This is a genomic window from Pseudomonas sp. NPDC087612, assembly GCF_044743505.1.
GTDB lineage: Bacteria > Pseudomonadota > Gammaproteobacteria > Pseudomonadales > Pseudomonadaceae > Aquipseudomonas.
The window spans coordinates 1-178,104 of the sequence record NZ_JBIUWO010000007.1; the positions used below are offsets into that span (position 1 = coordinate 1).

Below are 178,104 nucleotides of genomic sequence, written 5' to 3' on the forward strand. Positions count from 1 at the left end.
GCCCTCGGCCACACCTGGCATTTCGAGTGGAACGACGAGCGCCAGCTGCTGGCAGCCACCGATCCGCAGGGCGGGCAATGGCAGTACCTGTACGACGAGTCCGGCAACCTTTGCCAAAGCATCGACCCGCTCGGGCGCAGCGAGTCGACCCTGTGGCTGGAACACTGGTCACTGCCGCGGGTGCAGACCGACAAGGCCGGCAACCGCTGGAGTTACCGTTACGATCAACGCGGCAACTGCAGCAGCGAAACCGACCCGCTGGGCCACACCACCCGTTACCGTTATGACGAACGCGGCCAGGTGGTGGAAGTCATTGATGCTGCCGGCAAGCACAAGTACTTGCGCTGGAGCGAGGTGGGCCAGTTAGTCGAGCAGGTCGACTGCTCGGGCTACCCGACCTGCTTCGAGTATGACCGCCGCGGCTACCTGCAGGCAGTCGTCGATGCCCTTGGCGAACGCACCGAATACCAGAATGACGCCCAGGGCCGGGTCGTCGCCACACAGTTGCCCGACGGGCGCCGCGAGCAGTTTGAGCACGATGGCAGCGGCCAGCTCAGCCGCTACATCGACCCCGCCGGGCATGCCCTGCAGTTTCGCTATAACCGGCGCGGCCAGATCCAGCTACGCCTCGACCCGCACGGCCGACAGGTGCAATACAGCTACGACAACTATGGTCGCCTGCTGGCCTTGAGCAACCAAAACGGTGAGAGCTATCGATTCAGCTGGGACCTGGTAGACCGCCTGACCCAGCAGCAAGACCTCGACGGCAGCGCCAGACGCTATGAATATGGGCCGCTGGATAATGTCAGTCGCCTGGAGTTTGTCCCCGCGCCATACGGCAACGGCCTGGCACCGATCGTTCATGAATTCGCCCGTGATGCCGCGGGCCGGCTGATTGCCAAATACACCGACGATGGCCGCACCGACTTCAGCTACGACCCGCTGGATCAACTGACCGCCGTCAGTTTCACCGACAACGACGGCAATACCGAACAGCTGTCTTTTGCCTACGATGCGGCCGGCCAGTTGCGACAAGAGCAGAGTGCCGACGGCGTACTGCAGCATCACTATGACGAACTCGGCAACCTGACTCAGACCCGGCTGCCCGATGGCCGCTGGCTCAACCGCCTGTACTACGGCAGCGGTCACCTGCATCAGCTCAACCTCGATGGCAAGGTAATCAGCGACTTCGAGCGCGACCGTTTGCACCGTGAAGTGCTGCGCACCCAGGGCCGAATAAGTACCCGCAGCGAGTACGACCGCAGCGGCCGTTTGCGCTCGCGCCTGCGCCGTCCAAGCCACCAACCGCCGCAACTGCCCGCTGCCGTGCAGCAACGCTTTGACTTCGATCCGGTAGACAACCTCATCAGCCGCTTCAACCAGCAGCCCGGCAGCCAGCACCAGCAGTTGCTGCATTACGATGCCAGTGGCCGGATCATGGCCAGTCAGGACGCTGGCCAGGGTCAAAGCGAAGCTTTTGCCTACGACGCCGCTGCCAACCTGCTCGATGGTCCTCAGGCCGGCAAAGGGCTGGTGCGCCACAACCGGCTGTTGACATACCAGGACAAGCGCTACCGCTACGACAGCTTTGGCCGTTTGATTGAAAAGCGCAGCAGCCGGCGCGGCATCCAGCACTTGCGCTATGACGCCGAGCACCGCCTGATTCAGGTGCGTAGCCAGCACGGTGGGCGCGAGCGGGTACTGAACATGCGTTACGACCCGCTTGGGCGACGTGTGGAGAAAAGTGAACTCGACGACCAAGGCAACCTGCTCGATCAGACCCGGTTCGTCTGGGACGGCTTGCGCTTGCTGCAGGAGCATCGTCATGGCCAGACCAGCCTCTATCTTTACGTCCAGAACAGCTACGAGCCGCTGGCCAGGGTGGACGGCGCCGGCCCGCAGCAGCAGGTGCGCTACTACCACAACGACCTCAACGGTCTACCTGAACAACTGACCGAGGACAGTGGCGAAACCGTGTGGCAGGCGCGTTACCAGGTCTGGGGCAACACCCTGGAAGAAGTGCGCGAAGCGCATTTCATCGAGGAGCAGAACCTCAGGTTCCAGGGTCAGTACCTGGACCGCGAAACCGGTTTGCATTACAACCTGTTCCGCTTCTATGACCCGGATGTCGGGCGCTTTACCCAGCCGGACCCGATCGGCCTGGCCGGCGGTTTGAACCTGTACCAGTATGCCGCCAACCCGGTGGGTTGGATCGACCCGCAAGGGCTTAACGCGTTGCTGCCCGGTGAGGGCGGTGTCGGTGCCTACGGCAAGCTTCCCGGCACGCCAGGGGACAACCTGACTGGCCACCACATGCCGTCGGCCGAATACATGAAGCAAAAATTCGAAATCAGCCGCAACAAATCCATCGCCATGCAGATGCAGCATATTTATCCTGAAAACAAAGGCCGTCACCCAATGACGCGCACCTATGCAAGGCGACCCTTCCTGGATGAAAAGCCCAGGGATGCACTCGCTCGAGACATCTGGGACGCACGCAAGATCTACAAGAAGCAGGGGCTTTACACCAAGGAAATTCAAGCGGGCCTGCGCGAAACGATTCGACAGAACAAAAGCACCTTCCCGAAAATATTCAACAAACCATCGAAGTGCGGAGGAAAATAGGATGAGCCTGACCCAGGACCTCGAAGACTGTGCAAGCTTGAACAACGACGCTGAGGCGGCGCGTTTTTCCGCGACCCTGCAGGCCATGGCGCAGACCCGCGACAAGCAGTACCTGACGGTCATGCTCTCGCATCTGGACGATGACTGTGAGTATGGCGACTTGATGAAGGAAATAATCGGCATGGCTGAATCCTTCGACCCGGCCAGCTATGTCGCGGCCGTGGTCGAGGTCACCGATTCCCTCAAGGGCAAGGCCGAAGACTGGCTGGAAAGCATCCACTACCGGATTTTCAACGCCCCCGAGTACACCAGGCTGTATCGCACTGCATTGGCGCACAGTACCAACAGGGCAGTGGTTGAAAGCTACCTTCAGAAGTTTCTCGCCGATAACCCCGAGAAACAGTCCGAAGTCGACTCTGTTCTGGCAGGCTGAATCAAAGCGCGGCGGCCAATTCCTTCGTCACCGCCGCTGAAGTATCATCCGCACCCTGCTCAACCTCACATGGATGTCCGATGAAAGCCGCCGCGCGCTTGCTTCCTGCTGCCCTGTTCGCTGCCTGCCTGCACAGCCCCGCGACCCTTGCCGCAGGCTTTGACTGCAGCAAGGCCAGCACCCTGCTGGAAACCGCGATCTGCACCACACCGTCGCTGTCGGCCAAGGACGACACGCTCAACGAGCGCTACAAGCCGCTCAAGGACCGCAAGATCTTCCGCGAGCTGGAAAACTTCTGGCTGCGCGAGGTGCGTAACCGCTGCGAGACTGCCGCCTGCCTGGAAGTCGCCTACGACCAGCAGATCAAACTGCTGACGCCAGTACCGGCACTCTCCCAGGTTGATCCCAAAAGCCTGCAGCCCCTGCCCCGCGACCAGCGTTATACCCAGGTCGAGGATGAGCCGTGGCAGCGCTTTCCCCTGGCCACCGTTGCCGACATGAGCGAAGACAGTTTTGCCTATCTGGTGGACGTTGCCACCCTCGATGGCGTGCTGAACGTGGTGCTGTTCGTTGCCGAAAAGCAGGATGACGAAGGCAGCAACCCCGGCAATATCTATGACAGCCGCCCGATCGGCACCCTCTACGAATACTCCGACGCACGCCCTGGCCTGCACCCGTTCGCGCGCAATGTGCGCTTTGATGGCTGGAACAGTATCACCGCCAACGATCAGGGCCGGCGCTATGCCGGGATCATTGACGGGGTGTTCTACTACCGGCAGAAAATGAGCGGCGAGGCGCAGCAAAGCATGGCCTACACACTGGGTTCCAAGGCCACGCCGCAGCCTTCAACGCAACTGTACGCGGCCGAGTCCAACAGCAAGCGTTTCGCCAAGGCGCAGATCAGCGGCGACCTCAACCACGATAACTCCGGCCTGCTGATCTATTACCCGCACCTTACCGGCGACAGCAACCCCTACGACCGGGTGATGGACAAGGATGCCGGCGGCTGGAGCCTGGTCAACCCGACCTGGAGCCCGACCCGGCCGGTCCTGTACTTCGACAACAACGGCGGCTTCGCCTGCATCTGGAGGGTCGACCTGGTGACCAAGCGCCTGGAGAAGATCGTCCCCGAGCATGAGGCAGTTGCCGCTCGCCCGGTGGATGTCATCGGCCGCGAGGCGATCGTTTACCTGGAAGCCGACCAGTTAATGTTTGCCATCGCCCCGGACCAGTAACGCCTGCGCAACGCTACGGGCGCGCCTGCGCCCGAACAGGCGGCCAAGGCTGACCGCCCAGTTGAGCAACGCCACCAGCAGCAGGCACAGCATCATCGCCTCGGTGCCGCCGCTGACGATCAGCTGCCCGGCCAGCCAGGGAAAGCCGAACACCCCGAGAAAGTACGCCAGGCTGAATAGCAGCAAGGCCTGCGGGGTATGCCCGGGCGGTGCCTGGTTGGCGGCCAGGCCGTTGATTACCGAATAGTTCAGACCGTATCCAACCCCCAGCAGCGCTGCGGCCAGCAGATAGCCAAGGTTGCCCTGTACCCACCAGCCCAGCGCCAGCACGGCGAGCACGATAAAGCCCGAGAGCAGGCACGAGGCACGGTAGGCATCACGCTTGACCACCCAGCCGGCGATCAGCAAACGGCAACTGATGGCCGCACTCATGAAGCCGATGAAGAACAGCGAATAATCCAGGCCGCGCCCGGCGGCATAAGAGGTCTGGAAGCTGCCCAGACCACCGAAGATCGCGCCGCCCAGGCCGACCATGAGAACCGGCCAGCGTGCGGGCGAGGCCAGTACGGTTGCGCCAGCGCGGCGGCTGATGCCAACCGGCTGAGTGGCGTGCCGTGGCTGGCGGGCCAGATGGTTGAAGATCAGCAGGCCCGCGACTGCGGCACCCGCGGCGGTGTAGAACGCCGTCTGCACCGGCAGTTGCAACAGCGCTGCCAGCTTGCCCGCCAGCGGCCCGGAACCGATGCCGCTCATCATGCTGCCCGAGAGCAAAGCGAAGCAGTGGGTACGCCGCTGGGCTTCGACCCGCTCGGCCACCAGGATCGGGCCCAGGGTGTAAAAAGCCCCCCAACCCAGGCCCAGCATCAGGCCGCAGAGCATCAAGCCCGCGCCGGTGCCAGGCACCAGGGCGAAGCCCAGGCAAGCCGCCACCAGGCTCAGCGCCGACAGGGCGATGGCTCGTGCCGAACCCAAGCGGTCGGCCAGATGGCCACTGCCAAGTACGGCGACGATGGTGCTAAGCATGGCAACTGAAATGATCTGCCCGGCATCCTGCTCGTTGCCGCCACGGCTGCTGACCAACAGCGACAACAGGAAGGTCGAGCCATAGGACAACGACAGCAGGTAGCTGGCCAGGCACAGCAGGCCAAAGCCAGGGGCAGCTTGTTCGGTACGGATGGCGGACATGCTCGGACGTCACTCGGCGAAGTGGAGCTGCTTTGTAGCATGGCCTTGCTCCACGACCGTTATAAAACTGCCGGAGTTGGGTTCAGCCGGCAGCGAACTGTGCCTGCGCGCGGCCTATCCAGCGGTCAGTGCAACAGCTCGGCGCATTCCTTCATCACGCCAGCCTTCAACCGCAGGTAGTGCTCGAAAATCTCTCGCGCCGCCGCCTGGTCGATATTGATCTGCATGGCTTCGACAAACTGCTCGACCGCCGCCACCGCGTGGGCAAAATGATTGCTCTCGGTGCCGCCAGTGTGCACGGTGACCCAGGCCACCGTTGCCCGCGCGCGCTCTGCCGGTATGCCCATGTCACGGACGAACCACTGCTTGAACAACGGATGGATGAACTCGACCTCGCCGTGGGTATAAACCTCATGCACCAGGGTGGTCAGCAGGCCTTGCAGCAGGTCGCGCTCGCGCAGGCGCTGGCGATCGGTCCAGTCCTTGAAGGACTGGGCCGAAGGCAGGCAGTTGGCCTTGAGCATCCACTGATCATCACCGCAGAGGGGCGTCGCCATGTTGTAGAACAAATCGGCGTGCAGGGTATTGCCCAGGGCCCCGAGGTCTTCATCGGTGATCCGCTGCAGGCTGCCGCAGGCCCGATACAGCTGGTCGGCAGCCATGGAGCCGGCGTCGGAGCGGGCCAGCAGGGTCAGGCGGTTGGCAAGGCCCGAGACACTGGCCGCGGAGTTGTTGGTTTTCGACCAGCTGGCGAAGAACTTGCGCAGCACTGCCGGTGAATGCTTGCGCTCAGTCAACAGGGCAAAGGCCTTTTCAATCTCCATCAGCTCTTCTTCTACCGCCCAGAAGGCTTCGAACAACGCGTGCTTGAGGGTGCTGGCCGGCATGTCATTGAGGACCGGCTCGACGATCGAAAGCAGCTTGCTGTGCAGGGCTATCACGGTGTTCATTGGCGTATTTACGTCCTTGTAATGGAGGGGTCAGCGGTTTCTTTGAACGCGTTCTTGTCGGTGGAATCGGTGGGCTGCCAGCCGAACCAGGCGATCAGCATCACCAGCAACTGCGCGGCCATGATCAGCGGCACACAGCCTGACCAGCCCCAGCGCTGCCACAGCAGCGCCGGCAACAGCGCACCGACGCTGCCGCCCAGGTAATAGAACGTCAGATAGCAGCCCACCGCGCCGGCCTTGTTGTGCCTGGCAGTGGACGTAACAAAGGCATTGGCCGCCGCCTGGGCCAGGAACACGCCGGTGGAACTGAGCGCCAGCCCCAGCACGATCCACCACAGGCTGCTGAGCAAGGTCAGCATCGAGCCCAGCAGCCCCAGTACCCCGGCGAATACCACCAAGTGCGCCGGCGGCCTGGCGCTGGCCAGCTTGCCGGCAATCGGCGTGACCACCAGCGCCAGCAAAAACACCGCATAAACCGAACCCAGCGCGGCAACGCCAAGGTTGAACGGCGCGGCCAGCAGGTGCAGGCCGACATAGGTGAAGGTGGCGATCTGCGAAAACAGCACACAGAAACCAACCAGATAGGCCGCCAGCAACGGTCGGTTGCGCAGCATGCTGATACGACTGTTGGCGATGGTGATTTCGATCAGGCGCGCGCCGCTGGGCAGCAGCCGGTGAATGCTCAGGCCGATCAGCACGGTCAGCAACGCCAGCAGGATGAACGCTTCGCGCCAGCCCAGGTATTGGGTCATGACCCCGGTCAGAAAACGCCCGGCGAAACCGCCGAGAATGGTCCCGGCGACGTACAGGCTGGTAACTTCGGTGACTTTCGCCCCCTGCCAGCGCTCGCCGACGTAAGCCACGCTGGTGGCGAAGATCACCGGGATCAGCATGCCCTGGACAAAGCGCCAGAACAGCAGGCTGTTGAGGTCACTGGCCCCTGCCAGCATCAAGCCCGGCACGCTGAGCAACAGGGTTGCCGCCACCAGCACGGTCTTCTGGCTCCAGCGCCGGGTCAGCACGCCGACGAAGGGCGCGACCAGGGCCACGGCCAGGGTCGTGGCGGTGATGCTCCAGCTGACGTGCCGCGCATCCACGGCGAAGCTCTGCGCCAGCTCGGCGAGGATGCCCTGGGTAGCGTAGAGCGGCAGAAACGCGGCGCATCCGCAGAGGAACATCGCGATTCGTGCGGCAGACAGGCGCGATTGCATGGGAAAACTCGTTACAGTGACGAGTATTGTTTATAAGGTGCGGTCATTGGCACTGGCCAATACCGATTTCCGACCGATTGATACCTCAAGGTGCAACATGCTCGATGTGCGAAAGCTGCGCTATTTCATTGCCGTCGCCGACGACCTGCATTTCGGCCGCGCCGCGCAGCGCCTGCACCTGGCGCAACCGGCACTGACCCGGCAGATCTCGGCCCTGGAAAGCCAGCTGGGTTTTCGCCTGTTCGAGCGCAGCAGCCGTGCAGTCAGTCTGACCGGCGAAGGCCAGCAGTTCCTGCCTTACGCCCGCGGGGTACTGGAGCAACTGACACGCAGCGAAAGCTTCGCCGCCAAGCTGGCCGCCGGCACAGCCGGGCAGTTGAGCATCGGCTATGCCAGCTCGGTGGCCTTGAGTGACCACTTCACCCAGGCAATCCAGCAGTTTTCCCACGCCTACCCGCAGGTTCGCCTGACCCTGGTTGAAGAAGCCTCCAGCGCGCAATGGCGCAACATCGTCGAAGGCACCCTGGAAATCGGCCTCAGTCGGCTGTTGCCACCCCAGGAGTTCACGGAGCTGCACGTCCAGCCACTCGACCAGGAGCCGCTGCTGGTGGCACTGGCCACGAACGATCCGCTGGCGGCACTCGACACCATCAGCCTCACCCAGCTGCAAGCGCATCCTGTGGTGCTGTACACCGACGAGCAAGGCACCGGGCTCAACGATGCCATCGAGCGCTTGTTCCAGCATTGCCAATTGCCCTTGCTGCGGGGCCCGCGCGGACGGCAGATCACTTCGATCATTGCCCTGGTAGCCGCCGGCCAGGGCATTGCCCTGGTGCCTGCCTGCACCCGTGCCCTGAACCAGCGCGGCGTGTGCTACCGGCCCCTGAACGAAGCAGCCGCCAGCATCGACCTGCTCGCCATCAGCCACCGCCAGCGGCGCTCGCGGGCAGCCGAGGCGTTTCTGCAAATACTTGCCCGGGCAACCACACCCTGCGCATGAGCACGGCCCTCTGGCAAGCACGCCCGGGATAAAAGTGTTTTACCGAAACCACTGGTTTTCTGGCGGGACGCTTTGCCTATCCTAGGAAGGATCTCTCATATCAGCGGAAGATCCATGAAAGCTTCGCTTCCCAGCCGCTACGCCTGCCTTGTCGGCTGTCTCGTTTTCAGTTTTGCCAGCCTGCCGTTTGTTTCTGCCCATTCCTGGTTGTGGCCGTTCACCCTGATCAGCGCCCTGCTCAGCCTGGTCGGCCTCAATGACCTGCGCCAGAGCCACCACGCGGTGCGGCGCAACTACCCGATCCTGGGCAACATTCGCTACCTGATCGAAACCATCCGCCCGGAGATCCGCCAGTACTTGCTGGAAGGCGACGATGACAAGCTGCCGTTCTCCCGGGCCCAGCGCTCGCTGGTGTATGCACGGGCCAAGAACGAGAGCGCCGAGAAGGCCTTTGGTACGCTCAACGATGTCTACCGGCCAGGCTTCGAGTTCATCAGCCATTCCATGCTGCCAGTCGAAACCCCCGACCCTGCCTCATTTCGCATCAACATCGGCGGCCCGCAGTGCCGCCAGCCTTACTCGGCGTCGATCTTCAATATCTCGGCGATGAGCTTTGGGGCACTCAGTGCAAATGCCATTGCCGCGCTGAACAAGGGCGCAAAACGTGGCCGCTTCGCCCATGACACCGGCGAAGGCAGCATCAGCCCCCATCACCGCGAGCACGGTGGCGACCTGATCTGGGAAATCGGCAGCGGCTATTTTGGCTGCCGCACCCCGGAGGGTCGTTTCGATCCGCAGCGTTTCGCCGAACAGGCCGGCGACCCACAGGTGAAAATGATCGAGGTCAAGCTCAGCCAGGGCGCCAAACCCGGCCACGGCGGGATCCTGCCTGGGCACAAGGTCAGCGCCGAAATCGCCGCCACCCGTGGCGTGCTGATGGGCCAGGACTGCATCTCACCGGCGGCGCACAGCGCCTTCCGTAGCCCCGTGCAACTGCTGCAGTTCATTGGCCAGTTGCGTGAGCTGTCTGGCGGTAAACCGGTGGGCTTCAAGTTCTGCCTTGGCCACCCGTGGGAATTCATGGGTATCGCCAAGGCCATGCTGGCTACCGGCATCGTCCCGGACTTCATTGTCGTCGACGGCAAGGAAGGCGGCACCGGCGCCGCGCCACGGGAGTTCAGCGACAACATCGGCGTGCCGATGCGCGAAGGGCTGATGTTCGTGCACAACACCCTGGTGGGCCTGAACCTGCGCGACAAGATTCGCATTGGTGCCGGCGGCAAGATCGTCAGCGCCTTCGACATTGCCAGCGTGCTGGCCATTGGCGCCGACTGGGTCAACTCGGCCCGCGGCTTCATGTTCGCCATCGGCTGCATCCAGTCGCAAAGCTGCCACACCAACAAATGCCCGACCGGCGTGGCGACCCAGGATCCGTTACGCCAACGCGCCCTGGTGGTGCCGGAAAAGGCCGACAGGGTTTACAGCTTCCATCGCAACACCCTGCATGCCCTGGCCGAAATGCTGGCTGCTGCAGGCCTGGATCACCCGGCCGAGCTCAAGCCCAAGCACCTGGTTCGGCGCATCAGCGCCAGCGAGATCCGCCTGTTTTCGCAGTTGCATGTGTTCCTCAAGCCCGGTGAGTTGCTCAGCGGCTCGATCGACAGTGAATTCTATGCACGGATGTGGCGCATGGCCCGCAGCGACAGCTTCGAGCCGGAGAGCGGCGAGGTGCAGGCGATCAAACCTGCTGTGCGGCGAAAACAAACAACCCCGGCCTAGGCCGGGGTTGCTGGAGACACCAGACAGCTATCAGAGGATGCTGATCGGGTACTCGACGAACACGCGAACTTCGTTGCCGTCGTCGTTGTAGCCGTTCTGACGAACGCTTTCGGAGGTACGCAGGAACGAGCTACGCAGTTTGACGGACAGGTCCTTGGCCGGGCCTTCCTGAACCACGTACTTGAACTGGTTGAAGATTTCGCGCTCTTTACCTTCGCCGAAGCCGTGGGTGTTGATGTTGTCACCACGCACGTAGGCCACTTTGTAGGTCAGGCCCGGTACGCCGAAGGCGCCGAAGTCCAGGCCGTAGCCCAGCTGCCAGGAACGCTCGTCTTCAGCGTTGAAGTCGGACCAGTAGGAGTTGGCCAGGTAGATGGTCGAGCCACCGTCACCCACGCCACCGGCGTTCTGGTAGAAGCCGTACTGATAACCGGTGTCGCCAGTGCTGCGCTGGTGGGCGATGGTAATCGAGTGCGGGCCGAAGGCGTAGGTAGCCGCCAGGCTCCAGATGGTGTTGGAGTCACCGGTCAGGTCGGCGGCAGCGACGTACTTCTTGTCGATGTCCGACTTGTAGCCGTTGAAGTCCAGGGTCAGCGACTGGTCGTCGGCGATCGGGTGAACGTAGTTCACGCCCAGGTAGTGCTTCTTCAGCACGTCTTCGACGTCGGAGGTGTACAGCGAAGCCGAGAGGTTTTCGCTGAACTTGTAGCTGCCGCCGAATACGTTGATCGACTTCAGGCCACCGCTGTCACGGCCTTCAGCACTTTTACGGGCTTCCTGGGTGAAACGACCGGCGTTCAGTTCCAGGCCCTTGATCTCCTTGGAGGTGATCAGGGTACCGGTGTAGCTTTCTGGCAGCAGGCGACCATCGTCGTACTGCAGCACTGGCAGCTCAGGCATCTGGTCACCGTACTTCAGTACAGTGTTGGAGATGCGGAACTTGATTGCTGCGCCACCACGGGCCAGGTTGTGCGGGGAGTTCTGCTGGTTGGTCGGCGAGTCGCCGTCCGCCGGCTTGAAGAAGTCGATACCGCCACCGCCGTTGCGGCCTTTACCACCGTCCAGACGCACTGCGTACAGGCCGAAGGCGTCGACACCGACACCAACGGTGCCCTGGGTGTAGCCGGAGGAGAACTTGCCGATGAAGGCCTGGCCCCACTCGCTCTGGTCGTTGGTATGGTGCTTCTTGTCACGATTGATGAAGGCATTGCGCAGCAGAACGCTGGCTTTGCTGTCTTCTACGAAGCCCTTGGCCTCGGCCTGGTCATTGGCCATAGCCTGAGTCGCGGCCATAAGCCCCAGCGCGACCAGACTGATCCTGGTTTTCAACATTTTATTTTCCTTATTACTTAGTCAAAGACGCTCTGCGACCAAACGCCAAAAACCACGCCCCCTGCGTGGGTTGACGCTCACGGGTCTGAAAATAAAAAGCCCGCCTGCGAGTGTTCGCAGCGGGCCTTTTTTCTGGACTCTTGGCCGATGGGCCTACAGGCGTTGACCGAATCCTATCCGTGTGCGGATCAGCATGTCAAAAATTCGTGAAAAGTAAGTGTTTCTGCTTACAGATCGCAGCCATCCGCGGCACAGAACGCCGCGTTTGCGGTATCTTTCTCCGCGCTCAGATAGAACTCCCTGTCCAGCCAATGCACGAAGGCCTCAGGCTTGCCGAGGAAAGGACCGATGTCGATGACCTGCAGCCGCCCTTCGCGTTCCAGCACCAGGGTTGGATAGCCCTGGCCACCGACGCTGGCCATGAACGCACGACTGGTGCGCATATGGCTCTGGGTATCCACATCGCGCAATGCACTGGCAAAGGCGGGTGCAGGCAGGCCCATCTCGGCGGCGATGGCCTTGAGCACGCCATCATCGGCAATCCGCCGGCCTTCCACGTAGTGCGCACGCTGCAAGCGCGCCAGCAACTCCAGGCCACGCCCGGCGAGCTGCTCTGCTGCCAGGATCGCCGCTATGGGTGGCTGTGAATCGAAGACGGCGTCGTTGTCACGCAACAGGCCCTCGAAGTAGTCCTGGCCGAAGGGCTGCCCGGTGTACTCGGCAATACGCCGGTCATGGGGCATGACGAAGTCGCGCAACTGCGCCGAGACCTTCTGGCGATTGGCTCCGGCCATCATCCCGCCACCGTGCAGCACAACCGGCATCAGCCCGCTGGCCGCATTGATCAACGGCTCGGCGCCGTAGCACCAGCCGCACAGCGGATCGAACACATAGTGAAGGGTGGTTTGTACCGGCATGAGCGCCTCCTGAAAAAATGATGACGTCAGGTTAGGCCGGATGAAGGTTGCGAAAAACGCTGCACGGGTTACAGCTTTGTTGCGAAAAACAGTACAAATTCACCGCTAAAACTAAAGGCTGATAGACAGAAATATTTTGAAACAAACAGCTCGTCGATAGATCCAGAAACAATTAACGTTAGTAAATGGCAAGCATTATCATTCGCGCAAAATTTCCTCACTCTAATAAATGCCCGGATGTCCGTCATGCTTGCCCCTTGCCGCCTCTCTCCCCTGACCCTGGGCCTGTCGCTGTTTTTCAGCTCAGGGTTGGTCACTGCTGCCACCACCACGTTGCCCGAAGTCTCGGTTACCGCCGAGTCTGACCGTGAACGCGATGACCCGCGGGTACGTGAAGTCAGCACCGCAACCCGTACCGCCACGCCCGCCCGCTACGTGCCGCAGGCTATCGATTCGGTGAAGACCAGCAACGTGCTGGATTACGGCAGCAACGACCTTGGCAAAGCCCTGAGCGGCATCCCCAACGTCAGCAGCGGCGCCGATACGCGCTTTGACAGCGTGCGCATCCGTGGCTTCGATGCCAGCAACGACTTCTACCTCGACGGTATTCGCGACGACAGCCAATACGTGCGCGACCTGCACAATATCGAGCGGGTCGAGGTGCTCAAGGGCCCTGCCGCGGTGCTCTATGGCCGTGGCAGCCAGGGCGGGATCGTCAACCGGGTGAGCAAGATGCCGGAAGCCGGCCGCCGTTCCAGCATCGAGGCCCAGGGCGGCAGCGAGGACCTGCGCAGCCTGTATGCCGACCTCAGCGCCGACCCGAGCGACAACATCAGCCTGCGCCTGAACATGGGCAACCAGGACAACAACAGTTTCCGCGACGGCATCGACGGCAGCCGCCAGCTGTTCGCACCCTCGATGAGCTGGCAGCTGACCCCGCAGTTGAACTGGCTGGTGCAATACGAGTACAGCCGCTACAACCGTACCCCCGATCGCGGCATCCCCAGCGTCAACGGCCGCCCGGCCGACGTTGGTCGCGACACCACCTACGGCGATACCCAGCGCGACTTCATCGACGACAAGGCGCAATCGCTGCGCTCGCGCCTGAACTACCAGCTCAACGACACCTGGCAAGTGCGCCACACCCTGGGCCTGTTCAAGCTCAACAGCGATTTCGACAACACTTACCTGACCGGCTACAACGCCACCACCAACCAGGTTACCCGCCAGCGCTGGCAGCAGGACCTGAACACCCGCAACCTGTTCAACAACCTGGAACTGGAAGGCAATTTCGACACCTTCGGCCTGCAGCACACCCTGCTCACCGGCCTTGAGTTCGGTAACCAGCGCCGCGATCCGATCCTATACACTGCAGCGACTTCCGGCGCAGGCGCTCGCCCGGTGCCGGGCCTGGACCTGAACAACCCCAACCGTAACCTGCAGCACAACGGCACCATGGTGGTCTCCAGCAACAACCACACCGTGGTCGACAGCCGCGGCCTGTACCTTCAGGACCAACTGCGCCTGAATGATCAGTGGCAAGTGCTGGCCGGGGTGCGTTTCGACCAGTTCGAAGTGCAAACCACCAACAAGGTCCGCGGTATCTCCGAGAAGCAGGACAGCAACAGCACCAGCCCGCGTCTGGGCGTGGTCTATTCGCCGTGGAAGGAACACTCCTTCTATGCCTCCTGGAGCAAGACCTTCTCGCCAGTCGGCGGCGGCCTGATCGGCATCACCCCGGGTGCGGCCGGCAATACCAACGAAACCAGCCCGGAACAGACCCGGCAGAAAGAAGTCGGGGTCAAGAGCGACTGGTTCGACGAACGCCTGAGCACCACCCTGGCGGTTTATGAGCTGGAGCTCTACAACCGCCGCACCAGCGACCCGAACAACCCGGGCATCACCTTGCTCAGCGGCCTGCAGCGCTCACGCGGCGTCGAGCTGACCGCCACCGGCAACATCGTTGGCAACTGGTACGTACGCGGCGGTATCGGTATCCAGGATGCAACCATCGTCGAGGACAACAACGGCCAGGAAGGCAACCGCGTGAGCAACGTTGCCAAGCGCAACGCCAGCCTGTTCGTTACCTGGAAACCGGAAATGGGCTGGTACGGCGAAACCGGCCTGACCCTGGTCGGCGAGCGCTATGCCGACAACCAGAACACCGCCGTGCTGCCCGGCTATGGCCGTTGGGACGCGCTGGCAGGCTTTCGTACCAAGGACTGGGACCTGCGCGCGGCGCTCAACAACATCACCGATAAAACCTACTACAGCTCGGCCACCAGCGCCGCGCAGATCCAGTTTGGCGACCCGCGCAGCCTGATCGTGACCGGCACCTACAGCTTCTAAACACCAGGCAATAAAAAAGGGCGGCATTGTTCAGGCAATGCCGCCCTTTTCATTGTTGTTGCCGAACCCTCTAGCGGCTGCCATCACCCAGCAGCGCTTCCAGCTCTGCCTCGCTCAGCAGGCCTGCCGGATAACGCGCCAGTAACGAGCGACGCTGATCGGCCTTCCTGACCCGGTTTGCTCCATGGTGTTTCAACCACTGCGCCACGCGCTGGAGGGACTCGTGATTCACCGCTGATGGGGGCGAAGCCGGCTCACTTGCTGCATTCATTTCGACACGTACTCCCAGGGGCCGTGAGCGACTAACCTACTCAAACTTTGTGACAGAACCATGCTGGTCTATCTGTTTGAAATACAATGCAAAACAAATACAAGAGGTGTGCCAGAAGACTATGCCGGTCGTCGTCCACGCATAAAAAAGCCCGTCAATCGACGGGCTGTTTTCTTACTGCACTTCAGCCTTTGGCTGGCGCCGGTTGCTGCTGGGTCAGGCAATGGATGTTGCCGCCGCCCAGGAGCATCTCGCGCCCGGGGATCATGACCACTTCATGGTCAGGGAACACCCGCGCCAGAATCGCTCTAGCCTCGGCATCTGCCGGGTCGTCGAAGCTTGGGGCGATGATGCCGCCGTTGACGATCAGGAAGTTGACGTAGGAGCCGGCCAGGCGCACCGACGGGTTGCGCTCCTGGCTGCCGGCCACCGGATCGACCCCGGCGCACTCTTCTTCAGTGGCGAACAGCGGCCCCGGAATCGGCATCTTGTGCACGGTGAAGGCGCGACCTTTGGCGTCACGGCTGTTTTCCAGCACCTCAAGTGCGCTATGGCAGCGTGCATAGTTGGGGTCTTGCGGATCATCGGTCCAGGCCAGTAACACTTCACCTGGGCGGACGTAACAACAGAAGTTGTCGACGTGGCCGTCGGTTTCGTCGTTGTACAGGCCATCGGGCAGCCAGATGATGCTGTCCACGGCCAGGTGGTCACGCAGGATGGCTTCGATCTGCTCGCGGTTCAGGTGCGGGTTGCGGTTGTGGTTGAGCAGGCATTCTTCAGTGGTGATCAGGGTGCCTTCACCGTCGACATGGATCGAGCCGCCTTCGAGCACGAAGCCTTCGGTGTGGTAGCGCTGGCAGCGCTCCATCTCCAGCACCTTGCTGGCCAGTTGCTCGTCGCGGTTCCACGGCGCGTACAGGCCACCCTCGAAGCCGCCCCAGGCATTGAAACCCCAGTCGACGCCGCGTACTTCACCGCTGTCGTTGATGACGAAGGTCGGGCCGGTATCACGCACCCAGGCGTCGTCGTTGCTGATTTCCACCACGCGGATGTTCGGCAGGTCCAGGCGCGCCCGGGCGTTGTCGTACTGCGCGGCCGAGACGGCAACGGTCACCGGCTCGAAACGGGCGATGGCCTTGGCCAGGGTCACGTGGGCAGCCTGTACCGGCTTGCCACCCAGGCGCCAGTTGTCCGGGCGCTCGGGCCAGACCATCCAGACCTGGGTTTGTGGCGCCCATTCGGCAGGCATGTGGAAGCCGTCGGCGCGCGGGGTACTGGTAAGCGTTTTCATAGAGGATCCTTGCTGAACTTTCAGGATTGCAGCGCGCCGTCGAGGGTCTTCAGCGGGCCGTACAGATTCGGACGACGGTCGCGGAAAGTACCCCAGGCACTGCGGGTATGCTCAAGTTTATCGAGGTCGAAAGTATGCACCAGCACACCCTCCTCGGTCTCGTTCAGCGCCTGGACCTTCTCGCCGTACTGGTCGGCGATGAAGGAGGAGCCGTAGAAGGTGATGTCGTAGCCGTCCTGTTGTTCGCGGCCGATACGGTTACTGGCCACCAGCGGCATCAGGTTGGCACCGGCATGACCTTGCTGCACACGCTGCCAGTGGTCGCGCGAGCAGATGCTCTGGTCGTGCGGCTCGCTACCGATGGCGGTCGGGTAGAACAGCACCTCGGCGCCGAGCAGGGCCATGCTGCGTGCGCACTCGGGGAACCACTGGTCCCAGCAGATGCCGACGCCGATTTTCGCGTAGCGGGTCTGCCAGACCTTGAAGCCGCTGTCGCCCGGGTTGAAGTAGTACTTTTCGTGGTAGCCGGGGCCATCCGGAATGTGGGTCTTGCGGTACACACCGAGGTTGCTGCCGTCGGCATCGATGATCGCGATGCTGTTGAAACGCGCACGCCCGGCCAGCTCGTAGAAGCTGATCGGCAGCACCACCTGCAGCTCTTTGGCGAGCTTCTGGAAATGACCGATGGCGGCGTTGGTTTCAACCGCTGTGGCCAGTTGCAGGTAGTCCGGATTGGGCTTCTGGCAGAAGTACGGGGTTTCGAACAGTTCCTGGATCAGGATGATCTGCGCGCCCTTGGCAGCCGCTTCGCGGACCAGCCGTTCGGCGGTTTCCAGGTTGCCCTGGCGGTCCCAGGAGCAGGCCATCTGGGTGGCGGCAACAGTGACAGTGCGGCTCATGCATTCCTCCTCGGCAGGTGCTCGGGCCAACAAGGCCAGGCCACCCTGGTGATAATGGAGGCATTTATATCCGATAAATATCGGCTTTAAAAGTGGAAAATGGAAAATATCAGGCGTAAAAAAGCCGGTTAATTCGATAACAATCGGATTAACCGGCTTTAGCTCAAGGGTTACAGGTCTTCCGACAGTACCCGGTCGATGCTGTCGACGAAGAAGTCCACGCTCGCGCGGGTGGTGCACATCGGCGGCTTGATCTTGAGGATGTTGAGGTAATCGCCCGTAGGCTGCATGAAGATACCCAGGTCACGCAGGCGGTTGCACAGCAGGGTAGTCTCGGCACTGGCCGGCTCCAGGCTCTGGCGGTCACGCACCAGTTCCAGCCCCAGGTAGAAGCCGGAGCCGTGCACGGCACCCGCCAGCGGATGTTTATCGACCAATTGTTGCAGCCGTGACTTGAAGTAGCCGCCGACTTCCCGGGCGTTGTCCCATAGCCCTTCTTCTTCCATGACATCAAGCACGGCCATGCCGATTCGGCAACTGACCGGGCTGCCGCCGGCGGAGGAGAAGAAATAGCCCTCGGCTTCCAGCGCCTCGGCAATCTCGCGGCGGGTGATGACCGCGCCCAGTGGCTGGCCGTTGCCCATGCCCTTGGCCATGGTGATGATGTCCGGCACCACGCCCTGCTCTTCAAAACCCCAGAACCAGGTGCCCAGCCGGCCATAGCCGACCTGCACTTCGTCGGCGATGCATACCCCGCCCGCCGCCCGCACCTTGGCATAGGCTTGCTGCAGGTAACCCGCAGGCAACGAGATGCCGCCGGCATTGCCGTACACCGGCTCGCAGATGAACCCGGCCAGTTGCCGCTGCTCGGCAGCCAGCGCATCGAGCTTGGCATCGACGTCGCGCAGATAGTCGGCGGCGCTCTCGGCGCCACGGTAGGCGCCGCGATAGGTGTTGGGCGCGATCACCGGGTGAACCCAGTCCGGCCGGGTGCTCAAGGCCTGGGGGTTGTCGGCGATGGAGGTGGAAATCGCATCGGTGGCCACCGACCAGCCGTGATAGGCCTCAAGTACGCTCAGCAGGTCACGCCCACCGCTGTAGGCCCAGGCCAGGCGGATCGCCAGATCGTTGGCCTCGGTGCCGCTGTTGACCAGAAATACCCGGTCCATGCCGCTCGGTGCCAGGGCCAGCAAGCGCTCGGAGAATTCGGCGATGGCGGCATAATGAAAACGCGAGTTGGTATTGAGCAACGACCATTGCCGCGCCGACTCGGCGACCATGCGCGGGTGCCCGTGGCCGAGCACCGCAACGTTGTTGAGCATGTCCAGGTAGGCCCGCCCCTGCATGTCGAACAAGTAGTTGCGCCAGCCGCGCTCGATATGCGGCGGCTGCTGGTAATAGTGTTTTTGCGAGCGGGCGAAACTGGCATCGCGCCGAGCCAGCAAAGCCTGGGCATCGACCAGCGGTTCGGCGTCGCAGGCAAAGCCGAGGATGGCTTGCGGCGAGGGGCACAATGCCTGCCAGGCCTGGGCCCGCGAAGGCACGACAAAAGCTGGTGGATACAACCCGGCCACCCGGCATAACTGGACCGTCAACAATGCGCCAGTGGCGCCCAGAGACTGTCCGATGGCCAATGCCTGCCCGTCGGCCGGCGTCTGATCCAGCCCGTGCAACCACAGGCTGCATTCACTGCCCTCAAGGCAGCCACTGTCTTCGCCATATTGGTGCCAGGTCCCGGCCCAAGGTGCCTGGAGCACCGTGGCGCAAGGCAGATGCAGTTCGACATGCAGGGCGCACGTCGCAGGTTCCGCGGGATTGTCGATGTGGGTCTGCGACAGGCGGTACTGCCCATACAGGCTGCTGGCAGCGCCTGAAGCACTGCCCTGCCGGGCCAGCAAGCGCTGGTCAATGCCGGCTTGCTCCCAGTTGCCGGCCTGGTAATGCTCGCTGAGTACACCAAGATCCACGCCAATCACCTGGGCGGCCACCGAGGCCGGCAGGAGTGGCGCCGAGCTTTCTAGCGCCAGCGCAGGGAGTTCATGCCCGGTCACTTGCAGAATCGCCGCCTGCATCAGTTCGAAAGGCACGCTGGTGGCGACGTCGAAAATTTCCCACTCATGGGCCAGATTGTCCCGGCTGTAGCTGTTGCCAGGGTCAATACTCACCTGCTGCTCGCTGCTCAGTACCAGCACCGCAGCACGAGCCACCACCAAAGGCCACAAGGCTTTGAGTTCAGCGGCGTTCAGCGGATTGAGCGCATGATAAGCCTCGATCGCCGGCAATATGCGCAAGGGGTCGCCTTCGGCGTGGTGCAGCAAGGCCGCGCAAGTGACCGAGAGATCTGCAATGCGCCAGGTGTGCATCAGGTCGCCGAAATCGATGACCCCCTGCAGTTGCCACTGGCGCTGCTCATCGCGCGCCCATACGGCGTTGTCATCGGTGATGTCCAGGTGCACGGCTTGCGATGGCAGATCATCGATCAACGGCTGCAGATGTTCCCGGGCCTGATCTGCGGCGGCTTTTACCCTGGCTTGCTGCGGGTTGTTATCCAGTATCGGCAACAGGTGATCGATCAACACCTGGGCATGGCGCGGATCCCATTGCAATGTGCGCTCAAGGCCCGGGTGAGTGAAACTGGCCAGAGCCTGGTCGACCCGCGCGCACAGGCGGCCGAGTTCAGCTACCAGGCGCGGCTCCATGTGCTTGATGCGGGTCAGTGACTGGCCTTCAATATAGTCGAGCAGGCGCACGCGTAGCGGTTGGCCGTCGACAGTCACCGTCAGCAGTTGCTCACCGGATCGGGCAGCCTGCACCGCAGGCACTGGCAGCCCCTGATCGCGCAGGAAGCCGAGGGCGGCATGCTGGGCTTGCAGTTCCTGCTCGGCATAGGCGCCATGGCAAACCTTCAGCACGTAGCGCCCATGGTCCGAATCGACAAGAAAATTCAGGTCCTGCTGGCTGCCCAATGCCCGCAATGAGCCGCTCAGGCCAAAGTGTTCCTGCAACAGGGTTGCGGCCTGCTGTTCACTGACTTCAGGGCATGGCTGGCTGGAGCGATGGATCAGGGTACTGAGCGACATGGGCAGGGGACCTCATTTTTTTGTTGCCTATATCGCCACTGCTTGTGCCGGTTGGCAAGAATAACGGCTAAAATTGCGCAACATTTGCTCAGTTTCATCGAGCAGCCCGGGTAAGAAGGACTGTTCGGCGCTTTTTGCTTGCGCCTGCCTGCACCCGGCCACAAGCTGTGCACCCTAAGTTCAATGTCAGTTACGGAAGAAAGGCAGTCCGACATGCGAATTCTTATCACCGGCGGGGCCGGCTTTATCGGCTCGGCGCTGGTGCGTCACCTGATCACCAATACCGAGCACGAAGTGCTCAACCTCGACAAACTGACCTATGCAGGCAATCTGGAATCGCTGACCAGTATCGCGACCGACACCCGCTATGAGTTCGTCCAGGCGGATATCGTCGATCAGGCCACCGTTAGCGCTGTGCTTGAGCGCTTCAAGCCACATGCGATCATGCACCTGGCGGCAGAGTCGCATGTCGACCGCTCGATTGACGGCCCTTCGGACTTCATCCAGACCAATATCGTCGGCACCTACAGCCTGCTCGAGGCAACTCGCGCCTACTGGCTGAGCCTGCCGGCCGATGAGCGCACGGCGTTCCGCTTCCATCACATTTCCACCGACGAAGTGTATGGCGACCTGCATGGCGTCGATGACCTGTTCACCGAAACCACGCCTTACGCACCAAGCTCGCCCTACTCCGCCAGCAAGGCTGCGTCCGACCACCTGGTCCGCGCCTGGCAGCGCACCTATGGCCTGCCGGTACTGATCACCAACTGCTCGAACAACTACGGGCCGTTCCACTTCCCGGAAAAACTCATTCCACTGGTGATCCTCAATGCCCTGGCAGGCAAGCCGTTGCCTGTGTATGGCAACGGCCTGCAGGTGCGTGACTGGCTGTTCGTCGAAGACCATGCCCGCGCCCTGCTCAAGGTGGTAACCGAAGGCGAAGTTGGCGAGACCTACAACATTGGCGGCCACAACGAGCAGAAGAACATCGACGTCGTACGCGGCATCTGTGCCCTGCTCGAAGAGCTGGCGCCACAACGTCCGGCTGGCATTGCCAACTACGCCGACCTGATCACCTACGTTCAGGATCGCCCGGGCCATGACCAGCGCTACGCGATCGATGCCAGCAAGATCGAGCGTGAACTGGGCTGGGTTCCCGAAGAAACCTTCGAAACCGGCCTGCGCAAGACCGTACAGTGGTACCTGGACAACCTGCAATGGTGCCAGCGGGTACAAGACGGCAGTTATCAAGGCCAGCGCCTGGGCGCCAGCGAATTCAAGGATCTGATTGCATGACCAAAGGTATCGTCCTGGCGGGCGGCTCCGGCACCCGCCTGCACCCCATCACCCTGGGTGTTTCCAAGCAACTGCTGCCGATCTACGACAAACCGATGATCTACTACCCGATCTCGGTACTGATGCTGGCCGGTATTCGCGAAATCCTGCTGATCTCCACCCCGCAGGATCTTCCGCACTACAAGCAACTGCTGGGTGATGGCAGCCAGTTCGGTATCGAAATGAGCTATGCCGAGCAGCCCTCTCCGGACGGCCTGGCGCAGGCCTTCCTGATCGGCGAAGAGTTCATCGGCAACGATTCGGTCTGCCTGATCCTCGGCGACAACATTTTCCACGGTCAGGGCTTCACTCCGCAGCTGCGCAAGGCAGCCCAGCAGGGTGCCGGTGCCACCGTGTTCGGCTACTGGGTCAAGGACCCGGAGCGTTTCGGCGTCGTCGAATTCGACGATGAAGGCCGCGCCCTTTCCATCGAAGAGAAACCGGCACAACCCAAGTCCAGTTACGCAGTGACAGGCCTGTATTTCTACGATAACGACGTGGTCGAGATCGCCAAGGCGGTCAAACCTTCGCCACGCGGCGAGCTGGAAATCACCGACATCAACAACGCCTATCTCAAGCGCGGCGACCTCAATGTCCAGTTGCTCGGGCGCGGTTTCGCCTGGCTGGACACCGGCACCCACGACAGTCTCCTGGAAGCATCGCAATACGTGCAGACCATCGAACACCGTCAGGGCCTCAAGGTCGCCTGCCTTGAAGAAATCGCGTACCAGCAGGGCTGGATCGATGAAGCGCATCTGCTGGAGCGAGGCAAGATGTTCGGCAAGACCGGCTACGGTCAGTACCTGTTCGGTCTCGTAGGGAAACGTTAATGAAAGTAACAGCCAGCGCGCTGCCTGATGTTCTTGTGATCGAGCCGAAGGTCTTCGGTGATGAACGAGGCTTTTTCTTCGAGAGCTTCAATGAGCGCTCGTTCCAGGAAGCAACAGGCATCGATGCCCACTTTGTTCAGGACAATCATTCCGGCTCACAAAAAAATGTGCTGCGCGGTTTGCATTACCAGGTTGAACATACCCAGGACAAGCTTGTGCGGGTAACTGCAGGCGAAGTGCTGGATGTGGCCGTCGATATCCGCCGCCACTCACCGACCTTTGGCCGTTGGGTCAGTGTCAGGCTTTCGGCCCAGAACAATCGCCAGTTGTGGATTCCCAAGGGCTTTGCCCATGGTTTTCTGGTGCTGAGCGACTTCGCCGAGTTTCTCTACAAGACCACTGACTACTATGTGCCGTCTGCCGAGCGCTGCATCCGCTGGGATGACCCGGACCTGGCGATCGACTGGGAACTTGAAAGCGCACCGGTGCTTTCAGCCAAGGACCAGGTCGGCAAGTTCCTGCATGAGGCAGACCTGTTCCCGTGAAGCACAGCCAACCGCGCATCCTTATCGCCGGCCGCAACGGCCAGGTTTCCCAGGCGCTGCAACAGCAACTGGGCGACCTGGCGCAGTTGCAGGTGCTGGGCAGTGACCAGCTCGACCTCGCGCACCCCGAAGCCATCCGTGGCCAGGTGCAGCAGCTCAAGCCCGACCTGATCATCAACGCCGCGGCCCACACTGCGGTGGATCAGGCCGAAAGCGAGCCGGAGCTGGCCTTTGCGATCAACGCCCAGGCTCCCGGCATTTTTGCCGAAGAAGCCGCGAAGCTTGGCATCCCGCTGATCCACTACTCCACCGACTACGTGTTCGATGGCAGCAAAGCCACCCCTTACACCGAGGACGACGAGCCCAACCCGCTCGGCGTCTACGGACGCAGCAAGCTGGCCGGCGAACAGGCGATTGCCGCGGTAGGTGGCCAGCATCTGATCCTGCGTACCAGCTGGGTGTACTCACGCCACGGACGCAACTTCCTGCTGACCATGCAGCGCCTGCTGCAGGAAAAGCCCGAGCTGCGCATCGTCGCCGACCAGATCGGCGCGCCGACCTGGGCGGGCACCATCGCCCACAGCACCCGTGCCCTGATCGAACGCTGGCAGGCTGGCCAGGCCGGTGCCTGGGGTGTCTATCACCTGACCGCGCAAGGGGAGACCTCGTGGTTCGGTTTTGCCCAGGCCATTGGCGAGCAACTCAAGGCCCAGGGCCTGCCCTGCGCCGAGCTTTTGCAAATCGCCTCCAGCGACTATCCGACCCCGGCTCGCCGCCCGCTGAACTCGCGCCTCGATTGCAGCCGCCTGCAACGCGAGTGGCACGTCAGCCAGCCGCACTGGCAGCAGGCGCTGATCGACTGCCTGAAGTAGCGCATAATGCGCCAGATCATTCTGGCGCAGTTGCGATGAACATAACTCCACCCGTACCCCGCCGCCCTCGCTGGCGCAGCCTGGCCATCCTTGCCGTGTGCCTGGCACCCTTGCTGTGGCCGTTGCAGCACCTCGCCGAGCGCTACTACCAGGACGAACTGGCCGGACAGAACCGCCAGACCCTCGACCTCTACGTCGCCAACCTGCTCGGCACCCTGCACCGTTACGAAACCCTGCCGCAGATCCTCGGCGACCTGCCGGCCCTGCGCGCAGTGCTGGCCGACCCGCTGCGCCTGGAAACCCTGACCAACGCCAACCGCCTGCTCAAGGACATCGCCACCCAGACCGGCGCCGAAGTCATGTACCTGATGGACGCCAACGGCAACACCCTGGCGGCCTCCAACTGGGACAAGCACGACAGTTTCATCGGCCGCAATTTTGCCTTCCGCCCTTATTTCAGCGAAGCCATTGCCGGGCGCCTGGGGCGCTTCTTCGGCCAGGGCACTACCTCGGCCAAGCGTGGTTACTTCTTCGCCGCCGCGGTGCGCGACCGCGATCAGGTGATCGGCGCGCTGGTGGTCAAGGTCGATCTGGACCATACCGAAACCCTTTGGGGCAAGACCCCGGAGCAGCTGCTGCTGACCGACCACAATGGCGTGGTGATCCTGACCTCGCGCCCCGACTGGCGCTTCCGTGCCACCCGGCCATTGAGCGACGCCGAGCGCGAAGCCATCGTTGCCATCCAGCCCTACCCGACCCAGTCACCCAAGCCGCTGACCCTCGACCCCAAGGCCTGGCTGACCCAGACCCAGGCCATCGACGAGACCGGCTGGCAGGTCAGCATCCTCGCCCCGCGCACGCTGATCGACCGCTCGGTACGCACGGTGGTGGCCATCGGCGGCGCCACCTTGCTGGTGCTAATGCTGCTGCTCGGCCTGATCATGCAGCGGCGCCGCCACTACATGGACCGCATCGACTTTGAAGCCCACGGCCGCCAGGAGCTGGAAAAGCGCGTGATCGAGCGCACTGCCGACCTCGAAGGCCTCAACAGCCGCCTCAAGGAAGAAGTGCTGGAACGCGAACAGGCCCAGCAAGAACTGGTGCGCGCCCAGGACGAGCTGGTGCAGGCCGGCAAGTTGTCGGTACTGGGCACCATGTCGGCAAGCATCAGCCACGAACTCAACCAGCCGCTGGCGGCGATCCGCAGCTATGCCGAGAACGCCGAGATCCTCCTCGATCACCAGCGCACCGACGATGCCCGCAGCAACCTCAAGCTGATCAGCGAACTGACCGGGCGCATGGCCTCGATCATCGCCCATCTGCGCGCCTTCGCCCGCCGCGACCGCCACGCCCCGGAAAGCGTGGCCCTGCAGCCGGCGCTGGACGATGCACTGGCGCTGCTGGCCAAGCGTCGGCGGGCAATGGCCGTGGAACTGGTGCGCGACCTGCCAGAGGCAACCCTGTGGGTCCAGGCCGGCGAAACCCGCTTGCGCCAGGTGCTCGGCAACCTGCTGGCCAACGCCCTCGACGCGCTGACCGAAAAAGCCAACCCGCGCAAACTCTGGCTCAGTGCCGAACAGCGCGATGGCAACGTCTACCTGTACATACGCGACAACGGTCCGGGCTTCAGCAGCCAGGCCCTGGCCCGCGCCCGCGAGCCGTTTTTCACCACCAAGACGCGCACCCAGGGCCTTGGCCTGGGCCTGGCAATCTGCGATACCTTGATGCGGGCGCTGGGCGGCGAGCTGCTGCTGGGCAACCACCCGGAAGGCGGCGCCCTGCTTACCCTGCAACTGCGCATCGCCAAGCCCGGCGCCACCCTACCCACTTCGGAGGACCCATCGGCATGACGACCGAGCCGCTCATCGACAGCCGCACGCAGGTGATTCTGGTCGACGATGACCCGCACCTGCGCCAGGCGCTGAGCCAGACCCTCGACCTCGCCGGGCTGAAGATCCTGCCCCTGAGCGACGCCCAGGGCCTGGCCGGGCGCATCGAGCGCGACTGGCCGGGCGTGGTGGTCAGCGATATCCGCATGCCTGGCATCGACGGCCTCGAGTTGCTGCAGCAACTGCACGCCCAGGACCCGGAGCTGCCGGTGCTGCTGATCACCGGCCACGGCGACGTACCCCTGGCGGTGCAGGCCATGCGTGCCGGCGCCTACGACTTTCTGGAGAAACCCTTCGCCAGCGATGCCCTGCTCGACAGTGTGCGCCGCGCCCTGGCCCTGCGCCGCCTGGTGCTGGACAACCGCAGCCTGCGCCTGGCCCTGAGCGATCGCCAGGAGTTGAGCACGCGCCTGGTCGGTCACTCGGCGCCGATGCTGCGCCTGCGCGAGCAAATTGGCGCATTGGCCGGCACCCGCGCCGATGTGCTGATCCTTGGCGAAACCGGCGCCGGCAAAGAGGTGGTGGCCCGCGCCCTGCACGACCTGTCGAGCCGCCGCGACGGCCCGTTCGTGGCCATCAACGCCGGCGCCCTGGCCGAATCGGTGGTCGAGAGCGAGCTGTTCGGCCACGAGCCAGGGGCTTTCACCGGCGCGCAGAAGCGTCGCATCGGCAAATTCGAATTCGCCAACGGCGGCACGTTGTTCCTCGATGAAATCGAAAGCATGAGCCTGGATGTCCAGGTCAAGCTGCTGCGCCTGCTGCAGGAGCGTGTAGTCGAGCGCCTGGGCGGCAACCAGTTGATCCCGCTGGATATCCGCATCATTGCCGCAACCAAGGAAGACCTGCGCCAGGCCGCTGACCAGGGGCGCTTTCGCGCCGACCTGTATTACCGCCTGAACGTCGCACCACTGCGCATTCCGCCGCTGCGCGAGCGCGGCGAAGACATCCTGGTGCTGTTCCAACACTTTGCCCACGCCGCCGGCGAGCGCCACGGCCTGCCAGTGCCGGCATTGCAACCGGCGCAACGGGCGTTGCTGCTGCGCCATGAATGGCCGGGCAACGTCCGTGAGCTGCAAAACGCTGCCGAGCGCTTCGCCCTGGGCCTGGAACTGGCCCTGGACGGTGACCTGCCGCCTGCGGCCGACGGTCCCGTGGCCAGCATCGGCAGCGGCAACCTCAGCGAACAGGTCGAGCAGTTCGAACGCTCGCTGATCGCCGCGGAGCTGGCGCGCTCGCACAGTTCACTACGCAGCCTGGCCGAGGCCCTCGGCATCCCGCGCAAGACCCTGCACGACAAGCTGCGTAAACACGGCCTGAGCTTCGGCGACAACCATCACAGCGATGACCTGGAGGACAACCGTCCATGAGCACGGACAGCCACTACCTCGAATCGGTACTGCACAGCGACATCCCGCTGACCCGGCAAATGGGCCTGCAGGTGCTCGACTGGCAGCAGCATTGCCTGCGCCTGCAGCTACCGCTGGAGGCCAACGTCAACCACAAGAGCACCATGTTCGGCGGCAGCCTGTACTGCGCGGCGGTGCTGGTCGGTTGGGGCTGGCTGCACCTGAGGTTGCGCGAAGCGGGGGTCGATGACGGGCATATCGTCATCCAGGAAGGCCAGATCAGTTATCCGCTGCCGGTCACCGGCGCGGCCATCGCCACCTGCGCGGCACCGGAGGAGAAGGTCTGGGAGCGTTTCATCGCCACCTATCAGCGCCGGGGCCGGGCGCGGCTGAACCTGCACACCCAGGTCAGCAATGCCGGCAGCAGCGAGGCTGCCGTGCTATTCAGCGGCCAGTACGTGCTACACCGCTAGGGCTTGTTGCAGCAGCTTGTCGCGCCACGGCGCGGCCGCCGGCAAGGCCAGGAAGAACGGGTTGAGCAAGGACTCGCGCGCAGGGTAGACGAAGGCCTGGCCATCGAGGCCAAGCACTTCGCCGCCGGCGCCTTCGAGCACGCCCTGGGCTGCTGCGGTGTCCCACTGCGAGGTCGGTGCCAGGCGCGGGTAGCAATCGGCAACGCCCTCAGCCAATAAGCAGAACTTCAGCGAACTGCCGATATTGGCCAGCTCCAGCTCCCCTACCGACTGGCTCAGGCCGGCCAGCAAGGCTTCCTGTTGCGGGCTGGAGTGCCGGCGGCTGGCAACCACGGTAAATCGCTCACCCGCAGTCGGCGCGTTGCGCACGCTGATGGCCTTAGGCACGCCGCCCGCTTCCGCCAGCCAGGCCCCGAAGCCCTTGCCGCCGTAATAGCAACGCCCGTTGGTGGGAATCGCCACCACGCCAAACACCACCTGGCCTTGCTCGATGAGAGCGATGTTGACGGTGAATTCTTCAGTGCCGGCAATGAATTCCTTGGTGCCATCCAGCGGATCGACCAGCCACCAGCGCTGCCAGCCTTGCCGTTCGCCCAGGGGAATATCGCAGTCCTCTTCCGACAACACCGGGATCTGCGGCGCCAGGGCGCGCAAACCCTCGGCAATGACGTCATGGGCAGCCAGGTCGGCGGCGGTGACCGGCGATTCGTCGGCTTTGGCCGTCACCGCCACATCGGCACGCCAGAACGGCAAAATGGCCTTGCCCGCCTGGCGAGCCAGCTCCACCACGTGCTGCATCAGTTCAATATCGTTCATAGCGGGAACACCCCACGCTGGCTCAGCAAGTCGCGCACCAGGTACAGCGCCGCCAGGGCCCGGCCTTCGGAAAACTGCGGATGCTGGGCCAGGGCCGAGAGCTCGCGCAGGTTGATCTTGTCGACACGCATCGGCTCGGGCTCATCGCCTTCCAGGCGTTCCTCGTAGAGGTCGGTGGCCAGCACCACCTGGATCTTCTGGCTCATGTAACCCGGTGACAGCGAAAGCTCGGTCAGGTGCTCCAGTTGCCGGGCACCGAAACCTGCTTCTTCCTTGAGCTCTCGGTCGGCCGCCGCCAGCACGTCTTCGCCCGGCTCGATCAGGCCCTTGGGCAACGACAGCTCGTACTCGTCGGTACCGCCGCAGTATTCCTCCACCAGCACCGCGTGCTCGGCGTCGAGCATCGCCACGATCATCACCGCGCCATAACCGTTGCCGCGCCCGACCAGGCGCTCATAGGTGCGCTCGGCGCCGTTGGCAAAGCGCAATTGCACGGCTTCGACGCGAAACAGGCGACTGCTGGCGACAATCTCGCGAGAGAGGACGGTGGGTTTCTGGCGCATGGGGCGGCTCCTTGGCGTGAACGGGTTACTATACCGTGGCTTGCCCGGCCGCTGCCTAATGACTGTTCGAGAATTTCATATGCCCGTTTTAGCCTGGTCCACCATCGATACCGTCCTGCTGGACATGGACGGCACCCTGCTCGACCTGCACTTCGACAACCATTTCTGGCTCGAGCAGCTGCCCCAGCGCTACGCCGAACTGCACGGCATCAGCCGGGCCATGGCCGAGCTCGAGCTGCAGCCGCTGTTCGAGCAGCACGCCGGCTCGCTGAACTGGTACTGCCTGGACTTCTGGAGCCGCGAGCTGAACCTCCCGGTGCGCGAGCTGAAGCTTGAGACCGCCCACCTGATCGCCCTGCGCCCGGATGCCGACACCTTTTTGCAGGCGATCAAACAGGCCGGCAAGCGGGTGATCTTGATCACCAACGCCCATCGCGATTCGCTGTCGCTGAAACTGGAGCGGGTGGAGCTGGCGCCTTACTTCGAGCGCCTGATCAGCTCCCATGAATACGGCTACCCCAAGGAGAACCCGCAGTTCTGGAGCGCCCTGCAGGCCGATATCGGCTTCAGCCCGCAACGCAGCCTGTTTATCGATGACACCTTGTCGATCCTGCGCAGCGCCCGCGACTTCGGCGTGGCGCACCTGCTTGCGGTGCGCCAGCCCGATAGCCGCAAAGGGCCGCGGGATACCGAAGAGTTCGCCGCGGTGGAAGACTACCGGGCGTTGCTCGAAGGGTTGTGATTACTCGGGGATGCGCAGGGTCTGGCCCGGGTAGATCTTGTCCGGGTGGCTGAGCAGCGGCTTGTTGGCTTCAAAAATCTTGTTGTACTGGTTGGCATTGCCGTACACGGCCAGGGAAATGGCGCTCAGGGTGTCGCCTTTCTTGACCACGACGAAGCGGGCCGCCGCAACAACCGGGCCGGTAACGGTGATCTGGTCATCCACCGACTCCACACCTGCAATGTTGCCCAGGGCCAGGAGGATTTTTTCCTTCTCTTCCTGGGTCGCCACCTCGCCGGTGACCGTCACCTTGCTGCCCTCGACAGTTGTCTGAATGTTCGGATTGCCCAAGCCTACCTTGGAGACATGCTCCTTCAACTGCTCGCTGGCATTGGCATTACCCGGGGTCAACAGGTCGATAAGTTTCTCGCCTGCTTCTTTGACGAAACTGAAAATGCTCATACCGCTCTCCTTGGTGATGAATCTCGGAGCCTGGAGTCTAGGACAGGTTAGAATGCTTCGCCTGCTTTGCGCCGTGGAGCGACGATGGACATCAAACAACTCAAATTCCTCATCGCCCTGGATGAAACCCGCCACTTCGGCCAGGCCGCCGCCCGCTGCCACGTGACCCAGCCAACCCTGTCGATGCGCTTGCGCAACCTGGAGCAAGAGCTGGACCTGGCCCTGGTCAACCGTGGCCAGCGCTTCGAGGGTTTCACCGCCCAGGGCGAGCGGGTGCTGGCCTGGGCGCGCTCGGTGATCGCCGCCTACGATGGCCTGAACGCCGAAGCGGCCGCCTGCCGTGGCCACCTGGTCGGTACCCTGCGCCTGGGCGTGGTGCCGTTGTCGAGCTTCGACCCCTTGCCATTGTTACGGCGCATGCACCAGCAGCACCCGGAACTGCGCTTCGAACTCAGCGCCCTGAGCTCCGAGCAGATCCTCGAACAGCTGACCAGCAACCAGCTGGACCTGGGCGTGTCATACCTCGACCGGCTCGACCACGAACGCTTCCAGGCGCTGCCGCTGGGCGAGACGCGCATGGGGCTTTTATATGATCCAGATCATTTCCGCTTCGACGAGCAGCCCCTAAGCTGGCAACAGCTGACCGAACTGCCGCTGGGCTTGCTCACCGCCGGCATGCATTTTCGCCAGTCGATCGACCATAACTTCCACAGCCGCGGCCTGACCCCGCAGCTGTTGCTGCAGACCGATGCCGTCCATCAGTTGGCCCAGGCCGTCAGCGGCGGCCTGTGCTGCGCGATCATGCCGTTGGCGGCAGGGCTGGAAGTGCTCACCGAACGGCTGCGCCTGCAACCGATCGAACAGGCCTGCACCCTGGCACCATTGGGCCTGATCATGCGCCGCACGGCGCCGCGCTCGGCCCTGGCCGAGGTGTGCCTGGGCGAATATCAAGCGCTGCGCGGCGAGGCTTGATCGACGCCGTCTATCAAAGCATCAGCATTAGCGATTAGACGATACCCGAGCGCAAGCCTAGGCTTAAAGCTGAACAGCCGCCGGTACCTCTGCTGATGAGCACTAAACCCCCGGCCTGTGCGGCGTCCACCCCGCTTGTGACTGCGCCCGCGGCCAGCAACACCTACGACTACTGCCACCTTGACGACGACAGCCAGGCCCATACCGCACTGGCCGAGGAAGTCGCGCTGGCGATCGCCTATAACGGCATCAGCCAGGCCGTGATGCTGGTCAGCCCCACGGACCTTGAAGACTTTATCGTCGGTTTCAGCATCGGCAGCGGCATCATCGCTTCGGCCAACGAGATCTACGACGTCAAGTTCACCGGCAACGGTTCTGCCGTGCATGCCGAAGTCGAGATTGCCAACCGCGCCTTCTGGAACCTCAAGACCCAGCGCCGGCAACTGGCCGGCACCAGTGGCTGTGGCCTGTGCGGTGTTGAGGCGGTGGAGCAGGCGCTGCCCGACCTTGCCGTGCTGCCCGGTGCTCCGCTGCCACCCGCGCAATGGCTGGCCGGCCTGCGCCAGCGCATGGATGCCTTCCAGCCCCTGGGCCAGCACTGCGGCGCGGTGCATGCGGCACTGTTCATGAACAACCAGGGCGAGATCCTCCTGGGCCGCGAAGACATCGGCCGGCACAACGCCCTCGACAAGTTGATCGGTGCCCTGGTGCGCCAGCACATCAGCCTCGACGGCGGCCTGGCGATCGTCACCAGCCGCTGCAGCCTGGAGTTGATCCAGAAGGTGCTGCGCGCCGGCATCCAGACCCTGGTCAGCCTGTCCTCGCCTACCGGCCTGGCCCTGCAGTGGGCACGGCGGCACAACCTCAACCTTATTCACCTGCCCAAACACAGCGCACCACGGGTGTTCAGCCCCGTGCGGGAGAACCGAACGTGAGCCTGCATCACCAAGCCGACCACAAGCCTGTGCCCCGCTACAAACCCTACCACGGCGCCGCTGGCGGCTGGGGCGCGCTGCGCAGCGTGGCCCAGGCCTGGATCGGCAGCGACAATGCCCTGAAGAACATCCGCGCGCTGCTCAAGACCAACCAGAACGGCGGCTTCGACTGCCCTGGCTGCGCCTGGGGCGACTCGCCGGAAAGCGGCATGGTCAAGTTCTGCGAAAACGGCGCCAAGGCGGTGAACTGGGAAGCGACCAAGCGCCGCGTCGATGCCGCGTTCTTCGCCCGCCACAGCGTCACTTCGCTGCTGGCCCAGAGCGACTACTGGCTCGAATACCAGGGCCGGCTGACCGAACCGATGGTCTACGACGCCAGCACCGACCGCTACCAACCAATCGACTGGGATGGCGCCTTCGCCCTGATCGCCGAACACCTGCAACAGCTCGAAAGCCCGGACCAGGCCGAGTTCTATACCTCTGGCCGGGCCAGCAACGAGGCGGCCTACCTGTACCAACTGTTTGTGCGCGCCTACGGCACCAACAACTTCCCCGACTGCTCGAACATGTGCCACGAGGCCAGCGGCGTGGCGCTTGGGCAGAGTGTCGGGGTCGGTAAAGGCACGGTGACTTTCGACGATTTCGAACATGCCGACGCGATCTTCGTCTGGGGCCAGAACCCCGGCACCAACCATCCGCGCATGCTCGAACCGCTGCGCGAAGCGGTCAAGCGCGGCGCCCAGGTGGTCTGCGTCAACCCGCTGAAAGAACGCGGCCTGGAACGTTTCCAGCACCCGCAGCACCCGCTGGAGATGCTCACCAACGGCGACCGCCCGACCAACACCGCCTACTTCCGCCCAGCCCTGGGCGGCGACATGGCGGTGCTGCGCGGCATGGCCAAGTTCCTATTGCAGTGGGAGCGTGAAGCCCAGGCCAGCGGTGCCCCGGCAATTTTCGATCACGACTTTCTCAACCAGCACACCCAGGACGTACTGGGCTACCTGGCCGCGGTCGACGCCACCTCCTGGGAGCAGATCACCGCGCAGTCGGGCCTGACCCTGGCCGAGATCAAGCAAGCCGCGCGCATGTACTGCAAGGCCAAGAAGGTCATCATGTGCTGGGCCATGGGCATCACCCAGCATCGCCATTCGGTGGCGACCATCCAGGAAATCGCCAACCTGATGCTGCTGCGCGGTAACCTCGGCGTTCCCGGTGCCGGCCTGTGCCCGGTGCGTGGCCACAGCAACGTGCAGGGCGACCGCACCATGGGCATCAACGAACGGCCGCCGGTGGCCCTGCTCGACGCCCTGGAGCGCCGCTTCGGCTTCAAGGTACCGCGCCACAATGGCCACAACACCGTCGAGGCGATCCGCGCCATGGCCGACGGCCAGGCCAAGGTGTTTATTGCCCTGGGCGGCAACTTCGCCCAAGCCACCCCGGACACCGTACGCACCGCCCAGGCCCTGCGCAACTGCGCGCTGACCGTGCAGATCAGCACCAAGCTCAACCGCAGCCACCTGCTGCATGGCAAGCAGGCGCTGATTCTGCCGTGCCTGGGCCGGACCGATATCGACCTGCAGGGCCAAGGCCCTCAGGCAGTAACGGTGGAAGACTCGTTCAGCATGGTCCACGCCTCCAATGGCCAGTTGCAGCCACTGTCGCGGCAAATGCGCTCAGAGCCTGCAGTGATCGCCGGGATTGCCAACGCCACCCTCGGTGCCAAGCCTGTGGACTGGAACTGGCTGATCGCCGATTACGGGCGCATCCGCGACCTGATCGACCAGACCATCCCCGGCTTTGACAACTTCAACCAGCGCCTGCAAAACCCGGGCGGCTTCTACCTGGGTAACAGCGCCGGCCAGCGGCAATGGAAGACCGCCAGCGGCCGGGCCAACTTCAAGGCCAACGCCCTGCCGGACGACCTGCTGCACGAGCGTGTGCGCGCCAGCGGCCAGGTGCCGGACCTGATCATGCAGTCGATGCGCTCGCACGATCAGTACAACACCACCATCTATGGCCTGGATGACCGCTACCGTGGGGTCAAGGGCCAGCGCAACGTGCTGTTCGCCAATGAGGCCGACATCGTCCGCCTGGGCTTCCACCCCGGGGACAAGGCCGATATCGTCTCGTTGTGGAGCGATGGTCGCGAGCGGCGGGTCAAGGGCTTCACCCTGCTGGCCTTCGATATTCCGGCCGGCCAGGCGGCGGCCTACTATCCGGAGGTCAACCCGCTGGTACCGCTGGAGAGCGTGGGCGATGGCAGCCACACGCCGACCTCCAAGTTCGTCGCGATCCAGTTGCAACCTGCCAGCGACAACGCCCGGATCCTCTGACAGAATCGGCGGCAAACAGGCACAAAAAAGGCCCTGACATCACTGTCAGGGCCGCGTTCCAAGTAAGCTCAGACACGCGAAAAACGATAAAGTTTCACAGTGAAAACAGTAACTTAGAAAATTGTGTACAACTCGTGTTACTCGTCGGATTTCGTTTGCCAGCCCCCCTCCCCAGCCTCAGGATCGCCTCGTCATCCCTATGAGGCTTTCTTGATGAAGTACTCCTCGATTCTGTTGTTGTCTCTTGGCCTGCTCAGCGGCGTTGCCTCGGCAGGTGGCACCACCGAAGCCGGTATTGGCGGCGCATTGGGTGGGGTACTGGGCTCGGTGGTCGGTCAGTCGATCGGCGGCAGCACCGGCGGTGCAATCGGTGCGGGCCTGGGCGGCGCAGCCGGCAGTGCGGTCGGTGCCGACAAGCGCCAGCGCGGTGAAGCCGCAATCGGTGGTGCCCTGGGCGCAGCCGGCGGCAACGTGGTCGGCCGCAGCATGGGCGGCACCACCGGTAGCTATATCGGTGCGGCCGCAGGCGGTGGTGCCGGCGGCGCGCTGGGTAACTACATGGGCAACAAGGCCGATGAAGACGAGCGCGATGACCGTCGCTACCGTCGCGGCTACGACGACCGTCGTTACTACGACCGTGGCCACCACTACGGCCACCGCAAGCACAAAAAGCACTGGCGTCACCGCTGAAGCCTTTCGGGCTTAAGCCAAACTCCTAGTCCCTGCCCCCATGGGCAGGGATCGCTGCATCACCCCGCGCGTTACCGATCAAGCCCTGCAGGCCGATCTTCCGGCCAGTCCCGGCAGGCCCTGAATTCCCTTCTGCTTGCCAGCCACCTGTGACCTAGGGGCAACCCCGATTCTGGCGGTTATAGCCAGTAGCTATCATCGGCCGTTCCCAATCAGCCAATGGACGCAGGGAATGCGCAGCTATCACGCAAAGACGGCCCGATTGCCCTGTGCACGAGGGGTGTGAGATGCCTGCCGGCAGCCGCCCTCCGTTACTGAGCGAAGCCCAGTTCCTGCGCTTTCGCACCCTGGTCAGCCAGCGCACCGGCGTGTTCCTCGCCGCCGACCGCCGCGCCGCCGTGGCAGCGCGCCTGGGAAAGCGCCTGCGGCACCTGCAACTGGCCTCCTTCGAACAGTACCTGCATCTGGTCGAACAGCCTGATCAGCAGCAGGAACAACAGCGGGTGCTCGACCTGCTGGTTGCCCGCGACAGCTACTTCTTCCGCGAACATCGCCATTTCGAATTCCTCGCCCAGTGGCTGCGCGACATGCCCCGCCCGTTAAGGCTCTGGAGCGCTGCCTGCGCCTCTGGCGAAGAAGCCTACAGCCTGGCCATGGTCGCCAACGAACACGCCGTGAACGACGACTGGAGCGTGCTGGCCAGCGACGTCAGCCGCAACCTGCTCGAGCAGGCAGGCGAAGGCATCTATGACGTCGCCCAGGCCCGTTACTTTCCCGAAGGCTGGCTGCAACGCTACTGCTTGTGCGGCGTCGGCGAAATGGCCGGGCGCATGCGCATGGTGGCGTCCCTGCGCGAGCGCCTGCGGTTTCGCCCGATCAACCTGATCCAGTCGCTGCCCACCGACCTGGGCCTGTTCGATGTGATTTTTCTGCGCAATTTGCTGACCTATTTCAGTCAGGATGAGAAGCAGCGCGTGGTTCATCGCCTGCTGGCCTGCCTGCGCCCGGGTGGCCTGCTGCTGATCGGGCATAGCGAAAGCATCCACGGCCTCGACCTGCCCTTGCGGCCGATCCTGCCCTCGGTGTTCGAACGCCTATGATGGCCGGCGCTGTCGGGACCTGCGGCAGGCCCCCGATACTGATCGCGCCACCGCGCGGCAGCGCTCATCCGGACCGAGCAAACCTGCCGCCCCTCTTCTTTTGCGAAACAGGCTCGAACCCATGCTTTGCCGAATACTACTTGCCGATGACTCGCCGCTCTTTCGAGCGGGCCTGCGAGCGCTGCTCGAACAAAAAAAACAATACGCCGTAGTCGGTGACGCAGGCGACGGCATGACCGCTGTCGCCCTGGCCGAGAAGCTCAAGCCCGACATCATCCTGCTGGACATGACCGCCGACACCCTCGACAGCGAGCAGATCCTGCGTGAGCTGTTTTTGCGCGTGCCCTCAAGCCATGTATTGATGCTCTCGTCGCGCTCGGAGCTGGACTTCGTCATGCGTTGCCTGCAGCTGGGTGCTCACGGGTTTCTGCTCAAGAGCGCCACCGTACTGGAGCTGGAGCAAGCCCTGCAGGCGCTGAAAAACGGCGGCCAGTACCTGTCGTCAGCGGTGCTGCCGATGGTCATTGGCCAGGCGGTGAAGCACAGCCGCAAGCGTCCCAGCGGCAGCACCACGATGCAGTTGACTGCGCGCCAGCTGGAAATCCTGCGCTTGATTGCCCGCGGCGAGTCGACCCGCTCGATTGCCGACGGCCTCGGCCTGAGCGTGAAGACTATCGAGGCGCACCGCTCGCAGATCATGCATCGCCTGCAGATTCACGATGTACCCGGCCTGGTGCTGTTTGCCGTACGCGAAGGCATCATCCGCCTCAACGATTGAGCGGTCTCAGCCTTGCAAGCGCTCCAGTGCCGCCTGCAGCGTGGCCGGCAACTGCGCCGGCCGCCCTGACTCGCGCTCGACGAACACCTGCACCACCTTGCCGGCCGCGCAAGGCTGCCCGTCCTCGACCCGGAACAACGCCAACTGGTACTCCACCGAACTGCCCGCCAGGCGTGCCACCCGCAGGCCGACTTCAAGGGTGTCGGGGAAGGCCGGCAAGGCGAAAAAATCCGCCGCCGAACTGACCACGAACCCGGCCACCTCGCCTTCCTGCAAATCCAGCCCGGCCTGTTGCAGCAGGTACGCCTGGATCGCAGTGTCGAAGTAGGCGTAAACCGTGGCACCGGCGATATGACCATTGAGGTCGCTGTCCTGCCAGCGGCTGAGGATCGGGTGCAGATGGCGGAAGGCTTGGCGTTGTGGGAGTTCGGACATGAGGGACCTGAGACACTTGTGGAAGAGTGCGAAGCTTCCCACAAACACTTCAGAAGCCCTATAGTTGCAATCAACTATAGATTGCATAGCATGGATCGACCTTATGAAGCAGAGACATTCACCCATGCCAACTCATAACATGGACCATGCCGAACTCAGCAAGATGGTCGAGATTGGCTGCATCAACACCACGCATGTAGTCGCGCAAGCGGGGGGCTGGGCTGTTCAAGTCTCCGCCAGGGACCAGGAGCACATACTCACTGCACAACGCAGTGGCAATGTCCGGTTGTTCAAAAAACTCGAGACGCTGGTGAGCTATCTCCAGGCGCTAGGCATTGACTACTTCAAGGTCGACACTTCCAGCTACGACCCCGAGACACTCCAGACCTATCAAAGACCTGATCGTGCCCAGGCCCTTAAAACAGCACATGAAGCGGCGGCCTACGAAACCTGGTTCAGCGCACAAGTCGAAGCCAGCCTGCAGGACACTACTCCGTCAATCGAGGATGATGAAGCTCGCCGCTTGTTCGCCGAGCGCCGCGCAGCGCTGAAAGCTCGTTCGCATTGATGAGACTGGTGTGGCGAGCCATGGCACTGAGCGACCGCGAACTGATCATGGACCACATTGCAGCCGACAACCCGGAAGCGGCAATCGCACCGGAAAACAAAAAGCCGCCCCTGAGGGCGGCTTTTTGTTTACGCAGGCTTCAGCTTACAGCTGTGGGCCAGCAGCCTTGATGGCGTCGGACACTTCGAACTTCTTGAAGTTTTCGATGAACAGGCCAGCCAGGGCTTTTGCAGCTTCATCGTAAGCAGCCTGGTCAGCCCAGGTGTTGCGTGGGTTGAGCAGGTTGGTTTCAACGCCCGGTACGGCCAGTGGCACGTCGAGGTTGATGGTGTCCAGGTGCTCGGTTTCGCTACCGATCAGGGCGCCGCTCTGGATCGCTGCGATCACCGCGCGGGTGGTCGGGATGTTGAAGCGCTTGCCCACACCGTAGCCACCGCCGGTCCAGCCGGTGTTGACCAGGTAGACCTTGGAGCCGAAACCGCGGATACGCTTGATCAGCAGCTCTGCGTATTCGCCAGCCGGACGCGGGAAGAACGGCGCGCCGAAGCAGGTGGAGAAGGTCGACTTGATGCCGCTGCCCGAACCCATTTCGGTCGAGCCCACCAGAGCGGTGTAGCCGGACAGGAAGTGGTAGGCCGCTTGTTCTTCGTTGAGGATCGACACTGGCGGCAGCACGCCGGTCAGGTCGCAGGTCAGGAAGATGACCGCGTTAGGCTCGCCACCGAGGTTCTTCTCGGAACGCTTGGCAACGTGCTCCAGCGGGTAGGCGGCGCGGCTGTTCTGGGTCAGGCTGACATCGGTGTAGTCGGCGTGCTTGGCATCGTCGATGACGACGTTTTCCAGTACTGCGCCGTGCTTGATGGCTTTCCAGATGACCGGCTCGTTCTTCTCGGACAAGTCGATGCACTTGGCGTAGCAGCCACCTTCGATGTTGAAGACAACGCCTTCGCCCCAACCGTGCTCGTCGTCGCCGATCAGGTAGCGGCTTTCGTCAGCCGACAGGGTGGTCTTGCCGGTGCCCGACAGACCGAAGAACAGGGTCACATCGCCCTCTTCGCCGATGTTGGCAGCGCAGTGCATTGGCAGCACGTCGGCAGCCGGCAGCAGGAAGTTCTGTACCGAGAACATGGCCTTTTTCATTTCACCGGCGTAACGCATGCCGGCGATCAGGACTTTCTTCTGGGCGAAGTTGAGGATCACGCAACCATCGGAGTTGGTGCCGTCACGCTCAGGCACGCACTCGAAGTTGGCAACGTTGAGCACTTGCCACTGATCACGGCCAGCAGGGTTGTACTGTTCAGGATTGATGAACAGGCAACGACCGAACAGGTTCTGCCAGGCAGTCTGGGTGGTCATCTTCACTGGCAGGTAGTGATCGGCAGCCGCGCCTACGTGAACGTAGGAAACGAAGTGATCCTGGGCGTTGTTGAACGCCTCGACGCGGTCCCACAGGGCATCGAACTTGTCGGCCGGGAACTTGCGGTTGATCGGGCCCCAGGCGATGGCGTCCTGAGTGGACGGCTCTTCGACGATGAAACGATCCACCGGCGAACGACCGGTACGGTGACCGGTTTTCACGACCAGCGCGCCAGTATCGGCCAGCTCGCCTTCACCGCGGTTCAGCGCTTCTTTTACCAGCTCATCGACGCTCAGGTCGGTGTAGACGGTGTTGTTGGCTTGCGTCATGAGATTCCCCATCCGGCCTGCGGCCGAGTGCTCCAAACGTTTTGTAGTAGAGCTTTGAAAACTACTACAGCGAAAAAAGTGGCCGGATTATGCCAGAAACGCCCAAAAAAAGTAGGGCCCTCCTGTCAGAACGGCGTGTTTCCGGCGTTAGACAGGAGATTTACCTGTGGTGAAACGTTTTAGTGACGAGTATCTGACGGTGTGTCTACACCGCCACCGGCGAACAATTGCTCGATATCGGCGGCATCAAATTGGTAGCGCTGATTGCAGAACTGGCAATCGACTTCGATCTGGCCGCCATGCTCGTTGATCAGCTCCAGCGCGTCATGCTTGCCCAGGCTCACCAGGGCATTGCCGGAGCGCTCACGGGAGCAGCTGCAGCGAAAATGCAGCGGCTGGATATCGAACAGTCGCACGGCATCCTCGTGATACAGCCGATGCAGCACAGTCTCGTTGTCCAGGCCCAGCAGTTCCTCGGCCTTCAGGGTATTGGCCAGCGCCTTGACGTGGTTCCAGCTTTCCTCGCGTTCCTCGATGTCCTTCTGGCGGTCGGCCGGCAGCTGCTGCACCAGCAGACCACGGGCACGAATGCCGTCGGCGGCCAGGGTGATGCAGGTGTTGACCTGCTGGGACATGACAAAATAGTTGGTGAAGCATTCCGACAGATCCTTGCCGTCCAGTTCCACCGTGCCCTGGTAGCGCTGGCCGTTGACCGGAATGATGGTCAGCACCAGGTGGCCGCCAGGCATCAGATCGGCGAGGGTTGCATCATCCTTGATCTGCTCGGCCGCATAACGGGCCAGGCCACGAATTTCGTGCTCGCTGGTGCACTCGATAGCCAGCAGGGGCACCGGCCCGCTCGACTGCGCCTGGAGGATCAGCAGGCCATCGAACTTCAGCGTACCGACCAGCAGCGCGGCTGCCGCCATCAGCTCGCCGAGCAGCTGTGCCACAGGCTGCGGATAAGGGTGCTTGGCCAGCACTTCGGCGTAGCTGCGCTCCAGCCCGACCATTTCACCGCGAACGTCGCGGTCGTCGAAAAGGAAGCGTTGTGTGTAGTCGGTATCTGGCAAATCGGACATGGGCTTTGGCTTTCTGAATGATGACAAAATAATTTCAAGGGCCTATAAAGCCCAGTCTAGAGCACCAGAATGGTGCACTCGTGGTTCGCAGCAAAGAGGTAGTTTATGGACAATTCTTCACTGTTCCAAGCAAGGTGGGCTTGGGGTCCCTTGATTCTCTGCACGGTTTTGCCCGTTGCTCTACTGTGTTTCTGGTTGTGGCCTGTTGGCCAGATCATCTGCCTGACTTTCGACGAATGGCTGTTTCACCTGCTCAACCGGCCACTGGCCGACAATAGCGTCTGGCGTTACATCTGGACCGTCGGCAGCCTGCGCCCGTTCGATATTGTCGTCGGCCTGATCCTCCTCAGCCTGCTGATCCGTGGCGACTGGGTATTCAAGGCCAGTCAGGTGCGCCAGGCCTTCTTCGGCTTCTTCTCTACCCTGGTCCTGCTGCTGGTGATCCGCGCGCTGTTCTCGAAATGGATGAACGCCATGGGCTGGCAGCACAACAGCCCGTCGATGGTGTTCAGCGATGCCATTCACCTCAGCGATTTCTACCCGCAACTTGAAGCACGCTGGGAACTCAAGGACCGCTCCAGCCAGAGCTTCCCTGGCGATCACGCCTCGGTGCTGCTGATCTGGGCGATGTTCATGAGCCTGTTCAGCCGCAAGCTGCTACAGCAATTGCTGGTCTGGGCTCTGGCGCTGCTGTTCATGTTGCCACGCCTGGTGGCCGGCGCGCACTGGGGCCAGGACGACTACATCGGCGGCGTGCTGATGGCGGTACTGGCCTTGGGCTGGAGCTGCTATACCCCGTTTGCCGCCAAGGCCAGCGCTACCCTGATGCGCCTGAGCGCACCGCTGTTCGAGCTCATGGCGCGGCTGCCACTGCTCGGGCGCCTGAATGTGGTCAACCCGCGCGCTTAACCGGCGCTGTCATGCAACTGATGCAGCTGGCGCCGCTGTTTCTTGGTGGGCCGGCCATCAGTACTGACCCCCAGGGCACCGGCCTTGCGCATCGCCGCAGCCTGTTCACGGCGGGCGATGCTCTGCGCGGTTTCCTCGTACAGCGCCTGGGCTTCAGGCGCGCCGCGACGCACTACCGACAACGCCTTGACCACCACCGTACGCTCTTCAAAGCCGGTACGCAGGACGAACTCATCGCCCAACCGCGGCTCCTTGCCCGGCTTGCAGCGCTCGCCCCGGCAATGCACCTTGCCACTTTCGATGGCCGCCTTGGCCAGCGCCCGGGTCTTGTAGAAGCGCGCCGCCCATAGCCATTTGTCCAGACGGACCTTGTCATCCTCTTCCGGCTTTTGTGCCATGACATTTCCCCACTTATTTTCGTAAAGGGAACTGTACTACCGTATCTGGCGGATGCAAAAAACACGCGGCGTGCTTACAGTTCACCGACCTGTCGTTCATGCCCGCCCTGGTGCCTGACGACTTACTACGCTGGTTGAGCATTTTGAAGACATTTGACCATTTGACCGTGATCGGCCTGCGCGAGTGGGTGGCCCTGCCGGACCTCGGCCTGGCCGGCCTGCGGGCCAAGATCGACACCGGCGCCAGCACCTCGAGCCTGCACGCCACCGAAGTCGAACCCTTCGAGCGCGATGGCGAGCAGTGGGTGCGTTTCAACGCCCATTTGGGTTCGGTGGTACAACTGCGTCACCGGCGCTGCGAGGCGCCGCTGGTGACGATGAAAACCATCAAGAGCTCCAACGGCCAGGCCCAGACCCGCTACGTGATCCGCACGCCTTTGGCGCTGGGTGACCGGGTGTGGGAGGTGGAATTCACCCTGGCCTGCCGCAAGGCCATGCGCTATCGCCTGTTGCTCGGTTCCAAAGCCCTGATCCATGGCCAGCTGGTGGTCAACCCGGGGCTCAAGTACGTTCAGGACAAGCCGGCATTCCCGGCCACTATCACTCCCTCCACAGGTGTTGCATGAAGATCGCCGTGCTGTCGCGAAACCCGCGTCTGTATTCCACTCGTCGCCTGGTCGAAGCCGGTACCGAACGAGGCCATGAGGTGGTTGTGATCGACACCCTGCGCGCTTATATGAACATTGCCAGCCACAAGCCGCAGATCCACTACCGCGGCAAGCCGCTGGAAAACTTCGACGCGGTGATCCCACGAATCGGCGCTTCGGTGACCTTCTACGGCTGCGCGGTGCTGCGCCAGTTCGAAATGATGGGGGTGTTCCCGCTCAACGAGTCGGTGGCCATCGCCCGCTCGCGGGACAAGCTGCGCTCGCTGCAGCTGTTGTCGCGCCGGGGTATCGGCCTGCCGGTCACCGGTTTTGCCCACTCGCCGGACGACATCCCCGACCTGATCCAGATGGTCAATGGCGCGCCGCTGGTGATCAAGGTGCTCGAAGGCACCCAGGGCATCGGCGTGGTGTTGTGCGAAACCACCAAGGCAGCCGAGTCGGTGATCGAAGCCTTCATGGGCCTGAAGCAGAACATCATGGTCCAGGAATACATCAAGGAAGCCGGTGGCGCCGACATCCGCTGTTTCGTGGTCGGCGACAAGGTCATCGCCTCGATGAAGCGCCAGGCCAAGCCCGGTGAGTTTCGCTCCAACCTGCACCGCGGCGGCAGCGCCAGCCTGATCAAAATCACCCCGGAAGAGCGCATGACCGCCATCCGCGCCGCCAAGGTCATGGGCCTGAGCGTGGCCGGTGTGGATATCCTGCGCTCCAATCACGGCCCGCTGGTGATGGAGGTGAACTCCTCGCCTGGCCTGGAAGGCATCGAAGTCACCACCGGCAAGAACGTCGCCGGGATGATCATCGAACACCTGGAGAAGAACGGCGGGCCGAACCTGACCCGCACCAAGGGCAAAGGCTAAACAGCGTCGCGCGGCAGCATCAGCCCCAGCGGCAGCCGCACCCGCGCCTCCAGGCCGCCGCCTGAACGGTTGCGCAACTGCACGTTGCCACCGTGCTGGGCGGCGATCCGCTTGACGATCGCCAGGCCCAGCCCGGTGCCCTTGCCGCTACGGGCACGGTCGCCGCGGATGAACGGGTTGAAGATGCCCTCCAGCTCGCCCGGGTCGATCCCGGCGCCGCGGTCGAGCACGCTCAGTACCACGTAGGGCGCGCCATTCTCGCCAGACACATAGGCCGCCACTTCGACGCCCTTGCCGGCGTGGTACAGGGCATTGCCGATCAGGTTGTTGAGCAAGCGCTTGAGCGACACCCGGCGCAGCGGGAACGGCGGGATCGGCTCCAGGCACAGGCGCACCTGTTCCTCGGGCTGGTTGAACGGCGCCACCACCTCACGCACCAGTTCACTGAAATCGACCTCTTCGACCGGCTCATCGCGACCATCGCGGATGAACGCCAAAAACTGGTCGAGAATCGCGTCCATGTCTTCGATATCGCGAACCATGTCGTCGGTCAGGTCGCTTTCGTTGGCCAGCAACGACAACGACAGGCGCAGGCGCGTCAGCGGTGTGCGCAGGTCATGGGAGACCCCGGCGAGCATCAGTTCACGCTCGCGCCCGGCCTGTTCGACATCCTCGGCCATCTGGTTGAAGGCACGGTACACCTCGGTCATTTCGCTCGGCGTATCGCTGATCGGCAAGCGCACGCTGCGCCCCTGGCCCAATTGCCGAGCGGCGAACACCAGACGCTTGAGCGGCTGGTTGAGCTGGCGCACGAAAATCCACGCCGAGGCGGTCGACAACAGGCCGATGGCCAGGAACCAGCCAAGCACGCTCCAGATCTTCTGCCCACGCAGCGGATGCGGATACAGCGGCACCTTCAGCCAGCCATCGCCCAGGCTCGGCGCCCGTACCCACAAGGCCGGCGGCGCATGTACACGCAGGCGCACCTCGGTGTCGGCGCCAAGTTCGGCCTGCATCTGGCGCTGGTAGATTTCGCTGTACGGCCAGTGCTGCTCACCCTCGGGCACCCCGGAGCCAACCACCCGGATCAGCCCCGCCGCCTCGGCGATCTTGTCGCGATCGGACTCATCGGCAGCCCAGTAGGCGCGCAGGGTCAGGGCCACGCCATGGCTGTATTGGCGGTCGACCAGCACGTCCTCGTTCATCAGCAGGTACACCAGGGTCAGGGCCTTGGAGAACAGCACGACGATCAGCACCAGCCAGAGGGTGCGGGCGAAGAAGCTTTGCGGGAACCACAGGGGCGTTTTCATCGACAACGGCTACACACTATGCGGGAACGAGCGGGGCTCGCAGGCTTTGCAAAGCGCTGCACAGGCAAAAACAGGGCAATCCCGAAGGCCTGCCCTGCTGGCGGTGAGCTACTCCTGCAAACGAAACATCACTTGCTGGCATTACCATCCGGGACAAACACATAACCAACGCCCCAGACGGTCTGGATATAACGCGGCTTGGACGGGTCGGGCTCGATCATCCGGCGCAGGCGCGAGATCTGCACGTCGATGGAGCGCTCGAGGGCGTCCCACTCGCGGCCACGGGCCAGGTTCATCAGCTTGTCGCGGGTCAGCGGCTCGCGGGCGTGCATGACCAGCGCCTTGAGCACGGCGAACTCACCGGTGGTGAGCATGTGCACTTCTTCGCCGCGCTTGAGTTCGCGGGTGGCCAGCGACAGCGCGTAGTCGCCGAAGGTGACGGTTTCGTCCTCGCTGCCCGGTGCACCCGGTACTGCCGGAGCCTGGCGGCGCAGCACGGCCTTGACCCGGGCCATTAGTTCGTCGGGGTTGAACGGCTTGGCCAGGTAGTCGTCGGCACCCAGCTCCAGGCCCTTGATACGGCTCAGCTCGTCGCCCTTGGCGGTGAGCATGATGATCGGGATCTGGTTGTTGGCGGCGCGCAGGCGGCGGCAGGCGGTCAGGCCGTCTTCGCCGGGCAGCATCAGGTCGAGCACCACCAGGTTGAAAACCTCGCGGGCCAGCAGGCGGTCCATCTGTTCGGTATTGGGTACTGCACGGGCGCGATAACCCTTGCTGGTGAAGAACCGTTCCAGCAGGCTGCTCAGGCCCGGGTCATCGTCGACGATGAGAATTTTGTCGCCTTCGGCGGTTTGTGCAGTGCTGCTCATGGGTAGCTCCTCTAATCTCGGCACGCATTATGGCTTAGCCATCAATGGCCGTGCCGTGTGCATTGTTAGCAGATTTTTCCCCGGGTGCCAGTATTGCCGGGCCGACAACTGGCCTGCTGCTATCACCGCAAGCCGGACGCGCTGGGTATAATGCGCCGCTTTCAGCCAGCGCCGCATTGACCACAAGCGCTCTACAGCGCCCGCCCGCGGCCTTTGTATTCACAATTTGTCAGGTGGTTTTATGGACAGCATCAACAGCCGCATCGCCGAGGAACTCGGTGTCCGCCCACAACAGGTCGAAGCGGCCGTGGCTCTACTTGATGAAGGTTCGACCGTGCCTTTTATCGCCCGTTACCGGAAAGAAGTCACCGGTAGCCTGGATGACACCCAGCTGCGCCACCTGGAAGAGCGCCTGCGCTACCTGCGCGAGCTGGACGAACGGCGTGTCAGCATCCTTGCCAGCATCGAAGAGCAAGGCAAGCTGACCCCGGAACTGGCCCGTGAAATCAAATTGGCCGACACCAAGACCCGCCTCGAAGACCTGTACCTGCCGTACAAGCAAAAGCGCCGCACCAAGGGCCAGATCGCCCTGGAAGCCGGCCTCGGCGAGCTGGCCGACGGCCTGCTGAGCGACCCGCAACTGAGCCCTGAAACCGAAGCCGCGCGTTTCGTCGACGCCGAAAAAGGCGTGGCCGATGTCAAAGCCGCCCTCGAAGGTGCCAAGTACATCCTCATGGAGCGCTTTGCCGAAGACGCCAGCCTGCTCGACAAGCTGCGCAGCTTTCTCAAGCAGGAATCGGTGCTCAGCGCCCGCCTGGTGGCCGGCAAGGAAGAGGAAGGGGCGAAGTTCCGTGACTACTTCGAGCACGACGAAGTGCTCAAGAGCGTACCGTCGCACCGCGCCCTGGCGATTTTCCGCGGCCGCAACGAAGGCGTGCTGTCCGCTTCGCTGAAAGTCGGCGAAGAACTGCCGGGCACCCTGCACCCGTGCGAAATAATGATCGCCGAGCGTTTCGGCCTGCAAAATCAGAACCGTCCTGCCGACAAATGGCTGGCCGAAGTGGTGCGCTGGACCTGGAAGGTCAAGCTCTACAGCCACCTTGAAACCGACCTGTTCGGCGAGCTGCGCGACAACGCCGAAGGCGAGGCGATCAACGTCTTCGCCCATAACCTGCACGACCTGCTGCTGGCCGCCCCGGCCGGCCCGCGCGCCACCCTGGGCCTGGACCCGGGCCTGCGCACCGGTTGCAAGGTCGCCGTGGTCGATGCCACCGGCAAGCTGCTGGACACCGCCACCGTCTACCCGCACGTACCAAAAAACCAGTGGGACCAGACCATCGCCGTGCTCGCCGCGCTGTGCGCCAAGCACTCGGTCGAGCTGATCGCCATCGGTAACGGCACCGCCAGCCGCGAAACCGACAAGCTCGCCGCCGAACTGATCAAAAAATATCCAGCCCTGAAAATGACCAAGGTCATGGTCTCCGAAGCCGGTGCTTCGGTGTACTCGGCCTCGGAGCTGGCGGCCAAGGAGTTCCCGGACCTCGACGTGTCGATCCGTGGCGCTGTGTCGATCGCCCGCCGCCTGCAAGACCCGCTGGCGGAACTGGTGAAGATCGAGCCGAAATCCATCGGTGTCGGCCAGTACCAGCACGATGTCTCGCAGTTGAAACTGGCCCGTGGCCTGGATGCGGTGGTCGAGGACTGCGTGAACGCCGTCGGCGTCGACGTCAACACCGCGTCGGTGGCACTACTGGCGCGCATCTCCGGCCTCAACAGCACCCTGGCACAGAACATCGTCGCCCACCGCGACGCCAACGGCGCCTTCAAGACCCGCGCCGCGCTGAAGAAAGTCAGCCGCCTGGGCGAAAAAACCTTCGAACAGGCCGCAGGCTTTCTGCGCGTCATGAACGGCGACAACCCGCTGGACGCCTCGGCGGTGCACCCGGAAGCCTACCCGCTGGTGCAACGCATTGCCGCCGAGACCGACCGTGACATCCGTTCGCTGATCGGCGACAGCGGCTTCCTCAAGCGCCTGGACCCGAAGAAGTTCACCGACGAAACCTTCGGCCTGCCGACGGTCACCGACATCCTCCAGGAACTGGACAAACCCGGCCGCGACCCACGCCCGGAGTTCAAGACCGCCGAGTTCCAGGAAGGCGTCGAAGACCTCAAGGACCTGCAACTGGGGATGATCCTCGAAGGCGTGGTGACCAACGTCACCAACTTCGGTGCCTTCGTCGACATCGGCGTACACCAGGATGGCCTGGTGCACATCTCGGCGCTGTCGGAGAAGTTCATCAAGGACCCGCGTGAAGCGGTCAAGGCCGGCGACGTGGTCAAGGTCAAGGTCATGGAAGTCGACATCCCGCGCAAACGCGTCGGCCTGTCGATGCGCATGAGCGACACCCCGGGCGAGAAGATCGACGGCGCCCGTGGCAGCCGCCCGGGCTCGGCCCCGCGCCAACAGAGTGCCCCGGCCCGCGCCAAGGAAACCCCGGCACCGGCCAACAACGCCATGGCCTCGCTGTTCGCCAACGCCAAGCAGCTGAAGAAGAAGTGATGACGGTTCCCGACGACGTCGTCTTCAGCGCCTTCAGCCAGTTGCTCGGCTGCCGTCTGCAACGCCTGGAAAACGGCGTTGCCGAGGTGGCCATGGCCCTGGAGCCGCACCTGCGCAACCGCGGCGGCAAGCTGCATGGCGGGGCAATCTTCAGCCTGGTCGACACCACCATGGGCCTGGCCTGCTCCAGTTCCCATGGTTTCGACCAGCAGAGCGTGACCCTCGAATGCAAGATCAACTACCTGCGCGCGGTCAGCGAAGGTGACGTGCTGTGCATCGCCCGGGTGCTGCATGCCGGGCGGCGCACGCTGGTGGTCGACGCCGATGTACTCCAGGGCGACAAACTGGTGGCAAAAGCACAGGGGACTTTCGTCGTCCTCTAGCCGCAAATGGCCAAACTGCGGTACTTTCGGCAGAGCGCAGGCGCTGCCGAAAGCCGGCCAAAACCAGGCGACAACGCCAGTTCCTCTGTCCACCCTTGTAGACCGTCATCTCTACCCCCATATTGGGGCGACTGACGCGTGAAGGAATCCATCTTGAGCGAACTTCTCAACCGCCGCCTGAGCCTGCTCGGCCAAGGCGACAACCTCTCCCTGCTCAAGCAGTGCCTGCACGGCATCGAGCGTGAATGCCTGCGTGTGACCGAGGAAGGTCGTCTGGCCCAGACTCCGCACCCCGAAGCCCTGGGCGCGGCGTTGACCCACGAGCAGATCACCACGGACTACTCGGAGTCGCTGCTGGAGTTCATCACCCCAGCCCTGGCGGACCCGGCGCAGACCCTCGAAAGCCTGGAGAACATCCACCGCTTCGCTTACACCAAGCTTGGCAACGAGTTCCTCTGGAGCCCGTCGATGCCCTGCCCGCTGCCGGCCGAGGAAGACATTCCGATCGCCTGGTACGGCACCTCCAACATCGGTCAGCTCAAGTACGTCTACCGCAAGGGCCTGGCCCTGCGCTACGGCCGCACCATGCAGTGCATCGCCGGGATTCACTACAATTTCTCGCTGCCAGAGAACCTCTGGCCGCTGCTGCGCGCCGCGGAACACAGCACGGCGGATGATCGCGACTATCAGTCGTCGGCCTACATCGCCCTGATCCGCAACTTCCGTCGCTACAGCTGGCTGCTGATGTACCTGTTCGGCGCCTCGCCGGCCCTGGATGCCGGCTTCTTGCGTGGCCGCCCGCACCAGCTTGAGCAGTTCGACGCCGACACCCTGTACCTGCCCTACGCCACCAGCCTGCGCATGAGCGACCTGGGTTACCAGAGCAACGCCCAGGCCGGCCTGACGCCGTGCTACAACAACCTCGCCAGCTACACCGACAGCCTGCGCAAGGCGGTGGCCACGCCGTACGCGCCCTATGTCGAGATCGGTACGCACAAGGATGGCGAGTGGGTTCAGCTGAACACCAACATCCTGCAGATCGAAAACGAGTACTACTCCAACATTCGCCCCAAGCGCGTCACCTACAGCGGCGAGCGGCCGATCCAGGCGCTGATGGCCCGTGGCATCCAGTACGTCGAAGTACGCTGCCTGGACATCAACCCGTTCCTGCCCACCGGTATCGACCTGCCGCAAGCGCGTTTCCTCGACGCCTTCCTGCTGTTCTGCGCCCTGGAAGACAGCCCGCTGCTGGGCAACCAGGAATGCGGTAACTGCACCGGCAACTTCCTCAGCGTGGTCAAGGAAGGTCGCCGCCCGGGCCTGCAACTGCAGCGTGACGGCCAGCCGGTCGAACTCAAGCAGTGGGCCGATGAATTGCTCGAACGCATCGCGCCACTGGCCGAACTGCTTGACCGCAGCCAGGGCGGCGACGAACACGCCAAGGCCCTGCAGGCGCAGAAAGCCAAGGTCAGCGACCCTGCCCTGACGCCATCGGCGCAGGTGCTGGCGAGCATGACCGAGCACAAGGAAAGCTTCAGCCGCTTCGCCTTGCGCCAAAGCCAGGTGCATGCCGAGTTCTTCCGCGCCCAGGCCCTTTCAGCCGAGCAGCAGCAAGGTTTCGAAAGCGCAGCGCGCCAGTCCCTGGAAGCCCAGGCTAAGCTTGAGCGTGAAGAGGACAAGGCTGATTTCGACCTGTTCGTCAGCGCTTACCAGGCGAGCATCCTGGCGATCAGCAACTGACATGACCCGCACTGCTACCCCGCGCAAACCCCGGGCCCGCAGCCAGGCGAGGATCGATTCGATCCTCGAGGCGGCGCGCACGCTGCTGGCCAGCGAAGGGGTGGCCAGCCTGTCGATTTACAGCGTGGCCGAGCGCGCGCAGATTCCGCCGTCGTCGGTGTATCACTTCTTCGCCAGTGTCCCGGCGTTGCTTGAAGCACTCACCGCCGACGTGCACGGCGCCTTTCGCGCCTGCCTTGAAGCACCGATTGATTCAGCGGCGCTGAACACCTGGCACGACCTGTCGCGCCTGGTCGAGCAGCGCATGCTGGTGATCTACAACGAAGACGCCGCGGCCCGGCAATTGATTCTCGCCCAGCATGGCCTGAGCGAAGTGACCCAGGCTGACCGCCAGCACGACATCGAGCTGGGCGACCTGATGCACAGGCTGTTTGCCGCGCATTTCCAGTTGCCGGTGTTACCGGAAGATGTCGATGTGTTTGCCCTGGCCATGGAACTGGGTGACCGGGTGTATGCCCGTTCGGTGCAGTTGCATGGGCAGATTACGCCGCGCATGGCCGAGGAAGGGATGCGGGTGTTTGATGCGTATCTGGGCTTGTACCTACCGCCCTTCTTGCCGAAACGCTGATGGCCTCATCGCTGGCAAGCCAGCTCCCACAGGGACTGTATACACCGAACCTTGTGGGAGCTGGCTTGCCTGCGATGCAAGGCAAAGCCTTGCCCTGGTAGTCAGAGCTTGGCGATCGACACTTCGGTCGACTTCACAAAGGCAATCACCTCGCTGCCAATAGTCAGTTCCAGCTCACGCACTGAACGGGTGGTGATCACCGAGGTGACGATACCCGAGGCGGTCTGCACGTCGATTTCCGACAATACCGGGCCTTCGAGGATTTCTTTGACGGTGCCTTTGAACTGGTTGCGTACGTTGATCGCTTTGATAGTCATCTGCTTGGTTCCTTACAGGTCAGAGAGCCCAACGCAATTGCGTCGGCAAAGGTGCGACAGGTTCCGGCTCGGGCGGTGTGCCCGGAATCGACAGAACCCGGTTGAGAACTTCGGTTTCCAGTGCAGCCAGGCGGTGTGAGCCGCGTACCCGCGGGCGTGGCAGGTCGACGATAAGGTCCAGGCCCACCTCGCCGTCTTCGATGAGAATCACCCGGTCGGCTACCGCCACCGCCTCGCTGACGTCGTGGGTAACCAGCAACACGGTGAAGCCGTGCTGGCGCCACAGCCGTTCGATCAACTGCTGCATCTCGATCCGGGTCAGGGCATCCAGTGCCCCCAGCGGCTCATCGAGCAGCAACAGGCGTGGCTGGTGAATCAGTGCCCGGGCCAGGGCCACGCGCTGCTTCTGGCCACCCGACAAGGCCGCCGGCCATTCATTGGCACGCTCGGCCAGGCCGACCGCTGCCAGCGCTTCCCGCGCCCGTGGCCGCCAATTGCCCGAGAGGCCCAGGCCAACGTTGTCGATAACCTTCTTCCACGGCAGCAGGCGCGCTTCCTGGAACATCAGGCGGGTGTCTTCCTGGGCTTCGCGCAGCGGCGCGGAACCTGCCAGCAACTCGCCGCCACTGGGTTGGTCGAGGCCGGCGAGCAAGCGCAGCAAGGTGCTCTTGCCGCAGCCACTGCGCCCGACAATGGCGACGAACTGCCCGGCCGGAATGTGCAGGTCGATATCGCGCAGTACCTGGCGCTGGCCGAAGGTCTTCTGCAGGTTCTGCGCCGCCAGCGGAATCCCGCGCAGCAGCCGTGGTGGTGGATCCTTGAGGATGGTCATGCGCCCTCTCCCCTGCTCGCTTGATAGGCCGGATGCCAGCGCAGCCAGACCCGCTCGAGGCCGCGTGCGGCCAGATCGGCAAGCTTGCCGAGCACGGCATAGAGAACGATGGCCAGGACCACCACATCGGTTTGCAGGAACTCGCGGGCGTTCATTGCCAGGTAGCCGATGCCGGCGTTAGCCGAAATGGTTTCGGCAACGATCAGGGTCAGCCACATAAAGCCCAGGGCAAAGCGCACGCCGACCAGGATCGACGGCAAGGCACCGGGCAGAATCACCTGGCGAAACAACTCGAAGCCGGACAAACCATAGCTGCGGGCCATTTCCACCAGCGCCGGGTCGACGTTGCGGATGCCGTGGTAGGTGTTCAGGTAGATCGGGAACAAAGTGCCCAGGGCCACCAGGAAAATCTTTGCCGACTCGTCGATGCCGAACCACAGGATCACCAGCGGAATCAGCGCCAGGTGAGGTACGTTGCGGATCATCTGCACCGAACTGTCGAGCAGGCGTTCGCCCCATTTCGACAGGCCGGTGATAAAGCCCAGCGCCAGGCCGATGGCACCGCCAATCACAAAACCGACGGCGGCGCGCCAGCCACTGATTGCCAGATGGGTCCAGATCTCGCCGCTGCGTACCAGCTCGACGCCAGCGCTTAATACCGCGCTGGGCGCCGGCAAAATCCGCGTCGACAGCCAGCCGACGCTGACTGCCAGTTGCCAGACCGCCAACAACAGCAGCGGCAACGCCCAGGGCGCCAGGCGTTGCTGCCAGGGAGTGGATTTACGACTCATGGCCCGGCCCTCAGCGCTGCGCCGAGGATTTAGGCAGGATGTCGTTGGCGACCATCTCGCCGAACGGGCTCACGTAGCCACCGCTTTGCGGCAGTTGCGGGCGCTCCACGTCCAGGTGCGGGAACAGCAGCTCGGCGACCCGGTACGACTCTTCCAGGTGTGGATAACCGGAGAAGATGAAGGTATCGATGCCCAATGCTGCGTATTCCTTGACCCGCTCGGCCACAGTCGGGCCGTCGCCGACCAGCGCCGTGCCGGCACCGCCGCGCACCAGGCCGACACCGGCCCAGAGGTTGGGGCTGACTTCGAGGTTGTCGCGGTTGCCGCCATGCAGCGCGGCCATGCGTTGCTGGCCGACCGAATCGAAGCGTGCCAGCGAGGCCTGGGCGCGGGCGATGGTGTCGTCGTCCAGGTGCGAGATCAGCCGCTCGGCGGCCTGCCAGGCTTCGGCGTTGGTTTCGCGCACGATCACGTGCAGGCGGATGCCGAAGCGCACCGTGCGGCCTTGCTTGGCGGCCTTGGCGCGCACTTGCTCGATCTTCTCGGCCACCGCCGCAGGCGGCTCGCCCCAGGTCAGGTACAGCTCGACCTGCTCGGCTGCCAGGTCCTGGGCCGCTTCTGAAGAGCCGCCAAAGTACAGCGGCGGACGCGGCTGCTGGATCGGCGGATAGAGCAGCTTGGCGCCTTTGACCTGGATGTGCTGGCCGTCGTAGTCGACGGTTTCGCCTTCCAGCACCCGGCGCCAGATGCGGGTAAATTCCACCGAGGCCTGGTAGCGCTCTTCATGGCTGAGGAACAGGCCGTCACCGGACAGCTCTTCCGGATCGCCGCCGGTGACCAGGTTGAACAAGGCACGGCCACCGGAAAGACGATCCAGGGTTGCCGCCTGACGCGCCGCTACGGTCGGCGAGATGATCCCCGGGCGCAGCGCGACCAGGAACTTCAAGCGCTGGGTTACCGGGATCAGCGACGCGGCAACCAGCCAGGAGTCCTCGCAGGAACGCCCGGTCGGAATCAACACGCCACCAAAACCGAGGCGGTCGGCGGCCTGGGCAATCTGCTGCAGGTAGCCGTGATCGACGGCGCGCGCGCCCTCGGCGGTGCCAAGGTAATGGCCGTCGCCATGGGTGGGAAGAAACCAGAATACGTTGAGGCTCATTGGAGTTGTCTCCTAGGGGTGGCGCAGACCGGGGCGGCGCCCCGGCGCGGGCAAATCGTCAAGGGGCGCTGGCGACCTTGGCCGGCGGGGTCCAGATCACATCCTTGATGCTCAAGGGTTTGGGAATCAGCTTGAGCGTCTTGAAGGTGTCGGCGATCTTCTGCTGGGCAGCGATCACTTGCGGGGTCAGGAAGGCAGCGCCGTAGCCCTGGCGCTTGACCGAGGTCAGGGTGATGTCGGCCGGCAGGCCGAGCAGCGGCGCGACCTGGTCAGTGACTTCCTGCGGGTTGGCCTTGGACCACTCGCCCACCGCGCGCACTTCATCGACCAGCGCGCTGATCACTTCAGGGTGCTTTTGCGCATAAGGCTTGGTCGCCAGGTAGAACTGGTGGTTGTCGACGATGCCCTGGCCATCGCGCAGGGTGCGCGCCTGCAGCTGCTGCTCGGCAGCCGCCTGGTACGGGTCCCAGATCACCCAGGCATCGACGCTGCCGCGCTCGAAGGCGGCGCGGGCATCGGCGGGCGGCAGGAACACCGGCTGGATGTCGCTGTACTTGAGGCCGGCGTCTTCCAGGGCGCGGACCAGCAGGTAGTGAACGTTGGAGCCTTTGTTCAGCGCGACTTTCTTGCCCTTGAGTTCCTTCACCGACTGGATCGGCGAGCCCTTGGGCACCAGGATCGCTTCGCTGTGCGGCGCCGGCGGCTCGTAGGCGACATACAGCAGGTCGGCGCCAGCGGCCTGGGCGAACACCGGCGGCGTCTCGCCGGTGACGCCGAAGTCGATCGAGCCGACGTTCAGGCCTTCGAGCAGTTGCGGGCCACCGGGAAATTCAGTCCATTGCACCTGCACGCCCTGGGCGGCAAGGCGTTTTTCCAGCGTGCCCTTGGCTTTGAGCAACACCAGGGTGCCGTACTTCTGGTAACCGATACGCAGGCTTTCAGCCTGGGCTTGAGTAATGGCGCCGAAGGACACAGCCGCAGCAAACAGAGCGACCAGACCACGACGCAAAATGACAGTGCGCATAGCGCTCTCCTTTGCTGTTGGGGTTCAGGCTGCACCTGCTTGCCCGTTGGCGGGCGAGTAAGGTGGGAATTACAGGTAACGGGTGGTAAGCCTCAGATGCTCCAGCGAGCACTGAGCAGACGTTCATTCAACACGCCCGGGGCAACCGGTTTGGGTCGACGCGCCAGGGCGCTGTGGAACAGTTCGAGCGATTCCAGCAGGCGCTGCTCCAGCGCCGGCGCCAGTTGCGCGGCGGCACTGCCTTCGCCGTAGGCGATCTGGCTGTCGTCGGCGAAGATGCCTTGCAGGGTTTCCTGGGCCTTGAGCGCAGACAGTACCGGCTTGAGCGCGTAGTCCACAGCGAGCATGTGGGCGATGCTGCCGCCGGTTGCGATCGGCAGCACCACCTTGTGGTTCAGGGCGCGTTCGGGCAGCAGGTCGAGCAGGGTTTTCAGCGCACCGGCAAACGAAGCCTTGTACACCGGAGTGGCAACCACCAAGCCGTCGGCCTGCTCTACCAACTGCAGAAAATGCTGCACCCTGGGGCTGTCGAAGCGTGCATGCAGCAGGTCTTCGGCGGGAAAGTCGCGCACCTGGAATGTCACCACTTCCACGCCCTGGCCCTGCAGCCACTGGCGGCTGCGCTCAAGCAGGACGCCGGAGCGCGAACGCAGACTGGGACTACCACCGAGAGAAACAACCAGCATTGGAGCGCATCCTTGATCGTGTTCTAGAGGGCCGCGAGTTGCAGTTCTCGCTGGAGTGGAGTGACCTTAACAGCTCGATACATATATCTATAAATCATATTTTTTCATTTGTTTATTCTTTACGGAACTATATGAGCATCGCGGGGCAAGCCCGCTCCTACCGGCCTCCAGGGGAATAAAAAAAGGGCCGTAAACGGCCCGAGTTCCCTGCTATGGCTAAAGATCAACGATTGGGTTGCGGGGTCAGGCGCAGGTATGGCTTGACCGCCCGGTAACCCTTGGGAAAGCGGCGCTTGATTTCGTCTTCATCCTTGAGCGATGGCACGATCACCACTTCGTCACCGTCCTGCCAGTTGGCCGGGGTGGCAACCTTGTGGTTGTCGGTCAGTTGCAGCGAATCGATTACCCGCAAGATCTCGTGGAAGTTGCGCCCGGTGCTGGCCGGGTAGGTGATGGTCAGACGGATCTTCTTGTTCGGGTCGATGACGAACAGGGAACGCACCGTCAGGGTGTCGCTGGCATTGGGATGAATCAGGTCGTAGAGGTCGGAAACCTTGCGATCGGCATCAGCCAGGATCGGGAAGTTGACGACAGTGTTCTGGGTTTCGTTGATGTCTTCGATCCAGCGGTGGTGCGAATCGACCGGGTCCACCGACAGGGCAATGGCCTTGACCCCGCGCTCGGCGAACTGCTCCTTGAGCTTGGCGGTGAAACCCAGTTCGGTGGTGCACACCGGAGTAAAGTCGGCCGGGTGGGAGAACAGCACGCCCCAGCTGTCGCCCAGCCATTCGTGGAAGCGGATCTTGCCGGCGCTGGAATCCTGTTCGAAGTCGGGGGCGATATCGCCGAGTCTGAGGCTCATGGTGCGGCTCCTTGGCTGGGTTCGTTATGGCTTCACTGTGCCTGCTTCCTGCTGAAATTAAAAAGAATAAATATTGATTTATTTAGAACTAACAGAAATATCAAAAAACAGGCAAAACAACGCCCGCGCGGCACAGGGCCGGGCGGGCGCGCTTTTCTCGCCTTACAGCAGCGGGATGGAGTAGCTGAGGATCAGACGGTTTTCGTCCTGGTCCTTGGTGTTGGCAATATCGCTGCGCCAGGTGGCGTTTTTCCACATGATGCCCAGGCCCTTGAGGGTGCCTTCCGGTACCACGTAGGCCACGGTGATATCACGTTCCCACTCGGTACGGTCACCGATTGCTGAATCGATGTTATCGCCTTTGAGGTAGGTGACGCCGGCAGTAGCGCCCGCCAGGCCGACCTTGGCGAAATCGTAAGAGTAGCGAGCCTGCCAGGTACGCTCACCGGCACGGCCGAACTTCTGGATCTGCGAGTCGGTGATGGTGTAGTTGGACGAGCCGTCACCCTGGTTCAGCCAAGGGAAGTCGCTGTCGCCGCTGGAGACCTGGTAACCGCCACCGAAGGTGTGACCCTGGACGGTGTAGAGGAACAGGGCGCTGTACAGATCGTTATCAACCTTGCCCTTGGTGCCGTTGCCGTACCAGCCGCTGGTGAAGTAGGCCGGATCGTTGCTGTTGGCGCCGTCGTCGGTGCTGTGGAAGTAACGGAAGTCGGACTTCAGCACGCCCGGGCCAATTGCCCAGTTGTGTACCGCACCGAGGAAGTGCTGTTTGTAGAAGTCTTCCAGGTTGCCGTAGTAGTACTGCAGCAGCAGGTCCTTGGTGACCTTGTAGTCGGCACCGGCGTAGAGGAACTTGTTGCTGAACTTGCCGGTACGGGCGTTGTTGGCGCCAGCAATCGACATTTCTTCGTTGTTGCTGGAGTTACGGCCTTTGACGTGCTCGATCTGACCACCGATCAGGGTCAGGTCCTTGAACTCGTTCGAGGTGATCTGGCCACCTTCGAAAGTTTGCGGCAGCAGGCGACCGTCGTTGTACGAAATGACCGGCAGCTTCGGCAGCAGGGTACCGTAGCGCAATTCGGTCTGGGAAATCTTGGCCTTGGCGGTCAGGCCCAGGCTGGAGTATTCGTCGACTGCACGACCGCTGCTGTCGGTCGGGAACACCGAGCCGGCGTAGGAGGCGCTGGTCGGGTTGCCATGACGGCCCTTGCCCGAATCCAGCCGCACGCCCAACAGGGCAATAGCGTCAACACCAAAGCCGACGGTGCCCTGGGTGAAGCCCGAGGCGTAATCGACCTGGAAGCCCTGACCCCATTCTTCCTGGTAGTTGGTGCTGGTGTTGGTACCGTGGTTACGGTTGTCGGTGTTGATATAGAAGTTGCGCAGCTTCAGTGTTGCCTTGCTGTCTTCGATGAAGCCGGCAGCACCCGCCTGCTGGGCCAGAACCCCAACGGCCACGGCAAGTGCCAAGGTGGACTTGTACATGTTTTGCTCCTCTACGTTCTAATTCTTGTGTGTCGCTTACGGCAGGATCTTTGTGTCCCGCTCGACGTCGATGGGCGATTAGCACCAAAGGGTGACCGTCAAGTCAATCGTAACTATTCATTTCACTACTTTGGTCTAATGCACCAGCGGTGGGGGTGAAGGATAATGACAATCCTATAAATCCAAAAAGACTTATTTCGTAATTTTTCAGATTATTACGGAATATCACCCAAGATTTTTCTTCGCTGCCGTTATCGGCACATAAGCTAATTCCTAAAGGATATTTCAAAGCGGTTTTTTAGATCGCTTAGCTTCGTCGATCCTTCCCCTTCGACAAAGTAGCCCTCATGGCCAGGCCATCATTGCGTTTCCTCTGCGCCCTGACCTTGACCAGCGTCACTTTTGTCGCCCAGGCCGATGGCGCCTATAGGCTGGAGCGGGCTTGCCCCGCGATGACTCCCCCCTTTCGCACGCCTTAAATCAATTGGCTCCTAAGCTAATGCTAAAAAGTTATTTATTTTAACTTTCTTAGATCATCTAGTCTTATCCCACACCAACACAATCGCCCGCCTGACAAGGAGTTAACCATGACCCTGCATGCTCCCCTGCGCCTGTTCGCCGCCCTGACCCTGGCCGGCACCAGCTGGTTTGCCCAGGCGGCCGACCTGACGGTGGCCTACCAGACCACCGTCGACCCGGCGAAAGTCGCCCAGGTCGACGGCACCTACGAGAAAACCAGCAAGGCCGATATCGACTGGCGCAAATTCGACAGCGGCGCCGACGTGATCACCGCCGTGGCCTCCGGCGACGTGCAGATCGGCTACCTCGGCTCCAGCCCGCTGGCCGCCGCTGCGACCCGCAAACTGCCGGTGGAAACCTTCCTGATCGCCACCCAGATCGGCGCAGCCGAAGCCCTGGTCGCCCGCGACGGCGCCGGCATCAACTCGCCACAGGACCTGATCGGCAAGAAGATTGCCGTGCCGTTCGTCTCCACCGGTCACTACAGCCTGCTGGCCGCACTCAAGCAATGGAACATCGACCCGGCCAAGGTACAGATCCTCAACCTCGCGCCACCGGCAATCATCGCCGCCTGGAAGCGCGGCGACATCGACGCCACCTACGTCTGGGACCCGGCCCTGGGCGTGGCCAAGGAAAACGGCAAGGTGCTGATCACCTCCGCTGAGCTGGCCGAAAAAGGCGCGCCGACTTTCGATGCCTGGATCGTGCGCAAGGACTTCGCCGCCAAGCACCCGGAGATCGTCAAGGCCTTCGCCAAGGTCACCCTGGATGCCTACGCCGACTACCGCAAGGACCCGCAAGCGTGGCTGGCAAACCAGAGTAACGTCGACAAGCTGGTCAAGCTCTCCGGCGCCAAGGCGGCTGACATCCCTGGCCTGCTGCAAGGCAACGTGTTCCCGCTGGCCGCTGACCAGGTCGCAGCACTCGGTGCACCGACCACCCAGGCAATCACCGACACCGCCACCTTCCTCAAGGAGCAAGGCAAGGTCGAAGCGGTGCTGCCGGACTACGCGCCTTACGTCAGCGCCAAATTCATCGCCAACTGAGACTCGGAGCAGACCATGGCCCTGTTACAACTGGAGCGCATCAGCGCACAGTACCCCGGCGCGGCCGAGCCGGTGCTGGCCGATATCAACCTGAGCCTGGGCCCGCAGCAATTGCTGGTGGCCCTCGGCCCTTCGGGCAGCGGCAAGACCTCGTTGCTCAACCTGATTGCCGGTTTCGTGGCGCCCAGCAGTGGCCGTATCACCCTCGACGGCGAGCCGGTACAAGGTCCGGGCGCCGAGCGCGGCGTGGTGTTCCAGGATGATGCTCTACTGCCCTGGCAAGACGTGCTGGCCAACGTCGCCTTCGGCCTGGAACTGGCCGGCGTGCCACGCGCCAGCCGCGAGAAAAAGGCCCGCGAAATGCTCGCCCTGGTCGACCTGGCGGACTTCGGCAACCGGCGCATCTGGCAATTGTCCGGTGGCCAGAAGCAGCGCGTGGGCCTGGCCCGGGCGCTGGCGGCCGATCCGCGGGTTCTGCTGATGGACGAGCCGTTCGGCGCGCTGGATGCCTTTACCCGTGAACAGATGCAGGAGTTGCTGTTGCAGGTCTGGCAGCGTACCGCCAAGCCGGTATTCCTGATTACCCACGACATTGAAGAGGCGGTGTTCCTCGCCACCGAACTGGTGTTGCTGGCGCCGAACCCCGGGCAGATCGTCGAACGCCTGCAACTGGACTTTGGCCAGCGCTACAGCGCCGGCGAGTCGGCCCGTTCGATCAAGTCCGACCCGCGCTTTATCGAAACCCGCGAGCACGTGCTGGCCCGGGTGTTCTCCCAACGCAGTGCCGCAACGCGGCAGGAGTCCGCATGAGCAGCCTGGATGTCCCGGTAGCGAGCAAACGCACCGCCAGCCACACTGCGCCGAGCAAACCCCGGCGCAGCCTGAGCACCCGCTGGATCAGCGGCCTGACCCTGGCCACGCTGTTGCTGCTGTGGTGGGCGGTGACCGCCGCCGAATGGATCGAGCCACTTTTTTTGCCCTCGCCGGAAGCGGTGCTGGGCAAGGCCTGGTTGCTGCTGACCCAGGGCTACATGGAATCCACCCTGTGGCAGCACCTGGGCGCCAGCCTGCAACGTATCGGCCTGGCCCTCGGCGCGGCGATTGTCACGGCGATCCCGATCGGCATCGCCATCGGCCATAACCGTATCGCCCGCGGCATTCTCGACCCGCTGATCGAGTTCTACCGGCCGATTCCGCCCCTGGCCTACCTGCCGCTGATCGTGATCTGGTGCGGTATCGGCGAGTTGTCGAAAGTGCTGCTGATTTACCTGGCGATCTTCGCCCCGATCGCCATTGCCACCGCCACTGGCGTGCGCACCGTCGACCCGACCAAGTTGCGTGCGGCGCAGTCGCTGGGCGCCACCCGTTGGCAGCTGATTCGCCACGTGATTTTGCCCAGCGCCCTGCCCGACATTCTTACCGGCGTGCGCATTGGCCTGGGGGTTGGCTGGTCGACCCTGGTGGCCGCCGAGCTGATCGCCGCCACCAGCGGCCTGGGTTTCATGGTGCAGTCGGCGGCGCAGTTTTTGGTCACCGACGTGGTGGTGCTGGGCATCCTGGTGATCGCCTTGATTGCCTTCGCCCTGGAAATGGGCCTGCGCGCCCTGCAGCGCAAGCTGGTGCCCTGGCACGGCCAGAGCCATTGAAAACGAACAGAGAACAACCATGAGCCTGACCATTACCCCGCTGAGCCCGGCGCTCGGCGCCCAGATCAGCGGCATCGACCTCAGCCGCGAAATCAACAAAGAACAACGCGACGCCATCGAACAGGCGCTGCTCAAGCACCAGGTACTGTTCTTTCGCGACCAGCCGATCAACCCGCAGCAGCAGGCCGATTTCGCCGCGCGCTTTGGCGACCTGCATATCCACCCGATCTACCCCAATGTGCCGGAAACCCCGCAGGTGCTGGTGCTCGACACCGCCGTCACCGACGTGCGCGACAACGCCATCTGGCACACCGACGTGACCTTCCTGCCAACCCCGGCACTGGGTGCGGTGCTCAGTGCCAAGCAACTGCCGGCCTACGGTGGCGATACCTTGTGGGCCAGTGGCATTGCTGCCTATGAGGCACTGTCGGCACCGCTGCAGCAGCTGTTGGCTGGCCTCACCGCCACCCATGATTTCACCAAGTCGTTCCCGCTGGAGCGTTTCGGCACCACCCCTGAGGACCTGGCGCGCTGGGAAACGGCACGGCGTAACAACCCGCCGCTGTCGCACCCGGTAATCCGTACCCACCCGGTGAGCAAGCGCAAGGCACTGTTCGTCAATGAGGGCTTCACCACCCGCATCAACGAACTGAGCGAGGCTGAAAGCGAGGCGATTCTCAAGCTGCTGTTCGCCCACGCGACCCGCCCGGAGTTCACCATTCGCTGGCGCTGGGAGGAAAACGACGTGGCGTTCTGGGATAACCGCGTGACCCAGCATTACGCGGTGGATGATTACCGGCCGGCGCGGCGGGTAATGCACCGGGCGACGATTCTCGGGGATGCGCCGTTTTAAGAGCCATCGCGGTCTTGCCCGCTCCCAGCAGTCCACACTGTGGGAGCGGGCAAGACCGCGATGCTTTTAGCGCACCAGATGCAAGAACTGCATATGCCGTTCGTACTGGTCAAGAATGTCGTTGATGATCTGCTCCTTGCTGTAGCCCACCAGGTCATAGTCCTGGCTGCCCTCGCTCAGGTGCACCTCGGCGCGGTAGTAACGACGGTTCTTCAGCTCCTGGGTTCCCAGGCCGCCCAAGGCAAATGACGGCGTGAAGTAACCGCGCATCTGCACCTGGTAAATGAACGGCTGCTCTTCGCCATGGCCGATCTTCAAGCTGACGTTGTCGTGGCTCGGGTCTTCCTGGGTGATGACGTGCAGGCCCTTCTCGCTAAACACCTCGGTCACCTCGGCAATCGCCGGGCGCACCACGTCGTCCATGAAGCGGTACACCTCGTCGCGTGACGGGAAGTGCACGGCCTGGCTCAGGCGCTGACGCCAGCCACCGCGGCCGCGCCGCGAATTGGCGAACGGCGCCAGCGAATGCAACTGGGCGATCTGTCGTTGCGACTCCAGATAAAACGCCTTGTGCAGGCCCCACATCATCAGCAACAAGATCACCGAGAACGGCAGCGAGGTGAGCACTACCGCCGATTTCAGCGAATCGATACTGCCGGCGAACAGCAAACCGCTGGTCACCAGTGCGGTCATCGCGCCCCAGAACACCCGCAGCCAGTTCGGCCCGTCTTCATCGGCGTTGCCGCCACGGGCGGAGAGGGTCGAGAGCACCACGGTGCTGGAGTCTGCCGAGGTCACGAAGAACACGAAGCTGATGAACACCGTGACGGCGATCACCGCCTTGCTCCACGGGTAGGTTTCCAGCAACAGGTAGAGGGTCATCGACGGGTTGTCGAGAGCCGACTGGCCCAGCGCGGTCATGCCGTGCTCGAGCACCTGGAACAGCGCGCTGTTACCGAAGATCGACATCCACGCCAGGGTGAAGCCCAGCGGAATCAGCAGCACGCCGAAGACGAACTCGCGGATGGTCCGGCCGCGGGAAATCCGCGCGATGAACAGGCCGACAAACGGCGCCCAGGCAATCCACCAGGCCCAGTAGAACACCGTCCAGCCGCCCAGCCACTCATTGGCCTGGTTGTAGGCATAAACGTCAAAGCTCTTGCGCGGCAAGGCGCCAAGATAGTCACCGAGGTTCTGGATCAGGGTGTTGAACAGGTGCTGGGTAGGGCCGGCGAACAGCACGAACAGCAGCAGCGCGCAGGCCAGGAACATGTTGATGTCGGACATCACCCGCACGCCCTTCTCGACCCCGGCAACCGCCACCGCGACCGCCGCGCCCATCATCAGGGTGATGAGGATCACCTGCACCCATTGGGTGTGGGGCACGCCGAACAGGTAGTCGAGGCCGGAGTTCAGGTGCAGCACGCCAAAGCCCATGTCGGCGCCCAGGCCGAACACCGTGGCGATGATGCCGAAGCCGTCGACGGCATAGCCGATCGGGCCGTTGATGCGCTTGCCGATCAGCGGATACAGCGCCGAACGCAAGGCCAGCGGCAGGTTATGGCGGTAGGCGAAATAGGCCAGGGCCATGCCGACAAAGGCGAACACCCCCCAGCCATGCAGGCCCCAGTGCAGGAACAGCAACTGCATGGCCTGGCGCCCGGCCTCGACCGTACCGGCCTCGCCTTGCGGCGGCTGTAGCATGTGGGTCAGGGGTTCGGAGACGCAGAAGAAGAACAGGGTAATGCTGATGCCGGCGGCGAACAGCATGCCGGCCCAGGACAGGTAGCTGAACTCGGGCTCGTCGTGGTCGGCACCGAGCTTGATCTTGCCGTAGCCAGACAAGGCGGTGACCACCACGAAGACCAGGTACAGGGTCATCGCCAGCATGTAGTACCAGCCAACGGTGTTGGCCGCCCAGTTCTGCGCCGCCAGCAGCCACTCGCCAGCGGCTTGCGGGTTGCTGATGACCACCAGGCCGAATATCAGGATAAAGCTCGCCGCGAAGTAGAAAACCGGCGGGTTCATGCGGATCTTGCCGCTGGATTCGGAGCTGGGTGCACTCATAGGTCGTGCACCTCGCCGAGGGGGGAGAAGCTTGGATTGAACGGGTTCAGCAAAGGGTTTCCTCCTGTTGAACACCGGCAGCGGACCACCGTTTTAACTTGAACAAGCGTTCAAGTTAAACATGGATGGGGGTCGCGATGCGACCCGTTGCCGCAAGCCAAGCCTCGGATCGCCTACTTCTGGGTACCGTCATCGTGCTGCAGATTGGCCTGGGTCAGGTTGCTGCCCGGCGCCACGCTGCGGGTCAGCCAGACGTTGCCGCCGATGGTCGAACCCTTGCCAATGGTGATTCGTCCCAGAATAGTCGCGCCGGCATAAATCACCACGTCGTCCTCGACAATCGGGTGACGTGGATGGCCCTTCTGCAACTGCCCGTCCTCGTCCGCCGGGAAGCGCTTGGCGCCCAGGGTCACAGCCTGGTAGATGCGTACCCGCTCGCCGATGATCGCCGTTTCGCCGATCACCACACCGGTACCGTGGTCGATGAAAAAACTCGGGCCGATCTGCGCCCCCGGATGAATGTCGATGCCAGTGGCCGAGTGCGCCAGCTCCGAACTGATCCGCGCCAGCAACGGCAGGCCAGCGCGGTACAGATGGTGGGCCAGGCGATGGTGAATCACCGCGAGGATGCCCGGGTAGCACAGCAGCACTTCATCGACGCTGCGCGCCGCCGGGTCGCCATGGAAGGCGGCCAGCACATCGGTATCGAGGATGCTGCGCAGGCTTGGCAGGGCGGCAGCAAAGTCCTGGATCAGGCGCAGCGCCGTGGCGTCGATTTCTGCCGTGGCCTGCTTGCCGTGGCGCGCCACATAGCGCAGCTCCAGGCGCGCCTGGGCGAGCAAGGCGGTCAGCGCGGCATCGAGGGTATGGCCAACATAGAAGTCTTCGCTCTCTTCACGCAGGTCGACCGGGCCCAGGCGCATGGGGAACAGGGCACCACACAACTGCTCGAGAATATGGCGCATGGCCTCGCGTGACGGCAGCTCGCGGCCACCCTGCTCGCCGCTGCTGCGCCCGTTACTGCTGCGCCACTGGTCGCGGGCGGCACGCAACTGGCCGACGATGGTTTGCAGTTGCCAATGCCCTGTTTGCGCGTTGTCGCTCACGGTTACCTCTCCTGCTGCAGCGGCGGTCGGTGGATGGTGGTGCCGCCGAAGTGCCGATTACTTTACGGCAATTTCTTGCGACAGAAAAAATAACCCTTTATTCCAGAATGCAATAAAGGCGGCATAAGCCCGGGAGTTGCCCACCTGCCCGAGGCTGCCTATAGTCGAATTTTACCTAGCCGACGTGACCCCATGATCGACCGACAGCTTGCCCGCTTCAATCGTCTGGACCTGCTTGGCGCCCCCACCGCGCTGGAAAAACTGCATCGGCTGTCAGCCTGGGCCGGCCGCGACATCTACGTCAAACGCGACGACTGCACGCCGTTGGCGCTGGGCGGCAACAAACTACGCAAGCTCGAATACCTGGCCGCCGATGCCCTGGCCAAGGGCGCCGACACCCTGGTCACCGCAGGCGCCATCCAGTCCAACCATGTGCGCCAGACCGCGGCGCTGGCCGCGCAACTGGGCCTGGCCTGCGTAGCCTTGCTGGAAAACCCGATCGGTACCGATTCACTCAACTACCAGCACAACGGCAACCGCCTGTTGCTGGAGCTGTTCGACGCCAAGGTCGAGCTGGTCGATAACCTCGACAATGCCGACGAACAACTGCAGGCCCTGGCCGTGCGCCTGCACGCCAGTGGCCGCAAGCCCTACATCGTGCCGATTGGCGGCTCCAACGCCCTCGGTGCCCTGGGGTATGTACGCGCAGGCCTGGAGCTGGCCGAACAGATCGAACATTGCGGCGAGCAGTTCGCCGGGGTGCTGCTGGCCTCCGGCAGTGCCGGTACCCACAGCGGCCTGGCCATCGCCCTGGCAGAAAAACTGCCGAAGCTGCCGGTGATCGGCGTCACCGTGTCGCGCAGCGACGAAGACCAGCGCCCGAAAGTCCAAGGCCTGGCCGAGCGCACCGCCGAGCTGCTGGGCCTGCGCCTGCCGGCCACGTTCAAGATCGAATTGTGGGATGAGTACTTCGCCCCGCGCTATGGCGAACCGAACGCCGGTACCCTCGCCGCCATCCGCCTGCTGGCCAGCCAGGAAGGCTTGCTGCTTGACCCGGTATACACCGGCAAGGCCATGGCCGGGCTGCTTGATGGTATTGCCCGTCAGCGATTCGATGACGGCCCGCTGATTTTTCTGCATACCGGTGGGGCCCCGGCATTATTCGCCTACCCTGAGGTCTGGAACGGCTAACTAACTTATTTGAAAATAATATAAGAAAATGAATTTATATTATTTTTAAGACTAAAAGCGTCACCCTATAGTCAGCGCCACACTCACAACAACATTGGGGCTAACCATGAAGATTTCCGCTTTCGGTAAACAGGCAGTCGCCGCAGGCCTCGGCTTGCTGCTCGGCGCCAGCCTGCTCGGCCAGGCTGTCGCTGGTGAGCAACTGCAGCAGATCAAAGACAAGGGCGAGATCAACATCGGCCTTGAAGGCACTTATCCACCGTTCAGCTTCGTCGACGCCGACGGCAAGCTGGCCGGCTTCGAAGTGGAGCTTTCCGAAGCCCTGGCCAAGGAGTTGGGGGTCAAGGTCAAGCTGCAGCCAACCAAGTGGGATGGCATCCTCGCGGCACTGGAGTCCAAGCGCCTGGACGCGGTGGTGAACCAGGTGACCATCTCCGATGAGCGCAAGAAGAAGTATGACTTCTCCGCGCCCTACACCGTTTCCGGGATTCAGGCGCTGGTGCTGACGAAAAAGGCCGCCGAGCTGAACATCAAGTCCGCTGCCGACCTGGGCGGCAAGAAAGTCGGCGTGGGCCTGGGCACCAACTACGAACAGTGGGTCAAAGCCAACGTGCCGACCGCGGACGTGCGCACCTACGAAGACGATCCGACCAAGTTCCAGGACCTGCGCGTCGGCCGGATCGACGCCATCCTGATCGACCGTCTGGCGGCGCTGGAATACGCCAAGAAAGCCAAGGACACCACTGCCGCCGGTGACGCCTTCTCCCGCCAGGAAGCCGGTATCGCCCTGCGCAAAGGCGAGCCGGAACTGCTGGCAGCAGTGAACAAAGCTCTCGACAAGCTACGCGCCGACGGCACACTGAAAAAGCTTTCGGAAAAGTACTTCAACGCTGACGTCACCCAATAATGGAAGCAGCTTTGCAACTGGCGCTGGAGTCCGCGCCCTTTTTGCTCAAGGGCGCATACTTTACGGTCATTCTCAGCCTCGGCGGGATGTTCTTTGGCCTGTTGCTGGGCTTTGGCCTGGCGCTGATGCGCCTGTCGTCGATCAAGCTGCTGAGCTGGACGGCGCGGGTCTACGTGTCGTTCTTTCGCGGCACGCCGCTGCTGGTGCAGCTGTTCATGATCTACTACGGCCTGCCACAACTGGGCATCGAGCTCGACCCGCTGCCCGCAGCGTTGATCGGCTTCTCGCTGAACATGGCCGCCTATGCCTGTGAAATTCTCCGCGCCGCGATCAGTTCCATCGACCGCGGCCAGTGGGAGGCTGCCGCCAGCATCGGCATGACCCGTGGCCAGGCCATGCGCCGGGCAATCCTGCCGCAAGCGGCGCGCACCGCCTTGCCGCCACTGGGCAACAGCTTTATTTCGCTGGTCAAGGACACCGCCCTGGCCGCCACCATCCAGGTGCCGGAGCTGTTCCGCCAGGCGCAGCTGATTACTGCGCGCACCTTCGAAATCTTCACCATGTACCTTGCCGCCGCACTGATCTACTGGGTGCTAGCCAGCGTTCTCGCGCACCTGCAGAACCGCCTGGAAGCGCGGGTTAACCGGCACGACCAGGAGTCCTGAGGCATGATCGAGGTACAACGACTGAGCAAGCAGTTCAACGGCCAGACCGTGCTCGATGACATCAGCCTCAAGGTCGAGGCCGGCGAGGTGATCGCCATCATCGGCCCCAGCGGCTCGGGCAAGACCACCTTCCTGCGTTGCCTGAACCTGCTGGAAACCCCGAGCAGCGGGCGCATCAAGGTCGGCAAGGTAGAAATCGACGCCAACCGCCCGCTGGGCCAGCAAAGCGGGTTGATCCGCCAGTTGCGCCAGGAAGTCGGCTTCGTGTTTCAGAACTTCAACCTGTTCCCCCATCGTACGGCGCTGGAGAACGTCATCGAAGGCCCGCTGGTGGTCAAGAAAACTCCGCACGAACAAGCCGTGGCCCTGGGCATGAAGCTGCTGGCCAAGGTCGGCCTGGCCGGCAAGGAAGCCGCCTACCCGCGCAAGCTCTCCGGCGGTCAGCAGCAGCGGGTAGCGATTGCCCGGGCCCTGGCGATGGAGCCGGAAGTGATCCTCTTCGACGAGCCGACCTCGGCGCTCGACCCCGAGCTGGTCGGCGAAGTGCTGGCGACCATTCGTGGCCTGGCTGAAGAAAAGCGCACCATGATCATCGTCACCCACGAGATGAGTTTTGCCCGCGACGTGGCCAACCGGGTGATCTTCTTCGACAAGGGCGTGATCGTTGAACAGGGCGAAGCCAAGGCGCTGTTCGCCCACCCCAAGGAAGACCGCACACGCCAATTCCTGAGCAAGTTCCTCGGTACGCAGAACACCGGCTACTGAGTTTTCCCCGCCCTTTCCCCGCCCCTCTTACAGCGCCTGCCCAGCTCCGGCAGGCGTTCGTCCAGCGACCGCCAAGTACTTCTATATTTATTCCTAAAAGTTAGTTTATTTAATTTTTATACACTATTAGGGTATATACACCGGACCACCGGACCAGCGCAATTTTGTCGTCGCAACCCGCGCCGACGTTTTCAATTCGTGAGGTAGGTATGGTCAGGAACACAATCACCCCAGTGCGTAACGCCAGGGCATTGAGTGCAGCCAAGGAGCGGTACTGATGTCCAATCTGGCAGAAACCACAGTCCACAGCGATCTGGACAGCGCCCCGCTGTTGCTGCCGGCCAAGGTGCTGAGCAACGACGAACAAGCCCTGCAGGCAGCCCACGAGCTGGCCGAAGCAGCACGCACCCAGGCGGCCAAGCGCGACCAGCAACGCAAGCTGCCCTGGGCAGAAATCGAACAGTTCACCCGCAGCGGCCTGGGCAGCATCAGCATCCCGCGCGCCTTTGGTGGCGCGCAGGTGTCGTTTGTCACCATCGCTGAAGTCTTTCGCATCATCAGCGCCGCCGACCCGGCGCTGGGGCAGATCCCGCAAAACCAGTTCGGCATCCTGCAACTGCTCAAAGGCACCGCCACGGAGCGGCAGAAAGAGCTGCTGTTCACCTCGGTGCTCGATGGCTGGCGCATCGGCAATGCCGGGCCGGAACGCGGCACCAAGCACACCCTGGACCTCAAGGCACGGATCACCCGCGAGGGCGATCACTATGTGCTCAGCGGCCAGAAGTTCTACTCCACCGGCGCCCTGTTTGCCCATTGGGTCGCGGTCAAGGCGTTGAACGATGACGGCCGTCAGGTCATGGCCTTTGTCCGCCGCGGCACCCCGGGCCTGCGCATCGTCGATGACTGGTCGGGTTTCGGCCAGCGCACCACCGCCAGCGGCACCGTGCTGCTGGACAAGGTGCAGGTCGATGCGGAACTGGTGATCGACACCTGGAAACAGAGCGAAGTAGCAAACATCCAGGGCGCGGCTTCGCAGCTGATCCAGGCGGCCATTGATGCCGGTATCGCCGAAGCGGCGATTGCCGACACCATCGCCTTCGTTCGCGACAAAGCCCGGCCATGGATCGACGCCAAGGTCGATCGTGCCAGCGATGATCTCTATGTAATCGCCGATGTCGGCCGCCTGCAGCTTGAGCTGCATGCCGCCCAGGCGCTGCTTTCCAAGGCTGCGCGGGTGCTCGACGAAGTCAGCGCCGCGCCGGTCGATGCCGCTGCAGCCGCTCGCGCTTCGATTGCCGTGGCCGAAGCCAAGGTGCTGACCACCGAGATTTCGCTGCTGGCCAGCGAGAAGCTCTTCGAGCTCTCCGGCAGCCGCGCCACCCTGGCCGAGTTCAACCTCGACCGGCACTGGCGCAATGCCCGCGTGCACACCCTGCACGATCCGGTGCGCTGGAAATACCACGCCGTCGGCGCCTATCACCTCAACGGTACCTTGCCTGCCCGGCACTCCTGGATTTGACCAGACCACTGGAGCCCTGTTTATGAGCCTTTTGCCACAACCGCACGCCAACGTCGCGGTCATCCACACTGACGCCCAGGCATTGCAAGTCGCCGAGGAAATCGCCGTCCAGCTGCGCCGCGACAGCGCCCTGCGCGACCGCGAACGACGCCTGCCGCACCCTGAACTTGAACTGTTCTCGCGCTCCGGCCTGTGGGGCATCAGCGTACCCAAGGCCTTTGGTGGCGCTGGCGTGTCGAACGTCACCCTGGCCAAGGTCATCGCCCGCATCGCCCAGGCCGACGCCTCGCTGGGGCAGATCCCGCAGAACCACTTCTATGCCCTGGAAGTGCTGCGGGTCAACGGCAGCCCGCAGCAACAGCAGCGCCTGTACGCCGAAGTACTGGCCGGCCAGCGCTTCGGCAATGCCCTGGCCGAGCTGGGTACCAAAACTGCCCACGACCGCACCACGGCCCTGACCCGAGACGGCGACGCTTATCGCATCAATGGCCGCAAGTTCTACGCCACCGGCGCAATCTATGCCCAGCGCATTCCCACCTCGGTTGTCGATGAGGACGGCGTCCAGCGCCTGGCCTTCGTCCCGGCAGACAGCGCCGGGCTGAAAGTCATCGACGACTGGAGCGGCTTCGGCCAGCGCACCACCGGTAGCGGTTCGGTGCTGTTCGACAACGTCCAGGTCGCCGCCGAAGACGTGCTGCCGTTCCAGAGCGCCTTCGAGCGTCCGACCACGGTCGGCCCGCTGGCGCAGATCCTCCACGCCGCCATCGACACCGGCATCGCCCGCGCCGCCTACGAAGATGCCCTGCACTTCGTGCGCACCCGCAGCCGGCCATGGGTCGACTCCGGGGTCGAGCAGGCCAGCGAAGATCCGCTGACGCTGAAATCCTTCGGCCACCTGGCGATCCGTTTGCACGCCACTGAAGCGCTGCTCGAACGCGCCGGCGAGTACCTCGACCGCGCCCAGGCCGAGCCCAATGCCGCAACTGTTGCTGCCGCCTCAATCGCCGTGGCCGAAGCGCGGGCGATCAGCACCGAGATTTCCCTCGCCGCCGGCACCACCCTGTTCGAGCTGTCGGGCAGCCAGGCCACCCTGGCCGAGCATGGCCTCGACCGGCACTGGCGCAACGCCCGGGTGCACACCCTGCACGACCCGGTGCGCTGGAAGTACCACGCCATCGGCAACTACTACCTCAACGATGAAAACCCACCGTTGCGGGGCACCATCTGATGGCCAAGAAAAAGATCCTGCTCAACGCCTTCAACATGAACTGCGTTGGCCATATCAACCACGGCCTGTGGACCCACCCGCGGGACAACTCGAGCCAGTACAAAACCCTCGAATACTGGACCGAGCTTGCCCAGTTGCTCGAGCGCGGGCTGTTCGACGGGCTGTTCATCGCCGATATCGTCGGTGTCTACGACGTCTACCAGCAGTCGGTCGATGTACCGCTCAAAGAGTCGATCCAGCTACCGGTCAACGACCCGCTGCTGCTGGTCTCGGCCATGGCCGCGGTCACCCGCAACCTGGGTTTCGGCCTGACCGCCAACCTCACCTACGAGCCGCCGTACCTGTTTGCCCGGCGCCTTTCCACCCTCGACCACCTGAGCCGTGGCCGGGTCGGCTGGAACATCGTCACCGGCTACCTCGACAGCGCTGCCAAGGCCATGGGCCTGGACCAGCAACCCGAGCACGACCGCCGCTATGACCAGGCCGACGAGTACCTGCAGGTGCTGTACAAGCTCTGGGAAGGCAGCTGGGAAGACGGCGCGGTGCTCAACGACCGCCAGCAGCGGATCTACGCCCAGCCGGACAAGGTGCACAAGGTCAAGCATCAAGGCGAGTTCTACCGGGTCGAGGGCTATCACCTCTGCGAGCCGTCGCCGCAGCGTACGCCGGTGCTGTTCCAGGCTGGCAGCTCCGAGCGTGGCCTGGGCTTTGCCGGCAACCATGCCGAATGCGTGTTCATCAGCGGCCAGAACAAGGCCGCCACCCGCGCCCAGGTCGACAAGGTCCGCGCTGCCGCCGTCGCAGCCGGGCGCGACCCGCAAGCCATCAAGGTGTTCATGGGCCTGACGGTGATCGTCGCCCGCACCGAAGAACAGGCCAAGGCCAAGCACGCCGAGTACCTACGCTATGCCAGCCCCGAGGCCGGTGTTGCGCACTTTGCCAGTTCCACCGCTATCGATTTTTCCGAGTACGAACTGGACGAGCCGATCCAGTACGTGAAAAGCAATGCCATCCAGTCTGCCACCAGGAACCTGCAGAACAACGACTGGACCCGGCGCAAGCTGCTCGAACAGCACGCTCTGGGCGGGCGCTACATCACCCTGATCGGCTCGCCGACCCAGGTCGCCGACGCGCTGGAAAGCTGGATCGCCGAAACCGGCCTCGACGGTTTCAACCTGGCGCGCACGGTCACCCCGGAAAGCTATGTCGACTTCATCGACCTGGTCATCCCCGAGTTGCAACGCCGCGGCTCGTACAAGACCGCCTACGAACAGGGCAGCCTGCGCGAAAAACTCTTCGCCAGCGACCAGCCTCACCTGCCGGCAGACCATCCTGGCGCCAGCTATCGCCACACCACCACGACCCCGACGGGAGCGCTACAGCATGCTTAAGACCTTTATTGCCCGCCCGGTCGCAGCCCTGGCCTTGAGCCTCGGCCTGCTCGGCGCCGCCCAGGCCGCCGATGCCCTGAAAGTCGGCACCACCGCAGCCTTCTCGATCCCGCTTGAAGCCGCCGTCAGCGAGGCCAAGAAACAGGGCCTGGACGTCGAACTGATCGAGTTCAGCGACTGGATCGCGCCGAATGTCAGTCTGGCGGCCGGCGACATCGACGTGAACTACTTCCAGCACATCCCGTTCCTGGAAAACGCCAAGGCTGCTGCCGGTTTCGACCTGGTGCCCTTCGCCCCGGGGATCATCAACAACGTCGGCCTGTATTCGAAAAAGTACAAGAGCTTCGCCGAGCTGCCCGAGGGCGCCAGCGTGGCCATCGCCAACGACCCGATCAACAGCGGCCGCGGTTTGCAGTTGCTGGCCAAGGCCGGCCTGATCACCCTCAAGCCCGGCGTCGGCTACAAGGCTACCGAAGAAGACATTGTCGCCAATCCGAAGAAGCTGAAGATCCTCCAGGTTGAAGCAGTACAACTGGTGCGTGCCTACGACGACGCCGACCTGGTCCAGGGCTACCCCGCCTACATCCGCCTGGCCAAGACCTTCGACGCCACTTCGGCGCTGCTGTTCGACGGCCTCGACCACAAGGAATACGTGATCCAGTTCGTCATCCGCCCGCAGAGCAAGGACGACCCGCGCCTGGCCAGGTTCATCGACATCTACCAACACTCGCCGGTGGTGCGTGCTGCCCTCGACCAGGCCCACGGCAAGCTCTACCAAGCCGGCTGGGAGAGCTGAAATGAGCGCCATCAGCGCCCGCGTGGCGCAGGAGCAGCAGGCCACTTTCGCGCCCCTGCAACAGGCCCGGCAACGGGCCTTGCACCCGGAGCTGGGCAACGCCCATGTACGCTTCATTGGCCTCGGCAAGACGTACCCTGGCCAACAGGCCCCGGCGCTGGACGGCATCGACCTGAACATCCAGCACGGTGAGATCTTCGGCATCATCGGCCGCAGCGGCGCCGGCAAGTCGTCGCTGATCCGCACCATCAACCGCCTGGAGCAACCCAGCCAGGGCCGGGTGCTGATCGACCAGGTAGACATCGGCGAGTACGACGAAGACCGCCTGGTGCGCCTGCGCCGGCGCATCGGCATGATCTTCCAGCACTTCAACCTGATGTCGGCCAAGACCGTCTGGCAGAACGTCGAGCTACCGCTCAAGGTCGCCGGCGTGCCCAAGGCCGAGCGCCAGCGCAAGGTTGCCCAATTGCTGGAACTGGTCGGCCTGCAGGAGAAGCATCACGTCTACCCGGCGCAGTTGTCCGGCGGGCAGAAGCAGCGCGTCGGCATTGCCCGGGCGCTGGTGCATGACCCCGAGATCCTGCTGTGTGACGAGGCTACGTCGGCACTCGACCCGGAAACCACCGAGTCGATCCTCGGCCTGCTACGCGATATCAACCAGCGCCTGGGTTTGACCATCGTGTTGATCACCCACGAGATGGCGGTGATCCGCGATATCTGCCACCGGGTGGTGGTGCTCGAGCGTGGGCGCATCGTTGAACAAGGCGCTGTCTGGCAGGTGTTCGGCGATCCGCAGCATGAGGTCAGCAAGACCCTGCTCGCGCCCTTGCAGCCTGCTCTGCCAGCTGCGTTGCAGGCTCGCTTGCAGCCGCAACCGGCGGGGCCTGAGGCAGCACTGGTGTTGAGCTTGCGGGTGAGTGGCAAAGACAAGCAGGCGCCGGAATTGTCTTCATTATTCGCCTTGCTCGGCGGTCGGATCAGCTTGCTGCAAGGCGGCATCGAACCGATCCAGGGCCGCGCGTTGGGGCAGCTTGTTGTGTCGGTGGCCAACTCGCCGCACCGCCACGAGCAAGTGATTGAGCGCGCCCGGCAATGGGCGGCACAAGTGGAGGTATTGGGTTATGTGGTTTGATCGCTTGCTCCAGGGCGTGCTCGACACCCTGCTGATGGTCGGCGTCTCATCGCTGATCGCCCTGCTCGCCGGCGTGCCGCTGGCGGTGATCCTGGTCACCAGTGGCAAGGGCGGGATCTTTGAAGCGCCTGCCCTGAACCGGGTGCTCGGCGCCTTCGTCAACCTGTTCCGCTCGATTCCGTTCCTGATCCTGATGGTGGCCTTGATTCCCTTCACCCGCTTGATCGTCGGCACCACCTACGGCGTCTGGGCGGCAGTGGTACCGCTGACCATTGCCGCCACACCGTTCTTTGCGCGCATTGCCGAAGTCAGCCTGCGCGAGGTCGACCACGGCCTGATCGAAGCGGCCCAGGCCATGGGCTGCCGGCGCTGGCATATCGTCTGGCATGTACTGCTGCCCGAAGCCCTGCCGGGCATCGTTGGCGGCTTTACCATCACCCTGGTGACCATGATCAACTCCTCGGCCATGGCCGGCGCCATCGGTGCCGGAGGCCTGGGCGACATCGCCTATCGCTATGGCTACCAACGCTTCGACAGCCAGATCATGCTGACGGTGATCGTCATGCTGGTGGTGCTGGTGGCGTTGATTCAACTGGGCGGGGACCGGTTGGCGAAGGGCTTGAACAAGCGCTGAATTTATCGCGGGTCAAGTCGGGTCGCCGCTCCCACATCTATGGCACAGGGAAACATTCTGTTTTCAAGACCTCCATGCTCCCCCAGCGAGTCCAGCTACCTTGAAGTTTCAAACTCAAGGAAGTCGACATGGACCGTCCACACTCCAAGCTCCTGCGACGGGGGCGAATTTCCGAACCCGGCAGGTTGTATCTACTGACGAGCATCACTGAAAACCGGGCCCCCATACTCAGAGAGTTTGGCTTGGCCCGGCTCGTCGTTGCCCAATTCAAACTAGCTGAGCAAGAAGGCGCTGCGCGATCACTGGCCTGGGTAGTAATGCCTGATCACTTTCATTGGCTCATTGAGTTGCAGTCCTGCACATTGAAAACACTAATGCGCAGGCTCAAGTCACGCAGTGGCTGCGCCATTTGCAAGGCGTGCAAACTCAAAAGCAGACTCTGGCAGCCTGGGTTTCATGATCGTGCATTGCGCTATGAAGAAGATGTCCAGGCAGTAGCTCGTTACATTGTTGCCAACCCTATTCGTGCAGGGCTGGTGCAGCGAATTGGTGACTATCCTCATTGGGATGCGGTCTGGATCTAAAAGCATCGCGGGTCAAGCCCGCTCCCACAGAATACACCGTTGCAACTGTGGGAGCGGGCTGGACCCGCGATGGCGTAATCACTGGCGCTGCGGCTCGCGGATCTTGTACCAGGCCACGTACAGCGCCGGCAAAAACAGCAGGGTCAGCAAGGTAGCGACGATGATCCCGCCGATCATGGCGTAGGCCATCGGCCCCCAGAACACTTCGCGGGCGATCGGGATCATGCCCAGGCTCGCCGCTGCCGCAGTCAGCAAAATCGGCCGGCGCCTGTGGTTGGTCGCTTCCAGCACCGCATCCCAGGGCGAGTAGCCCTGGGCTTCGTACTCGTCGATCTGGGTCACCAGGATCACCGAGTTGCGGATGATGATGCCGATCAGCGCAAGAATCCCCAGGATCGCCACAAAGCCCATCGGCGTGCCGGTCGGCACCAGCGCCAGGACCACGCCGATCAAGCCCAGCGGCGCCACGCTGGCGACCAGGAACAGCTTCTGCACGCTGTGCAGCTGGATCATCAGGAAGGTGCCCATCATGAACAGCATCAGCGGCACCACCTTGGCGATCGGGCCCTGGGCCTTGCCGCTTTCTTCTACGGTACCGCCGGTGGCCACGGCGTAACCCACCGGCAGTTTGCTGGCGAATTTGTCGATCTGCGGCTTGAGCTCGGCCACCAGGTCGGTCGGCTGGATTTCGCCGCGCACCGAGGCCTTGATGGTGATGGTCGGTTTGCGGTCGCGACGCCATACCAGCGGCTGTTCCAGCTCATAGCGCACGGTGGCGAAGGCCAGCAGCGGGATCGAGGTGCCGTTGGGGGTGACGATCTGCAGGTTTTGCAGGGTCTGCGGCGTGCCGCGCTCGCTGTCTACGGCGCGCGCGATGACGTCGATCAGGTAGATGTTGTCGTTGACCTCGGTCACCGGCGCGCCGCTGACAATGCTGTTCATCACATTGGCCACGTCTTCGGACGACAACCCGAGCTGGCGTGCCTTGTCTTGGGCGATCTCGACCCGCAGCACCTTGCCCGGCTCGTTCCAGTCGTAAATCATCTCGCCGATGTGCTCGTTCTGGTCGAGCAGCGAGGCCAGGGCAATGGCGTGCTTGCGCACTTCATCGATGTCCTTGCCGCTGACCCGGTACTGGATAGGCCGCCCGACCGGCGGGCCCATTTCCAGTGACTGGACGTTGCTGCCAATGCCGACGAAGTCTTCACGCAGACGCTTTTGCAGGCGCGCCATCAATACCTCGCGCGACTCCAGGCCTTTGCTGACAATCACCAACTGGGCGTAGTACGGGTTCTGCAGTTGCTGGTCCAGCGGCAGGTAGAAACGGATCGCGCCCTGGCCGATGTAAGTGCTCCAGCGCACGATATCCGGGTCGCCCTTGAGCGTCGCTTCCAGGCGATCCACCGCCTTGCGGGTTTCCTCGATCGAGGCGTTTTGCGGCAGGTTGAGGTCGACGAGAATTTCCGGGCGGTCCGAGGACGGGAAGAACTGGTTCTGCACGAATCGCATGCAGAACACCGCCAGCACGAACAGCAACACAGTGCCGATGATGGTCAGCCAGCGATGACGCATGCACCACAGCAGGCTGTTGCCAAAGGCCTTGCCGATACGCCCCGGCTCTTCGCTGTGCGGTTTGACCTTGGTGCTGAGGATATGCACGCCGAGTACCGGGGCAAATACTACGGCCACCACCCAGGACACCAGCAAGGCGGCCGCGATCACCGCGAACAGGGTGTAGGTGTACTCCCCTGCCGAGCTGGCATTGAGGCCGATCGGCACGAAGCCCGCGACCGTCACCAGGGTACCGGTAAGCATCGGAAAGGCGGTCGAGGTGTAGGCGAAGGTGGCTGCCTGCTCCTTGCTCTCGCCCATTTCCAGGCGCGTGACCATGACCTCGACGGTGATCATCGCATCGTCCACCAACAGGCCCAGGGCAATGATCAGCGCGCCCAGGGAGATCCGCTGCATGGTGATGCCGCTGTATTCCATGAAGATGAAGACCATGGCCAGCACCAGCGGAATCGAACAGGCCACCACCAGACCGGCGCGTACCCCGAGGCTGATGAAGCTGACCACCAGGACGATCACCACCGCCTCGAACAGGGCGCTGGTAAAGCCGCCCACGGCCTCCTCTACTACCACCGCCTGGTCAGACACCGTATGCACGCCAACACCAACCGGCAACTCGGAGACCACGCGGTCCATCATCTTGTGCAGGTCGGCACCGAACACCTGGATGTTGCCGCCGGCCTTCATGCCGATGGCAAGACCAATGGCGGTCTGGCCGTTGTAGCGAAACATCGGCGCGGGTGGGTCGACAAAGCCTCGCTGGATCTCGGCGATATCCGCCAGGCGGAAAAAACGGTCGTTTATCCGCAGGTTGACCGCTTCCAGGTCTTTTTCCGAAGCGAACTGCCCGGTGGTGCGTACCGAAATGCGCTCGGGACCGGCCTCGATCACCCCGGCCGGGGTGACTGCGTTCTGGCTCTGCAGGGCCTGCAATACCTGGCGCTGGTCGATGCCGAACGACGCCAGCTTGCGGGTCGAGAAGTTCAGGTAGAGCACCTCGTCCTGGGTGCCGATCATTTCCACCTTGCCCAGGTTGGGCACTTCACGGATCTCGGCGCGCACCTGTTCGACGTAGTCGCGCAGCTGGCGCATGCTCAGGCCATCGGCGGTAAAGGCGTAGATCGAGCCGAACACGTCACCGAACTCATCGTTGAAACCCGGGCCCTGAATGCCTTGGGGAAACTCGCCGCGAATATCCTGAATCTTCTTGCGCACCTGATACCAGATCTGCGGAATATCTTCGGCCTTGGTGGTGTCGCGCAGGTTGACGTACACGGTCGACTCGCCCGGGCGGGTGTAGCTTTTCACATAGTCGAGGGAGTCCAGCTCTTCGAGCTTCTTTTCGATGCGGTCGGTGACCTGGTACAGGGTTTCATCCTGGGTCGCACCCGGCCAGCGGGTCTGAATGACCATGGTCTTGATGGTGAACGAAGGGTCTTCCTCACGCCCCAGGTTCATGTAGGAAAACACGCCCATCAGCAAGCCGACGAACATCAGGTACCAGACAAAGGATTGGTGCTTCAGCGCCCACTCCGACAGGTTGAAGCTTCCATTCATTGCGGGTCTTCCTCGTCGACGATGACCTTCTGGCCCGGTTTGAGACTGTTTACACCGGCGGTTACTACTCGCTCGCCAGGCTGTACGCCCGAGGCCAGCACTACGCTGCCGGGGGTACGCTCAAGCAGCTTCACATCACGTGTGGCGACGGTTTTTTGCTGCGGATCGACCACCCATACCCGGGTCTTGCCGTCGCTTTCGAGCAAGGCCGACGCCGGCAGTTCGGTGCGTGGCGAAACCGCCGAGGTCAGGGTGACGCTGATAGCCGTGCCGAGACGGAACGCATTCGGCGTATCGACCAAGGTCAGGCGGGCGCGACGGGTGCGCGTGGTGGCATCGGCCTGCGGCTCCAGCTCACGCAGGGTCGCTGTGGTGTTGATATCCGGGTCCAGTTGCGAGGCCACCAGGAACTGAAGCTGCGTGTTCAATTGCTCGGCCAGGCTGGTCGGCAGGTCGATCACCGCTTCCTTGATATCCGGTCGCGCCAGGGTCACCACGGCCTGGCCGGCACTCACCGTTTGCCCGGCCTCGGCCTGCCAATTGGTGACTACGGCGCCATGGTCGGCCTTCAGCTCGCTGTAACCCAGTTGATCACGGGCTTGGTCAACCGCCGCCCGCGCCTGCTTGAGGGAGGCTCCAGTGGTCTTCAGGTCGGTCTGCGCGATGTCCAGCTGGGCTTGCGCACCCACGCCGCGATCAAACAACTGCTGCTGACGTCGGGCGTTGGCCTGGGCGTTGATCCACTGCGCCTGGATCTTCGCCAGGTCGCCCTCAGCGGCGCGCAACTGGTTGCGCTGGTCGGTGGGATCAAGGCTGGCAAGCACATCGCCTGGTTGCACTTGACTGCCGACATCGACCCAGCGCCGGGCAATCCGGCCACCCACACGAAAGCCCAGGGTGCTTTCAAAACGGGCCTGGATGCTGCCAGCGAAACGTCCAAGATTGGCCTGTACCTGCGGCTGGGCAATGACCGACAGCACTGGTCGCACAGGTTCTGGCGCACTGGCTTGCTTGCCGCAACCTACGAGCAGCAGTGCGCCGCCCAAGACAAACGTGATTGCTTTCATTGCGCCACCCCGCTGTCCTTAAGCGGCGCGATTTCCACCTGCATGCCCGGATTTAGCAGTTGTCCGCCAGTTACCACAACGGTTTCCCCACCTTTGAGGCCATCGCCCACCACCACCTTGCCGGTCAGGTAGCGCATCACCTTGACCTTCTGCAAGCGCACCTTGTCACCCTCGCCCACCAGCCACACCGCCGGCTCATGCAGGTCTTTGGTCAGCGCTGACCAGGGCAACTCTACGCTCGGCTTGCCCTGAACTTTGCCGGTGGCAGTAACTGGCGAGCCCAGGTCCATGCCGGGCGGCACTTCATTCAATGCCACCTTGACCTGCACCGTGCCGCTTTGCGCCGAAACCGTCGGGGTGACCTCACGGATGTAACCCTGAGCCTGGATTTTCGGGTTATCCACCAGGCTGACCTTGATTGCCTCACGGGTGGCCGGGGCCACCAGCAAGGCTTCGTAGACATTGAACACCGCATCGCGCTCACCATCGCGGGCCAGGCTGAAGATCGGCACCGTGGCCTGAACCACCTGGCCGACCTCGGCCTGGCGCTCGGTGATCACCCCGTCCGCCTCGGCGACCAGCGCGGTGTAGCTCAACTGCTCTCGGGCGTTGGCCAGTTGCGCCTGGGCGGCCTTGAGTGCGCTCTGGCTGCTACGCAAGGCGGCTTCGGCCGAGTCGTACTCGCTCTGGCTGGTGTAGCCCTTGGGCAACAGTTTTTGCTGGCGAACAAAGGCCGCAGCGGTCTGGGTCACGCGCGCCTGCTCGGCGAAGACCTCGGCCTTGGCCGAGTCGACGTTGGTTTGCAGGTCCTTGGGGTCAAGCCTGGCCAGTACCTGGTTGGCCTTGATGTGATCGCCGACATCGACGCTGCGGGCAATGATCTTGCCGCCCACGCGAAAGGAAAGATCGGTCTGCACCCGCGCCTGAACATCGCCGGTCAGGGTTACGGACGCTGCGAAATCACTGGGCTGAACACGTTGAACACCAACCCTGGGCAGTTCGGCTTCAGGGGCTTTTTTCTCCCCGCATCCCGTCAGCACCAGCGTCACCCCCAGGCAGACGAGCGATAAAGGACGCAACACCCTCATGCAGGCTCCTTGCATGTGCCAGATCTATTTAGGAATGCGAGTGTTAGCGTAGATCAGGGTTCCCTTGATCGCTTGTCGGCATACACAATTCGTTCACCCTGTGGAATCGGCGATACTGCATCTTTGCCTGAATGGACGCTGCCATGCTGACCACCCTGGCTGTCGCCAATTACCGCTCGATCAATCACCTGGTGCTGCCGCTGGCACGCCTTAACGTCATTACCGGGCCCAACGGCAGCGGCAAGTCCAACCTGTACAAGGCCCTGCGCCTGCTCGCAGAAACGGCGCAAGGCGGTGTGGTCAACGCCCTGGCGGTGGAGGGCGGGCTGGAGTCGACGTTCTGGGCCGGCCCCGAGCAGATCAGCCGGCGCATGAGCAACGGCGAAGTCGCCATCCAGGGCGGCCCGCGCCAGCATGCACGGCGCTTGCGCCTGGGCTTTGGCGACGAAAAATTCGGCTACGCCATCGGTCTCGGCCTGCCGGAGCCAAGCAGGTCATCTTTCGCCCTCGACCCGCAGATCAAGCGCGAAAGCATCTGGGCAGGTCCGTTGTACCGCCCGGCCAGCCTGCTGGTGGACCGCCAGGGGCCGATGGTCAAGGTCCGTGAAGGCCGCCAATGGGAGGTGCAGGCGCAGCACACACCGAGCTTCGACAGCCTGTTCGACCAGGTCGGCAACCTGCGCTCCTCCCCGGAGGTGTTGCTGCTGCGCGAGCGCATCCGTGGCTGGCGCTTCTACGATCACTTTCGCACCGACCGTGATGCCCCGGCCCGCCGCCGGCAACTGGGTACGCGCACGCCGGTACTGCACCACGACGGCCGCGACCTGGCCGCCGCGCTGCAGACCATCATCGAGATCGGCGACCCGCAGGCCTTGCAGGCAACCATCGCCGATGCCTTCCCGGGCGCACGCCTGGAGATCGATGCCGTGCCGGGTGGGGCGTTCGGGGTGTTGTTTCATCAAGAGGGCTTGTTGCGGCCGCTGAGCGCCGCCGAGTTATCGGACGGCACCTTGCGCTACCTGCTGCTGGTCGCCGCGCTGCTGACGCCTAGGCCGCCGACCATGATGGTACTGAACGAGCCGGAAACCAGCTTGCACCCGGATTTGCTGCCAGCGTTGGCGCGCTTGATCGTTCGTGCCTCGGAGCAGTGTCAGGTGTGGGTGGTGTCGCATGCACGAAGATTGGTGGCCGCGTTGGAACAGGATGCGAGCTGCAATTCGATCGTGCTGGAGAAGGTGCTGGGGCAGACCCGCGTTGCCGGTCAGGGGATGCTCGATGAGCCGGCCTGGCACTGGCCGGAGTGAAAACTAATCGCGGGGCAAGCCCGCTCCTACCCATTTGTAGGAGCGGGCTTGCCCCGCGAAGGGTTTCAGATCACGCCGAAACCGGCGCCGGCGCGCGACGCACGTCCGGTTGTTTCCACGAGTCGGCAGCGCTTTCTTCGATAGCCTGCTGGATCGCCCGACGGCGACGCTCTTCGGCCTGACGGCTGAAGTACCAGACCATAAAGGTCACCAGCGACACGCTGAGCAGGATCAGGCTGGCCACAGCGTTGATTTCCGGCTTCACGCCCAGACGCACGGCAGAGAAGACTTCCATCGGCAGGGTGGTCGAACCCGGGCCCGAGACGAAGCTGGCCAGTACCAGGTCATCCAGCGACAGGGCAAAGGACATCATCCCGCCCGCTGCCAGCGACGGTGCGATCATCGGGATGGTGATCAGGAAGAACACCTTCCACGGCCGGGCACCGAGGTCCATGGCCGCTTCTTCGATCGACAGGTCCAGCTCACGCAGGCGCGCCGATACCACTACCGCCACATAGGCTGCGCAGAAGGTGGTGTGGGCGATCCAGATGGTGACGATGCCACGCTCCTGCGGCCAGCCGATCATCTGCGCCATGGCCACGAACAGCAGCAACAGCGACAGACCGGTGATCACCTCGGGCATTACCAACGGTGCGGTAACCAGGCCACCGAACAGCGTGCGGCCCTTGAAGCGGGTGACCCGGGTCAGCACGAAGGCGGCCAGGGTGCCCAGCGCCACGGCGGCGATCGCGGTGTAGCAGGCGATCTCCAGCGAGCGCATCACCGAGCCCATCAACTGGGTGTTGTCGAGCAGACCGACGTACCACTTCACCGACCAGCCGCCCCACACCGTCACCAGCTTGGAGGCGTTGAACGAGTAGATCACCAGGATCAGCATGGGCAGGTAGATGAACAGCAGGCCCAGGACCAACATCAATTTGGAGAAACTGAAACGCTTCATGCCCTGCCCTCCATCTCTTTGGCCTGACTACGGTTGAAGAGCAGGATCGGTACGATCAGGATCGCCAGCATCACTACCGCCAGGGCAGAGGCCACCGGCCAGTCACGGTTGTTGAAGAACTCTTGCCAGAGCACTTTACCGATCATCAGGGTTTCCGGGCCGCCAAGCAGCTCAGGAATGACGAACTCGCCCACCACCGGAATGAACACCAGCATGCAGCCGGCGATGATGCCGTTCTTCGACAGCGGCACGGTGATTTTCCAGAAGCTGTTGAAGGTGCTCGAACCCAGGTCCGAGGCGGCTTCAAGCAGGCTCTGGTCATGCTTCACCAGGTTGGCGTAGAGCGGCAGGATCATGAACGGCAGGTACGAATAGACCACGCCGATATACACCGCAAGGTTGGTGTTGAGGATCTGCAACGGCTGATCGATCAACCCCAGCCACAGCAGGAAGGCGTTGAGCAGGCCGTTGTTGCTGAGGATGCCCATCCAGGCATAGACGCGGATCAGGATCGCGGTCCAGGTCGGCATCATGATCAGCAGCAACAGTACCGTCTGGGTTTCCTTGCGCGCGTTGGCGATGGCGTAGGCCATCGGATAGCCGATCAGCAGGCACAGCAGCGTGCTGACGAAGGCCATCTTCAACGACCCCAGGTACGCCGAGATGTACAGTTCGTCTTCGGTCAACAGGCCATAGTTGGCCAGGTTGAGCACCAGCTGCACCTTGTCTTCGACGTAGCTGTAGATCTCGGTGTACGGCGGGATCGCCACGTCGGCTTCGGCGAAGCTGATCTTCAGAACGATGAAGAACGGCAGCATGAAGAACAGGAACAGCCAGATGAACGGCACGCCGATCACCACATGGCGCCCCTCGGGCTTTATTCGGTTGAAGGCTCGCTTGAGCTTGCGGGCGTTCATGAGCGCAGTACCACGCCGCTGTCATCCTCCCACCAGACGTAGACCTGGTCGTCCCAGGTCGGCCGGGTGCCCTGGCGCTCGGCGTTGGCAACGAACGACTGGACGATCTTGCCGCCAGGCAGCTCGACGTAGAACACCGAATGGCCACCCAGGTAGGCGATGTCGTGGACCTTGCCGCGCGACCAGTTGTGCTCGCAGGTCGGCTGCTCGGTGGTCACCAGCAGTTTTTCCGGGCGCAGGGCGTAGGTGATGCGCTTGTCTTCCACCGAAGTGGTGACACCGTGGCCGACGTAGATCTTGCGCTCAAGCTCGGGGCTGGCGATCACCGCGTGGCCTTCGGCATCGTCGACCACTTCGCCCTCGAACAGGTTGACGTTGCCGATGAACTCGCAAACCAGGCGGCTGGTCGGGGTTTCATAGATGTCGATCGGGCTGCCGATCTGGGCAATCCAGCCCAGGTGCATGATGGCGATGCGCTGGGCCATGGTCATGGCCTCTTCCTGATCGTGGGTTACCATCACGCAGGTCACGCCGACCCGCTCGATGATCTCCACCAGCTCCAGTTGCATCTGCGAGCGCAGCTTCTTGTCCAGCGCGCCCATCGGCTCATCGAGCAGCAGCAGTTTCGGCCGCTTGGCCAGCGAACGGGCCAGGGCCACACGCTGACGCTGGCCACCGGAGAGCTGGTGCGGCTTGCGCTTGGCGTACTGGGTCATGTGCACCAGCTTGAGCATCTCGGCCACGCGGGCGTCGATCTCGGACCTGGGCATGCGGTCCTGCTGCAGGCCGAAGGCGATGTTCTGCGCCACGGTCATGTGCGGGAACAATGCGTACGACTGGAACATCATGTTGATCGGCCGCTCGTAGGGCGGCATATCGGTGATGTCTACGCCATCGAGGAAAATGCGCCCTTCGGTGGGCCGTTCGAAGCCGGCGAGCATGCGCAGCAAGGTGGATTTGCCCGAACCGGAACCACCGAGCAGGGCGAAGATCTCGCCCTTCTTGATTTCCAGGGACACATCGTCCACGGCGACCGTTTCGTCGAACTTTTTCGTGACCCGGTCGATTTTGACCAGCACCTGTTTAGGTTGCTGGTCGCCCTCGAGGGCTTTCTTATAGGCACCGGAGGCAACTGCCATTTGTGAAACTCCCAACAAGATTTTTTGCGTCCGCCCCTGCCGTGACGGACCCTGGATTTTTACTTGCCCGACTTGACCTTGGTCCAGCTACGGGTCATCAACCGTTGCACCTTGGGAGGCAGCTCGGAGTTGACGTACAACTTGTCCAGCACTTCTTGCGGTGGGTAAACCGCTGCGTCGGTTCGCACGCTCTGGTCCATCAGATCGCCAGCCTTGGGGTTCGGGTTGGCGTAACCGACGTAATCACTGACCTGGGCAATGACCTCAGGCTGCAGCAAATAGTTGATGAAGGCATGGGCCTCTTTGACATTCTTGGAGTCCTTGGGGATCGCCAGCATGTCGAACCAGAGGTTGCCGCCTTCCTTGGGAATCGCATAGGCCACCTTGACGCCCTTGCCGGCTTCTTCGGCGCGGGACTTGGCCTGGAATACATCGCCGGAGAAACCGGCAGCCACGCAGATGTCGCCGTTGGCAAGGTCGGAGATGTACTTGGAGGAGTGGAAGTAGGTCACGTAGGGACGCACGGCCAGCAGCTTTTTCTCGGCATCGGCGTAGTCCTTGGGGTTGGTGCTGTTGGGGTCGCGCCCCATGTAGTTGAGCACCGCCGGGAGCATCTCGTCGGCCGAGTCGAGGAACGCGACTCCGCACTTGGAGAGCTTCTTGATGTTCTCCGGCTCGAGCAGCACGGCCCAGGAATCGATCTTGTCGGTACCCAGCGCCGCCTTGACCTTGTCGACGTTATAGCCGATGCCATTGGTGCCCCACAGGTAGGGGACGGCGTACTGGTTGCCCGGGTCGTTCTTTTCCAGGCGCTTCATCAGCGCCGGGTCGAGGTTCGCATAGTTTGGCAGCAGCGCCTTGTCGAGCTTCTGAAACGCGCCCGCCTTGATCTGCTTGCCGAGGAAATGGTTGGACGGCACCACCACGTCATAGCCGGTGCGACCGGCCAGCAGTTTGCCTTCCAGGGTTTCGTTGGAGTCGAAGACATCTTGCACCGGCTTGATGCCAGTGGCTTTTTCGAAGTCCGCGAGGGTGGTCTGACCGATGTAGTCGGACCAGTTATAAATGTGCACCGTGGGCGCCGCTTGGACGCTGATCGCCAGCGTCAGACCCGCTCCAGCCAACATGGCCTTGCGAAATACAGAAATAGACAAGTGGGAGGTCCTCACAAATGTGCCCGTGGCAAACGGCAGAAATACCTGCCGGATAAGCAAACCGGCGCGCAACTTACCTTCGATGCACTCATGCCGCAAAAAAAATTTGTGCTTTCATGCTCCCCGGGCGGGATTTACACCGCGCCCAGGGAGGTCACCGCTGTTACTTGCCCGACTTGATCTTGGTCCAGCTGCGCGTGATTTCGCGCTGGGCCTTGGCACCCGGGTCAGCAATTGCGTACAGCTGCTTCTTCACATCAGCCGGTGGGTAGATGCTCGGATCGCCCGAGATGTCCTTGTCCACCAGTGCGGTGGCCGCCTTGTTGCCGTTCGGGAAACGGACGGCATTGGTGATCTCGGCCATGATTTCCGGCTGCATCAGGAAATCCATGAACTTGTAGGCGGCGTCGACGTTGACGGCATCTTTAGGGATGGCAACCATGTCGTAGAAAGTACCGGCGCCTTCTTTCGGAATGACGTAGTCCAGCTTGACCTTGTCACCAGCTTCGTGGGCACGGGCCTTGGACTGCTCCAGGTCACCCGAGTAACCCACGGCCACGCAGATGTTGCCGTTGGCCAGGTCCGAGATGTACTTGGAAGAGTGGAAGTAGCCGATCGATGGACGCACACTGAGGAACAGGTCCTCGGCGGCTTTGAGGTCTTCTTTTTTCGTGCTGTTGGTCGGCTTGCCCAGGTAGTGCAGCGCCGCCGGGATCATCTCGGTCGGGGCATCGAGGAAGCTCACGCCACAGCTCTTGAGCTTGGCGATGTTTTCCGGCTTGAACACCACGTCCCAGGAATCGATCTTGTCGATGCCCAGTGCGGCCTTAACCTTCTCCGGGTTGTAGCCGATGCCGATGGAGCCCCACATGTAGGGGAACGCATATTTGTTGCCCGGGTCGCTGGCATCACCGACGGCCTTGAGCAGGTCTTCGTCGAGGTTCTTCCAGTTAGGCAGCTTGGAGCGGTCCAGCTCCTGGTAGACGCCGGCCTTGATCTGCTTGGCCAGGAAGTTGTTCGACGGTACGACTACGTCGTAACCGGACTTGCCTGCCAGCAACTTGGCCTCAAGGGTTTCGTTGCTGTCGAACACGTCGTAGACGACCTTGATACCGGACTGTTTTTCGAACTTGGCGACGGTGTCTGGTGCGATGTAGTCGGACCAGTTATAGACGTGCAGTACTTTGTCATCCGCCTGAACAGCACTGGCCATGGCGCCCATCAGGGACACGGCCAACAACATCTTGCCCAATTTCTTCATGCGTAATGCTCCAGAATTTTTTATTTAGCCATCTGTTCAGCGGCCGGCTTATTCGGCGCAAGCTCCGAGCGACTGAAACAGCCGCTAGTCTGGCAAGTTACAAGGCGCTCTTTCAACAACAGAGGCGCCTTGAAACCCATTGATGCCATTACGCTAGCCTAGCACCTGGCTATTTCAGCGCTTCGAGCGTCAGGTCCAGGCATTTGCGCGCCTTTTCCACCAGCTCGTCGATCTCGGCGTGGCTGATCACCAACGGCGGCGCAATGATCATGGTGTCGCCCACGGCGCGCATGATCAGGCCGTTGTCGAAGCAGAACTGGCGGCAGATCATGCCCGCACCCTGGCCTTCGTAACGGGCACGGGTGGCCTTGTCCTTGACCAGCTCGATGGCACCGAGCATGCCCAGGCCACGCACTTCGCCCACCAGCGGGTGATCGTTGAGCTCACGCAGACGTTTCTGCAAATACGGTGCCGTTTCGGCCTGAACCCGCTCGATGATCTTCTCGTCACGCAGGATCCGCAGGTTTTCCAGGCCTACCGCCGCCGCCACCGGGTGGCCGGAGTAAGTGAAGCCGTGGTTGAAGTCGCCGCCTTGGCTAAGCACCTTGGCCACTTCGTCACGTACGATCACACCGCCCATGGGGATGTAACCGGAGGTCAGGCCCTTGGCGATGGTCATCAGGTCGGGCTTGAGGTCGTAGTAATCGGAGCCGAACCACTCGCCAGTGCGACCGAAGCCACAGATCACTTCGTCGGCAATGAACAGGATGTCGTACTTGGCGAGGATCTCCTTGATCTTCGGCCAGTAGGTTTCTGGCGCAATGATCACCCCGCCGGCGCCCTGGATCGGCTCGGCAATAAAGGCGGCGACCTTGTCTTCGCCGACTTCGAGGATTTTCTTTTCCAGCTGCTCGGCAGCCCAGACCCCGAACTCGTCCGGGGTCATGTCACCGCCCTCACCGAACCAGTATGGCTGCGGGATGTGCTCGATGCCCGGCAGCGTGCCACCCTGGGCATGCATGCCGCTCATGCCGCCCAAGGCGGCGCCGGCCACGGTGGAGCCGTGATAGCCATTGATACGGCCAATGATCACCTGTTTCTGCGGCTTGCCCTTGAGCGCCCAGTAGTGGCGGACCATGCGCAGGTTGGTGTCGTTGCCTTCAGAACCGGAACCGGTGAAGAACACATGGGTCATGCCCTTGGGTGCCACGGCGGTCACCGCCTTGGCCAGCTCCAGTGCCGGTGGGTGGGCAGTCTGGAAGAACAGGTTGTAGTACGGCAGCTCGCGCATCTGCTTGGCGGCCACTTCAACCAGCTCTTCACGGCCATAACCGACCGCCACGCACCACAGGCCCGCCATGCCATCGAGGATCTTGTTGCCCTCGCTGTCCCACAGGTGCACGCCCTCGGCTTTGGTGATGATCCGCGGCCCCTTCTCTTTCAGCTGTTGGTAGTCACTGAAAGGTGCCAGGTGATGCTCACTGCTAAGGGTTTGCCACTCACGGGTTTGCGGGTTGTTGACGCTCATGTGCTTCTCCGTTTGTTGACGGCCGCGGTCCTGCGGCTCCGGGTTGATCAGACCGCAAACAGCAGGAACTCACGTTCCCAGGAGCTGATTACGCGTTTGAAGTTTTCATGCTCGGCGCGTTTGGTGGCGACGTAGCCGGTAATGAATTTCTTGCCCAGGTAGGGTTCCAGGGCCTTGCAGTTTTCCATGCGCTCGAGGGCGTCCTCGATGGTCAGCGGTAGGCGCAGGTTACGCCGCTCGTAACCACGACCCTGTACCGGCGCGCTCGGCTTGATGCCTTCGACCATGCCGATGAAACCGCACAGCAGGCTGGCGGCGATCGCCAGGTAGGGGTTGGCGTCGGCGCCTGGCAGGCGGTTCTCGACCCGGCGGTTCTGCGGGCCGGCATCCGGTACGCGCAGGCCGACGGTACGGTTCTCTTCGCCCCACTCGACGTTCACCGGCGCCGAGGTGTCGGGCAAGAAGCGGCGGAACGAGTTGACGTTGGGGGCGAACAGCGGCAGCACCACCGGGATGAACTTCTGCAGGCCGCCGACGTGGTTGAGGAACAGCTCGCTCATGCGCCCGTCTTCGTCCGAGAAGATGTTCTTGCCGGTGTGCACGTCGATGATGCTCTGGTGCAGGTGCATGGCGCTGCCCGGCTCGCCGGTCATCGGCTTGGCCATGAAGGTGGCGGCGACGTTGTGCTTGAGCGCAGCCTCGCGCATGGTGCGCTTGAACACCAGAATCTGGTCGGCCAGCGACAAGGCATTCCCGTGACGGAAGTTGATTTCCATCTGCGCCGTGCCGTCTTCGTGGATCAGCGTGTCGAGGTCCAGGTTCTGCAGCTCGCACCAGTCGTAGACGTCCTCGAACAGCGGGTCGAATTCGTTGGCCGCTTCAATAGAGAAGGACTGGCGACCGGTTTCCGGGCGCCCGGAGCGGCCAATCGGCGGCTGCAGGGGGAAGTCCGGGTCTTCGCAGCGCTTGGTCAGGTAGAACTCCATCTCTGGCGCCACGATCGGCTGCCAGCCCTTGTCGGCGTAGAGCTTCAAAACCTTCTTGAGCACGTTGCGCGGCGACAGCTCGACCGGGTTGCCCTGCTTGTCGTAGGTGTCGTGGATCACCTGGGCGGTCGGCTCGATGGCCCAGGGCACGAGAAACACCGCGTTCTCGTCGGGGCGGCAGATCATGTCGATGTCGGCCGGGTCGAGCAGTTCGTAATAGATGTCGTCATCGACATAGTCGCCGGTCACGGTCTGCAGCAACACGCTCTCGGGCAGGCGCATGCCTTTTTCGGCGATGAACTTGTTGGTCGGCGAGATCTTGCCGCGGGTGATACCGGTGAGGTCGCTGATCAGGCACTCGACTTCGGTGATCTTGTGTTCTTTCAACCAATCGGTGAGCTGGTCGAGGTTGCTACTCATAAATACCTCAGGAGGTAAATGTCTGGACTGACGTCAGGACGTGACCCGGAGTGGGCCGTCCCAGACATTCTGGATGCCCCACGGGGCTAAAGCAAAAGTCAGGCGCAGGGAGGCCGCAACGGGCAGTTCCCGCAAGGCTGACGAGCCCGCTATAGTGATGGCAGAGGTCATTCGAAGTAGCGTCGACAGCAGGCAGGACGCCTGGGCCGTCAATTATTTCAGCCGGGGCGCAAGGTGCTGGCGCAGGGCGCAAGCCACCCGCGAGGAATGCGTGCAAACCGTTCTGCGAACGGCGGGCGATGATGCCGGTTGTCGGCAGGCGTGACATGTAACCCCCGGTATTATTGGTGTTATGGGTTGCCACCGAGCTTAGCCTTGTTCATTTTTTTACACAACACCCCCGTAAAAAATAGAACACGGCCCGCTCAAGATCGCCGTTACCGTACGAAAGCAGCCCTTGTCGGCGCCCCCAATTGCAGCAAAAATGCCGCTTGAGGGCCATTTTAGGGCATCATGGGGCTGGCTTGACTTCAGCAAGGCTTTCCGATTGACTGAACCTGCAAGCCCCCATTGATTGATATTTTTAACAACAAAGGTGTTGCATCATGTCGGTACCCCCGCGTGCCGTTCAGCTTAACGAAGCGAACGCGTTCCTTAAGGAACATCCTGAGGTTCTCTACGTTGACCTTCTGATTGCAGATATGAATGGTGTGGTGCGCGGCAAGCGCATCGAGCGCACCAGCCTCCACAAGGTTTACGAGAAAGGCATCAACCTGCCGGCCTCCCTCTTCGCCCTGGATATCAACGGCTCGACCGTCGAAAGCACCGGCCTTGGCCTGGACATCGGCGATGCCGACCGCATCTGCTATCCAATCCCGGACACCCTGTCCAACGAGCCCTGGCAAAAGCGCCCGACCGCGCAACTGCTGATGACCATGCACGAGCTCGAAGGCGAACCGTTTTTCGCTGACCCGCGGGAAGTCCTGCGCCAGGTCGTGAGCAAGTTCGACGAGCTGGGCCTGACCATCTGCGCCGCATTCGAGCTTGAGTTCTACCTGATCGACCAGGAGAACGTGAACGGCCGCCCGCAGCCGCCGCGCTCGCCGATCTCCGGCAAACGCCCGATTTCGACCCAGGTCTACCTGATCGACGACCTCGACGAGTACGTCGACTGCCTCCAGGACATCCTCGAGGGTGCCAAGGAACAAGGCATTCCGGCTGACGCCATCGTCAAGGAAAGCGCCCCGGCACAGTTCGAAGTCAACCTGCACCACGTTGCCGACCCGATGAAGGCCTGCGACTACGCGGTACTGCTCAAGCGCCTGATCAAGAACATTGCCTACGACCATGAGATGGACACCACCTTCATGGCCAAGCCCTACCCGGGCCAGGCGGGTAATGGTCTGCATGTCCATATCTCGGTGCTGGACAAAGATGGCAAGAACATCTTCACCAGCGAGGATCCCGAGCAGAACGCCGCACTGCGTCACGCGATCGGCGGTGTGCTCGAGACCCTACCGGCGTCGATGGCGTTCCTGTGCCCGAACGTCAACTCGTACCGCCGTTTTGGTGCCCAGTTCTACGTGCCGAACTCGCCTAGCTGGGGCCTGGACAACCGTACCGTGGCCCTGCGCGTGCCGACCGGCACCCCGGACGCCGTGCGCATCGAACACCGCGTAGCCGGTGCCGACGCCAACCCGTACCTGCTGATGGCCGCTGTCCTGGCCGGTGTTCACCATGGCCTGACCAACAAGGTCGACCCGGGCGAGCCGGTTGAAGGCAACTCCTACGAGCAGAACGAGCAGAGCCTGCCGAACAACCTGCGTGATGCCCTGCGCGAGCTGGACGACAGCGAGATCCTGGCCCGGTACATCGATCCGAAATACATCGATATCTTCGTGGCCTGTAAAGAGAGCGAGCTGGAGGAGTTCGAACACTCCATCTCCGACCTTGAGTACAACTGGTATCTGCATACCGTTTGATGCTTGAGGGCCTTATCGCGGGTCAAGCCCGCTCCCACAACGGTTAACTGTGGGAGCGGGCTTGCCCCGCGATGCCTTACAAAGCCTTCTCGAAAATCTTCGAATTACGCTGATAGTTATACAGCGAAGCCCTGGCCGCCGGCAGCCGCTCGACCCCGCTCGGCACAAACCCCCGCTCCCTGAACCAGTGCGCCGTGCGCGTGGTCAGCACAAACAGGGTATTTAGCCCCATCGCGCGCGCCCGCGTTTCGATGCGCTCAAGCAGCTCGTCACCGCGACCGCCGTGGCGATACTCCGGGTTGACCGCCAGGCACGCCAGCTCGCCCGCTTCGGAATCGGCAATCGGGTACAGCGCCGCACAGGCGATGATCATGCCCTCGCGCTCGACCACACTGAACTGCTCGATCTCACGCTCCAGCACCTCGCGCGAACGACGCACGAGAATGCCCTGCTCCTCCAGCGGGCTGATCAGGTCGAGCAAGCCGCCGACATCCTCGATCGCGGCTTCACGCACCTTCTCGAACTGCTCCTGGGCCACCAGGGTACCGCCACCATCGCGGGTGAACAGCTCGGTGAGCAAGGCGCCATCTTCGCCATAGCTGACGATATGACTGCGCGCCACACCGCCCCGGCAGGCTTCGGCGGCGGCATCAAGCAGCTCGCCCTGGTAGTCGCTGCCCAGGCGCTGCAGGTGCGCCGGCACTTGCTGGGGGCGTAGTTCGCGCACCAGCCGACCCTGTTCATCGAGCAGGCCGCGCTCGGCGCCGAACAGCAGCAGCTTGTCAGCATTCAGTTCAATCGCGGCGCGAGTGGCGACGTCTTCACAGGCGAGGTTGAAGATCTCGCCGGTGGGCGAATAGCCCAAAGGCGAAAGCAGGACGATAGAGCGCTCGTCGAGCAGGCGATTGATACCTTTGCGGTCGACCCGGCGCACTTCGCCGGTGTGGTGGTAATCAACGCCTTCGACCACGCCGATCGGCCGCGCGGTAACCAGGTTGCCGGCAGCCACGCGCAGGCGTGAGCCCTGCATCGGCGAGGCGGCCATGTCCATCGACAGGCGCGCCTCGATGGCGATGCGCAAGTGGCCTACGGCATCGATCACGCATTCAAGCGTCGCCGCATCGGTGATGCGCATGCCGCGATGGTAGTGCGGGGTCAGGCCGCGGGCCGCCAGGCGGCTTTCGATCTGCGGGCGCGAGCCGTGGACCAGCACCAGGCGCACGCCAAGGCTGTGCAGCAGCACCAGGTCGTGAACGATATTGCCGAAGTTGGGGTGCTCGACGCCGTCACCGGGCAGCATGACCACAAAGGTGCAGTCGCGGTGGGCGTTGATGTAAGGCGAAGCATGACGCAGCCAATTGACGTATTCGGGCATAACCGGAGAGCCTGTAGAAAATAGGGACAAGAACGGGAAAGCACACAGCGCTCGAAGGGTTATCGTCGGAACAGGCTTGGCGTCACGCGCAATCTCCTCTGCAAAACGGTTCAGCTCAGCGGGCAATTACCGGGCTGAGGCAATAATGTTCGATCAACTCACGCAATAGACGCACGGTAGGCTGCAAGCGTGACATTTCAAGGTATTCGCCCGGCTGGTGGGCGCAGGCGATGTCGCCGGGGCCCAGTACCAGGGTCTCGCAACCCAGGCGCTGAAGATAAGGCGCTTCGGTGCCAAAGGCTACCGCTTCGGCGCGATGGCCGGTAAGACGTTCGGCGACCCGTACCAGTTCCGCATCGGCGGCCTGCTCGAACGGCGGTACCTCGGGGAACAGCGGCGCGTAGTCGATGCGCACCTGATGCTGCTCGGCCAGCGGCGCCAGTTTGTGCCGGATGGCGCTGCGCAGTACTTCAGGGTCCATGCCCGGCAGCGGGCGCAGATCGAACTCCAGGGCGCACTGGCCGCAGATGCGGTTGGGGTTATCGCCACCATGGATGCAGCCGAAGTTCATCGTCGGCTGCGGCACGCTGAACTGGGCGTTGTTGTATTCCTGCTGCCACTGCCGGCGCAGGTTCATCAGCTCGCCCATGACCTGGTGCATGGCCTCCAGCGCACTGTGGCCCAGGCTCGGATCGGACGAATGGCCACTGCGCCCAAGAATGTCGATGCGCTCCATCATCACCCCTTTGTGCAGGCGGATCGGCTTGAGCCCGGTCGGCTCGCCGATCACCGCCGCACGGCCCAGCGGCCGGCCGGCCTCGGCCAGGGCGCGGGCGCCGGCCATCGAGCTCTCTTCGTCACAGGTGGCGAGAATCAACAATGGCTGCTTGAAGTCATGCGTCAGCAGCGGCTGCACGGCCTCGATGATCAGGGCGAAGAAGCCCTTCATGTCACAACTGCCCAGGCCCACCCAGCGGCCGTCGACCTCGGTCAGCTTGAGCGGGTCGGTCTGCCACAGCTCGGGATCATACGGCACGGTATCGCTGTGCCCGGCCAGCACCAGGCCGCCCGGGCCGCTGCCGTAGCTCGCCAGCAGGTTGTACTTGCCCGGGGTCACCTGCTGAATGTCACAGGCAAAACCCAGGTCCCCCAGCCAGCCGGCCAGCAGGTCTATCACCGCACGGTTGGACTGATCCAGCGACGGCTGGGTACAACTGACCGATGGCGCGGCGATCAGGGCGGCGAACTGCTCTTTGAGCGATGGCAACGGCATGCGCTTTCTCCTTGGGCGAAGCTCATCATAGGGCCATCCGGCACCGGGAATAAACCGCCGCGAGCCGACTCCTGTACACTGCACCCCCAAGACGCTCCCTGTCATTCGAGCCTGGATTACCCAGCAATGCATAAAGAAACCGAAATCAAACTGCGGGTCAGCCGCGAGACCCTCGCCGCCCTGCGTGAACACCCATTGCTGAACAAGCGCAACAAGTCCGGGTGGCAAAGCCGCGAACTGCTCAACCAGTACTTCGACACTCCGGAGCGCGACCTGGCCGCCGCCAAGGTCGCCCTGCGCCTGCGCCGCGACGGCGAGGTGGTCATCCAGACCCTCAAGACCCGCGGCCAGAGCGTCGCCGGCCTGTCCCAGCGCAACGAGTTCGAATGGCAGTTGCCCAAGGCCAAGCTCGACCTGAAAAAACTCGACGCCGAGTGCTGGCCAGAGCAACTGGCCGATGTCGACAAAAAGACCATCAAGGCGCTGTTCACCACCGATTTCACCCGTGAGTACGCCGAAATCGCCTGGGGCCGCGGCAAGGCCAAAGTGGTAATCGAAGCCGCCCTGGACCTCGGCACCGTGGTCGCCGGCAAGCAAAAAGAAGAGATCTGCGAGCTGGAGCTCGAGCTGCGCGAAGGCGCCCCCGAAGCCCTGCTGGAACTGGCCGCCGAGCTGTCAGCCAAGCTGCCGCTGATGCCCTGCGACATCAGCAAGGCCGAGCGCGGCTACCGCCTGCTCGACGCCGGCAGCTACGCCCTGAGCCTGCCAGCCGCCGAACTGAACGCCGAAATGACCCTCGACGACGCCTTCGCCGCGTTGGCCTGGCAGCTGCTCGGCAGCAGCCAGCGCCTGGCCGAACAGTACCGTTTCAACGGTCACTGGCGCCTGCTGCAAGACTGGGTCGAAAACCTCTGGGAACTGCGTGCCCTGGCCAGCAGCCTCGGCCAGGCCGGCCCACGCGCCAGCACCCGCGAGTTGCGCAACAGCCTCGACGCCCTGCTCGAAGACTGGCGCCCGCTGGTGCTCGCCGGTGCCGACGACGAAGATGTACGCCGCGCAGCGCCCGAGCAGTTCGCCGAGGAGCTGCTGGAAACCCGCTGGGGCCAGTTCTCCCTGGAGACCTCGCGCTGGCTGCTGGCCCGTGCCTGGACCGTCGAGCGCAACAAGCGCGGCGACCGCCAGGGCGCCGCACAACTGGCCAACTGGCTGAACGTGCTGCTGGCCGAAGAAGCCAAGGCCCTCAACCTGCCGCTGTATCATCGCCAGCCCGAAGACCTGGCCGAGCAGCTGCCGCGCATCGAGCGCCTGCTGGCCTGGCTGCATCATGCCCGCCAGGTGCTGGAAAGCCCGGACCTGGACCGCCTGTTCGGCGAGCTGAACAAGCTCCAGGAACTGGCCAACCTGCCGATCAGCGACGAAGTGCTCGAAGCCCGCGTCCACCAGGCCATGGCCGTGTTCCAGAGCCGCGGCTGGAAACACCTGCTGCGCAAGTAAGGCTCAAGGCAATACCGGCAAACTCGTCGTGGACTTGATTTCGGACAAGGCCACGGTCGAGTTGACCTCCTGGATCCCCGGCACCATCGACAGCTTTTCGAAGAAGAACCGTTCGTAGGCTTCGATGTCCGGGGTGACAATGCGCAGCAGAAAATCCACTGCGCCCATCAGCACATAACACTCCAGCACTTCCGGAAAACCGCGGATCGCCTCGGTAAACTCGGTGAAGTTGGAGCGCCCGTGGGCGTTGAGTTTGACCTCGGCGAAGATCTGCGTGTTCAGGCCGATCTTCTTGCGGTCGAGCAGGGTCACCTGGGCGCGAATCACCCCCTCCTCTTTCAGACGCTGAATGCGCCGCCAGCACGGTGACTGCGACAGGCCTACACGCTCAGCGATCTGCGCGCTGGAGAGCGAGGCATCTTCCTGCAACAAAGCCAGAATGCGCCGGTCATAGCTGTCCAGTTCGCTGTGCATGATTTTTTCTCCAAAGTCGTTTGATTCGAATTAAGCTATTCAATAATCCGCAATATCTCACGATAATAGAGAAGAAATACCCCAGCCCGCATGTAAAAATTTCTCCACTTTCTGCGGAGAAACCCATGAGCGCTCTCGAACGGCTGGACAGCCCCCTTACGCCCTTGCGCCACGATGTCTGGGCCGCCAACAACGCCCACAGCGATGTCTGCTATCAACTGCAGGTCGAAGCCGAACCCGACAGCCTGTGCCGGGTGCTCAACCTGTTTGCCCTGCAATTTCTGGTACCACATCGCTTGAATGTCGAGCAGCAGGGTGACCTGCTCAACGTCGAGATTGGCATCAGCGGCCTTAGCTGGCACCGCGCCGAGCTGATTGCGCAAAAAATGCGCAACCTGATTTACGTGAGCGAAGTGCAGTTGAGCACTGCCGGAAAAGCCTGGTAACCCTTGTTCAGCGGGAAGCCCCGGCTCAGCCGCTAACCTTGCTCAAGCCATCACTGTCGGTGGCGCGGCAAGGAAGCCCGCAGCCATGCACAACCTTAGCGAAGATCGCTGGCTTGACCTGAACACCCTGCTGGACGAGCTGCTGGCCGAGCAACGCATCAGCCCGGCTGATCACGGCAATTGCCCGCCGGTGCAGCACGACCAGCACCCGCTGGAGTGGATCGCCAGCCAGCAGCTTGCCGACCTGCTTAATCCCGGCCAGCACCTGGACCTCGATAGCCTGTGCCAATGGCTGGCCAGGCAGGCCGGGCAGCCGTACCTGCGTATCGATCCCCTGGAGATCGACCCCGCCCGCCTCACCGGCCTGATGTCTGCAGGCTTCGCCCGGCGCCACGGCATCCTCGCGGTGGCCGCCGATACCAGCGGCGTCACCGTGGCCAGCGCACAACCTTATGTACGCGCCTGGGAAGCGGACCTGACGCAGGTGCTGCAACGGCCAATCAAGCGCGTGCTGGCCAGCCCGGTGCAGATCCGTCAGCTCAGCCAGACGTTTTTCCAGGTCGCGCAATCGGTCAGCGGCGCCAGTCAGCAGCAGTCGACGCCAATCGCTGCGGGTAATCTTGAGCAGTTGCTTGAGCTGGGCGCGCGCGGGGCTGACGCACAAGCCAACGATGCGCACATTGTCAGCATCGTCGACTGGCTGTTGCAGTACGCCTTCGAGCAGCGCGCCAGCGATATCCACCTCGAGCCCCGGCGCGACCAGGGCCAGCTGCGCTTTCGCATCGACGGCGTGCTGCACCCGGTCTACCAGTTTCCGGGGCCGGTGACTCTGGCGGTGGTCAGCCGCCTGAAAAGCCTGGGGCGCATGAATGTCGCAGAAAAACGTCGGCCCCAGGACGGCCGGATCAAGACCCGCCTGCCAGGCGGCGCAGAGGTCGAGCTGCGGCTGTCGACCCTGCCGACCACATTCGGTGAAAAGCTCGTACTGCGTGTTTTCGATCCACAGTTGCTGCAACAGGACTTTGCCCAACTGGGCCTCGGCGGCGCCGACCTCAAGCGCTGGCTGGCCATGCTCGACCATCGCCACGGCATCATCCTGGTCACCGGGCCTACCGGCTCGGGCAAGACCAGCACCCTGTACGCCAGCCTCAAACACCTGGCTACCCCGCAGATCAATCTGTGCACCGTCGAAGACCCGATCGAGATGGTAGAACCGGCCTTCAACCAGTTGCAGGTGCAACCGGCCATCGACCTCGACTTTGCCGCCGGTACCCGCGCCCTGCTGCGCCAGGACCCGGATGTCATCATGATCGGCGAAATACGCGACCTGGAAACCGCTCAGGTGGCGATCCAGGCTGCCCTCACCGGCCACCTGGTGCTCTCGACCCTGCATACAAACGATGCCTGCAGCGCCATCACCCGCCTGCTGGAGCTGGGCATTGCGCCCTACCTGCTCAAGGCCAGCTTGATCGGGGTCATGGCCCAGCGCCTGGTGCGTACCCTGTGCCGGCACTGCAAGGGAGCGCCGCTGGGGTGCCGGGAATGCCGGCAGACCGGGTATCACGGCCGTAGCGCGATCTTCGAGTTGCTGGGCATCAGCGATGCGCTCAAGTCACTCATCAACCGTGAAGCCGACCTGCCTGGCCTGCGCCAACTGGCGTTGAAGGAAGGGATGCACAGCCTCAGGCAAAGTGGCCTGGACAAAGTCGCGGCCGGGCAGACAAGCCAGGCTGAAGTGCTTCGCGTCACGGCCTGAGGCTGCGCCAAAGCTTTTACCCGGGCAGGGAACTAGATCTGCGCAAAGCCGATCAAAGGCCCCAGTTCACCTCACGTTGGAGTCACCCCCGATGCGCCTCAAATTCGCAGTCGCCACCCTCGCCCTGCTGTCCCTGCCGGTTGGTTCTGCCATGGCCGATACCTTCTGGCGCAACGTCATCTCGTCCGGCGCCACCACCGGTTCCACCTACCTGACCTTCAAGGACCACAAACTGGTCATGGCGGCCCAGGATGATGCCGGCAGCTACGTCGCCAGCGAAGGCGCGATTCGCGGCCCGTACCTGGAAGCGGCGATGCACAAAGTGCGCGCCGACAACCCGGGGCTGCAAGTCAGCGACATGGAACTGGCCAATGCGATCCTGGCCAGGAATGCGCTAGCCAGCGAGTAAGCTCGCGACCGCTGTGGGAGCGGATAAATCCCCTCCCACACCAATAGCGCTTCAACGATAGTCATCCACCGGCACACAGGCGCAAAACAGGTTCCTGTCGCCATAGACATTGTCGACGCGATTCGCTGCCGGCCAATACTTGTGCTGCCGCGCATGGGCACTGGGCGCCACGCCCTGGGCAATGCTGTAGGGCCGCTCCCACACCCCTAGCACATCCTCCAGCGTATGCGGCGCATGCTTGAGCGGGTTGTCTTCGGCCGGCCAGTTACCCTCCTGCACTTCACGGATCTCGGCGCGAATGCTCAGCATCGCCTCGACAAAGCGATCCAGCTCGGCCTTCGACTCGCTCTCGGTCGGCTCGACCATCAAGGTGCCCGGCACCGGGAACGACATGGTCGGCGCGTGGAAACCGTAATCCATCAAGCGCTTGGCCACATCCTCCTCGGTGATGCCGGTCAAGGCCTTGAGCGGGCGCAGATCGAGGATGCATTCATGGGCCACCCGTTCGTTGCGCCCGCGATACAGCACCGGGAAGGCGCCGCCCAATTGCTCGGCCAGGTAGTTGGCCGAGAGGATCGCCACCTCGCTGGCATCGGCCAGTTGCGGGCCCATCATGGCGATGTACATCCAGCTGATCGGCAAAATGCTCGCGCTGCCCCAGGGCGCGGCGCTGACTGCGGTGTTCTGCGGGTCGGGGCCAGGCAGCGGGATGACCGGGTGGCTGGCGACAAACGGCGCCAGGTGTGCGCGCACACCGATCGGGCCCATGCCCGGGCCGCCACCGCCGTGGGGGATGCAGAAGGTCTTGTGCAGGTTCATGTGCGAGACGTCGGCGCCGATATCCGCTGGCCGCGCCAGGCCGACCTGGGCATTGAGGTTGGCACCGTCCATGTACACCTGGCCGCCGTGCGTGTGGATAACCTCGCAGATCTCGCTGATGCCTTCCTCGTACACACCATGGGTCGATGGGTAGGTCGCCATCAGGCACGACAGCTTGTCGCCAGCCGCCTGCGCCTTGGCTTTGAGGTCGGCCAGGTCGACGTTGCCGGCCTGGTCGCACTCGACGATCACCACCTGCATCCCGGCCATCTGCGCCGAGGCCGGGTTGGTGCCATGGGCCGAGGCCGGGATCAGGCAGATATCACGTTGCGGTTGATGACGGCTGCGGTGGTACTTGGCAATTGCCATCAGCCCGGCGTACTCGCCCTGAGCGCCGGAGTTGGGTTGCATGCAGATGGCATCGAAGCCGGTGATCGCGCACAGCCAGCTTTCCAGCTCGTCGATCATCGCCTTGTAGCCCTGCACCTGCGCGGCCGGGGCAAAGGGGTGCAGCAGGGCGAAACCCGGCCAGGTGATCGGGATCATCTCGCTGCTGGCATTGAGTTTCATCGTGCACGAGCCCAGCGGGATCATCGACTGGTTCAGCGCCAGGTCCTTGTTCTCCAGCTGCTTAAGGTAGCGCAGCATCTCGGTTTCGCTGTGGTGCAGGTTGAACACCGGGTGGCTGAGAAAAGCCGAGCGTCGCACCAATGCCGACGGAATGCCCTCGGGCTGCGCCAGAGCATCCAGCGCGGCGATATCCAGGCCGTGGTCGGCGCCCAGGAAGATATCGAACAGGCGCATCACCGTGGTTTCGTCACAGGTCTCGTCGAGGCTCACGCCCAGTTGCCCGCGACCCAGAATCCGCAGGTTGATCTGCGCCGCCTCGGCGCTTTCGATAATGGCCGTCTGACTGCCGCCGACTTCCAGGGTCAGGGTGTCGAAGAAGTGCTCGTTGAGGCGCTTGATGCCCTTGCTCTCCAGACCTGCAGCCAGCACGAAGGTCAACGCATGCACGCGCTGGGCGATGCGCTGCAGGCCTTCCGGGCCGTGGTACACCGCATAGAAGGCGGCGATGTTGGCCAGCAGCACCTGGGCGGTGCAGATGTTGGAGTTGGCCTTCTCGCGGCGGATATGCTGTTCGCGGGTTTGCAGGGCCATGCGCAACGCGGTGTTGCCGCGGGCATCCTTGGACACGCCGATGATGCGCCCAGGCATGGCCCGCTTGAATTCGTCCCGGCAGGCAAAGTACGCCGCATGCGGGCCACCAAAGCCCATGGGCACGCCGAAGCGCTGAGAGGAGCCCAGTACCACGTCGGCGCCCTGCTCACCCGGCGGCATCAGCATCACCAGGCTGAGCAGATCGGCAGCGACGCAGGCCAGCGCCTGCTGGGCATGCAGCTGAGTGATCAGCGGCCGCAAGTCACGCACTTCGCCGTGGGTATCGGGGTATTGCAGCAAGGCCCCGAACACCTGGTAGTTCGCGAGGTTATCCACAGCGTCGACGATCAGTTCGAAACCAAAGCCCTCGGCGCGGGTCTGCAGCACCGAGAGGGTTTGCGGGTGGCAGTGTTCATCGGCGAAGAAGGCATTGCTTTTCGACTTGGCCACGCGCTTGGCCAGAGCCATGGCTTCTGCCGCGGCAGTGGCTTCGTCGAGCAACGAGGCGTTGGCGAGGTCCAGGCCGGTGAGGTCGATGATCATTTGCTGGAAATTGAGCAAGGCTTCCAGGCGGCCCTGGGCGATTTCCGGTTGGTACGGGGTATAGGCGGTGTACCAGCCCGGGTTTTCGAGGACGTTACGCAAAATGACGGTTGGCGTGATGGTGCCGTGATAACCCATGCCGATCAGGCTGGTCCACACCTGGTTCTGCTCGGCATAGCCCTTGAGCTTGGCCAGGGCAGCCTGTTCATCGAGGGCCTCAGGCAGCTCCAGTGGCCGGTTCAAACGGATGCCCGGCGGCACGGTCTGTTCGATCAGCTCGCGGCGGCTGCCAACCCCGAGGGTAGCGAGCATGGCCTGCTGCTCCGAGGCATCGGGGCCCAGGTGGCGACGCAGAAAAGGATTGCGGTCGTGCAGTTGGCTCAGGGACGGCGACTGGGACATAGCGGCTCTCTCTTCCTCGACCAAGCCTCGAGCGCTCGAGGCATATTGAGTCTAGGAAGAGATTGCCGCCTGCGTGAAACTATTCGCCGATGGCGGCTTTGTAACCGGCGGCGTCGAGCAGTTTATCCAGCTCGGCCTTGTCGCTTGGCTTGAGTTTGAAGATCCAGCTGGCGTACGGATCGTTGTTCAGCGACTCGGGGCTATCGGCCAGCTCTTCGTTTACCGCGATCACTTCACCGCTGACCGGTGCGTAGATATCGGAAGCGGCCTTGACCGACTCGACCACGCCCGCCGCATCGCCGGCGGCAAAGACCTTGCCCACTTCCGCCAGCTCGACGAACACCACGTCACCCAGGGCTTCCTGGGCATGGTCGCTGATCCCGACAGTCACAGAGCCATCGGCTTCCAGCCGGGCCCATTCGTGGCTTTCGGCAAAACGCAGGTCGGCGGGGATATTGCTCATAATTGTTGTCCTCGATTGGGTCAGCGGTTGGCCCGCCAGAATTGGGTTCAGATCAGGATCTTGCCATGGCGCACGAAGGTCGGCTTGACCACCCGCACCGGGTACCACTTGCCGCGAATCTCCACCTCGGCACGATCGGCGGTGGCCATCGGCACCCGCGCCAGGGCAATGGATTTGCTCAGCGTAGGAGAGAAACTACCACTGGTGATCTCCCCTTCGCCAATCCCGGCGACACGGACCACCTGATGGGCGCGTAAAACCCCGCGCTCTTCGAGCACCAGGCCGACCAGTTTCTGCTCGACGCCATGCTCGATTTCTTCCAGCAGGCCCTTGCGACCGATGAAGTCACGCGCTGCCGGCTCCCAGGCGATGCTCCAGCCCAGGTTCGAGGTCAGCGGCGTGTGGGCTTCGTCGATGTCCTGGCCATACAGGTTCATGCCCGCTTCCAGGCGCAGGGTATCGCGGGCGCCAAGGCCGCTGGGGGCGATGCCGGCGCCGACCAGGTCGTTGAAAAACGCCGGGGCCTGTACCGCCGGAAAAATGATTTCCAGGCCATCCTCACCGGTATAACCGGTGCGGGCGATGAACCAGTCACCATCGGCCAGGCCTTCGAAGGGCTTGAGTTCACGGATCAAAGCGGCGCGGGCAGCGGTTACCAGCTCCGCGACCTTTTCTCGCGCCTGCGGGCCCTGGATGGCAAGGATAGCCAGTTCCGGGCGCTCGCTCAGCTCGACCTCGAAGCCGATCATCCGCGCCTGCAGCCAGGCCAGGTCCTTGTCGCGGGTCGAGGCATTGACCACCAGGCGGTAACCGTCTTCACAGCGGTAGACGATCATGTCGTCGATCACCCCGCCCTGCTCGTTGAGCATGGTGCTGTACAGGGCCTTGCCGGTGGCGTTCAGGCGCGCGACATCATTGGCCAGCACCTGTTGCAGCCAGGCACCGGCCTGGGCGCCACGGATATCGATCACGGTCATGTGGGATACATCGAAGACCCCGCAGGCCTGGCGCACCTGATGGTGTTCCTCGACTTGCGAGCCGTAATGCAGGGGCATATCCCAACCGCCAAAATCGACCATCTTGGCGCCGAGGGCCAAGTGCAGGTCATAAAGAGGCGTACGCTGTCCCATGGGTTTCTCCTTCCGGGCGTGGCGAGGCTACGGCGGCTGGCAGCGTTGCAGCTACCCGGTCTGTAGGACCGGCCGCAGCGAATGCCGCGCATTGTAGCTGCAAGCAAGCAGGCTTACACCCTCAGCGCGTTTGACCGGGGTGGCGGGCCGAACGTCGAATCAGGCCGATGACCGGCAGCAAGCCGACCAGCACCAGGGTCAGCGCCGGTAGCGAAGCCCGCGACCATTCGCCTTCGCTGGTCATCTCGAATACCCGAACCGCCAGGGTATCCCAGCCAAAGGGGCGCATCAGCAAGGTCGCCGGCATTTCCTTGAGCACGTCGACGAATACCAGCAGCGCCGCGCTCATGGCACCGGGCACCAGCAAGGGTAGATACACCTTGAAAAACAATCTCGGGCCACTGACCCCCAGGCTGCGCGAAGCTTCCGGCAAGGACGGGCGAATCCGTCCCAGGCTGTTTTCCAGCGGGCCGTAGGCCACGGCGATAAAGCGCACCAGATACGCCAGCAACAAGGCCGACAGGCTGCCGAGCAGCAACGGCTTGCCGGCACCACCGAGCCAGCCGGACAGCGGCACCACCAACTGGTTATCGAGGTAACTGAAGGCCAGCATGATCGACACTGCCAGCACCGAGCCGGGCAAGGCATAGCCCAGGTTGGCCAGGCCGACGCCGGCGCGGATGGTCGAGGTCGGCGCCTGGCGCCGGGCAAACGCCAGCATCAGGGCAACACACACAGTAATTAGTGCCGCCATGGCGCCCAGGTACAGGGTATGCAGGATCAGCCCGGCATAGCGCTCGTCGAGGTCGAAACGCCCGCGCTGCCAGAACCACACCAGCAACTGCAGCATCGGCACCACGAAGGCACAGGCGAACACCAGCAGGCACCAGCTGCTGGCGGCCAGGGCCTTGATGCCCCGCAAGTGATACAAGGCCTGGCCGCGCGGGCGTTCGTTGCTGCTGCGCACGGCGCCACGGGCCCGGCGCTCGCCGTACAGCACCAGCATCACCGCCAGCAACAGCAGGCTGGCCAGTTGCGCGGCGCTTGAGAGGCTGAAGAAGCCATACCAGGTCTTGTAGATGGCGGTAGTGAAGGTGTCGAAGTTGAACACTGACACCGCGCCAAAATCCGCCAGGGTTTCCATCAATGCCAGGGCCACCCCGGCACCGATGGCCGGCCGCGCCATGGGCATGGCAACCCGCCAGAATGCCTGCAGCGGAGACAGCCCCAGAACCCGCGCCGCTTCCATCAGGCCCTTGCCCTGGGCCAGGAAGGCGTTACGGGCCAGCAGGTAGACGTAGGGGTAGAACACCAACACCAGCACGGTGATGACCCCGCCGGTAGAACGCACCCGCGGCAGGCGCAAGGGCCCGAACCATTCGCGCAACAAGCTTTGCACCGGCCCGGCGAAATCCAGCAGGCCGACAAACACGAACGCCAGCACATAGGCCGGAATCGCGAACGGTAGCATCAAGGCCCAGTCGAGCCAGCGCCGCCCGGGGAACTCGCACAGGCTGGTGAGCCAGGCCAGGCTCACGCCCAGCACCGTCACACCAATGCCGACACCGAGGATCAGCGTCAGGGTGTTGCCCAGCAGGCGGCTCATCTGGGTATCGAGCAGGTGCGACCAGATCTGCAGGTCGACCGACTGCCAAGACAACAACAGCACGCTCAGCGGCAGCAGCACCAGGGCGGCGATGATGAAGACCAGGGGGTACCAGCGGCGTTGGGCGGGGTGGGCCAAAAGTGAAATCTCTATGGGAATGATTGCGACCGCGTTGCGGTCGATCGCTGGCAAGCCAGCTCCCACAGTGAAAAGAGAGAACCGCTATCCCTGTGGGAGCTGGCTTGCCAGCGATTGGGGCCCGATAGGGCCCCGCAAGGATAAAGCCTGGCGCTTAGTTCCAGCCAGCCCGATCCATCAGGCGGATGGCTTCGGCCTGGCGTTTGCCGGCCACTTCCACAGCAATGCTGTCGGCCTTGAAGGTGCCCCAGGCAGCCACTTCTTCAGATGGCGCCACGGCCGGGTTGGCCGGGAACTCCTGGTTCACGCCGGCGAAGATTTTCTGCGCCTCGGCGCCGGTCATCCATTCGACCAGCTTCTTCGCCGCCTCAGGGTGCGGCGCATATTTGCTCAGGCCGATACCCGAGAGGTTGACGTGCACGCCACGGTCAGCCTGGTTGGGCCAGAACAGCTTGACTGCCAGCTTGGGGTTTTCCTTGTGCAGGCGGCCGTAGTAGTAGGTGTTGACGATGCCGACGTCGCACTGGCCGGCGTTGATCGCCTGGAGCAAGGCGGTGTCGTCGGAGAACACATCGGTGGACAGGTTGTTGACCCAGCCCTTGATGATCTCTTCGGTTTTTTGCTCGCCATGGGTTTCGATCAGGGTAGCGGTCAGCGACTGGTTGTAGACCTTCTTCGCCGTACGCAGGCACAGGCGACCTTCCCAGTTTTTGTCGGCCAGGGCCTCGTAGGTGCTCAGCTCTTCGGGTTTGACCCGCTCGGTGGAGTAGGCGATGGTCCGTGCGCGCAGGCTCAGGCCGGTCCAGTCGTGGGACGAGGCGCGGTACTGGGCGGGGATGTTCTTGTCGATGACGTCCGACTTGATCGGCTGCAGGATGCCCATCTGCTCGGCCTGCCAGAGGTTGCCGGCGTCGACGGTGAGCAGCAGGTCGGCGGTGGCGTTCTCGCCCTCGGCCTTGATCCGCTGCATCAGCGGCGCTTCCTTGTCGGTGATGAACTTGATCTTCACCCCGGTTTCTTTGGTGTAGGCATCGAATACCGGTTTGATCAGCTCGTCGATGCGCGAGGAATACACCACCACCTCGTCCGCCGCCTGGGCGGCGGTGCCGAACAGGGTCAGAGCCAGGGCGGCCATTACGTGCTTGCGTGGCAACATGGTGCAGTCCTCGGAATTCATGAGAGGCGCAAATGGTAGTTAATCCCATTTGCCTTCTCAACCGAACTCACAAGGGAGGAGTTACCAGATGTTGCGGGGCCCTCAGGCCCGCGCCAGTTCCGGCAGGTCACCGCTCAAGCCCAGGGCCTGGCGCACAAACAGGGCCTTGGCTTCCGGCAATTGCTCGATCCATTTCAGGCCGCTGTTGCGCAACCAGCGCAACGGCAGTGGATCGGCCTGGAACAAGCGCTCGAAGCCTTCCATCGCCGCCATCAAGGCCAGGTTGTGCGGCATGCGTCGGCGCTCGAAACGGCTCAGCACGCGAATATCGGCCAGGCGCTCGCCGCGCTCGTAGGCATGCAGCAGCTCTTCGGCCAGTACCGCGGCATCAAGGAAACCGAGGTTGACGCCCTGCCCGGCCAGCGGGTGGATGGTGTGCGCGGCATCGCCGATCAGCGCCAGGCCTTCGGCCACGTAACGCTTGGCGTGACGCTGGCGCAGCGGCACGCAAACCCGTGGGTCGGCCTGCAGGACGCCGCCCAGGCGCCCTTCGAAGGCGCGCTCAAGCTCGGCGCAGAACGCCTCGTCGCTCAAGGCCATCAAGTGATCAGCCTGCTCGGGCGTGGTCGACCAGACGATCGAGCACCAGTCCTGCTGGCCATCGCGCAACAACGGCAGGAACGCCAGCGGCCCCTCGTCGGTAAAGCGCTGCCAGGCGGTCGCCTGATGTGGCCGGGCACAACGCACGCTGGTGACGATGGCGTGGTGCAGATAATCCCACTCGCGGGTCTCGCAGCCAGTCAGGCGGCGTACCGCCGAGTTGGCGCCGTCGGCGGCAATCACCAGCGGCGCACGCAGGGTACGGCCGTCGGCCAGGGTCAGCAGCCAGTCGTCGCCGGAGCGGCGCATCTGCTCCAGGCGGGCATTGGCCAGCAGGCCGATTTCGCTGTCGTGCAGACGCTCCAGCAGGCCATCCTGCACCACCCGGTTCTCGACGATATGGCCAAGCACTTCGGCGTGCACGCTGGCCGCCGAGAAGTGGATCTGACCGGTGCCGCTGCCATCCCACACGTGCATGTCCGAGTAGGGGCTCAGGCGTCGCTCGCTGACTCCCTGCCAGGCGCCCAGGCGTTCGAGAATGCGCTGGCTGGCCGCCGACAAGGCACTGACCCGCGGCTCGAACGCCGACTGCTGGTCGAAGGGTTTGATCGACAAGGGGCTGCCGTCGAGCAAGAGAATTTCCAGGCCGCTGTGCTGCAACGCCAGGGCCAGGGCGCTGCCGACCATACCGGCACCGACAATCAACAGATCTGCGCGCATTTCCATGCCTTAAGCCTGTCTCGCTTGCGGCTTGAGCCGCACGTAAAGGGTTTTGTCGACCCGCGCCACCAGTTCACCGGCGGCATCGCGGATATCGACCTGAAGTCGTGGCAGGTACTTTTTGCCGCCGGCGGTGTGCTGGCGGATGTCGTCGAGCAGGGCATCGTCGATGCGCAGGTCGGCGAACACCGGGCCCTTGCCCGGCGACACGAAATCGATGCTGGCGGCCTTGTCCCAGACGATGTACTCACGCCCGAGCAGCTCCATCAGCATCAGCATGTAGAACGGGTCGACCATCGAATACAGGCTGCCGCCGAACTGGGTGCCGACATAGTTGCGGTTGAACCAGCGCAGGCCCATGCGCACGCGGATGTGGCGCAGGTCGGGGCTGACGCTGAGCACGCGAATGCCCGCGCCCAGGTACGGCGGGTAGATATTCAGCAGCCAGCGCAGCCTGCGCGCGCGCCGGGCCAGTTTGCGCGGGTCGCTCATGCTCAGCTCCGTGGATCCGGGCGAGTTCCCAGGCCCATGGCCTGGCGGGCGAACCAGCGCTTGGCCGGAGGCAACAGGTCGAGGCCGAGCAGGCCCAGGTTGCGGCCGGTAGCGACCAAGGGTTGGGCGCTGCCGAACAATCGGGTGACGCGGTCGGAGAAGCCCACGGTCAGGTCCTGGTCCAGGCGCTGGCGCTCGCGGTAGGCCTGCAGGGTGGCGAAATCACCCGGCACTCCAGGGCTGGCCAGCAAGCCGTCGGCCAGCGACTGCACATCGCGCAGCGACAAGTTGAAGCCCTGCCCGGCAATCGGGTGCAGGCTGTGCGCAGCGTTGCCAAGGACTACCAGATGCGGGCGCACCTGCTCCTGGGCCTCGACCAGCGACAACGGATACAAGTGCCGGGCACCGACCTGGCGCAGCGCACCGAGGCGGTAGCCAAACACGTCCTGCAGCTCGCTGAGGAAGCTGCGTTCGTCCAGCTCGGCCAGGCGCTTGGCGTCCATACCGGCGCGGGTCCAGACCAGCGCGCAGCGGTTCTCCGGCAATGGCAGCAAGGCCATCGGCCCTTCGTCGGTAAAGCGCTCGAAAGCCTGGCCGCAGTGGGCTTCGCTCGGGGTGATATTGGCGATCAGGGCGCTCTGGTTGTACGGCCGCTGGCTGACATGAATACCCAGTTGCTCGCGCAGGCCGGAGCGGCCGCCATCGGCCAGTACCGCCAGGTCGCATTCAAGCGTGGTGTCGTCGTTGAGCGACAGCCGGTAACCGTCTTCCAGCGGCTGCAGGGCGGTGACCTCCGCCGGGCAGCGCCAGCTCACCACCTCAGCGTCCAGGCCCTGCCACAGGCACTGGCCAAGCCAGGCGTTCTCGACCACGTAGCCGAGCGCCGGTACCCCTTCTTCCAGGGCGTCCAGGCGGGTGGCGCCAAAACGGCCACGGTCGGAGACCTGGATCTGACGGATCGGCTCGGCGCGGCGGCTGATCTGTTGCCACAGGCCAAGACGCTCGTAGATTTGCCGGGTACCGAAAGACAACGCCGAAGAGCGGGCGTCATAGCTCGGCTGGAAACTGTCACCCGGGGCGAACGGTTCGATCAGCAGGATCTTCCAGCCACGCGCCTTGGCGCCGGCTTGCAGGGCCAGGGCCAGGCTGGCGCCGACCAGGCCGCCGCCAATGATCGCAAGGTTGACCCGGCTCATGCTGCGGCACTGCGCGCAGCAGCCATCAAGGCTTCGATTTCGGCAACCGTCTTGGGTACGCCGGAGGTCAGGATTTCACAGCCCTGCTTGGTTACCACTACGTCATCCTCGATTCGCACACCGATGCCACGCCATTTTTTCGCGACACTCTGGTTATCGGCACCAATGTAAATGCCAGGTTCAACAGTCAGGGCCATGCCCGGTTCGAGCACTCGCCACTGGCCGCCGACCTTGTACTCGCCGACATCATGCACATCCATGCCCAGCCAGTGCCCGGCGCGGTGCATGTAGAAAGCCCGATAGGCTTCGCTTTCAATCAGTTCGTGCACCTGGCCCTTGAGCAGGCCCAGTTCCACCAGGCCTTCGGTAATCACTTGCACCGTGGCCTCATGGGCGTGATTCCAGTGCTTGCCCGGGGCGATGACCGCAAAGGCCGCTTCCTGGGCCTTGAGCACCAGCTCGTAGATGGCCTTCTGCTCCGGCGAAAAACGCCCGCTGACCGGGAAAGTGCGGGTGATGTCGCTGGCGTAGCAGTCAATCTCGCAACCGGCGTCGATCAGCACCAAGTCGCCGTCCTTGAGCGGCGCGTCGTTCTCCTGGTAATGCAGGATGCAGCTGTTGCGCCCGGCGGCGACGATCGAGCCGTAGGCCGGCATCTTCGCCCCGCCCTTGCGGAACTCGTAGTCGAGCTCGGCTTCCAGGCTGTATTCGCGCAGACCGGCGCGGCAGGCCTGCATGGCCCGCACGTGGGCACGGGCGGAAATCGCCGCGGCCTCGCGCATCACTTTCACTTCCGCCGCCGATTTATACAGGCGCATGTCGTGCAGCAGATGATCCAGGGCAACGAATTCGTTCGGCGGCTGCGCACCCAGGCGCGCTTTGGAGCGGATGACGTTGATCCACTCCATCAAGTGGCGGTCGAACTCGGCGTTGCTGCCCATGGCCGAATACACCCGGTCGCGGCCTTCGATCAGGCCGGGGAGGATGTCGTCGATATCGGTGATGGGGAAAGCATCATCGGCGCCAAAATCGCGGATCGCCCCTTCCTGGCCAGCGCGCAGGCCGTCCCAGAGCTCGCGCTCGGGATTGCGCTCGCGGCAGAACAATACGTACTCGCCGTGCTCGCGGCCGGGGATCAGGGCGATCACCGCCTCGGGCTCGGGGAAGCCGCTGAGGTACTGGAAGTCGCTGTCCTGGCGGTACACGTGCTCGACGTCGCGGTTGCGGATGGCAACCGCGGCGGCGGGCAGGATGGCGATGCTGTTGGGTTCCATCTGCGCCATCAGCGCCTTGCGTCGACGGGCGTATTCCGACTTGGGGATGTGGCTCATGGGCAGTGGCAGTCCGTGGTTGATCAGTGCAACGAAGGTTTGGCCGCAGGCTCGACCGGCTGCTTCAGCTCGGTGTAGAGCAGCAGCGGGGCGACGCGCAGGTATTCCATGACTTCCATATAGTCGTTTTCGCCGTCTTCGGACTCTTCCAGGGCGTCCTGGACCTGAGAGATCGCGACCAGGTCCTGCAGCACTTCCTTGGCCTCGGTGCTCAGGTCCTTGCCACCGGCATTCAAACCGAAACCGGCAATGAAGCCCTGGCACCATTGACCCAGGGCGGTGGCACGCTCGGTCAGCGGCTCATCATCACCCGGCAGCAACAGCACCACGGTGATATCGTCGCTGGTCAGTTCGCCCTTGACCATTTCTTGCAGGCCGATCAAGGCGTTACGAACGTTGTCTGCCGGTTCGCTTTCCAGCAGTTGCGCAGCATCGGCCAACCATGCATCGGCATCGAAGCCGGCACCGGCGCAGCTGCGCCCGAGCAACAGCCCGTGCAGTTCGGCAGGGGAAACAGGATGCCCGTTGCTGCTGAGCAAGGTGGCGAAGGCGGTGTACGGCGAATTGATATTGGGCATGGGCAACTAGGCGCCAGACGGCGCAATGACTAGAATGAAGACCTTGTATCCTAGCACCGGCAGGCGCGCCAAGACCATCGACGCGGCCAACTCCGGGCCGGCCAGGGCATAAACCGGGCAACCACCCGCACGACCGAATCGAGTGGCAACCAATGCAAGAGAACGATCTGCAAGCGCTGATGGGCCGATTCGAACTGCTGATTGAGCGGGTCGAGCAACTAAAACGGCAAAACGCACTCTTATTAGCTCAGGAAAAATCCTGGCGCGAAGAGCGCGCCCACCTCATCGAAAAAAATGAAATCGCCCGGCGTAAGGTCGAATCGATGATTTTGCGACTCAAGGCCCTGGAGCAAGACTCATGAGCTCAAGCAATAGCGTCACTGTTCAGATTCTCGACAAAGAATATTCGATCATCTGTCCGCCGGAAGAACGCAGCAACCTGGTCAGCGCCGCGCGCTACCTGGACGGCAAGATGCGCGAAATCCGCAGCAGCGGCAAAGTCATCGGTGCCGACCGCATCGCCGTGATGGCTGCGCTGAACATTACCCACGACCTGCTGCATAACCAGGAACGCCCGCAAGCGACCGGCACTGGCGTCAACCGTGAACAGGTGCGCGACCTGCTTGAACGCGTCGATCAGGCATTGGCCGACGATCAAGATTCAAATAAGGGTTGAGTATCGGTATACTGGCGCCACTCCCTGGAGTGCTTGCCAGTCGGTCATGTCCCTGAGCCGATACGCACAACCACGGGGGTTGCACGTGGGGCCGGTGTGCATGTCCGCTTGACGGAAAGCCTTAACGCCTCCTGCAATCTCCACCTTGAACTTTCGGGTTCAAGGGCTACACCGACAGCGGTTCGTCGGGGAGCCTGAATTCTTTGCCCGCCCTTCTGCGCGGGCAATCGAGCTGTCACCCGGCGGGTGGCAGCCCTCTCTGGGACCGCCCGTGCCATGACCGACACCGCGCCGCTGACCCGCCCCCAACTTCGCCGCCTGCTTCGCGATGCCCGCCGCGCCCTGACGCCGGCCGAACAGCGCCAGGCAGCCCGTGGCCTGTACCGTCAGCTGGCGCAGCATCCGTTGTTTCGCCGGGCCCGGCACATCGCCCTGTACCTACCCAATGATTGCGAGATCGACCCGCGCCTGCTGATGCGTGAAGCCCAGCGCCGCGGCAAACGCACCTACCTGCCGGTACTGCACGCCTGGCCAAAAACCAAGATGGTGTTCCAGCGCATCGAAGCCGGCGAGAAGCTGCGGCGCAACCGCTTTCGCATCCCCGAGCCGCACATCAGCCTGGCCCGGCAACGACCGATCTGGGCGCTGGACCTGATCCTGCTACCGCTGGTGGGTTTTGATGAAGTGGGTGGTCGGCTGGGCATGGGCGGCGGTTTCTATGACCGCAGCCTGGCCTATCAGGCCCACCGCAAGGCCTGGAAAAAACCCTTGCTGCTGGGCCTGGCGCATGAATGCCAGAAGGTCGAACGACTGGCGCAAGCCAGCTGGGATGTGCCGCTGCAGGGGACGGTCTCGGACCGTGGCTGGTACCTGGCTATCAACGCTGTTGCGGATTGACCGGCATTTCGTAAGGGGCGTCGAGTTTGCGTTCCCAAAGGCTTTGCGCATAACCGGTAGTGACAACACCCAAACCGAACAGAAACACCAGAATCCAGAGCAAATCCGGTTTGCGATTCATCGATTGCCCCCCTCAGGCAAACTGATCACGTTGTCAGCAACGTTTTTGTTGTTGCAGCAGCGTCAAGCTTAAAATGCGCGCATTCTCCGACAACCTGAGGCGACACGCAAACGTTGACGCCAACCGACCGTCGGTTTCCTGAAACAGGTTATTTCAAACATTGTCTGGAGCACCACCCATGGCCTACTGGCTGATGAAATCCGAGCCCGACGAACTCTCGATCAAGGACCTCGCGCGGCTGGGCGAAGCGCGCTGGGATGGCGTGCGCAACTACCAGGCGCGCAACTTTCTGCGCGCCATGGCAGTCGGTGACCAGTTCTTTTTCTACCATTCCAGTTGCCCGGAGCCAGGCATTGCCGGCATCGCCCGCATCAGCGTCGCCGCCTACCCCGACCCGACGGCGCTCGACCCGCAAAGCCATTACTTCGACGCCAAGGCCAACGACGCCAAGAACCCCTGGAGCGCTGTCGATGTCGCCCATGTCGAAACCTTCGACAAGGTCCTGCAACTGGGCTACCTCAAGCAGCAAACCGCCCTTGCCGAACTGGCGCTGGTACAGAAAGGCAGCCGCCTTTCAGTGATGCCGGTGACCGCCGAACAATGGGCAGCGGTACTCGCACTGCGTTAAACAAGGTAGGATGGCCGCTCATTTGACGAACATCAACGCACCAGGACCGGTGCGGCGTCACAATTTGACGTTAATGCAGCAAGGATTGCCCAACCATGTCGATGAGCCAACACGCCCCGAAATTCTTCGCCGGTGCCTTGATCGCCCTGCTCCTGGCCGCGGGTGGCCTGGGCTACTGGAAGTCCCTGCATGACCGCCTGCCCGAAGGCCTGAGCATGGGCAACGGCAGGCTCGAAGCCACCGAAGTGCAAATCGCCAGCAAGATCCCCGGACGCCTGGCCGAGGTGCTGGTCGACGAAGGCGATACCGTCAAGCAGGGCCAGTTGCTCGCCCGCATCGACACCCGCACCCTCGAAGCCCAGCGCAGCCAGGCCGAAGCCGAAGTGCTACGCGCCCGGGAAAACTACTCCGCCGCCCAGGCCACGGTGCAATTGCGCCAGAGCGAACAACTGCTGGCCAGCCAGGAGCTCAAGCGCGTCCGCGAGATCTTCCAGCGCAAATATGCCAGCCAGCAGCTGCTCGACCAGCAGCAGGCCCGCTCCGACACCAGCAACTCCGCCGTGGTCGCCGCCCGCGCGCAACTGGCGGCAATCAAGGCCGCCATCGGCGCCGCTGAAGCCCAGGTGGCACAGCTGACCAGCGAAATCGACGACAGCAGCCTGCGCGCGCCAATCAACGGCGTGATCCAGCTGCGCCTGGCCGAGCCAGGTGAAGTGCTCGGCGCCGGCGGCCGCGTGCTGATGCTGATCGACCCCAGCGACCAGTACATGAACCTCTACCTGCCCGCCTCCACCACCGGCCGCCTGACCGTCGGCGACCAGGCGCGCATCGTCCTCGACGCCCTGCCCGACCGGGCCTTGCCGGCGAAGATCGCCTTCGTCGCGGCCAAGGCGCAGTTCACCCCCAAGCAAGTGGAGACCCGTGACGAGCGCCAGAAGCTGGTGTTCCGGGTCAAGCTGCGCCTGACCGAACCAAGCGCCGTGCCCCAGGCCAAACCCGGCATGCCGGGCGCAGGCTATGTGCGCACCGCTGATGTGGACTGGCCGGCCAACCTGCAATGAGCGCGCTGGCGCTGCACGCCGAGGGCATCAACCACCGCTACGGTGGCCTGAGCGCCCTGCAGGACATTGCCTTCAGCCTGCCGGCCGGCACTCGCTGCGGCCTGATCGGCCCGGACGGCGCCGGCAAGTCGAGCCTGCTCGGGCTGATCGCCGGGGTGAAGAAGCTGCAAAGTGGCGAACTGCAGGTGCTTGGCGGCTCGATCCGCCAGCGCCGCCATCGCAACAGCCTCTACCCGCGCATCGCCTTCATGCCCCAGGGGTTGGGCGGCAACCTTTACCCCGAGCTGTCGATCAGCGAGAACATCCGCTTCTTCGCCACCCTGTTCGGCCTTGGCGCCACGGAGTGCGAGCAGCGCATGCACAACCTGCTGCTGGCCACCGACCTGCTGCGCTTTGCCGAACGCCCGGCGGGCAAGTTGTCGGGCGGCATGAAGCAGAAGCTCGGCCTGTGCTGTGCGCTGATCCACGAACCGGACCTGCTGATCCTCGACGAACCCACCACTGGCGTCGACCCGCTGTCGCGCCGGCGCTTCTGGGAGCTGGTCGAGCAGGTGCGCCAGGAACGCCCGCAACTGACCCTGCTGGTCGCCACGGCCTACATGGAAGAGGCCGAACAGTTCGAACACTGTCTGATGCTCGATCGTGGCCGGCTGATTGCCGCAGGCTTGAGCGAAGAGCTGGCCGCAGCCACCGCCAGCCACAAGCTCGATGACGCCTTCACTCATTACCAGGGCGACAGCCAGCGCAGCCAGCAGCCCCTGGTGATCCCGCCGCGCGATAGTAGCAATGCCGAAATCGCCATCGAAGCCCATGAACTGACCTTGCGCTTCGGCGACTTCACCGCCGTGAACAAGGTCAGCTTCGCCATCGGCCGTGGCGAGATTTTCGGTTTTCTCGGCTCCAACGGCTGCGGCAAGACCACCACCATGAAGGTGCTCACCGGGCTGATGCCGGCCAGCGAGGGCAGCGCCACCCTGCTCGGTCGCCCGGTGAACGCCAAGGACCTGGCCACGCGCAAGCGCGTTGGCTTCATGTCCCAAAGCTTCTCGCTGTATGGCGAACTCAGCGTGCGGCAGAACCTTGAACTGCATGCGCGGCTGTTCGACCTGCCCAAGGCCGACAGCGGCCCGCGCATCGCCGAGCTGATCGAGCGTTTCGATCTGGGCGCCATCGCCGACCAGCAGTCCGGCGCCCTGCCCCTGGGTTTGCGCCAGCGCCTGTCGCTGGCAGTGGCGGTACTGCACCGTCCGGAAGTGCTGATCCTCGACGAGCCCACCTCAGGTGTGGACCCGGCAGCGCGCGACGACTTCTGGCGCCTGCTGATCGAGCTGTCGCGCGATCAGGGGGTGACGATCTTCCTCTCTACTCATTTCATGAACGAGGCCCTGCGCTGCGACCGGATCTCCCTGATGCATGCCGGCAAGGTCCTGGCCTGCGACACCCCGGCGGCGCTGCAGCAGCAGTTCGGCGGTGAAACCCTGGAAGACGCCTTCGTCACCTGCCTGGAACAGGCCCAGGGCGCCAGCGAAGCGCCAACGGCCCCAACCCAGTTCGACAGCCCGGCCAATACAGCAACGCAACCCCTGCGCCATGGCTTCAGCCTCAAGCGCCTGGTCGCCGTCGCCACCCGCGAAGGCAAGGAACTGCTGCGCGACAAAGTGCGCCTGGCGTTCGCCCTGCTTGGCGCGCTGTTCATGATGGTGATCTTCGGCTACGGCATCTCCCTGGACGTGGAAAACCTCGCTTTCGCCGTTTATGACCAGGACCAGAGCCCGCAAAGCCGCGCTTATCTTGAAGCCTTCCGCGGCTCGCGCTACTTCGCCGAACAGACGCCGATTCGCGATGCCGCACAGTTACACAAACGCCTGCAGCGCTCGGAAATCAAGCTGGCCCTGGAGATTCCACCAGGTTTTGGTCGCGATCTGCACGCCGGTCGCCAGCCGGTGGTAGCAGCCTGGCTGGACGGCGGCATGCCATTTCGCGCCGAGACCAGCCGTAACTATGTCGAAGCCGTGCACCAGGGCAACCTCGAACAACTGGCGGCGCTGAGCAGCAGGGCCCGGGCCGGGCAAACTCCAGTGCGCCTGGAAACCCGCTTTCGCTACAACCAGGACGTGGTCAGCGTCAACGCCATCGGCCCCGGGGTCATGGCGCTGATCCTGGCGTTCATTCCGGCAATGCTCACCGCACTGGGCATCGTGCGCGAAAAAGAGCTGGGCTCGATCACCAACTTCTATGCCACGCCCCTGACCCGCCTGGAGTTCCTGCTCGGCAAACAGGCGCCCTACCTGGCGGTAAGCCTGGTCAACCTGGCGCTGCTGGTAGCAATGAACCGCTGGCTGTTCGGCGTGCCGTTCAAGGGCAGCGCCCTGGCCCTGGCCTGCGGCGGCGTGCTCTACCTGCTGGCGACCACCAGCCTGGGCCTGCTGATCTCGGCGTTCACCCGCACGCAGATCGCCGCGATCCTCGGCACCATGATCATCACCAGCCTGCCGACCATCCAGTTCTCCGGGCTGATCGTGCCGCGTTCCTCGCTCGATGGCGCGGCGGCCTTGATGGGCCAGTTGTTCCCGGCCGGCTACTTTCTCGACATCGCCGTCGGCACCTTTACCAAAGCCCTGGACCTGCGCGAACTCTGGCCCCAGTGCCTGGCGCTGCTGGGCTTCTTTGTCGGTTTCACTGGCCTGAGTCTGGCCATGCTGAAGAAGCAGGAGGTCTGATGCATCGTCTGGCACATACCCTGCGCCTGGGGCTCAAGGAGCTGACCAGCCTGCGCCACGACAGCGTGCTGCTGTTGTTCCTGCTGTACGCCTTCAGCGTGGCGATCTACATGCCGGCCGCAGGCTCGGTGATCGGCGTGCACAACGCCAGCGTGGCGATCATCGACGAAGACCACAGCCTGGTCTCGCGCAAGCTCGCCGAGGCCCTGCAACCACCGGAATTCCAGCACGCCGTGCCGTTGCCCTACGACCAGCTCGACCAGGCCCTGGACAGCGGCCGCTACACCTTCGTGATCAACGTACCGGTGAACTTCCAGACCGACCTGCTGGCCGGGCGCTCGCCCGAGCTGCAAGTCAACGTCGACGCCACGGCCATGAGCCAGGCGTTCATGGGCGCCGGTTACATCGGCAGGATCGTCGAGCGCGAGCTGCTCGACTATGCCAAGCAGGGCTCGGCTACCGCCGGCAGCCCGGCGCTGCTCAGTGCCCGGGCGTTGTTCAACCCCAACCTTGAGGGCGGCTGGTTTCTGGCGGTGATCCAGATCGTCAACAACATCACCATCCTGGCCATCATCCTCACCGGCACGGCACTGCTGCGCGAGCGCGAGCACGGCACCCTCGACCACCTGCTGGTGCTGCCGCTGACCGCGCTGGAAATCATGCTGGCGAAGATCGCCAGCAACGCCCTGGTGGTGGTGCTGTGCACCTGGGTGTCGCTTGAGGTGATCGTCAAGGGCGCGCTGGGGGTACCGCTGGCGGGATCGTTGGGGCTGTTCCTGGCGGTGACGGCGCTGTACCTGTTCGCCAGCACCGCATTGGGGATCTTCCTCGCCACCCTGGCGCGCTCGACCCCGCAATTCGGCCTGCTGGCGATTCCGGTGATCATCCCGATGCTGTTGCTGTCGGGCGGCAGCACGCCGCTGGACAGCATGCCGCAATGGCTGCAGTGGGTCATGCAGGGCTCGCCCTCGACCCACTTCGTCAGCCTCAGCGCGGCAATCCTGTTCCGTGACGCCGGGCTGGCAGTGGTCTGGCCAGACATCGCGGCGCTCGCCGCCATTGGCCTGGCCTTCTTCGCCATTGCCCTGGCGCGTTTTCGCCGCAGCCTGACCTCGTGATTACTGGACGATCAGGTTGTTGAACAGCAGGTCGTCGACGGTCGGCTTGCCTTCTTCGGATTCGAGCACCTGCTGGACCTGCTTCAGAGCTTCCTGACGCAGTTTTTCCTTGGCCTCGACGTTACTCATGGCCTCCAGGTTCTGCTGGGTGAACAGCGCCACCAGCTGGTTGCGGATCAGCGGCTCATGATGCTTTACCGCTGCGGCGGCGGCATCGCTGTTGACCCGCAGGGCCACGTCGGCCTTGTACACGCGCAGCTTCGGCCCGCCATCAAGGGCGTAATTGCCCACAAAAGGCGGGCTCAGGGAAATGTAGGAGACCTTCGGTTCCCCTTCCTTGGCTTCCTCGGCCATGGCCGCCATCGGCAGCATCAGCGCCAGTACCATCAAGATCCACGCTTTCACGAATTCGCTCCTCATACAGTTGGCGCCAGCATACCCAGCGCACCGGTCAAACCCAAGCCCGGGCTTATGCCGGCTTATCAGGGCGGGCCATGCTCGTTGACCCGGCACCTCGCCCACCTACACTTATCGGCCACTACGCGCAAAGGAATAGTCCCGATGAAAGCAGTGTTGTGCAAAGCCCTTGGCCCGGCGCAAAACCTGGTCCTGGAAGAAGTCGCCAGCCCCGTGCCGAAAAAGAACGAGATCCTCCTCGACGTGCAGGCCGCCGGGGTCAACTTTCCCGACACCCTGATCATCGAAGGCAAGTACCAGTTCCAGCCGCCGCTGCCGTTCTCCCCTGGGGGCGAAGCCGCCGGCGTGGTCAGCGCCGTGGGTGAAAAAGCCGGCAACCTGAAGATCGGCGACCGGGTCATGGCCCTGACCGGCTGGGGCAGCTTTGCCGAACAAGTGGCGGTGCCGGCCTACAACGTATTGCCGATCCCGGCGCAGATGGACTTCACCACGGCGGCGGCCTTCGGCATGACCTACGGCACCTCGATGCATGCGCTCAGCCAGCGCGGCCAGCTCAAGGCCGGGGAAACCCTGCTGGTGCTGGGCGCCTCAGGCGGGGTTGGCCTGGCGGCGGTGGAAATCGGCAAGGCCATGGGCGCGCGGGTGATTGCCGCCGCCAGCAGCGCCGAGAAACTTGCCGTAGCCAAGGCGGCAGGCGCCGACGAGCTGATCAACTACAGCGAAACCAGCCTCAAGGACGAAATCAAGCGCCTGACCGGCGGCAACGGCGCCGATGTGATCTACGACCCGGTTGGCGGCGATCTGTTTGACCAGGCGGTGCGCGGCATTGCCTGGAATGGCCGGCTGCTGGTGGTCGGTTTTGCCAGCGGGCGCATCCCCGAGCTGCCAGTGAACCTGGCGCTACTCAAAGGTGCAGCGGTACTCGGGGTGTTCTGGGGCGCCTTTGCCCAGCGCCAGCCGGCCGACAATGCGGCGAACTTCCAGCAGCTGTTTGCCTGGTTCGCCGAAGGCAAGCTCAAGCCGCTGGTATCGCAGACCTTCCCGCTGGCTGAAGCAGGTGCAGCCATCGAGATGCTGGGCCAGCGCAAGGCGGTGGGCAAGCTGGTGGTGACCATGGCCTGAACAGCTGAGCCCGCTCCTACCTGGAATGGCAGCGCCGAAAACGCGCCTCCAGGTTGCGATCGGGCATGGCATGGCTGCGCAAGGCATTGAGGGTCTGCTCGACATAATCGCGGGTGCTGCCGTAACGGCCCTTGGCATTGGCAAATATCTGACTGAGCAGGGTGTCCGGCAGGTTGCCGGCATAGCATGGCAAATGCCGCTCCAACACAAACCCCAGGGCCTGGACCTTGCTGCCGTCCTCAAGCCGGCAATTGAGCCAGTGCGGGCGGTACGCAGGGTAAGGCATTTCCCGCTGCCACAAGGCCAGCAACGAATCTTCCAGGCAGTCGTCCGGCAGGCGGTAGGCAAAGCCACTGCACGAACCGCCGCGGTCGAGACCAAAGACCAGGCCCGGGCATTCCGGCGTGCCGCGGTGCTCGTGGGACCACAAATACAGCCCGCGATGATAGCCGTGCACCCGTGCCCGTCGCCGTTCGGCGGCATTACACTCCGGGCGCCAGATCAATGAGCCGTAGGCAAACAACCATACCGGGCCACCCTGGTGCCGGGACATGGTGTGTTGAACTGAATGCACAAGTTGCTCGCGAGTTAACTGTTCGCCGAAATCAAGCAACGGCGGATAGGCCACATTCAAAGATACCGTTTCGATCGCCGACATAGCTGCCGCCACACTTCCCCATGAATTACCAACGCATGGCACTATAAAGCAACGCACTGTGCACAGAGTTACCGTACGGCAGATAAGCGCCGCAATACAAGCCCCCAGACGCCATGAGACGGCGATAAAGGCCGCACCGGTGCGATAACGGGTGCACTGTTTCAAGTGTAGCGAAAGTTATTTTCGTTGCCGGCAATAATTATTGGCTTATCACCGCTGGTGGCACCGGCAGTTATTTAAACCGGCACGCTGTTGCAGCGTGCCTTATTCCGTCAATCAATTGCGCGGGGCATAAGCGAATACATCGGCGCGCATTTGATGCGCATCCATGCCGGCGTCGACCAGTGCGTCGAGGGTGGCGTAGATCATGTTTGGCGAACCGCTGGCGTACACATGCACGCCGGCCAGGTCACTGATGTCTTCGCATACCGCCTCGTGCAACAGGCCGCAGCGCCCTTCCCAGCCGCACAGGTCGCTGACCACCTTGTGCAGGAACAGGTTGGGCAGACTCTCCCACTCGGCCCAGTGCTCGATCTGGTAGAAGTCGTCCGGTAGGCGCACGCCCCAGTACAGGTGCACCGGGTGCTTGAAGCCGCTGGCCCGGCAATGTTCGATCAGGCTGTGCATCTGCGCCATGCCGGTGCCGGCCGCGATCAGCACCAGCGGGCCGTCCGGCAATTCGGCCAGGTGGGTGTCACCAAAGGGCATCTGCAGCCGCGCCATGCCGTTGCGCCGCAACTGAGCGATCAGCTCCAGGGCACTGTTCTCGCGGGCCAGTACATGCAGCTCGAGGTCGCGGCCACTGTGCGGCGCCGAGGCCAGCGAGAAGGCAGCCTTGTCGCCGCTGTCTCGCTCGATCATCAGGTACTGGCCGGCATGGTAGCGCGGTGGCTTGCCGGCAGGCGCCCGCAGGCGCACGCGCCAGACGTCGCCGCCGACTTCGACACACTCGCTGAGCTGACAGGCCAGGGTCCGTACCGGCAGCTCGCCCAGGGCCAGCACGCCATCCCACAACAAGACGCAGTCCTCCAGTGGCTCGGCGATGCAGGTGAACAGCTCGCCGTGATCACGCTCGACGCCATCCTGACGCACCCGGCCCTCGACCAGCAGCGCGGCGCAGACATGGCAGTTGCCATTGCGACAGCTTTGCGGGCAGTCGTAGCCCAGGCGTCGCGCCGCATCCAGAATCCTTTCTCCGGGCTTGAGCGCCAACACGGCCCCGGACGGCTGCAAGGTTACCTGCATTTAGTCTATTCCCAACTGGTTCCACAGCTCATCGATCCGCCGGGTGACGGCTTCGTCCTTGACGATGACCCGTCCCCACTCGCGGGTGGTTTCACCCGGCCACTTGTGCGTCGCATCCAGGCCCATCTTCGACCCCAACCCGGACACCGGCGAAGCGAAGTCCAGGTAGTCAATCGGGGTGTTGTCGATCATTACCGTGTCGCGCTTGGGGTCCATGCGCGTGGTAATCGCCCAGATCACGTCGTTCCAGTCCCGCGCGTTGATATCGTCGTCCGTAACGATAACGAACTTGGTGTACATGAACTGTCGCAAAAACGACCAGACACCCAGCATCACGCGCTTGGCGTGTCCTGGGTACTGCTTTTTCATGGTCACCACCGCCATGCGGTACGAGCAGCCTTCCGGCGGCAGGTAGAAGTCGGTGATTTCCGGGAACTGCTTTTGCAGGATCGGCACGAATACTTCGTTCAGCGCCACGCCGAGAATCGCCGGCTCATCCGGCGGACGGCCGGTGTAGGTGCTGTGATAGATCGGCTTGCTGCGGTGTGTGATGCGCTCGACAGTGAACACCGGGAAGCTGTCGACTTCGTTGTAGTAGCCGGTGTGGTCGCCGTACGGGCCTTCCGGGGCCATTTCACCCGGATGGATCACGCCTTCGAGAATGATTTCGGCGGTGGCTGGCACCTGCAGGTCGTTGCCACGGCACTTGACCAGCTCGGTACGGTTGCCGCGCAACAGGCCGGCGAAGGCGTACTCGGAGAGGGTATCGGGCACCGGGGTCACGGCGCCAAGGATGGTCGCCGGGTCGGCGCCCAGGGCCACCGCCACCGGGAACGGCTGACCCGGGTGCTTCTCGCACCATTCGCGATAGTCCAGGGCGCCGCCGCGATGGCTCAACCAGCGCATGATGACCTTGTTGCGGCCAATCACCTGCTGACGGTAGATGCCGAGGTTCTGGCGGTCCTTGTTCGGCCCGCGGGTCACGGTCAGGCCCCAGGTGATCAGCGGCGCAACGTCGCCCGGCCAGCAGTGCTGCACCGGCAGCAGGCCGAGGTCGACATCATCACCTTCGATGACCACTTCGTGGCATGCCGCGTCCTTGACCACCTTCGGCGCCATGGACACGACCTTCTTGAAGATCGGCAGCTTCGACCAGGCGTCCTTGAGGCCTTTCGGCGGCTCGGGCTCTTTGAGAAAGGCCAGCAGCTTGCCGATTTCACGCAGCTCGCTGACCGACTCGGCGCCCATGCCCATCGCCACCCGCTCCGGGGTGCCGAACAGGTTGCCCAGCACCGGGATGTCGAAGCCGGTAGGTTTTTCGAACAGCAGGGCCGGGCCTTTGGCGCGCAGGGTGCGGTCGCAGACTTCGGTCATTTCCAGGACTGGAGAGATCGGCACCTGGATGCGCTTGAGTTCGCCGCGCTGTTCCAGGCCACGGATAAAGTCGCGCAAATCGCGATACTGCATGCAAAAGCCTCGTATTGGCTGCCGTAGCGGTCGGGCTGCAGAGTGTAGCGCCGAACTCGGCTGCTCAGAATAGCCAAAGTACAGATAGCAAAAAGCCGGGTCGCCCCGGCTCTTGCCCAGCGCAACAGTTTACTTGCGCTTCATCGACAAGAAGAACTCGTCGTTGGTCTTGGTCTGCTTGAGTTTGTCGATCAGGAACTCGATTGCAGCCACTTCATCCATCGGGTGCAGCAGCTTGCGCAGGATCCACATGCGCTGCAGCTCGTCGTCGGCGGTCAGCAGCTCTTCGCGACGGGTACCCGAACGGTTGATGTTGATGGCCGGGAAGACGCGCTTCTCGGCGATCTTGCGGTCCAGGGGCAGTTCCATGTTGCCGGTACCCTTGAACTCTTCGTAGATCACTTCGTCCATCTTCGAGCCGGTTTCAACCAGCGCGGTGGCGATGATGGTCAGCGAGCCGCCCTCTTCGATGTTACGCGCGGCGCCGAAGAAACGCTTCGGCTTCTCCAGGGCGTGGGCATCGACACCACCGGTGAGGACCTTGCCGGAGCTCGGGATCACGGTGTTGTAGGCACGGGCCAGACGGGTGATGGAGTCGAGCAGGATGACCACGTCTTTCTTGTGTTCAACCAGGCGCTTGGCCTTCTCGATAACCATTTCGGCAACCTGCACGTGGCGGGTTGGCGGCTCGTCGAAGGTCGAGGCAACCACTTCGCCGCGCACGGTGCGCTGCATTTCGGTTACTTCTTCCGGGCGCTCGTCGATCAGCAGAACGATCAGGTGGCACTCGGGGTTGTTACGGGTGATGTTGGCCGCGATGTTCTGCAGCATGATGGTCTTGCCCGCTTTTGGCGGAGCGACGATCAGGCCGCGCTGGCCTTTGCCGATCGGGGCGCAAAGGTCGATAACCCGGCCGGTGAGGTCTTCGGTGGAGCCGTTGCCGGCTTCCATCTTCAGGCGCTCGTTAGGGAACAGCGGCGTCAGGTTTTCGAACAGGATCTTGTTCTTCGCGTTTTCCGGCCGGTCGAAGTTGATGGTGTCGACTTTCAGCAGGGCGAAGTAACGCTCGCCTTCTTTTGGCGGGCGGATCTTGCCGACGATGGTGTCGCCGGTACGCAAGTTGAAGCGACGGATCTGGCTTGGCGACACGTAGATGTCGTCCGGGCCGGCCAGGTACGAGGCATCGGCCGAGCGCAGGAAGCCGAAGCCGTCCTGGAGAATCTCCAGCACGCCGTCACCGGAGATTTCCTCGCCGCTTTTCGCATGCTTTTTCAACAGGGAGAAAATCACATCTTGCTTGCGCGAACGGGCCATATTTTCTATGCCCATCTGTTCGGCCATTTCGAGCAGATCGGTAATCGGCTTTTGCTTGAGTTCAGTCAGGTTCATAAGGGGAGTGACGTAATCATGTAAGAAGGGGGAATTAAGCTTCTGGCTTAATGAAGCCGCGCCGCAAAGAAGGCGACAGGATCGCGTACTGATTCGAATTAGGGATGCGTCGGCGACGGCGTGCAGAGGGCACCGAAGAAACAGTGCGAGGCCGAATGTAACACCTGCTTTTTCTGGCGTCTAGTCACCAGATAAAGAAAAGCCCCGACGAATGCGGGGCTAATTTCACTCAGATATTGGCGTCCAGGAAGGCTGCCAGCTGAGATTTCGACAGCGCGCCGACCTTGGTGGCCTCGACGTTGCCGTTCTTGAACAGCATCAGCGTCGGGATGCCACGCACGCCGTGCTTGGCCGGGGTTTCCTGGTTGTCGTCGATGTTCAGCTTGGCGACGGTCAGTTTGCCCTGGTAGGTAGCGGCGATGTCGTCCAGAACCGGAGCGATCATTTTGCAAGGGCCGCACCATTCAGCCCAGTAGTCGACCAGCACCGGGCCTTCAGCCTTCAGGACTTCGGCTTCGAAGGTGGCGTCGGTGACGTGTTTGATAAGATCGCTGCTCATGGAAGTCTCCAAGGTCGTAAGCAAAAAAACGTGGCCCATCATAGCTGCACCGGCTGCCTACAGGAAGCCAGGAACGATTGAGTGTAACTATAGTTGTGCATGACCGCGCATATCGCTGCTGTCGCGGGAAAGTCATAATTCCCGCACAACCTGCCCCATATCAAGCCTTGATACGCTGCGCGTTGGCGCCAGCGCCGGATCGTGGCAGGATTGCCGGGTTATCGACCGAGAACCCATGACCATGCCGCAAACCACAGCCAAGAATCTGTCCTTGATCGCTGCCATAGACCTGGGCTCCAACAGTTTCCACATGGTGGTCGCCAAGGCCCACCATAGCGAGATCCGCATCCTTGAGCGGCTCGGCGAAAAAGTTCAGCTGGCCGCCGGCATCAATGAAGAGCGCCAGCTCAGCGAAGAGTCCATGCAACGCGGCCTGGACTGCCTCAAGCGGTTTGCCCAACTGATCAACGGCATGCCCGACGGCGCCGTGCGCATCGTTGGCACCAACGCCCTGCGCGAAGCCCGCAACCGCGGCGAATTCATCCGCCGCGCCGAAGCCATCCTCGGCCACCCGGTGGAAGTCATCTCCGGTCGTGAAGAAGCGCGCCTGATCTACCTCGGCGTGTCCCACACGCTGGCCGACACGCCAGGCAAGCGCCTGGTCGCCGATATCGGCGGCGGCAGTACCGAATTCATCATTGGCCAGCGCTTTGAACCGCTGCTGCGCGAAAGCCTGCAGATGGGCTGCGTCAGCTATACCCAGCGTTATTTCCGCGACGGCAAGATCACCCCGGCGCGTTATGCCCAGGCCTACACCGCCGCACGCCTGGAGCTGATGAGCATCGAGAACGCCCTGCATCGCCTGACCTGGGACGAAGCCATCGGCTCCTCGGGGACCATCCGCGCCATCGGCCTGGCGCTCAAATCCGGCGGCATGGGCAGCGGCGAGGTCAATGCCGAAGGCCTGGCCTGGCTCAAGCGCAAGCTGTTCAAGCTGGGAGAAACCGACAAGATCGATTTTGACGGGGTCAAACCCGACCGCCGGGCGATCTTCCCGGCGGGCCTGGCGATTCTCGAAGCGATTTTCGACGCCCTTGAGCTACAGCGCATGGACCACTGCGACGGCGCCCTGCGTGAAGGCGTGCTCTACGACCTGCTCGGCCGCCACCACCACGAAGACGTGCGCGAGCGCACCCTGACCTCGCTAATGGAGCGTTATCACGTTGACCAGGGCCAGGCGGCACGGGTCGAGCGCAAGGCGCTGCACGCCTTCGACCAGGTGGCCAAGGCTTGGGACCTGGAAGACGGCATCTGGCGTGAACTGCTGGGCTGGGCAGCCAAGGTGCATGAAGTGGGCCTGGACATCGCCCACTACCATTACCACAAGCACGGCGCCTACCTGATCGAGCACTCCGACCTGGCCGGCTTTTCCCGGGAAGACCAGCTGATGCTGGCGCTATTGGTGCGCGGCCATCGCCGCAACATTCCCAAGGATAAGTTCGCCGAATTCGGCGAGGACGCCGCCAAGCTGATTCGCCTGTGCGTACTGTTGCGCTTCGCGATCCTGTTCCATCACATCCGCGGCACCCAGCAGATGCCCACGGTCACCCTGCACGCCAAGGGCGACAGCCTGGACGTCGAGTTCCCGGCCGGCTGGCTGGAAGAAAACCAGCTGACCCAGGCCGACTTCGGCCTGGAGGCAGAATGGCTGGCCCGGGTCGGCTTCGTCCTCAGCGTACGATAAGCACCGGGTTGCTCAGGCGCTCGAGCAGAGCGGCCTGGGCACTGCGCGGGTTCTGGTTGCCGGTTGGCGTGCTGCGTACGTAACGGCCATCCGGTTGCAGGATCCAGGCGTGGGTGTTGTCGGTCAGATACCCTTCGAGTTCCTTTTTCACCCGCAGGATCAGTTTCTTGCCCTCGACCGGGAAGCAGGTCTCGACGCGCTTGTCGAGGTTGCGCTCCATCCAGTCGGCGCTGGAGAGGAACATCTGCTCTTCGCCGCCATTGAGGAAGTAGAACACCCGCGTGTGCTCGAGGAAGCGGCCGATGATCGAGCGCACCTGAATGTTGTGCGACACCCCGGCAATACCCGGACGCAGGCAACACATGCCGCGCACCACCAGGTCGATACGCACCCCTGACTGGCTGGCCTTGTACAGCGCGCGGATGATCTTCGGATCGGTCAGCGAGTTGAACTTGGCGATGATGTGCGCAGGCTTGCCGTCGAGGGCGAACTGGGTTTCGCGCGCGATCATGTCGAGCATGCCCTTTTTCAGGGTGAACGGCGCGTGCAGCAGCTTCTTCATGCGCAGGGTCTTGCCCATGCCGATCAGCTGGCTGAACAGCTTGCCGACGTCTTCGCACAGGGCGTCGTCGGAGGTCAGCAGGCTGTAGTCGGTGTACAGGCGGGCGTTGCCGGCGTGGTAGTTACCGGTGCCCAGGTGCGCATAGCGGACGATCTCGCCGGCTTCGCGGCGCAGGATCAGCATCATCTTGGCGTGGGTCTTGAAGCCCACCACACCGTAGATCACCACCGCACCGGCGGCCTGCAGGCGGCTGGCCATCTGCAGGTTGGACTCTTCGTCGAAACGCGCACGCAGCTCGATCACCGCAGTGACTTCCTTGCCGTTACGCGCGGCGTCGACCAGCGCGTCGACGATCTCCGAATTGGCACCGCTGCGGTACAGGGTCTGGCGCACAGCCAGTACATGCGGGTCCTTGGCGGCCTGGCGCAGCAGGTCGACTACCGGGGTGAACGACTCGAAGGGGTGCATCAGCAGGATGTCCTGCTTGCTGACCACGCTGAAAATGTTCTCGCTGTTCTGCAACAGCTTGGGGATTGCCGGGGTAAACGGCGTGTATTGCAGCTCCGGATGGCTGTCCAGGCTGGTGATGCTGAACAGCCGGGTCAGGTTGACCGGGCCGTTGACCTGGTACAGCTCGCTCTCGCTCAGGCTGAACTGTTTGAGCAGGTAGTCGGAGAGGTGTTTGGGGCAAGTGTCGGCCACTTCCAGGCGCACCGCATCGCCGTAACGACGCGAGAACAGCTCGCCGCGCAGGGCCCGGGCCAGGTCTTCGACATCTTCGGAGTCCAGCGCCAGGTCGGCGTTGCGGGTCAGGCGGAACTGGTAGCAGCCCTTGACCTTCATGCCCTGAAACAGGTCATCGGCGTGAGCGTGGATCATCGACGACAGGAACACATAGTTGTCGCCAGGCCCACCGACCTCTTCCGGCACCTTGATCACCCGCGGCAGCAAACGCGGCGCCGGGATGATCGCCAGGCCCGAATCGCGGCCGAAGGCGTCGATGCCTTCAAGCTCGACGATGAAGTTCAGGCTCTTGTTCACCAGCAACGGGAACGGGTGAGTCGGATCGAGGCCGATCGGGGTGATGATCGGCGCGATTTCGTCGCGGAAGAAGCGTCGCACCCAGGTCTTGAGCTTGGTGTTCCAGTGGCGGCGGCGAATGAAGCGGATCTGGTGCTTTTCCAGCTCCGGCAGCAGCACGTCGTTGAGGATCGCGTACTGGCGATCGACCTCGCCGTGCACCAGCTCGCTGATCCGCGCCAGCGCCTGGTGCGGCTGCAAGCCGTCGGCGCCGGCCTGTTCACGGGCAAAGGTGATCTGCTTCTTCAGGCCCGCCACACGAATTTCGAAGAACTCATCCAGGTTGCTGGAGAAGATCAGCAGGAACTTCAGCCGCTCCAGCAGCGGATAGGACTCATCCAGCGCCTGCTCAAGCACGCGGATGTTGAACTGCAGCTGGGACAATTCGCGGTGAATGTACAGGCTGCTGTCGTCCAGACCGGGAATGACGATGGCAGGCGCAGCCACTGGCGCCGGCGCCGGGGCCTCGACCACCGGCTCGGCAACCGCAGGCGGCTGTGGCGGGGTCTCGACCAGTTGCTCGGGCACGGGCTGGGCGTCTTTGACTGCAACGTCGGTAAGTACTTCGTTATTCATCTAGCGTTCCTGAAGGGCGTTACTGCCCTCTCATCAATTGAGCAGCGCGAACAGCGAAATAGGTGAGAATGCCATCGGCGCCCGCCCGTTTGAAAGCGGTGAGGGATTCAAGGATAACCCCTTCACTGAGCCAGCCGTTCTGAATCGCCGCCATGTGCATGGCGTACTCGCCGCTGACCTGGTAAACGAAGGTCGGTACTTTGAATTCGTCTTTGACCCGGTGAAGGATATCCAGGTACGGCATGCCCGGTTTGACCATGACCATATCGGCGCCTTCCGACAGGTCGGCGGCCACTTCGTGCAGGGCCTCGTTACTGTTGGCCGGGTCCATCTGGTAGGAGGCCTTGTTGGCCTTGCCCAGGTTCAGCGCCGAGCCGACCGCATCGCGGAACGGACCGTAGTAGGCACTGGCATACTTGGCCGAGTAGGCCATGATGCGGACGTTGACGTGACCGGCCAGCTCCAGCGCTTCACGGATGGCCTGGATGCGCCCGTCCATCATGTCCGATGGCGCGACCACCTGGGCACCGGCATCGGCGTGAGACAGCGCCTGACGCACCAGGGCATCGACGGTGATGTCGTTCTGAACGTAGCCTTCTTCGTCGAGGATACCGTCCTGGCCGTGGGTGGTGAACGGGTCTAGGGCAACGTCGGTGATCACCCCAAGTTCCGGGAAGCGCTCACGCAGGGCGCGGGTGGCGCGCTGGGCGATGCCGTCGGGGTTCCAGGCTTCAGCGCCGTCGAGGGATTTTTTCTCTACCGGGGTGACCGGGAACAGCGCCAGGGCTGGAATCCCGAGGTTTACCCACTCTTGCGCAGCTTCCAGCAACAGGTCGATGGACAGACGCTCGACGCCCGGCATCGAGGCGACTTCTTCACGGCGGTTTTCGCCATCAAGGACAAACACCGGGAGGATCAGGTCATCGACAGTCAGAACATTTTCGCGAACCAGACGACGGCTGAAGTCGTCACGACGGTTGCGACGCAGACGGGTGGCAGGAAACAAACGGTTAGCGGGGGTAAAGCTCACGGCAGACTCCTGAGCCCGCGCAGGCGGGCGAGCGCGACAGTTATAAGCGGCCATTATGACGCCTGTATGACAGGCAAGGGCAACCCTGCGACTTGAGGACGCAGTCATTGTCCTTGTAGGAAATGTTCACGTCGAGACACATTTGGACACTTTCCCCAAAGGCCACGAAGGGTTAGGCTGCGCGTTCATTTCGCCAGCACCCAGAAAATGCTCCAACAATTCCTGCAGGATTTCGGCTACTTTGCCCTTTTTCTCGGCACGTTTTTCGAAGGTGAGACCATCCTGGTTCTCGCAGGCTTCCTTGCGTTCCGCGGATACATGGATATCAACCTGGTGGTCGTGGTGGCCTTCTTCGGCAGCTATGCCGGCGACCAGCTGTGGTACTTCATGGGGCGCCGTCACGGGCGCAAGTTGCTGGCACGCAAACCGCGCTGGCAGATGATGGGCGACCGTGCGCTGGAGCACATTCGCCGCCATCCGGACATCTGGGTCCTGAGTTTTCGCTTCGTCTACGGTTTGCGCACGGTGATGCCGGTGGCCATCGGTTTGTCCGGCTACCCGCCGCGCCGCTACCTGCTGCTCAACGGCATTGGTGCGGCCATCTGGGCCCTGGCCCTGGGCGCCGCCGCCTATCACTTCGGCGCCATTCTCGAAGGCCTGCTGGGCAACGTGAAGAAATACGAGCTATGGGTGCTCGGCGGCCTGCTGGTGCTCGGTGGCTGCCTGTGGCTGCGCCGGCGCTTCAAGGCCGCGCGCATTGCGCGCAAGGAAGCGGCTGCCGTAGAGGCCGAAAAGGCTGAGCAGGCTGTAGCCAAGCAGCAGGACCCAAGCCAGGGCAGTGACCGGCCCTGAGCCCGTCATCCCGGCCAGGACCATGGCCGGGACATTCAGCCCCAGGCGCAGTAGCTCCAGCCGCAAAGCCCAGGGGCGGTTCTCCAGGGCCGTGCCGAGCACGAACAAACCAAATGCCATCAAGCCGCAGCCCAGCACCAGGGCAGCCACCGACAACTGCTCGGCGCGCTCCATCAAGTAACTGCCCAAGCCTACGTACACCGCGAACTGCAGCGCCACATACAACTGCTGCGGCCAGGCCAGCGGCACCTCGAATTTCTGGAAGCGGCTCAAGTCCTGCTTGGCTTGCGGATAACGCCGGGCAACGTCATCCGGCCGCCAGCCGGTGGGCATGAACCAGATCCGCAGCTTGTCCCACCAACGCTCGGCATGCCGCGCATCGCTCCACAACTGGGCATAGAACTGCAGGTTGGCCCACAGCGGGTTCCAGCTGGCCAAAGGCGTGGTCACGCCAAAAATCACCGGCTCGTTGTCGTCCTCTTCCTGGAAGGTGCCAAACAGACGATCCCAGACAATGAACACTCCGCCGTAGTTGCGATCCAAGTACAGAGGGTTCTGCGCATGGTGGACGCGATGATTGGACGGGGTAATGAACAGCCATTCCAGCCAGCCCAGCTTGGGGATGTGCCGGGTGTGCACCCAGAACTGGTACAGCAGGTTCAGCGCCGCGACGGTGATGAACACCAGCGGCGGCACCCCCAACACGGCCAGCGGCAGGTAGAAGATCCACGACAGCAAGAAGCCGCTGCTGGTCTGGCGCAGGGCCGTGGACAGGTTGTAGTCCTCGCTCTGGTGATGCACCGAATGGGCGGCCCAGAGGATGTTGCGCTCGTGGCCCATACGGTGCAGCCAGTAATAGCAAAAGTCATAGACGACAAACGCCAGTACCCACACCCACAAGGCTTCGCCCGGCAGTTTGAACAGCGCCAGGTGTTCCCAGGCCAAGGCATAGGTCACCAGGCCGACGCCCTTGGTCAGCAGGCCGGTGGTGGTCGACAGCACGCCGGTGCTGAGGCTGTTGATGGCATCTGCCAGGCGATAGGTACACATGCCGCGCAATCGATCAGCGAGCAATTCGGCAACGATCAGAACAATGAAAAACGGTACCGCCAAGAGGATCAGGTCCATGGGTCTTTTCATCTCCAGCCTATCCAGCAAGATTAGGCCGGGAATGGCATAAACCCTATGGCGACATCTGCCAAACTAGAGGACATTTAGCGCCTCGAATCGGGAGTAGTGAGCATGACCCAGAAAAAAGTTGCTGTGATTCTTTCCGGCTGTGGCGTGTATGACGGCGCCGAAATTCACGAAAGCGTGATCACCCTGCTGCGCCTGGACCAGCGCGGCGCGCAGGTGCAGTGCTTTGCACCGAACATTGCGCAGATGCACGTGATCGACCACCTGACCGGCGAAGAAATGCCCGAGACCCGCAACGTGCTGGTGGAATCGGCGCGCATCGCTCGCGGCGAGGTCAAGGACCTGCGCGAAGCCGACGCCAAGGACTTCGACGCGCTGATCGTGCCGGGCGGCTTTGGCGCGGCGAAAAACCTTTCGAACTTTGCCGTTGAAGGCGCAGGCTGCAGCGTGCACCCGGACGTCCTGGCCCTGGCCGAAGCCTTTGCCGAAGCCGGCAAGCCGGTCGGCCTGATCTGCATCTCGCCGGCCCTTGCGGCGAAAATCTACGGCCCCGGCGTGGTCTGCACCATTGGCAGCGATGCCGGCACCAGCGCGGCCATCGTCAAGATGGGCGGCACCCATGAGGAATGCGATGTCCATGACATCGTCGAAGACACCCAGCGCAAGCTGGTCAGCACCCCGGCCTACATGCTGGCGAAAAGCATCAGCGAAGCCGCCGGCGGCATCTACAAACTGGTCGACCGGGTGCTGGAACTGACCCACGAGAATGACTGAACACCCCTGTAGGAGCGGGCTTGCCCCGCGATCGCGCGCGAAGCGGTCGTCGTCCAGGCACCACATGATGCGCTGAGATCACGGACCTCATCGCGGGGCAAGCCCGCTCCTACTCAGCCGCGTAAGAATGCGGTCCAGGGCGTTGGCAAACGCCTGCTTCTCGCGATCGCCATACGGCGCCTGGCCGCCGCCGACCTGCCCCTGCTCGCGCAGGTCGGTGAACAGGTTGCGCACCGCCAGCCGCTCACCCATGTTGCGCTCGTCGAACTCCTTGCCGCGCGGGTCGAGGCAGGCAACGCCTTTCTTGACCAGGCGATCGGCCAGCGGCACGTCGCTGCAGATCACCAGTTCGCCGGGCACCGCGTGCTCGACCAGGTAATCGTCGGCGGCATCCGGCCCGCTGGGCACGACGATCAGCTTGACGCAGGCAAAAGCCGGCTTGATCTGGCTCTGGCCGGCCACCAGCACCACTTCCAGCTGACGCTTGAGGGCGAACTTGACCAGTTGATCCTTGGCCGCCTTGGGGCAGGCGTCGGCATCGATCCACACACGCATGGCACAGATTTCCAACAAAAACGGGCGAACAGTATCCCTGCTCGCCCGTTTGCCTTCAAATCAGCCCGCTGGCTGGCGGCGCTTCTCGGCCAGGCGGCTGCGCCCGTAAAGGATGGCAATGGCCAACAAGGCCACCAGCTGCGCGGCCAGTGAATAGGCGTCGGCGTGAATGCCCAGCCAGTCGAAATCGAAGAACGCCACCGGCCGGGTACCGAACACCCCGGCCTCTTGCAGCGCCTTGACCCCGTGCCCGGCAAACACCACCGACAAGGCGCACAGCAGCGCCGCGTTGATGCTGAAGAACAACGCCAGCGGCAGTTTGGCCGAGCCGCGCAGGATCACCCAGGCCAGGCCCACCAGCAGCACCAGTGCCGTGGCACCACCGGCCAGTACCGCGTTGTGCCCGGCAGGGCCGGCCTGCAGCCAGAGGGTTTCGTAGAACAGGATCACCTCGAACAGCTCACGGTACACCGAGAAAAACGCCAGCACGGCAAAACCAAAGCGCCCGCCACCACTGACCAGGCTGCTCTTGATGTAATCCTGCCAGGCCGCCGCGTGCCGGCGATCGTGCATCCACACACCCAGCCACAGCACCATGACGCTGGCAAACAGCGCCGTGCAGCCTTCGAGCAGTTCACGCTGGGCGCCGCTAACGTCGATTACATAGGCCGCCAATGCCCAGGTACCCAGCCCGGCCAGCAAGGCCAGGCCCCAGCCGACGTTGACACTGCGCACCGCCGATTGCTGGCCGGTATTGCGCAGGAAGGCGAGGATCGCCGCCAGTACCAGAATCGCTTCCAGACCTTCGCGCAGCAGGATCAGCAAGCCGGAAATGTAACTCAGCGACCAGCTCAGGCCATCGCCGCCGAGCAGGCCGGCGGCGTCCTTGAGCTTGGCCTTGGCGGCGCCCAGGCGCTGCTGTACCTGCTCCAGCGGCAGGCCGTCCTGCAGCGACTGACGGTAGGCCATCAGGGATTTCTCGGTGTCTTTGCGTACGTTGGCATCGACGTTGTCGAGCGAGCTTTCGACCAGCTCGAAACCTTCCAGGTAGGCCGCTACCGACAGGTCGTAGGCTTGCTCGTGATCACCGGCCTGATAGGCCGCCAGGCTCTTGTCCAGGGTGCTGGCGGTGTAGTCCAGCAGTTGCGCCGGGCCGCGCTGGACCTGCGGCGGTTGCGCACGCTGGGCGCGGAACCGGGCGAGTGCCTCTGGCCCTTCGCTGGCTTCAATTTCGGCCGGGGTCTGACGGGCCAGGTCGGCCAGGTTGTAGGTTTTATCGCCTTTGGCCTTGGCCGGGTCGGCAGTGAAGCTGGCGACATAGGTCGCCAGGTCCCAGCGTTGGCGCTCGTCAAGCTGGTCGGCGAACGACGGCATGTCGGTGCCTTCGATGCCCAGGCCGAGGGTGTTGTACAGGTCGAACAGGCTCAGGCGATCCAGCCGTTCGAGGCTGCGCAGGTTGGCCGGCGGCGGGGTCAGGCCGAGGCCGGCGGGGCCGTCGCCGGCGCCAGTGTCGCCATGACACACCGAGCAATGCTGGGCATACAGCGGCGCACCGCGACTCGGGTCCGGGGTAATGATCGGCGCCTGGCTGACCTCATAGGCCACCGCCAGTTGCGCGCCAAGCTGACGGGCCTGGCGGGCGACCACCGCGCCGTCCTGGCGCTGGCTGACCGCCGTACGCAAGTTGACCACGCCCTGCTCCAGGGCCTGGCGCTCAGCGCGCGCCGGCAAGGCGCCGATCAATCCCTGCAACACATCGAGGAATTCGAGCTGTTCGCGGTATTCGCCGTCGTCGATTACCTTGCCCGCCTCGACGGTGGCCGGGTAATCGGCACCGATGTAATCGAGCAGGTGCAGGGCCTTGGCAGCGCCATCGGGGCTGTCGGCCAGCAGCGTGGCACTGCTCAGCGCCAGCACCGGCCAGAGCAGCCAGGCGAGTAAGCGGGAACGGGGAATCATGAGCGACTCTCAAATGGAAATACGAGGTAAAGCATTGTTCACTTCCACTGCCGTTCGCTCAAGGCTTGCCAGATGAATCCTTGAAAAATTATGTGACAAATACCCTGCGACACCTCCCGATTAAAGAACGACCGTTCGTCGGCCGATAGCTGAATGCTGGCACGACGGCAAATTCCTAAAGCACAACGCCATTATTTAGCCAGCAAATGCGTTTATAATGCCGCGCCGCTATATAGCGGATCAGAATTTTGGCTCTTCTTTTAAGAGGATTTGGCGATATTGCCAAAGGGATGACAGCCTTCTCGCCCCCAGGCTTTTCATCAATTCAGGGAAGAAGAATTCAGATGGCATCCCGTGTCCTCACCGTCGCGACACTGATCGCGGCCGTTCAACTGGCTGGTTGCTCGGCCTTTCGCAGCTATGACAGCGAACTTCAGGAAACCAACCAGCACCTGACCAGCGGCAACGTCGACGCGGCCCTGGCGCTGCTGGAAAAAAACAACAAGGGTGAGGACAAAGACCTTCTCTACTACTTCGAGAAAGGCGAACTGCTGCGCTCCAAGGGCGACCTGGCCGGCAGCCAGCTGGCCTGGCGCAGTGCCGATGACGTGGTGTTCAAGTGGGAAGAGTCGGTCAAGCTCGACACCGACAAGTACCTGAGCCAGTTCGGCAGCTACCTGGTCAACGACAAGGTGCGCCGCTACGAAGGCTATGACTACGAAAAAGTCATGCTGACCACGCAGATGGCCCTCAACCTGCTGGCCCAGAACGACTTCGACGGCGCCCGTACCGAAATCAAGAAGACCCACGAGCGCGAAGCGGTGATTGCCGAGCTGCGCGACAAGGAATACCTCAAGCGCGAAGAAGAGGCCGAGAAAGAAGGCGTCAAGACCGAGTACAAGGACCTTCAGGGTTACCCGGTCGCCAGCCTCGACGCGCCAGAAGTGGTGGGCCTCAAGAACAGCTACCAGAGTGCGTTCAGCCACTACCTGTCTGGCTATGTCTACGAAGCCCTGGGTGAGAAAGGCCTGGCCGCACCGGGCTACCGCAAGGCTGCCGAACTGCGCCCGAACACCCCGCTGCTGGAAAAAGCCCTGCTCGACCTGGACAAGCCAGCGGCGAAAGCCACTGAAAGCGATGTGCTGATCGTGATCCAGAGCGGCCTCGCTCCGGCCCGCGACTCGGTGCGCGTCCCGCTGCCGCTGCCGATCAGCGGCAACCTGGTGATCACCCCGCTGTCGTTCCCGGTGATCAAGGAAGACACTTCCACCGCGCATTTCAGCGAAATCTACCTCAACGACCACTCGCTGAAGCTGACCGCACTCAACAGCACCACTGCCATGTCCCGCCGCGCCCTGCGTGACGACATGCCGGGGATCATCCTGCGCACCAGCGTGCGGGCTATCTCTCGTGGTGTGGCGCAAAAGCAACTGAACGACGCCAACCCGTTGGCTGGCCTGGCACTGGGTATCGCCTCGACCATCACCGAAGGTGCCGACACCCGTACCTGGCGCACCCTGCCGGATGAAACCCAGGTAGCCCGCGTGCGCCTGCGTCAGGGCGAACACCAGTTGAGCCTGCCTTCGAGCCTGGGCGGCAGCCAGGTCAGCGTGAAGATTGACCGGCCGTTCCAGGTGGTCACCCTGCGCGTCGTCGGCAACCAGGTCTTCGCCGGTGGCCCTGCCCTGCAGGTGGCACCAAAAGCCACTGGCCAGGCCGTCGCCAGCCTCAAACAACCTTAAGGAAACGCCATGCGTATCAAATTGCTCGCCGTTCTCGTCACAGCCCTGCTGGCCGGTTGCGCGACCCCGCCACCACCAGAGCCGGGCAGCGCTGCCAGCAAAGTGGTGAAAATGGGCAACCTGAAGAACATCGAGACCGGCCCGATGCGCGTTGCGCGCGAGAACGGCTTCTTGACCGTCAAGGTGTCCCTGAACAACACCAGCAGCAGCAACAAGACCCTGTTCTACCGCTTCGCCTGGCTGGGCAACGACGGTTTCCCGGTGGCCGATGAAGAGAGCTGGAAGACCGTCACCCTGTATGGCAAGCAGGCCAGCGTGTTGCCGGCGATTGCCCCGGTATCCCAGGCCACCGACTTCCGTATCGAAGTTCAGTCTCAGTAATCATTTTTGCAGGAGCACATTTTCATGATTGCACGTATTTCCCTCGCCGCCATTGCCATTGCCCTGGTCAGCGGCTGCAGCACCCCGTCGCCGGTCCTGGGCGGCAAGAACATCGGCTACGGCGACAGCAAGGCCGTGGAACTGGTCACCAACGAGTTCGGTTCGACCGACCTGCAGATGATCGCCGAGTCCATGACCCGCTCGCTGGCCCAGTCCGGCATCCTCCAGGGTCGCCCGGTGGTGCAGGTCTATGACGTGAAGAACAAGACCAGCGAGTACATCGATACCCGCGAGATCACCACGTCGATCAAAACCCAGCTGATGAAGTCCGGCACCGCCCGCTTCGCCAGCGACAACACCCAGATGCAGAGCCAGGTTGACCAGCTCAAGCTGCAGAACCAGAGCGGCCTGTACAAGAAAGGCACCGTGGCCAAGACCGGCAACATGATCGCCGCCAAGTACCGCCTGGAAGGCTCGATCAGCTCGATCGTCAAGCGCAGCAGCGACTACAAGGACGTGTTCTACAAGTTCAGCCTGCAGCTGATCGACGTCGAGAGCGGCCTGGCCGAGTGGATGGACGAGAAAGAAATCCGCAAGACCACGGAGCGCTAAGCAATGCGTGCATGGATGGGCATTCTGGGCCTGGCTTGCGCGTTCAGCGTGCAAGCGGCCCCAAAAGTCGCAGTAACCGACCTCGCCTACCAGGAGCGTGTGGAGCAGTACATCCACATGGTCTCGGCGCAGAACAGCAGCCAGGCGAGCATGTACCACGCCAGTGGTTCGTCGAGCTACAGCGAGTTCGAAAGCAGCGAGAGCTACATCGAGCAGACCGAGCTGCGCAAGTTCAGCGGCGACATCAAGGGCGAGATTCTCAAGTCCGGGATGTTCCAGCTGGTCCAGGGTACGCCGTACACCGCCGATGCCAAGGCTGACGTCTACGACGTTATCCGCCGCATCAAGAACGGCAACTTCAAAGGTGCTGACTACGTGCTGTTCGGTACCTTGTCGGATATCGACTTCCAGCGCGATATCACCTCCCTGGACAACACCAACAGCTATTCGGCGATCCTCGGCCTGAGCCTGGTGGCCGACTTCAGCCTGATCAACACCAAGACCTACGAGATCACCTCGGCGTTCACCGCCATGGGTGAGGGCCAGGACACCAAGCTGGTCAACAGCCAGGATGTTCGGGTCACCCTCAACCGCCCACGGGTGGTACGTGAGGTTTCCAAGGAACTGGGCATGGACGTTGCCAAGCAACTGGCCGAACAGCTGGTAGGCGCGATGCCGGAGCGTGAACGCACCCCGGCGCGCAACAACCTGCCGCCTGACGAGCCAGCGCAGATCCTGCGTTGAGAAAGTAAAAAGGCGACCTTCGGGTCGCCTTTTTTTATGCTGCTTGTTTTCCTACACCGGCGCGCGGCGAATGGTCGCCAGCAAGGTCGCAGCCCCCAGGAACAGTCCGGCAAAGGTGCGGTTCATCCGCCGCTGCTGCCGGGGCGTACGCAACAGGCGCAGCACTTTGGCCGCAAGCCCGGTGTAACCGGCCATGACCATCAGATCGACCGTGACCATGGTCGCGGCAATGATCAGGTACTGCGGCACCAGCGCCGCATGCGGATTGATGAACTGCGGCAGCACCGCGAGCATGAAGATCAGCGCCTTGGGGTTGCTGACGTTGACCAGAAAGCCACGGAACACCAGGCTCAACGGCTTGCCGATCGGGCGCACGGCGGATTCGTCGCTGATGTCAGCCGGCAGCGCCCGCCACTGTTTGACCGCCAGGTACACCAGGTAGGCCACGCCGAACCATTTGATCACCTGGAATGCGGTGGCCGATGCCGCGAGGATGGCACCGACGCCGGCGGCAATGATCGCAATCTGCAGCACCAGGCCCAGCTGCAGGCCTAGCGCGTTCCAGTAGCCGCGCCAGAAGCCGTATTGCAGGCCGCAGGACATCGAGGCAATGGCCCCGGCACCCGGCGACAGACTGATCACCCAGCAAGCGGCAAAAAATGCCAACCACGTTTCCAATGACATCGCGCACCTCGGCACTATCTTGTTACAAACCTCTAAGCTAGTGCCCTGGCGAAAAAATCACCACGATTTTTTTCTGCGATCGATCAATTGCCCGGGGTTTTGCTCTCGCTCACCAGCGGCAGCACTTCGGCACCGCGCCAGCGCCGCACCGATTTCTGGAAGAACTGGCTGTTGGGCACTTGCACCAACGCACCGCCCGCTTCCGGCAGTTCGATCAAGGTGGTGAACAACAGGTTGATGGCCACCACCCGGCCTTTGACGCCCGGCTTGTCGATGGTTTCCACCAGTTCCACCACATCGCCGATGCGAAACGGCCCGACGGTAAAGATCAGCACCGCGCACAGCAGGTTCGACAGCACGCTCCACATGGCGAAGAACGCCACTGCGGCAACCGCCACGAACCCGGACAGTGCGGTCCACAGCACCGTGGCGGAAACCCCCAGGCGCTCGAGCACGAAGATCAGCGCACTGCCCATGATCAGCCAGCGCAGGCCACCACGCAGCGGCATCAGCAGCTCCGGTGGCAACGGGTAGCGCTCGCCCAGGCGCTTGAGGCAACGGGCAACCACGCGCTGCAGGATGAACGCCGCCGAAAGTATCAGCAGGATCTGCAAACCCAGCCAGAACGGAGCGATCCATTCCACCGGCAATGGCAACTGCAAAGACTCCATCAGGACAACGCCTCCAGCTCCGCCTGCATGCCCTCGAGGGTCTCCAGGGCGGCCATCCAGGCTTCCTCGAGCTCCCCTTCACGAACCTTGAGCTTGGCCTGCTGGGCCAACAGCTCACGCAACTCGTCCTTGCGCGCGGCTTCATACAGGGCGCTGTCAGCCAGGCTGGCATCAACCTTGGCCAGTTGCTCATGCACGGTGCCCAGCTCGCGTTCGAGCTTGTCGGCTTCACGCTTGTGCGGTGCCAGTTGCTGACGCAGGGCGGCAGCGGCCTGGCGCTGGGCCTTTTTGTCGGTCTTGTCGGCATTGACCGGCGCAGTGCTGACCGGGGCATTGCGTTGACGGTACTCGACCAGCCAGCGGGTGTAGTCGTCCAGGTCACCGTCGAAGGTCTCGACCTTGCCGTCGGCGACCAGCAGGAAGTCATCGGTGGTGCTCTTGAGCAAGTGACGGTCGTGAGAGACCACCAACACCGCACCACTGAACTCCTGCAGGGCCATGGTCAGCGCCAGGCGCATTTCCAGGTCCAGGTGGTTGGTCGGTTCGTCGAGCAGCAACAGGTTCGGCCGCTCCCAGGCGATCAGGGCCAGGGCCAGGCGGGCTTTTTCGCCGCCGGAGAAATTCACCACCGGCTCGTCGATGCGCGCGCCGCGGAAATCGAATCCACCCAGGAAGTCTCGCAAGGTCTGCTCGCGCTCGGTCGGCGCCAGGCGCTGCAGGTGCAGCAACGGGCTGGCCTTGTTGTCCAGCGAGTCGAGCTGGTGCTGGGCGAAGTAGCCAACCGAGAGGTTCTCGCCGCGTACCAGGCGCCCGCTGAGCGGCTCCAGTTCGCCGGCGAGGTTCTTGATCAGGGTCGACTTGCCCGCGCCGTTGGGGCCGAGCAGGCCGATCCGCGCCCCCGGGGTGAGCTGCAACTTGACCTTCTCGAGGATGGTCTTGTCGCCATAGCCCAGGCGGGCTTCGGACAGGTCGAGCAGCGGGCTGGAGATTTTCTCCGACTCGCGGAAAACGAAGTCGAACGGCGAATCGACATGCGCCGCCGACAGCTCCTCCATGCGCTCCAGGGCCTTGATCCGGCTCTGCGCCTGACGGGCCTTGGTGGCCTGGGCCTTGAACCGGGCGATGTACTTTTCCATGTGCGCGCGCTGCGCCTGCTGCTTCTCGTAGGCTTGTTGCTGCTGCGCCAGGCGTTCGGCACGGGTGCGCTCGAACGCGGTGTAGCCACCACGGTAGAGGGTCAGCTTGCACTGCTCGACATGGGCGACGTGATCGACCACGGCATCGAGGAAGTCACGGTCGTGGGAGATCAGCAGCAGCGTGCCCGGATAGCCCTTGAGCCAGTCTTCGAGCCAGAGGATGGCGTCCAGATCCAGGTGGTTGGTCGGTTCGTCGAGCAGCAACAGGTCAGACGGGCACATCAGGGCCTGGGCCAGGTTCAGGCGCATCCGCCAGCCACCAGAGAAGTCGCCGACCCGGCGGTCCATCTGCTCGTTGGTAAACCCCAGGCCTGCCAGCAGCTTGCGCGCCCGCGCATCGGCGGTATAACCGTCGGCGCTGTCGAGCTCGATATGCAGGCGTGCCAGTGCAGTGCCGTCGTGGGCAGCTTCGGCCGCAGCCAGGTCGGCCTGGACCTTGCGCAGGCGGGCATCGCCGTCGAGCACATAGTCGACCGCCAGGCGCTCGAGGGTGTCGACCTCCTGGCGCATGTGCGCGATGCGCCAGTCTGCTGGCAGCTGGCAGTTGCCCGAGTCGGGCGTCAACTCACCGCGCAACAAGGCGAACAGGCTGGATTTACCGGCGCCGTTGGCACCGATCAGGCCGGCTTTCTGGCCGGCGTGCAAGGTCATCTCGGCGCCTTCTAGCAGGCGCTGTGGACCACGCTGTAAAGTGAGGTTCGATAGTCTGATCATAATGGCCGCGGAGTCTACCAGCTTCGTCGGCAACTGGCGCGAGTGGGACCATGCACACCGACCTGTGGAATTTTGCCCTGAAGCTCTACGCTCGACCGGGCGTAGAAGCCGCCTGCCTGCAATGGCAGGCCCGGGGTGGCGACGTCTGCCTGCTGCTGTGCGGCGTGTGGCTCGGCGCACGCGGTATCGCAGCGAACGAACAACGGGTTAAACAACTCGAGGTACTCGCCGAGGCGTGGCAAACCGAGGTGGTGAAACCGTTGCGCGCACTGCGCCAATCCTGGCGTGACGAAGCAGCCAAGGATGCGCAACTGGCGGTATTGCGCGAGCAGGTAAAAGGCCTGGAGTTAGCGGCAGAACGCATCTTGCTGGAGCGCCTGGAGACGGCCTGCAAAGACTGGGCAGCAACGCCCGAAGCCGAAGTGGACTGGATAGGCTGGCTGGCACCCGAAGGCGCCGGTGCGCATCACGACGCGCTGCAAAGGCTGCGCGCCGTAATGCTGACGACTCAGGACGCCGAAGACGGGGTCTGAGTGGTCGATGCTACCGAAGCTGCTGGCGCTGTGGTTGCCGGTGCAGAAGCAGCGGGTGCTGCAGGCGCTGCTGGAGTAGCAGGCTTGGCAGCTACAGGCTGAGCTGGCTTGGCAGCGGCTGGCCTGGCTGCAGGTTTAGCGGCTGCCGGTTTGGCAACGGGTTTGGCCGGCGCTTTAGCTGCGGCAGGTTTAGCGGCCGGCTTGGCTGCAGGTTTTGCCGCTGCTGGTTTGGCTGCAGGCTTGGCAGGTGCTTTCGCCGCTGCTGGTTTGGCCGCTGGCTTGGCGGCAGGCTTGGCCGCTGCGGTTTTAGCCGCTGGCTTGGCTGGCGCTTTAGCCGCAGGTTTGGCCGCTGGCTTGGCAGCTGCGGTTTTTGCCGCAGGTTTAGCGGCGGCAGGCTTGGCTGCTGCAGTTTTTGCTGCAGGCTTGGCAGGTGCTTTCGCCGCTGCTGGTTTGGCCGCTGGCTTGGCGGCAGGTTTAGCCGCTGCGGTTTTCGCCGCTGGCTTGGCTGGCGCTTTGGCCACAGGTTTAGCCGCTGGCTTGGCTGCGGGTTTGGCTGCTGCGGTTTTCGCCGCAGGTTTGGCCGGTGCTTTGGCGGCAGGTTTTGCTGCGGGCTTGGCTGCTGCAACAGCAGGTTTGGCCGAACGCACGCTCAATGCCTTGGCGGCAGCTTCCTTGACCTTGCCAACGCCCTGGGCCAGTTTCAGGCTTTCCTGAGCGTCACGCTTGAGCTGCAGGATGTAGGTGCGGGTTTGCGTTTGGCGGTCTTTCAGCGAGTCGAGCAAACCTTCCAGTTCACTCACCCCGTCCTTGGCTTTTTTCTGCGCCTTGGCTTTGCCAGCCTTGGCAGCGTCCTGCAGTTTCAGCCGCGACTTGTGCAGTTTTTCCTGGGCCTTGCCACGTTGTTTTTCCAACTTGGCGAGTAGTTTTTCAGCATCAGCCAGCGCTTGCGAGCAGGCATTTTCCAAATGATCGAGCAGGCTGCCCGAGAGTTGCTGGAGCAGGTGCAACGGCGTACTTACTGGCTTCTTATTGGCCGACATGGTTTACCTCCTGGCTGACGAGATTGCGGCTCATACTATGCTTCTGCTGCTACCGCCGCTAGGGCATGTTGACAGTATTAAATGCGCCGCGTTGCATGCCTGGGCAAAGTTGTTATCGCTGCAGCTGGAAACAAGTGTAGATGCTGCACAAAGTGTTGCTGATATTTACACGAAGTGACGAGCGAAGGCTGGCATACTTTATTTCCTCTGAAGCAGGAGCGAGCCTGTGCCGCGTTATCTAGTCCTTACCCTGTTGCTGTTGCCAACAGCGTTAATTGCAGCGCCTGATACTAAACCCGCCAGCGACCATGACCTGGCTTACAGCCTGGGTGCCAGCCTGGGCGAGCGCCTGCGCACGGAAGTTCCCGGCCTGCAACTCGATGCCTTGATCGATGGCTTGCGCCAGGCTTATCAGAACAAGCCATTGGCCCTGAGCCAAGAACGCATGGCGGCAATACTCAGCGAACATGATGCCCAGGCCAACCAAGCTGCAGTTCAAGCACAAAGCGAACAATTGCTGAGCGCGGAAAAACGATTCCTGGCCACTGAACGGGCCCGGGCCGGAGTGCGTGAACTGGCTGAAGGGATACTCGTGAGCGAGTTGCAGGCCGGTACTGGCAGCAAGCCAAAAGCCGGCGGCAAAGTCCAGGTTCGCTATGTTGGCAAGTTGCCGGATGGCACGGTGTTCGATCAGAACCAGCAGCCGCAATGGTTCAATCTGGACAGTGTGATCGAGGGCTGGCAAGTGGCATTGCCACAGATGGCGAGCGGGTCGAAATGGCGACTGGTGATTCCTTCGGCGCAGGCCTACGGTGCCGAAGGCGCGGGCGACCTGATTGCGCCCTATACGCCGCTGGTGTTCGAGATCGAGTTGCTCGGGGTTGCCGACTGAGGGTCGGCAGCACCCTCAAGCCTGGACTGCGCCTTCTTCGCTGTGCGCGGTGTGCAGCACTTCGATCAGGCAGTCTTCGAGTTCGAAACGTTCGTGCAGCAAACTGCCCAGCTCGCGAAGCTTTTTCGCGAAGCGCTCAGAGTCATTGCAGTCGCCCTTGTCGCAATGATCGTTGAAGGCCGACGCGATTTCGGTAATTGCATCAATGCGCGGGCTGATCTGCTTGGCCAGCTCGAGCCCGCGAGTATCGCCAAACGCCTTGGCTTCGCTGACCAGTTGCTCGCTCACTTCGAAATGCCAGGCTGACACGTAGTCGACCAGTACCGCACAGAAGTCCCGGCTCTTGTCCTTGTCGGCAAAGGCCGGTTTGGCATCACGCAGCTCGCGGAAAGCCGTCACCAGCTCTGCACGCTCATCCAACCAGCGGTCAATGAGTTTATGGACCCCACCCCAGCGTTCCTGAGCATTCTGACAACTATCTAGCATGGCGATCTCTTCCCTTCTGGGTAATGCCCCCTGCCCCCGCGCCGCAAATGTGCAGAGCAAAGGTGAAGTCAGCAGAGCGGCATCGAGCAGCTGTGTTTTCGGTATGCGTGCAGGGAGATTATTCCCGTGCGCCCTAGCCTTCAAGGTACGCACGCGACAAAGTTCATACAAGTGTTTAATCCGCCCATCCTTTGCCGCCGGTCGCTTGCACAGTGAAAAACTTCGCCTCAGTTTTTTACCGAGCGACTGAACAGTGGCCGGGTGCGACCGAGCAGGCGACAGGTCGGCAGGGTTGCCAGCAAGACGAACGACAAAAGGCTCCACTCAGGGATGGTCAGGTCGAGGAAACTCCAGGTGATTGGCACGCAATCCGGGCTGCCGATGATCATTGCCTTGACGACCTGAAGCATTGGCATGCTTTCGAGGACATAGTCAAAAGCCGGTTCGCATTCGATGCTCGAGAGCGCCGGATTGCCTTGCAGCCAGACATGCCGGGCGGCCAACAGTGCCCCGCCGGTGGCGAAGAACAACGCCAGCGCGGCATAGATGCGGGTGCCCAGACGCCCTGGGGAATGCACTACCGCGCACAGGCAAACCAGAGCAAAGGCGCCCAAAAACAAACGTTGGCTGTAGCACAGCGGGCAAGGCACCAGGCCCATGCCGAATTCCAGGTAATAGGCGGCAGCCTGGACCAGTACCGATGCCAGCAACGCCGGGAAGAACAGTGAACGCAAGCGGGCCAACGACATGGCGAATCCAGGAGCGCGATGGACAGGCGACAACGGTAGAGGAAAGGCGCGGCTTGTATCAAGGCAAGACAGCCGGGACACGTCCCTGAACGACAAGGGAAGTATCCCGAACTAAGCAAGAAAGATAGCTGGGCATCTGAAGGAAAAATTACCGGCTAAAGCAGGAGATTTGTTCGAGCCCATGGGCACGCGTTTTTTCGCGCGCCCATGGGTAGCTCAAGCTCGCACGGCCTCTGGCAGCGGCAATGCCAGCAGACGCTGATCAAGCATGCCCAGGCCTTCCTGGAACAGCTGGTTGCTGCGCTCGGTATCGCCCAGGCCAGCGAGCAAGCGCGCAAGTTCTGCACAGGCTTCAGGATTGCGCTGCACGCGCAGGCTGCTTTCCAGGTAATCCCGTGCCTTGCCCCACAGGCGGTTCTGCAGGCTCAAACGGCCCAGGGTCAGCAGCAGGCTGGGGTCGTCGGGATGGTCCTTGAGCCAGCCTTCGGCAGTTTGCAGTTGGCGCGCCAGGTCACTGCCGCGCACCAGCCCGTACAAGCGCGCCAGGTGACTTTCGTACTGGCGCTTGAGGGCGGCGCGCAGGGCTTGCTCGGCTTCGCTTTCGGCGCCCAGCTGGCGCAGTTGCTCGGCATAGGCCAGCACCAGCTGAGGCTCCTGGCGCTGCGCAGCAGTGAGCTGCTGCCAGGCGCGCTCAAGGGATTGCCGGGCGGTTTGCTCATCGCCTTCGCGGCTGGCCGCCAGGTTGAGGTTCTCGCCCCAGGCGCGACGCTCAAGCTCGGCCAGCTCCGCTGCCGGCAGCACTTTATCCTTGCGCAGGTCGGGCAGCAGGCGGATCAGTGCCGACCAGTCGCCACGCTCGCGATACAGGCGTTGCAACAGGCGCAGCACCTGAACGTTATGCGGATGACGCTCCTGCATGGCCTGCAGGGTTACCAGGGCAGCGTCGCTGTCGCCGCGGTCCATCTGCAACTGGGCATGACTCAGGGCAATGGCCAGTTCCGCTTCGGGCTGGCGCTCCAGCGCCCGCTCCAGGAGGTTGTCGCTGTCTTCGCTGCGGCCCAGCTCGTTGGCGGCACGCGCAGCGCCGAGGTAGTACAGCAGCGGTTGACGCTCGGCTTCGGCAGCGCGGTGCAGGTGGCGCTGGGCACTGGCCCAGCGACCCTCGGCGAGATCCAGTTGGCCCTGCTCGATCGCCAGCTGGGTACGACGGCTGCGGTTACGCCGCGACCAGGGGTTGACCACCCCGCCGGAGGTCAGCACCAGGCCCACCAGGTAGCGCACCAGCAACAGCGCCAGGATGATCCCGGCCAAGGCTGCGAGCGCTGCCCACAGGCCCGATTGATAGCGAAAGCTGCCGTAGGAAATCAGCACATAACCGCTGTGCTTGGCGATCGCGATGCCGAGCGCGGCTGCCACGGCAATGGCCACCACCGCCAGCAGGTAGACGCGCTTCATGGCTTGGCCCCCTCGACTGGCTGATGCCGGCGCTCAAGGTAGGCCTGCACGGCACTGATGCTGTCGGCCAGGTCCGGCACCAGCACGGTGACCGGCTGCTCGGCCAGTTCGTTGAGGGCGGCAAGCATCGCCTGGCTCTGCGGGTTGTCCGGGTTGAAGTTGGCCAGCAGTACGCTGCGGGCGTCGTCCAGGGCCTGGGTATAAACCTTGGCCTCGCCGTTGAGCGCCGCCCACTGGGCTTGTTCGATGGTCAGGCTCAGAGCCAGGCGCAGCTGGTTGAGTGACTGCCCGGATAGTAACGGACGAATATTGTCGTCAGCATCGAAATCGATCTGGAAGTACTTCGACAGCTCTGCCCACCACTGCGACCAGCGGCTGGCGCCATCGCCGTCGGCGGTCAAGGCACCCAGCGCATCGGCATTGCTGGTGAATTCCGGCGATTGCGCACTGAGCTGCAACACCTGCTCGCGCTGGGCCGCCAGCTTGAGGAAGAGGCCGGTGCGGTCGGGCTGCTGGACGCTGTTGAGGGTCGCCAGGCTCTTGGCCAGTTGCTCACGGGCGGCAAACGAGCCGGGGTCGCTCTGCTCACGAAGGATTTCATCGGCGCCCTTGACCAGCTCGCGCGCACTGGCGATGTCCTGCAAGGCAGACAGGCGCAGGCTGGCCAGGCGCAGCAGGTGCTCGGCCTCGGCCAGGCGCCAGTCCTTGCGGCTGGCGCCGAGGATGGTTTCCAGACGCTGGCTCAAGCGTTGCTGATCGCCTTGCAACTGCGCCACCAGGCGCCGGCGATCTTCAAGCTCGGATGCGGGCGGCAAGCCGGCCAGCTGCGCAGACATCTGCTGTTCACGTTGTTGCAGGGCCAGGGCTTGCTCGCTCAGGGCCTGCAGGCTCTGCACCTGGCCCTGCTCGCTACCCTGGAGCTGGCGAACCTGCCATACGCCCCATCCGCCAACGGCGACACCTGCCGCGCCCAGCAGCAAGGCCAGGACTGCCAGGCCGTTGCCGGAGCGTTTGGCAGGTTCCACGGGGGTTTGCGCAGGAGCCTCTGGGGCCTTCAGTTCATCGTTGGGCAAGACAGTTTCGCTCACGTATCCATCCTTTGCTTTGTGGCACGTCGCCAATCAGCTTAGCGCCTTAGGGGGCTGGTGCAGGAGTTTCCTGCAATGTTGCCAGCAAAGCCGCGGCGCTGGCACCACGGCAATCCACTACATTCTGTGCGCCACTGGCGCGGGCAAGTTCCGCCACCCGTGGGCTGGGCACGAACAACGGCAATTGCGCCAACTGCGGCCAGTGTTCACCGGCCAGTTGGCGCAAGTGTTGAAAACCCTGCCCACTGCTGACCACCAGGCCGTTCAGGCGTTCCCCGGCGATACACCGGACCAGGGTGGCCTCAGGGTAATGCGGCAGGTAGCGGCGATACAACTCAAGGTAATCGACCCGCGCGCCGAGTGCCGCCAGACGCTCGGCGAGCAGCTCGCGCCCGCCTTCGCCACGGATGATCAGCACCCGGGATTGCGGGCGCTTGATCGCGGCGGTCAACGCCGGCAGTTGCAGCAGCGCTTCGCTGTCATCACCTTGTGCCGGGTAGCTGACATTCAGACCGTGGTCGTCGAGGATCTGTGCGGTGGCAGCGCCAACGGTGAACCAGGCTTGCGCGGGCAGCTGCGGCCAGTGCGCGTTCAGTTGCTCAAGCGCCAGGCGCGCCGCCGGCTTGCTGACGACGATGATCGCGCTGTACTGGTCGAGCGCCTGCACCTGGCCAAGCTGCGCCGGCGTCAGCGCCAGCGGCTCGGTTTCCAGCAACGGCAGGCTGCTGCTGAACACGCCCTGCTCAGCAAGCGTGCGGGCCAGCGCGCTGCACTCTTCGGCCGGCCGGGTCAGCAGCAGGCGCCACGCGCTCACGGGTGCCCGGCCTCGCCGTAGACCGCCTTGAGGATGTCTTCAGCACCTTGAGCCAGCAGGTCTTCAGCGACCTTGATACCGAGCGCTTCGGCCTCCTCGCGCGGCGCACGGGCCTGAGCCGTGAGCAGCTTGCCGCCAGCCGGTTCGCCAACCAGGCCGCGCAGCCACAGCTGCTCGCCTTCGAGCACCGCGTAGCAGGCAATCGGCACCTGGCAGCCACCATTGAGGTGTTTGTTAAGGGCGCGCTCGGCAGTCACCCGGTCGGCGGTGTCGGCGTGATGCAGCGGCGCCAGCAGCGCATGGATTTCGCTGTCGGCACTGCGGCACTCGATGCCCACTGCGCCCTGGCCGCCTGCGGGCAGGCTGTCGTCGACGCTGATGCTGGAGGTGATACGGTCTTCGAAGCCCAGGCGGATCAGGCCGGCGGCGGCGAGGATGATGGCGTCATACTCGCCGGCATCGAGCTTGGCCAGACGAGTGTTGACGTTGCCGCGCAAGAAGCGGATCTCGAGGTCCGGGCGGCGGGTCAGCAACTGCGCCTGGCGGCGCAGGCTTGAGGTACCGACGATACTGCCGGCCGGCAACGCCTCAAGGCTGTCGAAGGTGTTGGAAACAAAGGCATCGCGCGGGTCTTCGCGCTCGCAGATGCAGAACAGGCCCAGGCCTTCGGGGAAGTCCATCGGCACGTCTTTCATCGAGTGCACGGCGATGTCGGCCTGGTTTTCCAGCAGCGCGGTTTCCAGCTCTTTGACGAACAGGCCCTTGCCGCCGATTTTCGACAGCGGCGAGTCGAGCAGCTTGTCGCCACGGCTGACCATCGGCACCAGGGTCACGACCAGGCCGGCATGGGCCTGTTCCAGACGGGCTTTGACATATTCGGCCTGCCACAGGGCCAAGGCACTTTTGCGGGTGGCAATGCGGATTTCGCGAGTGGACATGGAACGATCCGTACGAGATAGATTCGCCCGATGATAACAGCTCAGTCCAGACCGCTAGCAGATCTAAATCATGGTAGGAGCCGACCATCCCTGGCCGTCGACCGCTCCCTGGTCCCCGCCCTTAAAGCTGTTGCATCATTTTGCGTACACCAGCCACATGCCGGCGGCTGACGATCAGGGCATCACCGTTGAGGCCCTTGAGGAATAGCTGAAAATGCCCAAGCGGCGTGCGTTGCAGACGTTCGATGCGGTTGCGGGCGACCAGCGCATTGCGGTGAATGCGCACAAAGCGTTCACCAAACTCGTCTTCCAGAGCCTTGAGCGGCTCGTCCAGCAGCACTTCGCCGGCCTCGTGGCGCAAGGTCACGTATTTGTGGTCGGCAATGAAGTAGATCACCTGGTCGAGCGGAATCAGCTCGATACCCTTGCGGGTGCGCGCGCTGATATGGCTGCGCGGGCCGCTGCCGCTCTCGGCGGCCGGGCGGGTCAGGGCCGCCAGTTGCACGCGGTTGGGCCGTTCGGCCTTTTTCAAGGCGTCGCGCAGGCTGTCGGGCTGCACCGGCTTGAGCACGAAGCCCAGGGTGCTGTCCTTGAACGACTCGACGGTGAACTCATCGTCACCGGTGCAAAACACCACCGCAGGCGGTGCTTCGCGTTCGCACAGCCGGGCAGCGACCTGCAGGCCATCCAGGCCCGGCATGCGAATGTCGAGCAGGACCACCTCAGGCTTGAGGCTGTCGATCAGGGCCAGGGCCTCTTCGCCATTGGTGGCGCTGGGCTCCAGCACGGTATAGCCCTCCAGTTCGCCGAGCAGTCGGCTCAGGCGTTCCCGGGCTTGGGGTTCGTCATCAACGATCAGGACATTCATATAGCGCTGGATTCCTGCGTGAGTCTCGCACAAGGATAGCGTAGACAGGTGAGGTGACGACCGTCACGGCGATCCACGCTCAGACTCGCACGATGGCTAAAGATTCACTGGCCCGGCAGGAAACATGCCGCGCCTCTGTCCAACTGTAGACGGTTGCCGCAACACTGCCGTTCAATCGATAAATATCCTGTTGCAAGCGCGCTGTCGCGGGCCTGTGCTGCGACATAAACCCGCATTTGCCCCGACCGCCGCACTCCGGCAGCCCCGCCAATCCTGCTATGATCGACGCCACTTTTTCCGTTCACGCCTTCAAGAGTGAATCCATGAGCACCGACAAGACCAATCAGTCCTGGGGCGGCCGCTTCAGTGAGCCCGTCGACGCCTTCGTCGCCCGTTTCACCGCCTCCGTCAATTTCGACCAGCGCCTGTACCGCCACGACATCATGGGTTCGATCGCCCACGCCACCATGCTGGCGAAGGTCGGCGTCCTCACCGACGCCGAGCGCGACACCATCATCGATGGCCTGAAAACCATCCAGGGCGAAATCGAGGCCGGCAACTTCGACTGGCGCGTCGACCTTGAAGACGTGCACATGAACATCGAAGCGCGCCTGACCGACCGCATCGGCATCACCGGCAAGAAGCTGCACACCGGCCGTAGCCGCAACGACCAGGTCGCCACCGACATCCGCCTGTGGCTGCGTGACGAAATCGACCTGATCCTGGCCGAGATCACCCGCCTGCAGCAGGGCCTGCTGGAGCAGGCCGAGCGCGAAGCCGAGACCATCATGCCCGGCTTTACCCACCTGCAAACCGCGCAGCCGGTGACTTTCGGCCACCACCTGCTGGCCTGGTTCGAAATGCTCAGCCGCGACTATGAGCGCCTGGTTGATTGTCGCAAGCGCACCAACCGCATGCCCCTGGGCAGCGCCGCGCTGGCCGGCACCACCTACCCGATCGATCGCGAACTGACCTGCCAGCTGCTGGGCTTCGAAGCTGTGGGCGGCAACTCGCTGGACGGCGTTTCCGATCGCGACTTCGCCATCGAGTTCTGCGCCGCCGCCAGCGTGGCGATGATGCACCTGTCGCGCTTCTCCGAAGAGCTGGTGCTGTGGACCAGCGCGCAGTTCCAGTTCATCGACCTGCCTGATCGCTTCTGCACCGGCAGCTCGATCATGCCGCAAAAGAAGAACCCGGATGTCCCGGAGCTGGTGCGCGGCAAGACCGGCCGTGTGTTCGGCGCCCTCACCGGCCTGCTGACCCTGATGAAAGGCCAACCGCTGGCCTACAACAAGGACAACCAGGAAGACAAAGAGCCGCTGTTCGACGCCGCCGACACCCTGCGCGACTCGCTGCGTGCCTTTGCCGACATGATCCCGGCGATCAAGCCTCGCCACGCCATCATGCGCGAAGCGGCCCTGCGCGGCTTCAGCACCGCCACCGACCTGGCCGACTACCTGGTGCGCCGCGGCCTGCCGTTCCGTGATTGCCACGAAATCGTTGGCCACGCGGTGAAGTACGGCGTCGATACCGGCAAGGACCTGGCCGAGATGAGCCTGGAGGAACTGCGCCAGTTCAGCGACCAGATCGAGCAGGACGTGTTCGCCGTACTGACCCTCGAAGGCTCGGTCAACGCCCGTGACCACATCGGCGGGACTGCGCCTGCGCAAGTACGCGCCGCCGTAGCCCGCGGCAAGGCGCTGCTCGCCGCGCGCTAAGCCCTTCCTGCGTCTTGCTACCCAGCCAGTTCTGCCTGGGTAGCCGCACGCAAGCGCTGAAGGAAAGCCGGCGTTTCGGCTTTCCTGTCAGCTGCAACCTTGTGCACATTCGGATTTTCCCCCAGTCGCTCGAACAGTGCCCGGGCGCCCGGCAATGGCTGCAGGTAATCAATGCCGAACAGACGCTGGCCAACCTGGCACGCCAGGTCGACGCTATAGAGAAAGTACAGGTCCGCCAGGGTAAGGCACTCGCCTGCCACATACGGGGCGAATCGACCGCGCTGGGCCAGGGCGGCAAAGCCCTTGTCCAGATCACGCCGGGCCTTGGCCTTCAAGGCCTCCGGGGTCGCCCTGCCGGCAAAGAACACTTCGACATAGCAGTAGCGGGCGGGCAGCTCGATGTACAGCTCGATTTCCTTGGCCAGCGCGCGCACCTGGGCGCGCTGGAAGGGATCGGCCGGCAACAGCGCCACCTCAGGGCAGGCCTCTTCGAGGTAATCGAGGATGGCGTCGGTTTCGCTGATAAAGCCCTGCGCCACCTCCAGCACCGGCACCTTGCCGCGCGGGCTGATCGCCAGCACTTGCGGGTTCTGGCAACCATGCAGGGGCACCTCCTCGAACGGCAGGCGTTTTTCCAGCAGGGCGAGCTTGACCATGTTGTAGTAGTTGCTTGCAGAGAATCCGTGCAGTCGGAACATTTCCGGCCTCCTAGCCGCGTGAAGTCTCTGCATTTTTGGAACGAATCAAGCCAGAAAGCTGCCGTATGCTTCCGATAGACACGTAGGAGCTTTCTGCTTTTGCCTCAATAGTGCTCCAATCAGCGCTTGCCCGAGCGCACCATCTCGAGGAAAGCCGGCATCTGCGCTTCCTTGTCGGCGACGATCTTCTGTACGTTCGGGTTGTTCTTGAACTGCTCCAGCAGCGCCTTGGCCTGTGGGAAGTCTTCCAGCACATCGATGGCAAAAACCTTCTTGCCCACGGCATAGGCCAGGTCGACGCTGAAGCAGAACAGCAAGTCGGCGATGGTCAGGCTGTCGCCGGCCACATAAGGGCTGAACTTGCCGTTGCGCTTGAGGGTAGCGATACCGGCCAGCAGTTCGGTCTTGGCCTTGGCCTTGATGGCTTCATCGACCTGGGCGCCGAAAAACGCTTCGGGGTAGCAGGCACGTGCGGGCAGCTCGATGTACAGCTCGATTTCCTTGGCCAGCTCGTGAACCTTGGCCTGGGCAAATACCCCCTCTGGCAGCAGTGCCTTGCCTGGCTGGGTCTGCTCGATGTAGTCGAGGATCAGGCTGGTTTCACTGAGAAAACCGTCTTCGCTCTGCAGCGCCGGTACTTTGCCGCGCGGGCTGATTTTCAGCGCTTCGGGGCTCTGGCCGCCGAAAAACAGCACTTCCTCAAACGGTACGCCCTTTTCCAGCAGCGCCAGTTTGACCATGTTGTAGTAGTTGCTGACCGCGAATCCATGAAGCTTGAGCATGAAACAGCCTCCAGGCCGAAAAGGGGTTGGCCGGGTTGTTATAGACCCAAGTGCCGGGTACTGACCAGCATCATGAAGATTGTCGATAACAAGGCATTGCTGCCGGGCCCGTGGCAAACTGGGCACCCCAAAAGAGGAAAGCGCCCATGAGCGAACCTACCGATATCGACAACGACGACGAAGCGTTCGCCGAGTCGACCCTGATCGAAGCGATCGAGAACCAGATCGAAAGCGACAACCCGCCAGCGGCCAAGGCCACGTTCAACAAGCTGACCCTGGTGGGCTACGAGCGTGAAGACATCCTCAACCTTATGGCCCACGTGCTGGCCTACGAGATTGATGCGATGCTTGAAGACGACCGCGCGTTCAACACCGAATGGTACGAAACCGCCTTGCGCGCCCTGCCCGAGCTGCCGCCGGAAAAGGACTGAAGCAAAGCAGGATTTCCCTGACTACACTGCAAAACCAGGCACCGGCGACGGTGCTGCCCTCCTTGTCTGGAAGTCGGAGTCTTTATGTCGTTTACCCCCGAACTGATTGCCGAGCTGGAAGTCCTTGCCTTGTTCAACCTGGATAGCAGCCAGGAAGGCATCAAGGTCCATAACACTGCCTCCAAGGAGGTGATCGCCGCTGCGCGTCGCCTGTACGAGAAAAAGCTCACCGACCAGCCCGATGGCGGTTATCTGACCAGCCTTGGTCACGATGCTGCCGAGAACGTGCAGGTGTTGCTGAACATTCTGAACGTCGTCGAACCTGCCTGATCGGGACTGCCTTGCAGTCCATCGCCGGCAACGCCGGCTCCCACAGCGGGGGCTGGCCTTGCTAGCGGTAATCTCCACTCCATCGCTAATAAAATGGCGTCAAAATTAAAATAGCTTAAACTCGCCATTGCTCCCTAGACGGCCGGTTTCAGCTCGCCATGAACCACCCCCACGAAATTCGCCCCGACCTCGACCAGGGCATTGACCGCAAGGTGCTCAGCCAGCTGCGCCAACGCTTCCTGAAGCTCAACCAGGGGCGCCTGGGGCGGGCCATGGACGGGCTGTCGAGCCGCCAGCAGCAGGTCTTGACCCTGCTGCCGCTGTTTTTTCACGTCAATCACCCACTGTTGCCCGGTTATGTCTCAGGCACGACGCCCGCGGGGGTCGCCAACTTCGAGCCTGATGCGCAACTGCTGGCCGAAGCCCAGCGCCTGACCCGCTCATTTTCGTACAAGGCCCGACGCGGCAACCCGCCCCAGCCGATTCACGGGCTGTTCCTGATGGGCAGCCTGGGCACCCTGGCCCAGGCCGAGCAGAGCGACATGGACGTCTGGGTCTGTCACGCCGCCGACCTGAGCGAAAGCGACCTGGCGGAGTTGCGCAAGAAATGCCTGCTGCTGGAAATCTGGGCTGCCAGCCAGGGCGCCGAAGCCCACCTGTTCTTGATCGAGCCGCAAGGCTTCGTCCAGGGTGAACGCGACGGCCAGCTCAGCTCCGATGACTGCGGCACCACCCAGCATTACCTGCTGCTCGACGAGTTCTACCGCACCGCCATCTGGCTGGCCGGGCGCACACCCTTGTGGTGGCTGGTGCCGGTCTATGAAGAGCCACGCTACCGGCAATACATCCAGACCCTGCTGTCCAAGCGTTTCGTGCGTGCCGAAGACCACCTCGACCTCGGCCACCTGGCGCACATCCCCCCGGGCGAATTCGTCGGCGCCGGGCTCTGGCAACTGTTCAAGGGCATTGAATCGCCCTACAAGTCGGTGCTCAAGCTGCTGCTGACCGAGGTCTACGCCAGTGAACACCCGCAGGTGCAGTGCCTGAGCCTGCAGTTCAAGCAGGCGGTGTTCAGCAATCGCCTCGACCTCGACGAGCTCGACCCCTACATGATGGTCTACCGGCGTATCGAGCAGTACCTGCAAGGCCGCGGCGAACGCGAGCGGCTGGAGCTGGTGCGGCGCAGCCTGTACCTGAAGGTCAACAAGAAGCTCAGCGGCCTGGCCCGCCAGCGCAGTGCCAGCTGGCAGCGGGACCTGCTGCAGCGCCTGAGCCAGGAATGGAGCTGGGATCAACGCCAGCTGGCGCTGCTCGACAGCCGCAGCCAATGGAAAGTCCGTCAGGTGGCGGTCGAGCGCCGGGAGCTGGTAGCCGAGCTGAACTACAGCTACCGCTTCCTCTGCCAGTTTACCCGCAGCCAGAACGCCACCAGCCGCATCGACCAGCGCGATCTCAGCGTGCTCGGCCGGCGCCTGTACGCCGCCTTTGAACGGCGCGCCGGCAAGGTTGAGTTCATCAACCCAGGGATCGCCCCGGACCTCGCCGAAGACACCCTGACCCTGGTGCAGTCACCCAACCGCAAAGAGCCCGGGCAGACCCACTGGGGCCTGTACAACGGCAACCTCGGCGTGCACGAGTGGGAGCACTTCGCGCCGATCAAGCGCTGCCGCGAACTGCTCGAACTGCTGACCTGGGCGCACCGCAACGGTGTGATCGACAGCAGCACGCGCCTGGCCCTGCACCCGGGCAGCAGCGACCTGAGCGAGTATGAGCTGTTCAACCTGCTCGGCAGCCTGCAACAGAGCGTCGCCCTGCCCCTGGCGATGGTCAGCGAACAGCGCCTGCTGCAACCGAGCGTGGTGGACGAGGTCCTGCTGCTGGTCAACGTCGGCATCGACCCGCTGCAGCACCACCGCGACCTCAACATCCTGATGACCACCGAACGCACCGACTCGCTGAGCTACGCCGGGGTGCGCGAAAACCTGGTGCTGACCCTCGACCAGGTCACCCTCAACAGCTGGAACGAAGTGCAGGTGCACCGCTACGACGGCGAACATGCCCTGCTGCGTTGCCTGCGTGATTACCTCAACAGCCTGGGCGCCGGCCACACGCCCAGGCTGCGGGTCCGCTGCTTCTGCCACAACCGCGCCCAGGCCATCGCCCTGCGGGTCGAGGAAGTGTTCGCCAGCACTCAGGCGCTGCTGGCGCAGAACCTCAACCAGCGCTACCTGTTGCAAGTCGAGCAGCACACCCATGTACTGGAACTGCAACGCGGCGCGGTAAACCTGGTGACCCTCGACGATCCGGACGCGGTGCTGCGCTACCTCGGTGAAGAACGCAGCGACTACAGCCCCCTGCACCTGGACGCCAATGCCCTGCAGGAGCTCGACCTGGCGCAACTGCTGCCGCTGGGCCAGCCGCAGTGCATCCAGCTGTTCTATCGGCTGCAGGACACCTGGGCGGATGTCTACGTACTCGATGAGCACAATGCCCTGTGGCAGCAGCGCTTGCCGTTTCACGATGAAAACAGCCTGTTGTTGCCGCTGCAGCGCTTCTTGCAATCGATCGTGTTTCGCCGCGATGCGCGCCTGCCACTGGACAGCCTGCAGGCCCAGGGTTCACTGGATATTCTTTATTACCAATTGTTGCCATCAGGCTCTGGCAAGGTTCGCCAGGTAGAAGCGCGCCAGGTTGAGGTCAAGGCCATCGACCGGCCCTACTACGAAGTGCAGGCGATTTTGCAGGCCGGCGCCAGCGACGACGTGCAAGTCACGCTGTACTGCAATCAGCGGGAGTTTTCCCAGCTCGAGCATGGCGACCAGCTGTATGCGGTGGTCGCCCGCGAGATCATCGAGCAGCGCCGCGAGGCTGAGCGCTACCGCTGCTACATCACCGACCTGGACTTGTCGGGCCTGCTGGCCGATGGCCTGGGCTCGAGCATTCTCTACCTGCGCTACAAGGGCGAACTGGAGCGGGCGCTCAACGAGGCCCTGGCGCAGGCTTGAGGCTCAGAGGTCGAAGTCACCTGCCGCTTCTGGCTGGTATTCGACTTCAAGCAGCTTGAGCTTGAGGGTCTTGCCGCCTGGGGCCGGCCAGTCGATCTGCTCGCCTACCGACAAGCCCAGCAGCGCGCTGCCGATCGGCGCGAGGATAGAGATCTTGCCTTCGTCGGCGTTGGCGTCTTTCGGGTAGACCAGGGTCAGGTGGTAGTCCTTGCCGCTGGCTTCTTCGCGGCAATGAACCCGGGAGTTCATGGTCACGACACCGGCCGGAACTTCCTCGTGACCGACCTGGTCGGCGCGGTCGAGCTCGTCCTGCAAGGCGAGCACACCCGGCGAGTCCTGCGTCTTCTCATCGAGGCTGTCGATCAGACGCTCGAGACGCTGCACGTCCAAGCGGGTGACGATAATGGAAGGGTGGGTGCTCATGATCCGGTCAGACTCCTTTTTTTGGGCGATATAAAGCAAAACCCCGCCCAAGGGCGGGGTTTGCAGGAATTCGGCACAGCCGAAACAGGTTCGACACTACCACAGCCAAGTAAATACACAATACCCGCAGGGTCTATGCCAACCCGGCCAGCTGTCGACGCGCCAGCGCCTCGCGGCAGATCTGCCGGCGCTGCTCGTCATCGGCCGCGCGCCACTGGCGAATGTCCTCGACATGGCGATAGCAACCGATGCAGACCTTGTGTTCATCCAGCCGGCAGGTGCTGATGCACGGCGACGGTACTGCCGGGCTGACGTTACTGTAGAGCGGCTTGGCCGGCTTGGCTGCGCTGCTCATCAGATGTCGTCGAAATCGAGCTTTTCACCCGCCCGCTCCCAGACGATGCGCTCCAGCATCTCGCCCAGCAACTCCTCGGTCTTTTCACAGGTCCACTTGCCGTTCTGCTCGTCGTAGTCGAAGTGGAAACCACCGGACTTGTCGGCCAGCCACAGCTGGCGCAGCGGTTCCTGGCGGCTGAAGATCAGCTGGCTGCCGTTGTCGAACTTGATGGTCAGGACCCCTGCCGAGTTCTCCATGTCCAGATCCAGGTCAGTCTCGTCGAACAGGTCTTCCAGCGCCTGTTGGGTCGCGTCGACCAGGTCGTGAAAACGCGCTTCGGTCAAACTCATTGCAAGAACCTCAAAAATGTCTGCACACACGCAAGCCGGGCAAGATACGAGCGCGGCGCGCCGAATGCAAAGGATACCGACCTGCGCCAGGCAGCGCAGCCACCACCCCGCCCGACGGCGGGTTGCCCGCATAGGCAAGGGGCCGGGCGCTCGGTATACTCGGGCGTAATACTGCTTATTACAAAGGATTACGCCATGAAGCGCCTGATCTCCACCCTCGCGGCGCTCGTCGCGGTTGCCTGCCTCGTTTCCGCCTGCGGCCAGAAGGGCCCGCTGTACCTGCCAGACGACAGCAAAGACGGTAAAAAGTCGCAATCGCACAAGCACCAGTAAGGGTAACCCATGGACGCTTTCAACTACCGCGACGGTCAGCTGTTCGCGGAAGGCGTGGCCCTGTCGGCCATCGCCGAACGTTTCGGCACGCCGACCTACGTCTACTCGCGCGCCCACATCGAGGCCCAGTACCGTAGCTACGCCGATGCTCTGGAGGGTGTTTCGCACCTGGTGTGCTTCGCCGTCAAGGCCAACTCCAACCTCGCTGTGCTGAACCTGCTGGCCCGCCTGGGCGCAGGTTTCGACATCGTTTCCGGCGGTGAGCTGGAGCGTGTACTGGCCGCGGGCGGGCGTGCCGATCGCGTGGTGTTCTCCGGCGTCGGCAAAACCCGCGAAGACATGCGCCGCGCCCTGGAAGTCGGCGTGCACTGCTTCAACGTCGAATCCACCGACGAGCTCGAGCGCCTGCAGGTAGTGGCCGCCGAAATGGGCGTACGCGCGCCGGTTTCGCTGCGGGTCAACCCGGACGTCGATGCCGGTACCCACCCGTACATCTCCACGGGCCTGAAAGAAAACAAGTTCGGTATCGCCATCGCCGATGCCGAAGAGGTGTACATCCGCGCCGCGCAACTGCCGAACCTGGAAGTGGTCGGCGTCGACTGCCATATCGGCTCGCAGTTGACCACCCTGGAACCCTTCCTCGATGCCCTCGACCGCCTGCTGGCGTTGATCGACCGCCTCGGCGACTGCGGCATCCTCCTGCGTCACCTGGACCTGGGTGGCGGCGTCGGTGTGCGTTATCGCGACGAAGAGCCGCCGCTGGCCGGCGACTACATCAAGGCCATCCGCGAGCGCGTCGGCGACCGCGACCTGGCCCTGGTGTTCGAGCCGGGCCGCTATATCGTCGCCAACGCTGGCGTGCTGCTGACCCAGGTCGAGTACCTCAAGCACACCGAGCACAAGGATTTCGCCATCGTCGATGCGGCGATGAATGACCTGATCCGCCCAGCCCTGTACCAGGCCTGGATGAACGTCACGGCGGTGCAGCCGCGTGCCGGCGAAGGCCGTGTTTACGACATCGTCGGGCCGATCTGCGAAACCGGCGACTTCCTCGCCAAGGAGCGCGAGCTGAACCTGGCCGAAGGCGACCTGCTGGCGGTGCACTCGGCGGGCGCCTATGGTTTTGTCATGAGCTCGAACTACAACACCCGTGGTCGTTGTGCCGAAGTGCTGGTCGATGGTGACCAGGCCTTCGAAGTGCGTCGTCGCGAAACCGTGGCCGAGTTGTTCGCCGGCGAAAGCCTGCTGCCGGAGTAAACCCATGCTGCTGCGTTTTACCAAGATGCATGGGCTGGGCAACGACTTCATGGTCCTCGACCTGGTCAGCCAGCATGCGCACATTTTACCCAAGCACGCCAAGCAATGGGGCGACCGCCACACCGGCATCGGTTTCGACCAGTTGCTGATCGTCGAGGCGCCGAGCAATCCGGAAGTGGATTTCCGCTACCGGATCTTCAACGCCGACGGCTCCGAGGTCGAACAGTGCGGCAACGGTGCGCGCTGCTTTGCGCGCTTCGTGCTGGACAAGCGCCTGACTGCGAAAAAACGCATCCGCGTTGAAACCAAAGGCGGCATCATCGAGCTGGATGTGCGCAACGACGGGCAGATCAGCGTCGACATGGGCCCGCCGCGGCTGGTGCCGGCCGAGATCCCGTTCGACGCGCCGGCCCAGGCCCTGAGCTATCCGCTCGAGGTTGCCGGGCGCAATGTCGAACTCTTCGCCGTGTCGATGGGCAACCCCCATGCCGTGCTGCGCGTCGACGACATCAACGCCGCGCCAGTGCACGAGCTGGGCGCGCAGATCGAACATCACCCGCGCTTCCCGCAGCGGGTCAATGTCGGTTTCATCCAGGTCATCGACCGTCACCGCGCGCAACTGCGGGTGTGGGAACGCGGCGCGGGCGAAACCCAGGCCTGCGGTACCGGTGCTTGCGCCGCTGCCGTGGCGGCGATCAGCCAGGGCTGGATGGATTCACCACTATTGATCGACCTGCCGGGTGGGCGCCTGTCCATCGAATGGGCAGGCCCGGGCAAACCGGTGTTGATGACCGGCCCCGCCGTACGCGTGTTTGAAGGACAGGTTCGTCTATGAGTGAGTACCAGCCATGACCGATCAGCCCCAGGCTCCCGCCGAACAGCCCACCGACCTTAGCGCCGAGGGCTCGACGCCCACCCTCGGGGCTGAGGCCGTGGTTGCCTACCTGCGCGACAACCCGACATTCTTCGCCGAGCACGACGAACTGCTCAGCGAGCTGCACATTCCCCATCAGCGTGGCGATAGCGTGTCGCTGGTCGAGCGCCAGCTCAAGCTGCTGCGCGACCGCAATATCGAGATGCGTCACCGCCTGTCGCAACTGATGGACGTGGCCCGCGACAACGACCGGCTGTTCGACAAGACCCGCCGGCTGATCCTCGACCTGCTCGACGCTGACAGCCTCGAAAGCGTGGTGATGGCTGTCGAAGACAGCCTGCGCCAGGAGTTCAAGGTGCCCTTCGTCAGCCTGATTCTGTTCGGTGAAACCGCCGCTCCGGTCGGCCGCTGGGTCAACAGCGGCGACGCCCAGCAAGCCATTGGTGGCCTGTTGTGCGCCGGCAAGACGGTCAGCGGCAACTTGCGCGATCATGAGCTGGACTTCCTGTTCGGCGAAGAGCAGCGCAAGGAAGTCGGCTCCAGCGCCGTCGCCACCCTCAACCACCAGGGCCTGCACGGCGTACTGGCGATCGGTAGTCGCGACCCGCAGCATTACAAGAGCACGGTCGGTACCCTGTTCCTCAGCTACATCGCCGAAGTGCTCGGCCGGGTCGTCCCGCGCCATACCCAGACCCTGCGTCCGGTGCGCTAGTGGAACGCCAGCTGGAGGCCTTCTGCGCGCACTTGCGCAACGAGCGCCAGGTGTCCGAACACACCCAGCTGGCCTACCGACGCGACCTCGAAAGCGTCCTGGCGTTCTGCGCCAAGGGCGGCATCGACAGCTGGAACGCCCTGCAGATCCAGCACCTGCGCCAACTGATCGCCCGCCAGCATCACCAGGGCCAGTCCTCGCGCAGCCTTGCCCGCCTGCTCTCAGCGGTGCGCGGTTTCTACCGTTACCTCAACCGTGAAGGCCACTGCAGCCACGATCCGGCCAACGGCCTGTCAGCGCCCAAGGGCGAACGGCGCCTGCCCAAGACCCTTGACACCGATCGCGCCCTGCAACTGCTGGAAGGTGCGGTCGAGGATGAATTTCTCGCCCGCCGCGACCAGGCCATGCTCGAGCTGTTCTACTCCTCCGGCCTGCGCCTGTCGGAGTTGACCAGCCTCAACCTGGAGCAGCTCGACCTGCCCGGCGGCCTGGTGCAAGTCCATGGCAAGGGCAGCAAGACCCGCGTGCTGCCGGTCGGGCGCAAGGCCCGCGAGGCGCTGGAGCAATGGCTGGTGCTGCGCGCCGGCAGCGGCCCGCAGGACGGCGCGGTGTTCGTCAGCCAGCAGGGCCGGCGCCTGGGCCCACGGGCCATTCAACTGCGGGTGCAAGCCGCTGGCGCCCGCGAACTGGGCCAGAACCTGCACCCGCACATGTTGCGACACTCCTTCGCCAGCCACTTGCTGGAATCGTCCCAGGACCTGCGCGCCGTGCAAGAGATGCTCGGCCACGCCGACATCGCCACCACGCAGATCTACACTCACCTGGACTTCCAGCACCTGGCCGCCGTGTATGACAGCGCCCACCCCCGGGCCAAACGCAGTAAGGGCAGTGACTCATGAGCATCAAGCTGATCACCTTCGACCTCGACGACACCCTGTGGGACACCGCACCAGTGATCGTCAGCGCCGAGACCACCCTGCGCGACTGGCTGGCAGCCAATGCGCCAACCCTGGGCGCGGTTCCGGTCGAGCACCTGTATGCCATTCGCGAGCGCCTGGTGCAGGCAGAACCCGGGCTCAAGCACCGCATCAGCGCCCTGCGCCGGCGCGTACTGTTCCATGCCCTGGAAGAGGTCGGCTACAGCGAGAACAAGGCCCGTGAGCTGGCCAACGAAGGCTTTGAAGTGTTCCTCCACGCCCGCCACCAGATCGATATCTTCCCTGAGGTGCAGCCGGTGCTGGAGATCCTCCGTCACCACTACACCCTGGGCGTGGTCACCAATGGCAACGCCGATGTGCGCCGCCTGGGCCTGGCCGATTACTTCAAATTTGCCCTGTGCGCCGAAGACCTAGGCATCGGCAAACCCGACCCGCAACCCTTCCTCGAAGCCCTGCGCCAGGGCGAAGTCGAGGCGACTGCGGCGGTGCACATTGGCGATCACCCCGGCGATGACATTGCCGGGGCCCAGCGCGCCGGCCTGCGGGCGATCTGGTTCAACCCCCAGGGCAAGGCCTGGGAAGCCGAGAACCGCCCTGACGCGGAGATCCAGCGCCTGTCGCAGCTGCCTGAACTGCTCAACAGCTGGCGCTGAAGCGCAGACACAAAAAAGCCCGCAGCGACGGCGGGCTTTCTTGCTGACGGGGCCACTCAGATAGGGCGGCTACCGTACTTGTTGTCCGGCTTCTTGGGCGGATCGGCGACCACGTTGGCCTCCACTTCCTGCACCTTGCCACCACGGGAGAGAAACTCTTCCATGGCCTTGGCCAGGGCATCACGCTCCTTCTGCTTGGCTTCCATGCTCGGCATGTCTTCTACCGAGACTGCCGCCGACTTCGACTTGCCTTTGGCTACGGGAGCCGGGCTGTCGTCGCCGCTGTCGTCAGCCACATCATCGGCTGCCGCTTCGAGGCCTTCATCGCCTTCGTCTTCATCGCCTACTTCGAGGTCGTCATTTTCCAGATCGTCGTCGCTCATGTTCTACCTCATGACTTGCGAAAAGCAGATTAGTTATAGACCAGCAACGTCGAAAATCGACAGCTGCCAGAAAAAATTCAAGGACCGCAGGCAGGCTGCGGGCCGTGGTTGCGCCACAACGAATGGCGAGAACCGGGCAAACCCCACGTCACGGGCGAGGTCTGTACAAATAAAGAGCGGGCGGCGGTAATGCGCCGACATACCCTGGCATGATCGACTCGCTTATTGGCAAGCCTAGCAAAGGGTACGGAAGTTTGCGGACAGCTCGTCAGCACCCTTCGGCGCGCATTCTAGCGTGCTCAGAGAAAAAGCAAAGTGCCTAAATTTCACTGAGCGCTGTAAGTTTTCTACCCAAGTCGCACGCAGCCATCAAAGCGCGGCAAGAAACCGTTTGCGCCTGAGAGAAGTGACAAAATCCGGACAAAAAAATGCCCGGCAAGCCGGGCAAGATTTTTTCGAGGACGTTACAGGTTGTAGCCGCGCTCGTTGTGTTGCGCCAGGTCGAGACCGACCGACTCTTCTTCTTCGTTGACCCGCAGGCCCATGACCAGATCCAGCACCTTGAGAATCACGTAGGTGACGATCGCGGTGTAGATCACGGTAAAGCCGACGCCCTTGGCCTGAATCCAGACTTGCGCGCCGATGTCTTCGACGGTGCCGAAGCCGCCCAGTGCCGGGGCTGCGAACACGCCGGTGAGGATCGCGCCGACGATACCGCCGATGCCGTGCACGCCGAAGGCATCCAGGGAGTCGTCGTAACCCAGCTTGCGCTTGAGGCTGGTGGCGCAGAAGTAGCAGATCACGCCCGCCACCAGGCCGATTACCAGGGCGCCCATTGGCCCGACAGTGCCGGCAGCCGGGGTGATGGCCACAAGACCTGCGACCACGCCCGAGGCGATGCCCAGTGCGCTTGGCTTACCGTGGGTCAGCCACTCGGCGAACATCCAGCCCAGGGCCGCTGCGGCGGTAGCGATCTGGGTCACCAGCATGGCCATGCCGGCGGTGCCGTTGGCGGCAGCGGCGGAGCCTGCGTTGAAGCCGAACCAGCCAATCCACAGCATGGCCGCGCCCATCAGCGTATAGCCGAGGTTGTGCGGCGCCATTGGCGTGGTCGGGAAGCCCTTGCGCTTGCCCAGTACCAGGCAGGCCACCAGGCCGGCAATACCGGCGTTGATGTGCACCACGGTGCCGCCAGCGAAATCGAGCACGCCCCAATCCCACATCAGGCCGCCGTTACCGCTCCAGACCATATGGGCGATGGGCGCATAGACCAGGGTGAACCAGATGGCCATGAAGATCAGCATCGCCGAGAACTTCATGCGCTCGGCAAAGGCGCCGACGATCAGCGCCGGAGTGATGATCGCGAAGGTCATCTGGAAGGTGATGAACACCGCTTCAGGGAACAGCGCCGCCGAAGAGGTCAGGCTCGCCGGGGTCACGCCGGCGAGGAACGCCTTGGACAGACCGCCAACGAAGGAATTGAAGTTGACGACACCTTGCTCCATACCGGTGGTATCGAAGGCCAGGCTGTAGCCGTAAACCACCCACAGGACGCTGATCAGGCCGGTGATCGCAAAGCACTGCATCATCACCGACAGCACGTTCTTGGAACGCACCATGCCGCCGTAGAACAGGGCCAGACCAGGGATGGTCATGAACAGCACCAGGGCTGTAGCGGTCAACATCCAGGCGGTGTCGCCGGAGTTGAGCACGGGGGCTGCCGCCTCCTCTGCCAGGGCCAGGCCAGGCATTACGAGGGACAAAAGGGCTCCTAGCCCTGCGAACTGACGCAGAGTCATATTGTTATCTCCTGGGGCGTTGGGGTTTGGTGAGGCTTTTTTTAGATCGCGTCGGTATCGGTTTCGCCGGTACGGATGCGAATCGCCTGCTCCAGATTGACCACGAAAATCTTGCCGTCACCGATCTTGCCGGTGTTGGCCGCCTTGGTGATCGCCTCGATGACCCGGTCCAGATCCTTGTCGTCGATGGCGACGTCGATCTTCACCTTGGGCAGAAAATCGACCACATACTCAGCGCCGCGATACAGCTCGGTGTGACCTTTCTGCCGGCCGAAACCTTTGACTTCAGTGACAGTAATGCCCTGCACGCCGATTTCGGACAGCGACTCGCGCACGTCGTCCAACTTGAACGGCTTGATGATGGCAGTGACTAGCTTCATGAAACTCTCTCCCGAATTGGTGGACTTGCCCCAGGAAAACAAACCCGACTCAAGTCTAAGCGCAGTGCCTGGCTTTGTAACGCGTCGTCATGGTGACTGCATCAGTGCATGGGTCATGAAGGACATAGCAGAAACCTTGCCAGAATGGTTAAAGCCAAGAATTACAGGGACTTAGGTTGCACAACCCGACTTGGCCAGTCGCCAGCACGGGTTTGCTGCACAACAACGGTGCGCGGCGTTTCGCCGCCATGCGCGAAAAGCGTGCAGCATTGGGGCCCTGAGGCTGCGTGTTACACTGGCGCCCCATTGCATACTGTGGACAGCCGAACATGCTCGCGCCCAAAGCCTTTCTTGATGCCCTGAGCGACCAGGCCTCGCGCCTGTTCAGCGGCGACACCTCGCAGCCTCGCAGCGAAATCGAAAGCCAGTTCAAAGCCCTGCTGCAAAGCGGCTTCAGCAAACTCGAGCTGGTCAGCCGGGAAGAATTCGACAGCCAGATGGTCGTCCTGGCCCGCACCCGCGCCCGTCTTGAGGCGCTCGAAGCCAAGGTCGCGGAAATGGAAGCACGCCTGAACCCGCCTGCTGCCGAGTGAGCTTGCGATGACGCCTTCTACTGAGTACCCGGTGCTGTTGTTCTCCTATGGCACCCTGCAGGACAAAGCTGTGCAGCTGGCCAACTTCGGCCGTGAACTGGTCGGCCAGGAGGACCAGATGCTCGGTTACAGCCAGGCCTGGGTGGAAATCACCGACCCGCAAGTCCTGGCCACCAGCGGCAAGACCCAGCACCCGATCGTCACCCCCAGCAGCAATGCCAACGACAGCGTACCCGGCATGGTCTTGCAGATCAGCGAAGCCGAACTTGCCGCGGCGGATGCCTATGAAGTGTCCGACTACAAGCGGGTTGCGGTGACCCTGGCCTCTGGTCTGACGGCCTGGGTTTACGTGCGCGCCTGAGCGACGCGGTAGTGGTCAAGGCGTCGCACATAACGCTCGGCGTGGCTGGCTGTACTGGCCTCATCGCGGGTCAAGCCCGCTCCTACAAGCCTGAGAACAGTGCTGAACCTGTCGGAGCTGGCTTGCCGGCGATCGAGTGCGCAGCGCTCGCACTAGTGGTCCTGTAAAAACCAGACTCACTCTTCCCCGCCCCGATCCGCTCCACCCCACTACGCTTGCAGAGCCGCAGGACGCGGCTTTGTCTAGATCATGGAGCGTTCATGTCCCTCGCCCTTGTCCACAGCCGTGCCCAGGTCGGTGTTTCGGCCCCGGAGGTCAGTGTTGAAGCGCATCTGGCCAATGGTCTGCCGGCACTGACCCTGGTTGGCCTGCCGGAAGCGACCGTGAAAGAAAGCAAGGATCGGGTGCGCAGCGCGATCCTCAATTCCGGCCTGGAATTCCCCGCCCGGCGCATCACCCTTAACCTTGCTCCCGCGGATTTACCCAAGGATGGCGGACGCTTTGACCTGGCCATCGCCCTGGGGATCCTTGCCGCCAACGGCCAGTTCCCGATTGCAGCGCTTGGCGAGGTGGAATGCCTGGGTGAACTGGCGCTGTCCGGGGCAATCCGCTCGGTGCAAGGCGTACTGCCCGCTGCCTTGGCGGCACGAGAAGCCGGCCGGGCCTTGGTGGTGCCGCAAGAGAATGCCGAAGAAGCCTGTTTAGCATCGGGCCTGGTAGTGTTTGCAGTCAGTCACCTGCTGGAGTTAGTCGCCCACTTCAACGGCCAGAGCCCGCTCAATCCCTACGCTGCCAACGGCCTGTTGCTGCAGATCCGCCCCTACCCCGACCTCAACGAAGTACAGGGCCAGCAAGCCGCCAAGCGCGCACTGCTGGTTGCCGCCGCCGGTGCGCACAACCTGCTGTTCAGCGGCCCACCGGGCACCGGCAAGACCCTGCTCGCCAGCCGCCTGCCCGGCCTGTTGCCACCGCTGGATGAACGCGAAGCGCTGGAGGTGGCGGCGATACAGTCGGTGGCCAGCCATGTGCCGCTGAGCAGTTGGCCGCAGCGGCCGTTTCGCCATCCGCACCATTCGGCCTCCGGTGCTGCGCTGGTCGGCGGTGGCAGCCGACCGCAACCAGGAGAGATAACCCTGGCCCATCACGGCGTGCTGTTCCTCGATGAACTGCCGGAGTTCGAGCGGCGGGTACTGGAAGTGCTGCGCGAACCGCTGGAATCCGGCGAAATCGTCATCGCCCGGGCCAAGGACAAAATCCGCTTCCCGGCGCGCTTCCAACTGGTCGCCGCCATGAACCCCTGCCCCTGTGGATATCTTGGCGACCCCACCGGCCGCTGTCGCTGCAGCAGCGAACAGATCCAGCGCTACCGCAACAAACTCTCCGGCCCCTTGCTCGACCGTATCGACCTGCACCTGACCGTCGCCCGCGAAGCCACGGCACTATCCACCAACAGCAGCCACGGCGAAAGCAGCGCCACCATTGCCGCGCAAGTCGCCGCCGCCCGCGACATCCAGCAACAGCGCCAGGGTTGCGCCAACGCTTTCCTCGACCTGCCCGGCCTGCGCCATTACTGCGGGTTATCCACAGCCGACCAGAGCTGGCTGGAAAGCGCCTGCGAACGCCTGACCCTGTCCTTGCGCGCCGCCCATCGCCTGCTCAAGGTGGCGCGCACCCTGGCCGACCTGGAACAGGCTGAAAACATCGGACGCGGGCACCTGGCTGAAGCGCTGCACTATCGCCCGAGCAACCAGTAGTAATTGCCCGCATTCTGCTCTTAACTTGGCAACAGCCCACCGCACCGAGACCGGTATGTTCGCATTCGCCCAGAGTTACCCGCTGTTGCTCGGCATTACCCTGATCGTGCTCGACCTCACGCTCTGGCAACTGATACCCGTCAATCGCCGGCCCTGGCGCATCGCTGCGCGTTTGCTGGTGTTTTCGCTGTTCACCTGGGTGCTGATCAGCGCCGGGGTCAGCCCGCTACAACCTGCGCCCTGGGTCGAGGATGTGCCGCGTAATCTGCTCGCTACGGTGCTAGGGATTGCCTGGTGGCTGTTTGCGGCGCGTACCGCGACGGTGGTGATTGGCTTGGTGCTGGTGGCCCGTAGCGGCCACACCGGGCGCTTGCTGCAGGATGTGCTGGGGGCGGTGATTTTCCTGGTGGCCATTGTGGCTGCGGCGGCCTATGTGTTGCAGTTGCCGGTCAAAGGCCTGCTGGCAACCTCGGGGGTGATGGCGATCGTCATCGGCCTGGCGCTGCAGAGCACGCTCAGCGACGTGTTCTCCGGCATTGTGCTGAACACCACCCGCCCCTATCAGATCGGCGACTCGATCAGCATCGACGGCACCGAAGGCAAGGTCATCGAGATCGACTGGCGCGCCACCCGCTTGCTGACTGGCAACGGCAGCATGGCGGTGATTCCCAACTCGGTGGCGGCCAAGGCCAAGCTGCTTAATTTCAGCCAGCCCAGCGATGTGCATGGCGTCTCCATCAGCGTCGTGGTGCCGGCCAAGGTACGCCCGCGACGGGTGCTCGATGCCCTGGAAAAAACCCTGCAAGGCACACGTACCTTGCTGACCAGCCCGGCACCGAAAGCCACGATCAAGAGTTCGAGCCTGGAATCGGTGGAGTACGAGGCCAGCGGTTTTGTCAGTGCCATGAGCCAGAAGACCGAGGTGCGTAACCATATGTTCGACCTCGCCCACCGGCACCTGGAAGCCGCCGGCGTAGTGTGGAACAGCGACTCCCAGCAAGGCCAGGTGTGGAACCGTCAGCGCGCCCTGCTCGAAGACGTGCGCATCTTCCGTTCGCTCAGCAACGAGGAAAAAGACAACCTCAGCCAGCGCATGACCGCCGTGGAATACCTGGCCGACCAGGTGATCCTCGGCGTCGGCGACAGCTCGGATTACCTGCTGGTGATTGGCACCGGGGTAGTGTCGGTCGGCATTCGTGATGGCGACAAGCAGCTCGAAGCCGGGCGCATGGGTCCGGGCGAGGTTTTGGGTGTGGAAGGCCTGCTCGAAGCGGAAGACTCCACTGCCGAGTTCCGCACCCTGACCAGTTGCATCCTCTACCGTATCGACAAGGACGAAGTACGCAACTGCCTGGAACAACGCACCGAGGTCAAGACCGCTCTGATCAAGTTGCAACGCATCCGCCAGCAAACCCGCCAGTCACTGCTCGAGCAAAAACCTGCAGCCATCAAGAAAGGCGGCTTTCTCAGCTGGCTGCACAAGTAGCGGTCAGAGCACCACGCGCAAGCACTGCCCGGCGTGATACAGCGAGAACCCGGTTTCGTAGAAGCCGGTCCGCAGCGCCGGCGCCGACACCGGTTTCATCGCCGAGAACGGAATCGGCAAGGCATCCGGGTTATCGCACAACAGGTACTGGGCGAAGGCTTTGCCGATCACTGTGCCGGTGGTGTTGCCACGGCCGTTGTAGCCGGTAACGGCGACGATGCCCGGCGCTGGCTCGAACAGGCGCATCAGGTGGTCCGGGGTGAAGTCGATGCAACCGGTCCAATGCATTTCCCACTCGACTTTGCCCAGTTGCGGGAAGTAATGGTTCTGGATGCGATCGGCCCAGCTGCGGATGAACCAGGCCGGCTTGTTGTCGACCCGTCCAAGGCTGCCGAGCAACAGCCGCCCCTGATCATCGCGACGGATGCTGCTGAGCACCGTGCGCGTATCCCATGAACCCTGGCCGTGCTTGAGCACGTTGTCGGCAGCGGCGCCTTGCAGCGGTACCGAAGCGACCTGGTAGTAGTAACCGCGGAAGAACTGGCGTTGCAGGTTGGTCCAGTCGCCCTCGGTGTAGGCGCCGGTGGAGATCACCACCTTGTCGGCACTGACCGAACCCTGGGCGGTTTTCACTCGCCAATTGCTGCCTTCACGCTCCAGGCCTTGCACGGCGGACTGCTGGAAGATCTGCCCGCCCAGGCGCTCGACCGCAGCGGCCAGGCCCTGGGTATAACCCATGGGGTTGATGGTGCCGGCGCGGCGATCGAGCAGCGCGGCGGAAATCTTGTCAGTACCGCAATATTCTTCGCACTTTGCCCCAGTCAGCAGTTCGACATCGGCACCGCGACTGCTCCATTGCTGGTGACGGGCTTCGAGGTCGGCAACGCCGGTGGCGTTGTGGGCCATGTGCAGGGTGCCGCTGTTGTGCGCCTGGCAGTCGATACCCAGGCGTTCGATGGTGGCGAACACCTCGCCCGGCGCTTCGCCCAGCACCTTGTTCAGGCGGCTGCCTTGCTTCTGGCCCAGGGTCGCTTCGACGTCGTCCGGGCGAATCCAGGTGCCGGCGTTGACCAGGCCAACGTTGCGCCCGGAACCTCCGTGGCCGATTTTCCAGGCTTCGAGCAGGATGACTGACTTGCCCTGCTCAAGCAGGTGGATGGCTGCCGACAGGCCAGTGATGCCGCCGCCGATGATGCACACATCGGCCTTGAGTTCGGCGCTCAGCACACGGGATGGCGCGGCGGGCTGGGTGACGTGCTCCCAGAGGCATTGTTGACGCAGTTCTGGCATGGCCGGCTTCCTGTTTTATTCTTGTGCGGTGATGCCCCTATCGCTGGCAAGCCAGCTCCCACAGGGAGCAGCGGTCCTTGTGGGAGCTGGCTTGCCAGCGATGGGGCCGACTCGGTATTCAGTCGAAGACAATCCCCTGCGCCAACGGCAGCTCGCGGGAATAGTTCACGGTATTGGTCTGCCGGCGCATGTAGGCCTTCCACGAATCCGAGCCCGACTCACGGCCACCGCCGGTTTCCTTCTCACCGCCAAAGGCGCCGCCAATCTCCGCACCGCTGGTGCCGATGTTGACGTTGGCAATCCCGCAGTCACTGCCCGCGGCGCTCTGGAAGCGCTCGGCTTCGCGCAGGTCGGTGGTGAAGATGCACGACGACAAACCTTGCGGCACTTCGTTGTTCAGGCGCAGGGCTTCTTCGAACTCGTCGTAGGCCAGCACGTAGAGGATCGGTGCAAAGGTTTCATGACGAACCACGGCGCTCTGGCCAGGCATCTCGACGATCGCCGGGGCCACGTAGTAGGCATTCGGGTACTGGCCCTGAATCTGCCGCTCACCGCCAAACACCTGGCCGCCTTCATCGCGGGCGCGCGCCAAAGCGTCCTGCATGCCTTCGAACGAAGCCTTGTCGATCAGCGGGCCGACCAGGTTGTCCTTGCGCGGGTCGCCGATACGAACCTTGGCGTAGGCGGCTTTGACCCGAGCAACCACTTCGTCCTTGATCGAGCGATGGACGATCAGCCGGCGCAAGGTGGTGCAGCGCTGGCCAGCAGTACCGACGGCGCTGAAGAGGATGCCGCGCACGGCCAGATCCAGGTCGGCACTCGGTGCAAGAATCATCGCGTTGTTGCCGCCCAGTTCGAGGATGCTGCGGCCGAAACGTGCAGCCACCCGCGGGCCGACTTCACGGCCCATGCGGGTGCTGCCGGTGGCGCTAACCAGCGGCACGCGCGGATCGTCGACCAGCGCTTCGCCGGCCTCACGATCACCGATGATCAACTGGCTCAGGCCTTCTGGCGCATCACCAAAGGCTTTCAGGGCTTTTTCGAACAGCGCCTGGCAGGCCAGCGCGGTCAGCGGGGTTTTCTCCGACGGCTTCCAGACCACGGCGTTGCCGCACACCAATGCCAGGGTGGTGTTCCAGGCCCAGACCGCGACGGGGAAGTTGAAGGCGCTGATCACTCCAACCACCCCCAACGGGTGCCAGGTTTCACGCATATGGTGGCCCGGGCGCTCGGAGGCGATAGTCAGGCCATAGAGCTGACGCGACAGGCCGACGGCGAAGTCGCAGATGTCGATCATTTCCTGCACTTCGCCCAGGCCTTCCTGGGTGATCTTGCCGGCTTCGATCGACACCAGCTCGCCGAGCTCGGCCTTGTGCTTGCGCAATACTTCGCCGAACAGGCGGATCAACTCACCGCGGCGTGGGGCCGGGACGTTGCGCCAGGCCTGGAAGGCTTTTTCGGCCTGATCGATCTTGGCGGTTACCTGGGCTTTGCTTTCCAGGTGCACCGCGGCAATCGCGCTGCCATCGATAGGGGTGTGAACGGGATGGTTACCGTGGGTGTAGGCAGTGGCCGGGACACCGAGGCGGTCAAGCAGTCCATCAACCATTTTCTTCTCCTGCATGCGATGAGTGGTTGAAATAGTGATAGGGATCAGTATTAATCCGATCACTCTGGCGCAACAAACGACCTTTATTCTGCATATCATTCCGCCAGGTAATGATCTACTGGCTTAGAGACCGCTATGTCCAAACGTCTGGTGCCATCGATGGCCGCCCTGCAGTGTTTCGAGGCTGCCGCCCGGCACCTGAGCTTCACCCGCGCCGCCGAGGAGCTGCACCTGACCCAGAGCGCAGTGAGCAAGCAGGTGGCCCAGCTTGAAGAGATGCTCCGCCATCATTTGTTTCTGCGCATCCGTCGGCGCCTGCAGCTGACACCAGCAGGCGCGCTGTACCTGGCCGAGGTCAACAAGATTCTCACCCAGGTCGATATGTCCAGCCGTTACATCATGTCCTACGGCGAGCAGACCGAAGTCCTCAAGGTAGCCACTCAACCGAGCTTTGGCGTGCGCTGGCTGATTCCGCACCTCAAGGGCTTCGGCAAGCAGCACCCGAACATCCACCTCGATATCCGCAACGAAATGGAACCCTTCGCCCTGTTGCAGGCGACCGCCGACGTGGTGTTCTTCTTTGGCCAGGGCACCTGGCCTGGCGCGACCTGCATCGAGCTGTTCGGCGAACAAGTGCTGCCGGTGTGTGCGCCAGAGCTGTTGCAGGGGCGCACGCTCAAGGACGCCAGCGAACTGGCCGAACTGGTGCTGCTGCAAAGCACCTCGCGCCCGGAGGCCTGGCATGAGTGGTTCCTGGAGCAAGGCCTGCACTCGGCCCATAGCTATCACGGGCCGCGCTTCGACACCTTCTATATGAGCCTCAGTGCTGCCCAGTCCGGCTGCGGCGTGGCCCTGGTACCGCGCTACCTGGTGGCCCAGGAGCTGGCCGAAGGCAAACTGGTCGTGCCCTGGCAGCACAGCATGCGCAGCAATGGCGCGCATTTCCTGGCGTTTTCCGAGCATGCCGCCGAGGTGCCGAAAGTGCGCGCCTTGGTCGACTGGATTCGCGCTGAGCTGGCCGGGCAAGATTGATAATTTTTGGAATGACGCATCGACTTTTTTTCGCTTGTGCAGGTACTGCATTCCTCGCTTTCATGTAAGGGTGCCCACTTACCAGGAAGCTTTCGATGCCCGCTCAAGATTTCGTCAGCCCGGACAGCATTCGCGCGCAGTTCTCGGCCGCCATGTCGCTCATGTACAAGCAAGAAGTGCCGCTGTACGGCACGCTGCTGTCGCTGGTGAGCGAAATTAATCAGCAGGTGATGGCTGAGCAACCCGAAGTTGCCCAGGCCCTGCGCTGGACCGGCGAAATCGAGCGCCTCGATCAGGAACGCCACGGCGCCATTCGCGTCGGAACCGCCGAAGAGCTGACGACCATCGGCCGCCTGTTCGCGGTAATGGGCATGCAGCCGGTGGGCTACTACGACTTGAGCTGCGCCGGTGTGCCGGTGCATTCCACCGCCTTTCGCGCCGTGCACGAGCAAGCGCTGCACATCAGCCCGTTCCGGGTCTTCACCTCCTTGCTGCGCCTGGAACTGATCGACAACCCGGCGCTGCGTGAACTGGCGCGCGAGATTCTTGCCCGCCGGCAGATCTTCACTCCGCGCGCGCTGCAACTGATCGAACAGTTCGAGCGTGCTGGCGGCCTGAATGCCGACGATGCCCAGGCGTTTGTCGACGAAGCCCTGCATACCTTCCGCTGGCACCGGGACGCCACGGTGACCGCCGAGCAGTACCAGCAACTGCACGACCAGCACCGCCTGATTGCCGATGTGGTGGCCTTCAAGGGCCCGCACATCAATCACCTGACCCCACGCACCCTGGACATCGATGCCATTCAGCTGGGCATGCCGGCCAAGGGCATTCCGCCCAAAGCCGTGATCGAAGGGCCGCCACCGCGCCGCTGCCCGATACTGCTGCGTCAGACCAGCTTCAAGGCGCTGCAGGAAAAGGTCGCGTTCACTGACCAGCACGGGGAAGGCAGCGGCAGCCATACCGCGCGCTTTGGCGAGATCGAACAACGGGGTGCGGCGCTGACGCCGAAGGGCCGCGAGCTTTACGACCAACTGCTCGATGGCGCCCGCGCGGCGCTAGGTGGTGTGCCGGCCGAGGCCAATGCCGAGCGCTACATGAGCCTGCTCAGCGACAGCTTCAAGGCCTTCCCCGATGACCTGGCGCAGATGCGCGAGCAGGGGCTGGCGTACTTCCGCTACTTTGCCACCGAGCGTGGCCTGGCAGCCCGTGGCGATGCTCAGCGGCCGACGTCACTGCAGGCGTTGATCGATGCCGGGCATATCCACTTTGAGGCCCTGGTGTACGAGGACTTTCTGCCGGTCAGTGCGGCGGGAATCTTCCAGTCGAATCTGGGTGATGATGCGCAGAGCGAGTACGGCAGCAACGCCAACCGCGACGCCTTCGAACAGGCGCTGGGCAAGCCGGTGCAGGATGAGTTGGCGTTGTATGCCGAAAGTGAGCGGCGCTCGCTGATGGCCTGTGCGCAGGCGCTGGATATGCCTGGGCTTTGAGGGCCTCATCGCGGGGGGAGGGGGGGGGGGGGGGGGGGGGCCGCCCCCCCCCCGGGGGGGGGGGGGGGGGCGCGCCCCCCCCGCCACACGCCGCGCGCAGCCACCCCCCCCCC

165 protein-coding genes, 1 other RNA gene and 2 pseudogenes are annotated in these 178,104 nt (G+C 63.0%); 83 read left to right on the plus strand and 85 right to left on the minus strand.

Annotated elements, in window-relative coordinates:
- From ACIOVF_RS15510 to ACIOVF_RS15520, 3 genes are all read left to right on the plus strand, one after another.
- Nucleotides 1–2,625, plus strand: a 2,625-nt coding sequence (locus ACIOVF_RS15510; protein ID WP_401290612.1) for an RHS repeat-associated core domain-containing protein, incomplete at its 5' end; no start/stop codon positions are given.
- Between the two features lies 1 nt (nt 2,626).
- Nucleotides 2,627–3,058: an Imm30 family immunity protein gene (locus ACIOVF_RS15515; protein WP_045201196.1), complete on the plus strand. Its 432-nt coding sequence runs from the start codon at nt 2,627–2,629 to the stop codon at nt 3,056–3,058.
- A gap of 80 nt (nt 3,059–3,138) precedes the next feature.
- Nucleotides 3,139–4,293, plus strand: coding sequence for a lysozyme inhibitor LprI family protein (locus tag ACIOVF_RS15520; RefSeq protein WP_045201195.1), 1,155 nt, complete (start codon nt 3,139–3,141; stop codon nt 4,291–4,293).
- On the opposite strand, the gene ACIOVF_RS15525 is transcribed toward ACIOVF_RS15520, so the two are convergent.
- From ACIOVF_RS15525 to ACIOVF_RS15535, 3 genes are all read right to left on the minus strand, one after another.
- Nucleotides 4,264–5,478, minus strand: coding sequence for an MFS transporter (locus ACIOVF_RS15525; protein ID WP_213602973.1), 1,215 nt, complete (start codon nt 5,476–5,478; stop codon nt 4,264–4,266). The two genes, ACIOVF_RS15520 and ACIOVF_RS15525, sit on opposite strands and share 30 nt — an antisense overlap.
- Before the next feature lie 125 nt (nt 5,479–5,603).
- Nucleotides 5,604–6,428 carry a hypothetical protein gene (locus ACIOVF_RS15530; RefSeq protein ID WP_045201193.1) on the minus strand — a complete coding sequence of 275 codons (825 nt, stop codon included), beginning with the start codon at nt 6,426–6,428 and terminating at the stop codon, nt 5,604–5,606.
- A gap of 8 nt (nt 6,429–6,436) precedes the next feature.
- Nucleotides 6,437–7,639 carry an MFS transporter gene (locus ACIOVF_RS15535; protein ID WP_045201192.1) on the minus strand — a complete coding sequence of 401 codons (1,203 nt, stop codon included), beginning with the start codon at nt 7,637–7,639 and terminating at the stop codon, nt 6,437–6,439.
- A 97-nt stretch (nt 7,640–7,736) separates the two neighbouring features.
- Between ACIOVF_RS15535 and ACIOVF_RS15540 the strand changes: the two genes are divergently transcribed.
- Nucleotides 7,737–8,639: a LysR family transcriptional regulator gene (locus ACIOVF_RS15540; RefSeq protein ID WP_093378461.1), complete on the plus strand. Its 903-nt coding sequence runs from the start codon at nt 7,737–7,739 to the stop codon at nt 8,637–8,639.
- A gap of 114 nt (nt 8,640–8,753) precedes the next feature.
- Nucleotides 8,754–10,418, plus strand: a complete 1,665-nt coding sequence (locus tag ACIOVF_RS15545) for an FMN-binding glutamate synthase family protein (protein WP_093378458.1) — start codon at nt 8,754–8,756, stop codon at nt 10,416–10,418.
- A gap of 30 nt (nt 10,419–10,448) precedes the next feature.
- On the opposite strand, the gene ACIOVF_RS15550 is transcribed toward ACIOVF_RS15545, so the two are convergent.
- Nucleotides 10,449–11,750 (minus strand): OprD family porin, encoded by a 1,302-nt coding sequence (locus tag ACIOVF_RS15550; protein ID WP_045201189.1) that lies wholly within the window; start codon nt 11,748–11,750, stop codon nt 10,449–10,451.
- Nucleotides 11,751–11,977: 227 nt separating this feature from the next.
- On the minus strand, nt 11,978–12,667 hold the full coding sequence (locus ACIOVF_RS15555; protein WP_093378455.1) for a DsbA family protein: 690 nt from the start codon (nt 12,665–12,667) through the stop codon (nt 11,978–11,980).
- 246 nt (nt 12,668–12,913) lie between these two features.
- Here ACIOVF_RS15555 and ACIOVF_RS15560 point away from each other — a divergent pair, with 246 nt between their 5' ends.
- Nucleotides 12,914–15,016 (plus strand): TonB-dependent siderophore receptor, encoded by a 2,103-nt coding sequence (locus ACIOVF_RS15560; protein WP_045201187.1) that lies wholly within the window; start codon nt 12,914–12,916, stop codon nt 15,014–15,016.
- Between the two features lie 70 nt (nt 15,017–15,086).
- On the opposite strand, the gene ACIOVF_RS15565 is transcribed toward ACIOVF_RS15560, so the two are convergent.
- The 4 genes from ACIOVF_RS15565 to ACIOVF_RS15580 all read right to left on the minus strand — a co-directional run bounded on the left by ACIOVF_RS15565 (nt 15,087) and on the right by ACIOVF_RS15580 (nt 20,557).
- Nucleotides 15,087–15,287, minus strand: coding sequence for a hypothetical protein (locus ACIOVF_RS15565; RefSeq protein ID WP_045201186.1), 201 nt, complete (start codon nt 15,285–15,287; stop codon nt 15,087–15,089).
- 184 nt (nt 15,288–15,471) lie between these two features.
- Nucleotides 15,472–16,578 (minus strand): agmatine deiminase, encoded by a 1,107-nt coding sequence (gene aguA / locus ACIOVF_RS15570; RefSeq protein WP_195885252.1) that lies wholly within the window; start codon nt 16,576–16,578, stop codon nt 15,472–15,474.
- A 20-nt stretch (nt 16,579–16,598) separates the two neighbouring features.
- Entirely contained in the window at nt 16,599–17,477 is an 879-nt protein-coding gene (gene aguB / locus ACIOVF_RS15575; RefSeq protein WP_401290622.1) for an N-carbamoylputrescine amidase, read from the minus strand.
- Nucleotides 17,478–17,647: 170 nt separating this feature from the next.
- The gene (locus tag ACIOVF_RS15580) at nt 17,648–20,557 is read right to left on the minus strand and encodes an aminotransferase (protein ID WP_401290625.1); all 2,910 of its coding nucleotides are present in this window, start codon (nt 20,555–20,557) and stop codon (nt 17,648–17,650) included.
- Between the two features lie 213 nt (nt 20,558–20,770).
- Between ACIOVF_RS15580 and rfbB the strand changes: the two genes are divergently transcribed.
- The 7 genes from rfbB to ACIOVF_RS15615 are packed head-to-tail and all read left to right on the plus strand — an operon-like array spanning nt 20,771 to nt 27,847.
- Complete coding sequence (rfbB, locus tag ACIOVF_RS15585) at nt 20,771–21,853, plus strand: dTDP-glucose 4,6-dehydratase (RefSeq protein WP_045201182.1); 1,083 nt, start codon at nt 20,771–20,773, stop codon at nt 21,851–21,853.
- Nucleotides 21,850–22,722, plus strand: a complete 873-nt coding sequence (rfbA, locus tag ACIOVF_RS15590) for a glucose-1-phosphate thymidylyltransferase RfbA (protein ID WP_045201181.1) — start codon at nt 21,850–21,852, stop codon at nt 22,720–22,722. Before rfbB ends, rfbA begins: the two co-directional genes overlap by 4 nt.
- The gene (gene rfbC, locus ACIOVF_RS15595) at nt 22,722–23,267 is read left to right on the plus strand and encodes a dTDP-4-dehydrorhamnose 3,5-epimerase (RefSeq protein WP_045201180.1); all 546 of its coding nucleotides are present in this window, start codon (nt 22,722–22,724) and stop codon (nt 23,265–23,267) included. The genes rfbA and rfbC overlap by 1 nt, the downstream gene beginning before the upstream one ends.
- Nucleotides 23,264–24,139, plus strand: coding sequence for a dTDP-4-dehydrorhamnose reductase (gene rfbD, locus ACIOVF_RS15600; protein ID WP_401290630.1), 876 nt, complete (start codon nt 23,264–23,266; stop codon nt 24,137–24,139). The genes rfbC and rfbD overlap by 4 nt, the downstream gene beginning before the upstream one ends.
- 35 nt (nt 24,140–24,174) lie before the next feature.
- Nucleotides 24,175–25,989 carry an ATP-binding protein gene (locus tag ACIOVF_RS15605; RefSeq protein WP_045201178.1) on the plus strand — a complete coding sequence of 605 codons (1,815 nt, stop codon included), beginning with the start codon at nt 24,175–24,177 and terminating at the stop codon, nt 25,987–25,989.
- Nucleotides 25,986–27,395 carry a sigma-54 dependent transcriptional regulator gene (locus ACIOVF_RS15610; RefSeq protein WP_093378425.1) on the plus strand — a complete coding sequence of 470 codons (1,410 nt, stop codon included), beginning with the start codon at nt 25,986–25,988 and terminating at the stop codon, nt 27,393–27,395. The genes ACIOVF_RS15605 and ACIOVF_RS15610 overlap by 4 nt, the downstream gene beginning before the upstream one ends.
- Nucleotides 27,392–27,847 carry a YiiD C-terminal domain-containing protein gene (locus ACIOVF_RS15615; RefSeq protein WP_045201176.1) on the plus strand — a complete coding sequence of 152 codons (456 nt, stop codon included), beginning with the start codon at nt 27,392–27,394 and terminating at the stop codon, nt 27,845–27,847. The genes ACIOVF_RS15610 and ACIOVF_RS15615 overlap by 4 nt, the downstream gene beginning before the upstream one ends.
- Here the strand turns inward: ACIOVF_RS15615 and cysQ are convergent.
- The gene (cysQ, locus tag ACIOVF_RS15620; protein ID WP_093378418.1) at nt 27,836–28,663 is read right to left on the minus strand and encodes a 3'(2'),5'-bisphosphate nucleotidase CysQ; all 828 of its coding nucleotides are present in this window, start codon (nt 28,661–28,663) and stop codon (nt 27,836–27,838) included. The genes ACIOVF_RS15615 and cysQ overlap by 12 nt on opposite strands.
- Nucleotides 28,660–29,226: an ADP compounds hydrolase NudE gene (nudE, locus tag ACIOVF_RS15625; protein WP_038998207.1), complete on the minus strand. Its 567-nt coding sequence runs from the start codon at nt 29,224–29,226 to the stop codon at nt 28,660–28,662. The genes cysQ and nudE overlap by 4 nt, the downstream gene beginning before the upstream one ends.
- Nucleotides 29,227–29,305: 79 nt before the next feature.
- Here nudE and yrfG point away from each other — a divergent pair, with 79 nt between their 5' ends.
- The gene (yrfG, locus tag ACIOVF_RS15630) at nt 29,306–29,968 is read left to right on the plus strand and encodes a GMP/IMP nucleotidase (protein ID WP_401290637.1); all 663 of its coding nucleotides are present in this window, start codon (nt 29,306–29,308) and stop codon (nt 29,966–29,968) included.
- Here the strand turns inward: yrfG and lysM are convergent, their stop codons facing one another.
- Nucleotides 29,969–30,409 (minus strand): peptidoglycan-binding protein LysM, encoded by a 441-nt coding sequence (gene lysM, locus ACIOVF_RS15635; protein ID WP_093378408.1) that lies wholly within the window; start codon nt 30,407–30,409, stop codon nt 29,969–29,971.
- Between the two features lie 84 nt (nt 30,410–30,493).
- Between lysM and ACIOVF_RS15640 the strand changes: the two genes are divergently transcribed.
- The 6 genes from ACIOVF_RS15640 to ACIOVF_RS15665 all read left to right on the plus strand — a co-directional run bounded on the left by ACIOVF_RS15640 (nt 30,494) and on the right by ACIOVF_RS15665 (nt 37,217).
- A complete protein-coding gene (locus tag ACIOVF_RS15640; RefSeq protein WP_045201172.1) occupies nt 30,494–31,381 on the plus strand; it encodes a LysR family transcriptional regulator in 888 nt (295 codons plus the stop codon).
- Between the two features lie 95 nt (nt 31,382–31,476).
- Nucleotides 31,477–32,316, plus strand: a complete 840-nt coding sequence (fdhD, locus tag ACIOVF_RS15645) for a formate dehydrogenase accessory sulfurtransferase FdhD (protein WP_045201171.1) — start codon at nt 31,477–31,479, stop codon at nt 32,314–32,316.
- The gene (locus ACIOVF_RS15650) at nt 32,313–34,649 is read left to right on the plus strand and encodes an FdhF/YdeP family oxidoreductase (protein WP_401290642.1); all 2,337 of its coding nucleotides are present in this window, start codon (nt 32,313–32,315) and stop codon (nt 34,647–34,649) included. Before fdhD ends, ACIOVF_RS15650 begins: the two co-directional genes overlap by 4 nt.
- A 210-nt stretch (nt 34,650–34,859) precedes the next feature.
- Nucleotides 34,860–35,339 carry a glycine zipper domain-containing protein gene (locus tag ACIOVF_RS15655; protein ID WP_176794206.1) on the plus strand — a complete coding sequence of 160 codons (480 nt, stop codon included), beginning with the start codon at nt 34,860–34,862 and terminating at the stop codon, nt 35,337–35,339.
- A 287-nt stretch (nt 35,340–35,626) separates the two neighbouring features.
- Entirely contained in the window at nt 35,627–36,439 is an 813-nt protein-coding gene (locus ACIOVF_RS15660; protein WP_401290645.1) for a CheR family methyltransferase, read from the plus strand.
- Nucleotides 36,440–36,560: 121 nt separating this feature from the next.
- Complete coding sequence (locus ACIOVF_RS15665; RefSeq protein ID WP_026001197.1) at nt 36,561–37,217, plus strand: response regulator transcription factor; 657 nt, start codon at nt 36,561–36,563, stop codon at nt 37,215–37,217.
- 6 nt (nt 37,218–37,223) lie between these two features.
- Here the strand turns inward: ACIOVF_RS15665 and ACIOVF_RS15670 are convergent, their stop codons facing one another.
- Complete coding sequence (locus tag ACIOVF_RS15670; protein ID WP_093378395.1) at nt 37,224–37,652, minus strand: thioesterase family protein; 429 nt, start codon at nt 37,650–37,652, stop codon at nt 37,224–37,226.
- A gap of 103 nt (nt 37,653–37,755) precedes the next feature.
- On the opposite strand from ACIOVF_RS15670, the gene ACIOVF_RS15675 reads away from it, so the two are divergent.
- Entirely contained in the window at nt 37,756–38,220 is a 465-nt protein-coding gene (locus tag ACIOVF_RS15675; protein ID WP_230090912.1) for a hypothetical protein, read from the plus strand.
- 144 nt (nt 38,221–38,364) lie between these two features.
- On the opposite strand, the gene ACIOVF_RS15680 is transcribed toward ACIOVF_RS15675, so the two are convergent.
- Together ACIOVF_RS15680 and hslO are read right to left on the minus strand one after the other, a co-directional pair.
- Nucleotides 38,365–39,906 carry a phosphoenolpyruvate carboxykinase gene (locus ACIOVF_RS15680; protein WP_093378388.1) on the minus strand — a complete coding sequence of 514 codons (1,542 nt, stop codon included), beginning with the start codon at nt 39,904–39,906 and terminating at the stop codon, nt 38,365–38,367.
- A 179-nt stretch (nt 39,907–40,085) separates the two neighbouring features.
- Nucleotides 40,086–40,988 carry an Hsp33 family molecular chaperone HslO gene (gene hslO / locus ACIOVF_RS15685; protein ID WP_045201165.1) on the minus strand — a complete coding sequence of 301 codons (903 nt, stop codon included), beginning with the start codon at nt 40,986–40,988 and terminating at the stop codon, nt 40,086–40,088.
- A gap of 105 nt (nt 40,989–41,093) precedes the next feature.
- Here hslO and ACIOVF_RS15690 point away from each other — a divergent pair, with 105 nt between their 5' ends.
- Nucleotides 41,094–41,897: a phosphatase PAP2 family protein gene (locus ACIOVF_RS15690; protein ID WP_401290651.1), complete on the plus strand. Its 804-nt coding sequence runs from the start codon at nt 41,094–41,096 to the stop codon at nt 41,895–41,897.
- On the opposite strand, the gene ACIOVF_RS15695 is transcribed toward ACIOVF_RS15690, so the two are convergent.
- On the minus strand, nt 41,894–42,295 hold the full coding sequence (locus tag ACIOVF_RS15695) for an RNA-binding S4 domain-containing protein (RefSeq protein ID WP_401290654.1): 402 nt from the start codon (nt 42,293–42,295) through the stop codon (nt 41,894–41,896). The genes ACIOVF_RS15690 and ACIOVF_RS15695 overlap by 4 nt on opposite strands.
- A gap of 209 nt (nt 42,296–42,504) precedes the next feature.
- Between ACIOVF_RS15695 and ACIOVF_RS15700 the strand changes: the two genes are divergently transcribed.
- Nucleotides 42,505–42,921 carry an ATP-dependent zinc protease gene (locus tag ACIOVF_RS15700; RefSeq protein ID WP_371128664.1) on the plus strand — a complete coding sequence of 139 codons (417 nt, stop codon included), beginning with the start codon at nt 42,505–42,507 and terminating at the stop codon, nt 42,919–42,921.
- Nucleotides 42,918–43,823, plus strand: a complete 906-nt coding sequence (gene rimK, locus ACIOVF_RS15705; protein ID WP_010221234.1) for a 30S ribosomal protein S6--L-glutamate ligase — start codon at nt 42,918–42,920, stop codon at nt 43,821–43,823. Before ACIOVF_RS15700 ends, rimK begins: the two co-directional genes overlap by 4 nt.
- Here rimK and ACIOVF_RS15710 read toward each other — a convergent pair.
- Both ACIOVF_RS15710 and ompR read right to left on the minus strand, forming a co-directional pair.
- Complete coding sequence (locus tag ACIOVF_RS15710) at nt 43,820–45,133, minus strand: ATP-binding protein (RefSeq protein ID WP_038998193.1); 1,314 nt, start codon at nt 45,131–45,133, stop codon at nt 43,820–43,822. The genes rimK and ACIOVF_RS15710 overlap by 4 nt on opposite strands.
- Nucleotides 45,134–45,261: 128 nt before the next feature.
- Nucleotides 45,262–46,002: a two-component system response regulator OmpR gene (gene ompR, locus ACIOVF_RS15715; RefSeq protein ID WP_195885264.1), complete on the minus strand. Its 741-nt coding sequence runs from the start codon at nt 46,000–46,002 to the stop codon at nt 45,262–45,264.
- A gap of 241 nt (nt 46,003–46,243) precedes the next feature.
- On the opposite strand from ompR, the gene ACIOVF_RS15720 reads away from it, so the two are divergent.
- From ACIOVF_RS15720 to ACIOVF_RS15735, 4 genes are all read left to right on the plus strand, one after another.
- The gene (locus ACIOVF_RS15720; RefSeq protein WP_401290659.1) at nt 46,244–48,562 is read left to right on the plus strand and encodes a Tex family protein; all 2,319 of its coding nucleotides are present in this window, start codon (nt 46,244–46,246) and stop codon (nt 48,560–48,562) included.
- Nucleotides 48,562–48,945 carry a PaaI family thioesterase gene (locus ACIOVF_RS15725; RefSeq protein WP_045201161.1) on the plus strand — a complete coding sequence of 128 codons (384 nt, stop codon included), beginning with the start codon at nt 48,562–48,564 and terminating at the stop codon, nt 48,943–48,945. Before ACIOVF_RS15720 ends, ACIOVF_RS15725 begins: the two co-directional genes overlap by 1 nt.
- Nucleotides 48,946–49,098: 153 nt before the next feature.
- Nucleotides 49,099–50,685: a glutamate--cysteine ligase gene (gene gshA / locus ACIOVF_RS15730; RefSeq protein ID WP_401290662.1), complete on the plus strand. Its 1,587-nt coding sequence runs from the start codon at nt 49,099–49,101 to the stop codon at nt 50,683–50,685.
- 1 nt (nt 50,686) lies between these two features.
- Entirely contained in the window at nt 50,687–51,313 is a 627-nt protein-coding gene (locus tag ACIOVF_RS15735; RefSeq protein ID WP_401290665.1) for a TetR/AcrR family transcriptional regulator, read from the plus strand.
- A gap of 101 nt (nt 51,314–51,414) precedes the next feature.
- On the opposite strand, the gene ACIOVF_RS15740 is transcribed toward ACIOVF_RS15735, so the two are convergent.
- The 8 genes from ACIOVF_RS15740 to ACIOVF_RS15775 form a co-directional block, all read right to left on the minus strand.
- Nucleotides 51,415–51,630 carry a molybdopterin-binding protein gene (locus ACIOVF_RS15740; protein WP_010221227.1) on the minus strand — a complete coding sequence of 72 codons (216 nt, stop codon included), beginning with the start codon at nt 51,628–51,630 and terminating at the stop codon, nt 51,415–51,417.
- Between the two features lie 19 nt (nt 51,631–51,649).
- Nucleotides 51,650–52,462: an aliphatic sulfonates ABC transporter ATP-binding protein gene (gene ssuB, locus ACIOVF_RS15745; RefSeq protein WP_401290668.1), complete on the minus strand. Its 813-nt coding sequence runs from the start codon at nt 52,460–52,462 to the stop codon at nt 51,650–51,652.
- Complete coding sequence (ssuC, locus tag ACIOVF_RS15750; protein ID WP_045201157.1) at nt 52,459–53,253, minus strand: aliphatic sulfonate ABC transporter permease SsuC; 795 nt, start codon at nt 53,251–53,253, stop codon at nt 52,459–52,461. The genes ssuB and ssuC overlap by 4 nt, the downstream gene beginning before the upstream one ends.
- Nucleotides 53,254–53,263: 10 nt before the next feature.
- Nucleotides 53,264–54,412, minus strand: coding sequence for an FMNH2-dependent alkanesulfonate monooxygenase (ssuD, locus tag ACIOVF_RS15755; RefSeq protein ID WP_045201156.1), 1,149 nt, complete (start codon nt 54,410–54,412; stop codon nt 53,264–53,266).
- A 58-nt stretch (nt 54,413–54,470) separates the two neighbouring features.
- Entirely contained in the window at nt 54,471–55,436 is a 966-nt protein-coding gene (locus tag ACIOVF_RS15760; protein WP_045201155.1) for a sulfonate ABC transporter substrate-binding protein, read from the minus strand.
- A 92-nt stretch (nt 55,437–55,528) separates the two neighbouring features.
- Entirely contained in the window at nt 55,529–56,122 is a 594-nt protein-coding gene (gene ssuE / locus ACIOVF_RS15765; protein WP_045201154.1) for an NADPH-dependent FMN reductase, read from the minus strand.
- A 223-nt stretch (nt 56,123–56,345) separates the two neighbouring features.
- Entirely contained in the window at nt 56,346–56,984 is a 639-nt protein-coding gene (locus ACIOVF_RS15770) for a peroxiredoxin (protein ID WP_045201153.1), read from the minus strand.
- Between the two features lie 162 nt (nt 56,985–57,146).
- Entirely contained in the window at nt 57,147–58,472 is a 1,326-nt protein-coding gene (locus tag ACIOVF_RS15775) for an OprD family porin (RefSeq protein WP_045201152.1), read from the minus strand.
- A 587-nt stretch (nt 58,473–59,059) separates the two neighbouring features.
- Between ACIOVF_RS15775 and tauA the strand changes: the two genes are divergently transcribed.
- The 4 genes from tauA to tauD are packed head-to-tail and all read left to right on the plus strand — an operon-like array spanning nt 59,060 to nt 62,536.
- Nucleotides 59,060–60,037, plus strand: coding sequence for a taurine ABC transporter substrate-binding protein (gene tauA / locus ACIOVF_RS15780; protein WP_045201151.1), 978 nt, complete (start codon nt 59,060–59,062; stop codon nt 60,035–60,037).
- Nucleotides 60,038–60,052: 15 nt separating this feature from the next.
- Complete coding sequence (tauB, locus tag ACIOVF_RS15785) at nt 60,053–60,847, plus strand: taurine ABC transporter ATP-binding subunit (RefSeq protein ID WP_045201150.1); 795 nt, start codon at nt 60,053–60,055, stop codon at nt 60,845–60,847.
- Entirely contained in the window at nt 60,844–61,683 is an 840-nt protein-coding gene (gene tauC / locus ACIOVF_RS15790) for a taurine ABC transporter permease TauC (protein WP_401290676.1), read from the plus strand. Before tauB ends, tauC begins: the two co-directional genes overlap by 4 nt.
- 19 nt (nt 61,684–61,702) lie before the next feature.
- Nucleotides 61,703–62,536, plus strand: coding sequence for a taurine dioxygenase (tauD, locus tag ACIOVF_RS15795; RefSeq protein WP_401290679.1), 834 nt, complete (start codon nt 61,703–61,705; stop codon nt 62,534–62,536).
- A 66-nt stretch (nt 62,537–62,602) separates the two neighbouring features.
- Here the strand turns inward: tauD and betT are convergent, their stop codons facing one another.
- On the minus strand, nt 62,603–64,603 hold the full coding sequence (betT, locus tag ACIOVF_RS15800) for a choline transporter BetT (RefSeq protein ID WP_401290682.1): 2,001 nt from the start codon (nt 64,601–64,603) through the stop codon (nt 62,603–62,605).
- A gap of 173 nt (nt 64,604–64,776) precedes the next feature.
- A complete protein-coding gene (gene epsC / locus ACIOVF_RS15805; protein WP_045201146.1) occupies nt 64,777–65,709 on the minus strand; it encodes a serine O-acetyltransferase EpsC in 933 nt (310 codons plus the stop codon).
- Nucleotides 65,710–65,901: 192 nt separating this feature from the next.
- Here epsC and ACIOVF_RS15810 point away from each other — a divergent pair, with 192 nt between their 5' ends.
- The 11 genes from ACIOVF_RS15810 to ACIOVF_RS15860 all read left to right on the plus strand — a co-directional run bounded on the left by ACIOVF_RS15810 (nt 65,902) and on the right by ACIOVF_RS15860 (nt 76,521).
- Nucleotides 65,902–66,900 carry a D-cysteine desulfhydrase gene (locus ACIOVF_RS15810; protein WP_045201145.1) on the plus strand — a complete coding sequence of 333 codons (999 nt, stop codon included), beginning with the start codon at nt 65,902–65,904 and terminating at the stop codon, nt 66,898–66,900.
- A gap of 106 nt (nt 66,901–67,006) precedes the next feature.
- Nucleotides 67,007–67,807, plus strand: a complete 801-nt coding sequence (tcyJ, locus tag ACIOVF_RS15815) for a cystine ABC transporter substrate-binding protein (RefSeq protein WP_401290686.1) — start codon at nt 67,007–67,009, stop codon at nt 67,805–67,807.
- The gene (tcyL, locus tag ACIOVF_RS15820) at nt 67,807–68,472 is read left to right on the plus strand and encodes a cystine ABC transporter permease (protein WP_045201143.1); all 666 of its coding nucleotides are present in this window, start codon (nt 67,807–67,809) and stop codon (nt 68,470–68,472) included. The genes tcyJ and tcyL overlap by 1 nt, the downstream gene beginning before the upstream one ends.
- Nucleotides 68,473–68,475: 3 nt before the next feature.
- Nucleotides 68,476–69,237 carry an L-cystine ABC transporter ATP-binding protein TcyN gene (gene tcyN, locus ACIOVF_RS15825; RefSeq protein WP_045201142.1) on the plus strand — a complete coding sequence of 254 codons (762 nt, stop codon included), beginning with the start codon at nt 68,476–68,478 and terminating at the stop codon, nt 69,235–69,237.
- A 277-nt stretch (nt 69,238–69,514) separates the two neighbouring features.
- Nucleotides 69,515–70,756 carry an SfnB family sulfur acquisition oxidoreductase gene (locus ACIOVF_RS15830; RefSeq protein ID WP_093378342.1) on the plus strand — a complete coding sequence of 414 codons (1,242 nt, stop codon included), beginning with the start codon at nt 69,515–69,517 and terminating at the stop codon, nt 70,754–70,756.
- A 22-nt stretch (nt 70,757–70,778) separates the two neighbouring features.
- Nucleotides 70,779–71,984: an SfnB family sulfur acquisition oxidoreductase gene (locus ACIOVF_RS15835; protein WP_401290691.1), complete on the plus strand. Its 1,206-nt coding sequence runs from the start codon at nt 70,779–70,781 to the stop codon at nt 71,982–71,984.
- Nucleotides 71,984–73,375 carry an LLM class flavin-dependent oxidoreductase gene (locus ACIOVF_RS15840; protein ID WP_258595346.1) on the plus strand — a complete coding sequence of 464 codons (1,392 nt, stop codon included), beginning with the start codon at nt 71,984–71,986 and terminating at the stop codon, nt 73,373–73,375. The genes ACIOVF_RS15835 and ACIOVF_RS15840 overlap by 1 nt, the downstream gene beginning before the upstream one ends.
- Nucleotides 73,368–74,171 (plus strand): MetQ/NlpA family ABC transporter substrate-binding protein, encoded by an 804-nt coding sequence (locus ACIOVF_RS15845; protein ID WP_093378331.1) that lies wholly within the window; start codon nt 73,368–73,370, stop codon nt 74,169–74,171. Before ACIOVF_RS15840 ends, ACIOVF_RS15845 begins: the two co-directional genes overlap by 8 nt.
- A gap of 1 nt (nt 74,172) precedes the next feature.
- Nucleotides 74,173–75,303 carry a methionine ABC transporter ATP-binding protein gene (locus ACIOVF_RS15850; protein ID WP_195885273.1) on the plus strand — a complete coding sequence of 377 codons (1,131 nt, stop codon included), beginning with the start codon at nt 74,173–74,175 and terminating at the stop codon, nt 75,301–75,303.
- Nucleotides 75,293–75,937 (plus strand): methionine ABC transporter permease, encoded by a 645-nt coding sequence (locus ACIOVF_RS15855; RefSeq protein WP_093378325.1) that lies wholly within the window; start codon nt 75,293–75,295, stop codon nt 75,935–75,937. The genes ACIOVF_RS15850 and ACIOVF_RS15855 overlap by 11 nt, the downstream gene beginning before the upstream one ends.
- 128 nt (nt 75,938–76,065) lie before the next feature.
- Nucleotides 76,066–76,521: an REP-associated tyrosine transposase gene (locus ACIOVF_RS15860; RefSeq protein ID WP_093378320.1), complete on the plus strand. Its 456-nt coding sequence runs from the start codon at nt 76,066–76,068 to the stop codon at nt 76,519–76,521.
- Between the two features lie 78 nt (nt 76,522–76,599).
- On the opposite strand, the gene ACIOVF_RS15865 is transcribed toward ACIOVF_RS15860, so the two are convergent.
- The 3 genes from ACIOVF_RS15865 to ACIOVF_RS15875 are packed head-to-tail and all read right to left on the minus strand — an operon-like array spanning nt 76,600 to nt 81,802.
- Nucleotides 76,600–79,647, minus strand: a complete 3,048-nt coding sequence (locus ACIOVF_RS15865) for an efflux RND transporter permease subunit (RefSeq protein ID WP_401290698.1) — start codon at nt 79,645–79,647, stop codon at nt 76,600–76,602.
- The gene (locus tag ACIOVF_RS15870) at nt 79,644–80,714 is read right to left on the minus strand and encodes an efflux RND transporter periplasmic adaptor subunit (protein WP_045201126.1); all 1,071 of its coding nucleotides are present in this window, start codon (nt 80,712–80,714) and stop codon (nt 79,644–79,646) included. The genes ACIOVF_RS15865 and ACIOVF_RS15870 overlap by 4 nt, the downstream gene beginning before the upstream one ends.
- Entirely contained in the window at nt 80,711–81,802 is a 1,092-nt protein-coding gene (locus ACIOVF_RS15875; protein ID WP_401290702.1) for an efflux RND transporter periplasmic adaptor subunit, read from the minus strand. The genes ACIOVF_RS15870 and ACIOVF_RS15875 overlap by 4 nt, the downstream gene beginning before the upstream one ends.
- 143 nt (nt 81,803–81,945) lie before the next feature.
- Here ACIOVF_RS15875 and ACIOVF_RS15880 point away from each other — a divergent pair, with 143 nt between their 5' ends.
- A complete protein-coding gene (locus tag ACIOVF_RS15880) occupies nt 81,946–83,106 on the plus strand; it encodes an AAA family ATPase (RefSeq protein WP_045201122.1) in 1,161 nt (386 codons plus the stop codon).
- A 70-nt stretch (nt 83,107–83,176) separates the two neighbouring features.
- On the opposite strand, the gene ACIOVF_RS15885 is transcribed toward ACIOVF_RS15880, so the two are convergent.
- From ACIOVF_RS15885 to ACIOVF_RS15915, 7 genes are all read right to left on the minus strand, one after another.
- Complete coding sequence (locus ACIOVF_RS15885) at nt 83,177–84,067, minus strand: ABC transporter permease subunit (RefSeq protein ID WP_010221198.1); 891 nt, start codon at nt 84,065–84,067, stop codon at nt 83,177–83,179.
- Entirely contained in the window at nt 84,064–84,984 is a 921-nt protein-coding gene (locus ACIOVF_RS15890) for an ABC transporter permease subunit (protein ID WP_115084807.1), read from the minus strand. The genes ACIOVF_RS15885 and ACIOVF_RS15890 overlap by 4 nt, the downstream gene beginning before the upstream one ends.
- Nucleotides 84,981–86,123, minus strand: a complete 1,143-nt coding sequence (gene potA / locus ACIOVF_RS15895) for a polyamine ABC transporter ATP-binding protein (RefSeq protein ID WP_045201117.1) — start codon at nt 86,121–86,123, stop codon at nt 84,981–84,983. Before potA ends, ACIOVF_RS15890 begins: the two co-directional genes overlap by 4 nt.
- Nucleotides 86,124–86,182: 59 nt before the next feature.
- A complete protein-coding gene (locus ACIOVF_RS15900; RefSeq protein WP_093378296.1) occupies nt 86,183–87,277 on the minus strand; it encodes a polyamine ABC transporter substrate-binding protein in 1,095 nt (364 codons plus the stop codon).
- Nucleotides 87,278–87,440: 163 nt separating this feature from the next.
- On the minus strand, nt 87,441–88,538 hold the full coding sequence (locus ACIOVF_RS15905; protein WP_401290708.1) for a polyamine ABC transporter substrate-binding protein: 1,098 nt from the start codon (nt 88,536–88,538) through the stop codon (nt 87,441–87,443).
- 169 nt (nt 88,539–88,707) lie between these two features.
- The gene (locus ACIOVF_RS15910; protein ID WP_045201111.1) at nt 88,708–90,066 is read right to left on the minus strand and encodes an aspartate aminotransferase family protein; all 1,359 of its coding nucleotides are present in this window, start codon (nt 90,064–90,066) and stop codon (nt 88,708–88,710) included.
- A 47-nt stretch (nt 90,067–90,113) separates the two neighbouring features.
- A complete protein-coding gene (locus ACIOVF_RS15915) occupies nt 90,114–91,472 on the minus strand; it encodes a glutamine synthetase family protein (protein ID WP_045201108.1) in 1,359 nt (452 codons plus the stop codon).
- A gap of 605 nt (nt 91,473–92,077) precedes the next feature.
- On the opposite strand from ACIOVF_RS15915, the gene ACIOVF_RS15920 reads away from it, so the two are divergent.
- Nucleotides 92,078–93,454, plus strand: coding sequence for a glutamine synthetase family protein (locus tag ACIOVF_RS15920; RefSeq protein WP_045201104.1), 1,377 nt, complete (start codon nt 92,078–92,080; stop codon nt 93,452–93,454).
- Nucleotides 93,455–93,530: 76 nt separating this feature from the next.
- On the opposite strand, the gene argA is transcribed toward ACIOVF_RS15920, so the two are convergent.
- Together argA and argE are read right to left on the minus strand one after the other, a co-directional pair.
- A complete protein-coding gene (gene argA, locus ACIOVF_RS15925) occupies nt 93,531–94,829 on the minus strand; it encodes an amino-acid N-acetyltransferase (RefSeq protein WP_045201102.1) in 1,299 nt (432 codons plus the stop codon).
- A 115-nt stretch (nt 94,830–94,944) separates the two neighbouring features.
- The gene (gene argE / locus ACIOVF_RS15930; RefSeq protein ID WP_195885280.1) at nt 94,945–96,102 is read right to left on the minus strand and encodes an acetylornithine deacetylase; all 1,158 of its coding nucleotides are present in this window, start codon (nt 96,100–96,102) and stop codon (nt 94,945–94,947) included.
- Between the two features lie 126 nt (nt 96,103–96,228).
- Here argE and ACIOVF_RS15935 point away from each other — a divergent pair, with 126 nt between their 5' ends.
- Nucleotides 96,229–97,596, plus strand: coding sequence for an inorganic triphosphatase (locus ACIOVF_RS15935; protein ID WP_093378272.1), 1,368 nt, complete (start codon nt 96,229–96,231; stop codon nt 97,594–97,596).
- Nucleotides 97,597–97,599: 3 nt separating this feature from the next.
- On the opposite strand, the gene ACIOVF_RS15940 is transcribed toward ACIOVF_RS15935, so the two are convergent.
- Nucleotides 97,600–98,070 (minus strand): Lrp/AsnC family transcriptional regulator, encoded by a 471-nt coding sequence (locus ACIOVF_RS15940; protein ID WP_045201095.1) that lies wholly within the window; start codon nt 98,068–98,070, stop codon nt 97,600–97,602.
- Between the two features lie 125 nt (nt 98,071–98,195).
- Here ACIOVF_RS15940 and ACIOVF_RS15945 point away from each other — a divergent pair, with 125 nt between their 5' ends.
- The 3 genes from ACIOVF_RS15945 (at nt 98,196) to ACIOVF_RS15955 (ending at nt 100,681) form a co-directional block, all read left to right on the plus strand.
- Nucleotides 98,196–98,516 (plus strand): hypothetical protein, encoded by a 321-nt coding sequence (locus ACIOVF_RS15945; protein ID WP_401290714.1) that lies wholly within the window; start codon nt 98,196–98,198, stop codon nt 98,514–98,516.
- Nucleotides 98,517–98,601: 85 nt separating this feature from the next.
- Complete coding sequence (locus ACIOVF_RS15950; RefSeq protein ID WP_401290717.1) at nt 98,602–100,272, plus strand: GspE/PulE family protein; 1,671 nt, start codon at nt 98,602–98,604, stop codon at nt 100,270–100,272.
- Between the two features lie 91 nt (nt 100,273–100,363).
- Nucleotides 100,364–100,681, plus strand: coding sequence for a DUF2388 domain-containing protein (locus ACIOVF_RS15955; protein WP_401290720.1), 318 nt, complete (start codon nt 100,364–100,366; stop codon nt 100,679–100,681).
- Nucleotides 100,682–100,732: 51 nt separating this feature from the next.
- Here the strand turns inward: ACIOVF_RS15955 and gcvP are convergent, their stop codons facing one another.
- From gcvP to ACIOVF_RS16005, 10 genes are all read right to left on the minus strand, one after another.
- On the minus strand, nt 100,733–103,606 hold the full coding sequence (gcvP, locus tag ACIOVF_RS15960) for an aminomethyl-transferring glycine dehydrogenase (protein ID WP_401290722.1): 2,874 nt from the start codon (nt 103,604–103,606) through the stop codon (nt 100,733–100,735).
- A 79-nt stretch (nt 103,607–103,685) separates the two neighbouring features.
- On the minus strand, nt 103,686–104,069 hold the full coding sequence (gcvH, locus tag ACIOVF_RS15965; RefSeq protein WP_045201085.1) for a glycine cleavage system protein GcvH: 384 nt from the start codon (nt 104,067–104,069) through the stop codon (nt 103,686–103,688).
- Between the two features lie 47 nt (nt 104,070–104,116).
- On the minus strand, nt 104,117–105,199 hold the full coding sequence (gcvT, locus tag ACIOVF_RS15970; protein ID WP_045201083.1) for a glycine cleavage system aminomethyltransferase GcvT: 1,083 nt from the start codon (nt 105,197–105,199) through the stop codon (nt 104,117–104,119).
- Nucleotides 105,200–105,320: 121 nt separating this feature from the next.
- Entirely contained in the window at nt 105,321–106,943 is a 1,623-nt protein-coding gene (locus tag ACIOVF_RS15975; protein ID WP_401290726.1) for an ABC transporter permease, read from the minus strand.
- 154 nt (nt 106,944–107,097) lie between these two features.
- On the minus strand, nt 107,098–108,099 hold the full coding sequence (locus ACIOVF_RS15980; RefSeq protein WP_401290729.1) for an extracellular solute-binding protein: 1,002 nt from the start codon (nt 108,097–108,099) through the stop codon (nt 107,098–107,100).
- 102 nt (nt 108,100–108,201) lie between these two features.
- A complete protein-coding gene (locus ACIOVF_RS15985; protein WP_401291005.1) occupies nt 108,202–109,419 on the minus strand; it encodes a 2-octaprenyl-3-methyl-6-methoxy-1,4-benzoquinol hydroxylase in 1,218 nt (405 codons plus the stop codon).
- Between the two features lie 9 nt (nt 109,420–109,428).
- Nucleotides 109,429–109,911 (minus strand): DUF4442 domain-containing protein, encoded by a 483-nt coding sequence (locus tag ACIOVF_RS15990; protein WP_045201076.1) that lies wholly within the window; start codon nt 109,909–109,911, stop codon nt 109,429–109,431.
- Between the two features lie 2 nt (nt 109,912–109,913).
- Nucleotides 109,914–111,107 carry a 2-octaprenyl-6-methoxyphenyl hydroxylase gene (gene ubiH, locus ACIOVF_RS15995; RefSeq protein WP_045201074.1) on the minus strand — a complete coding sequence of 398 codons (1,194 nt, stop codon included), beginning with the start codon at nt 111,105–111,107 and terminating at the stop codon, nt 109,914–109,916.
- On the minus strand, nt 111,104–112,438 hold the full coding sequence (gene pepP, locus ACIOVF_RS16000; RefSeq protein WP_045201072.1) for a Xaa-Pro aminopeptidase: 1,335 nt from the start codon (nt 112,436–112,438) through the stop codon (nt 111,104–111,106). The genes ubiH and pepP overlap by 4 nt, the downstream gene beginning before the upstream one ends.
- A gap of 23 nt (nt 112,439–112,461) precedes the next feature.
- Nucleotides 112,462–113,016, minus strand: a complete 555-nt coding sequence (locus ACIOVF_RS16005; protein ID WP_045201070.1) for a YecA family protein — start codon at nt 113,014–113,016, stop codon at nt 112,462–112,464.
- A gap of 152 nt (nt 113,017–113,168) precedes the next feature.
- On the opposite strand from ACIOVF_RS16005, the gene ACIOVF_RS16010 reads away from it, so the two are divergent.
- From ACIOVF_RS16010 to ACIOVF_RS16025, 4 genes are all read left to right on the plus strand, one after another.
- A complete protein-coding gene (locus ACIOVF_RS16010; protein WP_010221172.1) occupies nt 113,169–113,378 on the plus strand; it encodes a TIGR02449 family protein in 210 nt (69 codons plus the stop codon).
- Nucleotides 113,375–113,692 (plus strand): cell division protein ZapA, encoded by a 318-nt coding sequence (locus ACIOVF_RS16015; RefSeq protein WP_045201068.1) that lies wholly within the window; start codon nt 113,375–113,377, stop codon nt 113,690–113,692. Before ACIOVF_RS16010 ends, ACIOVF_RS16015 begins: the two co-directional genes overlap by 4 nt.
- An 18-nt stretch (nt 113,693–113,710) precedes the next feature.
- Nucleotides 113,711–113,888, plus strand: a non-coding RNA gene (ssrS, locus tag ACIOVF_RS16020) — 6S RNA.
- Nucleotides 113,889–113,968: 80 nt separating this feature from the next.
- Nucleotides 113,969–114,589 carry a 5-formyltetrahydrofolate cyclo-ligase gene (locus tag ACIOVF_RS16025; protein ID WP_195885288.1) on the plus strand — a complete coding sequence of 207 codons (621 nt, stop codon included), beginning with the start codon at nt 113,969–113,971 and terminating at the stop codon, nt 114,587–114,589.
- Here ACIOVF_RS16025 and ACIOVF_RS16030 read toward each other — a convergent pair.
- Nucleotides 114,570–114,710: a hypothetical protein gene (locus tag ACIOVF_RS16030; protein ID WP_165392175.1), complete on the minus strand. Its 141-nt coding sequence runs from the start codon at nt 114,708–114,710 to the stop codon at nt 114,570–114,572. The two genes, ACIOVF_RS16025 and ACIOVF_RS16030, sit on opposite strands and share 20 nt — an antisense overlap.
- A 178-nt stretch (nt 114,711–114,888) precedes the next feature.
- Here ACIOVF_RS16030 and ACIOVF_RS16035 point away from each other — a divergent pair, with 178 nt between their 5' ends.
- The 4 genes from ACIOVF_RS16035 (at nt 114,889) to ACIOVF_RS16050 (ending at nt 120,237) form a co-directional block, all read left to right on the plus strand.
- On the plus strand, nt 114,889–115,338 hold the full coding sequence (locus ACIOVF_RS16035; protein WP_401290736.1) for an EVE domain-containing protein: 450 nt from the start codon (nt 114,889–114,891) through the stop codon (nt 115,336–115,338).
- 101 nt (nt 115,339–115,439) lie between these two features.
- A complete protein-coding gene (locus tag ACIOVF_RS16040) occupies nt 115,440–116,399 on the plus strand; it encodes an HlyD family secretion protein (protein ID WP_401291008.1) in 960 nt (319 codons plus the stop codon).
- Nucleotides 116,396–119,119 (plus strand): ribosome-associated ATPase/putative transporter RbbA, encoded by a 2,724-nt coding sequence (gene rbbA / locus ACIOVF_RS16045; RefSeq protein WP_401290739.1) that lies wholly within the window; start codon nt 116,396–116,398, stop codon nt 119,117–119,119. Before ACIOVF_RS16040 ends, rbbA begins: the two co-directional genes overlap by 4 nt.
- Complete coding sequence (locus ACIOVF_RS16050; protein ID WP_045201059.1) at nt 119,119–120,237, plus strand: ABC transporter permease; 1,119 nt, start codon at nt 119,119–119,121, stop codon at nt 120,235–120,237. Before rbbA ends, ACIOVF_RS16050 begins: the two co-directional genes overlap by 1 nt.
- On the opposite strand, the gene ACIOVF_RS16055 is transcribed toward ACIOVF_RS16050, so the two are convergent.
- Nucleotides 120,238–120,642, minus strand: a complete 405-nt coding sequence (locus ACIOVF_RS16055) for a flagellar basal body-associated protein FliL (protein WP_045201057.1) — start codon at nt 120,640–120,642, stop codon at nt 120,238–120,240. It lies immediately after the preceding gene.
- Between the two features lie 156 nt (nt 120,643–120,798).
- Here ACIOVF_RS16055 and ACIOVF_RS16060 point away from each other — a divergent pair, with 156 nt between their 5' ends.
- Complete coding sequence (locus ACIOVF_RS16060) at nt 120,799–121,776, plus strand: NADPH:quinone oxidoreductase family protein (RefSeq protein WP_045201054.1); 978 nt, start codon at nt 120,799–120,801, stop codon at nt 121,774–121,776.
- Nucleotides 121,777–121,792: 16 nt separating this feature from the next.
- Here the strand turns inward: ACIOVF_RS16060 and ACIOVF_RS16065 are convergent, their stop codons facing one another.
- From ACIOVF_RS16065 to trxA, 5 genes are all read right to left on the minus strand, one after another.
- A complete protein-coding gene (locus ACIOVF_RS16065; RefSeq protein ID WP_045201052.1) occupies nt 121,793–122,434 on the minus strand; it encodes a gamma-glutamylcyclotransferase in 642 nt (213 codons plus the stop codon).
- Nucleotides 122,435–122,710: 276 nt separating this feature from the next.
- Entirely contained in the window at nt 122,711–123,679 is a 969-nt protein-coding gene (locus ACIOVF_RS16070; protein WP_045201050.1) for a CDP-6-deoxy-delta-3,4-glucoseen reductase, read from the minus strand.
- Nucleotides 123,680–125,146: a 4-hydroxy-3-polyprenylbenzoate decarboxylase gene (gene ubiD, locus ACIOVF_RS16075; protein ID WP_045201047.1), complete on the minus strand. Its 1,467-nt coding sequence runs from the start codon at nt 125,144–125,146 to the stop codon at nt 123,680–123,682. It lies immediately after the preceding gene.
- Nucleotides 125,147–125,275: 129 nt separating this feature from the next.
- A complete protein-coding gene (rho, locus tag ACIOVF_RS16080; protein WP_028942380.1) occupies nt 125,276–126,535 on the minus strand; it encodes a transcription termination factor Rho in 1,260 nt (419 codons plus the stop codon).
- 229 nt (nt 126,536–126,764) lie between these two features.
- Nucleotides 126,765–127,094 (minus strand): thioredoxin TrxA, encoded by a 330-nt coding sequence (trxA, locus tag ACIOVF_RS16085; RefSeq protein ID WP_045201042.1) that lies wholly within the window; start codon nt 127,092–127,094, stop codon nt 126,765–126,767.
- Nucleotides 127,095–127,335: 241 nt separating this feature from the next.
- Here trxA and ppx point away from each other — a divergent pair, with 241 nt between their 5' ends.
- Entirely contained in the window at nt 127,336–128,838 is a 1,503-nt protein-coding gene (gene ppx / locus ACIOVF_RS16090) for an exopolyphosphatase (RefSeq protein ID WP_045201201.1), read from the plus strand.
- Here ppx and ppk1 read toward each other — a convergent pair.
- Together ppk1 and hemB are read right to left on the minus strand one after the other, a co-directional pair.
- Complete coding sequence (gene ppk1, locus ACIOVF_RS16095) at nt 128,825–131,056, minus strand: polyphosphate kinase 1 (RefSeq protein WP_045201039.1); 2,232 nt, start codon at nt 131,054–131,056, stop codon at nt 128,825–128,827. The two genes, ppx and ppk1, sit on opposite strands and share 14 nt — an antisense overlap.
- A 19-nt stretch (nt 131,057–131,075) precedes the next feature.
- Entirely contained in the window at nt 131,076–132,086 is a 1,011-nt protein-coding gene (gene hemB / locus ACIOVF_RS16100; RefSeq protein WP_045201037.1) for a porphobilinogen synthase, read from the minus strand.
- A 207-nt stretch (nt 132,087–132,293) separates the two neighbouring features.
- On the opposite strand from hemB, the gene ACIOVF_RS16105 reads away from it, so the two are divergent.
- Nucleotides 132,294–132,938 (plus strand): DedA family protein, encoded by a 645-nt coding sequence (locus tag ACIOVF_RS16105; protein WP_082075496.1) that lies wholly within the window; start codon nt 132,294–132,296, stop codon nt 132,936–132,938.
- A gap of 501 nt (nt 132,939–133,439) precedes the next feature.
- Here ACIOVF_RS16105 and ACIOVF_RS16110 read toward each other — a convergent pair.
- Nucleotides 133,440–134,078 (minus strand): annotated as a pseudogene (locus tag ACIOVF_RS16110) (sterol desaturase family protein); the annotation flags it as partial.
- 102 nt (nt 134,079–134,180) lie between these two features.
- On the opposite strand from ACIOVF_RS16110, the gene elbB reads away from it, so the two are divergent.
- On the plus strand, nt 134,181–134,849 hold the full coding sequence (gene elbB / locus ACIOVF_RS16115; protein WP_045201032.1) for an isoprenoid biosynthesis glyoxalase ElbB: 669 nt from the start codon (nt 134,181–134,183) through the stop codon (nt 134,847–134,849).
- Nucleotides 134,850–134,936: 87 nt separating this feature from the next.
- Here the strand turns inward: elbB and ACIOVF_RS16120 are convergent, their stop codons facing one another.
- Together ACIOVF_RS16120 and ACIOVF_RS16125 are read right to left on the minus strand one after the other, a co-directional pair.
- On the minus strand, nt 134,937–135,404 hold the full coding sequence (locus ACIOVF_RS16120) for a YaiI/YqxD family protein (protein ID WP_093378193.1): 468 nt from the start codon (nt 135,402–135,404) through the stop codon (nt 134,937–134,939).
- Between the two features lie 60 nt (nt 135,405–135,464).
- Entirely contained in the window at nt 135,465–137,363 is a 1,899-nt protein-coding gene (locus ACIOVF_RS16125; protein ID WP_401290749.1) for an FTR1 family protein, read from the minus strand.
- Nucleotides 137,364–137,707: 344 nt separating this feature from the next.
- Between ACIOVF_RS16125 and ACIOVF_RS16130 the strand changes: the two genes are divergently transcribed.
- Genes ACIOVF_RS16130 through ACIOVF_RS16145 form a run of 4 tightly spaced genes read left to right on the plus strand, consistent with a single transcriptional unit; the run spans nt 137,708 to nt 140,842 of the window.
- Nucleotides 137,708–139,105, plus strand: a complete 1,398-nt coding sequence (locus ACIOVF_RS16130; RefSeq protein WP_401290752.1) for a COG3014 family protein — start codon at nt 137,708–137,710, stop codon at nt 139,103–139,105.
- Nucleotides 139,106–139,114: 9 nt separating this feature from the next.
- Nucleotides 139,115–139,486 carry a YcfL family protein gene (locus ACIOVF_RS16135; RefSeq protein ID WP_045201027.1) on the plus strand — a complete coding sequence of 124 codons (372 nt, stop codon included), beginning with the start codon at nt 139,115–139,117 and terminating at the stop codon, nt 139,484–139,486.
- A 24-nt stretch (nt 139,487–139,510) separates the two neighbouring features.
- Nucleotides 139,511–140,098, plus strand: a complete 588-nt coding sequence (gene lpoB, locus ACIOVF_RS16140) for a penicillin-binding protein activator LpoB (protein ID WP_045201026.1) — start codon at nt 139,511–139,513, stop codon at nt 140,096–140,098.
- A gap of 3 nt (nt 140,099–140,101) precedes the next feature.
- Entirely contained in the window at nt 140,102–140,842 is a 741-nt protein-coding gene (locus tag ACIOVF_RS16145; protein WP_045201024.1) for a hypothetical protein, read from the plus strand.
- A 51-nt stretch (nt 140,843–140,893) separates the two neighbouring features.
- Here ACIOVF_RS16145 and ACIOVF_RS16150 read toward each other — a convergent pair whose 3' ends face one another.
- The 3 genes from ACIOVF_RS16150 to ACIOVF_RS16160 all read right to left on the minus strand — a co-directional run bounded on the left by ACIOVF_RS16150 (nt 140,894) and on the right by ACIOVF_RS16160 (nt 144,107).
- Nucleotides 140,894–141,526: a LysE family transporter gene (locus tag ACIOVF_RS16150; protein ID WP_045201023.1), complete on the minus strand. Its 633-nt coding sequence runs from the start codon at nt 141,524–141,526 to the stop codon at nt 140,894–140,896.
- Between the two features lie 83 nt (nt 141,527–141,609).
- Entirely contained in the window at nt 141,610–142,197 is a 588-nt protein-coding gene (locus ACIOVF_RS16155) for a mechanosensitive ion channel family protein (protein ID WP_045201021.1), read from the minus strand.
- Nucleotides 142,197–144,107, minus strand: a complete 1,911-nt coding sequence (locus tag ACIOVF_RS16160) for an ATP-binding cassette domain-containing protein (RefSeq protein ID WP_045201019.1) — start codon at nt 144,105–144,107, stop codon at nt 142,197–142,199. Before ACIOVF_RS16160 ends, ACIOVF_RS16155 begins: the two co-directional genes overlap by 1 nt.
- Before the next feature lie 50 nt (nt 144,108–144,157).
- Here ACIOVF_RS16160 and ACIOVF_RS16165 point away from each other — a divergent pair, with 50 nt between their 5' ends.
- Nucleotides 144,158–144,640, plus strand: coding sequence for a TIGR02444 family protein (locus ACIOVF_RS16165; RefSeq protein WP_401290759.1), 483 nt, complete (start codon nt 144,158–144,160; stop codon nt 144,638–144,640).
- Here the strand turns inward: ACIOVF_RS16165 and ACIOVF_RS16170 are convergent.
- Nucleotides 144,616–145,680, minus strand: a complete 1,065-nt coding sequence (locus ACIOVF_RS16170; protein WP_082075495.1) for an AlgP family protein — start codon at nt 145,678–145,680, stop codon at nt 144,616–144,618. The genes ACIOVF_RS16165 and ACIOVF_RS16170 overlap by 25 nt on opposite strands.
- A 226-nt stretch (nt 145,681–145,906) precedes the next feature.
- On the opposite strand from ACIOVF_RS16170, the gene ACIOVF_RS16175 reads away from it, so the two are divergent.
- A complete protein-coding gene (locus ACIOVF_RS16175; RefSeq protein WP_045201016.1) occupies nt 145,907–146,572 on the plus strand; it encodes an FKBP-type peptidyl-prolyl cis-trans isomerase in 666 nt (221 codons plus the stop codon).
- A gap of 15 nt (nt 146,573–146,587) precedes the next feature.
- Here ACIOVF_RS16175 and ACIOVF_RS16180 read toward each other — a convergent pair whose 3' ends face one another.
- The 8 genes and pseudogenes from ACIOVF_RS16180 to ACIOVF_RS16215 form a co-directional block, all read right to left on the minus strand.
- Nucleotides 146,588–147,058 carry an Rsd/AlgQ family anti-sigma factor gene (locus ACIOVF_RS16180; RefSeq protein ID WP_045201014.1) on the minus strand — a complete coding sequence of 157 codons (471 nt, stop codon included), beginning with the start codon at nt 147,056–147,058 and terminating at the stop codon, nt 146,588–146,590.
- A 227-nt stretch (nt 147,059–147,285) separates the two neighbouring features.
- Nucleotides 147,286–147,807: a disulfide bond formation protein B gene (locus tag ACIOVF_RS16185; protein ID WP_045201012.1), complete on the minus strand. Its 522-nt coding sequence runs from the start codon at nt 147,805–147,807 to the stop codon at nt 147,286–147,288.
- A gap of 216 nt (nt 147,808–148,023) precedes the next feature.
- Complete coding sequence (locus ACIOVF_RS16190; RefSeq protein ID WP_045201010.1) at nt 148,024–149,262, minus strand: heme biosynthesis protein HemY; 1,239 nt, start codon at nt 149,260–149,262, stop codon at nt 148,024–148,026.
- Nucleotides 149,259–150,350 carry a uroporphyrinogen-III C-methyltransferase gene (locus ACIOVF_RS16195; RefSeq protein WP_045201008.1) on the minus strand — a complete coding sequence of 364 codons (1,092 nt, stop codon included), beginning with the start codon at nt 150,348–150,350 and terminating at the stop codon, nt 149,259–149,261. The genes ACIOVF_RS16190 and ACIOVF_RS16195 overlap by 4 nt, the downstream gene beginning before the upstream one ends.
- A 46-nt stretch (nt 150,351–150,396) precedes the next feature.
- Complete coding sequence (locus ACIOVF_RS16200; protein WP_045201006.1) at nt 150,397–151,164, minus strand: uroporphyrinogen-III synthase; 768 nt, start codon at nt 151,162–151,164, stop codon at nt 150,397–150,399.
- Nucleotides 151,161–152,102 (minus strand): hydroxymethylbilane synthase, encoded by a 942-nt coding sequence (gene hemC / locus ACIOVF_RS16205; RefSeq protein ID WP_045201004.1) that lies wholly within the window; start codon nt 152,100–152,102, stop codon nt 151,161–151,163. Before hemC ends, ACIOVF_RS16200 begins: the two co-directional genes overlap by 4 nt.
- Nucleotides 152,103–152,223: 121 nt before the next feature.
- Complete coding sequence (locus ACIOVF_RS16210) at nt 152,224–152,970, minus strand: LytTR family DNA-binding domain-containing protein (RefSeq protein WP_045201002.1); 747 nt, start codon at nt 152,968–152,970, stop codon at nt 152,224–152,226.
- Nucleotides 152,967–153,074: pseudogene (locus ACIOVF_RS16215) on the minus strand (sensor histidine kinase); the annotation flags it as partial. The pseudogene ACIOVF_RS16215 and the gene ACIOVF_RS16210, both read right to left, overlap by 4 nt.
- A gap of 219 nt (nt 153,075–153,293) precedes the next feature.
- Between ACIOVF_RS16215 and argH the strand changes: the two are divergent.
- Nucleotides 153,294–154,688, plus strand: a complete 1,395-nt coding sequence (gene argH / locus ACIOVF_RS16220) for an argininosuccinate lyase (protein WP_093378152.1) — start codon at nt 153,294–153,296, stop codon at nt 154,686–154,688.
- A gap of 17 nt (nt 154,689–154,705) precedes the next feature.
- Here the strand turns inward: argH and ACIOVF_RS16225 are convergent, their stop codons facing one another.
- Entirely contained in the window at nt 154,706–155,386 is a 681-nt protein-coding gene (locus ACIOVF_RS16225; RefSeq protein ID WP_093378148.1) for a glutathione S-transferase family protein, read from the minus strand.
- Between the two features lie 119 nt (nt 155,387–155,505).
- On the minus strand, nt 155,506–156,168 hold the full coding sequence (locus ACIOVF_RS16230; RefSeq protein ID WP_045200996.1) for a glutathione S-transferase: 663 nt from the start codon (nt 156,166–156,168) through the stop codon (nt 155,506–155,508).
- 146 nt (nt 156,169–156,314) lie between these two features.
- Here ACIOVF_RS16230 and ACIOVF_RS16235 point away from each other — a divergent pair, with 146 nt between their 5' ends.
- From ACIOVF_RS16235 to ACIOVF_RS16245, 3 genes are all read left to right on the plus strand, one after another.
- Complete coding sequence (locus ACIOVF_RS16235; protein WP_045200994.1) at nt 156,315–156,599, plus strand: hypothetical protein; 285 nt, start codon at nt 156,315–156,317, stop codon at nt 156,597–156,599.
- 84 nt (nt 156,600–156,683) lie between these two features.
- Nucleotides 156,684–156,929, plus strand: a complete 246-nt coding sequence (locus ACIOVF_RS16240) for a TIGR02647 family protein (protein ID WP_045200993.1) — start codon at nt 156,684–156,686, stop codon at nt 156,927–156,929.
- A 158-nt stretch (nt 156,930–157,087) separates the two neighbouring features.
- Nucleotides 157,088–159,934: a class I adenylate cyclase gene (locus ACIOVF_RS16245; RefSeq protein WP_401290768.1), complete on the plus strand. Its 2,847-nt coding sequence runs from the start codon at nt 157,088–157,090 to the stop codon at nt 159,932–159,934.
- A 3-nt stretch (nt 159,935–159,937) separates the two neighbouring features.
- On the opposite strand, the gene rnk is transcribed toward ACIOVF_RS16245, so the two are convergent.
- The 3 genes from rnk to cyaY form a co-directional block, all read right to left on the minus strand.
- Entirely contained in the window at nt 159,938–160,357 is a 420-nt protein-coding gene (gene rnk, locus ACIOVF_RS16250; RefSeq protein ID WP_045200989.1) for a nucleoside diphosphate kinase regulator, read from the minus strand.
- 133 nt (nt 160,358–160,490) lie between these two features.
- Complete coding sequence (locus tag ACIOVF_RS16255; RefSeq protein ID WP_045200987.1) at nt 160,491–160,712, minus strand: DUF1289 domain-containing protein; 222 nt, start codon at nt 160,710–160,712, stop codon at nt 160,491–160,493.
- On the minus strand, nt 160,712–161,044 hold the full coding sequence (gene cyaY / locus ACIOVF_RS16260) for an iron donor protein CyaY (protein WP_045200985.1): 333 nt from the start codon (nt 161,042–161,044) through the stop codon (nt 160,712–160,714). Before cyaY ends, ACIOVF_RS16255 begins: the two co-directional genes overlap by 1 nt.
- A gap of 195 nt (nt 161,045–161,239) precedes the next feature.
- Between cyaY and ACIOVF_RS16265 the strand changes: the two genes are divergently transcribed.
- Genes ACIOVF_RS16265 through ACIOVF_RS16290 form a run of 6 tightly spaced genes read left to right on the plus strand, consistent with a single transcriptional unit; the run spans nt 161,240 to nt 165,811 of the window.
- Nucleotides 161,240–161,377, plus strand: coding sequence for a lipoprotein (locus tag ACIOVF_RS16265; protein ID WP_045200983.1), 138 nt, complete (start codon nt 161,240–161,242; stop codon nt 161,375–161,377).
- Between the two features lie 9 nt (nt 161,378–161,386).
- Nucleotides 161,387–162,634, plus strand: a complete 1,248-nt coding sequence (gene lysA, locus ACIOVF_RS16270; RefSeq protein WP_093378127.1) for a diaminopimelate decarboxylase — start codon at nt 161,387–161,389, stop codon at nt 162,632–162,634.
- Between the two features lie 4 nt (nt 162,635–162,638).
- Nucleotides 162,639–163,469: a diaminopimelate epimerase gene (gene dapF / locus ACIOVF_RS16275; protein ID WP_093378122.1), complete on the plus strand. Its 831-nt coding sequence runs from the start codon at nt 162,639–162,641 to the stop codon at nt 163,467–163,469.
- 13 nt (nt 163,470–163,482) lie between these two features.
- On the plus strand, nt 163,483–164,220 hold the full coding sequence (locus ACIOVF_RS16280) for a DUF484 family protein (RefSeq protein ID WP_045200976.1): 738 nt from the start codon (nt 163,483–163,485) through the stop codon (nt 164,218–164,220).
- Complete coding sequence (gene xerC / locus ACIOVF_RS16285; RefSeq protein WP_045200974.1) at nt 164,220–165,119, plus strand: tyrosine recombinase XerC; 900 nt, start codon at nt 164,220–164,222, stop codon at nt 165,117–165,119. The genes ACIOVF_RS16280 and xerC overlap by 1 nt, the downstream gene beginning before the upstream one ends.
- Nucleotides 165,116–165,811: an HAD family hydrolase gene (locus tag ACIOVF_RS16290; protein WP_045200972.1), complete on the plus strand. Its 696-nt coding sequence runs from the start codon at nt 165,116–165,118 to the stop codon at nt 165,809–165,811. The genes xerC and ACIOVF_RS16290 overlap by 4 nt, the downstream gene beginning before the upstream one ends.
- 56 nt (nt 165,812–165,867) lie before the next feature.
- On the opposite strand, the gene sutA is transcribed toward ACIOVF_RS16290, so the two are convergent.
- The 3 genes from sutA to glnK form a co-directional block, all read right to left on the minus strand.
- A complete protein-coding gene (gene sutA / locus ACIOVF_RS16295; protein WP_093378113.1) occupies nt 165,868–166,194 on the minus strand; it encodes a transcriptional regulator SutA in 327 nt (108 codons plus the stop codon).
- Nucleotides 166,195–166,658: 464 nt separating this feature from the next.
- Nucleotides 166,659–167,993: an ammonium transporter gene (locus ACIOVF_RS16300; RefSeq protein WP_045200968.1), complete on the minus strand. Its 1,335-nt coding sequence runs from the start codon at nt 167,991–167,993 to the stop codon at nt 166,659–166,661.
- 41 nt (nt 167,994–168,034) lie between these two features.
- Nucleotides 168,035–168,373, minus strand: a complete 339-nt coding sequence (glnK, locus tag ACIOVF_RS16305; RefSeq protein ID WP_002555808.1) for a P-II family nitrogen regulator — start codon at nt 168,371–168,373, stop codon at nt 168,035–168,037.
- 329 nt (nt 168,374–168,702) lie between these two features.
- Between glnK and ACIOVF_RS16310 the strand changes: the two genes are divergently transcribed.
- The 4 genes from ACIOVF_RS16310 to ACIOVF_RS16325 all read left to right on the plus strand — a co-directional run bounded on the left by ACIOVF_RS16310 (nt 168,703) and on the right by ACIOVF_RS16325 (nt 172,567).
- Nucleotides 168,703–168,966: an accessory factor UbiK family protein gene (locus ACIOVF_RS16310; RefSeq protein WP_010221117.1), complete on the plus strand. Its 264-nt coding sequence runs from the start codon at nt 168,703–168,705 to the stop codon at nt 168,964–168,966.
- Between the two features lie 7 nt (nt 168,967–168,973).
- Nucleotides 168,974–169,327, plus strand: a complete 354-nt coding sequence (locus tag ACIOVF_RS16315; protein WP_401290777.1) for a gamma-glutamylcyclotransferase family protein — start codon at nt 168,974–168,976, stop codon at nt 169,325–169,327.
- Between the two features lie 260 nt (nt 169,328–169,587).
- Entirely contained in the window at nt 169,588–171,081 is a 1,494-nt protein-coding gene (locus tag ACIOVF_RS16320; protein ID WP_045200963.1) for a YifB family Mg chelatase-like AAA ATPase, read from the plus strand.
- Between the two features lie 55 nt (nt 171,082–171,136).
- The gene (locus ACIOVF_RS16325; protein ID WP_401290782.1) at nt 171,137–172,567 is read left to right on the plus strand and encodes a mechanosensitive ion channel domain-containing protein; all 1,431 of its coding nucleotides are present in this window, start codon (nt 171,137–171,139) and stop codon (nt 172,565–172,567) included.
- 3 nt (nt 172,568–172,570) lie between these two features.
- Here ACIOVF_RS16325 and ACIOVF_RS16330 read toward each other — a convergent pair whose 3' ends face one another.
- Complete coding sequence (locus tag ACIOVF_RS16330; RefSeq protein WP_045200959.1) at nt 172,571–173,857, minus strand: FAD-binding oxidoreductase; 1,287 nt, start codon at nt 173,855–173,857, stop codon at nt 172,571–172,573.
- 118 nt (nt 173,858–173,975) lie between these two features.
- Complete coding sequence (locus ACIOVF_RS16335; protein ID WP_401290785.1) at nt 173,976–175,466, minus strand: aldehyde dehydrogenase family protein; 1,491 nt, start codon at nt 175,464–175,466, stop codon at nt 173,976–173,978.
- A gap of 135 nt (nt 175,467–175,601) precedes the next feature.
- Here ACIOVF_RS16335 and ACIOVF_RS16340 point away from each other — a divergent pair, with 135 nt between their 5' ends.
- Both ACIOVF_RS16340 and ACIOVF_RS16345 read left to right on the plus strand, forming a co-directional pair.
- Nucleotides 175,602–176,498 (plus strand): LysR family transcriptional regulator, encoded by an 897-nt coding sequence (locus ACIOVF_RS16340; protein ID WP_401290788.1) that lies wholly within the window; start codon nt 175,602–175,604, stop codon nt 176,496–176,498.
- Between the two features lie 95 nt (nt 176,499–176,593).
- Nucleotides 176,594–177,991: a VOC family protein gene (locus ACIOVF_RS16345; protein ID WP_401290791.1), complete on the plus strand. Its 1,398-nt coding sequence runs from the start codon at nt 176,594–176,596 to the stop codon at nt 177,989–177,991.
- The last annotated feature ends 113 nt before the right edge of the window (nt 177,992–178,104 follow it).

What these genes read in the sequence shown, in the direction of transcription:
- ACIOVF_RS15515 (WP_045201196.1), top strand. Translation starts at nt 2,627, where the DNA reads ATGAGCCTGACCCAGGACCTCGAAGACTGTGCAAGCTTGAACAACGAC.
- ACIOVF_RS15520 (WP_045201195.1), top strand. Translation starts at nt 3,139, where the DNA reads ATGAAAGCCGCCGCGCGCTTGCTTCCTGCTGCCCTGTTCGCTGCCTGC.
- ACIOVF_RS15525 (WP_213602973.1), bottom strand. Translation starts at nt 5,478, where the DNA reads ATGTCCGCCATCCGTACCGAACAAGCTGCCCCTGGCTTTGGCCTGCTG.
- ACIOVF_RS15530 (WP_045201193.1), bottom strand. Translation starts at nt 6,428, where the DNA reads ATGAACACCGTGATAGCCCTGCACAGCAAGCTGCTTTCGATCGTCGAG.
- ACIOVF_RS15535 (WP_045201192.1), bottom strand. Translation starts at nt 7,639, where the DNA reads ATGCAATCGCGCCTGTCTGCCGCACGAATCGCGATGTTCCTCTGCGGA.
- ACIOVF_RS15540 (WP_093378461.1), top strand. Translation starts at nt 7,737, where the DNA reads ATGCTCGATGTGCGAAAGCTGCGCTATTTCATTGCCGTCGCCGACGAC.
- ACIOVF_RS15545 (WP_093378458.1), top strand. Translation starts at nt 8,754, where the DNA reads ATGAAAGCTTCGCTTCCCAGCCGCTACGCCTGCCTTGTCGGCTGTCTC.
- ACIOVF_RS15550 (WP_045201189.1), bottom strand. Translation starts at nt 11,750, where the DNA reads ATGTTGAAAACCAGGATCAGTCTGGTCGCGCTGGGGCTTATGGCCGCG.
- ACIOVF_RS15555 (WP_093378455.1), bottom strand. Translation starts at nt 12,667, where the DNA reads ATGCCGGTACAAACCACCCTTCACTATGTGTTCGATCCGCTGTGCGGC.
- ACIOVF_RS15560 (WP_045201187.1), top strand. Translation starts at nt 12,914, where the DNA reads ATGCTTGCCCCTTGCCGCCTCTCTCCCCTGACCCTGGGCCTGTCGCTG.
- ACIOVF_RS15565 (WP_045201186.1), bottom strand. Translation starts at nt 15,287, where the DNA reads ATGAATGCAGCAAGTGAGCCGGCTTCGCCCCCATCAGCGGTGAATCAC.
- aguA (WP_195885252.1), bottom strand. Translation starts at nt 16,578, where the DNA reads ATGAAAACGCTTACCAGTACCCCGCGCGCCGACGGCTTCCACATGCCT.
- aguB (WP_401290622.1), bottom strand. Translation starts at nt 17,477, where the DNA reads ATGAGCCGCACTGTCACTGTTGCCGCCACCCAGATGGCCTGCTCCTGG.
- ACIOVF_RS15580 (WP_401290625.1), bottom strand. Translation starts at nt 20,557, where the DNA reads ATGTCGCTCAGTACCCTGATCCATCGCTCCAGCCAGCCATGCCCTGAA.
- rfbB (WP_045201182.1), top strand. Translation starts at nt 20,771, where the DNA reads ATGCGAATTCTTATCACCGGCGGGGCCGGCTTTATCGGCTCGGCGCTG.
- rfbA (WP_045201181.1), top strand. Translation starts at nt 21,850, where the DNA reads ATGACCAAAGGTATCGTCCTGGCGGGCGGCTCCGGCACCCGCCTGCAC.
- rfbC (WP_045201180.1), top strand. Translation starts at nt 22,722, where the DNA reads ATGAAAGTAACAGCCAGCGCGCTGCCTGATGTTCTTGTGATCGAGCCG.
- ACIOVF_RS15605 (WP_045201178.1), top strand. Translation starts at nt 24,175, where the DNA reads ATGAACATAACTCCACCCGTACCCCGCCGCCCTCGCTGGCGCAGCCTG.
- ACIOVF_RS15610 (WP_093378425.1), top strand. Translation starts at nt 25,986, where the DNA reads ATGACGACCGAGCCGCTCATCGACAGCCGCACGCAGGTGATTCTGGTC.
- ACIOVF_RS15615 (WP_045201176.1), top strand. Translation starts at nt 27,392, where the DNA reads ATGAGCACGGACAGCCACTACCTCGAATCGGTACTGCACAGCGACATC.
- cysQ (WP_093378418.1), bottom strand. Translation starts at nt 28,663, where the DNA reads ATGAACGATATTGAACTGATGCAGCACGTGGTGGAGCTGGCTCGCCAG.
- nudE (WP_038998207.1), bottom strand. Translation starts at nt 29,226, where the DNA reads ATGCGCCAGAAACCCACCGTCCTCTCTCGCGAGATTGTCGCCAGCAGT.
- yrfG (WP_401290637.1), top strand. Translation starts at nt 29,306, where the DNA reads ATGCCCGTTTTAGCCTGGTCCACCATCGATACCGTCCTGCTGGACATG.
- lysM (WP_093378408.1), bottom strand. Translation starts at nt 30,409, where the DNA reads ATGAGCATTTTCAGTTTCGTCAAAGAAGCAGGCGAGAAACTTATCGAC.
- ACIOVF_RS15640 (WP_045201172.1), top strand. Translation starts at nt 30,494, where the DNA reads ATGGACATCAAACAACTCAAATTCCTCATCGCCCTGGATGAAACCCGC.
- fdhD (WP_045201171.1), top strand. Translation starts at nt 31,477, where the DNA reads ATGAGCACTAAACCCCCGGCCTGTGCGGCGTCCACCCCGCTTGTGACT.
- ACIOVF_RS15660 (WP_401290645.1), top strand. Translation starts at nt 35,627, where the DNA reads ATGCCTGCCGGCAGCCGCCCTCCGTTACTGAGCGAAGCCCAGTTCCTG.
- ACIOVF_RS15665 (WP_026001197.1), top strand. Translation starts at nt 36,561, where the DNA reads ATGCTTTGCCGAATACTACTTGCCGATGACTCGCCGCTCTTTCGAGCG.
- ACIOVF_RS15670 (WP_093378395.1), bottom strand. Translation starts at nt 37,652, where the DNA reads ATGTCCGAACTCCCACAACGCCAAGCCTTCCGCCATCTGCACCCGATC.
- ACIOVF_RS15675 (WP_230090912.1), top strand. Translation starts at nt 37,756, where the DNA reads ATGAAGCAGAGACATTCACCCATGCCAACTCATAACATGGACCATGCC.
- ACIOVF_RS15680 (WP_093378388.1), bottom strand. Translation starts at nt 39,906, where the DNA reads ATGACGCAAGCCAACAACACCGTCTACACCGACCTGAGCGTCGATGAG.
- hslO (WP_045201165.1), bottom strand. Translation starts at nt 40,988, where the DNA reads ATGTCCGATTTGCCAGATACCGACTACACACAACGCTTCCTTTTCGAC.
- ACIOVF_RS15690 (WP_401290651.1), top strand. Translation starts at nt 41,094, where the DNA reads ATGGACAATTCTTCACTGTTCCAAGCAAGGTGGGCTTGGGGTCCCTTG.
- ACIOVF_RS15695 (WP_401290654.1), bottom strand. Translation starts at nt 42,295, where the DNA reads ATGGCACAAAAGCCGGAAGAGGATGACAAGGTCCGTCTGGACAAATGG.
- rimK (WP_010221234.1), top strand. Translation starts at nt 42,918, where the DNA reads ATGAAGATCGCCGTGCTGTCGCGAAACCCGCGTCTGTATTCCACTCGT.
- ACIOVF_RS15710 (WP_038998193.1), bottom strand. Translation starts at nt 45,133, where the DNA reads ATGAAAACGCCCCTGTGGTTCCCGCAAAGCTTCTTCGCCCGCACCCTC.
- ompR (WP_195885264.1), bottom strand. Translation starts at nt 46,002, where the DNA reads ATGAGCAGCACTGCACAAACCGCCGAAGGCGACAAAATTCTCATCGTC.
- ACIOVF_RS15720 (WP_401290659.1), top strand. Translation starts at nt 46,244, where the DNA reads ATGGACAGCATCAACAGCCGCATCGCCGAGGAACTCGGTGTCCGCCCA.
- ACIOVF_RS15725 (WP_045201161.1), top strand. Translation starts at nt 48,562, where the DNA reads ATGACGGTTCCCGACGACGTCGTCTTCAGCGCCTTCAGCCAGTTGCTC.
- ACIOVF_RS15735 (WP_401290665.1), top strand. Translation starts at nt 50,687, where the DNA reads ATGACCCGCACTGCTACCCCGCGCAAACCCCGGGCCCGCAGCCAGGCG.
- ACIOVF_RS15740 (WP_010221227.1), bottom strand. Translation starts at nt 51,630, where the DNA reads ATGACTATCAAAGCGATCAACGTACGCAACCAGTTCAAAGGCACCGTC.
- ssuB (WP_401290668.1), bottom strand. Translation starts at nt 52,462, where the DNA reads ATGACCATCCTCAAGGATCCACCACCACGGCTGCTGCGCGGGATTCCG.
- ssuC (WP_045201157.1), bottom strand. Translation starts at nt 53,253, where the DNA reads ATGAGTCGTAAATCCACTCCCTGGCAGCAACGCCTGGCGCCCTGGGCG.
- ssuD (WP_045201156.1), bottom strand. Translation starts at nt 54,412, where the DNA reads ATGAGCCTCAACGTATTCTGGTTTCTTCCCACCCATGGCGACGGCCAT.
- ACIOVF_RS15760 (WP_045201155.1), bottom strand. Translation starts at nt 55,436, where the DNA reads ATGCGCACTGTCATTTTGCGTCGTGGTCTGGTCGCTCTGTTTGCTGCG.
- ssuE (WP_045201154.1), bottom strand. Translation starts at nt 56,122, where the DNA reads ATGCTGGTTGTTTCTCTCGGTGGTAGTCCCAGTCTGCGTTCGCGCTCC.
- ACIOVF_RS15770 (WP_045201153.1), bottom strand. Translation starts at nt 56,984, where the DNA reads ATGAGCCTCAGACTCGGCGATATCGCCCCCGACTTCGAACAGGATTCC.
- ACIOVF_RS15775 (WP_045201152.1), bottom strand. Translation starts at nt 58,472, where the DNA reads ATGTACAAGTCCACCTTGGCACTTGCCGTGGCCGTTGGGGTTCTGGCC.
- tauA (WP_045201151.1), top strand. Translation starts at nt 59,060, where the DNA reads ATGACCCTGCATGCTCCCCTGCGCCTGTTCGCCGCCCTGACCCTGGCC.
- tauB (WP_045201150.1), top strand. Translation starts at nt 60,053, where the DNA reads ATGGCCCTGTTACAACTGGAGCGCATCAGCGCACAGTACCCCGGCGCG.
- tauC (WP_401290676.1), top strand. Translation starts at nt 60,844, where the DNA reads ATGAGCAGCCTGGATGTCCCGGTAGCGAGCAAACGCACCGCCAGCCAC.
- tauD (WP_401290679.1), top strand. Translation starts at nt 61,703, where the DNA reads ATGAGCCTGACCATTACCCCGCTGAGCCCGGCGCTCGGCGCCCAGATC.
- betT (WP_401290682.1), bottom strand. Translation starts at nt 64,603, where the DNA reads ATGAGTGCACCCAGCTCCGAATCCAGCGGCAAGATCCGCATGAACCCG.
- ACIOVF_RS15810 (WP_045201145.1), top strand. Translation starts at nt 65,902, where the DNA reads ATGATCGACCGACAGCTTGCCCGCTTCAATCGTCTGGACCTGCTTGGC.
- tcyJ (WP_401290686.1), top strand. Translation starts at nt 67,007, where the DNA reads ATGAAGATTTCCGCTTTCGGTAAACAGGCAGTCGCCGCAGGCCTCGGC.
- tcyL (WP_045201143.1), top strand. Translation starts at nt 67,807, where the DNA reads ATGGAAGCAGCTTTGCAACTGGCGCTGGAGTCCGCGCCCTTTTTGCTC.
- tcyN (WP_045201142.1), top strand. Translation starts at nt 68,476, where the DNA reads ATGATCGAGGTACAACGACTGAGCAAGCAGTTCAACGGCCAGACCGTG.
- ACIOVF_RS15830 (WP_093378342.1), top strand. Translation starts at nt 69,515, where the DNA reads ATGTCCAATCTGGCAGAAACCACAGTCCACAGCGATCTGGACAGCGCC.
- ACIOVF_RS15835 (WP_401290691.1), top strand. Translation starts at nt 70,779, where the DNA reads ATGAGCCTTTTGCCACAACCGCACGCCAACGTCGCGGTCATCCACACT.
- ACIOVF_RS15840 (WP_258595346.1), top strand. Translation starts at nt 71,984, where the DNA reads ATGGCCAAGAAAAAGATCCTGCTCAACGCCTTCAACATGAACTGCGTT.
- ACIOVF_RS15845 (WP_093378331.1), top strand. Translation starts at nt 73,368, where the DNA reads ATGCTTAAGACCTTTATTGCCCGCCCGGTCGCAGCCCTGGCCTTGAGC.
- ACIOVF_RS15850 (WP_195885273.1), top strand. Translation starts at nt 74,173, where the DNA reads ATGAGCGCCATCAGCGCCCGCGTGGCGCAGGAGCAGCAGGCCACTTTC.
- ACIOVF_RS15855 (WP_093378325.1), top strand. Translation starts at nt 75,293, where the DNA reads ATGTGGTTTGATCGCTTGCTCCAGGGCGTGCTCGACACCCTGCTGATG.
- ACIOVF_RS15860 (WP_093378320.1), top strand. Translation starts at nt 76,066, where the DNA reads ATGGACCGTCCACACTCCAAGCTCCTGCGACGGGGGCGAATTTCCGAA.
- ACIOVF_RS15865 (WP_401290698.1), bottom strand. Translation starts at nt 79,647, where the DNA reads ATGAATGGAAGCTTCAACCTGTCGGAGTGGGCGCTGAAGCACCAATCC.
- ACIOVF_RS15870 (WP_045201126.1), bottom strand. Translation starts at nt 80,714, where the DNA reads ATGAAAGCAATCACGTTTGTCTTGGGCGGCGCACTGCTGCTCGTAGGT.
- ACIOVF_RS15875 (WP_401290702.1), bottom strand. Translation starts at nt 81,802, where the DNA reads ATGAGGGTGTTGCGTCCTTTATCGCTCGTCTGCCTGGGGGTGACGCTG.
- ACIOVF_RS15880 (WP_045201122.1), top strand. Translation starts at nt 81,946, where the DNA reads ATGCTGACCACCCTGGCTGTCGCCAATTACCGCTCGATCAATCACCTG.
- ACIOVF_RS15885 (WP_010221198.1), bottom strand. Translation starts at nt 84,067, where the DNA reads ATGAAGCGTTTCAGTTTCTCCAAATTGATGTTGGTCCTGGGCCTGCTG.
- ACIOVF_RS15890 (WP_115084807.1), bottom strand. Translation starts at nt 84,984, where the DNA reads ATGAACGCCCGCAAGCTCAAGCGAGCCTTCAACCGAATAAAGCCCGAG.
- potA (WP_045201117.1), bottom strand. Translation starts at nt 86,123, where the DNA reads ATGGCAGTTGCCTCCGGTGCCTATAAGAAAGCCCTCGAGGGCGACCAG.
- ACIOVF_RS15905 (WP_401290708.1), bottom strand. Translation starts at nt 88,538, where the DNA reads ATGAAGAAATTGGGCAAGATGTTGTTGGCCGTGTCCCTGATGGGCGCC.
- ACIOVF_RS15910 (WP_045201111.1), bottom strand. Translation starts at nt 90,066, where the DNA reads ATGAGCGTCAACAACCCGCAAACCCGTGAGTGGCAAACCCTTAGCAGT.
- ACIOVF_RS15915 (WP_045201108.1), bottom strand. Translation starts at nt 91,472, where the DNA reads ATGAGTAGCAACCTCGACCAGCTCACCGATTGGTTGAAAGAACACAAG.
- ACIOVF_RS15920 (WP_045201104.1), top strand. Translation starts at nt 92,078, where the DNA reads ATGTCGGTACCCCCGCGTGCCGTTCAGCTTAACGAAGCGAACGCGTTC.
- argA (WP_045201102.1), bottom strand. Translation starts at nt 94,829, where the DNA reads ATGCCCGAATACGTCAATTGGCTGCGTCATGCTTCGCCTTACATCAAC.
- argE (WP_195885280.1), bottom strand. Translation starts at nt 96,102, where the DNA reads ATGCCGTTGCCATCGCTCAAAGAGCAGTTCGCCGCCCTGATCGCCGCG.
- ACIOVF_RS15935 (WP_093378272.1), top strand. Translation starts at nt 96,229, where the DNA reads ATGCATAAAGAAACCGAAATCAAACTGCGGGTCAGCCGCGAGACCCTC.
- ACIOVF_RS15940 (WP_045201095.1), bottom strand. Translation starts at nt 98,070, where the DNA reads ATGCACAGCGAACTGGACAGCTATGACCGGCGCATTCTGGCTTTGTTG.
- ACIOVF_RS15945 (WP_401290714.1), top strand. Translation starts at nt 98,196, where the DNA reads ATGAGCGCTCTCGAACGGCTGGACAGCCCCCTTACGCCCTTGCGCCAC.
- ACIOVF_RS15950 (WP_401290717.1), top strand. Translation starts at nt 98,602, where the DNA reads ATGCACAACCTTAGCGAAGATCGCTGGCTTGACCTGAACACCCTGCTG.
- ACIOVF_RS15955 (WP_401290720.1), top strand. Translation starts at nt 100,364, where the DNA reads ATGCGCCTCAAATTCGCAGTCGCCACCCTCGCCCTGCTGTCCCTGCCG.
- gcvP (WP_401290722.1), bottom strand. Translation starts at nt 103,606, where the DNA reads ATGTCCCAGTCGCCGTCCCTGAGCCAACTGCACGACCGCAATCCTTTT.
- gcvH (WP_045201085.1), bottom strand. Translation starts at nt 104,069, where the DNA reads ATGAGCAATATCCCCGCCGACCTGCGTTTTGCCGAAAGCCACGAATGG.
- gcvT (WP_045201083.1), bottom strand. Translation starts at nt 105,199, where the DNA reads ATGGGACAGCGTACGCCTCTTTATGACCTGCACTTGGCCCTCGGCGCC.
- ACIOVF_RS15980 (WP_401290729.1), bottom strand. Translation starts at nt 108,099, where the DNA reads ATGTTGCCACGCAAGCACGTAATGGCCGCCCTGGCTCTGACCCTGTTC.
- ACIOVF_RS15985 (WP_401291005.1), bottom strand. Translation starts at nt 109,419, where the DNA reads ATGCGCGCAGATCTGTTGATTGTCGGTGCCGGTATGGTCGGCAGCGCC.
- ACIOVF_RS15990 (WP_045201076.1), bottom strand. Translation starts at nt 109,911, where the DNA reads ATGAGCGACCCGCGCAAACTGGCCCGGCGCGCGCGCAGGCTGCGCTGG.
- ubiH (WP_045201074.1), bottom strand. Translation starts at nt 111,107, where the DNA reads ATGAGCCGGGTCAACCTTGCGATCATTGGCGGCGGCCTGGTCGGCGCC.
- pepP (WP_045201072.1), bottom strand. Translation starts at nt 112,438, where the DNA reads ATGAGCCACATCCCCAAGTCGGAATACGCCCGTCGACGCAAGGCGCTG.
- ACIOVF_RS16005 (WP_045201070.1), bottom strand. Translation starts at nt 113,016, where the DNA reads ATGCCCAATATCAATTCGCCGTACACCGCCTTCGCCACCTTGCTCAGC.
- ACIOVF_RS16010 (WP_010221172.1), top strand. Translation starts at nt 113,169, where the DNA reads ATGCAAGAGAACGATCTGCAAGCGCTGATGGGCCGATTCGAACTGCTG.
- ACIOVF_RS16015 (WP_045201068.1), top strand. Translation starts at nt 113,375, where the DNA reads ATGAGCTCAAGCAATAGCGTCACTGTTCAGATTCTCGACAAAGAATAT.
- ACIOVF_RS16025 (WP_195885288.1), top strand. Translation starts at nt 113,969, where the DNA reads ATGACCGACACCGCGCCGCTGACCCGCCCCCAACTTCGCCGCCTGCTT.
- ACIOVF_RS16030 (WP_165392175.1), bottom strand. Translation starts at nt 114,710, where the DNA reads ATGAATCGCAAACCGGATTTGCTCTGGATTCTGGTGTTTCTGTTCGGT.
- ACIOVF_RS16035 (WP_401290736.1), top strand. Translation starts at nt 114,889, where the DNA reads ATGGCCTACTGGCTGATGAAATCCGAGCCCGACGAACTCTCGATCAAG.
- ACIOVF_RS16040 (WP_401291008.1), top strand. Translation starts at nt 115,440, where the DNA reads ATGAGCCAACACGCCCCGAAATTCTTCGCCGGTGCCTTGATCGCCCTG.
- rbbA (WP_401290739.1), top strand. Translation starts at nt 116,396, where the DNA reads ATGAGCGCGCTGGCGCTGCACGCCGAGGGCATCAACCACCGCTACGGT.
- ACIOVF_RS16050 (WP_045201059.1), top strand. Translation starts at nt 119,119, where the DNA reads ATGCATCGTCTGGCACATACCCTGCGCCTGGGGCTCAAGGAGCTGACC.
- ACIOVF_RS16060 (WP_045201054.1), top strand. Translation starts at nt 120,799, where the DNA reads ATGAAAGCAGTGTTGTGCAAAGCCCTTGGCCCGGCGCAAAACCTGGTC.
- ACIOVF_RS16065 (WP_045201052.1), bottom strand. Translation starts at nt 122,434, where the DNA reads ATGTCGGCGATCGAAACGGTATCTTTGAATGTGGCCTATCCGCCGTTG.
- ACIOVF_RS16070 (WP_045201050.1), bottom strand. Translation starts at nt 123,679, where the DNA reads ATGCAGGTAACCTTGCAGCCGTCCGGGGCCGTGTTGGCGCTCAAGCCC.
- ubiD (WP_045201047.1), bottom strand. Translation starts at nt 125,146, where the DNA reads ATGCAGTATCGCGATTTGCGCGACTTTATCCGTGGCCTGGAACAGCGC.
- rho (WP_028942380.1), bottom strand. Translation starts at nt 126,535, where the DNA reads ATGAACCTGACTGAACTCAAGCAAAAGCCGATTACCGATCTGCTCGAA.
- trxA (WP_045201042.1), bottom strand. Translation starts at nt 127,094, where the DNA reads ATGAGCAGCGATCTTATCAAACACGTCACCGACGCCACCTTCGAAGCC.
- ppx (WP_045201201.1), top strand. Translation starts at nt 127,336, where the DNA reads ATGCCGCAAACCACAGCCAAGAATCTGTCCTTGATCGCTGCCATAGAC.
- ppk1 (WP_045201039.1), bottom strand. Translation starts at nt 131,056, where the DNA reads ATGAATAACGAAGTACTTACCGACGTTGCAGTCAAAGACGCCCAGCCC.
- ACIOVF_RS16105 (WP_082075496.1), top strand. Translation starts at nt 132,294, where the DNA reads ATGCTCCAACAATTCCTGCAGGATTTCGGCTACTTTGCCCTTTTTCTC.
- elbB (WP_045201032.1), top strand. Translation starts at nt 134,181, where the DNA reads ATGACCCAGAAAAAAGTTGCTGTGATTCTTTCCGGCTGTGGCGTGTAT.
- ACIOVF_RS16120 (WP_093378193.1), bottom strand. Translation starts at nt 135,404, where the DNA reads ATGCGTGTGTGGATCGATGCCGACGCCTGCCCCAAGGCGGCCAAGGAT.
- ACIOVF_RS16125 (WP_401290749.1), bottom strand. Translation starts at nt 137,363, where the DNA reads ATGATTCCCCGTTCCCGCTTACTCGCCTGGCTGCTCTGGCCGGTGCTG.
- ACIOVF_RS16130 (WP_401290752.1), top strand. Translation starts at nt 137,708, where the DNA reads ATGGCATCCCGTGTCCTCACCGTCGCGACACTGATCGCGGCCGTTCAA.
- ACIOVF_RS16135 (WP_045201027.1), top strand. Translation starts at nt 139,115, where the DNA reads ATGCGTATCAAATTGCTCGCCGTTCTCGTCACAGCCCTGCTGGCCGGT.
- lpoB (WP_045201026.1), top strand. Translation starts at nt 139,511, where the DNA reads ATGATTGCACGTATTTCCCTCGCCGCCATTGCCATTGCCCTGGTCAGC.
- ACIOVF_RS16145 (WP_045201024.1), top strand. Translation starts at nt 140,102, where the DNA reads ATGCGTGCATGGATGGGCATTCTGGGCCTGGCTTGCGCGTTCAGCGTG.
- ACIOVF_RS16150 (WP_045201023.1), bottom strand. Translation starts at nt 141,526, where the DNA reads ATGTCATTGGAAACGTGGTTGGCATTTTTTGCCGCTTGCTGGGTGATC.
- ACIOVF_RS16155 (WP_045201021.1), bottom strand. Translation starts at nt 142,197, where the DNA reads ATGGAGTCTTTGCAGTTGCCATTGCCGGTGGAATGGATCGCTCCGTTC.
- ACIOVF_RS16160 (WP_045201019.1), bottom strand. Translation starts at nt 144,107, where the DNA reads ATGATCAGACTATCGAACCTCACTTTACAGCGTGGTCCACAGCGCCTG.
- ACIOVF_RS16165 (WP_401290759.1), top strand. Translation starts at nt 144,158, where the DNA reads ATGCACACCGACCTGTGGAATTTTGCCCTGAAGCTCTACGCTCGACCG.
- ACIOVF_RS16170 (WP_082075495.1), bottom strand. Translation starts at nt 145,680, where the DNA reads ATGTCGGCCAATAAGAAGCCAGTAAGTACGCCGTTGCACCTGCTCCAG.
- ACIOVF_RS16180 (WP_045201014.1), bottom strand. Translation starts at nt 147,058, where the DNA reads ATGCTAGATAGTTGTCAGAATGCTCAGGAACGCTGGGGTGGGGTCCAT.
- ACIOVF_RS16185 (WP_045201012.1), bottom strand. Translation starts at nt 147,807, where the DNA reads ATGTCGTTGGCCCGCTTGCGTTCACTGTTCTTCCCGGCGTTGCTGGCA.
- ACIOVF_RS16190 (WP_045201010.1), bottom strand. Translation starts at nt 149,262, where the DNA reads ATGAAGCGCGTCTACCTGCTGGCGGTGGTGGCCATTGCCGTGGCAGCC.
- hemC (WP_045201004.1), bottom strand. Translation starts at nt 152,102, where the DNA reads ATGTCCACTCGCGAAATCCGCATTGCCACCCGCAAAAGTGCCTTGGCC.
- ACIOVF_RS16210 (WP_045201002.1), bottom strand. Translation starts at nt 152,970, where the DNA reads ATGAATGTCCTGATCGTTGATGACGAACCCCAAGCCCGGGAACGCCTG.
- argH (WP_093378152.1), top strand. Translation starts at nt 153,294, where the DNA reads ATGAGCACCGACAAGACCAATCAGTCCTGGGGCGGCCGCTTCAGTGAG.
- ACIOVF_RS16225 (WP_093378148.1), bottom strand. Translation starts at nt 155,386, where the DNA reads ATGTTCCGACTGCACGGATTCTCTGCAAGCAACTACTACAACATGGTC.
- ACIOVF_RS16230 (WP_045200996.1), bottom strand. Translation starts at nt 156,168, where the DNA reads ATGCTCAAGCTTCATGGATTCGCGGTCAGCAACTACTACAACATGGTC.
- ACIOVF_RS16235 (WP_045200994.1), top strand. Translation starts at nt 156,315, where the DNA reads ATGAGCGAACCTACCGATATCGACAACGACGACGAAGCGTTCGCCGAG.
- ACIOVF_RS16240 (WP_045200993.1), top strand. Translation starts at nt 156,684, where the DNA reads ATGTCGTTTACCCCCGAACTGATTGCCGAGCTGGAAGTCCTTGCCTTG.
- ACIOVF_RS16245 (WP_401290768.1), top strand. Translation starts at nt 157,088, where the DNA reads ATGAACCACCCCCACGAAATTCGCCCCGACCTCGACCAGGGCATTGAC.
- rnk (WP_045200989.1), bottom strand. Translation starts at nt 160,357, where the DNA reads ATGAGCACCCACCCTTCCATTATCGTCACCCGCTTGGACGTGCAGCGT.
- ACIOVF_RS16255 (WP_045200987.1), bottom strand. Translation starts at nt 160,712, where the DNA reads ATGAGCAGCGCAGCCAAGCCGGCCAAGCCGCTCTACAGTAACGTCAGC.
- cyaY (WP_045200985.1), bottom strand. Translation starts at nt 161,044, where the DNA reads ATGAGTTTGACCGAAGCGCGTTTTCACGACCTGGTCGACGCGACCCAA.
- ACIOVF_RS16265 (WP_045200983.1), top strand. Translation starts at nt 161,240, where the DNA reads ATGAAGCGCCTGATCTCCACCCTCGCGGCGCTCGTCGCGGTTGCCTGC.
- lysA (WP_093378127.1), top strand. Translation starts at nt 161,387, where the DNA reads ATGGACGCTTTCAACTACCGCGACGGTCAGCTGTTCGCGGAAGGCGTG.
- dapF (WP_093378122.1), top strand. Translation starts at nt 162,639, where the DNA reads ATGCTGCTGCGTTTTACCAAGATGCATGGGCTGGGCAACGACTTCATG.
- ACIOVF_RS16280 (WP_045200976.1), top strand. Translation starts at nt 163,483, where the DNA reads ATGACCGATCAGCCCCAGGCTCCCGCCGAACAGCCCACCGACCTTAGC.
- ACIOVF_RS16290 (WP_045200972.1), top strand. Translation starts at nt 165,116, where the DNA reads ATGAGCATCAAGCTGATCACCTTCGACCTCGACGACACCCTGTGGGAC.
- sutA (WP_093378113.1), bottom strand. Translation starts at nt 166,194, where the DNA reads ATGAGCGACGACGATCTGGAAAATGACGACCTCGAAGTAGGCGATGAA.
- ACIOVF_RS16300 (WP_045200968.1), bottom strand. Translation starts at nt 167,993, where the DNA reads ATGACTCTGCGTCAGTTCGCAGGGCTAGGAGCCCTTTTGTCCCTCGTA.
- glnK (WP_002555808.1), bottom strand. Translation starts at nt 168,373, where the DNA reads ATGAAGCTAGTCACTGCCATCATCAAGCCGTTCAAGTTGGACGACGTG.
- ACIOVF_RS16310 (WP_010221117.1), top strand. Translation starts at nt 168,703, where the DNA reads ATGCTCGCGCCCAAAGCCTTTCTTGATGCCCTGAGCGACCAGGCCTCG.
- ACIOVF_RS16315 (WP_401290777.1), top strand. Translation starts at nt 168,974, where the DNA reads ATGACGCCTTCTACTGAGTACCCGGTGCTGTTGTTCTCCTATGGCACC.
- ACIOVF_RS16320 (WP_045200963.1), top strand. Translation starts at nt 169,588, where the DNA reads ATGTCCCTCGCCCTTGTCCACAGCCGTGCCCAGGTCGGTGTTTCGGCC.
- ACIOVF_RS16325 (WP_401290782.1), top strand. Translation starts at nt 171,137, where the DNA reads ATGTTCGCATTCGCCCAGAGTTACCCGCTGTTGCTCGGCATTACCCTG.
- ACIOVF_RS16330 (WP_045200959.1), bottom strand. Translation starts at nt 173,857, where the DNA reads ATGCCAGAACTGCGTCAACAATGCCTCTGGGAGCACGTCACCCAGCCC.
- ACIOVF_RS16335 (WP_401290785.1), bottom strand. Translation starts at nt 175,466, where the DNA reads ATGGTTGATGGACTGCTTGACCGCCTCGGTGTCCCGGCCACTGCCTAC.
- ACIOVF_RS16340 (WP_401290788.1), top strand. Translation starts at nt 175,602, where the DNA reads ATGTCCAAACGTCTGGTGCCATCGATGGCCGCCCTGCAGTGTTTCGAG.
- ACIOVF_RS16345 (WP_401290791.1), top strand. Translation starts at nt 176,594, where the DNA reads ATGCCCGCTCAAGATTTCGTCAGCCCGGACAGCATTCGCGCGCAGTTC.